Genomic DNA, 214,855 nt, shown 5'->3' with positions numbered 1-214,855 from the left:
TGGAAATCCAGCGTCTTGAGGCTATGCTGGTTCCCATTGTGAGGGGTGAAGTATCCGATGAAGAACTTGATAAGATAGAAAGAGAAGCAAGAGATTTCAAGGAAGAGAACTGGATTGACGCGGACGAGCTTGAGCGGATTCTGGAGGAAGACTCATGACTTTCGAGGTCAAAATAAAGAAAGAGGCAATTAAGGCTCTGAAGTCCTTACCGAAGGCTAACCTCAGAAAATTTTTGGAGTTAAAGGACGCGCTTAGATATGAGGCAGTCCCCCCGGGACAAATTTGACATAATTAAACTTAAAGGCTCGGGAGACCTTGATATTTACCATGTTAGAATCGGCGAATACCGCATTATCTATTCTGTGAACTGGAAGGCCCGTAGGATTCTAATTCACAAGGTTAAGAAAAGGGAAGATGCATACAAATAGCTCAGTGAATCTTGTACCTCAGAAACGCTCCAAGCCCGCCAAAGGCCTTGTAGAACTGCTGTCCCTCCTCGGTGTCGAGGGAAATTATCTCCACGTTTGAACCGGCTTCCTCTGCCATCTTGATGAGCTCCTCCGCGACGTCCCACTTCTCGAAGGTTATGTTCTGACTGCCACACTTGGGACAGTGGGTCAGCTTCTTCTTGTAGACGTGGAATTCCTGCTCGCTCATCGTCTTCTCCTCGCTCCAGCCACAGTTGTTGCACTTTGCCCTGACGCGGACCTTATCGTAGCCCTCACTGATGAGGAGCGTGTCAACGGCGCCGAGCTCAAGCGCTTGCCTGACTTCTTTCTCACCGTAGGTTATCATCCCCGTGTCCTTGACGAGGTGCTTGAAGAAGTCCTGGATGAGCTTCCTCTCCTTTACGGCCTCGTGATCCCTGAGTATGTCGCTGGCCTTCTCGACGAGCTCCCTTAGGCCGTACTCGCCGTGGTAGCTTATGTCGACGACGCCGATGACCTTCTTCCTCAGCTCGTGGTGAAGGTAATCGCCTTCAACGAACTCCTCCTTGGTCGGCCCGGGGCCGCCGATGATGATTCCCCTCAGCTCACCCTTCTCAAGGAGCGGGAGAAAGGCCTTGTTGGCGTGCTCGCCGATGCGCTTCATGAACTCGTGAGTTTCCTGCTCGCGAATCCTCTCGTAACGCCTCGCCGACTGACCACCAGCCCTCGTCTTTCCCGGGACGTTCGAGGTGAGCTCGTCTATGACCTCAATCCTCTTGCCCCTAAGGAGGCCTATCGTCGCCTCGTTCTTCTCCACGGTTATGAGGCCGTACGCATCTTTAACGCGGAGCATCTCCTCGAGCGGTTCGGTGACGAAGGTCTGGTCACATCGATAAAGGCGGACCTTGAGCGGTTCAGGCGGGACTATGGCCCAGAGCCTTATGTCGCTCACTCCTTCCTGCTCGCTGACGTTGCCGACGAACAAAGCGAGGCCATTCTCCGGGGTCTTGCGGTAGAGCTTGAGGTGCTGCATCGCCCTTTCAAGCGCTCCCAAAACGTTCTTTCGGGTGGACTTGCTCTTGATGTTCTGGGCCGTTCCGTACTCCTCTCGCAACTGCTGCATGACCTTGTTTATGTCGTAGCCCGCTGGAATGTAAAGGCTGACGAGTTCGGTCGCTCGACCTCGATACTTCTTCAGCTCCTCAACCTTCTTTTTGAGCTCGTACATTTCCGCTGACTTGTGAGACATGAGCATCACCCCTATTTTCTCGCAGAGAGGCATAGAAAAGGGAAATTTATAAAGGTTTGGAGGTCACCTAGCCGTTGCGACGATTTTTATGATGTCGTTGAACTGAAGCTCGTAGTCCTCCCCAACGCGCCTCTTCGTTCTGGCATTCACCGCGTAGAGGAAAGTCCTTCCGAGGTCGGTGTGGACCTTATAGGCCAGATCCCTCGGCGTCGAGCCCTTCGGGAGCAGGTAGACGTGCGGTAGGACGTTGCCGAACTGGTCGGTGAGCTTGTTCTCGTCCTGAACGGGATAAACCGGAATTAGGTTGAGCAGCTCGAAGACGGCCCTGTTTATGACCTCCTGGACGCCGGTCGAGCCGAAGCGGTCGAGGACTTTCTCCTTAATCAGCTCCAGAGCTTTTTCCTGCTTGGGGTTCATCTTCTTGAGAATCTTGAAATCGCTCGAGCCCGGAATGTACTCGATGAAGCCCGCCTTTGCCGCCTTCCTGAGGGTCAGCTCCGCGGCGGCAGAAGTGGGAACGACGATGTAGCCCCTCTTCTTTCCCTCCTCGATGAGCCTCTTGATTCCCTCGTCGCTTGCCGCGTCGGCCTTGTTCGCGGCTATTATTATCGGTTTGTTTATTTTTCTCAGCTCGCGGACGAACGAGAGCAAATCCTCGTCGCTCCACTTGGTCGGGTCGCTTGGGAGTCCCACCTTGTGAAGGGCCTCCCAGACGTCCTCCTCGGTTACTCCGATTCCGGAGAGGTGGTCGGCGATTGCCTGTTCTAATTTCATGTGCTGGAGCTTAATCCTCTTCGCGAACTTCTCCCAGCCCTTCTTGAGGATTCCGTAAATCCAGTAGTCTATCTCCCTCTCGAGGAACTCGATGTCCTCAACGGGGTCGTGGTAATCCGTTGGCTGACCCTCGGCGTCGGTCTTTCCGGTGGCATCTATGACGTGTATTAGAGCTGAAGCCATCCTGAGGTCGTCAAGGAACTTGTTGCCCAGTCCGCGCCCTTCATGAGCTCCGGGGACGAGACCGGCAACGTCAATCATCTTTATCGGAATCAGGGCCTTCCCCTCGCGGTACTCGTAGTTCTGGGGGTTTGGCTTACAGCCGAGCTCCCTGCAGGGGTGCTCCGCTATGGCATAGCTCACGCCGACGTTGGCGTCGATGGTCGTGAAGGGGTAGTTCGCTATGTCAACGTCAACGAGCGTTGCAGCCGAGAAGAACGTTGACTTCCCCACGTTTGGCTTTCCAACGACACCTATCTCCATTTCATTCACCTAAGGAAGTACCGCGAGAGGGTTTTAAGGGATTGCGGTTCGGCCATAACTTCTCCAGAAACGCCAAAAATTTCTGAAGAACGTTAATTTTATTTAGGTCGTCCCCAAACCTTAGTCCGGCCACAACCGGCCATAGGCAATAGAGTTAAAAGCACAAACGCCCTTAAAGAGAACTGAACCCCTCAGGGGAGGTGAAGTGTTGTGAAATCCAAGAAGGGATTTAAAGAGATTTGGCGCAGGAAATTACAAGCGCTTCCGCTGATGCTTCTGCTGCTTGGAGGTATTATAGGGTTCGGAGCGAATGCCGGATTCGTCAGTGCCTCAGAATCAACGGGTTTCTTCTGGGCCGCCACGTACACGGCCGAAAGGAGCGAAGCACTTTCACTGGCTTACTCTGATTCCGGCCTGGCTTTCATTGGCTGGCTCAACGGAGCCGGGGTTGACCACTCAAGCGCATGGATAGTTAAGGTCAACGACGATGGAAGCATAGCCTGGCAGAAGGCTGCAACGGGCAACTACGGCTTCAACGATATTGAAGCCACCGGAGATGGATACATAGCCGTTGGATGGGCCAACGGGGCTGAGATCTCCCAGAACGATGCCTGGCTCGTCAAGTTCGACGAGGATGGAAACGTGGTGTGGCAGAAGGCCATCGGCGGCGATGGAGACCAGAAGGCAGTCGCCGTTTCCGGAGACGCGTTCGTTGGAACCTACAACGGGTTCCCGTGGATCGTCACCTTCGACGAGAACGGAAGCGTTAACTGGGAGGCCGTTCTTAAGGGCGAGGGAAGCTACGGCTTCACAAACGTTCTCAAGGACTACAAATACTACTACGCCGTCGGCTGGCTCAACGGCGCCCCTCTCGTCGTTAAGTTCAAGGGAGACGGGAGCAAGACATACTGGCAGAACGTCATAGAAACCAGCGGAAAAGCCGTTGCAATAGCCCCCGCGAAAAAGGGGACCGTAACCGCTGTCATAACCAGTGATGGAAGCCTGCTCGTCAAGTTTGATTACTTCGGACACCTCAAGTGGGAGAAGCTCTACAGAGGAGTTCAGATAAGGGCCCTCTACAGGGACGGCGACTACATCATTGCCGCAGGCGAGATGGGCGGAAAAACACTGGTCATGAAGCTTGATGGAGACGGAAACGTCATAAAGGCCGTAACCTATGGCAGCGGGGCCTTCAACGGGCTTGCACTTGGCGATGAGAAGGCCTTCCTCGCGGGAGTGATGAGCGACAACGCCCTCGCCATGGCCGTTCCCGCAGGCGATCTCACCATACCGTCCTGCGAACTTGTTGCTCCGGTCGATATAACTGGTGAGGATGTCAACCTGAGCGTTAACAGCGCCCACCTGATCCTCAGCCCGGTTGAGTCGAGTGTCGTTGAAACTAACGCCGAGTTCATAAACACTACGGCGGAGTTCAGCTCCCTGAAGGCGATAGCGCCGGTTCTCAGCGTTTCTGACCCAGAGGGTGACGATCACGGTCCGGGAACCTACACCTACCCGACTGATCCAGTCTTCAACAGGACCGGACTCTTCGACATAACCGGAATGGACGTTTACGAGACTCCAAACGACTACGTATTCTACTTCCACTTCAAGAACCTCGGTGACAACCAGTGGAACGGGCCGAACGGCTTCAGCTACCAGATAATCGAAGCTTACTTCGACTTCAAGGACGGAGGCAACACCTCAGCCATCAAACTGGCCGACAACGGGCCCGGAGCGAACGTACAGTTCAACAGGCCGTGGGATCTCGCCTTTAGAGTAACCGGCTGGACGTCAAAGCTCGTCCTTCCAAACATGAGCACCGTTGACATTGAAGCCAATGCCGACCTCTCCACCAACACCATTATCGTCAAAGTTCCGAGAGAGTATCTTAATTTCACTGAGGACACATTCTACGCCGTTCTCGTTGGCAGCCAGGACGGTTACGGTGTTGATGAGTGGCGTGATGTTCAAGTTGAGGCTGCACAGTGGAGGGTTGGTGGCGGTGACTCTGACGCTATCATAGCCGGCGTCGCCCCACGCGTCATGGACCTCCTCGTTCCAGAGTGGTTCCACCCAACCCAGGAAGAACAGCTCAGCGGCTACGACGCCAAGGACAAGAAGCTTGCCACCGTTGACATGATACCCGTCTCAGAGAACTACGGCTTCCTCACGGTCATTTCAACCCCGAGCGGTGCCGAAGTCAGCATTGATGGGGAGAGCGTTGGAACCACGCCCCTCAAGTACTACCTCGTCCCAGCTGGCGAGCACAACGTAACCGTGAGCATGCGCAACTATCATGAGTACAAGGAGACCGTAACAGTTGAGCCCAAGGAAGTCACCCTTGTAAACGCCACACTGGAGGTACTCAAAGGCAAACTCACAATAACCAGCGAGCCCACGAACGCAACGGTGATAATCGACGGTAATGAGGTCGGTAAGACTCCGCTCGAGAACTACACCCTGCCCGTTGGCCTGCACCAGGTCATAGTCAAGATGCCCGGCTACAAGGATGAGGTCTTCAACGTCTCAATCCAGGCTGGAAAGCTCCTGACATTCCACGTCGAGCTCTCACCGAAGACCGGAATGATAACGATCAACAGCAACCCGAGTGGAGCTGAAGTCTACATCGACGGTCAGAAGGTTGGTGAAACCCCGCTCGAGCACTACGTCCTACCGATCGGTTTACACCAGGTTCTCATCAAGAAGGAGGGCTATAAGGATGAAGTATTCAACGTCTCAATCCAGGAGGGTAAGGAGCTCACCTTCAACGTTGAGCTCTCACCGAAGACAGGAATGATAACAATAACTACCGATCCAAGCGGGGCCGAGGTCTACATTGACGGTCAGAAAGTCGGGGAGACTCCGCTCGAGCAGTATGTTCTGACCGTTGGCAAACACACGATCGTCATCAAGAAGGAGGGTTACAAGGAGGAGACCCACGAGATAACAGTTGAGGCAGGAAAGGAGCTCAAGCTCAACTACAAGCTCACCCCGCTCCACACGACCACCACGACTACTACGACCACTACTACGACTACGACGACTTCTAAGGGCGGTGGAGGCACCAAGATCTGCGGTCCAGCGGCCCTCATAGGCCTCGCAATAATCCCACTCCTCCTCAGGAGGAGAAAGTGACCCTCTTCCCCTCTTTTTGTTTTCTACAAGTTTCAAGACAGGCTTTTATCGGGAAACGCTGAAACTTTTCTGGTGGTACCATGCACGAGCTCTACACCGTTCTGGCCGAGTACTACGACGCGATTTATAGGAGAAGGGCCGAGCGGGTTTCTCGGGAGATAGACTTCGTGGAGAAATTATTTCAGAATGAAGCCGAACGAGAAGTGAGGAAAATCTTAGACCTCGCCTGCGGAACCGGGATTCCGACGCTCGAACTGGCAAGGCGCGGGTATCGGGTTATGGGCCTTGATCTCCACGAGGAGATGCTCGCCGTTGCAAGGCGGAAGGCCAAAACTCCACTTCAAGAGGCTCGTGCAGATAGTGAAGCCTGACGGGAGCGTTAGGGTCTTCATGGTGGACGACGAACTGAACATTTACACCGTAAGAGAGATGAGACTTCTGGCGGAAAAGCACTTCGGGAAGGTCCCAAATCTACGGGGACGGGCACGAGCTGAGGCCCAACGACCGGCGGTACTGGCTGGTGGCGGTGAAATAATGCAATTTTAAAAAGTAATCCTCTTTTGATTGCTTTTGCCTTGTTAAAACTTCCAATAGAAAAATTTTTAAGTTCTGGATTTATTGTCCGTGCGGGCAACTCTAAGGAGGTGCTCCGCCTGGGCTGGCGAAGGGTTCTCGCCCTGGCCCTCGTGTTGCTATTCCTTGGAATGACAGTTAGTGGTGCCAGTGCCACTGCCACCTTTGTTAACGCGACGGTTAACAATACAGTAGCGGTTCCCCCGGAGTTCGGTCCGGAGAAACAGCCTGGAGACGAGATTCGGCCGCAGTTCTGGTGGATTATAGGTCTCATAATACTTGACTTGGCCGTTCACTGGTTCCTTGAGCACTACATCTCTCCAGAAGTTGCGGCAGTCTACGATGCAGTCACGATGTTCATCGACCCTGAGAAGATTGCAGAGAAACTTGGAATCAAGGGAGCAGAACTCGGAATTAAAGTGATCAGCCGCAATAAAGTGCTAATCGGCCTGTTCAAGGACAACAAAGTTGTCAAGGAAATCACGTACGCCTCTAAAGAGGTGGCTGAATGGGTGGCGAACAAGCTCGGGAAGGGGTACATCTCAAAGATAGTCGAAAAATACGTGGTAAGGGACGGGGGATTGAAGAAGGGAGAAGACTTTGATGAGGTAGTCAAGGCAATGCAGGGACTTGAGAGTCTCGGCATTAGAAGTGTAATATTGCAGAAGATTATAATCGAGAAAGGCTGGGACGTTAAGAAGCTCGAAAGAGTCATCAATGACATAAAGGGTGTTCCCGGTGGAGACAGACTCTTCACAAAAATCAAGCGCGGGATTGGAGACGGTTTCTATAAGGGAAGGTTTGTACTGGACAGGGTAAACTTAGGTCGAGTTTATATTGAGTGCTTTGGTGGTATAAGGCCCGAGCAAATATTGACCCAGGCGAAGTATGCTAAGAGCAGGGGCGTCAGGAAAATCTACGTGTACTACTCAAGGGACGTCTTCAGTCCGGGACAGCACTATCGGGTCATGGAAGCTATACGAAATGCGAAGTCCCGGTTTGGAGTGGACGTTGAGCTGGTTCAGCTGACTTCGGAGTTTAATTAAACCTTTTCCCAAATATTTTTTGAACTGCCGGGGGTGGTCGTGTGGGGGATTGTAAGAGCATCGTTGCAGTGTTTGATAAGCCTTGGGAGGAAGTGTTGACGAGGCTTAAGGAGGAGTTCGGGTACCTTGAAGAAAAGAGATACGAGGGCGATGAGGGGAACAGGGAGCAGTTCAAGTTTTATGATACGAGGTGCTTTAGGCTAGTATCCACAGGATATGTTCACTTCGTCATGAGGACTGCCGAGGGGTTCGGACCCCACGAGTGCTTCATAGTAAACGTGTTTTCAAGGGGAAACTCAACAATAATCGACTTTGAATCCTGGACGAGCAGGTTTGATTTCATCCTGAGCTCCGAACTGATGAAGCTCCTCAAGAAACTGGCGAGAGTCGGAGCACTCATCATCTGTGGTTACATCTACGGGCATGAAAAGCTTAGGGATGTGTTCGGTGACTACAACCAATTCCTCCTGTACGAGCGGTTGGCCAAGATAGTGAAAGAGGGAAAGCTCGAAGTCCTCCCCTCGGACTTAACCGTCGTGAGGGGGGACATTCTTGGGCTGGAGGATGGTCTCTACGAGCTGGTCGGCGAGCCCGGCTTGTACGTTTTTGTCAGGGATCTGGGCGTGGAGGGATACAAAGTGCTCCTTATTGTTGGTGATGGACTGTTAGATGACGTCCTTTATAGGGAAGTGCTCGAGTATGAGAACTGGTTCAGCTTAAAAATCACTTGGGTGATTTTCAAGCGCATTGGCCAGAAGGTCGGGAACGAAGAACTGCTTAAGAGGGCAGAGGACTACTTTAAGGCACAGGTGGGAGAAGATGGGCGTTGATAACTATATTTACCTCATGTTTGATAAAAAGCCGGAGGAGGTTGAGGATTTCCTTGAAAAAGAGTTTGAAGTTGAGATTCGGGACGGTGAATGGGATGATCCTCGGATGGATTACCTCAGGGAAAAGGGCCTTTTGGGAGATGATTTTCAGCTCGTTGTCTCGGGTGAACTGCTCTTTGACCCTTCGCTGAGGACTACGGAGTGGGGGGTTATAATCAACGCGGACTTCTATGTTTACACGGTTAAGGGGTACACAATCCTCGAAATTCATCCAGTTTCGAGGAGCAGATGGCGGTTCGTCCTCAGTTCGGAAGTCATCAGGCTCTTAAAACAGTTCATGAAGGCAGAACCCCTCCTAATATGCGGCTACCGAGATGATACAGACCTGACGAAACTCGGCTTCGAGTACAACATGTCTTACCTGTTCATAAACTGGCTTCCCGAGGCAATTAAAACTGGAAAACTCGAAATCCTGCCCTCAGCCCTCACAGCAGTAAGGAAAGAACTCTTAAAACTGGACGAGGGCTTATATGAGGTTTCAATTCCCTGGCGCCCTAACGAGAAGGGATTCCTGTTCGTTGGGGAATTGGATGGCTATGCTGTTATCTTGTTCTTCGGGATTGTTGATTTCGAGGATCCGGAGGACATTCATGAGTCTCTGGAGGAACCATGGGAAATTGTGTGGGATTTAGTGATACCGGTCATGTTGCCCCTAACGAATATCAGGAAAGTGCAGAACGACAGGTGGCAAAGGATGGTGAGAGAAATATTCAACGGTCACACTACCGGAGATTACTCTCGGCTCAAACACGCGGGAGATTAACCCTGCACTCCAGGAGGGATGGCAATGGGAACCACATACTATACTCTCGCCGTGTTTGATAGGCCATGGAGAGATATGGGATATGCTTGAGAATCTCTCACGCGAGTTCAGGTACACTCGTGAACTCGCGTACCAGCGGAAGGAAAGAGAGGAGCACCTGAAGTTCATCTTCGACATGAGGGGCTTTAGACTGGTTGCAGTGGGAGAACTGCACTACGAGCTGAAAACCACCGAGGGAGACTCCTTTGACTGGCTTGAGGTTGAAACGTACTCGAAGGATGACATGACACTCCTCCAGATTGGAGCTTACACCGGCAGGTGGATGTTTGTCTTGAGTTCTGAAGTGATGAGGTTTCTTAGAAAGCTGATGAAGGCTGGGGCGGTTCTCATCTGCGGTTACACGGACGACCACGACCTCAGAAAGGTAGGTTTTGAAGAAGACAACCAGTTCCTCCTGTACGAATGGTTAGTCAAAACCGTTAAGCTCGGAAAGCTTGAGGTTCTTCCATCTGGCCTTACTGTAGTGAAGAAAGAACTCCTCGACATTGAGGACGGGCTCTATGAGTTACTTGAAAGGCCCGGGAGGGAAGAGAGGGAGTACGTGCTCGTTAAAAGTCTGGACAGCTACAAACTGCTCGTTTCAATTAGGGAGAGTGATTTAACCGACGAGGAGTGCTCTCGCGACCTCTTAGAGGACAAAGCATGGTTCAGTTTGAAACTTGTTGGACTTCCCTTTAAACTTATCGGCCGGAAGGTCGAGAACGAACCCCTACTCAAGAGGGCCGAAGAGTTCTTCCAGGCACAGGTGGGGGAAGATGGGCGTTGACCACCACGTTTATCGCTGGTCAGTGGAGTTGGAATGAATGCAAAACGTTAAATCTTCCGGCTAACTGATGGGGGAACCCTGTGGCCACGCCTGAAGTCGAGTGCAGGGAATACCCGCCTGGCTTCGTAATTGCTCAAAACGTCTTCCTGCTCCTTTACTTTGGGGCGGGATTTGTCGGCATGCAACCTCTCAGGCTCTCTGGGGTGCCAGTGCTCTCAGTTGTTTATGCGCTTTTCCTCGCGCTCATGCTGCTCGTTGTGCTCAGAAAGCACCTCTGCACCCACTGCTACTATGGAAAGCGCTGTGCGACGGGCTGGGGAAAGCTCTCCGCGCTGATGTTTGAGCGGGGCTCCAGAAGCTATGAGCTGAGAGTAAAGCTCGCTAAGGTAACCTGGGCGCTCGCCACGGCAGTACCGGTTCTCGGAATCTCAGCCGCGTACTTCCTCACTCCATCAAGGCATGAACTGGTGCCCCTCCTCTTGTTCCTCCTGCTGACACCGATTAACTTCGCTCTCCACCGGAGTGCCTGCGAAAAGTGCGGGATGAGGAGAAAGTGCCCGATGACCATGGCTCGCTGATGGACACCTCAAACTTTTTAAACCCCTATCCACTTCCATACCCTGGTGGTGCCTATCGTCCACCGTAACGCTGATTTTGACCTCTAGCAAAGCATTCCGCGCTTCTTGGTTAGTCCCCAAAAGAGCACCGCCAAGATTTTTAAAGCCCCCTTCTGAGGGTAGAACATCCTCTGAAAACCTAAAGGGTGATGTCCATGCTCCCGAAGAACTACGACCCGAACGAGATTGAGCCCAAGTGGCAGAAGTTCTGGCTCGATGAGAAAATCTACAAGTACGAGCTCGACGAGAAGAGGCCGAGCTACGCAATTGACACTCCGCCCCCGTTCACGAGCGGAACGCTCCACCTCGGTCACGTGCTCAGCCACACGTGGATCGACATCGTCGCGCGCTACAAGAGAATGACCGGCTACAACGTGCTCTTCCCGCAGGGCTTCGACAACCACGGGCTTCCAACGGAGCTCAAAGTGGAGAAGGAGTTCGGAATCAGCAAGGATGAACCGGAGAAGTTCCTCCAGAAGTGCGTTGAGTGGACCTGGCAGGCCATCGAAGCGATGCGCAACCAGTTCATCAGGATAGGCTATTCGGCAGACTGGGACCTTGAGTACCACACGATGGACGACTGGTATAAAGCGGCAGTTCAGAAGTCCCTCATCGAGTTCTACAAGAAGGGCCTCCTTTACCAGGCCGAGCACCCCGTTTACTGGTGCCCGCGCTGCAGGACGAGCCTTGCCAAGGCAGAGGTCGGCTACGTCGAGGAGGAAGGCTTCCTCTACTACATCAAGCTTCCCCTCGCTGACGGTTCCGGTTACGTGCCGATAGCCACCACGAGGCCCGAGCTTATGCCGGCCTGTGTGGCAGTTTTCGTCCACCCAGAGGACGAGCGCTACAAGGACGTCGTCGGCAAGAAGGTTAAACTGCCGATATTCGAGCGCGAGGTGCCCGTTTTAGCTGACGAGGACGTTGACCCAAGCTTTGGAACCGGAGCGGTCTACAACTGTACCTACGGTGACGAGCAGGACGTCGTCTGGCAGAAGCGCTACAACCTTCCCGTCATCATAGCCATCAACGAGGACGGCACCATGAACGAGAACGCCGGGCCTTACAAGGGTCTCAAGACTGAAGAGGCCAGAAAGAAGATTGCGGAAGACCTTGAGAAGATGGGTCTCCTCTACAAGAAGGAGAAGATAAGGCACCGTGTTCTCAGACACACCGAGAGGAGCTCCTGTATGGCCCCGATTGAGTTGCTCCCCAAGAAGCAGTGGTTCATCAAAGTGAAGGACTTCACGGACGAGATAGTCAAGGTCGCGAAGGAAATCAACTGGTATCCCGAGGACATGTTCCTCCGCCTAAAGGACTGGGCCGAGAGCATGGACTGGGACTGGGTCATAAGCAGGCAGAGGGTCTTCGGAACGCCAATTCCCTTCTGGGTCTGCGATAACGGTGAGGTAATTCTTCCCGACGAGAAAGACCTGCCCGTCGACCCGCGCTTTGACAAGCCTCCAAGGAAGTGCTCCGACGGAAGCGAGCCGAAGCCCGTCACAGATGTCCTTGACTGCTGGGTCGACTCGAGCATAACCCCGCTGATAATAACCAGGTGGCACGAGGCCATCAAGGGCGACGGGGAGGCCAAGCGCTGGTTCGAGCACAACTTCCCGACCGCGCTCAGGCCACAGGGAACCGACATCATAAGGACGTGGGCCTTCTACACGATATTCAGGACCTACATGCTCACCGGCCAGAAGCCCTGGAAGGACATCCTCATCAACGGAATGGTCGCCGGGCCCGATGGAAGGAAGATGAGCAAGAGCTACGGCAACGTCGTAGCGCCAGACGAGGTCATTCCGAAGTACGGCGCCGATGCCCTGAGGCTCTGGACTGCTTTAGCGCCGCCTGGAGAGGACCACCCGTTCAAGTGGGAGACGGTTGACTACAACTTCAGGTTTTTGCAGAAGGTCTGGAACATCTACCGCTTCGCCGAGAGACACTTAGAGGACTTCGACCCGGCCAAAGCTCCCGAGGAGCTCGAACCGCTCGACCGCTGGATTCTCAGCAGGCTCCACAGGCTCATCAAGTTCGCCACGGAGGAGATGGAGCGCTACCGCTTCAACCTGCTCACGCGCGAGCTGATAACCTTCGTCTGGCACGAGGTGGCAGATGATTACATCGAGATGATTAAGTACCGCCTCTACGGCGACGATGAGGAGAGCAAGCTCAAGGCTAAAGCGGCGCTCTACGAGCTCCTCTACAACGTGATGCTCCTGCTCGCTCCGTTCGTCCCGCACATCACCGAGGAGCTCTACCAGAACCTCTTCCGCGAGCGGATTGGCGCTAAAAGCGTCCACCTCCTCGACTGGCCGAAGTTCAGGGAGGACAGAATTGATGAAGAGGCCGAGAAGCTCGGCGAGCTTGCGAGGGAAATAGTAGGCGCAATAAGGCGCTACAAGAACTCTCACGGCCTCGCTCTCAACGCCAAGCTCAAGCACGTGGCCATCTATGCAACAGACTCCTATGAGGCCCTGAAGGCCATCGAGAAGGACATCGCGGGAACCATGAACATCGAGAGGCTTGAGGTCATCAGGGGCGAGCCTGAGCTCGAGGAGCGCATCACCGAGATAAAGCCCAACTTCAGGACAGTCGGTCCGCGCTACGGCAAGCTCGTTCCGAAGATTACCGCCTACCTCAAGGAGCACGCAGAGGAGGTAGCGAAGGCCCTCAAGGAGACCGGAAAGGTCGAGTTCGAGGTTGATGGAGAAAAGGTCGAGCTGAGCAAAGACGACGTCGTCATCAGGAAGGCCGTGTTCAGCGAGGGTGAAGAGGTCGAGACTGCCGTTGTTGAGGACGCGGTTATAGTGTTCTTCTGAGTTCCATTTTGGCTTTCTCTTTTCCAACTTCCTCTTAGAACAATTTTCCATCGTAATCCTTTTAAGATGTCAGACTTTTAATCCGGCCGGTGGTGCAATGGCAAAGTGGATGGTATACTACGTGGACGAAGCCCGCGCCCCCGAAGAGTGGGTTTCTCTCGCACAGGAGCTCGAATCCCTGAAGTTTAAACCGGTGCGGCTCCACACACCAGAGGACACGGCAGGTATTTTAGAAGGTCTTTGCGAAGAGTACGGGAGCGCAGTCGTTGTGAAGTTGCTCGGTGATTTCTACGCGATCCCAAATACAGGTATTATCATGATGTCTAAAGAACCCAAAAGAGGGGACTCTGATGACACAGAGCTCACCACCGTGAAAGACCTCGTCGTTGAAAGGCTGAAAGCAAGGGACACTGATATTCTGATAACAGGCAAGAAGGGGTTTGAGAACTTCGCCAGAGACCTGTGGAAGGGCGAGATCAAACTCCCCGAGCCGTGGTGGAAAAATAGGCTGAAGGTACTTGCCCTGACGCTAATTCTGGCAACCCCGGTAATTTACTTCAATGTTGAGCTTCCTAAGCTGTCAGTAGCCCAGAGATTTGCACTCAGGCTCGCATTGTTAGTAATTCTACTGATTGCCGGCATCAGGAGGGGGTACCTAAAATGACCCCCTATTTTCCGATACTTGTCCCTGTGAGCTTCAGCAGTTGTAGCAGAGCATCGCGGCCTTTTTGAGCAAAATCACGCGGTAGAGCTTACTCTTTATTATCCTCGCGTTCGAAATCTTGTTTAGGTGATGAATCCTCTTTCTATCGAGCGCGACCAAGTCCAGCTCCCTGAGAACTTTAACAAAGTCTTCCCAGCGTATTTTGAGCCACTTTGAGTACTCGTCGAACAGCTCCTTTTCGACAACGCGGTAGGTCTTCCCGTCCACCATGTAGCGGGTTGCCCTCTTCGGAAGCTCCTTCCTCAGGCGCCAGCGTGCGTGAAGCGGTTCCTGGAACTCGTAAACGGCCTCGTCCATTGACTTGCCCTCAACGAGCATCTTGAGGATTATTCCAAGGATTCTGTTTATTCTATCAGGAACGCCCGCAACGTCGCCCCTGAGGACTATCTTCCTTCGCCTAACCTTTATTCCGGCCCTTTCAAGCTCCTCGCCAATTTTGGGGGTCAGCTTTTTATCGTGGCCTGTGTCAACGATTCCGCCAATTATAAAGGCCCTGACCTCAAAGTCCTTCTCGCTCAGAACCTTGTCCGCCCAAGGGTCGAGGAGAACTACCTCGTCTATTCCCTTCTCCTTCAAAAACTCGGCCGTTGGACCATCATAGACTGTAATCCTGTCAAGGGGACCGTGGAACATCCCTCGGAACTCCTCGTTCGCCCACGTTACCGCCAGCTCTCGCCCCGTGAAGTAGTCGCGCAGAAGGCCGTAGCTCTGGTTAATCTGGAGGCAGACCTTGCCCTTTTCCTTCTGGGTGTGTTTATCCCAGAGCTGGAGGTCGATTATGAAGTAGGGCCACTCCGGAAGTTTTGAGCGGAGCTCCTCGGGGGAGAGAACCATCTCGAACTTATCCGCCATGCAGAGGGGTGCGTAGGCATAGTAAGAGCCCTCGACGCGATTCCCGTTCAGGTCCCACGCGACTGCCGTCTTCTCGGGGACGCGGAAGATTGCGCCCTTGCCGTGAACTATCTCAATCGCAATGTCCTGGAGCTTGTTTCTGGATTTCCTAAAACGCTTCGAGAGCGTTCCGATGCTCTCTATGCCCTTCTCCCTCAATGCATCCCTGAAAACGTCCGCGAGGGTCTTCATGGCCATCGGGCGGGGGAAGCGGGTAGGGGGTTAAAAGGTTTTTTGTGGGGTGTTTATGAGTTATTTATGCACAAATATAACATTGGTAAATGTCACAAAACTTTGATTTTAATTAGTTGGAGGATTTAGCCGACATCTCCTTTTTCTACGCATTCACCCTCTAAGCAAAATGTACTGAAATTTATTGTCATTTCGCCAGAGCTGGAGGGGGCAAGGTATATTTAGGGGTGACACTTGAAAAAAGATTGAAAAATCTGACGGAGGTGAGACAAAACGAAAGAACTACGAATCCTATATATCGAAGTTGGTGTATCCCCCATTAAAAGCTTGGTGTTGTACATATTTATATCTTTTTTGGCAGCTCTATTGGCTGCCCTTCATTGAGTTTTTAATTTTTTCAGTTAACATTTTTCAGTTAACCCAAGTGTTTCTTAACTTGAAAATGAATTCTCACAATCACAACACGAGGCTACTCTTACCGCTTTAGAACAGGATTCTGGTGCCCCGGCCGGGATTTGAACCCGGGGCGCGGGCTCGAAAGGCCCGCATGTTTGACCGGGCTACACCACCGGGGCTCGATATTAGGGAAGGGTGAGCATTTAAAAATCTTTCGTTGCAGGGGCGAGATAACCCACCATAATGAAATTTGAACCTAGTAAACGTCTCAAAATTGCCAGATGAAAGTGCAATTCTTCCGGAGAAATCCAAAGGCTATAAACTGATCTGGCGGGCCGGGCGGGATTCGAACCCGCGGCCACGGGGTTAAAAGCCCCGCGCTCTAACCAGGCTGAGCTACCGGCCCACCCGCGACTGATACCTCTGGAGCTTTTATAAGTTTTGCCCCTTCACTTGAACACTCTAACGTCTACAACAACGTGCCACACGCCCGGGGCATAGCGTTTGATGACCAGTTCGTTCAACTTCTCTACTTCGACTCCATATTCACGAGCAATCTCCCTAAATGTCCTAAATGGCTCCTCTGGCATGAGTCTCTCCGGGACGGTGTTGTGGTAGTGGATCACCGCCCCATCCTTGGCTATGCTCAGAGCTTTGGGAATGAACTCGTGGGTTCTTACAACGTACCCCATAATTACCCTGTCGGCCACGTTTTCTGCAGGGAATTCCCTGTTGTCTATGTTGTAAGCGGTCATTCGGTCCCAAACGCCGTTGAGCTCTATGTTTTCCACTAGAAACTTGAAGGTGTACGGGCTTTTCTCTATCGCGATGACCCTGGCACCGCCGTGAACGGCCATTGGAAGGCTTAAGTGCCCTATACCCGCGAACATATCTACAACCATTTCTCCCGGCCGGGCAACCTTCGCCATTCTGACCCTTTCTTTAACGTTCGCCGGGGAGAACATTATCCTCGCCACATCAAGCTTGTATTTGATGCCGTTTTCCACGTGAACGGTTACCGTATCGCTTCCGTAGAGAACTTCATAGTTCGTCTCCCTGAACTCCCCCGAGATCCGCCCCTTCCTGAGAACGGTTTTAACCCCAAGAACTTCGGCGTAGACTTCGGCTATTCTGTGTTTGTAGGGTTCAAGCTCCTCCCTGAGGGGAAGAATGAGAACGTCCCCTATCCTGACCCAGTGCTTTGGCAGGAGGTTCACCAGCTCGGCGGGAAGCTCCCTGCCCAGTATTTCACGTATCCTTGGCTTTATTACCTGTGTCCCTCTCCTCATCGAGTTTAACATTCTCATGCCCGTTATTATGTTTTCTGTCGCTTCGTCAAAAAGCGATGAGAAAGCCTTAAAAAGGAAAAGGCCGGAGTTAGAATGAGAACGTATCGACCGGAGGTCGATGAGAAATATGGATGAAGACCCCTCAGGTAGTAGTTGGTTTTCGAGACTGTTTGGTGGAAAGAAAGAGTTCCTTCTTGAGCAGGATCTCAGCAGCAGGGCGTACGAGGAATACCGCAGGCTTCTCATGAAGGCGAGGCCCGAGGTCAAGGGGAAAGAACTGCGCCTTAAACTCCCCAGCGGGGAGGTGTTCCTCTCGGAAGGAAAGCTGAGGATACGGGCCCGTGATCAAAAAACCGCTGAAAAGATCCTGAGGAACCTCCACCACTACGAGCAGCCGCCAAGTCTCTGGCCGGCTTATGGGCTCAGTTACTCCCTGAAAAGACACGGTAGACCAAGGGTTCGAACTTAAGCGGGTTAAGGTTTTAAAATACTCCCCCCATTCCTATTTTGGATGACGACCCTTGCCCAGTCTGAGCTGTGATGACGTCGGTATTAGCTGACAGCGGGCGGGGAGGTTGCGGGCCGATGAACCGCCCGACGGAGGGAAGAAGATGAACGGGGAGTTCATTGAGTTCTACGCAAGCGAAGCACTGAGCTGTCCGAGGCGCATTTACTTTCGTTTGATGGGCTATCCAGAGAGGTGGCCCGAGAACGTGAAGGTCAGGCTTACTCAGGGCATAAACACTCACGGTGTCTTAGGAGAGATACTGAACAAGAGATTCGGCTTTGAGCTGGAAAAACACCTCGTTTTGAGATCGAGAAAGCTGGGATTTGAGATCCACGGCAGAATAGACGCCTTTCGAGAGTTCCCTATTGAGATTAAGGGTAAAACAAGCCTCCCTAGGGTTCCCTACGAGTCTCACCTCGCCCAGCTCAACGTGTACCTTAGATGGGCGGAGGCTGAATACGGGTACCTCTACTATGTCAAGCTCCACGAGAGACCTTTAACTGTGATAAGCAAGCTTGATTTCTCCAATTTTCCCGTTATCAAGGGGCCCAACTTCAGGGCCTTCGAAATACCGTACGATGAAAAACTCTTTAAGGAGACCTTGCGCCACTTCTACAACGTCAAAAAAGCTTACGAACGGGGCAAACCACCAAAGGGGGAGTATTCGTACCTGTGCAGGTTCTGTCCCTACAGGTATCTATGTTACCCTGAGGGAAACGGGTTTGAGAGGGATTGAACCCGCCCATATTTTTGGGTTCCGAGTTATCTCCTACCGGAGGGCAAAGCTTATAAAAGACATCCCTCTCTATGAGTTCGAGGGCCCGTAGCCTAGCAGGATAGGGCGCCGGCCTTCTAAGCCGGAGGTCGCGGGTTCGAATCCCGCCGGGCCCGCCATTCTCGAAATAATCACTTCCATGCGCCTCACCTTTTCTAAATGCTCTTTAAGAAGCTTATTTGCGAGGGCCGAGAGATTAAAGCCCTCTTCTTTGAGACCGCCGACCACTTCTGCATCAAGGTACAAATGAACGCGCGTCTTTCGCTTCTTTTCGACCAAATCTCTGTTGAGAGCCCTGCCATATGACGGCCCACTATGGCCCACTTTGGCCCACCCGTGGGACAATGGCCGGAGGTGAATATTAAGACTACGGTCATGAGAATCACCTCAGCCAATCGAGTAAGGCATAGCGGAGGGCTATTGCAGAAATGTGGAACTTGTCGAGGTCGTTATCTTCAACATACTCCTCAATCGCAGCCTCAAGGTTCTCCCCAAAGTCCTTGAAGGCCTCAGCGATCGTCCTGCCACAACCAACCTCATAACCTGCTAAATCCTCCACGCACCAGACTCCGTCTTCTTTGTAAATCTTGAGTCTGATCATATTTCTCCAGCCCTCCATAAGTTGTAGAATTTGGCCAGTGTATTCAGCCGCTCCACGAAATCCCACGACAGATTCAGCCTGTTGGAAGTTCTGGACACAATCCCAAGTTTTATGAGTGTCTTCTTGACTATTGCCCAATCGTTCCTCAGCTTTGCGGCCGGATAACCCCTCTCGCGGAGCTCCTTCTCAATGAGCTTGTTTATCTTGGTCTTACTGATTTCCCCGTTATCGAACTTGTTGAGGAGCTCGTGATACTGCTCAAGCAAGTCCTGCTCGCCGAGGTACTCAAGAATGACTTCAAGCCAGTCCTCAGAGTAGGTTTCCCTCTTCTGCCTCAGCCGCTCGAGGAGGGCTTCGGCTATGCCTATTCTATGCTCATCGTCATCAAAGATTAGCTCAAGGAAGTTGTAGAGGCCTTTGAGTTTAAACTCGTTTTCTGGCAGGGCGATTTTGGGCTTCATTTATCCTCTCCTCCTGTAGGCGTTGAATTTTTGAGTCGTTCACACCAGAGCCCGCCATCATAACCCCCGTCAAAATAGATGCAGTGATATATGCCGTAGGAGTCGTTATATGTGAATGAGAAAACTGTACTTAGGCCTCCCGCGGAGACGTTAGCTTCTTTGATTATGTTTATCTGTGGAGTGTCTTTGTTTGGTGTATTACCTGTGTGCGATAGTAGGAAAGTACTGAACAATACTATCACAAGTATAGTTACAAATTCAAGCCAGTCTCTTCTCATAGTTCACGCCACCTCGTTCACGGTTTTTGTGAATGTGGTCAGGCTTGTGAGGGTGTTTGATGTGGTATCTTGCCCACCCATAAATGAAGGCCCGTATTCACAAAAAATGTGAGCTAGAGACCAGCCAGCACTCAGCGAAACCAAAACCCCACTCACAAAATCCGTGAGCACGTTAACATTCATACGAAAGTTAACGGTCATATTCTCCCCTCCTTCCAGATTTCGAGTATCTTCCTCTTCAGTTCAAAGAACCGCTCTGGCGAGAGGGCTCCCTCAATCTCATTGAAAACCACCTCTCCGAACTCCGAAAGCCTGACCATACTCCTCTTGTACTCGAAGGCCTCGCTGAGGTAGAGCGGGTTCGTGACGATGTCAAGGACGTTCTCATAGCACTCCCTCTCAGTCAAGTCTATCGAGCGCCTGACTCTCAAGTCCCTCCTCACGAGCTCGCAGAGCAACTTCGCCAGCTTTCTCCGTGAAACCCATTTGTCGAGGACGCCGAGGGCAAGGATGGCATACAGCTCTGCACAAAGGAACCACTCGTTTCCGTCCGCGCGGGCTTCCTCAATTGCCTCGGGAAGAAACACCGGGCTCACCGAAGCCTCACTCACGGCCATCACGCCCCTCGATTCTTGAGGCATGCCCATGCAAGCATGTAAGCCGCGGAAAGCCACAAAGTCATCCACGACAAAAGCCTAAACGCCATATTCTCCCACGCAAGCAACACTGCCCCATTGAGCCGATCCAGCAACGGGTACTCTCTGATCATTCCTCCTGTTACCGCTAGCATCAAGCGATAGGTGTCTGCAATCATGATGCCCAAGGTTATCCAAGCCATTAGCAGGATAACACCCACCGCCTTGAACCACTTATCACTCACACCCATCACACTCCTTGAGAAGTCGTTTTATTGCTTCAAGTTCCCTCTTTGTTGAGGCTATCTCCTCATCTAGCCCTTCAACGAACTTAAGTTTCTCAATGAGATCTCTCGGATAGCGGTCAGCATCAAAGCCATACTTTTTCTCTTCTTCGAGCACCTCCTTAACAAATGACTCATTCACCTCGATCCACTCCTCGAGGGCTTTTTTCTGAAGCCGCAGCAGTTCCTTAATTCTTTCCTCATCAAAGAATCTGTTGAGTGGATCCTCTGCAATTGAAATTGTCGTTCCATCATCACACACAACTTTCAATCTGCCCAAAATCTTCGCCACGCCCCGTCACCTCCTCCACAGCAAGAACCTGAGCGTTTCCGGCAGTTCCTGAGCTGGAACACGAATCACATCATCCAAATCCACGAAAGCGTAGTAATCATGCGCGTGCCCCTCACCGTACCACCTGAAGTCTGCGTAAGTGTTCCTGATATTCCAAACCAAGAACTCCCTGCCGAGGTTAACAAGATAGTAGAAATCCATACCTGCCTTCTCCGCAAACCACTTGTGCCCCTCGTACTGCTTCCCATTCACCTTGACCTTCCCGTTCACGATTGCCGAGCGCGGGTTCATGTTTTTGAGTTCAAAACCGGTGAAACGGAAGCCTCTAACGCCGTTTCTCCTGAGATACTGCACGATGAGGCTGTCAATGTCGGTAACGTACATGTGCACGTCCAGGCCCTTTCTGGCCTTCTGGAGGGCCCTCGAAAAGGCCACGCGGTTCTCAGCGTCCCGCATGAGGCGCTTGAAGTAAGTAAAGGCATCGTCAATGCTAAGGGCATCCTGATAGACAAAAGCCGTACGGGAGGCCATCAGGCCCGCACCTCCTTCGGGGTGATGACGATCTCCTCAACCTCAAGCTGTTCTTCCATCTCCCTCGTCCTGTCAACGAGAATCGCTCTCGCCTTCTTGTCCCACCTAGCATGTGAGAGATTGTTCAGGCCCGCCAAAATTTCCCTGTAACGGTCGTAGGGCACCTTCTTCCTGAGCTTCACCTTGTAGACTTCAGAGTCTATAACGACCCTGGTCGGGATCTCCAGGCTTTCGAGGTAGCTCACGAGGTCCTTTAGCTCAAGGGCAACTTCGTGCCCCTCCGGAACCTCATCGTTCTCGATCAGGATTTGCACCTTCTGAGCCTCCCACTCGGCCCGAGCATACTCGAGCTTGACAGCGAGTTCTTCAGAAAGAGAAACAAAGCGAGTCATGCCCACACCCCCTGGCGAGTGTTGGCCTGAAGGACTTCTTCGAGCGTGAAGACCTTAGCGTCGCTGAACTGCTTTGACTGCTCGATGAGAAGCGTGAGAGCGTCGATTGTTTCTTGTAGCTTTTCCTTCTCGACGACAAGCTTTGCCAGCTCGGCATCGTTCGCGCTTCTAAGGCCAATGACAGCGTTTTTCTCATTCTCAATGACATCTAAAGCCGCAACCCTGCTGAGGTCAACCAAGCGCTTCCACTTTGAGAAGTTTGGAGCTCTTGCTTCGAGCCACGTCATGAGCGACCCTCCTTCCTTCTGTAGTATTCCCTGAGCTTGATTTCGCGATAGAGGTCGTTCTCGGCGGGGTCGAGGTAAACTCCGCGCGCCGCCCACTCATCTTCCTTCCCATAGCTGTCTCTAACCTCCTCCCAAATCTCGAGAATCGACTTCTTCCTCATGCCCTCACCTCCCTCCTCTGTATGGCCTTCAGAACGTCCTCGAGGGCATCAGCGTAGCCAGTCCAGTACTCCGCGCCGTTCTCCCCGCGAATCTTGAGAGAGAACGCTGCCTCCCGAGCCTCTGTGATTTCGCGCTCAAGCCAGTCAATCAAGGTGGGCGGTTCCTCCCTATCACGTAGCACTTCATCCAACTTCGCCTTCTCCTGCGCAACCCAACTCCAGAAATCCGCAACCTCACTCATGCTTTCACCTCCACCTTCTTTTCCTGAAGCTTCAAGAGAAACGGGCCGAACAGGGCCCGATAATCCGCGTTAGAACCGACAACCTCCGCCACAACATCGAAACCATACTCCCGCACAAGCCGACGAAGCCCATTGTTGCCAACACTCTTCAAGAACTGCTCTGCCTTCTCCTTCGTCCGCCAGTTGGACGCCCACTGCTCATACTGCTTTAGCCAAGCCTTGAGGCTCTTCTCAATCTCAGCCCTCGAAACCTTCACGGCAGGCCGACCTTTCTTGGCAGGTTTTGGAGCTTCGACCCTCAAACTCTTGGCCGCCTTGAGCGTGTCCTCACGGACGATTTTCGCAAAGCGGACGTTCACGCCGTTCTCGCGGTAGAGGACAATGCCCTCAAGCTCCTTGATGCCTTGCAGAGGCTTGATGACTTCGGGAATCTTGCCGTTCTCGTCAATCGTGATGAAGAAGCGCTGCATGACTGCGACCTGTTCTTGGGGGTCGAGGATTCCGAGGTCCCGCATGAGGTCGTTCCACGTGAGGCCCTCCTCAACTGCTTTGGGAATGGCGAGGAGAATCTTAGACCACTTGGAAGAGAGTTTGGGCTTGTTCTTTTCGCAAGCCTCGGCACGGAAGCGCCACTTCTCAAGCTCATCCTGAAGGCGCTCGACGAGCTTTTCAAGCTCTTCGATACAGCGGTCTTTTTCTTCGAGAAGCCTGTCTTTCTCCGCAAGCTGTCTCATTAGAATAGCCTTTTCGGCACTTTTAGACCTCAGGAGCATGCCAACATAGACGCCTACGGGAAGTGTGCCCTTCTGCTCGTAAAGTCTCTCTTTATCCTCTTTTTCCATCCAGAATGCTGTGTAAACAGGCTCATCAAATACTGGTGGCCTTCCAGGCCCACTGCGATTTCTGCGTTTTCTGCCCTTCTGTGTCATCGCTCTCACCAAGAAAGCTCAATTTTTGACCAAAGCTTGCAGGCGCTCAATCTCTTTCCTTAGCTTTTCGTTCTCCACCTTCAAGCGAACGAGTTCCTCAAGCTTGTCGTCCTTGGCCATAAGGTCCAAAAACTTCCAGCGTGGGAGATCTCCCCTCATGGCCTCCAGCTTTTCAAAGAGGCTGTAAGGCACGTCCACAACCCACTTGACTTTGGGTTCTGCCACGGTCATCACCTTATACGTTTTATTCGTATATACGTATGATACGTATCCTTAAAAGCTTTTCTGTCAAAACATGTGCATTTGAAGGTTTGAGGATCAGAAACCATGCCCATTACTCGACTGCAAAGAAATGCACACAAGTTTAATTTTATAAAATTAAATTAGCCAAATTGCAGACTTCTCAATCGAGAAGAGACGAAAAGCTACTTTTTCTTTCCTTCTTTCTACGAGAATTAAATAAATTTAAACCTGAAATATAGAGAATAATCAAGAAAGCAACTTTCGCTCTTCCTCTGGAGTGAGAAGTTTGTATTTTGAGAGTGATAGCTGTTTGATTAAATTGGAATGGTCTCCAAAGAGGTCCTTAATCCGATATGCTTTAATTACCAGAATTTCAATGACTGAGTCTTTCTCAATCCCCATTTCGTCTCTTAGGCCTTTTGGGATAGTTATATTGCCCTTATCCACGAGCTTGGCTACGAACATCCCCCGCTTAATGTCCTGCCCATGCTTAACCCTCACGATGAGCTCAACATAGTCCCCAATATCTAGCTCGTGATAAACCCTAGTCCAGAGGGGAAATGTGAACTGGCCTCCGCGCGTTACCTTTGCATGAAACTTTGCTAAGGGTTCTTTTGGTTCGCCCATTGCCTCACCTCGGAACTGTGCTGATTTTACGAATTATCCATACGGTAAGAATGCTTAAAAGGTTTGAGAAATTTTCCCGTGTGTGTGATTTTTACCCTAGCTAGGTGAAAACATTAGCGAAGCCTTTTTATACTCCGGAGTAAAATCTCCAGCGCTCTAAAAAGAGCGGAGGAGGGCCCTGGAATGAGTGAGGATGTTCCGAGTTTGAAGAGGATAGCGGAGCCGAGGTCTTTGAAGCCGGCTCCGGGTGTTGTGGTCGGGTATCGGAGAGTTAGAACCAAGGGAACGTGGGCAGTTTTTATAATCTCACTGATTATGGTGGCCATTGGTCTTGCGCTTATAGTGCACCCACCGATGAGTTCGAAGGTTGCATACACTATAGATGATGAGTTAAAGCCGCAGTATTACTTCCATCCTTGGTTTGTGCTTAAGAAGGGTGAGAAACTTGAAGTGAGGGGAACTGTGCGTGGTGGGAATAATGATATCTGGATTTATGTTAAAGAGGGCGGGCGGACAGTCGAGGATTTTAAGCTTGTCAAGAGTCCGGTTGATGTTATTTTCACAGCGCCTGAGGATGGTAATTATACGTTGTATATCGACAACAGTATGAGCTTGGTGAGTTCTAAGATCCTCCACTTGGAACTCATCAGGCATTATTATGATTATGTGCCTGGAGGGTTGTTCCTCTTCTTTGGTTTTATAGCGTTGTTGGTGAGTCTTATTGGCCTTATGATAGGGCAGAAACGACTTATGATAAGGGTTGGGGACGAAACTTATGAGTTTTGGCCCACGAATTGGGGAAAGGTAAACGTTGCGGTGAATGGTGTCACTCTTGATTCAAAAGTCAAGCCTGGCGATAAGTTTAGGATTGGCCCGAATGATGAGCATATTTTGGAAATTAAGATGGTGGGCAGGTTTTTCAAGAAGACTGGTTTCTTCGTGGATGGTCGCGAGGTTGGTCGGTTGCCGTGAGGTGGTTACATGAAACTCAATATGCGACTTGATGTGAACATAATTAGAAGTGTAACCATTCTAATGGTGGTAGTTGCTGTTTTTATTGCGGGGCTAGCAGTTTTGATTGGACTCAATACTCGAGAGCAAATGCTTTTGCAGTCTGTCTTGGTAATGGCAAATGTGTTGATGGCTGCAGTTGTGGCACTTCAGGCCTTAGCTACTATGGATTCAGTAGAACAAGCAAAAAAACAAGCAGAACTGATGAATAAAAGCCTTATGGAAATGAAAAAGCAGCGTATGAATATCGAGTTCATGAAAAACGAGATAATTGGTTATATATCTACAATAGAAGCCAGTTTAAGATCTAACTTACAAGAACACTCGAATGGAAGGGCTGGATACGAAGTTGGGTCTTACTTGTCATTGGATTATGGGCGTCATACTCTTTCTTTGCAGGAACAGGGAATGAATCTAAGGATCAATAAAAAGATTCAGAAATTGATAGAGCAATACAATGTTGATCTAGAAAAGTACAATGAATTAATCAGGAAAATAAACGCTAATACTAAGGAGATTATTGAAAAGCTAGAAGAGGATAGCGCGCTTAATGCTCGACTATCACAAGTCTCCAAAGAAATAGCCGAAAAATCAAATAAACCGGAAGTCGCGCCTAAGATTATAATACCAGAACTTGTATATCAATTTAAGGAGGATATAAGCAAAATTGAACCACCAAGGTTTGGATTATTGGGGCTAGATCCGAAAAAAGATAAACGGTACCGGCTTGAGCTGTGGGAAAGTACAAAAGAAGTGTTCCTAAAATACCTTCAGAACAATAATATCCCCATTTATAACAAACTTATAGAAAGAAGCAGGGAAATGGAAGAATTAAAGAAAATGACTATATCCCTGTCAGAGAAAGTGGAAAGAATGAAAGAAGAACTTCTTCAAAATGAGAAGGAGCTGGAAGAGAGAATTATGAATTTATAAGGGAAAACTCAAGACAGGTCGTTGATGATGCAGAGGTTTTATTCTTCTTTGGGCTTTCCTCCTAAGAGTTCAAGGCCAATCCCGTTTAGTATCATTAACTGCTCTAAATCGTCCAAGATTTCATTGATAAGGATTCTGTCTTCTTTCTTAGGAGCGTCGAGGTAAAGAATGCGAAGGCGGCGGACTATGGCAGCAATTAGTTTCTTGTTCAATTTTGCTTTGGGAAGCTTTCCGGGCCTGCTGTCTCCCGATGAATTTGACGTTTTAGACTTTGTTTCTCCATCGTCCTCGGAATGTGCACCGAGAAGGGCATCGAGCTCTGCCGGCACGGTTTGATATGCACCTTCCCCCATTACGGCAACCTCCAGCGTCTGAACGGGTTGTCCTCGAAGGCCACCTCAACGCCACCAAACTTCTCTTCCTTTGTCCCCTCGTCCGGGTTTTGCTGTTTGGTGCTCATGTAAGTCTTTATCCTTGGGTTCATTTTCATAGCGTCCTCGACGACTTCGGGCACGCGATAGCGGATGATGCTTATCAGGTCCCAAAGCATGTCGTTCTCCTTCTTCAAAGCTAGGTAAAGCTTCGCGTCAGTCTCGTCCAGGGACAGAGGAACGGCCTCGTATTCATAGTGCTCGTTCATGATGAAGGCGCTGGCGAGGATTGTTATTGTCTCGTCGCCGAAGTAGGCGATTTTCTTGGGAACGCGGATTAAGGCTGTCGGTGGGCTTTTACCCACTACTCTTAAGAGGCTGTGAACTAGACTGTCAAGCCAGCTTGGGGGTCTGACCTGATAGAGGATCACGTAGTCGTTGAGGTCCTCGCGGAGTCCGATTGGATAACCGATCACCCGGCTTTCTTTCCCGTTGAACCAGATGATGACTCTCTGCTTTGGCTCGTAAACTTGGGCGAACTTATAGTTCAGCTCGCGGAGTTTCTTTGCGCGTTCTTCAAGGCGAGTGCTTGGGAGTATGGGAATTGTGTCGGTTTTCTCCTGGAGGGCATCAACTTGTTGAGCTTTTTCATTCTTCTTTTTCCTAAACCCGAACATTTTCATCACCTCACAAACTCTGTGGTGGGCGGAAGTACATCCGCTCGGTGTACATTTTATCGAAGGAGAACCAGCCGCGGCCCTTCAACCAGGGCTTGACGTTCTTGTACTCAGAGAAGCTCTTCACTTTGGGGTTCTTGATGCGGTGAAAGTCCCTGATGACTTTTCTCAGGAGCATCTCGTCGTCTGCGCTGGCTATCCTCCCGATTATTCCAATGTGAGCTGCTCCGTAAACGAGGAAGGCGGGCAGGCCGTACATGTATTGGGTTCCGCTGATAATGTTCACCCAATTGGAGCGGCCCTCCCTGTTTAGTTTATCGAGGGCTTTCCTGCCGTCAGAGTGCTGGAGGAGGTTCTGAACTTCGTCAATGATGAAGAAGACTGGCGTGTTTCTGAAGCGGACGAACTTGGAGACGATGTACATGACGAGGTGTTTGAATATCCAGGCTTCCTCGGCGGGTGTCAGCTCAGAATTTGCGGAGAAGTCTATCACGTTGATGACGTCGGTTGAGAGTTCAGAGGTAAAGTCTTTGTGCTTTGAGAAGATTGTGTCGCTCCGCAGGAGCGCGCAGACTTCGAGAATGCTGAGGAGGGTTTGGCTTGGTACGTTGGAGTTAGGCCGATACTTTTTCTCCCACTCTTTGCCAAAGCGCTCCAGCTCGTCAGGGTCTCGTTTCTTTTCCAGATCCCATCCCTGTTTGATGACCCGTCCGTAAATCGTGTTTCTGTTGATTTGAGCAAGCCTGCTGATGAAGTCAAAGTCAACGTCTTTGTAGCGGATTTTTCCGTTTACAGCTATGCAGTTGTTGTCTTTTTCAATCGCTGAGATGTCTCTGGTGGGTCTAAAGACTATTCTCTTGACTGGAAATGATTTTGGCTTGAGCCCGTGCCAGGAGAGGATGGAATGTCTGTCGTTCGGAAATGGAGGGACTGTCGTGAACGGCCAGTTGGGCCAACCGAAGGCAAAATCGCCGGGCTTTCCGTGAAGAACGCCATCGTTTTTGAGAATGTTATAATAGGTCAGTAAGTCTTGAAAGTTCTCTTTGACGAAGTCCGAGCCTTTTCTTTTGGTGATAAGTGCGAGGAAGTTCATGAGCTCTCGGGCCTTGTTCTTGTCGTACTTCTGCTCGATGACTATGATGAGGGCCCCTGGAACCTTGTCAAATATCTCCTCGGCAATGGCCCTCATGACTGTGGTCTTTCCGCTTCCACTTGGTCCGAGGAAAGTAATGTGGTTAGCCTCGGTTTCCTTTAAATCGATGTACCGTTTCTCTTTATCGCTATTCTTCCCGATATAGATTGATACCCCCATCTAACCCGCACCTCCAGGCGCTTTCCATGATTCCTCCCAACTCCATCAAACTATCTCATTCGAGTGAAATGAGGCTTATCATCGCTGTTTTATCTAATTCGAGGCCTCTCCTTTTGTGCTTTGAAAATAAAACTATGCAACTTTCCCACAATGCCTTTTTAGAGGCCTCCAAGCTCCCACGACCTTTTCTTTTTATAGAGCCCGTACCCTATCAGCCCAACCACGATGACGCTTCCAATCAGGCTTTTCCACAGAACCGAGCCGACGAGGCGCTCTTTCTTCGCCTTCTCAATGTAACTCTGCTCCTCTTGTTGACTCTCCCCCTCCATCACCTGCTGAATGATCTGCCGATACTCACCATTCTGCTGCTCAAGAAAATCCGCCTTCGCCTTGAGCTGATTGTACCTGCTCGTGAGGTTGGCCAGCTCGGCCTTGAGCTCGCGGTTCTCCTTCGTAAGGTTCAAAAGCCGCGCCTGGAGAGCGGTGAGGTTTGAAGTTTTCAGCCTGTTTTCCAGCTCGGAAACCTGACGCTTAAGCTTCACGTTCTCCTCATTGAGCTCTTGAATCTGTGCAGCGAGGTTCTCAATTACGAGGTTCTTTTCGTGAAGGGTAGAGTTAAGCTGCAGGATAAGGGCTCTGCTGGTGTTTAGCTCCTCGGTCAGATTCTCCACCTTCGCTAGGAGTAGAGTATTGTTCTCAGCAAGCAGGGAGTTGTTGGTCTTGAGCTCTGCATTCTGCCGTTCTAAAGCCGTTATTTGCTCCCTGAGGATCTCAATCTGACTAGACAAGTTCTGAACTTCTTTCTCCTTTTCCGCAAGCTCAAGGGTCAGGTTTTGAACCAGGGCCTCTTTTTCCTGGAGAGTTGCGTTGAGCTGATTAACCAGCGCTTGGAGCTCTCTAATCATAGTCTCGTTTGTTTGGTTCACGATAACAGTTCTCGTCACTACAACGGGCCAGAACGTGGCCGAAAATGGCTTATCTGACTGGACTATCACTTCCATCGCGCTCTCATTGAGAGGCCTGACTGTGAGTTCCATCTCGCCAAGGATGACCGTTCCGTTGGCGAGGAAATAAGGAATATTCCCCACTTGAATAAGGGCTACCGGCCGTGATAAGACCGTAACGCTTGCGTTGAGGTAATTGTCCGAGATGTAAAGTACCTGGCCGGCTTGAAGGGTCCCCTGCCACGTGTAGGATCCAGCCGCCAGAACCTGCCCGAGACTTCCTATTAAGATATATATGAATACTATGGAAGCGAGCCTTCTCACCGTAATCACCCTAAAATGCCCCTTATATCGACCGTGCCGGTCTTCCGATTCACCCACGCAAAACCCGCGAACATGGAATCCCGGCCAGCCTTGAGCTTTAACTCGAAAACCCAATAGAGCTGGCCGTCCTTCTCCTTCTCGGTGAGGCTGGATTTCTTTGGCTCAAGTTTGTAATCGTACTTCTTGAGTTTTGCATTGTAGCTGGCCAAGTACTGGAGAACGATGTTGTAGGCCTGCTCCGCCGTGATTGGGTAGTTCTCAATGTAGTCCCCTTGGATGACCGTTAAGTGCCCATCGCTCCAGAGGATTTTCCCGTCCTCAACAATGTAGCCTTTTTCTGGATAGCCGAGCTCGTAAAGGCGCTCTTTGAGTGGGTCAGTCTCGTTGAACGTCGAATAGCCGTAGTAGAGCAAAAAAATTAGCGTAACCACTGCAAAAAGGCGGACGACTACACGGGAAAAAGATGGGGAAGAACGGTAGGTGGGCATCATTCCAGCCCACCTCAGCTAGAGCTTTCAGGATAAACCTGTGGCCAGGTTGCGGAGCTGTTGGCGAGGAGGATAAGCGGGCTGGTCTCGTTGTAGAGGGTTGCTATATTGCCGCTCAGGTCCTCAACTTTGAAGTAGAACGCGTAATAGTTGCCCTCGGTGATGTTAGTGAGAGTAATTGGCGTAACAGTCGCATTGACTGGAGTGAAGGCTGTAGTGTTGTCAATAGTGCTGTTAGTGCCGAGGTCAGCGTAATACACGTAGTAGGTGGCTATTGCGTCGTTGTCGGTAGCGTTGAAGTCAATTGAGAAGGTTGCAGCGGTGTTGTTGTAGTCAATGCTGACAGAACTCAGGGTCGGCTCAGTAGTGTCAACGACGGTTATGGTGTGGACGTCGGTCACGAGCTCCTTGCCGGTGTCGTAGACGACCTTGACCTTGTAGTAGACGGTATCGCCGAAACTGGCCGGAATCTCGGCCTTGTAAGTGCCGTTCTCGGAAGTGACGTCCAGAGCGCTAAAGGTAGCGTTGTTGGGATCGGCGACGTTGAGTGCATAGAGGACCTCAACGCTGCTGATGTTGAAGTGCTCTTCATTCGCGAGCTTGAAGCTAACCAGCACGTGGCCAGTTGACTGGTCAACACTCGCGGAGAGGTCAGAGATAGCCAGCTGGTAGGTTTCTGTGCTGTTGCTCTGATTGTCAAGGTTCAGGAGGACGCCCGTGTCGGCTCCGTACTGGTTGTAAGCCCACCAAGCTATGGCCGCGAAGAGTACCACCAACCCGAGGGTTATGAGCTGCCTTTCCTTCTTCCGCATTCTTCAAACACCTCCAATCTGTTTCAACATTTCAGGAATGCCCTTGAGGAACTCAACCAAAGTCCCAAACAACGAAAACTCCTTCAGGAGCGCGAGGGCCGCGAGGAACCAGAGTAGGTAGTCGAGGACCTTATTCTTTGAGAGGAATGAAAGCAGGAAGAGGATTATTGCGAGGGCGAGGTAGGGGTGAGTGTGTGCAAGATCCTGGAGTTGAGTGACTGCTGAATTAACGTCCATCAGTGCCTCCCTCCTGTGATTGCGGCTCTTGCACCGAGTATTGCAGCAACTGAAAAGCTCACGACGCCTTTGATGAGCTCGTACATCGTCGCCTCAGGATTGCCAGTCATTGCAAGCATTGCTATGCTCCCAATCACGAGGAAGCTGGCCGCGTCCCACAGGCCCCAATGGTCCAAGTCTGCAATCCTGTAAACGCTCAGGCCAATGAGGGCCGAAGGAATGAAGAGCGCCCAAAATCCCGTGAGGCCAAAAAGCTGGCCCACTGTAACCATGCTGTCCTGGAACTTGAAAATGCAGAGGAGGTAAGCGATGAGGGCCGCTGCAATCCTGCCGAGCATTGCGAGTCACCTCAGAGTTTTAGTAGTATTCCAGCAAGCCGCGTTAGTGCTGGAATGGTTAAGGCAGAAGATAGATACTGTCCCTTTGTGGCGATAGTGGCTCCCAACCAAATCCAAAGCAAGAGCTCATTATCCCCTGTTTCTGGTAGTGTAATGTAAGTGGCCACCAAACCGGCCCAAAGTAGCGTAGCCGGGGAGTATGAGTTAAGGGAAAACGTTATTGAGCCCGCTATGAAGTACAGGGAAACTGCAAAGATTACGGCACTAATCAGCAACACTGAAAATATGGCAGTAAGCGTTCCCCCTTTCCCTCCAGAGAGCTTACCGTAAGCCCACCCGTACACCTTCGCGTAGTCTTCGCGCCCTGCTATTTTGTCTAGAATCTCGGCGGCAACTATGATAAAGACACTTGTACTAGCTATCACCTTGGTGAGTTCTGAAACTGTGGCCTCATGGGAACTTCCATACCAGAGTAGACCGGCGAACATCAGTCCTGCCAGTATACCTCTAAAGAGGATAAGCAGGTGTCTAGGCTTTTTCAGACCGTCCAGAGCCATTAGCTCACCCCCGGCAGGATTGTGAGGAACTTTCCAGCCGTGACAAGTGTCTCCGCAATCCAAAGCCAGAGAATCCACTCTGAAGTTCCAGTGTTCGGCATGAGGACTAATAAGGCAACCACTGCGGAGGCTACGACTGAAGCCGCACTGGCAGCTTGTATGTTTCCGGTAATGATCCACAGGAACGCGAAGAAGAACACTACCGAAGCTATTACCGCGTAAATGAGGCCGAGCATTCTGTTGCTTGGCTTTTTGATCATCTTGTCGTAGAGTTTGCCACTATCGAGGCCGTAGTCGAAGAACATCGCGAGGATTATCGCCGCGAGTGGGATGCTGGCGAAAGCCTCGTTGAATTCCTGCGCTGTCACGTTGTGCTGTCCCGCGTACCATGCAATAAGGGCCAGTATTGCCGTCACTAATACTCTAAAACTCCATTTTGAAAATCGGGGGCCAGCGCCCCCGCCCTTACCGTCTCCCACTTTTCACCACCTCAGAGTTTTGTTCCCAACCAGGCCACGAGGGCCTTGAGTGCGGGAATACCAATCACGAGAGCAAACCAGATGGCTGCTCCAACCATTGCGCCCATCCTGCCGAACAAGTAGTAGCCGCCGATGAGCAGAACCGCCAGCAGCGCCAAGTACTTCGGATCCTTCAGATTCCCAAGAATCGTGTCCGCCAAGCCGCCAACACTGAAGTGAGGAACATAGTCATCACCGGCCTTCTTGTACTCCTGCGCCTGACTGTCAAGGGCTTTAGCACCCTCAGAATCACCCTTGTAAGCCTTATCCGCCGCCTGCTTCTCAAAATCGCCCGCATACTCGTACTTCTTAGCCGCGTTAAGGTAGTTAAGTGCGAGCTGCGCATCCTCTGTCTGCGTGGCCTGATCAAGCATTTTGAGCTCAAGCTGGTAGTACTTGATCGCCCTGTCAGCGTACTCCGCAGCCTCAGTATTGCCGTTGGCCTCTGCCATCTTCTTCAACTGCTCCGCAGCCTGAATCTTCTCCTGAATGTCCTGCTTTACTGAATCGAGTTCAGCTTTCAACGTCTGGAGTTCTGTTTCGGTAATTTTCTTGTCGTCAAAAATCGGTAGAATCCTCTGTATCCTCGTGTCATCAAGGGCCAGCTTCTCCATGTCCAAGACAGTCATGTGTGGCTGCACAAGAACCCAAACCGGAATCTTCGTCCCATCATCACGCTTGATCCAGATCAAGCCGAGCGCATAGACCCTGTAATTCACAACATCCGAGCCAGTAGTGTACTTGGTTATACCGTACGCCTCCTTTACAGTCTCGCCAGAGAGATCACCAAGGCTGTTGGTTCTCCTGTCGGCGAGCTCAAAGCTCCCGCCCTGAAGGACTCTGATAGCAAAGACCTCAAAGTCATCATAGACCTCCGGGCTCTTGTCAAACATCGTGAGGAATCCATGATTTGGCGCCACAAAGAACTTCCAAGTCGCAGCCGAATCAGCCACATGAACCGGCGTGGCGTAGGGCCTGACTATCACGTCCGAAATTCCACCCCACTGTTCAGCGATGAATGGCGCGAATTTGCCCATGACGAGGTTGGCCATGTCGGAGGGGAGAGAAGCGTTTAGGCCGGTCTGGAAGAGGACTACATCCCTTGATGCGGTTACGTGAGTGTACACGCTGACGGTCTGCGCCTCAACAGAAAGCGGGATGTCCCTCACGTGAACCCAATTTCCGTTACTGTCGAGGCTCCAGTCCTCCTTTACCGCGTCAACCTCCACAAAGATTTCGAACTGAGGAGTTTCAGCATTCTTGAGCTTGTTGATGAGATCCTGTGTGATCTGGCCGGTTTGGATTGCTTGGACAACGTCGTAGTCGTACTTATCAGGAACTTTCAGGAAAGTGGTGATCTCGTAAGCCCCACCGTTAAGGCTCGTCTCATTGCCCGTGAACGTCTTTGTGTACGTGTAGTAAGCAGTTCCCGTGTCGGGGTTGATGACGTACATTGTGATTTTCTTCAAGTGGATGACGTTCCGCTCGATTGGATCTGCCGAAGTTAGAATTCTCAGCTTGACGGGAAATGCCGAAAAGCCCCTGATTTCGTCCGGCCCGAAGAGTTTGAGCTGGATGTTTCCGGTTGAGCCGGTCATGTGAAGGCTGTATTCTGTTTGCTTTGTTGCGAGTTTTGCGAGCAACTCTGCAAGCTCTGAATACGCTTTGCTCTGCGCGTTGTCGACGATCTGATAATTTTTTAACAAGTCGCTGTTCTTGCTGAGGTCATCCTTTGTTGCATTAATTCCCTCGTAGGAAATGCCAACTCCCGGCCCACCAGGATGAGTTATCTCATGTATCGTCTGCTTTGCCTTGTACTCTGCATACACTCCCCCAACGAATCCTACTAACGCACCTACACCCGCCCCAATTGCAGTTCCAATGCCCGGAACTGCAGAACCCACCATTGCTCCAGTAGCTGCACCCGCTAAAGCTCCAGCTATGCCACCCTCAATATTATCCACCACAGCATGCGCAGCCGAAGAGACTGCATCACCAACTGAACTCAATGCATCCCCAACAGAGCTGAACAGCCCCTCGCCCGGCCATGCCGCTACAGGCTCAGCGTAAACACTGACTAAAAGCATAAGCATAAGCGCTATTGAAGTGAAGCTCCTCCAATCCCCGCGCTTCTTTTGCTTCTCCTGCTCTTCCTCAGCCCTCTTTTTGAAAATGGAAAAGAACGAGACCGGCCTCAAAGCTCACCGCCTCCTTCTAATCATCATGAGTCCCAAAACAGCTGCAAGTCCACCTCCAGCGAGGAGGAGCATTGTAGTTCCAGAACCACCCTCGCCGAGCGGGATGAAACCATCCGAAGAACTACCGCTGATCGTGACAGCAACACTGTCCTTGAACACCTCCCTGTCACCCTGCAGAACCTGCACCTGAAGCTCGTAAGCATCGTAAGTCAACTTATCCGGCACGGCGAAGGCTATGCTAACGTCTTTCTCTGTGAGAGGAGCGACTGAAATGCTCTGGCTGATCTCCTTCGGTAGAAAACCGCCAGAGACTTTTATCGTGTAGTACTGGACAGAGCTCGACGGGTTCTTAATGTGCAGAATAATCGTCCCCTCACTGCCTTTCTCGACTGTCAGAGTCCTCGTCTTTAGCGAGATGGCAGGATTCACTTGCACGTTATAGACCGCAGTGTGGCCGTTCCACATGAGTTCAAGCGTATAGCTCCCTTCCTTCGGGATCTGCACGGTGAACGTGTGGGCCTCATACGGGCTGAAGGCATGAGAATCGCTCCAGACTTCATTTCCGCTTGAATCCTTGAGCACGGCCGTGACGAGGTAGCTTTGGCCACTCGCTTCAGAAATCCTCAGCTCGTTCGTGCCCACCTGCCACTCGCTTGACATTTGGACGTTGAAGGGAAGCGGTTCAACCTTGTAAACGACTTGCTTTGTCGTCGTGTAGGTTTTAGTCATAACGGCATCATGGCTTTCGAGGGTCATGGTGAAGCCGTTCGTCCCCTGTTCTCCAGCCTTGAACTTGATACTGATCTGCGTCGGGCTCGAAATGTCGCCAAGGTAGTACCTCCCGTTCTCAGGACTAACGAGAGAGCCGTCTTTTCTGACTTCGAGAACGTCAGAGAGACCGGAAAGGCTCAGATAAGTGTTGTAGGTTGCATCCGTGTTGATTGGGCTGATGGTGAAGGTGAGCGTGTAAACAGTGTGTTCTGGAATCGTGATCTCACTCGGGAAGTTTTCGAGCTTGAAAGCCGCACTGGAGGGGTACATTTCAACGCTGACGCTCGTATCATTTTGAACATCAATCGTCTTCGTAACGCTCCAGTAGCCGGTTTTCTCGAAAGTCAAAGTATGTTGTCCTCTTGCCAGTTCCAGCGAGCCCTCATCATCAACAGTACCTAAAACAGTGCCATCCGTATCCTTCACAGTAACGCCCGTGAGGGGCTGGCCGGTTAGGGCATCCCTGAAGTTGAAAGTCACACTTGAAGTATATGGTTTAATGTCAATATACTTGAGAAAACCAAACTTATTTGAAATCGTTACATCTCCATCAAAGTACGTCACAACAACATAGGCATAACCCTGATCCGATGCACTGTCATACACCTCCACCTTAACACTACCCGACCACGACCCAACCTTGTAACTATTGACAGAAGCCCCACCATTCTGGAAAATAACACTTGAGCCAATCGTGATCTTAACCCTATCATCATACGCATTCCCTGCATGACCCTCAAAACTGACCACATATTGCGAACCATTAGCAACTGTTATAGTTGAGCCGGTCGTCGTGCCCTCCTTACTACGACCCGCAGCATAATGATACCACACCTTAATACCCTGCGGCATCGAACGCAGTTCAATGCCATCATAGCCCTCCTGAACAGCACCACCCGAAACCAAATCATTGTACGTATTCAACAACACATGAACAATATACAAATCATTCACTGTAACATCGCCAGCACTTACAACGCCCGATGGATCCACAACCCTCAACACCTTCAAAATCTCAGCCTTCTGCCCCGAATACCACACCTCCACCCTCGATTGATACACTCTGATCTCAAAAGGATGCTCCAATCCATTGACATTCTTATATGCAACTACACAATCCCCCTCTCTCGTTCCACCGAGCACTGACAACGCATTGTCCAAATTTACCTCATGAAGAGTACTCAGATAAGCAACAACCGAATAAGTTCCCTCTGCCCGCACTGTCCCTACTGTTAGCGTTCCGAACAGCACCAACAAAGCCAGAACCAACCCGAACCGTTTCACTTAGACCACCTCCTTGAGAGCGCCCACGTGTCAATGCTAAGCCCAAGCATGACAACACCGAGCCCAATCAATCCAAACGCGAGAACCAGTCCGAGAACGTCCATTTTTCACCCCCCAACCGAGTAGTCAACCCCAATCCCGCCCGCGAGGGCGAGGAGAAGCGCGAGGTTCTGCACCGAGGTCTTGAGCGCGTCGAGAAGAGCGCTGACATCTCCAGCCTGCTGAGCCAATGCCGTCAAGAAGCTGACGAACATCATATCATACATCATGACCCTCCAGCCTGACGTACCAGGCTCGATGAGTGCTACTGCCCTGCTCCCCTTGTTCGTGAAAGCCCAATGAATCAACAGCCCACCGACCGCGCCTAGTGCGAGAGCCTCCTTCGTCATCACTGGCCATGCAATCTTGTACCAGAATGCTGCGATGAGGATGAAGAGAACCAGCTGAGCGAGGCTTTTTGACCTCATACTGCCGTCACCTTTCGGGCTTTTGCCATTCTGACCTGCTTCAGCCTCGCGAGCTCGGTCCGCTTCTGCTGAAGGATCCTCACTGCGCGGGCTTTCTCCTTCTGGAGTCCTTCGAGCATCTCTGAAAGCTGAGAATTGTACTTGCTCCAGAACTCAACCTCTCTTTCGAGCTTCTCAAGCGAGTCCATACTACCGCCTCCGTGCAGGCAATGATGATTTTACAGAACTGATTTGAGCGGAGGAAGGCCCAAGGTGTCCCAAAATAGAGAGTACGGCAAAGATATTTAAGAATATTAGAAAGGGGCTTTATAGCGAGTTTATAGCAATTATAAAAGATTGAAGGAACTCAAGCCTTTATCTCCTTGTAGAGCCTTCTTACTGCCATCCTGACAACAGCCGAGTCATTGTTAAGACCAAGGCTCTTAGAGAGCTCTTTAATCATGCGATGTGTTTCCCTATCAATGCTAAAAGCCCATACAAAAGCACCGGTACCATTCAACTTTTCCCGGGCCATCCTCCGCTCACCTCCCTTCAGCTTTCAACAAAGATCATCCTCCATATCGCTCCAAACGTGGCCACGAAAGGAAAGAACACCCACATCATCAAGCTAACGAATTCGTCTGGTTCAGTAATTTTTCTGAGCCATTGCGGGTCGCTGAGAGTCTGGTAAACAAGAGCACCAAGCACATAGCCATAAATGAACTCCTGATGACCTATCTGTACCAAGCGAGCCTGAACCCCAAATCCGACGAGCACTGCAATGACTAAAGTGAGAAAGCGCGGGAGCTCCTTCCACTTCATCATTTTGAACCCTCCAGAACCTTCTTTAGCTCACCCACAACCGCAGAATACCACTCGTCGGCGAGGAGGGTCTTGTTCAGGTAGTGAGTTGCCCCAACGCGCTGGCTTGCGCGCCCCTGAATAAAATCAGCTATGTCTGCAGGAACGCCCTGGCGAATCAGGAAAGTGTAGTGCCACTTGCGAATGGTGTTCGCTGAGACACGACCATAGCTCACGAGGTCCTTTGCAGTGTTATACTTCACTTCCCACGGCTCGAGCTCTTCGAAGAACTCTCGTGGCCCATAGGCCCAAAAGGCCCTTTTCTTGCCCTTGGATATAGAGAACATCGGATATCTTGCCGCTTTCTCGCTGATTATCTGAAGTTTTGTGTAATCATAGGTCTTTAGAAGCTCGACGGCCTGTTTGAGGCGAATTCCTGAAAAAGCCACGAGCAGGAAAAGCGTCTCTGCAGGTTTTCCGCGCTTGCGGACTTCAAGATAAGCCGTCATGACTTCCTCATCGCTTATGAATACGTCCCTGACCCCGGTCTGCTTGAGTTTCACGACTGCCTTTATCTTTTCATAAGTGCTCTGTTCAATTATGCCGAGCTCGAGGAGGTATTTTGAGAACTTCCTGATCGCTTTGGCGAGATTACGCTTTTGCCCTTCAGCACGGAGGGCCTTCTCAAGGTCTCCGAGCGTTTTTATCACGTGCCGACCAAAGAACCGGTCGAGCGATCTCACGTAGTCTTTCTTTGTTTCTTCTCTTACCTCTGCAGAGAGCCATTCCACGAAATTGCTCCTCTCAGAGGCCCACAATTCGTTAAAGGAGTAGCCTTCTAAGCCGGAGGTCGCGGGTTCGAATCCCGCCGGGCCCGCCATTCTTAAAATAGTCTTCTAAGGGTCTTCTAGCATTCTTGGCTTCCTCCTGTGGGGTTATTCTAGGTGCCACTGGTTATATGTTTATACTGATATTTTGAATTTTGAGCGTGTTGGTAGAGCCGCAATCGTGATTAAACTACCTAAAAACTGTCCTCGCTAACATCGTGACAAGCTAAAGTCCTCTTCCCCAAAATAGTTTTATGTACTTCCAAAAGGAGATTCCAAGTGTGACTGGGTAGGCATCGATAACCCCGACCATCGGCGAAAAGATGAGTGCAGAGATAAATGAGAACAGTAAAAGTTTCTTTGGATTCGCTGACCCATATTCTTTGAGGGCATACACCAATACAATAAACGCCATTGGAAGAAGTTGGTAGTCATATTGAAAGCCAATTGCCGCCTGCTCCAACCTGCTTGAAAAAGCATTTTCCGACCACAGGAATACCAGAGGTAGCCAGTAAGCAGGCCGTCTTAAAGGAACAAATGCCACGCTGAGGAACAAAACTACCAGCTTCGCAAGCGCCACAGCAAAGATAAACGCTCTTTTGCCTATCTCCGGTTTGTATAATATAAAGTAGATGTACCTATGACTTGTGTTGAAATGCGGAATTATGAGGAAAATGCTAATAAGTATCCAAGACAGCCCCAAGAGTGCAAAGCCCACCGCTCTCTTTTCCTCGAGCCATGTTCTGATCGCAAAACCACGCTTTGAGAGTATTTCAAACATTGAGTACGCAATGAGAAATAGGCCCGCATCCTCCTTAACAGAAACAACAAACAGAGCAGCCAATACACTTTTTTTCGTGTCGTTTTTTGCCACACAGTAAGCGAAGAGGAACATGAACGGCATCGCGAGCACGTCCGGCCTAAAGTCGTAGCGGACTATTCCATGGGTAATTGGATTCATGAGAAATGCCACTGAAACTATCAGAGCTTTCTTTTCATCATTTAGTATGTACCCAGCGAATTTGAAAAGCACAATGGCACTGATTGTTACCATTAGATCCTGGAGCAGTATCAACGTATACTGGCTGGGTACAAGGGCATAGGGGAGGAGCAGCAGAAAGAGGATTGGAGAGTTATGTGTTCCAAAATGACTCCACGCTCTCCAGTGTTGCCACTCCCATTCATTGAAAAAGAAGCCCTGTCCAGTTAGGGTTGTTTGGAGGCTTTCGGAGAAAATCTGCAAGTCAATGTCGTGAATGCCGTATTTTGACAGAGTTTCAAATCTAAGTACCGAGAAAAGCATAATGAACAGTGTAAATACAAAGGTGATTAAGACAAACATTCTATGCTCTTTCCTGACCATACTTGTTATCTGCCAATCAAACAGAGTAATAAATTTTTTGGTTATCTCTCACTTATCTCCCCAGCTTTTTAATAGCCCAAGCTTGGCCTGTTTCAGCTTGTATGCTATATTAATAACAGCAAAAATGCGAATAGAAGAACTTAAGGTATCAACTCAAGTATTGATTGTGCTTAAACAGTACACGTCTTGGTTCTGCATCCATGTGAATAAAGGGAGTTCCTTTATCTGTCATCTCTAGAATCCAAGGGAAGTTCCGGTGCAGCTCCCACCGTTGTTCAAACATCCATCTAAAGTTTTCTGACGTTATTTATAATCAGAACACTCAATCAACATTCCAAAAGTAAGGCTCCTAACATGTAAAAGCTCTCTTAGAAAGAGTTTTGGCGCCCGGGCCGGGATTTGAACCCGGGTCACGGGAGTGACAGTCCCGTATGATAGGCCGGGCTACACCACCCGGGCGTTTGAGTGGCCGGCGGCGTTCCCGGTTTCCCGCCCCCTCTCGGAGGGCAGTACACCCGGGAACGCTGGCGGGCTTAACTTCCGGGGTCGAAACGAGACCGGGTGTAACCCCGCCGCTATGGCCGCCGTGCCGATAACACCTACCGGGATGCATTTATAAACTTTACGGTTCAAAAAATTAAAGATCACCAGCTCAACTCCTCCACGGGCGTTGGAGCTGGTGGCGTTGACCGTTTGGAGAGCCTTTTGGGGAGATTTGCGAAGGCTATTATCTGAAAGATTGCAGAGATAAGCAACAGAATTGCCCCAATAAGTATTATGATTGTCAGAACACCCCACCACAGAAATTTTGCCGCGTTTTGAAACGCCTCAACCCCCGTTAGCTCGTACATTGCTTCCCAGGCTTTTTTCTGGAAGTAGCCACCTGCGATGAGGCCGGCTATGATAATTCCAGCACCGATTACTAGGAGAACAATCCCTTCGCCGGTTAGATGGGGAGATTCCTCCTCAATTATGGTTATGTCAGATCCTGGCGACATTATGAACTCGTTTTCCATCGAGCTCGTAGAACCAGAGGATACAACAAGAGCCGCCGCTATGACTATCACCCCTACCATAATGAGAACAAAGATCACAATTATTGCTTTGAGATAGTAGTTGAAGGGTCTCTCGTCTTCGAGCTTGTTTCCTATTCCATACAATGCTACAAGGATAAGGACAGCTCCAATAAGTGCTAAAAGGCCGCTCACAGATGTGCGCACTATACTCGCGAGACCTAGGACTGAGCCTATTAGTCCAAGAGTCCTTTCAGTACTGATATCGACGGTTTCGCTATTAGATCCGGAATTCGTCACTGCCTCCATAATACACACCCTGAGAACAGTAAGGCCTAATTCCTTAAAAACTTGTCTTGAGTGATCTCAAAGCTTATTAACCAGTTCGTGTAGTGGGACCGGTGGTGATGATGCTGGAAGCTGTATGGAAATTCTTCAATCAGTACTTCTGGGAACCGATGTTCACGAGAAGCGGCTACAATCCCATCAACACCCTTGTCTACGCACTGCTCTTCGGGCTCGGTGTAGTCTACTCGTACCGTTACATAATCAAACCATTAAAAATCAAGGTTGATGAGAGGCTCTTCTGGGCCGTGACGCCGATGGTGGTCTTTGGTGCAACCCTCAGGGCACTCGTTGATGGGGGGGTGCTTCCCCAACATCCCCTCCTCCTGACGCCGGGCATATTCTTCACGGCGTTCTTCCTAATAGTTCCGGCCCTCGTCGCCGACGCCAAGCTGAAGACTTATCCAAAAATAACGATAGTATGGGGAACGATCTTGGCCCTCTGGGCAAACTATCTCCTCATCACCCACGCCAAGAACTGGAAACCGTATGAGCTCACGATGATCCATACCCTGATTTCATGGGCCATAGTACTTGCATTCTACAAGTGGAGGCCCTTTGATAAGCTCTATCTCTATGCCGTCCTCGCCCACTACTACGACATGGGCTCCACCGTCGTTGGCCTGCACTATTACGGTTACAGAGAGGTGCACTGGATTGAGCACCATCTCGTCCAATGGTTCGGGGCCTACATATACTACCCCTGGATAACGGTAATCCTCATCGCCGTCTACTACGGCCTCAAATACCTCGTCCCCGACGAGGAGGAGAGGCGTTTCTGGTACCTGGCGATTTACGTCCTCGGCCTCGGTCCCGCAATAAGGGACCCGGCACAGATGGTGCTCCAGATCTGACGCTTTCTCTCTCCCTTTTATCTTGATCACTGAGAGTCCTGCCCTCTTCTATCTCCTTTCTCAGGAGCTTAGCATCTTCCTCGGCTTTCCTCACGCGGAAGACCCTTGCGATTCTCTCTATCGCTTCGAGCTTCCTGACGATGCCGTCGAGCCACGTGAAGACGTCTCCGGGGTAAACGATTAGGCCGTAGACCTTCCTGAAGTGCTCCGCTATCTGGGTCGGGTGCTTCCCGCTCCTGCGGAGCTCGATTATCAGGTTTCCAACGCGCTCCATCGCGTACTCGGTGCAGTCTTCTTCACCACACATGAAGAACTCCTGATAAATCGTGAACAGCCTCTCGGCCGCGTTCGGACTGAGCTCTGGAATAACCTTCTCAAGCTCTTCCAAGATGGAAGCAAAGCTCGGCGAGAAGACGTTGGCGCTGAGCCTTCCTCTCACAGCCCCCTCAAGCTCCCGCTGGAGCGTTCCGCTCAGGTAAAGGTTCTCGAAGGGGTGAAGCTTGAGCGCAATCCAGCGAGCGGGCTTTTCGCGGAGGCTCTTTCTTATGAACTCGGCCTCCTTCGGAAGGAGGAAGCTCATGCTGACCGCTCGCCCGTAGGGCGTGACCTCGACGAAGGGCTTTTTGAGCCTCACGAGCTCAAACTCCTCAAGCTTTTCCAAGACCTTCTCGGCGCTCTGGTTGGCCCCCAAGCAACGCTCCTGAACCTCCTCAATGACGTCAAGCCGATTGAAGACACAGGAGTGAGCCAAGACGTTGTCCTGCTCAAGCTCGTCGCTCCATTCCACAGTTACGGGCTCTATCGGAGCGGTCAGGAGCTTGAAGGCAACCTCCTCCTCGGTGCCCTCCATCTGGGCCGAGTACTTTCTCCCGGGCTCGACTATGAGGTAGACCTTGCCCTTCTCGTGGTAGAGGGGCCTTCCGGCCCTTCCGAGCATCTGATGGAACTCCCTAACGCTGAGCCACTTGTTGCCCATCGCGAGGCTCTCGAAGATGACCTGGCTTGCTGGAAAGTCAACGCCCGCTCCAAGGGCAGCGGTTGTAACGACTACATCAAGCCTCTGAGCCAGAAATTCCATCTCCGTGAGCTTTCTCTGTTTGTAGGGCAAACCGGAGTGGTAGGGTTTCGCTCGAAGGCCCTTGCTTGTTAGATATGCGGAAAGTTCATGCGTCCGCTTCCTTGAGAACGTGAAGACTATCGTCTGCCCCCTGTAGCCCTGTCTCGACTTTCTCATCGCCTCGGCCCTGCAGAGGTTGGCTATGTGGCGCCACTTCTCGGACTCGTTGCGCGCTATGATGATGTGCCTTTCCAGGTCAACCGGCCTCTCGTCGTAGAGCACCAGCTTGAGGCCGAGCTCCTTGGCCAGCTCCTCGGGGTTCCCAACGGTCGCGCTCAGGCCTATGAACTGGGCCTTTGGGTAAAGTCTCCTCAGCCTCGCTATTAGTCCGTCGAGCCTCGGCCCGCGCTCCTCATCGTCGAGCGTGTGTATCTCGTCTACCACAATCGTCCCGACGTTTCCTATCTTCCTTCCGGCGCGGAGGAGGTAGTCTATTCCCTCGTAGGTTCCCACGATGATGTCGGCGTCAATCCCGGTGTCAACGACTACCAGCTCGTCCCTCGTCTTAATCCGGCTCATTCCAACGCGAATGGCAACGCGGAGGCCGAGCTTTGAATACCTTCTCTTAAAGTCCTCGTACTTCTGATTGGCAAGAGCGACGAGAGGAACCAGAAAGAGGAGCTTTTTCCCACTCATAGCCTTGGGAACTCCAGCTAATTCGCCGATCAGCGTTTTACCGCTCGCCGTTGCGGAAACGACGAGTAAGTTCTCCCCCTCAAGGAGGCCGTTCTTAACGGCCAAACTCTGAACGGGGAGGAGCTCCTTTACCCCCTCAGCCTTCAGAACCTCCTTGAACTTCTCCGGGAGTGAGAGCTCGTCAACGCGGATTTTTTCAACCTTGATGTGCTTGGCCTTCAGCTCATCCCATTTGGTAACTTCCGGGTGCTTCGTCGGGTCAAAGCGCGGGTCGAAGGCGTAGAGCACTTTATCGAGGTCCCTAAACCTGTCGAGGAGCTTTTTCGCCTGGTCGAACATCGCTATGCTGTTGAACCTAAAGCGGAGCTCCCTCTTCAGCTCGTCCTCCGCACAGCGCTCGCAGATGTACTCGTTGCGGTACTTTATCCTGTTGCCGGGCGTTAAGACTGTTATCCTACCCTCAAGGAGGCAGAGACGGCACAGCTCGGCCTTTTCCACCCTTTTGTTCTGGAGCCTCCTCCTGAAGTAGTCCTCCCACTCGTCCGCGTTGACGAGAACGATTCTCGCCTGGCGGAGGAGCTTTTCAATCTCCTTCGGGTTGCGGTACTGGCTTCCTTCCAGAACCTTGAAGAGCCTTCCCTCCCGCATTATGAGGCGGAATATCCTCTCTGCCTTCAGGTTCCTCATTTCACTCAGCTTCTCGGGCTCGTTCTCGATGAAAAATGCCTCAAGCTCGTTCTTCTTCCTTCCGGGCCTGATAACGAAGAGCATCTTCACCGCCTCGGCCAGCCGTCCACTCATCACACCTCAGAGTCGGGAGGCGTCCTCATAGGCCGCTTCAAGTAGGCGGGAGGATTTATAAAGGCTCCCCGTAAGAAAAGCTTATAAACGCACCCTTCAAAGTGGCGTTAGGTCTAACTCAGGATCATCTGGGGTGAGAAAAATGGCTATCTGGCAGGGAAGGTCACTCAAAAAGCCTTCGGGTGGGAGGATTGTCCTCGCCCGGAAGAAGAGGAAGAGGGAGCTCGGAAGAGAGCCAGCTAACACTCGCGTTGCTGAGGAAAGGGAAAAGAGGAAGATAATCAGAACCTACGGTGGAAACAGGAAGGTTCGCCTCGTAGAGGCTCTCTACGCGAACGTCTTCGAGGGTGGAAAGGGCAGGAAGGTCAAGATACTCAACGTCGTCGAGAACCCGGCCAACAGGCAGTACGCGAGGAGAAACATCATCACCAAGGGAGCGATAATCGAGACCGAGATCGGCAAGGCTGTGGTCACCAGCAGGCCCGGCCAGGACGGAGTTGTTAACGCGGTTCTCCTCAAGGAGGAGAACGCCTGAACTCTTTTCTAATTTGCCTTTTGGTCTTGTTCTGAGTGCGGTCTTGTGGGGGATTGAAGAAAACAGTATTGTACCGTTAAGACCATAAACCTCAAAAAGTTAACGGTAGCGTAAAGTCTTCAGGGTTTGCTGTGTTAACGATAAATGTTGAAAGCGCACGCCCTACCTCAAACCCCCTCCCTGAACTTCGAGAGCTCCCTTTCCATAATCTTCTTTGCCAGCTCCCTCGCCTTCGGCTCGACGACCGCTATTACCCTCTTCTTGAGCTCGTCAAGGCCTTCCCCAGTTAGGGCGGAAATCTTGACGGGCTCAAGCCCCTTAGCCCTGACGAACTCTTCAACCGTCCTGACCTTTTCGTCGTCTGCAATGTCGACTTTGTTGATGGCCACGATGAACGGGAACTCGCCGAACTCGTTCAGTATCTCCTCGAAGAGGTGCATTTGCTCTTCGATTGGGAAGCCGCAGTACTCGCTCGGGTCGAAGATGTAGACGATGACGTCTCCAAGGTGCTTCAAAGCGAGTATCGCCTGTTTCTCAACCTCGTTCCTCTCACTGAGCGGTCTGTCGAGCAGACCTGGCGTGTCTATGACCTGGTATCGGAGGTAGTGCTCCTCGAACTGGCCGACGTTTATGCCCTTCGTCGTGAATGGATAGCTCGCCACCTCGGGCTTCGCGTTGGTTAAAGCCCTCAAAAGCGTGCTCTTGCCAACGTTGGGATGGCCGGCTATGACCACCGTCGGGAGCTCCAAATCGACGACCGGCAACTCCTTGAGAACGTTTCTGGCCTGATTCAGATAGCGCAAATCGTCGTCAATCTCGTGGAGTATGTCTGCAACACGGCCGTAGAAGGCCCTTCTAAGCTTGGCTATCCCCTTCGGGTCGCGCTCGTAGCGTATCTTCTCGACGTAGCGTTGCTCGAGGTTCCTGATGGTCTTTATCGCCCAGTTCACCCTGGCCAGCGAGCGGTGGAACTGATCCCTATCGACGAGCGTGTCAACGAGCTCCTGATAGAACTTCGGGAGCGTTGAGACGCCGGGCGTTCTGTCGAGTATCTTCCTGAGGTTGTCGCGAACGACGTTCGAAACCGTTCTAACGCGGAGTTCTTCTCGCTGTCTCGCCTTCGCGACCTTCCCGCCGGGCGGGTTGTAGGCAGAGGCAGCCCTTTCGGCCCTCCTGAAGGCCTTGTCGATGAGCTCGTCAGCGGTAAGAACCGTCGGCATCTTCTCAAACGGATTCTTCATTCTCACCCCTCCCCAATCTCGCGGAGAAAAGGTTGGGGAGGGGCCTTAAAAAGGTATTCAATCGAGCGAGCGGTAGAGCACAACCCCAACGAGGGAAGACATGGCAACGAGGAAGAGCAACACGAGACTCATCAGCTTCCCGACGTGGGACAAGTCGGTGAAGCCGGCTATCACCAGCAGGAAGAACACCGCAACGAGAAGAAGGCCGAGCTTTTCGAAGAGGCCTTCGTACCTGTTAAGTTTGTCAACTATCACCCCAAGCCCCATATTTTCACCCCCATCTGGTGCTCTCTAAAAACCAAAATGGTGCGAAAATATAAAAACCTATCGCAGGTCAAGGGAAAGATTTATCTCCTGAGGGGGGGTACATACTCTGATCCTCATGCTCGGCTTCATCATTGCCCTCCTCACGGGCCTCCTGACGGCACTGATAGTCCTCTTCCCCGCCTCTGCAGTAGTTTTTTCCATGGACGTAAACCTGCTCGTTCCCGCCTACGCTGGAGCTCTGGTCGCTCTGCTCTTTTACTTCAGGGAACTCCTGTCAAAGGAGCCCATTATGGCGCTCAAGGGCTTTAGCCCGGCTCAACTCAGGTACGCTATCCTTGCAACGACACTGACCCTCGTGCTTGGGTTCCTTCCCAGGTTATCCGGAGGAAAAGTGGAACTGGCAATCGCTGGGATTATCGTCGCCCTCCTCCCCGCGATTGCCTACGGCTTCAAACCGCTGGAGGGGCTGAGAAAAACCTTTGAGGAGGAACCAACGCCGGTGGACGCAGTCTCCGTTGGAATCGCTCATGCCCTGGCTATCCTATTCAGCCTACCGAGGGGGGGAATGAGCGCTCTGGCACTGGCTCTTTCTGGCTACGATGCAAAGAGAATCCTGAGGTTCTCGCTCCAGGTTGCACCTGCTTACCTAGTCGTCGAGATCATCAGGGCCGGCCAGTGTCAGCCGAGACCGAAGTGGCTCGGACCCCTCACCTTCGCGTCATCGTTCTTCGTGACGTTCCTCCTGGTCTGGCTCCTCTTTAAACTGACCGAAAGGCTTGAAAGCAGAACTTTCCTAGCCTTTTACGGCGTCGTTGGGGTTATACTGTACCTGATGGGGGTGTTAATTTGAAGGCTGTTGTACTCGCGGCTGGAAAGGGGGAGAGACTCAAACCCCTCACCGATGACCGGCCAAAGGTCATCCTCAAGGTCGCGAACAGACCGATAATAGAGTATGTGATGGAGAACCTTTATCCCTTCGTGGACGAGTTCATAATAGTGGTCCGCTACGAGAAGGAAAAGATCATTGAGACCCTTGGAGACGAGTTCGGAGGAAAGCCGGTAACCTACGTTGAGCAGCGCCCGGGTGAAGGAACCGCCAAGGCAGTGGAATCCGCGAGGGAACACGTTGGGGACGAGGAGTTCATAGTGGCGAACGGCGACATCTACTTCGAGGTTGAGGCCATAAAAGAGCTCGTATCCGCATTCAGGAGGGAGAAAGCAGACGCGGCGCTCGTTCTCAAGCACTTCGAGGATCTGAGCCACTTCGGCAAAGTCGAGGTGAAAGAGGGCAGGGTAGTGGGGATTCTTGAAAAGCCCGGAAAGGTTCCCGGCTACGCGAACCTCGGGATATATCTCTTCAGGCCGGATGTTTTTGAGTTCATCGGGGAGACTCCCCTCAGCGAGCGGGGGGAGTACGAGATAACGGACACGATCAACCTTATGATCAAGGCAGGCAAGAAGGTCGCCTACGCCGTTTATTCTGACTATTGGAACGACATTGGACGGCCTTGGAACCTTCTCGAGCTCAATGAGTATCTCCTAAAAACCAAACTCAGGCACGAGATACGGGGCACTGTTGAGGAGGGGGCCACGATAATCCCGCCAGTTGAAATAGGGGAGGGAACCGTCGTCAGGAGCGGGGCCTACATAATCGGCCCAGTAAAGATCGGGAGGAACTCCCGGGTAGGGCCTAACTGCTTCATAAGACCCTACACGAGCATAGGTGACAACTGCCACATTGGTAACGCCGTTGAAGTCAAAAACTCCATCATAATGGACAACAGCAACGCACCCCACCTCAACTACGTCGGCGACTCGATAATCGGGGAGAACGTTAACCTCGGGGCGGGGACGATAACCGCCAACCTGAGGCACGACAGGACTAACATCAAGGTCGAGATCAAGGGCAAACTAGAGGACAGCGGCAGACACAAGCTCGGGGCCATAATCGGGCACGGGGTGAAGACTGGAATAAACGTCAGCATCTACCCCGGCAGGAAGATAGGGAGTCACTCCCTCATAGGGCCCGGGGTCGTCGTCGATAGGAACGTTCCCCCTGGAACGATGGTTCTCCTCAGGCAGGAAAAGGTCGAGAAAAGGGTGAGATGATGTCCGAGTTCATCCCTCTCCTGAACTTCCTTTCAAGGTGGGTGCTCTTCGGAACGGTCGCATGGAAGGCCTACAAAACCCGGGACAAGGGCTGGGCCCTCCTCGCGGCGGCACTTTTCATCGGGGCCCTCGACATAGAGACGTACATACTCACCCCCCTCGGAATAGAGATTCCCCAGCCCGCTTACGATGTCGCCTCCAAAGTGCCCGACTTCTACATAGCCCTGCTAACTATATGGGGGACGCTGCACCTCAGGTACGAAAAAACGAACTTTAATCACGTGGTTTACCTCTCCCTCCTCCTCATTGCCTCCTACGTCTGGCTCTTCCTCCTCGCGATAAACTTCTTTGGAAGCAACTTCGCGGTCAAGGCCAGCTTTCCTTCCCTCCTCCTTGGGGCATCCCTGATATACGTCAGTTACGTTCTCTGGAACCACGTTATTTCCAGAAGACTTCTCGACAGACTCTTTCCGATTGGCCTCTGCACAGTGGGCCTGCTGAACCTGACGTATCCCATCGGGAGGCCCGTTGAGTGGTACTCCACCATTGCCTTCTTCCTTGCGGCAGTTGGAAGGCTTCTTGCGGCCATAGGAGCCTTTACATTCGTGTTCTATCCACTGTCTGAGCCAATTAAGAAAACCAAAGCTCCCGAGATTGTCCAAGGAGCGTACCTCGCCAGAGACAGGAAGGAAGTCCAGAAAATCCTTCCTAATTTCTTTGAGAACGACATGATAGCCGTTACGAGACTTTCACCGGTCGAAATTGCTGGAAAGTTTACACCCGCTTCAATGGTGTTCTGGATAACGAAGGCGAAGGAGGGGCAGGTCTCCGATAACCCCAAGGTAATAGCGATCTCGCCAGCAAAGCTGGGCATACTCCAAGACCTGATCATCAGGGAGATCGAGAGGGGCTACCGGATAGTTTACGTTGACGCCTTTGAGTACCTTGTGGTAGAGGTTGGCTTCCAAGTGGCATTTAAATTCCTGCTTTCGGTGAGGGACTTCGTGCTGTCCAACGGTGGTACCCTCGTCCTCGTTGCGAACCCTGAAACCCTGAGGGAACAGGAATGGAAGCTCGTGCTGAGGGAGTTCACACCACTAAAAAGCCTGAAGAAAGCAGAGAAAAATCCAAAGGAGTGACTACTTCCCCTCCATCGACTCCCGGAGGAAGTCTTTCGCCTCGTCGCTGAACTTTGATAGGGGAACCTCCTCCCCGAACTTATCGTACACCTTACCATCGCGGAAGTTTATCTCAAAGATCTCGTACCTCTCCTCACTTTTCTCGTGGAGCTTTATTCCGTGACCCCTGAGATGAGACTCAAGGTTGTCGATATCAACGTACTTACCGCACTTTTCGCACCTGTAAAACTGCCAGAAAACATAATCCTGGCCGATTACAGCGTTCTCCTTTATGTGCTCAATGAGCCTGCCGCCGAGGTACTCATAGACGTCCTCCTGCTTGAGGGAGTTTCCGTTTTCGACGACTTTGAAACCGCTCCAGACGATGTGGTCATGTATATCACTCAGAGTTGCCCTCGCGTACTTGTACGTCATGACGAAGGCCCCATTGTGAACCGCGAAGACACCCTTCTCAGGAACCGCTATGATCACGATGCCCCTCTCGTTTAAGCCATCGGCAATTTTCAGGGCGTGTTCTCTGTTGTCGGCGGCGAGTATGAGAACCCTTATCCCGCTCTTCTTGTGAATTCCCTCTATGGCATCATCACGTATGTTCCAGTGGTAATCGTCAAGGTAACGAACCTGTGTGTAGACCCTTTTCATCCTCGGACTTAGACTGCCGTAGTCCATGCTCCCCACCGCATAGGGATGGGCGTGAACGTTAATAAACTTTAGTGAAAAAACTTAAAAACGAGCCGCGGGGCAAAGCTTTTTAATCGTTTCACCAAATGAAGGAAGGTGATAAAAGATGGCAAAGGACAAGACGACCCTTCCCCCAACCGGCGCAGGACTCATGAGATTCTTCGATGAGGACACAAGGGCGATTAAAGTCAGTCCAAAGGGTGTCATCGCGATAGTCCTCGTGCTCATAGCCTTTGAAGTGTTCCTGCACCTCTTCGGACCGAGCATCTTTGGATGATCTCACCCCATTAAATGTTTTCTCTTCTCGTAATCTTGCCCGTGCCAGTCCGAGGAGCGAGTTCTGAGCTCTATCATGTGGGCAACCATCTCGGCCTTTCTCTTAGCTTCCTCAACGTTCCTGTCCCAGGCTATGGCAACGCCGAGCCTCCTGCCAGGGTAAGCCTCTGGCTTTCCAAAGAGCCTAACGGTAGCGTTCGGGACGCCTAAGGCTTTAGACAGTCCGCGGAACCTCGGCGAGTAGCCCGAGACGTTGGCCTTGATAACGTGCGTTGCCGCTGGAGTCAGGAGCGGGAACAGACGATAGCCGTTTACCCACTCACCCGGAATCGGCAGACCGAGGACGGCCCTGAGGTGAAGTCCGAACTCGGAGAATCCGGTTGGGTGAGAAGCTAAAGTCACCATCCCCGTGTCGTGAGGCCTCGGCGAGACCTCGTTGGCCCAGACCTTGTCCCCCTTCACGAACATCTCTACACCGAACAGTCCGAGACCGCCGAGGACATCGGTGATGCGCTTCGCTATCCTGTAAACCTCGCGCTCGGCCTTTTCGCTTATCTCTGCTGGCTGCCAACTAGCGTGATAGTCGCCGTCAATCTGGTAGTGGCCGACGGGCTTCGGGAAGGTAGTAACCACCTCGCCGTTCTCGTCGTAGTGCCTCACCGCCAGCTCGGTTATCTCAACGTCGAAGTCTATGTGCTCCTCAACGATTATCTTGTCAGCGCTACCGCGGGCTTTCTTTTTAGCGACTTCCCATGCCTTGGGGATGTCTTCCGGGCCTTCAACGAAGTACGAACCCTTACCCGAGGAGCTCATTATCGCCTTGGTATGGCAGGGATAGCCTATCCTCTCGCAGGCCTCGTAGAGCTCATCGAGCGTGGTCGCGTAGGCGTAGCGTGAGGTAGGAACCTTAGCCTCCTTCGCTAGGGTTTCTCTCGTCCTCTCGCGGTGCATTGCTATCCAGGTCGCTCTCGCGTTCGGAACCACGAAGTAGCCGTCCTTCTCAAGCTCGAAGAGGGCGTCGAGGTTAATCGCCTCAATCTCGGGGATTATCGCATCGGGCTTCTCCCTCTCGACGACGGAGAAGAGGAAGTCCGCATTACGCATGTCGCCGACGTAGGAGCGGTGGGCAACCTGCATGGCCGGGGCGTTGGCGTATCTATCGACAGCCACAACCTCGACGCCGAGCCTCTGAGCCTCAATCGCTATCTCCTTTCCGAGTTCTCCACTCCCAAGAAGGAGTATCTTCTGTGCAGAATCCGTCATAGCCGTTCCGAGCTCATCGCGGGGCTTACTCATCCGCACCACCTCAAACGTCACAGTGTTTGACGTTTTAGTGTTAAAAGCTTCGAATATTTAAGGATTTTTTAGCAGGAAAATGGCAAACCTTTTAAGCCCACTCACGAACTCCCACAGGTGGTGCTCATGCTGACCTATGCCCAGGCCGGAGTGGACGATGAGAAAACTGTCAGAGCTTTGAAAAACATCATAGGCCTTGCGAGGGAGACGTTCAAGTTCAGGAGGGGAAAGCCCGGGGAGCCTGCAGAAAACCTCGGCCACTACTCTGCGCTCCTCGACTTTGGGAACTTTTACCTCGCTATGACGACAGACGGCGTCGGAACGAAGGTTCTCGTCGCTGAGGCGGTTGGCAAGTTCAACACGATAGGGATAGACATGATAGCGATGAACGTGAACGACCTGCTCTGCGTTGGGGCTGAGCCTATAGCCCTCGTTGACTACCTCGCCGTTCGCGAGCCGGATGAGAAAATATTTGCCGAGATAGCGAAAGGCCTCTACGCTGGAGCGGAAAAGGCGGGGATAGCGATAGTGGGCGGGGAAACGGCTGTGATGCCTGACCTCATAAACGGCTTCGATTTGGCAGGAACTGCCATCGGAATCGTCGAGAAGGGGAAGGTAATCACCGGCGAGGAGATGAGGCCCGATGACGCTGTAATAGGAATTTCGAGCTCGGGAATCCACTCCAACGGCCTGACCCTCGCGAGGAAGCTCCTAATCCCGAAGTACGGCCTCGACTACGAGTACGAGGGAAGAAAACTCTGGGAGTGGCTTTTGGAACCAACGAGGATTTACGTGAGGGCGGTTCTTGAACTGCTCGAAAGGGTAGAGGTTCATGGGCTGGCCCACATAACCGGGGGAGGACTGATCAACCTCAAGCGCCTCACGAACTACGGCTTCTCCCTTGAGATGCCTCCAATAGAGGGAATATTCAAGCTAATCCACGAGAACGGCGTTCCGCTGGAGGAGATGTTCAGGGTCTTCAACATGGGTGTGGGCTTCGTCGCGATTGTTCCCCCGGAGGAGAAGGAGGAGGCTCTGGGGATTCTCAACAAGTATTATGAGAGCTTTGAGCTCGGAAGGGTTACAAAGGAGCCCGGAATAAGGGTCGAGAACTACGGGATAAAGCTTTAATCTCCCCGGCCTTTTGTTTTTCAGGTGTTGGTATGGAGCTTACCGTGAGGAGAAAGGCCTTCCTTGAGGAGCTACCGGGGGTTGTCGAGGAGGCCGTTAAAACTTATGGAATCTGGCTGAGGAGGATAGAAATAGAAGAGGACGAGAAAGGTTGCTACACGGTGCTAATCATCTATGAGTCGGAGATTCACCGGTAAGCCTCTCGTAGAGCTTCTCATAAGCTGAAATCAGGTCACCTTTGTCAAAGCGGAAGACATCCTTGTCAAGGCTCTCCTTCGTTTCTGCGTCCCAGAATCGGCAGGTGTCCGGGCTAATCTCGTCCCCGAGGACTATCTCTCCCCTCTCATTCTTCCCAAACTCGAGCTTGAAGTCCACGAGGATTATCCCGCGCTCGGTGAAATACTTCCTGAGAACCTCGTTGACCTTGAGGGCAATTCTCTCCATTTCCCTGACTTCCTCCTCGCTTACCCCCAGAACCTTGGCGTGGTAATGGTTAATCATCGGGTCGCCGAGGCCGTCGTCCTTGTAGTAGAGCTCAACTATCGGCTCAGGAAGCTCCGTGCCCTCTTCAAGGGGGAGGCGCTTCTTCAGGCTTCCGGCGACAACGTTCCTGACGACAACCTCGAGGGGGTACATCTTCAAGCGCTCGACGATAAGCCTGTTGTCCCCAGCGATTCCGATGAAGTGAGTCTTTATTCCGTTCTCCTCAAGAACTTTGAATAGAACCGCGCTGATCTGGGCGTTGAGCCAGCCCTTACCCTTGAACCGGGCCTTCTTTTTGCCATCGAAGGCGGTGGCATCGTCCTTGAACTCAAGGATGACCTTTCCATCGTCGAGCGGGATTACCCTCTTGGCCTTACCCTCGTATACCTCCACATGAATCACCATTTTTGTGTAAAACTTACCTGCTTTTAAGTGTTATTTTGCCTGATTACTGTCAAAAACTGGGCAAAGTTTTTAAGCATGGACAGCTAAACTCGACCAGCTTAATGGAGCGCCATTAACTTTCACGCGTCAATCGGTGGTGGCGATGCGAGAGAAGTGCGGAATCTTTGCAACGCTCTCGGAGAACTCAGCAAAGAAGGCATACTACGCCCTGCTCGCTCTCCAGCACCGCGGACAGGAGAGCGCGGGAATAAGCGTCTGGAGGCATAGAATAAGAACCGTCTCCGGACCGGGTCTTGTCCAGGATGTTTTTAAGGGACCGGTTTTGGCCAAAATTAAGTCAAACCTCGCAATAGCACACGTCCGCTACTCCACCTCCGGCTCGCTCAACGAGACCCAGCCCCTCGAAACGGAGTGCTGTGGGATGAGAATCGCGGTGGCGCACAACGGGACGCTCACCAACTTCAGACCCCTCCGCGAGAGGTATGAAAAGCTCGGCGTCAGGTTTCGCCACTCCGTTGACTCCGAACTGCTCGGGATTTCCTTCCTCTGGCACCTCCACGAGACGGGGGACGAGTTCGAGGCTATGAGAGCCGTTTTTGGCGAAGTCAAAGGTGCCTACTCCGTTGCACTCCTCTTCGACGGCAAAATCCTCGTGGCGAGGGACCCCGTTGGCTTCAGGCCCCTGAGCTACGGAACCGGGGATGGCCACTATTTCGCGAGCGAGGATTCTGCATTAAGGTTATTCGTTAACGAGTCTGAGAACGGAGAAATAAGGGACGTTGAACCCGGAGAGGTCTTCCTCCTCTCGGAAAACGGCGTTGAGAGCAAGGTTCTCGCCAGGGAAAGCCACCACCACTGCGTTTTCGAGTACATCTACTTCGCGAGGCCGGACAGCGTCCTGGACAGGACAAATGTTTACAGCGCGAGGGTCAGGATGGGAGTAGAGCTAGCCCGAGAGAGCCCGGCCGAGGCTGACGTTGTCATAGCGGTTCCCGATTCTGGAAGAGCCGCCGCCCTCGGCTTCTCACGGGAGAGCGGGATTCCCTACGCTGAAGGCCTGATAAAGAACCGCTACATCGGGAGGACCTTTATAACCCCTGGCCAGTTCAACCGTGAGCTGAAGGTCAAGCTCAAGCTCTCGCCGGTTAGGGAAGTTATCGCCGGGAAGAGGGTCGTTCTGGTCGACGATTCCATAGTCAGGGGCACGACGATGAAGAGAATCGTCGCGATGCTCAGGAAGGCCGGCGCGAGGGAAGTCCACGTCAGAATCGCCTCGCCGCCGATAAGGTACCCCTGCTACATGGGTATCGACATCCCCACGAGGCACGAGCTCATAGCGGCCTTCGGAGGGGTGGAAAAGGTTAGGGAAGCAATAGGCGCCGACAGCCTGGCTTACCTCAGCGTTGAGGGCCTGAAGAGGGCCGTTGGCAGGGAAGATCTCTGTCTGGCATGTCTCACGGGTGAGTATCCGGAGTGGGCGTTCAGGTTTTAATTGATGTCAAAATTTGTAGAACAAGTCGGCTCCTTTTAAGATTGTGAAGGCTTCATATTTTACACCCCAAAGCTCCAAGAAGTCCCTGAAGCGGTAAGTGTGCTCTATTGGAACGACAACTACCCAAGCCCCCCACTGTTCACCGTTCAGCTCCTTGAGGAGGCCGCTCTTCATGTCCCTGCCCTTGAGCGCGTACTGGAAGCGAACCCTGTCCTTCCGCGGAAGGCCTTCAAGGGTGAAACGGAAGAGAGCATATGCTTTCCCATTCATTAGCTCTGCCATTGATTTGTTCTTTGTGAGAGAAAATCCCTCTATGATGACCCCCAAGCTTGCGAGGTTGTTCGGGTCGAAGAGCTCTTCAAGGCTCATGGCCCTGATGTCGAGTTTGGCATTTGTGAGTATTTTGGAGAGCTCTCTTTTGAGTTCGAGGATGAGATTCCTAAGCTCCAAGGCGGGAAGTTTCGTCCTCGTTAGTATCATGAGGTCGAGGTCGTTGGGTTTCTCTTTCCCGAGGACAGTTGAACCGTAGAGGACAACGTCGAAGACCTCACTATGATTCTCTACGAAGTTTTTGACTGTTTCGTGGAGTGTTCCTTGGAGGGTAAAAAATTGAAGGGGCTCAGAGCTGAGAGTAGAGGTTGTGGACGTCATTTTTCAGCACCTCCACCCATTCCTTTGTAGCCCTCATGAGGTAGGCCTTGCGGTAGTTGTTGAAGTGGAAGTCCACGATGTCATAGATGTCAGGATATTTCTCTTCGAGAATCCTAAAGCGCTCAGTGTGATTCCTCGGGAGTTTCCCTGTGTCGCGGAGGATTATGTAGTCGCAGATTGCCACGAGGGCTTTGAAGTAGAGGTTGAGGGCCGAGTTGTAGTGGCCTTTGTTGTAGAGATAATCAGCGTCCTCAAGGTACTCCTGAGCGTTGACCTTGAGTTCGTCAAGGTTTACCATGCCGTTCCCTCGTTATCATGATAACAAAAAACTCGTATATAAGTTTTGCGGTTTGCATGATAACAATCAAGAAAGAAAAACACTAAAATGTTATCATGGTAACAAAAGAAGGCTGAGCATATCATGGGGCCTTCATTTTCTTAACCCGACACGCCGAGAACTTGAACTCGGGCGTTCCGGCCTTGTTCAGGGCCGGACTGGTAATCCGGTTCGCCTTGAAGTGGAAGGGGATTGCAACGAGCCCCTCAGGGACGCCGCCGACCTTCGCGCGCATCCTTATTCTCCCGCGCCTCGTTTCTATATCCACCCAGTCTCCATCGGTGATTCCAAGCCTTTTCGCATCTTTCTCGTTGATCATGACCTTAGGTTCGCCCATTAACTTGACTAGTGAGGGACTCCTCAGCGTCATCTCGCCCGTGTTGTAGTGGTTTATCAGTCTGACAGTCGTTAGAATCAGCGGGAACTCCTCACTCGGCTCCTCCCAGGGTGAAATCCTCTCGACGGCCATGAAGCGGGCCTTTCCGTCGGGCGTCGCGAACTCCCACGTGTGCAACCTCTTCCTCGGCAGGAATATTCCCTCGCCGTTCTTGAGTTCATCAACGCTTCTCTCCTCGAGCTCCGGGAAAAGACGGAAGTATTCTACCGTTATCTCCTCAACTCGGGTGTAGTTGAAGCCCGGAAGCCCGAGCGCCCGGCCGAGCATCGCCAGAATCTCCCAGTCGGGCTTTGAGTCAGCGTAGGGCTCGCAGACTTTGTGGCTCCACTGGATTCTTCGCTCGCTGTTCATGTATGAGCCCTCCTTTTCGCAGAAAGCTGAGGCAGGGAGGACGTAGTGGGCGTAGCGCGCTGTTCTCGTCATGAAGACATCCTGAACGACGAGGAGGTCGAGCTTTCTCAACGCCCGTCTCACGCGCGTAAAGTCGGCCTCGCTCACCGCAGGGTTCTCGCCGACAATATAGAGGGCCTTTAGGTCACTCCTTTCGATGGCATCCCACAGCTCCGTCAGGTAGAGCCCCCTCTCGGTCGGCAGGTCGTCAACGCCCCAGAGCGAGGCGACTCGCTTTCTAAAGCGTTCGTCGGTGAGAGGAACGTAGCCAGGCAGGAACTCGCTCAGCGCGCCCATATATGCCGCTCCCTGGACGTTGTTCTGCCCGCGCATAGGGTAGAGGCCGCCCTTTTCCCCGATGTAGCCGAGGAGCAGTGCAAGGTTTATCACCGCTAAAACGTTCTCAACGCCAGAGACGTGCTGGGTTAGACCCATTCCCCACATTATGGCCCCACTTCCGGCCAGGGCAAAAGCCCTCGCGACCTCCCGTATCGTCTCCGCTGGAATTCCAGTTACGGTCTCCGCGTACTCCGGGGTGTACTTCATAACAGCCATCCTGACCTCTGAAAAACCGCTCGTCCTAGAGCGAACGAACTCCTCGTCGTAGAGCTCCTCCCCGGTTATCACGTTCGCCATCGCGTTAGCCAGGACTATGTCTGTCCCGGGCTTTATTATGAGTTTGTAATCAGCAAAGGCCATCGTCCGCGTTTCCCTGACGTCCACGACGATTACCTTAGCCCCTCTCCTCTTGGCCCTGAGGACATAGTTCATAACGACGGGGTGCGTTTCAGCGGGGTTATATCCCCATATCAGGACGGCGTTGAAGTTCTCAAGGTCTTCATAGGGGTTCGTCTGCGCGCCGGTTCCGACGGCGAGCTTGAGCGCGTGAACGCTCGCTTCGTGGCACAGCCTTGCGCAGTTGTCTATGTTGTTCGTGCCAAACAGGCGTGCAATCTTCTGGAGGAGGTAGTTTTCCTCGTTGCTGATTTTCGAGGACGAAAGAAACGCCACCGCATCGGGACCGTAGAGCTCCCTAATCTCGAGGAGCTTGTTCGCTATCTCCTCTACCGCAACCCCCCAGCTGATTGGAACCATTGCGGAACCAACCCTCTTGAGGGGCCTCTTCAGCCTTCCCTGGGAGCGGACGAACTCGAGCGAGTAGAGGCCTTTGGGGCAGAGCTTCCCCCTGTTCGGCTGACCCGGATAAGGTTTGGCCCTCATGCTCTTCTCGTCAACGAGGAGCCTGCACCCGAAGCCGCAGAAGGGGCACACGACCGTTTTCACGCTACCACCTAATTGGCAAGAAAAAGTTAAAATTAAAAAGCTTTATGGCTAAAATTAACGAAAACTTGTTAAAAGTCAAAGTGCCTTCCGCAGGAAGTACTCGTGGACCCTCGTGTCCTCCGTCAGCTCCGGGTGGAACTCGAGGCCGATGAGGTTATCCTGCTCGACGCCAACAACCCTGTCGCCGAGCCACGCAATAGGCTTCACCTTGTCGCTGAGGAGCTCCACTATCCTCGGGGCACGTATGAAAACTCCCGGAAACGGCTCATCGCTGAAGGCGAGCTTTACCGGCGCCTCGAAGCTGTCCACCTGCCTGCCGTAGGCGTTTCTGTTCACTTTAACGTCGAGGAGCTCGAGGAACCTCTGCTCTGGAGTGGCGCCTATTACCTCCTTCGAGAGCATTATCAGGCCCGCGCAGGTGCCCATAATGGGGAGTCCCTCTTCGCCGAGCTTCCTGACGGGCTCGAGGAGGCCGTTTTTCTGCATGAGTCTCGATATCGTCGTGCTCTCTCCTCCAGGTATTATGATCGCCGAGATCCCCTCAAGCTGTTCAGGTTTTTTGAGCCAGATCACTTCTCCACTCACTCCGAGGTTTTCGAGTGCTCTTTGAGCCGCCTCGATGTGCTCGCTGACGTCTCCCTGGAGGCCTATAACGCCTACCTTGACCATTTCAACCCCTCCAAAAGAGTGGAAAAGGGCTCAGACGCCCCTCTCCTCGAGCCTAACCTCAAGCTCCTCAATGTCCTGACCGCGCATCGGCTCGCCGATTTCCTTGCTTATCTCGACGAGCACATCGGGCTCGTCCCAGTGGTTCACGGCCTCGACTATGGCCCTCGCCATCTTCGGCGGGTTGGAGCTCTTGAAGATGCCCGAACCGACGAAGACGCCGTCCATGCCCATCTGCATCATCAGGGCGGCATCGGCGGGCGTTGCAACTCCTCCAGCGGCGAAGTTAACGACCGGAAGGCGGCCAAGCTTCTTTATCTCGAGGAGTATCTTGTAGAGGCCCTCAACGATCTCGCGGTAGGTGTAGTGGCCGTAAACCGGCTCGTTCTCGAGGACCTGCTTTGGCAGGCCGCTGATCTCCCTGACCTCGAAGGCCAGCCTGAGGTATGGCTCGGCGAACTTCTCGGCGACGCCGTAGATCTGTTCGTCGGTCATGCGCTGGAGCAGGGCGATGTTGTCCTTCAAAAGCCTGACGTGCCTGACGGCCTCGATGATGTTTCCTGTTCCAGCTTCGCCCTTCGTCCTCATCATCGCGGCCCCTTCCCATATCCTCCTGACGGCCTCCCCGAGGTTCCTGTTGCCGCAGACGAAGGGAATCTTGAACTCGCGCTTGTCGATGTGGAAGTACGGGTCAGACGGCGTCAGAACTTCGCTCTCGTCGATCATGTCAACACCCAAAGCTTCGAGGATTCTCGCCTCGGCGACGTGGCCGATCCTAACCTTCGCCATAACCGGAATGGTCACTGCGTCCATTATCTCCTGGATCTTCTCTATCGGGGCCATCCTCGCGACTCCGCCAGCTTTTCTGATGTCAGCTGGAACGCGGTGGAGGGCCATGACTGCGACTGCTCCGGCTTCCTCAGCGATTCTCGCCTGTTCGGCATTGGTGACGTCCATGATGACTCCGCCCTTGACCATCTTGGCGAAGCCCCTCTTCAGTCTCTCGGTACCTTTCTTCTCAATAATGTCGAGCTTTCCCATACGGATCACCCCTTTTGGCTTTCCTTCAGATTTGGATTTGAAAAAGAGAATATAAGCCTTGCCACAGGTATGGAACGGTTTGGATGAAAAATGTTTAGAAAAACGCATCGAAAGCCGAAGGGGTTCACCGGATGGTGAATGTGATGATAAGGCTAAAAGAAGTCCATGAGCCAGTCTTCGAGGGTTACCGGTTTAATCGAAACAGGTCTCTGGCCGTTTCTAATCCTCTCTACCAGCTCGTCCAAATCGTTGACAACGACCGACCCATCGGAGAATACTGCCTTGAAGCCCCCGATATCTTGGAGTTCTTTCCCGTGGAGGTTTCTGAGAACCTTTCCGTTGTAGAGCACGACGAGGCTGTCTATTTCCTCGATGTTCGTGAAAACGTGGGAGACGATGACTATGTTGCGCTCCCGCTTGAGCTCCATGAAAACCTCCATCATCCTCTTCTTGGCCACTATGTCCACGTTGCTGAAGGGCTCGTCGAGAAAGACGACCTTTGGAGAGCCAACGAAGGCGCTTGCGACCAGAAACCTCCGCTTGTATCCCTGGGAGAGCTCAGAGAATCTCTTGGATTCAACATTGCGGAGCTCAAACATTTCCATTACTTCCCGGGAATTGTCCTCACCCCTCCACTCGCCTATTGCGCTCAGGTACTCGCCAACCTTTATGGAGGGGGACAGGTTGGTCTTTTCAAAGGAGAAGGAGATCTCCCCCTTAGTCAGATCCCCGTAGTCCTTGCCCAAAACCTTTATTTCGCCGGCATCGGGATATGTTATGCCGCTTAGTATCTTTATGAACGTTGTCTTCCCGCTTCCGTTGGGTCCGAGGATAAACGAGAGTCCCTCGCTCAGCTTAAAGCTGACGTTGTCGAGCGCCTTCGTGTCGCCGTAGGATTTACTCAAACCCGAGCACTCTAAAAGCATACCCAAACACACCCCCCGAGAGCACAACACCGAGAAGAACTCCCCACGGCATGCCCACCTTTGGATGGAGCTCAACTTCAACATCGTCGCTCGTGTTGAAGACGCCAACCAGCCTGACCGCGCGCAGAGATGTCCTGAAGTGGCCTCCATGCCTTCCCTCGACGGTCAGAACAGTCACGTTGTCTCCTTGCACTGAGTACTCACCCGCGAGCGGCAGGGTCGTGTCAACGTACTGAACCGTATAGGTCTCGGGATCATAACCCGTCTGGTAGAACACGATGTTTACTTTTTCCTGGGCCATAGACTGGAAGAGCAGGAACGTGAAGGCCGCGAACAGAAGCGATGACACCAGCAGTGTTTTGAACAGCCTCAATAGTACTCACCCCGTTCAAATTTGTGAAGCGCAATGAAAGCTGAGACAAACAGAAGGCCCAGCCCCGCGATCGACCACGTGTTGAGCAGCTTCACATCAACCCAGAGGGCGTTTAAGAGCCTATAGTAGGGAAAGAAGAGATCCCCCGCTCCCGTGAATGAGGTGAGGGAAACGAGAAACGAAACAATGACCGGATAAGCGGGCTCACAGGTGTAGAATCCCACGAGGGCTGTTAGGGTTACACCCCACATGCCCGAGAGAAAAAGCACCACAAAGAGCCAGAGACCCTTATCAAAATCGAAAGGTAGTCCAGCCTTCAAGGGGAAGACAGAGTAAGCGAAGAGAGCAAGGATTATTGAAACGTAGGCGGAGTACACAATTATAGGAGCGGTTCTGTAGAGCAGGACCCTTTTCTTGTCTCTCACCAGCCCTATCTCAAACGCCATCGTGCCATCGGAGAGCGGCCGGATGAGAATCAGAGAGGAAACAAGGGTAACCCCGATGAAAACACCCAAAAGAAGAACCCTTAAACCCTTCGTGAAGATGTCCTTCTGAACATCCGAAACCCGGTAGAAGAAATCACCCAGCCCCTCCAAGGTTCGATGGAGGGAGGCGTTCAGCTGATCCGGGGGAGTCATGAAGGAGCGCTGGGTAACGCCAACTGAGATGGGCTCACTCATAACGTACCATGCTGAGCCCGCTATAATGAGGGGAAGGAGGATCATCACGGCGAGCAGAGACCTCTTGGAGGATATCTCAACTCCCACCGGCTTCAACGCCCACCCCTCCTCGTCAATGCAACACCGGCTGCGGCTACTATTATTGCACCGATCCCGATAGGCTTAAGGAGATCCCTATTATTAGGGGTTTCCTGCCCCTTCAGCTCGTCCGGACTCGTGGGGATGTAATCAACCGAGAGGATAACGGGGCCGGAAGAGACACCGAAGGGGTCGCGGGGATAGAGAGCCATTATGCTGAGCGGTTTGTGACCCAAAAAACTCCCATCGAGGTAAGGCGTACGCTGAAGAAAGCAGCTGGATCCCTTCGTCATGTTCAACTTCCTCTGGAGTTCCGGGGGCAGAACGTTGCAGATGGTGTAATTGAAGTACTTCCTGCTCCGTACGTCAACGCTGTTCACTTCAATCGGCTTCGTATAGACCTTGACGTATTTTCCAACGAGCTTTACCGTTCTGTTGGAGGGGGGCTGGAGCATCTGGAGGACGTTGTCCTTAACTTGAAGTTGCTCACCCAAATGGAAGAGTGTCTTGCTCTCGGGGAAGACAATGTACAGCGGAAAGAAAGCCCCCTGCCCATCGAGGACGAAAGTGTTGGTTTTAGATTTGACCTTGAAGGTCATGTTTATCCAACGGCCAGTTAGATTGAGAGTAGAGGGAAACTCATCGATTACAAGGCCCCTAATTCCAACCGAGAAGTAGCCGTCGCCGAGATCCTTAGCGGTGACGTTCATGACGAGCAAAGTGTACGAATACTGACCTGCGGCAGTTTCGTTGAGAAAAATTTTTGGAACATATGAATCTTCCCCCGTCTGGTTTAGTACCCTAACATCCACTAAAATTGCCCCCGCTGAGACAAGAGCAGTTTCCAAAGATAAGGACAATAGGACGATGAGTGAGAGTACTGTGATCCTCCCCATTTTTGATACCCCCAATCGCTGATGATATTCCAGTCGATAAAGTTATAAAATTTACGATCAAAAATTAACAAAAGGCTAACCCGATCACATTTTGCCGATAACCTCAAGGCTCACGTCGAAGTTCTTAACCGAGTGAGTTAGATAGCCGAGGCTTATCACGTCGACATCGAGCTTTGCATATTCCTCAATGTTCTCAGGCGTTATCCCACCTGAGACCTCGATTTTCACCCTATCTCGCAGGCCCTCGCGCTTTAACGCATCAATCGTCTCCGCTATCTCTCCGGGGCTCATGTTGTCGAGCAGTATCACGTCCGCCCCGACTTTTGCCGCCCGGAGAGCATCTTCGAGGCTCTCAACCTCGACCTCAACGACCTTGTAAACGCTGAAGGATTTGGCCCGCCTTATGGCTTCCTCCAGCGGAACTAAAGCTAAGTGGTTGTCCTTGATGAGCATTGCATCGCTCAGCGAGAAGCGGTGCGGCTCGCCGCCGCCGATGATTATGGCCCTCTTGTCTATCGGCTTGAGAAGGCTCTTCCTCGTCCCCGCAACGCGAACCTTTGGGTTCACGGCTTTAACCCTCTCGACTAGCTTCCTCACCTCTGTCGCTATGCCGCTCATCCTGCCCATGACGTTCAAAGCGGTCCTCTCGACGAGCAGGATTGCCCTCGCATCCCCCTCGAGCTCGAGGATCACGTCTCCCCTTTTCACCTCCTCGCCGTCGTGCTTTCTGGCCGAAACCTTGGCCCCGAAGTACTCGAAGAGGGCTTTAGCTTCTTCAACGCCCGCTATAACCCCGTCCTGCTTTGCAATGATTACAGCCCTTGCTTTAGTGCCCTCGGGAATCACCGCCTCGCTCGTCACGTCGCCGAACGGCGAATCCTCCTCAAGAAACCGGAGCAGGTAGTTAAGCCCCACCATTTTACCATTCCCCCGCCCATACTCACTTTTGTCATTTTCCCATACATTCACAACCTCCGGGGAATACCTTTTAATCATTGGGGAAGTTAATCAATAGGGGGAGTCCTATGATCAAGAAAGCGGTTATACCAATAGGAGGTGAAGCAACGAGACTCAGGCCCCTCACGATAGAGACCTCCAAGGGGCTCGTCAGGCTGTTAAACAAGCCCATTCTCGAACACTCGATACTGAGCCTCGCAAGGGATGGTGTTGAGGAGGTTTACCTCGGTGTCAAAGGTTACGTCAATTACACCACTCTTTTCGATTACTTCCGTGAGGGCTACTGGCTGAAGAAGAAATACGGGCTTGAGAAAGAGGTTAGGATAAGGTATATGCCTCGGTACGAGAGCACAACGAACGGAGACGCGGTCTGGTACACGATGCACTATTACGGCATCAGAGAACCCGTAGTCGTTATTCAGGGTGACAACATATACCAGCTCAACATAGGGGAGATGTACGAGTGGCACAGGAAGAAAGGAGCCTTCATGACGATAGCCCTCCAGCCTGTGGACGATGTCACGGGATTCGGGGTAGCGAAGATAGACGACGATTACAGGATAGAGTACTTCGTTGAGAAGCCGAGCCCAGAGGAGGCCCCCAGCAATCTAGCCAACACCGGAATCTACATACTCTCCAAGGACTTCTGGAGCTTCCTTGAGGACGAATGGGCGGCTGAGATGCGCGAGGAAAGGAAACTGGATTTCGGAGGCGACATAATTCCCGCGCTCATAGAGCATGGCTATGCCGTTTACGGCTACCCCATGAAGGGGTACTGGTTTGATATAGGAACTCCCGAGAGGTACCTGAGGGCGGCGATGTACTTACTCCACCACCTATCCCCCGAGGACATGGAGGCCGTTGAGATAACCCGAGACGTGTATATGCAGGGTAAGTCGGAGATGTCAGAAAGGTTGAGGCGCAGGATAAGGGAAATGATAAAGCGCGGCGAGCTCCTAGTTGAGGGAAAGGTTCTGCTCGGGAGGCACATCTCCATAGGGAAAGGAACTGCCCTGGAGGACGCCATAATCGACAACTACTCCATGGTGGGGAAGAGCTGCGAGATCCTCCACTCAGTCGTCATGGACAGGGTAAAGCTCGGGAACAACGTGAGGATAATGAACTCGATAATAGGGAGGCACGTTGAAATAGGGGACAACGTGAGAATCGTGAACTCGGTCATAGGTGACAATGCAATAATAAGCGACAACGTGAGAATGTACAACGTCAAGATATGGCCCCACGAGTTCGTGGAGAAAGGGGCGACGCTCGAGCACTACACCGTAAGGCACATGGCGCCAAAAAGATGAGATCAGGCGGGAGAGGATCTCTCCCCCGCAGTTTTTGCGGCAAGCGCTATCGCCACGAAGTTGGCACCGCTCATTATAAGATCCACCGAGACATAAAGGCCAATAGCCCACAGGCTGGACCAGGGCCACTGGAGCACTATGAAGAGACCAAGTAGAACCGTCAGGAGGCCGGAGAAAACCATCGCAGGCCACTGGTTCACGTCCTTGTTCTGGAACGCCACGCCCATCCTGAGTGTTCCGATCACGATGAGCGAGACCCCTAGGAGCAAGGTGAGCGTAGCACTCGCGAGTATTGGGTTTTCAATTGTAAAGATACCTGCCAAAACGTATACCAGGCCCATGAGCGTGTGAACGCCTGCACTCTTCCAGTCCTTGGCCTTCGTTAGACCGTGAAGCACCTGAAGTATTCCACCCACTAGCATAAAGGCTCCGAACACGGCCACACTGCTCAGCGTCATCAGTGGAAGCATCATGAGCCCAGCGAAACCCAGGGTCATGAACACAACACCGAGCAGGAGCATCCATACCCATTTTTTCTCCATTATCCCATACTGAGCCATTTTATCACCTCCAGAGTTTTGTCAGTTTTTAGTTACATTTTGTGTTTAAAAGATTTTCGAAAGCTCACGCTAACGATCGGATGGACTTAAAAATTCATCAAAACAGCCAGAAAAAAGAAGCCCCGAAGGCTTAGCTCATCTCAAGCATTCTCTCGATGGCCCTCTTTGCTTTCTTGGCTATCTCCTCCGGAACCTCCACGCGGTACTTCATATCCCTGAGGGACTCGTAGATGCTTTCGAGCGTTATCGCCTTCATTCCAACGCAGACTGCGTCCTCGCGGGCGGGGTAAAACTTTATGTTTGGATAGAGCCTGCTCAGCCGGTAGACCATCTCCCTCTCGGTGAAGACGACCCACTCGTTCCACTCCGGCGCGTGCCGTATCATTCCACCCGTCGAGGCGATTATGTCGGCCCTTTCCTGCACTTCCGGCTCGCACTCGGGGTGGACCATCAGCTTGGCGTTGGGATAACGTCTCCTCGCGCGCTCGACGTCCTCAACGGTGAACTTCCTGTGGACGTAGCAGTGCCCGTCTGGAGGGACTGGGATTACCCTCTTACCAGTCACCCTCGCGACGTAGCTTCCCAAGTTCTTGTCCGGGCCGAAGATTACAACGTTGGAATCGAGCTTTTCGACGATTTTAACCGCGTTGGCTGAAGTTACCGTCACGTCGGCGTGGGCCTTCGCCTCGGCGGAACTGTTCACATAGAGGACAACTGGCGCGTTAGGATACCGCCTCTTCGCCTCAAGTATGTGCTCGACCTGGAGCATGTTGGCCATCGCGCAGGTGGCCGTTTTAGCCGGAAGGAGGACAGTCTTTTCGGGGTTGAGGATTTTAGCGGTCTCGGCCATAAAATCGACGCCCGCGAAGACTATTACCTCGGCATCAACGTTTACGGCCTTCCTCGCGAGCTCGAGGCTGTCCCCAAGGAAATCCGCTATATCCTGCACCTCGGGGAGCTGGTAGTTGTGGGCCATGATTATCGCGTTGCGCTCCTCCTTAAGCTTCTCAATCTCGGCGATCAGCTTTTCCCTGTCCATCTCTCACCCCTCGGCGGAAGGTGGGAGAGGGGAATTAAAAGGGTTTTTGGACACCTTTGGTTACAGCCTGCACCTCCCGTCGAAGAAGCTCGGCCTCTCGAAGGCCTTTCTCATGACCGGAAAGTCCTCACGGTAGTGGCTCCCCCTGCTCTCTTCCCTCGCCAAAGCGCACTCAAGGACGCCCTTCGCGAGCAGTTTCAGCCTCGGGTCGGCCTCGATTCCCTCAAGCTTCTGGAGGCCCTCCCTAAGGGTCTTCGCACTCCTAACTATCCCAGCATGCTCCCATAGGAGCTCCCTCAGCGAGTCAACGTCTCCGGGTTCGTAGCCGTGGTAGTGAGGCTCCTTAACTTCCCTGCACCTCGGCCTTTCCCTCGCTATCGTTCTCGCAACTTCAAGGCCAGAAACGATGCACTCCACGAGGGAGTTGCTCGCCAACCTGTTCGCCCCGTGAAAGCCGTTGCTCATGGCCTCTCCTATCGCGTAGAGGTTCTTCAGTGAAGTTCTATACCAGAGGTCAACCGCTATCCCGCCCATCGTGTAGTGGGCTATCGGCGAGACCGGGATTAAGTCCATCGATGGGTCTATCCCGTCCTTCCTGAGGAAAGCGTATATCTGGGGGAAGCGCTTCTTGAAGTTCTCTATCCCGGTCGCGTCGAGGAAGACCTTCTTTCCAGTTTGCATCTGGCGGTAGATTGCCCTCGCCACGATGTCCCTCGTCGCCAGTTCGTTCACGAAGCGCTCGCCGTCTTCGGTTACCAACTTTGCCCCCGCCCCTCTCACGGCCTCGCTTATCAAGAAAACTCCTTTCTTTCCAATGTAACCGGTCGGGTGGAACTGGACGAACTCCAAATCGCGAGCGGGGGAGCCTTTCATTACCGCGTCGCCGATGATGAGGCCGGTGTTCTCGGGAGAACCTGCCGTAAACTTGAAGAGCCCCGAGAATCCACCGGACGCTATAACGGTCGCGTCGAAGCGGAGGAACTCGCCCTCGACGAACACCCCGCAGGCCTTCCCCCTCTTTGTCGCGAGTTCCTCCGTCTTTCCCCTGACGAAGTTAACGCCGAGCTCCCTGGCGCGGAGGTAGAGGAGCTTCGTGACGTGCTTGCCGGTCTCGTTCTTAATCGTAAAGACCCTGTGGAATGAGTGGCCACCTTCAGTCTCGCTCGCCTCGAACTTCAGGCCGAGGGAAGTGAGAAAATCGTAGGCCTCGCTCGCCTTTGAGATTATGTTCCAAACGACCTCGCGGTCGTTGATGTACTTTCCGGCTTTGATTGTGTCGAGGACGTGGGCCTCGAGAGAATCGCCTTCGAGAACCGGGAAGGCTATCCCAGCCTGAGCGAGATAAGAGTTGCTCTTTCGAATTCCGGGACCGATGAGAGTAACATCAAAACCCCTCTTGACAAGCGCTATGGCAGAAGTCAGGCCAGCTATTCCATCGCCAACGATTCCAATTTTCATCCCACCACCGAACGATGCTCGGTGTACATCTTAAAAATCTGCCTTCGTCGGATCGTCGGCCTTCCGGATTTAGGAAAGAAAAAATTCAATCAGTCTTTATATCAAAGTTTCTCTTTCATCAGATGTTCAAAAAAGCTCCCGAAAAGCCAATATAGGACATCGCAGTCCGTTCTACGGTGATTGCCATGAGGAGGAGTTACGAAATCCAAAGGAGGGTTCCAGAAAAGCTTAGGGGGGAGGGTGAAACCCTTCGTTAGTGCGAAGTCCGAGGAGTTGCTGTTTGAGATTTTGAAGGAAGGTCTTTTCTGGGCCGCATGGGGACGGCCTTCGGAGGTCATGCCGTTTCTGAGGGGAAAACTCTTGGGCAATGGCTTCAGCGAAAGCTCCAAGAGACAGCTCGAGTGGCTCCTAGATGAGCTCCAGCGCTTCTACGAGCGCGTCGCCTGCTGCGGCAGGGTTGAAGAAAAGCACGTCAGGGCCATCAAGTCCTTCCACAGGGACATAGTTTCGGTGATTTTCTCGGAGAGGGCCTAGCTTTTTAACCTCTCCCTTCTACCCTCTTCGGGATGATGAGGGAAGTTTCGTCCGAGCGGTGAGGAAACTCGCATGGGCTGACCACCCTCAACCTTTTAAACGGCTCTTCTCTTCGCCCTTCGGGAAGAAAAATGAATGAAAACGAGAAGCTTTCGAAGTTCATCGCAAAGCTCAAGGTTCTCGTCGAGATGGAGCGAAAGGCTGAGATAGAGGCAATGCGCGCCGAGATGAGACGGCTCAGCGGCCGCGAGAGGGAGAAAGTAGGAAGAGCTATTCTCGGCCTCAACGGGAAGGTAATCGGCGAGGAGCTCGGCTATTTCCTCGTCAGATACGGGCGCGAGAGGGAAATCAAGACGGAGATAAGCGTCGGCGATTTGATCGTGATAAGCAAGAGAGACCCGCTGAAAAGCGATTTGGTCGGAACTGTTGTCGAGAAGGGGAAGAGGTTCATAACGGTGGCCCTTGAGACCGTCCCCGAGTGGGCATTGAGAGGAGTTCGCGTTGACCTGTACGCCAACGACATAACCTTCAAAAGATGGCTTGAGAACATTGAAGCCCTTCGGGAAAGCGGGAGAAAGGCTCTTGAGTTCTATCTAGGCCTGAGGGAGCCTGAGGAGAGTGAGGAAGTAGAGTTCAATCCCTTTGACAGGAGCTTGAACGCGAGCCAGAGGAGGGCAATAGCGAGAGCCCTTGGGAGCCCTGACTTCTTCCTGATTCATGGGCCCTTCGGGACTGGAAAGACGAGAACACTCGTCGAGCTGATACGGCAGGAGGTGGCGAGGGGGCACAGGGTTTTGGCCACTGCAGAGAGTAACGTGGCCGTTGACAACATCGTCGAGAGGCTGGTTGATTCTGGTCTGAAGGTCGTCCGCGTCGGACACCCGAGCAGGGTCTCAAAAGCTCTCCACGAGACGACTTTAGCCTACCTCATGACCCAGCACGAGCTCTACGGCGAGCTGAGGGAGCTCCGCGTAATCGGGGAGAACCTGAAGGAAAAGCGCGACACCTTCACCAAACCGGCTCCAAAGTACAGGCGCGGGCTGACCGATAAGCAGATTCTCCGCCTGGCCGAGAGGGGGATAGGGACGAGGGGCGTTCCGGCAAGGCTAATCCGCGAGATGGCCCAGTGGCTCAAAATCAACGAGCAGGTGCAGAAGACCTTCGACGATGCAAGGAAGCTGGAGGAGAGGATAGCGAGGGAGATAATAAGGGAAGCCAACGTCGTCCTGACGACGAACTCTTCGGCTGGACTGGAGGTGGTTGATTACGGGAGCTATGATGTGGCGATAATAGACGAAGCCACGCAGGCGACGATACCGAGCGTGCTCATCCCAATCAACCGCGCGAGGCGCTTCGTTTTGGCAGGCGACCACAAACAGCTCCCGCCGACGATACTGAGCGAGAGGGCCAAGGAGCTTAGCAAGACACTCTTCGAGGGCCTGATTGAGCGCTATCCCTGGAAGAGCGAGATGCTCACCGTCCAGTACAGGATGAACGAAAGGCTCATGGAGTTTCCGAGCAGGGAATTTTACAATGGCAGAATTAAAGCCGACGAGAGCGTCAGGAATATAACGCTGGCCGATTTGGGCGTCGAGTTGCCGAAAGGGGACGATGTGTGGGCCGAAGTGCTTAAACCGGAGAACGTGCTCGTCTTCGTAGATACCGCTAAAAGAGAAGACCGCTTCGAGAGACAGCGCTATGGAAGCGAGAGCCGGGAGAACCCACTTGAGGCGAGGCTCGTGGAGGAAGCCGTTGAGGGATTGTTAAAGCTCGGGATTAAGCCTGAATGGGTTGGTGTCATAACCCCCTACGACGACCAGCGCGATTTGATAAGCTCGCTTTTGCCTGAAGAGATAGAGGTCAAGACGGTGGACGGTTATCAGGGCAGGGAGAAGGAGGTCATCGTTCTCTCCTTCGTCCGCTCGAACAGGAAGGGTGAGCTGGGCTTTTTAAAGGATTTGAGGAGGTTAAACGTCTCGCTGACGAGGGCAAAGAGGAAGCTGATTCTGATAGGCGACTCCTCGACGCTGAGCTCGCACCCGACCTATAAACGGCTGGTAGAGTTTGTTAGAAAGCGAGAAACGTATGTTTCGTTGAAGTCTAGTGAAGTTTAGCTGCCAACTGTAATAGGGGGAAGCTGAAATAGCTCTTCGCTTTTGGTTGTTTTTCAATGTCTTCGTGTTTGGGTGGGATAATCCCCCATAGAAAAGATGGAAGAAAACTGTGCTTAAAATGGATTATCTGATGATTAGAGACACGAGTAATGTCGTTCCTGAGCTAGAAGAAGAACTCAATCTCCAGCTGTTAATCGACGCTCCTTTGAGCTTCAAAATTTAGACATCTTTCACCAACGTCTCGAAAGCTTTTTATAATATCCCGGTCCAAAATCAGAACGAGCACCATCACAGTGGGGGAAAGTTTAAGGGCATTACAAACATACCAGTTATCGGGTCACAGGATTGAGAGGGGATTGGCATGAGCCGGTATGATGTTGCTAGGGTAAAGACTGGGATTCCCGGTCTTGATGATTTAATTGAGGGTGGCTTTCCCAAGGGGACTACTGTTCTTGTCACCGGTCCCACTGGAACTGGAAAGACAACCTTTGCAGTCCAGTTTGTCTACAAGGGAGCAGAGCTCTATGATGAGCCAGGGGTAATAGTCACACTGGAGGAAAGAGCCCAGGATCTGAGAAGGGAGATGCTGAGTTTTGGATGGGATCTGAAGAAATACGAAGATGAAGGGAAGATAGCAATAATAGACGGTGTGAGTTCGGCCGTCGGGCTCCCTTCGGAGGAGCGCTTTGCCCTCGAGGAGGGTCTCAACGTAGAGGGATTCCTCCGCTACATATACCGCGTTGTTAAGACCATAGACGCAAAACGTCTCGTAGTCGATTCCATTCCTTCAATTGCGATTAGATTGAGGGAAGAGAAAAACATACGTGAGGTCCTGCTCAAGCTCAACACGATTCTCCTTGAAATGGGAATAACGTCTATTCTAACCACAGAGGCTGAAGACCCAAAGAGGGGTAAACTCAGCAGGTACGGAGTGGAGGAGTACGTTGCCAGGGGTGTAATACTCCTGGACTTCATTGAAAAAGACGTGGAACTGAAACGGTACCTCCTGATCAGAAAGATGAGGGAGACCAAGCACGCGATGAAAAAGTATCCCTTTGAGATAACAGAGGATGGCATCGTCGTCTACCCGAGCGGAGAAATATACTGAGCACGGTGGTTGAGTTGGACATCGAGAGGATTGAGACCGGGGTTATTGATGGCCTTATTCAAGGTGGTATTCCAGCGGGCAGTGTTGTGCTCGTTCTAGGGGACCCTAAATCCGGCAAGACGACGTTCCAGACCCAGTTTCTGTACACCCAGACCGTCCTACATGGAACCCCGGGGCTTGCGATTCTCGTGGACATGCCGAAGAGGGAATTCCTGGAGAACGCCCGTCTCTTCGGCTGGGACTTCAGCCCAATACTCGACGAGTACCTGTACCTCATCGACGCATACTCTCACAGGATAAAGAGCGCCCCCAAGTTCTCCTTCACGGAAGACGTAATCATAGACCCCTCCAACCCGCTTCAGATAGCAAAGTTCGTGAAGGAAACAACGACCGGCCTAATATCTGGAGGCTACACAGGGCAGCTGGTCGGCATCATTACCTCGCTGACACCGCTCTTCTTCGAGAGTGAGCTCATCGACATATACAAGTTCCTCGAAGAGCTCAAGGACATCGCACACAGGCACAAGCAGGTCTGGCTCATTGAGATAAACACCGGCATCGAAAGGCCGCAGGTGGAGGCAATGGTGAAGGCTATAGTGGACGGTGTCATCGAAATGAGGATGTTTGAGGAGGGCAGGACTCTGAGAAGGTACATAAGAGTATATGGAATGCGGAGGACGCCCCACTCCCTCTCGTGGTTCCCCTATGAGATAACGCCAACGGGACTCGCGTTGAGGGGGTAGCAGATCTACTGTTGTAAATAGTAAAGCTTTTAAATTTTCGTGATTATCTCTTTTTGATGATGTCTGATAGAAGGCTATACACCGCACTTGCACTGGTGGCACTGCTCTCAACGGCAGGTCTATTTGCCCTGGGAGAGAACCGCGATGACAGCACCAAAAGCTTCGTTGGGGTCTGTGTGAAAGCAGAGAGAAGTTACTCCATACTCTTCAACTCAACGGATACACTTCTCGTCCCCGAGCAACTTGAGATAGGGAAGCTCTATACCCTCAGAGGAGAGCTGGAGGAAACGAGAAGCGGCCTTCGAGTAAGCGGAAAATACTTTCTCAGGCCCTACTCAGCCATCCCCCAATGGCTCGAGGAGACGGAAGGTGCTTACTGGATCAGTAGAGGGAGAAGGCACTATCTATTAACCCCCGACTGGGTTGAGCTGGGGAAACCGCTGGATATCCAGAAAGGAAGCCTCGTGAGGGTTCTTGGAGTTAAATACGGCTCAAAGTTCTATCCTGTGAAAATAACCCATGCGGGAACTCCGTCCAGATCGATAAGGGACGGAATGCCGGCGCTGATAAGGGGAACCGTTCTCGGGACCTTCGGGAACGAAAACCGGATCGTACTGTGGAATGGAAGGGAGAAGCTGTACATCTACCTCCCCCACGGCCAAAGCCTTGAGAGGGGCCTGAAAGTGGAAGTTCTCGGCAGGGTCAGAATAACGTCGAGGGTTAACGTTTACGTGGACGACATAGGCGACGTGAGGAGACTCGGTTATCCCCCAACGGTACCAATAGACAAAACCTCGATCGGGAAGATCGGAGGAGGAGAATGCCTCGTCCTCAGGGTTATGAAGAGCGGCCTCGTGCTGAACTGTACGAGCCTCAGGCTCAGGGGTTTCAAAGCCAGAGCAGGAGATATGATAAAAGTCAGGGCCCTCAACACGGGCTCCAGCTTGGTCTGTCTAAGTTGTGAGCTAGCCCTTCCGAGGGAGAGGCTTCCGAACGGGATATGCAACTTCCGTGAGGGCGGTTTTTCGAAGATAGCCGGACGGGTGGAGTGGGTGAAGAGGTACGGCAACGGCTTTGGGCTGGCCAACGTAACGAGCGGGGAATGCTGGGTTCTCCTGAAGCTCCCCAAATCCCTCGGAATCGAGGTTAAAGAGGGAACGGTCATAACCGCCTACGGAACCTTCACAGATTACAGGGGAAAGCCCGCCCTACAGGTGAGCTCGGGGGATGACGTTTGCTCCGGGAACTGCTGATCGGCCTCTTTCTCGGAACGTTCACGGGCCTAACACCGGGAATACATGTGAACACACTCGCGGGGATGGAGAGCTCCTTTTACCTGCTCTTTGCAATGGGTCTGACCCATACCTTTCTGGACGCGTTTCCATCCACGTTCCTCGGCGTTCCCGACGAGGGGACGGCACTCGGGGTTCTGCCGGCTCACAGGCTGGTTCTGGCGGGGAAAGGCCTAGAGGTGCTCAGGATTGCACTCCTGTCGAGCCTCCTTGCAGTGGTCTTCGTTATTCCTTTTCTGCCCCTCTACTCCCGCCTTGTGGTTCTCTACTCCCCAACCACCGGAAAGGTTGGAGTGCTGTTTCTCCTCGCCTTCCTCCTTCTCAGCGGGAGGGACAAAGCTCCACAGGCGGTTCTTGTTATAGCGCTCTCGGGAGTTCTGGGATGGACTGTTCTCAACCAGATGAACCTGAAAGAGCCCTTCTACCATCTCTTCACCGGGTTGTTTGGAATCCCCGTTATAATCGCCTCCCTCCAGGGAAAAGGAACCTTTCCAGAGCAGGACAAAAGTCCGCATGTTGAGTGGAAACCTTTGATCGCATTCTCAATCGCGGGAACGGTCCTCGGGATGGTTTCCTCTATTCTCCCGGCATTCACAGCTTCAATAGGAGCTACGATAGCAACGCTCTTTTCCAGAGATGAGAGGAGCTTCTTGGCGGCGGTCTACTCCATAAACACCTCCAACTTCCTCTTCGGGATCATCAACTACTCGATGACGGGGAGAACGAGAAACGGCATTGCGGTGGCACTCAGCAGGAGTGGGACTAAACCCCCAGAGGTGACGGTGATCCTCCTATCAGCGATCCTCGTGGGATCGATCGCTGTTCTGCTCGGTTCGGCCCTCCCAAAGCCATATCTCGGGCTCATAAAGGCCATTAACTACCGTCTTCTCAACGCCACCGTTGTGCTGTTCCTCCTTTGCCTCTCGCTCTACTTCGATGGACTATACGGGCTCTGGGTTCTCCTAACAGGAGCGGCCATAGGGTACCTTACACAGGAACTCGGAGTCAGAAGAACGAACTGCATGGCCGTTCTGATGATACCTATTCTCATAAGGTGAGAAAAGGAATCAAGAGCCCTTCTCCCTGGCTATCCTCTGGAACTCGGCGTAATCGGTAACGATCCTCTTTCCGTCGAGGGTCTCGAAGTAGACCTTCTTTTTCTTTATCTTCTTAACGTCGGTGTACTTCATCTCGGGGGGGTCGTAGGAGCCGGGCTCGACAACTTCGTCCTCAACAACGTAGGTCTTCAGCTCGGGCTGGCCGATGTACTTCCAAACCTCATAGAAGACCTCGGGGTCGAGGTGTATTTCCCCCTCGATCTCAATCCAGTCCGCCCCGATGTCCTCAAGAAACTCTTTGACGACCTCAAAGTGCATAGAATCACCCCCTGGGTATATACGCTTCCCGGAGTTAAATACCTATCGCTGGAGGAAGTGGAAGATCCTGGAGGAACACCAACTCGGGCAACCTTTTAAAGAGGGGCGCGTACTGGCCTCGGTGGTGAAGATGGCGAGGGTAATCGTTGACGCTCAGGCGGCGAGAGCGATCGGAAAGGGCGCGATGATAGTCTTCAAGAAGGGAGTGGTGAGAACCGAGGGCGAGTTTGAACCCGGCGACATAGTCGAGGTCTATACGCGCGGGGGCAAATTCCTTGGCAGGGGCTTCGTCAACCCCAACTCGAACATAATGGTCCGCCTGCTCATTAAGGACAGGGAAACCCCGATAACGAAGGAGCTCTTCCGTGAGAGGATAAAGAAGGCCAACGAGTACAGAAAGAAGGTTCTCGGCTACGACAAGGCCTACAGAATGGTCTACGGCGAGGCCGATTATCTGCCCGGTCTCATAGTTGACCGCTTCAACGAGATTGCCTCGGTTCAGATTTCGAGCGTTGGAATGGAGCGCTTCAAGCTCGACGTTGCCGAGGCCATAATGGAGGCCGAGCCAGAGATTGAAACCGTCTTCGAGAAGAACACCGGAAGGAGCAGGCGCAGGGAAGGTCTGCCCGAAATAGAGAGGGTTTTGCTCGGAAAGGAGAAGTACCGCACCATAATCGAAGAAGGTAAGGCAAAGTTCATCGTGGACATGCGCGGGCAGAAGACGGGCTTCTTCCTCGACCAGCGGGAGAACAGGATAGCCCTTGAGAAGTACGTTAAGCCAGGCATGAGAGTTCTCGACGTCTTCACTTACACCGGAGGCTTCGCCATTCACGCGGCAGTAGCTGGCGCTGATGAGGTCGTTGCCGTTGATAAGTCACCCTGGGCAATCAACATGGTGAAGGAGAACGCCAAGCTCAACGGCGTCGAAGACAGGATGAGGTACATAACGGGTTCAGCCTTCCCTGTAATGGAGGAAATGATAAAGAAGGGTGAGAAGTTCGACATAGTGATCCTCGATCCTCCCGCCTTCGTCCAGCACGAGAAGGACCTCAAGCGCGGGCTCAGGGCGTATTTCAACGTCAACCACGCCGGCCTGAAGCTCGTTAAGGAGGGTGGGATCCTCGTCACATGCTCCTGCTCCCAGCACGTTGACATGCAGGCCTTCAAGGACATGGTCATAGCGGCAGCAGCCAAAGCCGGCAAGTTCCTCAAGATGCTCGAGCCCTACAGGACTCAGGCACCGGACCACCCGATACTCATGGCCTCGAAGGACACCGAATACCTTAAGTGCCTCTTCCTTTATGTTGAGGACATGATGTTGAGGACATGAAGTGATTAGCGGGACGATGACGAGAAAGCACCTCCACTGAGACCGGCGTGAGTGCTGAGACGCCCACGGTCGGAGTCCCTCTAAATCATAGGGCCGCCAGAACTTCCAGGGCGGATTTAACCAGCAGTTCCTCCGCCCTTCTAAGTTTTTCACTCCCGAATCCAACGTTCCATTCCCCTCTATAAAGCTCATCTGAAACCGCCAGGGCAACCGCCAGCTCAACACCCCTAAACTCGGCAACGCTCATTAAGGCTGAACTCTCCATTTCAACGCCGAGAATCCCGCGCTTGGCGTATTCCTTTACTTTGTCCTCCGTTTCCCTGAAGGGCGCATCCGTCGTCCACACGCCTCCCCTGAAAACGCCAATTCTCCTCTTTCCTATTTGACGTCTCACCTCCTTTTCAAGCATGCTCAGCAGTTTCTCACTGGGCCTTGGGGTGTACTCAGGGGGCAGGTAGTGGTAGCTTGTTCCCTCCTCCCTCAGGGCCCAAGTCGGCAGTATCACGTCGCCTATGTGAATACCTTCTTTTATCGCACCCGCCTCCCCCACCATTATAAAGTATCTTCCCCCGCTCGCTATGGCCAGTTCGAGGGCGAAGACCGAGGCGGGGGCTCCGAAGTAGGGATTTAGAACGCAGATTTTCTCGCCCCTGTAATTGCCAACGAGGGCTCTATAAACATAGGTGCAGTCTTCCACAACTTCCACACTTTCCAGGAGTTCCTCAGCATGGCCCAGCCCTATGCCCGTGAAAACGATGAGGAACTTCTCAGGGGCTCTCTCCAAACCCGGCCAGGGCTTTACAACCTCTCTTCCCGTCCCAAGCCACACGAAAACCACCCCCTCACGGTTTGTTTTTGGATGAAGGATGAAATAAGATTAACCCTTGGATGTTGGTCGCTCTACCGACCGAAATCCTTTTTTATTTGGTCGTTTAAACGACCAAAATCACGAAAGTTATGGCCGTTACAACAACCATTACAATCTGAGTACCAAACTGTGCCTCCACCGCGTTCCGACCTTAAACTTCACGTCCCTCACGGAATAGCCCAGCTCTTCCCCTTTTTCTGCTATAACACCGATTAGAGGCTTTTTATCGGGAAGGAAGAGAGCCACCTTTCCGCCGGGCCGTAAGTAATACCTTGCTTCCTCTATCAGCCCCACCGAGAAGGCCTCGCCGTACTTTCCACCTCCAACGCCTTCCCTCTCCGTGAGAACTCCCTTCGTCGGCCTCTCGTAGTATGGTGGAGCCGAAAAAATTACGTCGAAGCGCTCTCCTTCAGGAATTACTCCCCGGATTATTCCACCGTCGCTCTTGATTAGTCTGATCCTAGCGAGGTTTCGCTCGATGTTCCTCCTCGCGTACTCAAAGAACTCCTCGTCGAGCTCTGTAGCCGCTACCTCGCAGTCGAAGAGCTTTTCAGCTATAAGCGCCATCATCGCGGTGTGTCCGGTCCCAATCTCCAGAACCTTCTCTCCTCCCTTCAAAAACGTCTTCAGGAAGAGGTAGCGCGATATTGGGGGCGTTACGAGACCGCGCGGGTGGTATTCTATCTCCAGTCCGAAGAGGGCCTTCGCTATCGCCCTGTTGTAGAGTATCCTCGCCTCCCTGTTTGAGAAGTCGAGCCTTCCTCGCTCGTCAAGGTAGTCCTTCAGCTCCGGAAAGAGCGTTACCGCTTCCTTTATCGGCAGTCCGAGCTTCCCGTCCTTCCAGAGGGGCATGAAAAAAGTTGAAGCGGATGTTTAAAAGCTCATTCCTTAGGGTTCATCAGCCTCCCCATGAAGAGTATCGCTCCCGTTTCCCTGTCGTGTATGAAGAATATAAATGGACGATCTGCCCGGAATACCTTCAGGTTATTCTCTGGGGGAGCAGCCAGGGTCATTATCACAGCCGTGGCAGCGGCGGCCTCGGTCCCCTTCTCGGCGACACTTATGTAGGTCTTATGGATCACATCACTTATAACGAGGTCCTCCAGTTCAGAAATGCCTGCAAAGTCTGGTCTGGTGAAGGCCCTCTTAACGCCCATTTCCATGAGAACTTCCTTGAGGTGATAGTCCTCCTCGAGTTTGAACTTTGGGATGGAAACGGCAACCATCTCGTCGGTCATGTTAGCAACTATTTCGCTGATCATCTCCGCGTTCAACTGTCTTTCAACCTCTTCAAACCTCCCCTCTCGGGGAAGGATTACCAGCATGCCCAGCCGGTTCCCTTCGTAGGGGAGTTCCACCGCCTGAAGGTCATCGTTTTCGAAATATAAGAACTTCGCAGTCTGGTGCATCATCTGCACCACAACGGGCCCACTGGGGGAGTAAAAGGTCTCGTTTTTGGTGTTAACTGCCTCAAACCTGCTCGACCAGTTTGCCTTAAAGTAAACTGCGTTCGTTATTACCAGTCTCGTGTCGGGGCTTAGTCTTGATATGATGTCCCTAATCCTGCCACCGGTCCGGTTCTTCACCCAATCGTTTATGACATCGGCCGCCCCTTCAGGATTACCCTGAAAGTCAAGATCACTAGCGTTGGCCAGATAATACTCCTTAGCAATCCGGAGGTAGTCCTCCCTTACAGGATATCCACTTTGGACCCAGAGGGCGTTGGCGCTCCTGAGAACGAAGGGTGAGCTCTCATTGCTTTCCAGTGATAGAATGAGGCCTCTAAAGCCCTTCCAGCGGGTCTCATTGTCCCCGGGAAGCTGGAGAACGTTCCCCATTTCATCCCTCGTAGCCCCTCTTGCACCTTCATAGGCTATTGTGAGGGCCGTTTCGATGCTGTAGGGAGAGAAAAAGACGTTGCCGTTGTTTTCTCCCAGCTTTTTATAGAGCTCAATGGCGAAAGAGTTCATACCCCCCACAACAGGGTTTTTCCACTCAGAATTTCCAGCGTTAGGGGTCGTCTCCTGAGTTGAGGAGGAGCTTGAACTCTCGAAACGAGCGTTGTCCACATCACTTACACATCCAGAAACGAGGACGATTAGGATAAGAAGGGGAACCACCCATCTCATGATCTCCACCGATGTACGGTTGTCCGCGGGATTATAAATACCTGCCGACGGCTTCAAAGAGGCTTGAAATGTAAGAAGAGAAAAGTCAGAGAAGCGCCAAAGCAGCCATAACCTTCGCGTCCTCGACCATGTTGTCAATCTTCGCGTACTCGTTGGGCTGGTGTGCCATCTCGTCGAGCGTCGCCCACACAACGGCGGGAATCCCCTTCCTCCTGAAGAACGCCGCAAAGGTTCCACCGCCTATTCCACCGACCTTGGCTTCCTTTCCGCGGAGTTCTTTTATCGCCTCCTTCAGGAGTTTCACTATCTCGCCCTCCGGGTCGGTCGGCGGGGCCGGGTCTGCCCTCTGAAGAATCTCCACCTCGATTTCTGGGAGAACCTTCCCGTCAAGCTCCTTCCTGTGCCTCTCCTTAACTTCTTCCACGACGCCCTCGACGTCCTTGAGGATATCGTCGAGGCTGTACCTTGGCAGAACCCTGCAGTCGAAAACGACCTCGTGCTCTCCAGGGATTATGTTGGGGCTGTCTGCTGGGTTTCCTCCCATCGTTGGCTCGAAGGTGCTCTCAGCTGGCTCGAAGAGCTCGTCCCTCTCGCTGTACTTCTCGTGAAGCTTTTTGTCGAGGTTGTAGGCCAAATCAAGTGCAACGCGGTGTGCGTTCAGGCCCTTGTCCGGCATGCTCGCGTGCACCTGCTGCCCCCTGACCCTTAGCTTGAACCAGAGGATTCCCTTTTCAGCGACTTCTATGAACGTTCCGTCCTCGTTTCCACCGTCGGGGACGAGAACGAGGTCATCTTCCCTGAAGAGCTCTGGGTGTTCCCTCATCAACCATTCGATTCCGTACTTGCTCCCGGTTTCCTCGTCGCTGACGAAGGCCAAAATAACCGTCCTCTTCGGCCTTATCCCGAGGTTCATCATGGCCTTCACCGCGTAAAGCGAAGCAACCAAACTCTGCCCGTTGTCCTCGCTTCCGCGCCCGTAGACCTTGCCGTCCTTGACGAGCGGTTTAAATGGCTCGGTAACGGTCCACTTGCTCAGGTCCCCGGGCGGAACGACGTCGAGGTGGGTGAGAATCCAGAGTCTCTCGCTTTCCTCGCCTTTCTCGCCGTAGTAATAGGCCAATATGTTCGGCCTGACCCCGTTCTTGGCCCTCTTGTCGGGCGCGTTGTAGACCTCGACCTTGTCGAAGGGCCAGTCTCTGATAATCTCAAGCAACTTCTGGGCCTTGTCGTATTCGCCCTCACCACCGTAGTCGGGGCTTATGGCCGGAATCTTAATCAGCTCGACGAGCGTCTTTATCATCTCGTCTCTCAGGCCTTCAACTTCCTTCAAGACCTTCCCAAGCTGAGTCATCCGAATCACCAACCCCCACTTCTCCCCGGAGCTTAAACTGCTTTCGGCCATCCAAACACCTTATATACCCCACCGCCTAAAGCCTACCGTCTGCAGAGGATACGGAGGTGAGGGAGTGATAGAGATAACCTTCCTCGGGAGCGGGGGCGGGAGGTTCATCACAATAACTCAGTTCCGCTCCACTGGGGGATTCCACATAAGGGCGAGCAGGAACGTCTACGTCGACCCGGGGCCGGGTGCTTTGGTTAGAAGCTGGCGCTACAAGCTCGACCCGAGAAGGTTAGACGCCATCTTCGTCTCCCACAGGCACGTTGACCACTGCAACGACCTCGAGGTCATGGTCGAGGCCATGACCGGTGGCGCGCTCAAGAAGAGGGGAGTGCTCATAGCTTCGAAGAGCGTCGTCTACGGCGACGAGACTCATACACCTGCGATAAGCAAGTATCACATAGAAGTCCTCGAAAGCGTCCACACGCCAGAGCCGGGCAACAAGATAGCGATAGGCGAGGAGGAGTTCCTGATAACCCCGAGCCAGCACTCCGACCCGACAACGATAGGCTTCCGCATGAAGACCGCCTACGGCGACATCTCCTACATTCCCGACACAGCCTACTTTGATGGGCTGGTAGAGTGGCACGACGGGGCGAGGGTTCTCATAGCGGCGATAACGCGTCCAAGGGACATGGGAATTCCCTATCACCTCAGCACGGATGATGCCGTCGAGATGCTCAAGAGCATGGAGAAAAAACCTGAAGTCCTGATAATGAGCCACATCGGCATGAAGATGCACTTCGCCAACCCATACAAGGAGGCAAAGTACATCGAAACGGTAACCGGAGTCAAGACCTACGTCGCCAAGGAGGGCTTCAAGGTCATGGTAGACAAAAGGGAAATAGCAGTCAGGACTCTCAGACCCGCGCGCTTCGTTTGAGCTTTTCCACTTCTTTTGCAACCGTTTTGTAAGCTAACTCGAAGAGTTCGTCCCTTCTTTTTTCGCTTGGCCCCTCGACGACAACGCGAATCTTCGGCTCCGTCCCGCTTGGCCTGACGAGAACCCATGAGCCGTCCCTCAGCTGGAAGCGGTAGCCCGAAATCGTGAGAATTTCCTTGATTTCCTCTCCCAAGGCCTTCTCAAGCTCTTCCCTGGCCCTCTCAACGACCTTCCCCTTAAGCCCGTCCGGGCACGGAACGTTCTCCTTCCTCAGGTAATAGACCGGAATCTCCGAGACGAGCTTTGAGAGGGGGCCGTTCTCGTCAATCATCTTAATCAGGAGCGCCATCGTCACGAAGCTGTCAATCCAGTTGCCGAACTTTGGATGGACGAGCTTCCAGGGTTCGCCGGCGAAGATGGCTCCGTATTTCTTTATGCCGTCATGGGGCTGGCCAAGGGGAACTCTAACGACCTTTCCCCCTGCCCTCTCGACGACCTCGTCTATCCTTGAGCCGGTGTTTATCGAGGTAACAACCGTTCCCCCGCCGTTCTCTTCAACGTAGTGCTTGGCGAAGAGCGCTATAACCGTATCCTCGTCAACGTAGTTGCCCCTCTCGTCGAAGACCGCTATCCTGTCGGCGTCTCCGTCCTGCGCTATCGCCAAATCAACGCCGAGTTCTTTAACAAGCTCCCCGAGATAGGCGATGTTTTCATAGCGCGGCTCGGGCCTCCTTCCCGGGAAGTGGCCGTCAACGTGGGCGTTCACGCTTATAACCTTGGCCCCCATCTCGCGGAGCAGGTAAGGCGCTAAAACGCTCCCTGAGCCGTTGGCCCCGTCGTAGAGAACTTTAAGGCCCGTCTCGTGGTTCACGAAGTCAAGAACCGCTCCGATGTAGTCGTCTATAACGTCGAGGGGCTTAACGGTTTTAATCTCGTTCCACTCAGCCCTCCTGAAGTTCCCGGAGAAGACTATCCCCTCAAGCTCCTTCTCCTGTTCCACGTAGAACTCCGTCCCATCGCCGTTGAAGACCTTTATACCGTTGTCTGTCGGCGGATTGTGGCTCGCGGTAATCATAACTCCAGCGTCGCCGTGCTCCCGGGTGGCCCAGGCCAGGGCCGGTGTTGGAATCAAATCGGCATCTAAAACCTCCATTCCGCTCGCGAGCAGACCGCTTATCACCGCGTTCTTGAGCATAACGCTTGAAGTCCTCCCGTCCCTCGCGACGACAGCCGTTCCACCTTTGTACGTTCCAATCGCCATTCCGACCTTCAATGCGAGCTCGGGCGTCACCTTCTCCCAGAGCCTCCCCCGAATTCCCGCGGTGCCGAAGAGCCTCATACCACCACCGCCCTTAGTTCCCTCACGGCTTATAAACGTATATCGCCAGTCCTTTGTAGTTCACGAGCCTCAGCGGTCTGGGCACGGAATCACCGCTCAGGGGCAGAACTACGAGGGGAACGTTCACTTTTCGGCTCAGCTCGACGATGGGCTCCATTATCTCGGGCGTTGGCCTTACTGAGTAGAGAAGGACCGCGTCCCTGTAAAGGCTGAGCCTCGGCCTAAAGAGGTCGTCGCGGACCGCTTTTATGCCCGCTCTTCTCGCGTTCTCCACAGCTTTTTCGTTCCAGTCTATCGCCAGAACGTCGTAGCCGAGCTCTATCAGCCTTAAAGCTACCTTCGTCTGGAAGCCTATGCCAAGCTCAACGGCCTTTCCCTGTGAGAAGTTCTCCGCTATGAACTCCGCCAGTTTCTCAAGCATGAAAAAAGAAGGAAGGCGAGGTTTAAAATATTGCTTTTCCGCTTTTCCTCTCGAAGATGTGGGCCTTCCTCATGTCGAAGACAACATCGACCTCCTGCCCTTCCCTCACTTTAGATTCCGAGCGGAAGGAGCCAAGGAAGGTTATCCCCCCAACGCGGAGGTGGACTATCTTCTCGCTTCCGAGGTTCTCAATAATCTCCACCATCGCCCTCACCATGTTCTCCCCCGGCACCTTGACCTGGGCGAACATGGCATCATAAATGTCCTCGGGCCTTATGCCAAAAATGACATCCCTCCCGAGGAGGTTTTTATCCCTCAGCACCTCCACATGCTCAGGCAGGAGTTTAAGTCTAAACTCCCCGAAGTCCGCAAACCCATCCTCAGTTATGGTGGCATCCATGAAATTCATCGGCGGCGAGCCTATAAAGCCCGCAACAAACGTATTAGCCGGCCTGTCGTAAACCTCATCAGGAGTTCCCACCTGCTGCAGAACACCCTGATTTATCACAGCAATCCTGTCACCCATTGTCATTGCCTCAACCTGATCGTGTGTAACGTAAATCGTAGTAACCCCAAGCTGCCTCTGCAACTTCTTCAACTCAGCACGCATTTTAACCCTGAGTTTGGCGTCGAGGTTGCTCAGCGGCTCGTCCATCAGGAAAACCTTGGGTTTTCTAACTATTGCTCTCCCGAGGGCTACCCTCTGCTTCTGGCCACCGCTCAACTCCCTCGGCTTCCTGTTGAGGAGTTCTGTTAGTCCAAGCATTTCCGCAACTTCCCTAACTCTTCTGTCGATTTCTTGTTTTGGTACTTTTCTAAGCTTGAGCGGGAATGCAATGTTATCATAAACCGTCATGTGAGGGTATAAAGCATAACTCTGGAAGACCATGGCGATGTCCCTATCCCTCGGCGGGACGAAAACACCCTTCTCGGGGTCTGCAACGAGCTTGTCTCCGATGTATATCTGTCCCTTCGTAGGCTCTTCTAAGCCTGCTATCATCCTCAGCGTCGTCGTCTTTCCGCACCCGCTTGGCCCGAGAAGGATCATGAACTCCCCATCCTTAACGTGAAGGTTCATATCCCTAACCGCAACAACCTCACCAAACCGCTTCCACACGCCCCTGAGCACGACTTCGGCCATTGGATCACCTCCAAAAATGTGTAAAAAGGTCAGAGCTTCCTCCGTAGAAGGAGCGGCATTAGGGCAAGGCCCACTATCACAGCGGGCCCACAGAGCTTCCAGCCGCCCTTCTTTGAAGTTGTCGTCGACGTTGTGGTAGTGGTGGGTGTAGTGGTGGTTGTGGTCGTTGAAGTTGTAGTGGTACTCGTCGTCGTAGTTGTTGGCCCAGAGCTGGTGCCACCTCCCGAGGAGGACGTGGTTGTTGTGGTTGATATAGTGGTAGTTGAAGTAGTCGTGGTGGTCGTTGGACTGGGTGTAGTGGTTGTTGTGGTAGTGCCTCCACCAGTGGATGTGCCCTTGATGAGGGTTATCATCAGCACCGTGGCCCTCTTTCCGTTCTCGGCATCATAAGAGCTCAGCTGCTGCTCCTGAGTGGGTTTGAAGCCGGGCGGGACGAGCTCGTCCATCACCCTTGGCTCGACGCCGGCTATGATGGCATCAGGATCCCCTCCACCAACCTTCCACTGCTCGGCCGTAACAGCTACTGGTCTCCACTTGTCAGGACCGTAACCGTCTTGGCTTCCCGTGAGTATTGAGGCGTAGAGGCCGTACTCCCGGTTGACCCTGAGGTACCTCTTAGGGAGCTCTACGATTATCGCGTTCTTGGTTGGATCGGCCGAGATCTTCATCTCACCCTGGTAAACGGTCCCGTTTGGGAGAACAATTAAGTTACCGTAGTCCCAGCCAGCTATTCTAAGGGCGAGATCCCAGGGATGGCTTGGATCGAGATCAACGTTGGCACCTGGCCCGTCGGGGAACATCTTTATAGCGGAAGTGTTGCCTCCGTCCTTGAAGTCGAAGTATGCCTCGATTATCTGGAGGCTGAATCCGTTCGGCCCGTTCCAGGGATTGTCACCGAGATCCTTGAAGTAAAACTCAAGATGCCAGTAGTCGCTTTCGTTCACCATTTTAAACTTGAGGAGATCAAAGGCGCCTGGAACGAAGACGGGGTCAGTTGGATATGTGTAAGTTCCTGGACCGTGATCATCTCCCTCCGGATCCTTGACGACTATACCGGTCTTGAGGAGGGAAATCGCCTTAACTGTCGCGCGCTTTCCGTTCTCGGCATCGTAGGAGCTCAGCTGCTGCTCCTGAGTTGGTTTAAAGCCAGGCGGCACGAGTTCATCCATCACCCTTGGCTCAACGCCCGCTATGATGGCGTCTGGATCTCCGCCTCCGACCTTCCACTGCTCGGCCGTAACAGCTACCGGTCTCCACTTGTCAGGACCATAGCCATCCTGCGATCCAGTCAGGACGTCTCCCCAGAGTCCGTAGTCCTCGTCAATCTTTATGTACTTCTTCGGGATCTTGACTATTATGGCGTTCTTGGTTGGATCGGTCGAGATCTTCATCTCACCCTGGTAAACCGTACCGTTCGGCAGGACGATGAGGTTGCCGTAGTCCCAGCCAGCTATTCTGAACGCCACGTCCCACGGATGCTCTGGGTCGAGGTTAACGTTCGCACCGGGGCCATCCGGGAACATTTTTATTGCAGAAGTGTTCCCGCCGGGTTTGTAGTCGAGGTAAACCTCAATTATCTGCAGACTGAATCCGTTCGGCCCGTTCCAGGGATTGTCGCCAAGGTTCTTGAAGTAGAACTCCATGATGTAGCCGTCGGCTCCTTCGAGGAGTCTGAAGCGGAGGAGATCGAAGACGCCGGGCTTGAAGACCCCATCCGTTGGGTAGGTGTAGGTTCCCGGGCCGTGGTCGTCCCCTTCAGGATCCTTTATGTCGGCTATGATCGCGCCCTTAACCTGGGTTGGAAGCTTGAGCTCAACGGGTGTGCTGATAACCTCGAGGCTGCCGTTTCTCACGGTCGACACCGCGAAATAGAAGTCGCTGGGGCTCTCGAGGTTGTCGAAGGGCACCGTGATATCCACTGAGTCTTCGGTCTTCTTCACCGTAAGGTTGCCGAGGAGGGTTGAGTTATCGTAGTCGGTTGCGTTGTAGAGCTCGGCCGTGCCGTTTCTGTAAACGATATGCTTGGTTATCATTAGACCGACGCTGTCCTTTGAGAACGGCCAAGTTGAATAGCTCAGCTCGTCCGGTCTGCTCTGGAGCAGGGTGAAGGTGTTCCCAACGTGCCTGTTCACCTCGTACAGGCTCACCTCAAACTCGCTCAGGTTGCCGTTGAGAACAAAGTGAAGCCCCTCACCGTCGAAGTAAACGCTAACGTTCTCGGCAAGGGGGGAGAGGCTTGAGTACGTCCTTACCTGGCCCTCCTTGAGTCCGTCGAGGGCCCTCCTGAGGTAGGGCTCGCCATCAGGATAATAGTTGCCGTAGAGGTAATCCGGCGGGGTCACGTTCGCGAGGCGGTAGATCTCGTAGAGGTAGGCTTTGAAGTAGCGGTCGAAGGCGTAATCCTGCCCGCTGTCCTGATCCTTGCCATACCACCAGAACCAGTCGCTTCCCTCGGCCCTGAGTAGGTACTCGTTGGCGTTCTCCCACCTAGCAAGGCCCATCGAAGCGTTGTGCTCCATGAGGGTCTTTCTGGCAAGATAAAGCCAGTACCAGGCGTAGTTCTCCTGGGGCTCACCGATCCACGTTGAGAGTGTTCCATCTATCCAGCTGCTCTCGGGCCACTGCATCTCCTCATTTATCCCGGCCATATCGTAGAGCTCGTTGAGGCTCTGGGCCTTCAGAAGGGCCTTAACTCGCTCCTCACTGGTAAAATCGAGGCGCTCCATCATCTTGGGTGTTAAAACCTTGGCCTTGTCCCCGTAGAGCTGGATGTACTCGCTCGGCGTCAGCGTTCTTATGAGGCCCGCCTCCTGGAGTTCGGTGAGCCTCTTGTAGAGCTGGGTGAGGAAGAGCTGACCGTCGTAGGGGTAGTGCTCCCACGGGTTCTCGCCGTCGAGGGTTATGACGTAGACGAGGGAACCGTCGTAGTTCTGCTTCTGAATCTTAAGAAGCTCGTTTACGAAGTCCTCAACGGCCTGGTACTGGTTCATGCCGGCGTAGCGGAAGCCAACCCTGTCGCTGAGGTCGTGGTTCCTCGGGAAGAGGTATATCTTCCTGTCGCCGAACTGGGCCACCCAGGGGTGATAGTAGTTGTCGACGGTCTTTGGAATTCCCATCCTTTCAAGCACCATCTGATCGGTCATTACCCATTCCCAGCCGTTGTCAGCCAGTATTTCGAGCGTCTTATCGTTTAGAGCCGATTCGGCGGCCCAGCCTCCCCTCGGTGCAACGGTGCCGTTCCCGATGTACTCGCGGTAAAGTTCGTCCGCCTTCTTCACCTGTGCGTCAAAGTCACCCTCCCAGCCAAAGTCGTTGAGGATCGGCCCTATCGGGTGGGCGTAGGGAACCACCGTGACCTCGACGTTTCCGTTGCCGAGGAGGAGGTTTATCCTCTCGTGCTCCTCGAAGGTGTGGTTGAGAAGCCACATCTGGGCGTTCAGAACGGTTTTAAGATCCTCCCTTGTGTAGTTGCCCTCATCCACCCTATCGTAGATGGCCTTCAGCTCGGGGTGGCTCACGATATAGCCGTAGTCTATCCATGCCAAGTTGAAATAAACGGCCAGATCCACGTAGTCCTGCTCCGTGAACTCGCCCGTTATCTTAACCTTCTGCTCCTCAAGGGACAGGTTTGAGTACTTCTTCTTCGCGTTCATGAGCTTGTCTTTGAGCTCGGTGTAGTGCCTCCAGAACTTTCTCGTGGGGTTTCCATCCCTATCGGTTACCGGCTCGCCGTTCCAGGGGATCGTGTGGTCGAAGAATCCACCCGGGACTTGGAGAACCTGCCATTTTTCGTCGAGGCTCAGTGGAGCGCCGTTCGCGATCTTGTAGCTGATGAGCTGAAGGGTGTCCTCCCGGCCGTTCATGTAGTCCACTATCTGAGCTATGAGGGAACCGGAAAGGTCGATTGTGGCGTGCACTTCTGGATACTCGCTCAGGTAGTGGGCCATCTTCCAGTAGTCGTTGGCGGCATGCAACCTTACCCATGGCCTCGTGTAAACGTTGAGGACTGGATCGTAGTAGAAGGGCTGGTGCTGATGCCAGACGATGATAACGTTCAGGGGCTTTGGAGTGGTCTCGTTAGCACCGCCCAGGTTTACAGCGAACGCACTCACGAGCATAACCCCGATCAGGAGCAGGGAAAGGGCAAGCTTTCTATTCCACCGTACCATCTCACAACACCTCCGAATACGAAGCCGTAAAAAACGAAATCATTCCTTGAGACCCCCAACTGTTAAGCCACTCTTGATGTAGTTCTGGGCCAGCAGGAACATTATGAACACGGGGAGCGCGAAGAGCAGTGCCGCCGCGGAGAACTGGTTCCACGACACGTTCCTGAGATCGTTGAGCATACTGTAAAGCCACACCGTTAGCGGGTATTTGCTTTCGTTGTCGATAAGAAGGCTTGCAAGAATGAGCTCGGTCCAGCCGCCTATGAATGCAAAGATGGCAACGGTAGCTATTCCGGGCAGGGCCATCGGCAGTAGCACGTGCCAGATTATCTGGAGGTAGTTTGCACCGTCCACCAGCGCGGCCTCGTCGAAGTCCGGACTTATGGAGTCGAGGTAGCTCTTGAGGAGCCACGTGTTGAAGGGAACTCCACCGGCGGCATAGATGAGGGGGAGGACGTAGATGTTGTTGGTTAGGTCGAGCTTAACGAGCATTCCGTAGAGGGCCACCAAGCCGGCTATCCCAAGGCCTCCGGAAACCTGCGTGAACATCAGGTAAAAGTACAGGATGTGCTCCCTGCCGAAGAACTTGAGCCTCGAAAAGGCGTAAGCGGCTGGAACCGCGAAGAGTAGCGTTAGCACGACTGTCAGGGACGCTATGATCAGGCTTCTCTTGAGATAGCCAAAGAAACCGCCGCCGATCTGGTTGATGAAGACGTAGTAGAAGTCCCTGGCCTCAAAGTGTCCCTCCTCGGAGTCAAGCCTAACTCTGTCCGGAATTTTGAGGGTGACGTCCCTGCCAACGTAGGTGTTGTTACCGACCTTGGTGAAGCCATCGAGGGGAATGCCCGTCTTGCCGTTCACGGTTATCCTGACTTCCTTGGCCGTGAGATATAGGTACTCCCTCCTAAGGGAAGCTAAGGAGACCATAATTCTCTTCGCATCCATAGAGACGAACTTGCCTCCGAGGTACTGCACTTGGCCGTTTTCGACGCTTCTGTTAGCCCCTTCAACCTTTAGGTGCGAGATATACTTGAGATTGAACCTGGGGGGCAGACCTCTGTACTTCCCGTAGAGCACGCCGTCCATGTACTCTATGGTGTATTCCGTTCCGATGAGCTTGCCCCTTGAGGAAGTTATGTTGAAGACCTTGGTCTTTACGGTCGCATCCTTGTGGCCAAACATTACCTCTTTGTAGTTCTGGAGTGTCATCTGGTCCGGTAAGAGGTCGAGAGACGTCGAGGCGAGCGTTCCTTGGGGCTTAAGTGAGACCGTGAACACATAATACACGGGAAAGAGAATTATACCCATGACGATTATAGCCAGGGCCGTTGCGAGGAGGGCCTTAAAAAGCTCCCTTCTGTTCCTGAAGTGGAAATCGAACATCAGCTCGCCCCCTCCTGCAGTTTGGTTATCTTCATGCTTATGTACATGTAAACCGCCAGGATCAGCGTGGCTATGAAGAGAACGGCAGCAGCCCTGCCGTAGTGGGGAACCGACGCCCCAAATGCCTTCCGGTAACCGTAGAGGAGCAGGAACCTGTCCTCAAAGAGGGAGCCGTTGTAGAGGAAGGGAACAAGGAAGTACTGGAAGCTCGCGGCGCTCGTTAGTATGGTCGCGAAGGCTATCGGCTTGCTCACGATTGGCAGAACAACCTTGGTGAGCCTCTGCCAGTAGTTGGCGCCGTCTATTATGGCCGCCTCAACCAGTATATCCGGAACCGATTGAAGGGCCGAGGTTATCACCGTCATCATGAAGGGGTAAGCCAGCCAGACCTCGATGATGTTGAGGGCTATGAAGCCGTAGGTCGCGTTGTTTATCCAGTCAGGGGGATTTGAAACTCCAAAATCGCGGAGGATTATGTTAACGGGCCCGAATATCGGATCGAACATGAAGCGCCAGACCGTGATCGAGAACAGGAGAGGAAGGGCCCAGGGAATTATGAGGAGCGCCCGGTAGAGGGACTTCCCGATGACGTATTTGCTGTTGTAGAGGACGGAGAGGAATATGCCCGCAAGGACCTTGAGGGTAACGCTGGTCGCCACGAAGATCCACGTCCAGAGGAAAGCTGACCTGAAGCCGGGATCGTTGAGCGCCCATCTGAAGTTGTCGAGACCGACGAACTTCAGGGGCGGTGCCGATGGATTGTGAGTCGGAAAGTTTCCCATCTGGGCGTTCGTGAACGCGATGTAAATCGAATAGAGTATCGGGTATATGTTGAAGAAGAGGAAAGCGGCCATGCCAGGGAGGATCAGCGTCAACGCCGCAACTGTGCTCTTTTTCATCCCTTTCACCTCGCAAGAAAGTTAAAAAGAAGAGATCAGCTGCTTAGGGCCTTCAGGATTTCCTTCTGGGCATCGTTGAGGGCCTGCTCCAGAGTCTTCTTGCCGCCGATGTAGTCCGTGATAGCCTGGCCGACAGGACCCCAGACGGCCGCCATCTTGGTGCTCTTGGGCATGAGGTATGCATGCTGGAGGGCCTGCAGGTAGGCACTTATCACAGGATCGCTCGTGATGTCAGGCTCGTTAGCGACGCTGTTGAGAACGGGAACGTAACCGTTCTGGAAGGCGAGGGTTACGGCAACGTCCTCACTGGTGGAGAACCACTTGAGGAACTCCCATATCGCCTGCATCTTCTCGTCCGGAGCGTTTGAAGTAACGTAGATCAGCTTAACGCCCGCGTAGGGCCTCGGGTAGTAGGTCTTTCCGTCCTTGTTGATCGGCGGGAGCGGGACGACACCAAAGTTTATTCCCGCCTCCTTGACCTTTGAGATTATCCACGGGCCGTTGATCATCATCGGGGCGTTTCCGCTCGTGAAGAGATCAACCTGGGCGTTATAGTCAGTAGTGTGGGCCATGTAGGGCCAGATGTTGTCAAAGAAGAACCTGAAGCCCTCAACGGTCTCGGTCAGGTTTACACCCGGGGTCTCGGTCTTGTCGTCGAAGTAGTAGCCGCCGAAGGCCTGAGCCCAGGCGGAGAGGAAGTAGGGATCAATTGGACTGGCTATTCCGTACTTACCGTTGTCCGGGTCGTAATGCTGCTCCATTATCGTCTTCATCTCGTCGAAGTTCTGGGGTGGGTTTGGAACCATGTCCTTGTTGTATATCAGCGCAACTGTCTCGGCCGCGAAGGGAACACCGTAGTAGTGCCCCTTGTATTCAAAAGCATCTTGAGCGATCGGGATGAAGCTGTTTGTGAAGTCCTCTGTTACATAGCCGTCTATGGGCTTGAGGAGGCCGCCCTCGGCGAACTTTCCGATCCAGTCGTGGGCCCAGATGAAGAGATCCGGTCCCTTTCCGGCGGGAATTGCCGCCTTGAGGGCGGTTTCGAGGTTGGCCTTGTACTCCATCTGTATGTCGATGTTCGGGTGCTCGATCTCGAACTCTGAGATGAGGTCCTTGAATGTCTGGGCCTCAGCCTGGCCCATCGCGTGCCAGAGGACTATGGTGATCTTCTCACCCTGAGTGGAAGTGGTGGTCGTTGTGGTAGTTGTCGTGGTAGTGGTGGCTGTGGTTGTCGTTTCAGTGGCTCCAGTTGTGGTCGTCTGTGAAGTGGTTGTGGAGATTGAGGTTGTGGTCTGAGCCTGAGAAGTGGTCGTCTGTGAGGTGGAGCTTGAAGAAGTCTTTGAGGGGCTTGAGGTTGTTCCTCCTCCACCTCCACCAATGCAGCCGCTGGCCACGACTCCGAAGAGCAAAACTCCAATCAAGAGCAGGGTAAAGAGTCCTTTTCTCATATTTACCACCCACCGCCTTTTGGCAATAAGGTATCATCGCCAGTGATATATATACCTTGCGATTACCGTCCGGTATCGACAATCCTGAAGGACAGCGGCGGGAGGTTGAGGCTCTTCCCTCCGGGGAGGGAAACCTTAACATGCACCTCAGAACAGTTTATGGCAACGACCAGGCTCTCACCGTCGATGGCCCTCTCGTAAACTATGGTTCTACCCCTGAAGAGCAAGGGCCTGAAAGTACCAAACTGGAGCGCCTTGGAGTTTCTCCTGAGATGGATCAGTTCCCTCGTCGTCTCCAGTATTTCACGGTTCCAGTTCTCTTCCCTCCACTTCATTGGAGTCCTTCCAGCGTCGAGGCCTCCCCCCTTTCTGCCCCTCAGCCCGATCTCATCACCGTAGAAAACCGCCGGGATGCCCTTGTACGTCATCAGAAAGGCGAGGGCACAGAGGTAGAGCCTCTCATCATGAACGAGGTCGAGGAAGCGCTCCGTGTCGTGGTTGTCAAGGAAGTTGTAGGCGTAGTACTCAGCGGGCCCATAGCGGACGCTGATGAGCTCCAGCTCGTTCAGGAACTCCTCGGCGCTTATCTCCCCAAAGGCAAAGAACTTGAGAATCGCGTCGTAGAGAGCGTAGTTCATAACCCCGTGAAATCCCCTGAATAGGTAGAGCCTCGCGTCGTCCATGACCTCCCCGATCAGATAGGCCGATGATGGCATTCTCTCCCTTACCCTGACCCAGAAATCGGGGGGAACGCCATGAGCAACGTCGAGCCTCCATCCATCGGCTTTCTTGAGCCAATACCCCATGACGTTGACGACGAACTCAAAGACCTCCTCACTATCGGAGTTCAATCTGGGCATCAGCCAAACGGAGTAAAAGCTCTCGTAGTTCCATTCGGCCCCCATTGGAGCGCTCCTCGTATCTCCAGGGAGAAGACCTGAGTCCAACGCCCTCAGAAAACGCTTTGAAACAACGGGAAAGCCGAGAATCCTGTAAAACCCGACGTACCTGCTCCTCTCACCTTTTTCAACGACGTCCTGGAAGTATGGATGGAAGAAGCTGGTGTGGTGAAAAACCCCGTCGAGTATCAGCTTGATTCCCCTTCTCCTCAGCTCCTTCACGAGCTCATCAAAGGCCTCGTCGCCACCAAGCCTCCTGGAAACGTGGAAGTAATCAACTACGTCGTAACCGTGATAGGTGGTTGACTCAAAGATCGGGGTCAGGTAGAGGGCGTTGAAGCCCAGCCCTGCGATGTGATCCAGCCTTTCCTTCAGGCCCCACAGGTCACCGCCACAGAAATTCCCGGAGTCACGCAGGCAGTTGCCAGCGAAACGGTCGGGCATCACCTGATAAAAAACCCTCTCAAGGGGCCATTCAGGCGCTTTCAAGGCAATAGGGACGGCACTGAAGGGCCCCAGCTCAAATGGCCCCTCACTGCTCTCCCCCAGAAAGGAGTACTCAACCGGACCCTCAAGGTTACCGACCTCTGCCCCAAAGTAGTCGAAGAGCTCATCGCTCGCCCGTTTCCTCATTTCGATGTCCTTTCCTTTGAGGATGAGAGTCGAAGAGACAAGGTAGCCCTTCTTTGCTCTGAGGACGAAGTTAACCCTTCCTCCGAAGGTGTAAAGATAGAGGAGGGAAGGTGAGTGATAGACCGGCTCCGGGCCGATCACTCCGGCTACGCTGACCTCTTTCTCGAACTTGTAAGAGGGCCTGCGGTAGGTTTCAACATTCTCATTTTCGGGATCTCTCTCGAACCGGCCCTCCAGTGAGAAGGCGTACCTCCAGACACCCTCCGGAAGGAGAACCCTAATGAACCAGCGGCTTCCCCTCCTTTCCATCCTAAAACTTCCCTCGTTGAAGGCGTTGAAGCTCCCGAGCAGGTAGGCGTACCTCTCGCCCCGGTAGGGTATTGAAAACTCAACCCTCGCGAGCCTACCGAAGACCGGATCCTCAACGAACCCGAAAGTTTTATACACATCAACCACCTTTGTATCACTGGTGATGAATAAACTGGCCTCAGTGAACTTAAACTTGTCGGGGGTTAAGGAATGAGGGAAGAGGAGATAATTGAGAAGCTCCAGAGACTTGGGCTGACCAAATACGAGAGCGTTGCATACATCACGCTCCTCAAGCTCGGCCCGAGCAAGGCAACCGACATAACGAAAGAGAGCGGAATCCCCCACACGAGGGTCTACGACGTGCTGAGCTCGCTCCACAGAAAGGGATTCGTCGACGTCATGCAGGGCACGCCGAGGCTCTACAAGCCCGTCAATCCCGAGGTTATACTCGAAAAGATCAAGGAGGAGATAATTCGGGACATAGATTCCCTCAAGGGGGCGTTCCTCGAGCTCTACCGTGAGGTTCACGGGGAGGAGCTGCCGGAGATATGGACGATTCAGGGCTTTGACAACACCGTTGAGAGGGCCGAATACGTCATCAGAAGTGCAAAGCACGAGGTTTTAATCAACACTCCCCTGGAGTTCCTCGAGCTTCTTAAAAACGAGATAAAGGGTCGCAAGGACGTCATCTTTGTCATCATCAGCAACTTTAGAGAGGTTCCGGACTGGCTTAAGGGCGACAATATTATCCTCGCGAGGAGTGGCGGGGCACCCTGGCTCATGGCGAGCTGGATCATCGGTGACATAGACTATGCCCTCTTTTTCGGTGCCCTCCCGCGGGACACGAGAAAGGAGAAGTTCTACTCATTCTGGGCCAAGAGCCCAAGGATAATCCAGAACTACATGCACTGGTTCTACACCATCTACTTCGACAACAGCGAGATCATAAAACCCCCCAATTATGAAAAGCTGCCCAAACCCCTCTCCCTCGTCAACATAAGAACCCTTATAGTCCTTCTCAAGTTCGCTGGCCTGCCGAGAAAAGCTGAAATAGTAGGCAGGATCATCGACACGAAAAAGCCTGTGACAATAGACGGCGAGATAATCGACTACGAGTACACCCCCCTAACCGCGAACGTCACATTCAGGCACAACGGAAAGGAACTCAAGGTCGGCGGAATAGGAAGCTACTTCGAGGACGTCGAGGGTGAGAAGTTCATACTCCTAGAGTGATGCCTATGCGCGTTCTCATCCTATCTTTTGAATACCTTCCAGTCAAAGTCGGCGGGCTCGCGGAGGCCGTGACGAGCATAGCCGAAGGCTTAGTTAAGCTTGGCAACGAGGTTGTGGTCCTTACCCCCGATCACGGAAAAAACCTCGGCGAGCCTTCCCTCTCGTTCGGACTCTCCTTTGAGGGCAGAAGAGTCGAGGTAACGGCCAGAAAACGGGAGCAGAACGGCGTTACAGTCTATTCCCTCTCCGGAGATGTTCTTGACGCCGACGTCTACCCAGCCTGGGAGACCCTCCTCCGGAAAACCGTACTCTTCGGCAAAGCCTCCGCAGGTCTGCTCAACCGTCTTATAGGGACTTTTAAGCCCGACGTGGTTCACGCCCATGACTGGCACACCGTCTTTGCCCTCGGTCTCCTGAAGAAGTACTTCGGGTTAAGGACGGTTTTCACAGTCCACAGGCTCAACAAGGCGAAGGTTCCCGCCTGGCTCTTCCACGAGGCCAACCTGAGCGAGCTCGCCCCGTACCCGGATCTTGACCCCGAGCACACCGCCGCCTACATAGCCGATATCGTAACGACCGTCAGCAGGAGCTACCTCTGGGAGGAGTGGGACTTCTTTAGGCACTTTGACGGCAAGGTAACGCACGTCTTCAATGGGATTGACTGCTCCTTCTGGAGTGAACACCTCCTCGAAAACGCCGATAAACCGAGGGATGAAAGGAGGAGGAAAGTCCTCGGGCGCTTTGGTTTGAGCGACGGAAGGGCCTTCATGTTCATCGGCCGCTTCGACAGGGCGCAGAAGGGTGTTGACACGCTCCTCAGAGCCATAGAGATACTCTCCGGCGACCCAGCGTTCAGGGAGATGCGCTTCATCATCGTTGGCAAGGGCGACCCCGGTCTCGAGGCCTGGGCTAAAGCAGTGGAGAACCGCTTCCCGGAGAACGTCAGGGTAATCACCGACGTCCTGCCCAGGGAGCTCGTTAGGGAGCTCTACGGCTCGGTGGACTTCGTGGTGATTCCGTCTTACTTTGAGCCCTTTGGATTAGTTCAGCTTGAGGCGATGTGCCTGGGAGCGGTTCCAATAGCGAGCGCCGTCGGTGGACTCAAGGACACAATAATTGACCTCAACGCCGACCCGGAGAACGCCACCGGGATCCTCGTCCCGCCGAGGGACGCCTTTGCCCTCGCTAGGGCGATGATCAAAGCTAAAGAGCTCGACGAGGGAACCCTCACAAGGCTCCGCGAGAATGCCAGGAGGAGGGCAAGGGAAGACTTCACCTGGGAGAAGGCCTGCAGGCGCTACCTGCTCGTTTACACCGGTGCTGTAGACAAGGCGATGCCCTTCCTGCTCTAGCGCCAGCCGAACTCCGCTAGAAACTTCCTCTTCAGCCTTTTTATCGTCCCCGAAACTCCGAGCGTCCGAAAGATTGCCTTCGAGCCGTTTATCTCTGTAACGAGCGTCAGGGCAAAGCGCAGTTCTTCGACGTGCTTCCTGTCAACCCTGACGATTCCCGTCTGGCTCTTCTCGTCGAAGCGTATGAACCAGGGCTTTGCTTTAGCCGAGCCGAGGACTCCGAGGGTTGAGAGGCTCGCCTCCCATATCGCCTTCTTAACCTCATCCTTCCGGAAGGGCCTCTCCCCAATCAGCTGGAAGGCTATGTAGCGGTGCTTCTCGCGGAGCGTGGGGGGCAGATACTTCGGCTTCTCCCTCATAGGCATCGGACAACTTTGCCCGCCAACGTTTTTAAGGCCTGCCCTCTGGTTAGGGTTAGCGGGGTGGAAGAATGGTCTGGGAGACGCCTTACTTTTCGTACGCCGTGAGAGAGCTCCCGAAGGGCTGTCAGCTCTGCGTTAGGGGTGAAAAGCTCGTCCTCTTCACGACCGGAATCTGCCCGAGAAACTGCTTCTACTGCCCGCTGAGCCCTTGGAGGAGGGAAGATGTTGTTTATGCCAACGAGAGGCCCGTTAAGAGCGTTGATGATATCATTGAGGAGGCCCTGATTCAGGAAGCCAAGGGAGCTGGAGTTACAGGTGGGGATCCGCTGGCGAGGCTCGACAGAACCGTTAGCTACATCCGCGCCCTCAAGGAGGCCTTTGGAAGGAAGTTCCACGTTCACCTCTACACCACCGGCGCTCTGGCCACGAAGAAGAACCTTGAGAAGCTCTACGATGTGGGATTAGATGAGATACGCTTTCATCCAGACCTCTTCAACCCGAACTCGAAGCTCTTCAAGGTGGAAATCGAGAACATAAAGAATGCCTTTGACTTCGACTGGGACATCGGCGGCGAGATTCCCTCGATTCCGGGCCAGTTTGAGAGGATGAAGTGGTACGCCGAGTTTCTGGATAGGTTAGGCGCGAAGTTCCTCAACGTGAACGAGCTGGAGTTCAGCGAGGTTACCCTTAAAACCATGCTCGACATGGGCTACGAGCCGGTAAGCGACGAGAGTTCCGCCATTAGGGGCTCGCTCGAGCTAGGTCTAAAGCTTCTCGAGTGGGGTGAGAAGAACACTTCCCTGAGCTATCACCTCTGCACCGCGAAGCTTAAAGATGCCGTCCAGCTCAGGAATAGGCTCAGGAGAATGGCGAGGAAGGTGGCTAAACCTTACATGGAGGTAACCGAGGACGGAACGCTCCGCTTTGGCATCGCTGAATACGACGACCTCGACGAGCTCTACGAGTTCCTCGTTGAAGAAGTCGAAGTTCCGGCGGAGTGGCTCTACATAAACAGGGAGAAGGGCAGGATTGAGATGCCTGAGGAGGTGGCTTTAGAGCTGGCCGAGGCCATCGAAGGTGACGTGAGGTTCTTCATCGTGGAGGAGTATCCTACCTTCGACAGGATGGAAGTTGAGAGGATCCCGCTGCCCTAGGGCCGCTCATTGTGAAATCGAAACGGTTATATAAAAGCCACGAATTCATAGCAACAGGTGATGGTTTTGAGCTTTGAGGGCTCGCTCGAAAAGCTGCTCACAATTCTCGAGTTCGACCTCTCAAATCCGTTTAAGGACGCTGAAAAGGTTCTCTGCATAGAGCCCCATCCGGACGACTGTGTAATCGGGATGGGTGGAACAATAAAGAAATTGACCGAGCGGGGAGTTAAGGTCGTCTACCTCTGCCTCACCGACGGCTCAATGGGGACGTACGATGAAAGCGTGTCCCCCCATGAACTAGCCCTCATAAGGCGAAGAGAGGAAGAGAAAAGCGCCAGAATGCTCGGCGTTGAGAGGATAATCTGGCTCGATTACAGGGATACGGAGCTTCCATACAACATCGAGGCGAGGAACAATATAATCAAAGTCATCAGACAAGAGAAGCCTGACCTCGTCCTCGCTCCGGATCCCTGGCTACCCTACGAGGCCCATCCAGACCACGTGACAGCGGGAAAGCTTGCCCTTGAGGCAGTGCTCTTTTCACCGTTGCCAAACGTCGCGAGAAGCGACCTCCACATTGGCCTAGAGCCCCACCGGATCGATTTGATTGGCTTCTACTATACCGCTAAACCCAACTACTTCGTCGACATAACCGATGTGATGGAGCTCAAGCTGAGGGCGATAAGGGTTCACAGGAGCCAGTTCACGGACGATGTATGGGAGAAGTGGGAGCCCTTCCTCAGAACGGTCGCGGAATTCTACGGGGAAAAGATCGGGGTGAGGTATGCGGAGGGCCTTCGCTTCATGCCCGAGCTCTTCCTCCACATAACACCCTTCGCCGAGCTTATTTGAGCTCCCTCCACCATCCACTCCATCTTCAGGCCCGGCCCATACCCCTCGGACTTCCTCGATGTGAGCGTTGAAGGGAAAAAGCACGGAGAGATCGAGGCTCGTGCAGTTCCCCCGGTGTCATGGAAAAGGAAGCTAATAGCGCTCAATCAAACTCCGAAAGTGTCCCCGGATACTGCCAGATATCTCGCAAAAATTGAACTCGACAAAGTCCCGTTTCCGGAGTTCAAGGACGCAAAAATTGGGGAGATGAAACTGTTCTATTTCCCCGATGGAAGACCTGCCTACTATGAAGCTCCACTGCTCAAAGGAGGCAAAGTGGTCGGGATTATGTTCGTGCCCGCATTGAAAACGATGCCTCCAACATGGATGCAGGTGTTCAAAGGTAACGAATTAATCGCCAGCAACTGGATAAACTCGCAAAGGAAAGGGGAATTACTAACTACCGGTACGTGGTTCTCGGAGCTGCAATCTTCGGAATCCAAAAGGAGGACGGTACAGTGGTTGACGTGGCGGGCAGAGAGTACAAAATTGATCCGAACAAGCCATTTAAGTTTGCAATTGAGTCCGAAGAAAACGTTGGGCTCTGGGACTCCTTCACCCGCTGAAAATCAGGAGTATAGACAGCTCGGATAAAACGTTTTATTTGGAGGATTTTATATTTGAAATTGGTGACATGTGATGGAGAAAGAATGGTACGAGGTAAAGAAGAGAAAGCTCAAAGAGCTGTACTGGGAGCAAAACAAGGGCAATCCCTATTTGCCCAACGGGTTCCTCGTATATCCCCACGAGATTTACGACTTCTTCCTCGGCTTCATCAATCATCCGGGCAGGGTCATAGACCTCGGCTGCGGAAACGGCCTGCTTTTGCGGCATCTCGTGGAGAACTCCGAACACGAGCTGGTACCATACGGCGTGGACTTCATAGAGGAGTCCATAGAGCAGGCGAGGCGCGATATACTTCCAGAGTTCGCCGATAACTTTGTGGTCGCCAACGTCAGGGATTACGTGCGCGAGATGCCGGATGAGTACTTCGACTTCATCTTCTTTGACCCTTACAACGTCCATCCCAAGGATTTGCCTGAGACTGTGAATCATCTGATTCGAGCGTGCAGAACCGGCGGCAGAATAATATTCTACACGTACCACGACGTTCTGGAGTCTCTGAACTTCGAGTGGGTCGGAGATTTCCTGACGGAGGAGGTCAGAAGAAAACTGAAAAGGTTCGACCACCCAGAGGTCTCCGTTGGGGTGCTGGAAAAGTCATAGGCCTCTCAGAACGAGTCTAATGATCGGGTCAACCAGTCTGTACTCCTCGTTCACCTCCTCAATCCACCCCATCTTCTTCAGGTTCTTGAGAAGTTCGTACAGCCTCGGTTCTGGAGTTTTCATACCCTTCACGGCGAGGTAGTCCCTTATCAGGCTCCACCTGTTGTAGCCGAGCGCTATCGCCCGTAAAATCCCCGTGTACCTCCTGCTCCTCCTTTCAAGCTCCCCCAGCTCGCCGAACAGCAGGCCCTTTGCAACGTTGAGCGTTGCTTCCATCGCCTTTTCGAAGTCTCTCGCTTCAAGGTATTTCACGCCGAAGAGGACGAGCCAGCCAGGGATTCCATCAAGGAGTGCTACGGCGCGGTCTATGGTGTCCTCGGACACATCAAGGCCGGCTTCTCTAAAGCCTGTTCTCAGGAACTCCTTTGAGGTTTTTTCGTCGAAGGGCCTGACGTAGATTTCGCCCCCGACCCTGCCGTAAAGAGGGCTCTCGTAGTTGTCTACTCCTAAAAAGTCGTGGAGCAGGCCGACTTCCGAGCCGGTCAGGATAATCCTGAGGTTCGGCAGACTGTCGTAGGCGTGGGCAAACAAAGCTAAAAGCTCCTTCCCGCCCCGTGAGCCGTAGAAGCGCAGGTATTGGGCTTCATCAAAGGCTATTATGAACCTCCCGGTTTTTTCACCGAGCTCGTTCAGCTCCCTGAAGACCTCCCTCAGCGAGGCCTCCTCCGGTTCTATCTCAAGAAACCAGAGGTTCAGCTTTATTTTGAACTTGGTTAGGGTTCTCTGGAGTAGCCCCCGCTTCGATTGAATTTCCCTTATGAGGTCATCTTTCGTTATGTGCCCGCTCTCGGCGTAGAGCTCCCTGCAGTCTATCAGAATCCCGGGGTTCTCGTTGAGGTAAGCCCTGAGTATCGAGCTCTTGCCCACTCGCCTTATTCCGAGAAGAAGAGTCAGCGGATATTTCTCAACGCTTTTCTCAAGGTCCTTGAACTCCTTTTCCCTGTCGAAAATATCCTCTCTCCTCTCCTTCGGTCTGAGGTCGAACAGCACTTACGCCACCGTAAGTAACTTACGGAGGCATAAGTTATAAGGGTTTCGAAAGGGTTAGTTAACTTCCACGCGCCAAGAAAAGTTGAAAACTGACGGTTCCCCTACTTCTAACCATAATCGTTGCCCAGCCCTGGGTGGTGTGGAGGCTGGGGTTTTTGAATGAGGGGAAACGTTAAGTAAGCGAGAGATCAATTTTTGACATGACAGAGGATGAGAAACGCACTTCCAAGCGGAAGAAGGAGAAGAAAGGTAACATTGACGTTCTGATGATTGCGTTCGGAAGTATGACCGAGGAAGAAGTTGAGAAACTCAGAAAAACGCTGAAAGAAGTTGAGGAGTGGATGAACGAGGGGGTCCCGTGCTCCGGTTGAGGTATTCATATAGAACCTTTTTTATCCACCATAGCGATTTTGAGCGCTTCCAAGAATACAGACTGAAAGTGAAGGTTTTGGAGAAATAGCAAAAGTTTGACTAGTTTTCTCCAATCTCTTCCTTGATAAACGGAGAGTCCCAATTTTTCCATTGAAGTTTCATGTCCTTAATCTTTTAAAAGTTCTCTAAGATTTGTAGTGATTTAAAACCTTTAAATAAGGGCGTGTAGTTAAAAATATAATGAAGCCCGTATCACCATTGATCGCATCGATATTGCTAATCACCTTAACAGTTTCAATCGGAGCCATGATCATTGGGTGGGGAAGACAATACGTTCAACAGAAAACAAGCTGTCTCGGTGCTGCTTCTGTAAATATTATTAAATTAAAGCGAACTTAGATAGTGGCAATAATCAGATAACCCTCGGATTTTATGAATAGTGGTAACGATAGAATCGATTTAACTAAGGTAACAGCTATTTTATATACATCTACAGGAGCTACATATAAGTGCATATACTACGATGACGATGATAACGTAACAACGACTGTAACTAATATACCTTCTAAATTACCATGTGCCTTGACGAATCCAGTGGATGATAGCGGAAGTCCTATATCTTATTTAGATCCTGGAAAATATGTTGAATACTCTCTAAAGTTTGATGGAAGCACCATTACATCTTCTGTTTTACAAGTTAATTCGTATGTGCAAATATCATATTCTACTTGTGGCGAAATCTCAGAGAGGTTCCCTATTTCCTAATAACCTCAAATCCTTTTTTCTTACTTTCTCTGTAAGTTAACAAGCCATACCACGCAGATAAGCCTTCTAGTGGGGCTATTATCGGAATAGCTAATATATTTAGCACTCTTTTTAAACGTGAACTCGCATTGCTTGGTTCTAGATTTAATTTTGAGCCTTCCCAGTATAAGTAAGATAATGTTGCTATAGAATATCCAAAGGCAACAGAGGTTATCTTATGATGGACCGGAGTAGGATATGCAATATTTATATATGTTATAATGATTGAAGGTAGCGATGATAACCATGAAATTAGGTGTATAGCCTGAATTAGCTTGTATTTTACTCCTACCGTTTTATTTTTAAGTAAAATATCGAGTTTTCCCCATAACCATCTCCGTCTTTGTTTTAAAAAGTCTTTTATCGAATAAGGACTTTGCTCATATAGTTTTCCTTTTAGCCAACCCCATGCTTTATTAAAGTATTTGTTTATGAGTAATCCAAAGTATGCATCTTCTGCCCTTACTTCGCCAAAGTCCCATCCGATTATATCTTCTAAATCAGATCTATATAGGAGATGAGAACCATGTATTCCAACGATAACTTTTCCGTACCTTGCTTGTATTTTATATCTTGTTATATCGTCTCCTGCTCTTAGGCTGTCTTCTAAGCTTGTTAGGAGGTTTTTGCCCCAGAAGTTTGAGTAGACTATTAAGCCTTGCCCTATTAGTTTGCCTTTTTTGGCTTCGTTTTCGATGAAATCTATTATCCCGAGTATAGTATCCTCTCCGACGATGCTCTCTTCGTCCATTAAATAAATCCAAGTTTTATCTGAAATATAACCTTCTTCTCTTCTAACGTCTAATGCATAGTTTAAAGCCCTCGCCTTATATTTCGTATTATTCTTCGTTTTATAATCTCTCGGAACATAAATAATCCTGACATTATCATCTATCTCCTTTAGCTTATCAAAGAAGGACTTGTCTACATCATCTTCAGTAACAACCCAAATTTCGTAATCTCTAAGATATTTAGGCGCCCAATAGGCTACAGACTTCACCCCCCTCCTCACAGCATCCTTATTAAACCCCCTCGTCGTAATCTGAAAAGTAACCTTATAATCCTCAGACTGAACCTTCCTCTCTAATTGAAAATCATCCTTTGCATTATATCTAAGGAGGCCATAGCTTGATAGAGCTGCAATTGGAGAATATGCTAACCAAATATACTTGGCATTTACAAGTATTTTATCCAAAGTGCTTAATGAATCTGTGTGATTTCCTGAGAGCGAGTTCAGAATTAAAGATCCGAGAATACCTATTGTTAAAAACAATGAATATTCGAGTTTAGAATAATTTAGTTGATTATGCTTTTCTAGTGTATAATCTCTCCAAAATTCTTTCTCGTGAGATTGTAATATACAATCTAAACTATTTAAGAACTTCCCGAAATACGCTACAATTTTGTCATACATACAGTTACTTATTAGTTTGCTAATACATTAAAAGCTTTATCTTGTACTTTCTCTGTTGGAATATCCTCCAAAGCCATTATCCCTTGGAGACGTTCCATTGATGAATTAATTATATCATACTACTCTGTATGGTGTCGTTGAAGTCCGATTCGACTATAAATATTTGTGGTAAATAAAAGGAGAAAGCAGTTGATCTCACTCCACCTTCTCAATCCCTATCTTCGCCTGAACCTCGGGCCACTCGACGACGTAGCCCTTGGCCTTGCCGAAGATTATCTCGGTCGCCCTGGTCTCCTTCTTTATGTAGTCGAGGTTCTCGCTGAGCAGTTCGCGGTTCTCGTCGGTGGTCTCTATGGTGACAACGATTCTGTCGTTCACGTCCAAATCAAGGCGCTTGCGCATCTCCTGTATCCTCCTGACGAACTCCCTGGCGAGTCCCTCGGCGAGGAGCTCCCTCGTGAGGGTCTTGTCCACGAAGACCCTTCCACCCTCAAAGTCCTCGGCGACAAAGAAGTCCGGCAGTTTCTCCTCGATTGTCAGATGCTCCCTCGTGAGGTGGAAGGTCTTTCCTTCGAGTTTAACGTCCATCTCGCCGGCCTCGTAGAGTTCCCTTCCGTGCTCGTTTATCCAGGCTATCACGAGCTTGGCGTCGCCCTTGAACTCCGGCCCGACCTTGGCGAAGTTGGGCTTGATGACGAGCTCGCGCTCGACCTTTCCGACGACGACCTCCTTGGCGTTGAGCTGGTCGCGCAGGATTCTGTTGAGCCTCTCAACGGCCTTCTTGACGGTCTCATCTTCGGTCTCCACTATTATCCTCCTGACCGGGTAGCGGAGCTTTATCTTGGCCCTCTGCCTCGCTGAAGAGCCGGCCTCGACTATCTTCCTTACTGCCTCCATCTCGCGCTCAAGCTCCTCGTCTATGGCTTTCTCGTCAGGCTTTGGCCAGTCGAGCATGTGGACGCTCTCGACTCCGAGGAAAGGCCTGAGCATGTTCTGGTATATCTCCTCGGCTATGTAGGGCGTGAACGGGGCCATCAATCTGAGGAGGACGTCGAAGACCTTCCAGACGGTGTAGTAGGCCGCTAACTTGTCTGGGTCATCTCCCTCGACCCACATGCGCTTCCTGATTAGTCTGATGTACCACCTGCTCAGGTCCTCGACGACGAAGGTGTAGATGGCTCTCGTTGCTTTCGTCAGCCTGAAGGTCTCTATACCCTCTTCGACGTCCTTTATGAGCCCGTTGACCCTGCTGAGTATCCACCTGTCCTCCTCGCGGAACGGAAACTCCTCGGGCTTGAGCTTGGTCGGGTCGAAGTTGTCGAGGCTCATGTAGGTTGCGCTGAGCACGTAGACGTTCCAGAGTATGTTGAGCATTCTCTTAACCTGAGCCAGGCCCTTCCAGCTGAAGCGGAGGTTCTCCCAGGGGTTGGTGGCCCAGAGCATGTAGAAGCGGAACGGGTCCCTTCCCTCCTTCTGGACGACCTCCTCGGGCCTTATGATGTTGCCGAGGCTCTTGCTCATCTTGTCTCCCTTCTCGTCGAGGACGTAGCCGTGCATGGCAACGGCTCTGTAAGGCACGGTGTCGAAGGCTATGACGCTCGCGGCCTGCTGGGAGTAGAACCACTTGGTGACCTGGTCTTCGCCCTCGACTATGAAGTCGGCCGGCCAGAGCTTCTCAAAGAGCTCCTTGTTGCGTGGGTAGTCGAGCGACGCCCAGCTCGCTATTCCGCTGTCGAACCAGACGTCAACGACGTCCTTGACGCGTTTCATTTCCTTGCCGTTGACCTTTATGATGAAGGCATCGACGTAGGGCCTGTGCAAATCTTCTGGGCCAAGCTTCTCCTCTATGACCCTGAGCTTCTCGTTGTAATCCTCTGGGAGTTCAATGCGCTCGCCGTCCACCTCTATCGCGACGGCAAGCTCGACCAGCTCCTTGAAAGAGCCAACGACGTATATCTCGCCGTCCTCGGCCTGCCATATCGGGAGCGGTATTCCCCAGTACCTCTGCCTGCTTATGACCCAGTCGCCCGAGTTCATGACGCCGTTGTCGTATCTTACTTTGACCCACTCGGGATACCACGTAACCTTCTCGTCGTTCTCCTTGATTATCTTGTCCTTCACCTTGCTGACCTTGAGGAACCACTGGTCAGTGGCGCGGAAGATAAGCGGGGTCTTACAGCGCCAGCAGTGCGGGTACTTGTGCTCTATCGTTCCCGCCTTCACGAGGTAGCCCTTCTCCTTGAGGTGCTCGATTATCTCCGGGTCTGCGTCCTTGACGTAGACGCCCTTCCACCTGCCCTCTGTGTACCTACCCTGGTCGTCGACCGGGCTGTAAACAGGCAGACCGTACTTCTGCCCGACCTCGAAGTCCTCCTCACCGTGTCCAGGAGCGGTGTGAACAAGTCCGGTACCGTCCTCAAGCGTCACGTGCTCGCCGAGGATTACGCGGTGAGCCCACTCGTACTTCTCGCGGAACTCCATCTGCCTCGGATACTCGTCCATGAGAACGTGGACGTAGCGGAGCCCTTCAAGCTCCTCTCCTTTGAACTCCTCGACTACCTCTCCCTTGGCCCCGACCTCAGCAAGAACGCGCTCGACGAGGGCCTTCGCGATTATCCAGTACTCCTCGCCGTCCTCGGTCTCGACCTTTACTTTGGCGTAGTCGTACTCGGGGTGAACAGTAACGGCCAGGTTGGCAGGGAGCGTCCAGGGCGTGGTAGTCCAGATGAGGAGGTACTCGTTCTCCCTGCCCTCAACCGGGAACTTGACGTAGATGCTCGGGTCCTTCCTGACCTTGTACTCGCCGCGGACCTCGTGCTCGGCCAGAGCTGTTTCACAGCGCGGGCACCAGTGGAGGACGCGCTTGTCCTTCTCGAGGAGGCCCTTCTCCCAGGCCTTCTTGAGCGTGAACCAGCCCGATTCGATGTACTCGTTCTTTATGGTCATGTAGGGGTTGTCCCAGTCCATCCAGATGCCGAGCATCTTGAACTGCTCGGTCATTATCTTCAGGTTGTTGAGGGCGAACTCCTTGCACTTCTTGATGAAGTTGTCGACGCCTATCTCGGTCTCTATGTCCTTCTTGGTTTTGAGCCCGAGGGCCTGCTCGACCTTGACCTCTATCGGCAGGCCGTGCATGTCGAAGCCCGGCTGTCTGCGAACGTTGTAGCCCTGCATGGTCCTGAAGCGGATTATCATGTCCTTGATTATCTTGTTCCAGGCCGTTCCGAGGTGTATCGCACCGCTCACGTACGGCGGTCCGTCGAGGAAGTAGTACTTCGGGCCGTTCGCCCTGCTGGCCTTGACCTTCTTGTAGGTGTTGTTCTCCTTCCAAAAGGCCTCTATCTTCTCCTCCAGCTTGCCCGGGTTGTATTCCCTAAACTCTGGCTCCTTAATCATCCCAGAACCCTCCAGAAGTGATAGCTAAGACTAACCCAGAACAGGGGGCTTTAAGCCTCGAAACGGGCGAAGCGAAGGATAAAACACTCCCCCCTCATGGGTATCGGGCCAAAGTTGGGGATTTTATTTATAAGGTTTTTGGAGGCTCTGAAATGGGGGGTATCATGAGGATTGCAGTTGGCTCAACTAATCCCACGAAGGTTAAAGCCGTTGAGAACGTGATGCGGAGGATTTATGGCGACGTTGAGGTGGTCGGCGTTGAAGTGGACAGCGGCGTTTCAGACCAGCCGATTGGAATCGAGGAGATAGCAAGGGGTGCTATAAACAGGGCTAAGCAAGCATTGGAGAAGACAGGAGCAGATCTCGGCGTCGGAATAGAGGCGGGAATCTACCCCTTCCCGGGAACGTTGACCGGCTATCTCGACGTTCAGGTCTGCGCAATTGTTAGTCCCGATGGGGTGATAACCATAGGTCACGGGCCGGGCTTTGAGTATCCGCCGGTTGTAATCGAGAGAATCCTTAAGGAGGGCGTTGAAGCTGGCATAGCGATGGGCGAGCTCGTTAACGACCCCGAACTCAAGAGAAAGGTCGGCGCGATAGGCGTTCTGAGCAAAGGATTACTCACGAGGACGGAACTCAACGAGATCGCAGTCTTAATGGCGATGATACCGAGGCTGAACCGGGAACTGTTCTTTGAGAGAAAATAACAAGTGGGGCTGTGCCCTCCCCGACCGCCCCCCGCTCACCCTTCACGGGGGTGTGAGAGGGGAGGGCGGTTGAGGATAGGAAACCGAAACTTAAATCCTTTAACCCTCGACCAGCACGCTTAAAAGCCTGCGGAGGGGCTTGTTGTCCAGCCTTTCAAGGGTCTCCCGGATTTCATCTCCCCCAACCTTCTCCCTGGAAACGTAGAGGTAGAGAGCGTAGGCACAGAGCTTTGGATTTCCCTCATGGAGAACGTCCATTGCCCTGGCCAAGAGCGGATCTTCGAGGAGTTTATCGGCTAGGGCACGAACCGCTTCCTCATCGTCCCCTTCTAGGGCCTTCTTGAGGGGGAGGTAGAACTCCTTGAGGAGACGCCTCGCCGCCCTAGCCCTCTCATCGATATCAAAAACTTCCCCTTCCTCCTTCCTCCGGGAGAGATAGTAGGCAACGAGCAGAATCACGACGCCCAGAGCTAGTACAGCGTAAACCGCCAGGGAAACCCCGGTGGGAGCACTGTTAAGGGCTCCTCCGTACCGGGAGCGAAGGAAGTAGATTATGAGGAAACCTCCGATGAACCACGCGACGCTCATCCACAGGTACACGGAGAACGAGGATTGAAGTTTTGGGATGGGTCTGTTGTCTGAAGGAGGAACGCTCTCGGCTATCTCGATGACTGCTTGGAGTCGCTTTATCCTCTTATCGAGCTCGTCCAGAACTTCCCTCGGAACGCTCATCCCTCCTCACCAAGGATTATGCGGGCTATACTCTCCGACACGATCTGGAGTATTCTCTCACCCTTCTCGGCGGTCGCGGAGGAGGGATCGTCGTTGAGGCCGTCGGGGAATACCTCCTTCCCTATGTCCTTCTTTATCACCCTGATTTTTCTCTTGACTCTCCTCCCCCTAGCTTCACGCATGTTAACGAGTTCAGGCCGTATCGCCAGCATAACCGATGTCTCGTCCTCTCCAGCGTGCCCCTGGCCGGAGCAGACTGAGAGAATATCCTCCCTGAAGTCGAGCCACCAGTTGATTAAGTAAACCTCAACGTCGGGGTAAAGCTCGGCCACGTCTTCGGCGGCCTCGGTGAGGGGATAGACGTTCCCACCGTGCCCATTGAGCAGGACTATTTTCTTAAAGCCCTCCGCCGCAAGTTCAGCGAGAACATCACCAACGTACATCCTCAGGGATTCGGGACGGACGTTGATCGTGCCGGGATAGGCGTTGAGGGCAAAGCTGTGCCCGTACCAGATTGGGGGCATTACCAGGACTTCCTTTCCCCTCTCCCTCACCTTTTGCTCGACCAGCTCGGCTATTTTTAGCGGGGCGAAGACATCCGTTCCGAGGGGCAGGTGCCGACCATGAGCCTCAACGCTGCCCACGGGCAGTATAACAGCAACGACCTTATCCTTGATTCTATCAAATTCGGGCCAGCTCAGCTCCTCGATCCTCACGATTATCACCGGAGGAATTTGGCGAAAGTGCCTATAAGGGTTTTCCGTTCTCCCTTAAAACCCTGTAAAAGGGAATCGCCCCGAGGATGGCAAAGATGTACTGGGTGAAAAACTTGTACACGAACGCCATTGTGGCGGCCGCGGAAACGTCGCCGATGGCGAGTATAACGCCGAGCTCGTTTCCCCCGATCCCGCCGGGCGTTCCAACGATGCCCCCGATCACCGTTGAGTAGGCAACGGCCACGAGGCCCTTCTCAATCGGAACTCTGATCCCAAAGGCACCGCCGGTGACAACTAGGGCAAGGGCCAGAAAACTTGCCTGAAGAAATGCTACAGCGATGGCTCTGGCAAAGGCCCCCCCGTTTGTTTTGGCGGTCTTCCAGCCGAGGTAAAAGTTTCTTATCCACTCTCCCTTTCCCAGCAGTCTGAACGGAAGCGCCACGAGGGGATAAAGCGAGTCCTCGTGAACTATGCCCCATAACACCAAGAGGAGGAGCGGAAGAACGATGAGATCACCTGAGATTATGGCCACTATGCCTCCTGGAAGTATCTCAAGGGCAGTAACCAGGGCAACGATCCCAATGGACTGCCACCAGTTCGGAAGGGCGTATTTGGCCTTCACGATTCCCCCGATTGCAGAGTTGAGGGTCATTGATAGATAGCTCCCGACGAGGTTGAGCTCAACTAATCTCCAGAAGGGGACCCTCCTGATTGAAGACAGCAGGAAGTACCATATCGCGGTATAAGCCAGGAAGGCCAGGACTCCGAACAGAAAAACGGCGGGAAAGTAGGAGGGATCCACCTTCGACCACTCAATGGAGCTTAGCTCTTCCCTTATCCTGTAGGCAAGAAATAGGCCGAGAAGAATCGTGAGGAAAAGAGAAAAGTGCTTTCTTTCCAGCTTCACTTCCTTTCCTCCAGGAGTTGCCTTACGTAGCGGGGCATCTGGAAGAGTGTTTCGTGCCTCTCAGGGTCGTAGTAGTAGAGATCGAGCTTCTTGGCCCTCTCAAGGTCAACCTTCGTGAAATCGATGTCCCCCTTAACTCCGACGAGGAAGCTCCAGGGTGAGGCGTAGCCGATAACCGGGAAGCTGAAGTAGTAGACTCTGTCAAAGACCTTCTTCATAGCCCGGTAGGCGTCGATGAGCTCGTTGGTAAACAGGTAAACGCTGCCTGCTTGGGTGATGTAGAGACCCCTCTCGTTGAGCTTTTCATATGCCGAGCGGTAGAATTCCTCGGAAAAGAGGAGTTTCGCAGGACCAACGGGATCGGTGGAGTCCACTATTATGACGTCGAAGCGCTCATCGGTCTCTCTGAGGTACTTCACGCCGTCCCCAATTATCAGCTCAGCCCTTTTCTCCTCCCCCTTTATGAGACGCTCAAGGAGGTCCTTTGCGACGTCGAGGTAGAGGTAAGATGCCTCAACGACTCCCTCGTCGATCTCCACCATAGTGGCCTTCTCAACCGTCTCATGCCTGAGGACTTCCCTCAGAGTCCCGCCGTCCCCACCGCCGATTACGAGGATCCTTCTGGGGTTCGGATGTGCCAGCATGACCGGATGAACGAGTGCCTCATGGTAGCTCTCCTCTCCCACCTCAACGAGCTGAACGGTGTCATCAAGAACCAGCAGCTTTCCGAATCCTTCCGTCTCGTAGATTTCAAGCCTCTGATAGTCCGTTTGAATTGCAAAGAGCCTCCTCTTGACCTTAAAAGCCACTCCATAGCCCCTTGGGTACCATTCGATGAAAGCACCCTCCATCTCGTTGAATCCCATGCTCACCACCACGTTTAGCTTGGCCTCGAGGTTTTAAACCTATCTGGGCGGAACAAAATTTATAAAACACAACCCTCAAATCTGAGTGATGAATGAAATCAAAGTCAGGAAAGAGCTCTTTCAGAGGATCAAATCCCTCGTCGGGGAGATAGAAGAGGGGATGAGGTACGGGATTCCTCATCTCGTCGGTGAGCTCGTTCTAGAAAGCGAGGATGACCCAAACCTTGAACTTACCGTAACGGTCTTTTCTGAATCGTCCCACTGGATTCTCCTGAGGGATGGAAAATCCATACTCTTCATGATGCCGGTTGAGAACTCAAATCCCCGAACGACGTTTCTGGAGTTGTGGACGTTCCTCAAGGGCAGGAGTGAGGGCAAGAGGCTGGAGCCGGGCGTGACAATTAAGGGGGTCCTCAAAAACGTCCTGCAGAGGAGGGGCTACAACGTTGTATGGATGAACGTAATGGGTGGGGAGAACAGCGGCTACGTTGAGGTTCTGGCCTCAAAGGGGGAAACAAGGTACAGGATGACCTTTGAAAAAAGAAAGGCAGACGAGTTCACCCTCATAGATATGGAGAGGATCTAGTAGGGGAACATGACAACAGCGGCAACGACTGCGGCGGGCTTTTCTTTGACCGTTATCTCGGCCGAGACCGCCTTGAACTCCTTGAGCTTCCAGCCGCGAACAGCGAAGCCTTCCTCGACCATCTTCCTGACCATTTCCTCTGCCTCTTCCTTTGTGCAGTAGCCGGAATACTCGTAGATAAGACCGCCCTCATTCCCCTCGCTTATACCGACACCAAGGGCGGCGCTTATCGTCATCCCCGGTTCGTCGCTCTCGATGTGGGCGTATACCGTTGGAAGGAGCATTCCTATTGGGACGTCGTGAACCTTTTCGATCCACTCGATGTGGGCGGGTATAACGCTGCTGAGCTTGACGAGATTAACGTTTCCTATTCCCAGCTTCAGGAGGGCGTTATCAAAAGCGTTGAGCTTCGTTCCCCCCTCTGCGGCAGCTGCACCCATGAAAGCTCTCTTGGGAGTCATCCAGCTCATCTTCACCACCCATCTCACTTTACAGCTACCCGTTCCCTCATCGCGGGACTTATAAACCTTTCCCACTCGAACGGCGGAGGAAGGAAAGACCCCTGCCGATCGTCGCCGCGAGGAAGATGCCTCCAATGGACGTCAAAGCCGATATGGAGTAGAGCTCACCTGTTAATACGCCGTAGGAGTTCCCGAGGTCCGAAACAAGCAGCCCGAGGATGCCGAAGCTCACGAGCCCGGTAGCCTTTGCGATCGAGCTGAGGAGCCTTCCGTCCCACGTTAGGACAACCGTCAGCAGGAAGCGGACGAGATAAATCGCAAGGAAGAAATAAGCCGTCGCAAGGGTGACCTCCGCCCTGAAGTTCATCCCGCGCCAGGCAAAGAAGATGGGGGCGAAGATACCGTAGGTAACGCCGCTCAATATGGTCTCAAGCCTCTCGTACTGTCTAGTCCCAACGAGATCGCTGTGAAGGAGCAGACCGGCGAGGAAGGCGCCGATTGTGAAGTGCATTCCAACCTCCTCGCTTATGAAGCCCAGCGTCGCAGCGAGGATCATGAAGGCCCCGAAGACGGCCTCGTCGCTCCTGAGGCGCCTGAGCTGTGTTATCAGCCAGATCTTGTGCTGGATTCCAATCTTATAGTTGACGTAAAGAACCCCCCCTATAAAGAGAACCTGCTTCACGATAGTTATCGCAAGATCGGATGGATCGTGCGCTTCCTCGAAGCTGGCGAGTACATAGACGAGAACGAGTATGACGACCTCGCTTATTATTGCGTACGAAAGGGCCACATGGAGGTATTCCTCCCCGAAGAAACGCTTTATCCGAACGACGATCGGAGCGCTGGCAACGGCCAGTATCGAAGCCGCAAGGATGTTTCCAGTTGAGATGGAGTAATTAGTAAACGGCAGGGTGACGAAGAACATCACGGCGAGGGTCACGAGATAAACCGGGAGAGCCTCCCTGCCACCCATGCGGAGCTCATCAGGTGTTATTTCAAGGCCCGCGAGGATCATAAGGAAGAATATCCCAAACTCGGCCAGAAGGTTCATCTCTCCCGCCGGAACGTCTCTGAGAAAGTAACCCAGGAGCAAACCTGCCGTTATCTCACCGACTATTCCGGGATAACCTATCCTCTCGAAGAGCTCCGCCAGAAACCTGCCGAGGGCTATGATGATGAGCACGTAGCCGATGACCTGCATTACCAGCACCCGGATTGAGAAATTAGGAAAACTTAAAAAATTTTAAGATCACCTAACGATAACGTTGAACTTGTTGAGACTGATCTTGATGCCGTACTCTTTCTGTATATCCCTGATCACGCGGAGTATGGTTTCCCTGACGTCCTGCTTGATCCTGCCCTCATCAACGCCCGAAAAGGATCCGAAAAGACCGCCTATCTCCTCCTTCATGAACGATGCTTCAATGTCCACGTAAACCGTCGTCCCCTTGGCGTCCCAGTTGAGCTTGAGCCACTTAAAAGTAACCCTCGGAATGAGCTTGAGCTCGGTGTGGAGCCGGTTCTTGAGCTCCTCCATTGCCGGCTCTATCCTGCTCCTCAGCAGAGCCTTTTCGCTTTCACGCTTCTTTTCTTCCGTCAAAAAGGCTAGTTCCTCAACACCCGCCTGCTGGAGTAGCTTCTCGACCTCCTTCTCCAGCTCCGCCTTCTTCTGGAGGATCTCCGCAGCTTTACCCGTTGTTGGCACCTTTGCAGATGGTTTCACAGTCTCGGCCTTCTTTATGAATTCCACCTCAACGTTGTGAACCGTCATGTACCTCTTCAGCGTCCTACCGAGTTCCTTCGTGTGCTTTGTGATGATGTCCCTTATTATCTTCCTTGCCTGATCCTCTGAGAGGGAAGTCTCAACTGCGAGCTTCGCGTTCACTTCGAATTCCTTCCTGCCAGGAACGTCAAAAGTGGCCGCCTTAACAGCTATTCCTTGGCGTTCTATCTCGTTAACGACAGTTCTCATCATTGCGCTGAAGTAAGGCCAGACGTCCTCAAGAACGGCAAGGGTAAGCCTGCCCTCCCGGTCAACTTTCCCGATCTTCTTCTTGTCCCTTTCAACGATCTCCTGTGGGGCCACCTCCTTGCCGTCGAGGATGACCTTTATCTCCTTGAGAATGGGCTTTATATCCGCCATTCTGAGTATAACGGGGGCGTATTTGCTTATGGCGTGGAGCATTCTCTTTTCGGCTACCTCCCTCATCTGTCCTTCACTGTGGCCGTATATGTGGACATTGAGGTAGACGACGCCCTCGGTGAGCTCACCGGAGTAGACGACCTTGTTTATCTGGAGCGTTCTTATCCGCTTGGCCTCTGAGATCAAGTGCTTCGTGTACTCCTTCAGGGCCTCCTCGAGGACGTCCCCGCCGGGGATCTCGATAACGATCTCGATCTCGCCGGGCTTTGGCTTGGGCTTTTCCCGAGCCTTCACAGGCTTTTCAGCGGGCTTTTCAACTGGTTTTTCAGCAGGTTTTGGCACGGGCTTGGGCTTTTCGACCCTTGCTGGGGCCCTTCCCCCAAAGAGTTCCTCTATCGTTATCTTGGGAGTTTTGGAGTATACGTCAAGGTTCTCGGCTATCGAGATCTTGACACCGATCTCATCGAGGGAATAGACGTCGACGACCATCGGGTTGCCCATCAGCTTCCGGAAGAGGTTTATAGCCTCTTCACCGATTACCTGAGCCCCTGATTCCAAGTCCTGCCCCTCGGCGGCCAGAACCTTGGTTCTGTCGAAGAGTATTGTAAGGTAGTACTTGGAGTTGTCCTTCTTGCCAAAGATCTTCAGGAACGCTCCCCCAGACTGGGAAGCTACGCTCTTGACCTCTTGAGCTAAATCCGAGGGAGATATTACAACGACGTTTTCTTTCAGGGGCCTTGTGTCCGGCAGCTTCATAATCTCACCATCTGATTGTTTATGGGCGACAGCTATATATATCCCCAACCAAGATAATACGGGCGGTGCATCCCTCCCAATCTATGGGAACGTATCTATTTAAACGTTGTTGCTCATAGGTGATGATCATGCGCATCCTGATCCTCGGTGGGGGGAGCATAGGCAGGCAGATCGCGGAAGCACTCAAGGGAGAGTTTGAAATAACAATAGTGGAAAAGGACGAGCTCCGCGCGAAATCCCTCGAGGAGAGCGGTTTCAACGTTGTTCAGGGGGATTTTTCGTACACAGCGACCCTTCTGAAGGCCGGCGTTGACAGGGCCAACGTCGTCGTGATAACCACCAGAAACCTCGAGGCGGTAAAGAAGGCCATCTACGTTATAAGAACCAACAACAAGGAGGTTCCCATAGTCGCCCTTCTGCCAGATGACATGCCCAAGGAAACGATGGAGGACATAATCCTGGAGGAATTCGAGAAGGAGGTCAAGATAGACTACGGCATCTACCCCCAGAAGGCCATAACAGAGGCCTTCCTCAGAACGCTCTTCCAGCTCGGCGAGAAGAAGAACGCCCTCATGCTCCTAAAGAAGCTCAAGGAAATAAAGGAAAAAACGGACTCCCTGCTGATACTCACCCACAACAACCCGGATCCAGATGCAATCTCTTCAGCTGTTGCGCTGTCCCTGATAGCCCAGAACGTCGGTCTGAAAACAACGATAGCCTACGGAGGGGAGATCACCCACCATGAAAATCAGGCCTTCGTGAACTTACTCGGAATAAACCTGAGGCGTGTTTCTAGAGGGTCTTACGAGATACGAAAGCACAGTGCGATAGCAATAGTTGACACCCAGCCGAACGGAAACCTGACGATTCTCGAGCCAGAGGACCGGGAAAAGGTGCAGATCCTCATAGACCATCATCAGATCTTCCAGCACCTCCACGAACTTCTGCCAAGCGACGCCTTTGTGGACATCAGGGAGGACGTTAAGGCCTCGGCATCCATACTCACCGAGTACATAAAGGCACTCAACATACCCCTCTCCGAGACCCTCGCTACTGCACTCTTCTATGGCATCTACACGGACACAAAGAAGTTCTCCCAGCTCAGCCAGGTCGACCTAAAGGCCATCGAGTTCCTGGCCGGAAAGGTTAACCACGAGCTCCTGGAGAGGATAGAGCACCCGGACATCTCAACCGAAACTGCGGAGATACTGGCGAGGGCAATACTCAACAGGAAGTCCTACAAGAACGTCGTCATCTCGAACGTCGGCTTTATAAGGAACAGGGATGCGCTGGCCGAATCGGCGGACTTCCTCCTCAGGCTCGAGGGCATAAGCACGGTTCTTGTCTTCGGAATAGTGGACGACTACATAGAGATGTCAGCCCGGACAAGGGACGTGAGGGTGAACATAGGGGCCGTCATGAAGGAAGCCTTTGGGGAGATAGGTAGCGGGGGCGGCCACGCGACGATGGGGGGCGCGAGGATTCCCCTGGGCCTCTTCAAGCTTGCAAAGGACAAGAATTCCCTTCTGAGGCTGGCGGAGGAGGCGATAACCGAGAAGTTCCTGGAGGCGCTCAAGATAAAGGAGCAGGGTTGATGTGGGCTTGGCTGATCCCCCGCCATCATTGAAGGCAACGCCACCCTCCGGCGGTCCGGAGGCCAAGCCCTGTCCGCCCGGCATCGTCCACGGGACATCATCGAAGGCCCAGCCCACTCCGTCCGGCGGGCCAACCGGGCGGGACCGTCAAAGAAAATTCTTCGGAGAAAATTTTAAGGTTTTCGCGGTTATAACTGCCGGGAATACCATTCCAGGTTCTTCATGCCGAAAATTATATAAAAGTTCCCTCAGACCGGGGTCTGCTAAAAGAAAAAGGTGGTGACGCTCATGGTCGAGAAAGTCAGGAACATAGTCGTTGAGGAACTCGTTAGAACTCCGGTTGAAATGCAGGAGGTTGAACTCGTCGAGAGAAAGGGAATAGGCCACCCTGACAGCATAGCCGACGGCATCGCCGAGGCGGTAAGCAGGGCTTTGAGCAGGGAGTATCTCAAGCGCTATGGTATAATTCTCCACCACAACACGGATCAGGTAGAGGTTGTTGGAGGAAGAGCCTACCCGCAGTTCGGGGGCGGTGAGGTCATAAAGCCAATTTACATCCTTCTCTCTGGAAGAGCTGTGGAGCTCGTCGATAGAGAGGAGTTTCCGGTTCACCAAGTCGCGATAAAGGCCGCGAAGGACTACCTCAAGAAAGCAGTTAGACACCTCGACATCGAGAACCACGTGGTAATTGATTCCCGCATCGGACAGGGAAGCGTTGATCTGGTTGGAGTTTTCAACAAGGCCAAGGAGAACCCGATTCCGCTCGCGAACGACACTTCCTTCGGTGTCGGCTACGCCCCGCTCAGCGAGACCGAGAGGATAGTCCTCGAGACTGAAAAGCTCCTTAACAGCGAGGAGTTCAAAAAGAAGTGCCCAGCGGTTGGAGAGGACATCAAGGTCATGGGCCTCAGGAAGGGCGACGAGATCGATCTGACCATTGCCGCTGCAATAGTTGACAGCGAGGTCTCAAACCCGGACGACTATATGGCCGTGAAAGAGGAGATCTACGAGGCGGCAAAGGGAGTAGTTGAGGAGCACACCCAGAGGCCGACCAAGATATTCGTGAACACCGCCGACGATCCGAAGAACGGAATTTACTACATCACCGTTACCGGAACCAGCGCCGAGGCGGGCGATGACGGTTCCGTAGGCAGAGGAAACCGCGTCAACGGGCTCATAACCCCAAACAGGCACATGAGCATGGAGGCAGCAGCCGGAAAGAACCCCGTTTCCCACGTCGGAAAGATCTACAACCTCCTTTCGATGCTCATAGCCAACGACATCGCCGAGCAGGTCGAAGGCGTGCAGGAGGTCTACGTCAGGATACTCAGCCAGATAGGCAAGCCCATCGATGAACCCCTCGTGGCGAGCATACAGATAATCCCGAAGAAGGGCTACTCCATAGACGTCCTCCAGAAGCCTGCATACGAGATAGCAGACGCCTGGCTCGCAGACGTAACAAAGATTCAGAAGATGATCCTAGACGACAAGCTCAACGTCTTCTGATGTCGTTTCCTTTATCATTGCCATTATTTTTCTGTGAAGCTGTTTGATCAGCTCCCTCCTGTCCTCCATAAGAACCACGTCGCTCGAGCCTATCGCTTCGAGATTAAAGGCGAAGGGACTTGGGACGCTGTGGATCTGGAAGACCACCCTTATTTTCCCCTCGCGAACCCAGCTCAGGAACAGTTCAGCGCTTTCCACGTCCATCTTGTCCTCCATAATCTCCCGGTAGACCTCCTTCAGGAGCGGGAAGTCCGGGTAGTTCTCCTTGAGCACCTTGAGGAGCGAGACCGCCATGACCTGTTGCCTGCCGAGCCTCTTACTCCTTCCGACGTAGCGCCTGAGGATTAGCAATCCCCTGTTTGCCACGTGCCTGAAGCGCCTCTTCAGTAGCTCGGTGTTGTCGAGGGCCCTCTTCAGCGTCTCCCTCAGGTCCTCAACCTTGAAAAGCTCCATCACTTCCTCCTCGCTCAGCTCAACCTCTGGCGGAAGGAGTAAAGCAAAGCCGTTGTCGTTTATCGCTATTCCAACGTTGCAGTTCTTTCTCTTGCTCACGAGGTAGGCGAAGGCCCTGCTTAAAGCGTCGTTCGCGCGCCTCCCTATGAGCGTGTGGAAGAAGTAGCGGTTTCTCTTTTCCCCTGGAACGAACTCAACAAGAACCGTCTCGTCGTCCGGAATTATTGAATATCTCGCCTGCTCGCGGAAGTAGGCGATTATGGCGCGCGAGGCCTTTTCGTCTATTCCGTACTTCCTCATCAGCCTTCTAACCGCGTCCTTCCTCTTAAGAAGGCCCTTAACCTCCCTCCTGAAGCGCTGGATGTCGAGTGCTAAATCGAAGCTGAGAGGGAGCATCTCCGAGAACCACGCCGGAATAGTCGGCTTGGCACCCTCACGCGGGATGACGTAGAGCTTGTTGCCCCTGCTCTTGACGAACTCGTAGGTTCTTCCAGCTAAGACGAAGACATCGCCGGGCATCAGCCTCTCGGCGAACTCCTCCTCAACTGTCCCGATTAGCTTTTTGTCCATCGTGTAAACGCGGATTTTGGCCTCATCTGGAATCGTGCCGACGTTCATGTAGTAAATCGCCCGCGTCATCTTTCCTCGCCGTCCAAAGCGCCCGTCCTCCAGCCATATCTTGGCGTAGACTTTCCGCTCCTCCAAACCGGCGTATTCTCCAGCCAAATACCTCAAAACGCTCATGAAGTCCTCGAAAGACAAATCCTTGAAGGGATAAGCTCGTTTGACGACGCGATAAGCCTCATCAACCTCCCAGACCCTGTTTAGGGCCATCCCGAGGAGGTGCTGGGCTAATACGTCGAGTGGGTTCTTCGGAATCCTAACGCGGTCGAGTCTTCTGTTCCTCGCGTTGTGCGCCAAAACGGTAACCTCGACCAAGTCGTCCCTGTCGAGGGCCAAAATAACCCCCTTGCTGACCTCGTGAAGCCTGTGGCCTGCTCGCCCAATTCTCTGCAGGGCACGGTTCACGCTCTTCGGCGAGCCGATTAGAACCACCAAATCAATCGTTCCGATGTCTATTCCGAGCTCCAGAGATGTACTCGTCACAACAGCTTTTAGCTCGCCTCTCTTCAGCTTCTCCTCAACGTCCAGCCTAACCTCGCGCGACAAACTCGAATGGTGCGCCTCAATGAGCCCCTCGAACTCGGGGTAGCGCTTCTTGAGGTTGAAAGCGACCCTCTCGGCACCGCTCCTCGTGTTGGTGAAAATTAGGGTCGTCCTGTGCTCCCTGATCAGCTCGGCCAGCCTCCTGTATAGGGCCTCGCTCAGCTCCCCGGCTGGAGTGTAGATTAAGTCCTCGACGACGCTCTCGACCCTAATCTCGGTCTGCTTGGCGAAGCTGACGTCAACAATAAGACCAGGTCTCGGCTTTCCATCGTCATCGAAGCCGAAGACGAACTTCGCTATCTCCTCAAGCGGGTGTATCGTCGCACTCAGGCCGATTCTCACGAACTTCTCTTCGGCCATCTCTTGAAGTCTCTCAACGCTCAAAGCCAAGTGGGAACCGCGCTTGTTCTCAGCCAGAGCGTGAACCTCGTCTATGATGAGATATTTAACCGTCTTCAGCCTCTCCCGGAACTTGGGAGCGTTTAGAGCTATCGCGAGGCTCTCGGGAGTAGTTATGAGGATGTGGGGCGGTTTCTTCACCATCTTGCTCTTCTCGTAGCTCGAGGTGTCGCTCGTCCTTATGCCGACGCGGATTTCTGGCAGGTCGTAGCCGAGCTCCTTTGCCACTTCCTTGATTTCAGCCAAAGGTCCCTCCAAGTTGCGCTTTATGTCGTTGTTTAGCGCTCGCAACGGGGAAACGTAGAGGACGTAGATCTTATCCTCAAGCTTTCCCTCCTTTCCGAGGAGGATGAGCTCGTTTATGGCCGAGAGGAAAGCGGAAAGCGTTTTTCCGGAACCCGTCGGTGATGAAATTAACACGTTCTCCCCCTTATGAATCTCCATAACCGCGTAGCGCTGGGGGGGCGTGAAACTTCCAAACTTCCGCCTAAACCACTCCCTAACCGGCTCACTGAGGATCGAGAATATCTCCTCATCGGAATATTCCCTTCTCGCCCACTGGATCCTATCCTCCCCCATCACCCTCCCGTTGGACTTTCGGTTTTTAAACCATTCGGTTAGCCTAACAAACTTTTTAAGTGGGTTTAGCGAACTGAATCCGGTGGGAGAATGGAAGCTGAGGAAAAGCTCAGGAAGGTTATTGAGGAGTTCAACCGCCTTCACGGGAGCGAGGCCAGGGCGAGGGTTCTAAAGCTTGAGGGAGATGAAGTTATCATGGAGTTCGAAGGCTCCTTCTGCGCCACCTGCGGGCTCTATGATTACTTCGACGATATCAAGTGGGAGGCGATGGATTTGGGCCTTGAGCTTGAGCCTGTTGAGGTTCTGGAAGCTGAAGAGGACGATTTTGAGCACGGGCGCTACGTTGTCAGGTACAGGATCGGGAGAAAGAAACCAAAGCTCGAGATCGGGCAGTAGCGGACGAAGTACTACAAAAGGGCCCTGAGCGTTTCCTTCAGCCTTCCGAGCTCACCAAAATCAAGGAGCTCGTTCTCCACGGGGACGATGACCCTCATCGACTCCGTCTTGAACTTTCTCAGGAAGGGAGAAACGATCTCCCGGGTTACGTCGTTTCCGTAGGCCCAGGGACTGAAGGCAGGGAGGACTATCAGCTCCTCCCCCTGCAGGAAGATGGGAACCTTAACGCTCGCCCCGACCTCGTCCCTAAGCCTTATCGCCGGGTGCTCGTGTCCGATGATAAAGCGCTCTCCTTCCTCCAGCCTGTGCCCGTGAACAACCGTCCATCCGGCGAGCTCAAGGGAGTCAACGATCTCGACTCCCAGCTCTCTGAGCCAAGCCACACCCACGTCGTGGTTGCCCCTGACTAGCACCATCTCATTGACGAGTCCACTGATTCCCTCAAAAAACGCCTTGAGTTCCCTCCTTTCTCGCCTGACCGGAACGAACGAGTGCTTTAAATCACCGTTTATCACGAGTCTCTTGAACTTTCCAGCCAGCAGTATGGACCTTAAATCTCCCACCATTTTCCCGAGAAGGCTGGGAACGTAGTTTCCCTCCTCAGCCATGGCAACCTCAAAGCCAATGTGGAGATCCGCCACTACAAGGGTTCTACCGATTCTCAATGCCTTCTCGGGGAGGAGTTCAACGCGCATGAAAAAAGGTGGAAGGAGGGCTTAAAAGCATTCACTCGAGTACGAGCTCGACCCAGTTCTCCCTGCCCAGCTTGTAAACCCTGACCAGTCCCTTCTCCTCGAGCCTCCTGAACATCCTCCAGGCCGTCGTCTTGGGTAGCCCAAGGGCTTCTCTAACCTTGGACTGAGGGGCCTTGCCGCCGTTCTCAAGCAGGAAGATCAGCGCACCCCTCTCATCGTCGTTGAGATCGTTCATGGCCTCTATCTTCTTCCTGAACTGTTCGAGGGATTCCCGAGTAGGAGCGCTCTGAGTTCGAGTGTTTTTGTTTTTGAGGTAAACGTACCCAACACCCACCCCAACGAGCACAAGGATCAGCACCAACCACCAGAATCCCCCAATACCTGAGCTCCCCGACGAACCTCCCCCACCGGGGGTGGAGGAAGTTGTTGAGGTCGTGGTCGTTGGGGCAGTGGTTGTGCTGGTTGTTGAGGACGTAGAACCTGCACCGCCACCGGGTGAGGTGGTAGTTGTAGTTGTTGCGGTTGATGTAGTGGTAGTTGAAGTGGTGGTCTCCATGGGTATTATGTATGAGACGCTCACGTTTCCGGCGGGCATCACTACTGTGTTACCCCTGATCTCAAGGGGGATGTCGCTCAGATCCACGATGACTGAATTCTGAGGGAGGACTATCTCGACGGGGACGGGGCTCTGAAGGGAAACGGTCCATATCGGGCCATCCTTGGATGTCAGGTCCGGGGTGTAGTACGAGAGCCTCACGAGGCTCGCGTTCCCGAAGTAAACCGTGACGTTGCTTCCGTTCACCTCAGCCGGAAGGATGTTCCCGTCCTGATCAACCGCCAGCAGGCCCTCCACGTGGCTTCCGAGCAGGGGGATATCGAGGACGACACTGTAGTTCACTGTCGATACCGTCTCATTCACGAGAACGTAGCCGTCCTCATAGACTTTGAGGGACAGGGAGACCAGCGATTGAGCCCCGACCGGGGCGGTGAGGGAAACTGCCAGCATGAAAGTCAGGACGATTAACACCGTTTTTAGCCTCATTTCACATCCCCTAAGGGTTCAAAGTTTTAGACCTCTAAAAAAGTATCGAAAAAGGAACCAAGAGATCATCAAGGTCTGTGGCCCCAGTGACCCTTCCCCTTACCGGGATGACCGTGTGGTCCCCCTATTGCCCAGTACACCCTTTTATCCTTGTGTATCCACCTGAGGTGGATTGCGCCGATGACAAGCCTTGGCGTGGCCTTCTTTATGAGCTGGAGCGCCTCAAAGTACCTGCCCTCGCTTATGAGCTGATCGAGCTGGATTCTCAGCTGGTTGAGCTCCTGGGTGATGTTCTCAATGGCGGTCTCGTTGACCCCCGGGATCATCTTCATTCTCTCCAGGGCCCTTGTCATGATTTCGAGTTTTATTTCGAAGGCCTTTGCGATCTTGTCTGCTTTTCTGATCGCGAACTGCATCTGGAGGTTTCTGAGCTCCATATCCAGCTTCATCCTGAGCTCTCTAGCCTTTTCAAGGTCAACGCTTAGGGCGGTGGTGTTGTTGATTCTTATGTCCTGGAGAACCTTTATGTACGCCAAGCGGGTCTTGTTGTAAAGCTCGCTGACGCTGGAAACGTTCAGTCCCTTCATCTCCGCGACCCTTATGAGAATGCCCACGTGCTTGAGGTACTCCTGTATCCTCTTTGCCTCCATACCCGCTCTTCTTATCTCCATAATGAACTCCGGCTCGGTGCCGAGCCTTATGCTCCTGATGACATCCTTGTAGGCCTTCATCGCCAGTATTGCAGTGTGGAGGGACTCCCAGTACCTTCCCTCACTGTAAAGGGCCTTGGCTTCGTCCGTTAGGTTAAGGGCCCTTTCGTACAGCCCCAGGATCTCCGCGCTGATGTTACCTGTCTCGTTGATCAGCGATGAAGTGTAGTTCTGAAGTCGTTCGAGGTTCCTGAGCATTACCTCCGCGGCCACCTTGGTAGCGTTCGTACTCCGGTTTGTCTGGTTGGTGGCCACGTAGCCCGTACTGTCGCTACCGTTCCCCGAACTCCCCGCGGTTACTGTGTAGGCTGGAACTAGCGAGAGTACCATCAGGATGATAACGAACCCAACTTTCAGCTTCCTTCCCATCATACTCCATCACCTGTTTGTACTGAGTGGAAGCTTGTATATGAGGGATGCGGTGGGAAGTGGAGAAAGAAAACGTTTCAAACCGTTCCATTCGGTGGAAAAGCACAAAATGTCGTTTCAGCTGCCTTAAGGGCATGTGCTATACCCCAATTGCCCCAACTGAAGAATTTCCACATCCTGACCACATCCTGAGAGAAAGCGTTTCAAGGCTATGGATAAAGTTCATAAAGGCGGAAGAGAATGAAGGTAAAAGGCGGTGACCGAGATGCCTGGAGGAATGGGATGGGGCAGGGGACGAGGAAGGAGAAGAAAGATGAGGATGATCGGCTTCATTCCCCAGGTCAAGCACTTCTATCCTGCACTTCCGCCGATGGTCCCACCAAAGCCACCCATATTCATGAGTTACGAGGAGTTCGAAGCTTTGAGGCTCGTGGATTACGAGGGATTGACCCAGGAGGAGGCCGGGAAAAGGATGGGGGTCTCAAGGGGCACGGTCTGGAGGGCCCTGAACTCGGCAAGGAAAAAGGTTGCCCAGATGATCGTTGAGGGAAGGGAGCTTGTAATACTCCCCCAGGGAAACGAGGCGCCAAAAATGGAGGAGTGATCAGCCGAGGATCTCCTCAGCGATAACATCTGCGATCTCCTTGAGCGCTTTGCTCGCAGGACTCTCCGGAAAGACCTCGACGACGGGCTTGAGCATTGCCATACTCTTGGGGATGGCCCTGTCGTACGGAACCTCACCTATGACCGGAATCCCCTCGGCCTCGGCCCATTCCCCAAGCTTTGTAAAGCCAGGGTTCAGGTCGGCCTTGTTGATTATCAGATAGGCCGGCTCCCTGAAGTGCTGGACGACCTTGTAGGCGCGCTGAACGTCGCTCAGCGATGCCGGTGTTGGCTCTGCTATGAGTATCGCAACATCCGCTCCACCGAGGCTTGCTATGACCTGACAGCCAATTCCGGCAGCAGAATCCACGATCATGTGCTCCAAGTTAAGCTCGTCCATCAGCTTTTTCGCCCACTCCTTTTCCTCGGTGACGAGTTTACCGCTCTCAGGCTTGCCAACGTCGAGCTGGGCCGAGATTATAGGAAAGCCGTACTTGGTTGTAGCCCTCCGGATGACGCCGGAGCGAACCTGTTCAAGGGTTATCGTGCCCGGAACCGGGCAGACGAGACCGCAAACGTTGCAACCCTCGCAGGTTAGCTCGTTGACGACGTAGTTACCTTCATCGTCCATGTAGATGCACTCGTAGGGGCACCTCTCATAGCAGATCCCGCAGCGGACGCAGCTCTCGGGGTTTATGCGGGCCACTTTAGCCCCAAAGTGCTCCCTCTCCTCCTCCCACTCCTCAACTCCAAGGAGTAAACCAAGGTTCGGCGCTTCGGCATCCGCATCAACCGCTATGAGCTTATACCTGTCCTTCAGGAGATAGAGGAGTGAGGCCGTTATCGTGCTCTTTCCAACACCGCCCTTACCGCTCGCAATCGCGACCTGCATCACTCATCACCCCCGAGGAAGTTGGCAACCTTTTCAGCCAGCTCGCGGAAGATTTCCGCCTCCGGGACTTCCTCCAGGACAATGGGTCTTCCCGAGACGTAGCTTTTCACGATGCTCTCACTGTAGGGGATTTCAGCGACTATCTCCGCGCCGTACCTCCCCGCTATTTCCCTGACCCGTCCAACATCTCCGAGGTCTGCCCTGTTGACCACGACCCACGTCTTGAGGTTCATCAGCCTTCCGAGCTGGAGGATGAGCTCGGTGTCGTGAATTCCGAGCGGAGTCGGTTCGGTAACCGCGATTAGGAGCTCTGAACCTTCAATTGCCTTTGAGACTGTGTTGCCCGTCCCAGCGGCGGTATCAACCATCATGAGCTCGTAGTCAAGGTTTCTCGCGCGCCTTTTGGCCTCGACGACGAGGGGCATCGAGCGCTCCTCTCCTTCCCTGAGCTTTCCAGTGACGAGGGTAAAGCCGTAGTGTGTTTCTGTTACGTAGGTATGGCCGATCAACCTTGAACCCTCGAGGATGGCCCCTGGAACTGGGCAGACTATCTCGCAGGCCCGGCAGCCGGAACAGAGCGTTGGCATCAGGAACGGTGTTCCGTCCTTCAGTGTTATGATCGCGTGCTCCTCGCAGACTTCGGCGCACTTCCTGCACTTGGTGCACTTCGAGTAGTCGAAGCGGGGCATGAACTGGTTGACCGGTTCCTCGTTGGCCAGGTCAACACCCAAAAGCAGGTGGTCGTTTGGTGCCTCCACGTCCAGGTCCGCTAAAACCAGCTTGAACCGCTTTGCGAGCTCAACCGCGAGGTTGATCGCAACGGTCGACTTTCCGGTGCCTCCCTTACCCCCACTAACCGCTATCTGCAAGCTCTCACCTCCAGAATTAGGGTAACCGAATTATTTTTAAGGTTTGTGCATAAGCACAGCCTCAGCGAAACTCCCGGCTCCTCAGCCTCCGCATGTAGAACCTTCTGCCGTTGTACTCAAGCTCTATGAGCTTTCCCTCGTCGAGGAGTTTCTCAACGACGTCCCAATCGGCGTTCGCCTTCCTGAGGAGCTCCCTGAGCGCGTCCTCCCTCATGGGATGAACTGAGGTTATGCTCAGTATGTCATCCTCCACGTTTCCCGTGAAAGCGAAGGCGTTCCCCTCGTAGCCGATGAGGTACTCAACCCTGTCCTCACCCAGGGCCTCTGCGAAGAGCTGGAAAGCCATGTTTATGGTCTCCTCCCTTGCCGGCCGGACCCAGGGCTCAGCGGGTGGCCTCGTTGGAACCGCTATGTAAGCAACATCGGGATCAAGCCGGGATAGGAACTCGGCGATCCTCTCGAGCTCTCCCTCGTAGTTTACACCATCGATGAGCATCGTCTCCGTTACGAGCCTGCCATCAAACGACTCCCGGAACTCCAGCATTCCTTCCAGGATCGCATCGAGTTTGAGTGCCTTGTGGGGCCTGTCTACCTTCCTCCAAAGAGGCTCGCTGACCGCATCGAGTTTGAGTGAGACAAAATCAAAGGCAAGGAGATCGTTCCTGACATCCTCGCGCCAGATAAGGGACGAGTTAGTCAGTATTGCCAGGGGCACACCCAGATCGCGGAGGAGTTCGACTTCTAGGCCGAGGTTTGAATCAAGGGTTGGTTCTCCATCCGGAACGAAGGTTATATAGTCTATCCTCTCCCCCCTCTCCCGGGCCTCCTCAACCTTTTCCCCGACCTCTTCAAGGATCAGAGCGGGATCATAGAATGGCCGCCTCTCTATCTCCATCCTGAGGGTTCTACCGATCTGGCAGTACACACACGCGTAGCTACAAACTTTATCGGGGATGTTGTTCACGCCGAGGCTTTTACCCAGCCTTCTCGAGGGAACCGGACCGAATGCTATCATGCCACCACCGCATTAGGTTGCCCTAAAAACGTATAAACCTTGCGAAATCACAAAATTAGAGAGAGGTGGCGGAAGCTATAACCGGGAGGAGCTTGTAGGTGTTGCCGTTGATGAGGGATCTCAGGAACCTCTCAAAGCTCTCCATCTCCGCCTCGTCCTCAAATTCAACCTTTGCTATGAAGTCGTACTCACCGTAGAGCCAGCTCCCCTCGACGGGGATCTTCTTCAACACCTCGTCCCGGACTCCCCAGACGAGGAGTATTGCCTCCATGTTACCACCGGTGCACTGGAAGGCGATGGTCAATAAAACGTTTTCTAAAGATTTTCCGTCTTTGTGCCAAATCCCCGATAAAATTTCGACCCAAAACCGGCGCGATGACGGAAGGGCTTTAAGGGACGGAACGTAGGCCGATCGGTGAAGGACATGAAGGCCGTCTTCTTTGACTTCGTGGGCACCCTAATAACAAAGAGGGGAGAAAACAGAACCCACCTGAACATCATCAGGGAGGTTCTGAGAAGGAGTGGACGGGAAGACCTGGATCCGGTGGCGATCTGGGAGGAGTACGAGAAAGAAAGCTCGGCCCTCTTCAAAGGGCTAGCCGGTAAACCCTACGTGAAAATAAGGGACGTTGACACCGAGGCCCTCAGGCGCGTTGCGGAGAGGCACGGCTTCACAGTACCGGAGGACTTCTGGGAGATCAGCCTCAAGATGCACGCTAGGTACGGCGAGCTCTTTCCGGACGCTGTTGAGACGATAAAAGCCCTCAAGGGACTCGGACTGCACGTTGGAATCGTAACTGACTCGGACAACGACTACATAGAGCACCACCTGGGAGCCCTCGGCATCTACGAGCTCTTCGACAGCATAACGACGAGCGAGGAGGCAGGCTTTTACAAGCCCCATCCAAGGCCGTTTCAGCTCGCCCTCGAAAAAGCTGGGGTTAAACCGGAGGAAGCGCTCTATATTGGGGATAACCCAGCAAAAGACTGTGTTGGAGCCAAAAACGTGGGGATGCTCAGTGCTCTCCTAGATCCAAGCGGCGAGAGGAGGGAGTTATGGGAAAACTGTGACTTCGTTATTTCCAGTTTAAAGGACGTCATAGAGATCGTTAAAGGACTCAAAGGCTGACCAAAACTATTTTTAGCTTTTCGATAAAGATCTTAAAGGTGATAGCATGAGACCCAAGGTGGCCGTCCTCTTCAAGATGAAGAGCAAACCCCTTGAGGAACTCAAGAAATGGGCGGACGTTGACGTAATCCTCTATCCGAGCGTTGAGGAGCTTAAAAAGGTCATCGGAAAGTACGACGGGCTGATAGTTTCCCCGCTCAACCCCGTTCCAGGTGAAGTCCTCGAGAGGGCCGGGAGGCTGAAGGTCATAAGCTGTCATTCAGCGGGCTACGACCACGTTGACGTCGAGACCGCAACGAGAAAGGGAATCTACGTCACCAAAGTGGCCGGTGTTCTCAGCGAGGCAGTGGCAGAGTTCGCCGTTGGCCTAACCATAGCACTTCTCCGTAAGATAGCTTACGCCGACAGGTTCATTCGCTCTGGAAAGTGGGACTCCCACAGGACGGTCTGGAGCGGTTTCAAGGGCATCGAGACGGTTTACGGCAAAACCGTTGGAATCCTCGGCATGGGGGCAATAGGAAAGGCCATAGCGAGGAGAATGAAGGCCATGGGAACTGAAATCCTCTACTGGTCGCGCTCGCGGAAGCCCGATATCGAGGAGGAAGTTGGCGCGAGGTACCTTCCCCTTGACGACGTGCTGAAGGAGAGCGACATTGTAGTCCTCGCCCTCCCAGCGACGAAGGAAACCTACCACATCATCAACGAGGAGAGGCTGAAGCTCCTTGAGGGTAAGTACCTGGTGAACATCGGGCGCGGAACGCTGGTGGACGAGAAGGCCCTTGTTAAAGCCCTCAAAGAGAGAAGGCTGAAGGGCTACGCGACCGACGTCTTCGAGAACGAACCCGTTCGGGAGCACGAGCTTTTCGACTACGAGTGGGAGACTGTCCTAACACCCCACTACGCGGGCCTCTCGAAGGAAGCGATGAAGGACATGGGCTTTCAGGCGGTTAGAAACCTCTTAGCAGTTCTGCGCGGTGAAGTTCCGGAGACGCTCGTTAACCGTGAAGTCCTGAAGGTTCGTCCGCCCGAGGAAGTAAAGATGCTCTGAGGTGGTTTAAATGGATTGGAGGAAAAGGCTGAAGGGCCTTCTCGAACCGTACGGCGAAATTACTGAAACCGATAAGGGGTTAATCTTTGAGTTCGGCGACGATGAGGGAGACTTCTCCGACAGGCTCGCCTTCATCATTGAGAAACCTGAGGAGTGGCCGCTGGTGGAAGTTGCGGTAAAGGCGATAGCGGATTTAACCGACCACGACGTCCCTGGGAGGAACGTCTTTGCCTTCGGCTTCGAGCCCGACTTTGGGGGAACGCTCCTCAGGCTTCGACTCTTCGAAGGAAAGCCTGGAGAGGGACCGGTAATCGGGGATGTTCCCGAGAAAGTCGTTAAGATAGCGGAGCGCAACGGCATCAAATACCAGCGCGTGGACGGGGAGGGAATCGGCCTTCCGAAGGACTTCACGGAGGAGGACCTTGAGGCCCTGGTAAAGCTCGTGGAGGCCGTTGCCTTTGAATGGTAAGGCTTTAAAACACCGATGACCAAGAGTAGGAATGGTGGGAAAAGTGGGAATAACAAAGGTGGACTCCAAGGGCAGGGTCGTAATCCCAAAGGACGTTCGGAGGAGGCTCAACATCAAGCCCGGTGAAGAGTTCCTCGTCACCGAGATAGACGGCGATACGATAGTCCTGAGGCGCTTCAACGTCAAGAAGATGCTCGAAAAGCTCGTCAGGAACTCAAGAGAAGTAAATTTGGAGGAGCTTGAGGCTGAAACCGAGGAAGAGGGGAACAGAGTTGCGAAGGAACTCTACAGACTATAAATTCCTGCTCGACACAAATGTCTTCATAGCGGCAGTTAAACGGGGTTGGACTGACACGACCGAGCTTTTACTCCATTTTTTAACCAGAAAACGCTACGTTTTGGTGGCAAACGACGTCTTGATGGCTGAATACCGAAAATACGCCGAAAAGCTCAACGCGCTGGACTTCTATGACGTCATCAGCAGACAGGTCACGATTGTGAATCCCAGCAGAGAAGATGTGCTTCGCGTTCTCCCGTATTTTCCCGAAACCCAACTCGCGGATGCCGTCCACGCGGCAATGTGTCTGAAAAGCGGGGCAATTCTCGTTACCAATGACAGGCACTTTGAGAAGGTTTCCCGTGCGGGTATTATTGAAGTATGGAGCATAAGCGACGCCATACGACGCATTTTGAGGGATGGTTAATGCTGAAGTACCTCTCCTACTTCGCGGTCGGGGTCTTCATCGGAATCCTCGCGGCACTGTTCGGCCTCGGAGGGGGCTTCCTGGTAGTGCCGACGCTCAACCTGCTCGGCGTCGAGATGCACCACGCGGTCGGAACTTCGAGCGCAGCTGTGGTTTTCACTTCGCTCAGCTCGACAATAGCCTATTCACGACAGAAGAGGATACACTACAGGGTCGGACTTCTGCTGGCCTCGACGGCTGTTATAGGCGCTTACATAGGGGCATGGCTTACATCCTTCATCAGCGCCTCACAACTAAAGGTCATCTTCGGCCTCGCGCTGGTCGTGGTCGCGATAAGAATATACAGGAAGAAGACGGCGGAGCCCCAAGAGGTCAGGCTTGAGGATGTTAGGGTGAACTACTGGCTCGTCCCCATAGGAGGCTTCTTCGCGGGAATCGCGAGCGGTCTGCTCGGCGTGGGAGGAGGAATCATCAACGTGCCGTTCCTGACTTACCTAGGCTTACCAATACACTACGCCGTTGCCACATCAAGCTTTGCGATTGTTTTCACTGCTTTAGCAGGAGCGCTCAAGCACTACGCGATGGGCAACGTGGAAACGCAGTGGCTCGTCCTCCTCGTTCCTGGCCTTATAATCGGGGCCCAGCTCGGGGCGGGGATAGCAAGGAGGACGAAGGCTTCATCCCTGAAAAAGGCCTTCGCCATTGTGATGTTTCTCCTGGCCCTAAGAATGATTCTGAAGGGCCTCGGCTTTGGAATCCCGTGAGGTTTTTAAGAGACCCCCTCAACCTTTTCCCATGCTCCAGTACCTGCTCGACTTCATCGTCGGCCTCAGCATTGGATTTATAGCGGGTCTCCTCGGTGTCGGCGGTGGCTTCCTGATAGTGCCGACCCTCGTTCTCCTCGGCGAGCCGATACATCTCGCCATCGGCACGAGTTTAACATGCATAGTCCTCAGCTCGCTCTCCGCCTCGCTGACCCACATTCGAAGGGGTGCGGTCCTTTACCGCGTCGTTCTCCTGAAGGAGGTCTTTTCCGCCCCATTCGCTGTTCTTGGTGCTTACCTCTCATCCAGACTCCCTGAGAGGGGGCTCAGGCTGGTCTTCGCGTTCCTTCTCCTTTACCTCGCCTACACAATGGCCAGGAAGAAATGCAGACCTCACGACGAAGAGGGCGCGGTTCACTACTCCCGCGTTCCCCTTGTTGGCATCCTCTCGGGCCTCGTGAGCGGGCTTTTGGGCATAAGTGGCGGCGTTCTCAACGTTCCGCTCTTCCACACCTTCGTGGGCATACCTATGAGGTACGCCGTTGGAACCTCGAGCTTTGCGCTCTTTTTCACGGCCCTAGCGGGAGCAATTGAGCACTACCGCCTCGGACAGGTTGATTTACACATGGCCTTCCTCCTCGCCCCGGGGCTCATAATCGGGGGCAGGCTCGGTGCCTTAACGGCCCACAGAGTTCACCCCAAAACCCTCAGGAGGGCCTTTGCGGGAGTTCTAATCCTGGTCGCGCTCAGGATGCTCCTGTGAAGGTTTATTAACTCTCATCCAAAGCTCAATCGGTGGAGACTATGGAGGAACTCGTGGAAAAAGTTCGCGAGAAGTTCGACCTTGAGGTTAAAGATATGGCCGACGCCTGGAGGCTCGTTGAGTGGCTTGAGGAAAAGGAGTGGGTCGTCTACATCATAACGGCCAAGGACAGAAAGCAGGTCGATGCGTGGCACCCTCGCTACGGAACGCTCTTCGCCCAGTTCGGGGAGGTTCCGAACTTTGGAAGCATTTTAGAGGGTATTTTGACAGTTGCACTATTAGCCAAAGAGCTTGAGGAAAAAGGGTTCGCTAAAGCTCGATGACCTTGCCAACGTGAAGCCCTTCGACGTTGCCGAGGGTTGACGAGAGGAATGCAAACTCCTCTATTCCAGTACAGTGGCCGGCGTAAAGTCTTTCAACGCCCAGTTCACTCAGCCCCCTGGCCGCATCATTTAGGAGAGCTTTTCCTGCTCCCCTGAGGTGGAACCCGCCGATGAGGGCCCTTATCGGCTTTCCCGTGAGCCTCACGGCGTGCTCTGCTATGTTGATTATTCCGCTGTGGCCGCAGCCGGTGATGACCGCTATGCCATCGCCTAGATCGACGATGAGTGCAGTGTCATCAAGAACCGGGTCGGGAACGGCTTTACCGTCCAGAACGAGGTAACCAACGGCCCTATCCCAGGTTTTTCTTTCGATCTCGCCGGAACTGATAAATCCCGGTAAAAACTCAACAGGTTTCGGGGAGAGGTGGAACTTTGCCCCAAGTTCCTCAAGCTCCTCCTTTTTGAAGGGTATCCCTATCTCCCGCCTGTACGGCTTCAGCGCTATCCTCCTCGCGAAGATTCCCGGGTGGGCGTGGATGTCAATGCCCTTCTCCCTGCCTTCGAGGAATGCCCGTAGACCACCCGTGTGGTCGTAGTGGCCGTGAGTTAGGAAGACCGCGTCGATTTCCTCCGGAGAAAAGCCTAGCTCTGCCATATTCCCCAGCAGGACCTTTCCGTCCGTGCCCGTATCAACAAGAACTTTGCTCCCATTGTGCTCGACTATGGCAGAAAAGCCGTGATAACCTATCAAACCCTTTCTATACCCTGCGTGGTTCTCGAAGAGGATCGTGAGTTTCATCTCAATCACCGATAAAGAAAATACTGGGGAGCTCACCATTCTCCCCTTCCACCGCCCATTCCCATCCCTCTTCCGCGACCCATACCACGACCCATGCCTCTACCCATTCCTCTTCCCATTCCACGTCCTCTTCCTCCGCCCATGCCACCTTCCGGGCCGAAGACAGCTGGCCCCAGCTCCCCGCGGAGGAGCGCCTCAACGGCCTCTCTCACCGTCATGGTTGGCGGTGCTGAGTGCATCCGTATCCCCGCCGCTTGGAGAACTTGGCTCGAGTTGGGCCCGAACTGACCGGATATAACGACGTCGGCCCCCTGATCTATGCAGAACTGGGCCGCCGTGACGCCTGCCCCCCTTGGCTGGCTGTAGCCTGGATTCGGGACAACCTGGACGTTCACTATCTCCCCGTTCTCCACATCGACTATCGTGAAGGTTGGAGTCCTACCAAAGGCCGGGTTTACCCTATCGTCCAGGCCTCCGTTCACTGTTGAGACTATTATCCTCATCAACACCACCTCCACTTGAATTAGGAGAGCCTAAGTTAAAAGGCTTGTGCATATGCTCACTACCCAAACCTGTTCCAAAATGCTTAAAAAAGGTCCCATAAACGCTACCCATGGAGGTGAGCTAATGCTCAAAGTTGAGAACCTTCACGTGAACGTTGAGAACAAGGAGATACTCAGGGGCGTTGACCTGGAGATTAACCCCGGCGAGTTCCACGTCGTAATGGGGCCCAACGGGAGCGGGAAATCAACCCTCGCCCTTACCATAGCGGGCCATCCGAAGTACGAGGTAAGAAACGGGAGGATTCTCTTTGAGGGAGAGGACATCACCGAGCTCGGTCCGGACGAGAGGGCCAAGCGCGGAATCCTTCTGGCCTTTCAGGTTCCGCCTGAGGTGGAGGGCGTTAAGATCATCGAGTTCCTCCAGCAGGTTTTGGTCGAGCTGAAAGGCCTCGATCCGGTGGAGGCCTACGACCTGATAGTCGAGAAGGCGAAGGAGCTGTGGTTCAAGGAAGAGGACCTGCACCGCTACGTCAACGTTGGCTTCTCCGGCGGCGAGAGGAAGAGGCTTGAGCTCCTTCAGGCGGTTCTCATCGAGCCAAAGCTCCTGATTCTTGACGAGCCCGACAGCGGTGTTGATGTGGACTCGCTCAGCGTAATCAGCAGGAAGATAGAAGAGCTCCACAGGAAGGGGACTGCAATACTCCTCATCACCCATTACGGCAGAATTCTCGAGCACATAGACAGGGACAGGATTACCGTCCACGTCATGAAGGACGGCAGGATTGTGAGAACCGGCGGAGGGGAGCTGGTCGACAGGATAGACAGGGAAGGCTTCGCCGGGGTCTTCGAGGAGGTGGGAGCATGACGGAAACGATAACCATGAGCGATGCAAAGGCTATAATCGAGAACCAGATTGAGGAGCTCGCGAGGAGGAACAGGGAACCGGAGTGGATGACGAGGATAAGGTACAAAGCGTTAGAAGCGTTCGAGAGGGCTCCACTGAACGACCCTGTCATAAGCGAGGAGAGGCTCCTCCAGTTCATAGCCAAGCCCGAGATTGAGGGCCTGCCCGAGAACATCGAGAGCCTCGACGACCTGCCGCCGGAGATGAAAGCTTTGCTCGACAGGCTTGGTATTTCCGAGGTCGAGCAGAAGTACATCGCTGGTTTAGCTGTTCAGACCGACACCGGAGTCATCTACAACCAGTTCCTCCAGGAGTGGGCCAAGAAGGGCCTGATAGTCCTCCCAACTGAGGAGGCTGTGAGAAAGTATCCCGACCTCGTCAAGGAGCACTTCCTCAAGCTCTTCCGCGTTGACGAGAGCAAGCTTACAGCATACCATACGGCTGTGTGGAACGGTGGAATCTTCCTGTACGTCAAAGAGGGCCTCAAGGTTCCGTTCCCGCTCCACCTGTTCTTCCTGATACAGGAGAGTGCATTGGCTCAGGCACCGCACATCATCATAATCGCCGAGAAGAACACGGAGTTTCACCTCATAGAGGGCTGTACCGCTCCAATTCTCGTCAAGCACTCTCTCCACCTCGACATGACCGAGGCGTACTTCCACGAGGGGGCGAAGGGCCAGCTGACCGTCCTGCAGAACTGGCCGGAGTACGTCCACACGAGGCCCATGACGAGGGCAAAGGTTGGGAAGGGGGCGCGCTTCATCAACACCACCGTCGGCCTCGGAACAGGGAAGAGCAACGTCGCAAATCCGAAGTACTGGGTCGAGGAGAACGGTTACATTGAGCTGAACGGCATTCTCCTCGGCCAGAAGGACTGGTTTGTTGATTTAGGCGGTGAGATGTACCTCCAGGGCAAAGGCGCTGGGGGAATAAACGCGAGCAAGGCCGTCATAATGGACGAGAGCACCGTGATAACCCGCGGAATCATAAGGGCAGAAGCGCCGAAGACGAAGGGTCACATAAGCTGTGACGCCCTGCTCCTCAGCGACAAGGCCACGATGGAGACCTACCCCGGGCTGGTCAGCAAGGTTGACGACGCCGAGCTGAGCCACGAGGCCGCTATCGGCAAGATACGCGAGGAAGAGCTGTTCTACCTGATGAGCAGAGGCCTTGACGAGGAAAAAGCGACACAGCTCATAGTCAAGGGCTTCCTCGAACCGATGCTCAAGGACATCCCGATGGAGTTCCTCGTCGAGATAAGGAAGATAATAGAGCTTGCTGTAAGCGGGGGCATGTGAAGAACGGCACCCCCTTTTTTCATCATGCAAGAACGAACGAAGGCGTAGAAACCTCACAGGTAGTTTCTCAAAGTGAATATCACGAACCCGAGGACGAGCAGTCCGAGTATAACGATTACCACTGTTTCCAGGGTTGAATACTGCCTGAGTTCCTCTCCCTCGTGCAAAAACTTGCTCTGCTTTTCTTCGGCAAGCATTTCGGACCTCTTAACAGTTATCTGGTCGGGAAACGGTCCGCGCATAGGATCACCAATTCTTATTCCTTGCTCAATAGTACTTTAATGTTTCGCCTGGACAAAGAAAAGATCACCAGGGGCCAAAGAAACCCCTGCCCGGTCTCAGTGCACTCCAGATAAGCCACAGTATTACGAGGGCCACGACGTAGCCAGAGGCCACGAGGAAGAGCTTAAAGAGAATGTAAAGCATCAGTATGAGGATAATTAGGTCTAACAACCCGTAGAGACCCCGGAACGGGAAAAACCGGTAGCCGGGGTAAGGCCCACCAAAGTGCCTGCCGTATCCCCTCCCCATTCCTCTCGGCATCTTTCACCCTCCAGAAAGGTAAAATGAAGGAATCACCACCAGCCGTAGAGCCAGCGAAGGGTTCTCCTGCTGGGCCGGCCAGTCCAGGGGCAGTAGCCAAGCCTTGCGCCCCAGCCTCTTCCACCTCTGCCCCATCCACGGCCCCAGCCGCGTCCTCTTCCCCAGCCTCTTCCCCAACCGGGGCCAAAGCCGTAGGCGGGGTAAGCCGGGTATGCTGGCGTTGCTGGATATGCAGGGGCGGCGGGGGTTACTGGAGTTGCCGGTGCAGCGGGATACGGCCCATAGGCCGGCGCCGGAGCGGTGGTGCTCGGGGCGCTTCCGCTGGTCACGGCCTTAACGGCCTCCTCAACTGGAGTGCCTGGAGCAACCTGGTAGAGCTTTATTCCAGCAGCCTGAATGGCGCCGAGTGCATTCGGTCCGACCTGCGGGGCCACTATTGCCTCAACGCCCTCGTTGATTAGGGTCTGAACCGCGAGCGGTCCAGCTCCTCCGGCCGCGTTTGCCGCTGGGTTCTGAATGACCCTGACGTTCTTGACTTCATCTCCTTCAACGTCGATGATCGCGAAGGCCGGGGCCCTGGCAAAGACTGGCGCAACCGTGTCCTCGAGCCCCCCACCATTGGTCGGTATCGCGATCCTCATCACAACCACCCCCTTCCTTTCTATTCTGTGCATATGCACACACATTTAAAAGCTTTTCGATGTGGCTTATGAAAGCCCCCATGCCAGATCCCAGGAACAGCCTGGAAAGCCAACTCGATTCGTCACCTGCATAAGCACGCAAAAAGTTTATATAACTTTTCGTTATTAAATTGTTGGTGGTGGTTATGAAGGCTCTGGAGAGGATAGAGATCCGGAAGGCCGAGGTTTACAGGGCGTTGCTCCCGCTCGTCCCGAAGGACTTCAAGGACGACCTCAAACTGCTAGCGAACCACGCGGAGAGGAACGCAAAGCTGCTCAGGGAAGTGGACGTGTCGCCCAACACCAGGGGGATGAAGGAAGTTGAAGTTGCACTGGGATTCCTTGAGAAAGCCCTCACAGACCCGGAAGCGACAGTCGAGGACTACTACCGCTACGCCATCGACGCGGAGAAAGCGACGGCAAAGCTTTACTCGGAGCTGAGCATGAAGGCCAAATCCGAGAAGACGAGAAGGCTCTTCCGCTGGCTGGCCGAGATAAGCAGGGAGCACGCTGAAATCCTGAGGAGACACCTTGAGATGTGGGAGTTCATACAGGAGAGCGTTGAAGATGATGAGATTCCGGAGGATTTGATCGAGCAGTGGTTCGAGGACATAGACCTGTGATTAGGCTTCCCTAAATCTTTTTAAAGGGCCCATCGAGCTTTCACCGGTGGTGCTCATGAGGTGCCTTAAGGTTGCCTTCGGAATGGAAGACGATGAACACTTGATAGACGCACACTACGGCGATTCCGAGTTCTTCGCAATCTACGATGTCTGTGAGGACGGGAGCGTAAGGCTCATCGAGAAGAGGCCAAACAGGGCTAAGGACTTCGAGGAAGAGGACGAAGGACACGGCGACCCGAGGAAGTTCAAAGCTGTGGTGGGCCAGCTCCTCGACGTCGATGTCCTAGCTGCCTTCAGAATGGGACCGAACTTCCTGCGCATAAGGGACAAAACCAACAAGGTTGCATTTTTCACGAGGACTAGAGATTTAAAGCTCGCCCTGCAAAGGGTTCTTGAGAACTTCGACGAGCTCTGGGAGCAGGTTCAGACGAAAAAGGCTGAGAAACCCCCAATCGAGGAGTGAGTCATGCGCTTCTGGGGCATAGAGCCGAGGGTGGCGCTTTTCGCTTTTCTCTACGCGCTCCTCGCCTTTTACCTGAACTTCGCCCTCGGGCTCCAAGCCCTGAGATTGCCGAGGATGGGAGCGATTCTCGTTATTGCTGGAGTCGCACTGTGGTTCATCTGCTACCTTCAGGTCTCGAGGGCCTACAGAGAAGGCAAACTACTGACAAAAGGCTGTTATTCCCGCGTCAGGCACCCGATATACTCAATCTGGGGCCTCCTGATAATCCCCGGCTTCTCTCTCGTTATCGGAGGCTTCATGCTCGGCCTGCCAGCGATTTACTGGTTCGCAGTAGTGAGGTTTATAGGCGATGAGGAGAAGGCCCTTGAGGAGCGGTTCGGCGATGAGTAGAGGGAATACGCGGGGAGAACGCCCCGGTTCCTACCGAGGCTTTGAACTCCTGCCGGTTCACCTCTACGTTTTAGCCCACCTGAAAAAGGCGGGCGTTGACTACGCCAAGATGATGTCTAAGATGAGCGGTTTGCCCCTTGAGCTCATCGAGGACTCAATAAACGACCTCCTCGAGCTCGGCTTGATTGAACGCGATTCTGGGAGCGCGATAAAGAGAAGCAGGGCGCGCTTCAAGAAGGCCTTCGAGGTTCACAAGCACCACACCTACTACCGCCTTTCCCGCGAGGGCGAGCTCTTCGTCCGCTCGATTGATGAGAGGTGGCTTAAGAGGTACTTCAACGCCCTCCTTCCCAACGGCTGGAAGGTCGTTAATGCCCTCGCAGAAAGCAGGGATGTGAAAGGGGTTACTAGAATAGTCAAAATCAAAGATGATACCCTCGAAGAGCTCAAAATCCTGCGCTTCGTGACGGAAAGGGGTAGAAAAACGGAGTTCTTCAGGAGGCTGTGGGAGTTTCTTTGAAGTCACCCTACCTCAACCACGTATTTCCGGTTCCCCTTCTCAAAGCCTTTGAATGAGCCGAGCTTGAGGCCGAGAATTGCCTTTTTGATATCGACCACTTTCATCGAGGCAAGGTGAGTAACACCCGTTCCCCTCAAGAACTCGGGCAGAAGCTGTCCCGTCGGCCCCGTTAGAACAAATATCTTTGCCCTCTTGGCCCTCTCAAGGAGCATGTCTATAGTCCCGTTAACGAGACAGCTCGCGCTCGCTATGACCGCGTCCATCTCGGGAAGGAGGTGGTACTCAAGAACGTCGCTGAGCGTTTCCCTGTCCCACAGCTTGGGGTTTCTCTCGAAAACGTAGAGTTCGTAGCCTTTTTCCCTCAGTTCCCTCACCAGAGGGGGCATATTGCCTATTAAAGCGACTTTTCCGGCGTTTTCAGGGATTAAGTCCAGAACATCAACCCACTCCGCACCGCTGAGGTCCATGTGGTACTGGGAAACCGCGTTTATCGCCGCGAGCCCGAGGGTGCGCTCGATGACGTTGAGGCTGTCGACCCTCTCGATGAACTCCTCTACCGAAGGCTCGCCTATCGAGTTCGTGTAACGCTGGATCTCCTCGGGAAGAGTCATCGCGACACCTAAAGCCCTGCCCTCTCCTCCTTCCACGAGAACCCACGTGTACGGCAGTGCAAAGCCGAAATCCACCAGTTCCAGTCCCGAGGAGAGAGTCAAGGCCCGGCGTTTTATAACCTTCAATAGCATCGGATCACCTGAGAGACTAGGCTCCGAGGGTTAATAAAGATCCTCCCCCAGGTTAAACCTCGGTACGCATCCCGAACATCCCCGCTGAGCTCAAAGGATGGGGTTCCATCTCCTCCAAGTCAGTTGCACAGGAGTTTATAAGCTATACCAAAACGTTTATATACTTGAGGGCATAGTCATAACTATCTTCACACCACAAGGGTGGTGTTATTATGATCAGGAAAATCGTTCCATTACTGCTTCTATTCGTGGTACTGTCGGCTGGCTGTCTCGGCCACGAGGAAACCAAAACGAACTTCTCCATAAAGATCAATGCGGTTCCGTTCAATCCCGGCATCAACGTAACAGCAGTTATGTTCCACGTTCACGCTAAATTCATCGGATACAAACACGTTACCGTGAATTACTCCTATCCAGCAATACTGATCAAAACAAGCCCAGACGTCCTCAACCTCTCCGCCTTCAAGCTCTCGGACGACGTGTACATGCTACCCTACTACAGCTTCAAGAATCCCGAGAACCTCGCGTCCATACTGGTGCGCATGAAAAACGGTTCAACGACAAGCGTTGACATCAGAGTTGAAGGCACGCCGAAGAAAAGCATTGAGATGACTATCAACTACGAGGTCAAGAAGAACGGAACGCACTACCTCGTCAGGCCCATCGGATGGTCCGTGAAGAAGCTAACGGTCTGGAACGAGACATTCAACGTCACCCTAGTGATTCAGAGACCCATTCAGATCGCCAACGCTCCCACTGTTGAACTCAAAAACGACACCTACCTCTTGCCGGAGATCTGCAAAACAAAGAGCGGGAGTGTTACGGCAATCTACAAGTACTCAGTTGGCGATGTTTACGTCATCGGTCCTGCTGGCGAAGGCTTCGTTGGAAAGGTGTACTTCCCCTGTGAGAAAATGGCCGGCAAGTGATAAGGCAACAAATCCCAAGCCCTCAGAGGGCCAGAAGGCTTGATGTTCTCATTTCTTACTGTAAAAGGCAGGGGAGTAACTTCAAACCCTCATGGATTTAAAGGCCCGAATGAGCATTTCATTCTCCTCAGGCTTCCTCACCGAAAAGCGGATGTACTCAGGGAGGCCGAAGCTCTCGCAGTTCCTCACGAGGATTCCGCGCTTCTTCATGGCATCAACGAACCCCTCAGCGTTGCCAACGCGCTTGATGAAGAAGTTTGCGTCGCTTTTCACGCCAAGTGCCTTCTCAATCCTCTCCTTCTCGCGCCAGATTAACGGCATCGTTCTCCTGAGGTGCTCGAAGCCGTCTTCAATGAGGAATTCGAGAAAGGCAACTCCAGTCGAGCCTATGCTCCAGGGCATTCTAACGCTCCTGAAGGCTTCTTCAAAGCCGAGAACGTAGCCGACCCTTACCCCCGGCAAACCGTAGCTCTTGGTAAAGGTTCTGAGCTTCACGATGTTCTCCCCCTTCGGACTATCTGGCTTTTTCACGAAGTCTATGAAAGCCTCATCCAAAACGAGGAGCGCCCCCCTGTCTTCCACCGCATCGAGGAGTGGCTTGAGCTCCCTAACGCTGTAGAACCTTCCGTCGGGGTTGTTGGGGTTGCAGAAGAAGACGACCGAGTTTCTCTCGACGAGTTCGGCCAGCTTCTCAGGTTCGTTCGGGCCTTTAACGACTCTCGCCCCAAAAATCCACGAAACTCGCTCGTACTCGCCGTAGGTGTGCTCCGGTATTATCGCCTTCTTCCCGCGGAGCGCGAGGATTCCGAGTAAATAGAGCGCCTCGGTGATGCCGGCAGTTATGATTAGAGGCTCGCCGACGAGCCCTTCCAGTTCTTCCTCAAGCCTCTCGTAGTAGGGGTAGCGGTTGCTTATTTCCTTTGCGCGTTTGAACATCTCGTCGAGCCACCCCGGCGGGTAAGGATTGAGCGACGCGGAAAAGTCGAGCAGTCCCTCTTCCCTCGCACCGCCGTGATAAGTCGAGAACTTCACGGGCTCCAGCATGGGCACACCCCCTTTGCGAGGAGTAAAAGGACGATTCCAACCCATTCGGCAACTACGAACCAGTAAACCTTTAGGGCTCGTTTTATGTCCTTGTTTTTCGGTTCCCTCCCCGGAAAGCGGTAAACTCCGGGCTTCTCGAGCCAGACGCCGAGAACGGCACTCATGGCCGACATCGGCTTGTCGGAGTTTATCTTGAACTTTGCAAGGTGGTAGTGCCTGAGAACCTTCAAACCGCCAAGCGGGATGTAGAGGAGGACAGTTAGCCTCGCCGGAATGAAGTTCAGAACGTCGTCTAATCTGGCGGAAAACTTGCCGAAGAACTCGTAGCGCTCGTTCCTGTAGCCGAGCATGGCATCGATCGTGTTCACCGCGCGGTAGAACAAAGCTCCTGGGAGGCCGAAGAGGAGGAAGTAGAACAGCGGAGCGATTACGGAGTCGTTGAGGTTTTCAGCCAAGCTCTCTATCGAGGCGGAGTTGAGATGACTTTCGTCGAGATTTTTAACGTCCCTGCTCACTATCATCGAGACGGCCTTCCGCTTTTCATTGATATCCTCTGTTATCGTCCTTGCGATGTGCTCGTGGAGGCTCCTCATCGCGAAGGAGCTTTTCAGGAGGTAAACCGCGAGGGCGTAGTTCAGCGGGAAGGGGAGGTAAAGGGGAAGGAGGGAGAGGGCTAAAGCGAAGGCAATGACGAGCAGGGCCGTTAAAGCTCCCGCAAGGAAATCAGGGAGGGGACCCCTTCGCTTCCACTTCCCGTCGAGAAAGCCCGCTACCCTTCCGAACCAGACCACCGGGTGGAGCTCAACCGGTGGTTCTCCAAGGAGAAGGTCCCAGAGGAGCGCGAGGAGAAAGACGATTAGGGCGTCCATTCCCCGAAGGCCTCCCTGATTTTAGCGTACTCAGCGAGCATCTCATCATTCGGCTCGTGGACTCCGCGACGCACGTACCAGGCTGGATGTCTCAGGTACTCCACCTCGAAGCCGAGCTCCTTCAAAGCCCTTTCAGCGGTTCTGCCGAGGGCAAAGATTGTTCCCGGCCTGAGGATTTCAAGTTCCCTCGCGAGGAGCTCGTAGGCTCCTTCCGGAACGCGGGACAGCCTGTTGTTAGGAGGGTTGCACTTTACGGCGTTGGTTATGTAAACAAAGTCCGGGTTGATACCGAGGCTAAACAGGGTCTTCCGGAGAAGCATACCGGAGGCATCGCGATAGAAGCACACACCCGTCTTCCCACAGCCCCGCCTTCCCGGCGCTTCGCCCACGAGGACGACCTTGGAGCCCGTCCAGCCGTTGGCAAAGGGCAGTCCCTCGAACTCACCAACCTGGAGCTGGTAGCGCAGGTTCTCGCCGCCACAGAAGTACTCCGCGTCCATCAGGAAGGAGCGGTAAAGGGCCGAGAGATCTATTGCCCGGGCCTCGGAGAACTCATCGGTCACCAAAAACCTCTCCCTCGGGTTGTAAATCGTCCGTGCGTAGATCCCATAGGTCTTCTCGTCAAGGCTCAGGAAATCGCGCCAGGTTTTCAGTAAAAGTGGCTTAGCCCGTAGGTTTCGCGGATTAACGTAGACGTCGCCGACCCTCTCGAGTTCATCAATCCGAATCAGCATAATGGATAAAAGCTCCAAACCCTTTATAGGCTTGGTGGTTCAATGAGGGGAGTCGCCTTTTTCTCGGGCGGTAAGGACGGCCTCTACGCGGTTCACCTCGCGGAGAAAAACGGAATCGAGGTTCCCTACCTGCTCGCGCTCAAAACGACTATAGGCCTCTCGCCCCACTGGGAGAACTTTTCAGCCCTCAAAACGCTCGCCGAGGCGATGGGAAAGGAGCTGTTCACCTTTGACATGAGCCGAGGAAGCAAGGCACTGGCGGAGTTCATAGGCTCGCTGGACGTTGATTACCTCATTGCTGGCGACGTTCTCCTTGAGGACCATCTGAGGTGGATTGAGCGCCTCGCGGAAGGGGCTGGAGTCAAGCCACTCGAACCGCTCTGGGGACGGGATACGAGGGAGCTCGCCGAGGAAATCCTGAATGCTGGCTTTGAGCACGCGATAATCGCGGTGAACAGGGAGAAGCTCGGCAAAGAGTGGCTCGGCTACACCTTCCGCTCCCTTGATGACCTTGAGCTCTTCCTCGAAAAGAATCCCGGCATTGACCCGGTCGGCGAGTTCGGAGAGTTCCACACGGTCGTTTTAGCGTCTCCGCTCTTTAAGGGGCGCTTCGCCCTTGAAATCATCTCGACAGAGGAGAGCGAGAGGTATCACTGGGTCAGGTCCGAGCTGAGAAAAAGGTAAATATAGCCAAAGCAAAGATATGGGCGGTGATAGAATGGGTGAGATAGTGCTCAGGATAACCGTCCCGGAGGGTTGGAGTGAGGAGATGAGAAAGGCCCTGGAGCGGAGGCTCGTCGTGGACGTTGCGAGGGAGCTCCAGAAGAGGATTGAGGAGGCGAAGAGGTTCGAGGAAATCGTGAGGAGTATTGAAATAGAGGACGAAGAAGAGGCCAAGGCGCTTGAAGACGAGATTGCCGAAGAGATAGCCAGGCGCTACGGAGTGGTCTGAATGGAGGTCGTGCTGGACTACAACGTGGTGTTCTCCGCTCTTTACAATAGAGGCGTTGCCTACAAACTTTTCATGTTGAACCATGTGACGAAGGACGTTGAATTTTTAGTTCCGGGCTACTTCTGGGAGGAAGTCGAGCGAAAAAAAGACCGCCTCGCCAGATTGACTCGCCTAACATACGAGGACTTCGAATTCATTCTCAGGATTATCAAATCCCAGACGATAACGATGCCAGAGCACGTTGTTAAGATAGGCATAGAAGAGGCCCTCTCCCTGTCTCCCGACCCAAAAGACATCCCTTACGTTGCTCTTGCGCTCGCCCTTAATCTTCCACTTGTTACGGGGGACTTAAAACTGAAAAACGCCATCAGAGACAGAATCGTCGTCTATTCTCCGTCGGAGCTGTTAAAACTCATGGGTGGTTCTGTATGACACCCAAAGAACTCCTCTCCCGCCTCGAATCCAAAGGCATAACGCTCGAAAAGATGCTCGACACCGCGTTAGAACTCTACATCGGCGACGAGCGCGAGAAAGTCGGGGAAAGGCTGAGGGGGCTGATGCTCCGCTACCTCAGCGACGTAAACGTCCAAGCTCTACTTCTTTCGGCTCTCCTGCTCGAAGAGAACTTCAAAGTTGAGGGCGACCCCGTGAACCTTGTAGCTGATGAGTTAATTGGGATAAACATCGCCGAGCTCATAGGAGGGAAGATGGCGCTCTTCAACTTCTTCTACTACGACACCAGAAAGCCCGGAATCCTTGCGGAGCTTCCGCCTTTCCTCGATGATGCGATAGGTGGCTTTATAGCGGGCTGTATGACGAGGCTGTTCGAGGAGGTGTAGCGGTGCGTAATCTTTTACCCTTCTTCACGCGGATTCCTGTCAAAGGCGACTTCGAACGGGTTAGGAATGAGCTCTGGGCTCTCCCCCTGCTCGCCCCCCTAACTTCGGCCCTGGCGACGCTCGTCCTTTACCTGGAACTCCCCCTGAGCAACGTCTTAGCCATCCTCGCGCTCTATTTCACGACAGGCCTCCTCCACCTCGACGGCTTGGCTGACTGGGCCGATGGAGTAATGGTCAAGGGCGACCGGGAGAGAAAGATAAAGGCCATGAAAGACCTCAACACGGGCATAGCGGGGGTTTTCGCCGTCGTTATGGTTTTCCTCCTGCAGGTTTACTCCCTTCCATTACTTCCGTTCTACGCGCTCTACTTAGCCGAGCTGAACTCCAAGTTCGCCATGCTCCTCGCTCTGGCAACGAGAAAGCCCCTCGGCCAGGGCCTTGGGGCGTACTTTATGGAGGGCATGAACGGAAGGCAGTTAACCCTAGGAACGGCCCTCTACCTCCTCCTGCTCCTGCCGGTTGCTTATATCGAACCCCGCTCTATCTCTTCCCTCCTCGGCCTCTTGGCTGGAGCATACGTTATCAGACTCTCGCTAAGGAACTTTGGGGGGCTGAACGGGGACTGCATCGGGGCTGTGGCAGAGATAACGAGGGCTGGAGCGCTCCTGGGAATGGCGGTGGTTTGGGTTTACTTCGGGGGCTGAATACCTGGAATCACGTCGAGTCTGTCCAGTTCTCTATCTTCGAAAGTCGCGTATGGGATAAACCCCGCTCTCCTGGCCTTGTCTATGAAGTCGAGAATTCTAGCGAGGTTTTCCTCGCTTCCCGTGCCATCATCAACGTAATCAACCACGAAGACGGGCTTTCCAGCGTTGACGACCTTTTTGAGGGGGGGGACCTTTTCGGCCGTCCAAGGACTCGGCTCGAGACCGTTGTAAAAGACGTCCTCACTCGCCCAGCCTGAAACGGTGGCAAGAAGCGTCCCGTTGTCATATTCGAGCAGGTATTCGCCGTTCTGGGGAATTATTATGAAATCCCGTCCGGCTTTAGAGCGCGTGTAGTTGGCGATTTCGAGAATGAGTTCGATCATCCGCTCCGCCGTCCAGCTCTCATTGTAGCTTTCCGCCCAGAACCAGTACTCGTCGACCTTGTCGAGGTATACGCCCATAAAGCCCTGGGCGATGATTCTGTCGAGGTAGCGGAAGACGATTTCCTTCCATTCCTCGTCCCAGTACCTGACGGCATAGTTGCCCTCCCAGTCGGGATTCTCAGGGCCGAGCCACGCCGGCGGGTTCTCCTTCCAGCTCTCGTTCCAGTAAAAGCGATAGTCCTCGGCCTCGCCAATGCTGATGTAGGCAATCGGAATTATGCCTGCTCTTTTAATCCCCTCTATCCCCTCCCTTGTATAGGCCGTCTCGTCGCTCCCGTCCCGGGAGTAGTCCATCACGACCAAATCAAATCCGCTCTCGGCTATAACCTCTGGACTCGCGTTCTGAAGCCAGCAGGCCCAGCTCCTCACGGAGGAGAGGGACAAACTTTCGGAGTTCTCAGTGGAGTTCAGACCGCCGGCGGGACTTAGGGTGGAGGTTCCGTTCTGAAGGTTAACACTCGAACCGCCTAGAGGGGAAGCGGTATCACTGAGCCGTGGGCTTGAAGGAGTTTGAGTTGAATTTTCTACCCACCCCGCTCGAGAGGATGTTAGAGTCATTTCCATAGCTGAAGTTGAGGTGTGGACACTTGACGTAGCATTTTGGGTCATGCTGGGAGTCAAGGAGGGGGTTTGGACGTTATCGCCCTGGGAGATGCAGGCCAAAGCAAAGGCGAGGAGGATCATCAGGATCGTGATAATCGTCCAGTAGCGCATGGTCAACCTTAGGCGCAACGCCTTTTAAACGCTTGTTCGAATGTAGGGGTATGATAATCATCATGGCCGGTGGACGTTCGAGCAGGATAGGACGGGAAAAGCCCGTTTTAAAGGTCGGCGGAGTGCCGATGCTCCTTCGCGTTTACCGCGAGGCCGAGAAGGTCGGTGAAACCCTCGTCGCCCTCTCCAAGAACACGCCGAAGACGAGGGAGCTGTGCCTCCGCGAGAGAATTCCTTTCGTTGAGACGCCCGGAAACGGTTACGTTGAGGACGTTAAGTGGCTCCTCCACGAGTTCGGGCCGTTCATCAGTGTCTCCGCGGATTTACCTTTCATCAAGGCGAGTGACATAGCGCGGATTTCAGAGGCCTTTGACAGGAAAACAAGCCTTACCGGTGTTCTACCACTAAAGCTGGTTCCGAAGGATTTGAAGCCAGTCGTTTACAGGGGCTACGCGATAGTTGGCCTTAACGCCGTCGGAATCGAGGGCGAGCGGTTCTTTGAGCTGAACAACCCGTTGCTCGCTTTGAACGTCAACACGCCGGGGGAGTTAAAGCTCGCGGATAAAATAGCGAGGCTGGTGGGAAGGTGAGGAAGAACGAGGTTAAGGGAGCCTTGGCGTTCGTCCTCTTGCTTATACTCGCCGTGCTGTTCGTCTTAGGCTTTCTGCTCCTTGCAGTGGTTTTAATAGCGGCAGGCTTGCTAATCTTTCTCGGTTTTTACATCTACATCCGCTTGAAGCTCTGGTGGGCTAAAAGGCATCCACCGAAGGAGCTTGAGAGGCCCGAGGATTATTTTTAAAGTCCAAGCTCCCCTAAAATCCTCTCAACGTCGATGTTCTCCTCAACAAGTTTTGCGAACCTCTCTATTTCCTCCTCAATGCTCCAGCGTTCAATCGAGACAGGCTCAAGGCCCTTCTCCACCCTCAGGAAGTTGAGGAAGCGCTCCGTGAAGGCGAAGTTGTGAAAGATTCCGTGAAGGTAAGTCCCGAAGGCTCTCTCCCCTATCGCCCCCTCAGGCTCGAAGGTTTTGGCACCGTTGATTGCCTTAATCACCGAGAACGGTCTTTCCGAGACGCTCCTGCCGAAGCGTATCTCGTAGCCCTCAACGGCCATTCCCCTGGCAGGTTCCCATAGAACCTCGGCATTCAGGTGGTTCGTCCTCTTGGTTTTCTCGAAGACCGTCTTGGCTGGAAGAAGGCCGATTCCCTTAACCTCTCCGCGTTTGGACTCGACGGTGTCGATAATCTTCTCCCCGAGCATCTGGAAGCCGCCGCAGATTCCGACCACAAAAGAGCCCTCGCGGTGGGCCTCAATTATCGCGTCCTCGAAACCATTCTCCCTCAACCAGAGTAGGTCTTCGACCGTGTTCTTGCTTCCAGGGATTATAATCACGTCGCCCTTGAGCTCTTCGGGCCTCGTCACGTAGTCAACGCCGTTCGCCCAGTGCAGGGGCTCGAAGTCCGTGAAGTTGCTTATGTGGGGGAGTTTGATTATCTGGATGTGGAGCTCGCCCTTCACCTTCGGGAACTCCGCCAGGGAGTCCTCCTCAGGGAGGCGGTGCTCGACGTAGGGGATAACGCCGAGAGTAGGCTTTCCGTAGCGCTTCTCAAGGTACTCAAAGCCCGGCTCAAGGAGGGATTTATCACCGCGGAACTTGTTGAAGACGAAGCCGATTATCGTGTCTCTCTCCTCAGGTTTAAGAAGCTCCATCGTGCCGACTATTGAAGCGAAGCTTCCCCCTCGGTCTATGTCGGTAACGAGGATTCCCTTCGCCTTTGCGTGGAGCATGACGCGCGTGTTGGCAATGTCGTAGTCCTTCAGGTTAATCTCGACTGGACTGCCGGCCCCTTCGATTATGACAAGGTCGTGCCTCTCCTTCAGCTCGTCTAAAACCTTCATCGCCTTCCTGAAGAGCTCCTCCTTCCGCGAGAGCATATAATCCTTGGCGGAAACGCTCCCAATCGGCTTTCCCATGAAGATGACCTGGCTCCTCATGTTGCCCTCGGGTTTGAGTAGAATCGGGTTGAACCTGACGCTCGGCTTCTTCCTGCACGCTATCGCCTGCAGATACTGCGCCCTGCTTATCTCACCGCCCTCTATGCTCGGAGCCGAGTTCAGGCTCATGTTCTGGCTCTTGAAGGGCACCACATCGTAGCCGAGGTTCGAGAAAATCCTGCATAAGGCCGTAACGAGGAGCGACTTGCCTGCTCCAGAGGACGTTCCAAGGACCATTAACGCTTTTCCCATCTCCAACCCCAAAGGCTATAAGCGGGACTGGATAAAAACTCCACGGTGGTTGGAATGGAGAGCCTCTTCCTTCTCGTCCTGGGCAACACGGAGATAAGCACCGTGCCGGGGATAAGCGTTGCCGGAGCGACGCCAGAGCTGACGAAGCTGACGCCCGTTGCCGATGCCGAATACCTCTTCCACGAGAAGCCCCTGACGATTGACGTCATTCCTGTAACGCCCGAAGGCCATCCGACGCCGGCCATAATCACCAAGGCCGCGAGGGAGCTCGCGAACTTCCCGGTTCTCGTCGTCAGGGGTGGGACGTATCTGGCTCCGCTCGTTCCGCACGTCCACATCAGCGACGCCGTCGGAAGGGACTTCAGGAAGGAGCCTGCTTTACCCGAGTTCGGCGATATAATCAAGCGCGCCAAGCTCTTCGGTGAGGAGCTAAACAAGACGCCGATAAAGGAGCTGGTAATCGGCGAGTCGACGCCGGGAGGAACGACCACTGCTCAGGCCGTCCTCTGGGCGCTCGGCTACGAAGCGAGAACCAGCTCGGCCTCGCCTGACAATCCCCAGAGCCTGAAGGAGAAGGTCATCGCTGAGGCCTTCGAAAGGGCGGGAATTGAGAAGGGCCAGTTGAGGGACAACCCCCTCGAAGCCCTCAGGCAGTTCGGAGACCCGATGATGGCGACGGTAATCGGCATTGCGCTCGGCTTTAGGAGGGACATCGTTTTGGCAGGTGGAACTCAGATGCTGGCAGTTTCGGCGCTCCTAAAGGCCCTCGGCGAGGATTTAAGCAGGTTCATGATAGCCACAACCAAGTGGGTCGCCAACGACAAGAGCGCGACCTTCATCGAGACAGCGAAGGAAATCGGGATTATAAGCTACGCCGCCGATTTGGATTTCTCGAAGAGCGAGTTCAAGGGGCTGAGGGACTACGAGCGCGGTTACGTCAAGGAGGGTGTTGGAGCTGGAGGCGCGACGTGGCTGGCCGTTAAGGCCGGTTTCTCGCCGGAAGACGTTAGCGAAAAAGTGGAGGAGCTGTACAGAAGGCTCATGGAGATGAAATGAGCTCCCTGAGGAGTTCCACCTCTATTCCAGCTTTTACGGCCGTCTCATACATCTTTTTGTCGTCGGTTACCAGTTTGGCGTTTGCCTTCTTCGCGCAGGCGAGGAAAAGAACATCAAAACCGCTGGCCCCAGTTTTTCTGCCCAGTTTCATCGCGTCTTCCATGAGGTAAACGTCGGAGTAGAAGATTGAGTAAGTTTCGAGGAACTCGACGCCAACGTCGACGTTCTGAGCTTTCTTCAGCAGTTCCTTGGCTTTCAGATGAACGGAAAGTTGCCGGTAGTAATATCATTGTGTTTTCGGCGCAACGGCGGTAGAAATCCCTTAACGAGGACGCTTGTGTCCAGCACTACGTCAATACTCGGACTCATAGTCTCTCTCCCTCATCTGGCGGATTATCTTCGTTATATCCTCCACGTCCTCTTCGACCTTCAGCTCCTCCTGAACAACTTTTTCTACCTCCTCAAGGGTAACCTTGCCCTTCTGGATCTCCTTTAACCGTATTTTCAGCAGGAGGTTCTGTGCGTCGAGGAACAGCCTCTCGACCTGAGCTTCAACGTCCTCCCTTCTTCCACCACCTTCAATAGGAAGTGAGGTTATTTAACCCTTGCCTTCTCAATCAGCGCGTAGAAGAAGCCTATCGTTCTGTGCCTGTGGGGCCAGGCCCTCATCGTGCCGGGCAGGAAGCCCTCATCGTATGGCCCGTTAAGCGGGACGAGCCTCGCGTCATCGTGTCTCTCCAAAAACCAGCGCACGACCTCTTCGTTCTCCTCGGAGAGCATTGAGCAGGTTGAGTATAGGAGCCTTCCACCAGGTTTTAAGAGCTTCCAGGCACTCTCGATGAGTTCTTTCTGGAGCTGAACAACCTTGGGAATATTCTTCTCGCGGAGGCGCCACCTCAGCTCGGGGTTTTTTGCTATCGTCCCGTCGCTCGTGCACGGTGCGTCGAGCAAAACTCTGTCGGCAATTTTCTCGCCGAGGAATTCAGGGGCCTTCCTCCCGTCGAGCTTCTTAACTTCGGCAATCTCAACGCCGGCCCAGCGGAGGATTTGCTTCATGCGCTTAATTCTCTCTGAATCAACGTCGAAGGCGTAGATTTTTCCCTCATTTTTCATCAGCTCGGCCATATGTGCGGTCTTTCCGCCCGGTGCCGCGGCCAGATCAACAACCGTCTCACCGGGTTCTGGAGAGAGGATTAGGGAAGCGACGGCAGACGCCTCTTCCTGTGGCAGAGCGAGGCCCTTCTCCATGAGCCTACCGGGGTTGAAGGGGTCTAAAACACGGATTACCGTTTCAACGCGCTCACTCCTCTCGAAGCGGAGGTTTCTTCTCTTTAGATAGTCCTCGACATCCTCGACGCTCGCCTTCAGGCAGTTAACACGTAAGCTAACTGGAAGGGTCTCGTTGAGGGCCTTGAGCAGTTCCTCTGCTTCTCCCCCCAAAAGTTTGTGCATCCTCTCTATGAACCACTCGGGAAAGAGATACTTCCACTTCAGCCTCTTCTCCTCGGAGTTAAGCTTTGGGACGTAGTTTATAACCCTGGGCAGGAGTTCGTAGTAGTAATAGCCCACGTAGGGATGCGTTCTACCGGAAAGGAACTTTGCGAGACCCTTAAGGTGCTGGAGCGTCCTCTCGTTCGGGTCTCTAAAGACCGCAACTTCAACCGCAACCCTAAGTGTAGCTCTCAGCCAGGGGTCGAGGATTAGGGGAGAAACGCCAACGAGCTCTTCGATCACCTCGTCTATTAGACCAAGCCTCCTCTGAATCGAGTAGAAGATCCCGGTCAGCTTGGAGTTCTCCCAGCCCTCGATTTTGTAGCGCGAGAAGGCCTTTCTCTTAGCCTGCTGGCTCGGTTTTATCGCTTCGCTGAGCTTAACCGCCTCGATGAGAGCGTAGAGTTGCCTGTCGCTCAGCTTAAGCTTTCCCATCCGGAACCCTCCTGAAAAGGTACAGATCCACTAAAATCCGCTCCAGCTTCTTTCTGTGGAAGAAGAACTGGGCCGGAATCTCAAAAGGGACGGTCGCCAGCCGAAATGCAGTGAACCCGTTATCTGCCGAGAACCTCTCGATAAAACTCCTTACCTCCAGCTTCGCGAGATGGATTGAGTAAACCGTATTAGAAACTTCAAAAGCCTTAAGCAGGAAGGGCCTGTCCGCGCCCTTCTTCTGGCTCCCGAAGGGAGGGTTCATCACAACGGTGTCAACCCGCTCGCTGAACTCAGAGACGTCCGCTTGAATGAACTCGACTTCAACACCAGACCGCTCGGCGTTTCTCTTGGCCACTTCAAGGGCCTTCGGGTCAACTTCGACTGCGTAAACCTTCTCCGCCCCGAGGAGCTTCGCTCCAATCGCCAGAACCCCAGTTCCGGTTCCAAGGTCGGCAACGACTTTCTCCACTATGTCACCGGCGGAGTGAGCTAACCACAGCAGTTCCGCCGCTACATTTCCCGGTGTCCGGTACTGTTCCAGCTCCGGTTTCGGCTCGGAGAAACCCTCAAGCTTCGACAGGAGCATCGCGAGGTGCCTCTTTTTCATGTTGCTCACCGTGGATACCAGTTTGATATTATGTTGAGGAAATATTAAGTCTTGTGGAACCTTGAAAATTCTAACGAAATGTATTTATATCTTTGATGTTGTGTAAAAAACAAGGTGACAAGGTATGGAACTCATACCTACGGGGATACCTGGGCTTGATAAAGCCCTATCAGGTGGGTTCTCAAGGGGTACTAGCATTCTAATAGCTGGAAATCCTGGAACTGGAAAAACTCACCTAGCTGTTCATGTTCTTTTTAATAACATGAAAAAAGGACTGAAAGGCGCTTATATTTCCTTTGCTGAAACAAAAAGGCAGTTTTATCAGAACGCTATGGAAAGCGGGTTAAACTTCGAAGAGGCTGAGAAAAAAGGTGTTTTCAAGTTTTATGACATGCTTACAATGCCCAAGGAAGAAATGAAGGACTTTCTTGACTTTCTTATTCAAGATCTCGTGGAATGGAAGCCGGATATCATTGTCTTTGACTCCATAACTGTTCTTGGTCAGATCTTTGGAGCAGCAATGATGAGGTCTTTTCTTCACTCTATAATAGGCCGCCTCGTGAATGCACTCAACTCTCTAGCCATACTAATTGACGAGATTCCATATGGTGAGAGGAGGGTTGGCTTTGGTGTTGAGGAATTTGTGGTAGATGGAGTTATAGTACTTGAAATGGAGAGGCAGAGGGAAGTAATCAAGCGCTACCTGACGATACCAAAGATGCGCGGAAGGTATATAGCTAGGAGCACTTATGAGTACGTGATAACGGACTACGGTATAGACGTTATTCCCATACCTGATCTAAGATTTGCCGAAAGAAACATCCAAACGAAAGAGCGGATCAAAACTGGAATCCCTAAGTTCGATGAGCTCCTTGGTGGAGGTTTTTACAAGGGAAGTATAAACCTGATAGCTGGACCTACTGGGAGTGGAAAAACAATATTCGCCCTTACTATCGCTTCTAACATGGCAAAGCAGGGGTTCAGGGTGCTCTACATGACTTTTGAAGAAGCACTAGGAGCTTTGTTAGGGACTACTAAAAATCTCGGTCTGGATGGAGACTTTAAGGTGATATCATTGATTCCAGAAGCGATGACTCCTATACAGTATTACGCCCTTATAAAGAGACTTCTGAGAGAAAACTCGTCGGAGATTCTGTTTATAGATTCCATCTCAGCAATGCAGAGTCATATGGAAGAGGAGGACTTTATAAAGGCCATCAGATATCTACAGCTCCTCTCCAAGGAGAAAAACATAACCCTTATAATGACATACCTCTCGCAGAATTCCAACCTTCTACAATCAACGGGCTTTAGTACACTGATGGACACTATAACGATTCTCAGTTATGAGTTACCTAGCAGACCTGGAGAGTTTTTGAAACGTTATCTGATGGTTCTAAAGGCCAGACATTCTGAACATAAGGCAGTTTTAAGGAAATTTAAAATAACACTAGGAGGGATTGAGATTGAGTGATCCTCGAGTTGGGTCTGCTATGGTCACTGCCACTGCAAAGGAAATACTCAGAAGGCTTGGGAGGCCTTTTGAAGCTACTATAACTGCCTACTTAAACTCGAAATATGATAAAGGAATAGAGATAATTGAGGAAGATCCCAGAAAGTTCTACAGCGCCCTAAAAGAGCTCTTCGGGGAGTTCGCCGCAAAGATCTTCATTTACAACCTTGTAGCAGAGCTTCATCTCCCCGTGAAATCCACTGAGATTGAAGACCTATTACAGATTTTGGAGGAGTATATAGGTGGTTGACATGACTGAGGAGCTTATGGAAATCCTGAAACGGAAGTACCAATTCTTGGGCACAATGCTTGAAAGTGTGGATCTGACCATAAGAGAACTCAAAAGAAGCGGAGATTCAGAAGAGGTATATAATACAATGATTACATTTCTTGGAGAGTTTCCAACGAAAAGAATGCTCCAGATCATTGCGGAAGAGAAAAACCTAGGCATAAAGGTGAAGACAAGGGAAGACGCAATAAACGTCATTAAGCTCCTCCAGTAGTTCAACCCAGCTTCACTTTTGAGGATATCTCCTCCAAGATCCGCAGAGCGAGCTTCTGATCTTCAGGGGAAGCAGAATTTTTGATATCCTTGAGTACGTCAATGAACGGAATGAAGAGCCTCGCTCTCTCTGGTGGAGCAGATCTCACGAGTGCCTCAAGTGCGAGGAGGGCGTCAAAACGGGTTTCCTCTTTTTCAAGATGGTTGGTAAGAGTGGAGAGCACGACCCTTGCAGTTTTTTCGTCCCATTCCCTGTTAAAGTAATAGCTGAAGAACTCTAGGGCTGGGATTACCCGTTTTGCATCCCCTGAGAGGTAGTCCTCAATGAACTCTCCCACAACTCTGTCACCACTTCTGCTCTTCACAGCGAGCAGCGCTAGGGTCTTCGCAGCCCTTAGTCTCATCCACCGGTTTTTTGTGGAATGAGCCACTTCGAGAAGCTTTTCTACAGCAGGTTCTAAGATGAAAGCCACTCCTCTTTCAATTTTTTCAGCGAGCTTTGATAGTGCCCATAGGGCGTCCATCTTTTCGAACTTATCTCCCTCTTCAAGTTTGCGGACGAGCTCAAATACCACCTCCGGCTTTTTCCTAGATAGTTGGAGGAGTTTTTCTTCATCGCCCACCTCTACCGCTCGTTTCAATTCGATTTTTTCATCTTCAGTCAATTCATGCTGAGAAGCAGGTTCATTAAGGGCTATTTCCAAGGCACTTTTCTTTACCTCCCTAAACTGGGCTAAGGTTGGAGGTCTTATGTACCTTTGGATCTTCTTCTCTGGGGGTATAGAGAGGTATTTCGGGCCCGGTAGAACTCTTTCATTGATCTTAAGAGTCTCTTTATTGAATTTTTCGAGAATCTCAGCCAGCCACTTCAAGATGTAGGTATCCCCAACCGCCAGTGCAAGATCAATGGCCTCGTAAAAGTACTCATTTATCAAGAGTTCATGAATTTTCTCCTTGGCTTTCTCTGGATTTTTGAGGTAATAATTGTGAATGGCAAGCTCGAGTTTCTCTGCCACTATCCTTGCTTTATCTGCAAGTTTTGAGCTCTTTCGAAGAGCGAGGTTCTTAACTGCAGTCAGTACGCGGGCAACATCGTCTATGAGCTCCTCCTTCAATGGATACCCTGCGATTTCAAAGAGAATGTCGAGGACGAAGTCCGCGAGGGGAACGTCCTTTTCCGACAGCATTTCGGGAATTTCGGAGAAAAGAGTTTTCAAGAGGGAGGGATCCCCGGAATAAGTGCTCACGTTAAGAAGAAGTCTGAGTCCCATAGCCTTAAGGCGAAGATCCTTTGATTTAAGAAGCCTCGAGATAACGTCCATAATCCGAGGGCTGGGGGAAGTTACACTCATCCCCCCAAGGACAGAGAGTATTTCAAGTACAAGGGCCTCATTTTTCCTAGACTTAACGAGATCTTTGAAAGCGTGGGCCAGTTTTACGAAGGTCTCTGGATGAAGGGGGATGCCCCCAATGAGCCTACCAATTGTCCTGATCGCATGAATTAAAACGCCATCGTTATCACTCTTCAGCACCTTAATAACATCGTCGAGAAACTTATCAACAAGAATAAGCCGTTTAACGTCGGGAAGCGCTTTTAAAACCTCCTCCAAGGCTATTAGGGCCCGAATTTTGAGAGTATCATCACTCTCGTGTAGGAGCTTGAAGAGAGCCAACAGGTATACATTGTCTTTTAAAGCTAGTTCGATGGCTTTTTTAATCTCCCAGGAACGTAGATATTCTTCTATCACTTTGATAGTTTTATCATCGACCAACATGACATCCCGTCATTTGAATTTCAAACTTATAACTCTTATGGTAGAGTTTCCTCAAACCGCACTATCTTCCCACAAAAACAAATGACAAATATCAATAGTATTCACTGGATGCCTAAAGAAGAAGTATCAGTTTCATAATTTGAGCGAAACGCCTAAAGGCTCGTCCTCCCTCCGCTCAACTCCAGGTATCTCATCGAACTCGTACTCCTTCTTCAGGCCTAGGAGGGGCTCGACTTCTCTCGGCGTCAAAACGGGCTTGCGCCAGTTCTCGTAGTCATCTATTGGAACTCTGGGACAGGCAACGACGACGTAGGCGTCGAAGGGGAAGCCCTCAAGCTTCGGATAGCTTATGTGGTCCATCGCTATGAGCCTCGCTTTCCTACCGTGCCCTCGAAGGAGCTCAACAATCCGCTTGGCTTCCGCTAAGCGGAGCTGTCCCTTCTTGGTGCTGACAACCACCCCAAAGCTCTTCGCGTCCATAGCCTTGGCTATCTGGGCCCAGCGCTTCCTTATCAGTCTTTCCGCTTCAGCGTCCATCCAGATTGCATCGCCGGAGTAGGGGTTTATCGCAAGGGTGGGCTTTTTGGTAGCGAGGGCAACCCCAAGCGGATGGAAGAGGCCCGAGCCTATGAAGAGAACCCCCTCTGCCTCGACCTTCGCGCTAGAGAAGTTGCACCCAAGCACCTGCCCGGGCCAGCTCACCCTCGAGTCGCCCCTTCCGATGAGCACCTCGAAGCCGTTCTTCTCCAAGAACTCCCTCGCTTCGTCAAGCCTGTGAACGTGCTGGGCGGTGGTTACGAGCGCTATCCTCCTTCCAAGCTTCCGAATCTCCTCAATGTTCTTTTCAAGGGCGGGAACGAGTTCGACCTTCGCAAAGGCGGGAACGAAGATCGTCGGAACTTCAAGGTTCAGGCGCATGTAACTGTGCCCGAGGTGAATTAAGGCGTCGCAGCCGAGCCTTCTGGCATCGGAATCGGCGGGGTCACAGGCCCCGTAGTTTATCTCGCCGTGAAGGATAACGGTTAAACCATTCTCTTCGAGAAAGCCCGCGAGCTCTTCGGCTTCCCTCCTCAACCCCTCTGGTGACTGGATTAGGACGCACTCCGCGCCCAGTTTTTTCAACTCCTTCAGTATCTCGCCATGCGGAACCTCGTGCATCTCACCACCACGAGAAGTTCCAGGTTGAGTTTATAAATGATCTGGAAAGGTTTATTAATGACCTTTCCATCATTCTCCGCTCCATTGGGGGTGATCAAATGAAGAGACTTGGTGCAATCTTCGTTGCCCTACTCTTCCTCGGAGCGACGGTTCCAGAGGTCAGCGCCGGCGATCTTCTGAACTACTTCTGGGACACCAGGACGTATCAGCACCCGTATCCGACTGATGTCAGGCCAGGAGACCTCGTTTATGGCCACAGCCCGGACCTTTTTAATGCCATAATCCCCGGTTACTGGATCCACGTTGCCATCGTGGCCTGGTACAACGAGAGCATAGACGACTGGATGGTCATCGAGGCCAAGATCGGGAAAGGCATCATAATAACTCCCCTCAGCGAGTTCCTCAGCAGGTACGATGTCGTTGCCCTCCAGAGGGTCAAGGTAAGTGATGAAATAAGGCTCAGGGCAGTTCAGTTCGCCTACCAGCAGCTTGGAAAGCCCTACAACTACGACTACTTCAGCAAGCCGAAGGTCTACGATGATAGGTACTACTGCTCCCAGCTTGTCTGGGCGGCCTACCTCGTCGCCAGCAACTTCCAGGTGAACCTCGACGAGAACGACGGTGGCTGGAGCTGGAAGTACTTCTACGCCGTTGCTCCACAGGAGGTCTACGACGATCCCATGACATACACCATCTACTACCACAAGGCTTGATTCTCTGCCCTTCCTTTTTGTTTCCCAAATCAAAAGCCTTTTATACATCCTCATCCAACAATACCTCGAAGTTCGATGCATCGGGGTGAGATGTATGGAGACAATTGAGGGGGTTGTTGTCGTAACGACCGAGACGGTTCCGGGGTACCGGATCGTTGAGGTCAAGGGCCTCGCGAGGGGCGGTGTCGTCAAGGCCACCCACATCGGTAGGGACATACTCGCCGCCCTCAGGAACATCAAGGGCGGTGAAGTCAAGGAGTACACTCAGATGATGGCCGAGGCACGGGAAGAGGCCTTAAGGAGGATGGCGCTCAGCGCCAAAGAGCTCGGCGCAAACGCCGTTGTTAACATGCGCTTTGCCACCTCAAACGTCAGCTCAAACATGGCCGAAGTTTACGCCTACGGGACTGCGGTGGTCATCGAGAAGGAGGAGTGAAGCTATGTCCCCGTTTTTATTTATAATTCTCGGCGGGTTCTTGGCCTGGGCGACAGTTTACGCTGTGGGCTTCAGGAAGTTGAGGTGGGCCGAGTTCATTCTGGGCCTTGTGGCGTTTTTACTCGCGATGATAATCCAAAATCCCGTTCAGCAGCTTCCCCTAATGGGAATGGGCATAACATCAAATAAGGACGTCGTCGCGAGGGGAACTGGGTTTATGGTGATTGTTGCAGTCTGGCTTGGACTGGCTGCGGGCATCATCCAAGAGGGGATCAAGTACTACCTGGTCAGAGAGAGGAAGCTTCGCGAGGCGGTCTTCGTTGGTCTTGGCTTTGGTGTCACAGAGGCAGTTGTGATAGCAGTGGCCAAGGTTCTCCCGGTTGTCCTGAAGGGTGGCTCCGTCGAGGTGCCCCTGTTGAGTGCCCTCCTATCAATGGCCGAGCGTTACTTCGCAACGCTTTTCCACGTGGGAACGGCTGTTTTCCTTGCCTATTCGGCAAAGCAGGGTTTTGGAAAGAGGGGTCTCATATACATGATTGGTCTGCATACAATAATAGACAGTGGCGCGGCCTACTTCCAGCTGGCCTTCTTCATGAAGCCCAGACCGTACCATACGTTAAACTTCCTGGCCTATTTCCTTGAGGTTGTGGCAGCCGTCATTGGAATTGTGGTGTTTGCATACGGAGTGCTAAAGGCACTTGAGGAGCCGGAAGACGAAGAAAAGCCCATATGGTGATAGAGCTTGCTTGGAAACCCTAAAGAAAAGGCCCTCAGAAAGCTCAGGAAGGACCTGCGCTCCGGACTTTACTCCTACCTAGTCCTCTCCCTCCTCAGCGAGGAGGGCGAGCTTCACGGCTACGCGATAAGGAAAAGGCTCGGAGAGCTTAGCGACGGCAAACTCGTCCCGAGCGAAGGAGCCCTCTACGACATCCTGAAGAACCTGAAGAAGCTCGGCCTTTTGCGAGACGACTGGGCTGAAGTTGGCGGGAGGCCGAGGAAGTACTACCGCCTCACCGATCTCGGTAGGGACGTTTTGTTGGCGCTGAGGGATGAAATCAGGACGATTGAAAGAACCCTCATAAGGCTGGAGGGATTGGAATGAACGAGAAGGCCTTCGAGGTGTTTGTTTCCCTCACCCTGCTTTTGGCTGGACTGCTGACCCTCGCCTTCAGAAAGAAGCAAAACCCTCTAATCGGCTTTCGCGTGGGTTACACCTATCACTCCGAACGGGCCTGGGAGAAGGTGAACACGTTCGCGGGCGTCTTTTCCGTAGCATGCTCCCTTCTTCTGCTCGTCCTGGCGCTCTACGGCGTTTCGATGAACGCGTTTATTCTCGTAATGATGGCCTTCGTTGGAGCCGAGCTTTTCGTTGGCCTGTGGATGGCAAGGCGCGAGTACGAGCTTGAGGAGCTATCCGAGGAGGCCCCTGAAAAGCCTCCAGCGATTGAAACGGAGAAACAGAGCATCAGCATAAAACCCTACATCCTCATTCAGCTCGGCTTTTTAGCCATCTACCTCCTGCTGGTTGCCCTCCTGTGGGAGAGGCTCCCCGAGAGGGTTGCGACCCACTTCAACGCGAGCGGTGAGCCGGACAGCTATTCGAGCAAGTTCTGGGGAGTTATCGGCGTTCCGGTTCTGGTCTGGCTTCTTCCGTTAGTTCTCACGATTCCGGCCAGGGAACCGGGATTCTTCGCGAGGGTCGCCTTCTACCCGAGGAGCCTGAGGGCGTGGTGCCTCTTCACAACGGTTCTGAGCGGTGGAATTGTTCTCGTCGTTACTCTCGCCCTCCTCTACAACGCGGGCCTCGTCTCGGGCAACGCAATAACCTACGGGGCCTACCTTTTCCTCGGCGTGCTCATCTTTGCAGTCTACAGGCTCCTCACGGTGGGGAAAGGTGAACGGGTATGAGCTCCTGAGGATTCTCTACGGGCTGTTCCTCGGGGTTTTCCTCATAGTCATGGGGGCTCTCACATTCACAGCGAAGGACGAACCCGGGATAGGCTTTAGGATAGGATACACCTATCTCTCGGAGAGGGCGAGGAGGAGGGCCAACCGCGTTTCGGGGGCCGGAATTATGCTGACCGGGGTCCTCCTGATCCTCCTCTCCTTCTTCCTGCCAATGCCTTGGCTGATGGCGGTTCTTCTCTCCTGCTTTGGAGTGATTATTCCGGTGACTTATTTGGTTGCAAAGCGCGAGTACGAGCTTGAGGAGCTATCCGAGGAGGCCCCCGAGAAGCCCGAAAGGAAAATAAGGCCGCCGCGGGTTGGGAAGTATTTGGCGCTCCAGACGGTCTTTGTAGGGCTCTCCCTGGTCCTCCTAATCAATGGGAAGCTTCCAGACCGGGAAATTTCCATACTCATCTTTGTCCAGCTCTTCCTCCTCGCGCTTACTGTTCCCTTCTCTCAGCCCCTCGTCTTCCAGCTGGCGCCAAAGTTCAAGGGGAAGATGGCGCTCGGCTTCGCGAAGGCGATGACGGTGGTATCTGCGATGGTAGCGCTTCAGCTGGCAGTTGCTGCATTAAAGCCCAAGGCGAGCCCGCTCCTCGTAGTCCTCATGCTCCTCGTCTCCCTAGGCGCGATATTCTATGCGGTTTTCGTAGCTTTAACGAGCGCTTATGAGGAGGGTTACTATTAGCTCTCGAGGGCATTGATTAACTTTTCCCGATCGGGCTCATCAATGATTCCCAGCTCGACGGCGTGCCTCAGGACGCAGTCTGGAAAATCTCCCTCGAAAAACGCTCTCAGGCCCTTTCCTGGGATGTAGAAGGCGTAAACCCTGACGCTCCTGCCGAGGCACCTCCCCCTCGCTACCATGAAGCCCTTCTCCGCGTTAATTCTGGCAACTTCCCACGAGAAAACCTCAGCCAATCCAAAGAAGGCCTCGAAGAGCTTGACCCTCGCGTCCCTCAGGGCCTTGTTGACGGCCTGCCTTGAAACTCCGAGCTCCCTCGCTATCTCGATCTCGCGCATGCCCTTGGCCCTCATGAGCCAGACGCGCTCCATGGCCTCAGGAAGCCGGAACATTCGAACCACCGCTACCGCTTATGAGTCTCCTCAAGTTATCAATAAACTGCTCAATTTCCCTGTCTGAGAGAGACGACACGAGGTACGTTCCCTTTTCGGTTACAAGAACGACCGTTCTCTCCCGGACGTCTGTGATGAACGGCACTAAAATCACGCTCGTAACGATGTACATCGGGTATTCCTTGATTCCAAGCAACCTGGCCAAACAGGACATAAAAGCTCCAAACGCAAGAGTAGCCATGACACTCAATTTTTTGGCCTTTTTAGGGAACAGGAGTGGGATAACCCCCACGATTCCCCAGTATATCCACCCGAACCATACAAAAGCCCACCTTGAGTCTTTAACAAGCCCGAGAAGACCAACACTGACAGCGAGGACGGTTAGTGGCAGAACAAGCCTGTAGTACCTCAGGGGAAGAACACCCTCTGCCCTCTCAAGGTCAACCACCTCTATAATCTCCTCGGGAGCTATCTCAACCCTGAACAGGGTAACTGGCCAGCCAACCTCGAGAACCAGTCTGTTTTTCTTAACCTTCACCCGTCTGCCAAAGAGCAGGGTCGGTAAGCTAAGCCAGAAGAGGGCTCCTGCTATAGTTGCCAGAGCTTCAATCCCTGTCAGCAGTGAGCAGAGGTACAGCCCACCTATAACCCCCGTAAGGACCCACTCACTCCAGTGGCCGCCAAAGCGAACCATTATCGTCACCTTGTCAATCTACGTAAGTTGACAAAACTCTTAAGCCTTTCGATGGATTTAAAACCATCCCCCGAGAACGTCCAACGGTGGGAGGATGGAGGAGCTCTACCGCTACCTGAGGGCATACATGGATCCCAAGAGCGAGGTCGCCCAAAACCGCTTCATTGGACTGCGCTCCTTCTTTAACTGGGCCGTCAAGGAGGGTTTATTTCCCGAAAGGAGAAAGCTCCGCATCCTCGACCTCTGCGCGGGAACTGGGATAGCAGGCAGTGCCCTCTACGAGACGCTCCGCGAATGGGGCTACGAGCCCTCTCTTACCGTCGTTGACAAGAGAAAGGAAGACCTGCTCCTCGTTGAGGAGTGGGTGAGCGGTGAGGTTTACGGAGCTGTTATGGACTGCCTCGACGACTTGAGCAAACTCGGAAAGTTCGACGTTGCTCTAATCTTCGGCCACACGATGCCTCACTTCAACCCGTTTCAAACGGCGGAGCTCTTCAGGAACGTCGCGGGGGTTTTGGAAAGCGACGGCGTCTTCCTGCTCGAGGAGACGGACCGCTTCGGGGCTTTCTTTTACAGAAGAGCCTACCGCGAGATTGTGCCGGAAGTTCGGGGTGATGACTACACGATAGTCTCGCTCGATGAGGGCTACGACCCTCTCAAGGGTATCATCAAGAGAGGTTACTACAAACTGCCAGGCTGGGAGAGAATTGGAGAGATGGAGACGCGTTACTGGGACCTGGCGGGTCTGGCGGGCATCGGTAAGGCTCTCTTCGAGGAGGTCAGGATAATAAGAAAGAGCGAGCACGGCGTCGTCAGCGCGGGTGACATGATCTACCTGAGAGGCCCGCTAACTCCTCGTTGATTCCCACTTTTTCAGGCTCTCCTCAAGCGCACTCCTTACTGCCCGCCCAATGTTGAGACCGAGGTCCGTTGCAGTTCCGGCCCATTCAACGTCACCGGGGAAAGCGAAAACACCGATTCCATCGCTCGTCGTTCCGGTTGCGTTGTAACCGAGCTTTAAGAGGGTGTAAGTTTTCGCCTCGGTGGCCGTCATTATTGCGTTGGCCATCGCGCCGACGGTGAGGCCGTCCTCGATGACGAGCGCCATGTTTATAGTCCCCGGTTTCCAGGGCGGCGGTTCCTCCCCTGCTATTGCCGGGTTGGTGAGCCCAGCGGTTACGTATGCGGTAACGCTCCCGCTCCGTGAAACAGAGAGAACCTTACCTACCTCCGCCGCCGTCATAAAACCCACAAAGTCCTTGAGGCCGTTTTCTAGCTCGAAGGCCCGACAGTCGGCCCGGTAGTCACCGGAGTAGTCCTTGTGAACTTTCATAAAGAAAAAGCCCTCTGCCTCGACGAGGCCACCCCTGTGCGGGGCGTTGCTCAGCGCCAGCATGCGCCGGGAAAAGTGCTTGATAAAACCCTCATTCACGTCTCTCCCCCCGGTGGTAGTCCCACCTCAGGAGGACGAACAGGACTATCATGAAGATCGTGATGTAGTAGCTCACCTTGAAGGGAACAACACCCACAAGCCCGAGGGTGTAAAAAACCGTCAAAATGAGAACAAGGACAAGAAGGAAACGGTAAGTGGTTTTTCTCTCCATCGCGCTCACCTCAGGGCTCGGGAGCGGCCAAGCTCATCACTCCTCAGCTCGAGATTCATCCTCATAGCCCCTGTAAATCTCAAGACTCCTCCTGGCCCGCGCCCTCGGGATGTGGTGGCCCATCAGGGCAACGATTTTATCGGCCTGGGCCTTCCCGTGGTGGAGCATCTTCCTCTCGGTCTTGATCTTCTCAATCTTGAAGGTGTAGCCCCCGACCTCGACGACTTCTCCGACCGCAAACTCCTCATCCCTCGGAACCTTGACGCGGAAAGACTGCGTGATTCCTTTGGGCATATAGATCGACACCTTGATGACCTTCGGGTAGGTCAGGCTCTCGCCCCAGAGCGTTACTATCTCGCCGACCTTCGCCTTGTTCACCCTCTTCCCGCCTTCCAGCTCAATTCCGGTAATTCTTACCTCATCCTCCTCGGTCTCGACGATGTCGCCAACTCTAATCTCCTCTCCTTCGGGAAGCTCCGCCTCGCTCTTAAAGCTCCTCTCGTGCTTGCTCACTATGAGCGGAACTCTGACCAGCTTCGGAAGCGTCACGTGCCAGACGTTGCCGCACTCGTTACAGCGGAGGGTCAGCTCCCTCCCGCGCTCCTTGATGACCTCAACGTCATCGCTACCGCACTCGGGACAGATGAAGTACTCCTCCATGTCTCTCACCAGAGGGGGAGAATGGCGGGGGGCTTATAAAGGTGTCCTCTCAATCAGCCAGCGCCAAAGCGGGAGGAAGCGAATCCTCCTTCCATCAATTTCTTCAACCCCTTCCTCCTCCCACGTTATGATTGTCAAGTTCCGGCAGTTCAGGGTCTTCGATGCCCTGAGAAGTGCTCTAAGCTCCCTCTCACGGGTTTGTGGTTCATCAAGGGCGTAGCTAACCTGTACCAGCTCCCTCACCTTCCCGCCGAGGGAAACCACGAAGTCCACCTCTCCTCTTCCATCTTCCCAATAATGAACCTCAAGCCTCGGCTCGAAGTAGTGTTTCCTCCGCAGGAGCTCAACGGCAACGATGTTCTCAATCCTGTAACCGGTGTCGCCCACACCGAGGGCCGTTGCAAGGCCAACGTCCGCAATGTAGAGCTTCGGCTGACTTCTCAAAGACTCGACATCGCTCGGGTGGTACTTCCTGAGCGGGAGCACGAAGCCGACGTCCTCAAGATAACTTAGATACTCCGCAAGCGTCGGCCTGCTGATCTTAGTGCCGGTTGAAGAAACAAGGGAGTGGAGCTTTCTGATTGAGATCTTTCTCGCGAAGTTTCTGACTAAAATCCGTATCAGAGCTTTCAGGGCCGAGACTTTCTCTATCCCATAGCGCTCAACGAGGTCCCTGTAAACTATCAGGTTGAGATACTCCTGGAGGGTTCTAATCTTCAGCGGAGGCGAGTAATCAACGATTCCTGGGAAACCGCCGTACTCAATGTACTCTTCAAGGAGGCGCAGAAGGATACCCCTTTTCCTCTCCGTTAAGGGCTTTTTCAGCTCGAAGCCCTTGAAAGTCAGAAACTCGCGGAACGAGAGTGGAAACAGCCGAAAGCCCAGGGTTCTTCCCCGGAGCGAGGTCGCTATTTCACGAGAGAGCAGTTTTGAAGACGAGCCCGTTATGAACACCCTCGCCCTCTTCCCTTCGAGCAGACGCCTTACGAACATCTCCCAGCCCTCAACGACCTGAACCTCGTCGAGGAAGAGGTACATAACATCAGCATCGGGGTTGTGCTTGTAGTAGAGCTGAACTATCGTGGACAGGTCTCTGGCGGAGATTCCAGCGAGCCTCTCGTCTTCGAAGTTTACGTAAAAAATCCGCTTGATTGGGAGACCGTTCTCAATTAGTTTCCTCATTGCCAGATAGAGGAGATGGGTCTTCCCCGTCCTCCGAAGGCCGTAAACAGAAACCGCAACGTCAACGTTAAGGGGGAGGGTTAGTTCCCTCTCCTTGGCCTCTGGAACCCCGAACTCATGAAACTCGGCTATAACCTCTTCGAGAGCTTCCATCATGGTCGCCATGTATAAAACTCAACTTTCCAAAATTTAAGGATTTTGGTCAACTATACTTTACCAAATTGCGCAAAAATTGTAAAGTCGAGTTTACCAAAATCCAAAGAGAAGCGAGAACATGCCACTCAGAGCTGGCTCCCTTCCTCCGGGTTCTTAATCTTCAACAGCGGGCAGACCTCCATGCACTCCCTGCAGTGCGTACAGCGGTTCCAGTCGACGACTATCTTCTTGCTCTTCTCGTCTATGCTCAAAGCTTCCTCCGGGCACTTTCCGACACAGACGCCGCAGCCAACGCACTCGTAGGCCCTCTTAACGAGGTAGTAGGCGCTGACCGCCTCCCTTTCGTCCGGAGCTTTGGCCTTCCTCGTCCTGGTGAAGAACTCGACTTCGCCAGCCCTTACGACGTCCCCTTCAACGCTCACCTCGCCGAGTATCGGCGCTACCTGCAGGAGGCGCTTTTTGTTGAGAACCGTGTTGAACTCCAGCTCGTAGCCCTCACTTGCCTCCTCAATTTTGACCTTAACCGGCTCCCACGAGCGCTCCTCAGGAATATCGACGCCAAGCTTTCTCGCTATGGCCTTCTCACCCTTGCTGAGCCTCTTCCAGCGCCAGAAGCCGTAGGTAATCCACTCCTCTGGAAGGCCAAAGCGCCTCCTCCAATACTCAAGGGCTTTAAACCACTTCTCCCAGAGCTCGGGCTTCTCGCGCTTGAGCCGTTCAAATTCAGCCAAAGAGGCGCTCGGACAGAGGAAACAGCCTATCCTGTCGAAGCCCCTCTCGTAGAGCGGGTTGTAGGGCAGTTTCCTGCTGAAGATGTAGAGCCACACCTCAATCGCGCGCCAGTGAAATATCGGCGACGCACCTATCTCGTTGGGCACCCACTCGTTCCTCCATACGCGAGGTTGCTTAAAGCGCTTTATGCTCTCGTACTTTCTCTGGCCGACGAACATGAGAACTCCTTTCGGGTAGTTCTCCTTTATCGCCAGCGTTATCGGGCCGAGCTTCGTGACCTTACAGCACCAGCGGTAGTCGCGACCGGGCGGTGAGAAAACGTAGAGCGCCCTCCAGAAGGCGTCTCCAGCGTCCGCAACGACGAACTTTATCCCTTTCGGCTCGAGCTCCTTCCTCAGCTTCCCCACGTACTCCACAGTCTCGGGGAACTCGATTCCGGTGTTGTTGAAGAACACCGTGAAATCGCTCCCGAACTCCTCTAAGGCCAAGCCGAGAACCGCTAAACTGTCCTTCCCGCCCGAGAAAGCGACGGCAACGGGAAGGTCCGAGTATTTGCTGGCAACTCTCCTCATGAACTCCCTGCTTTTCATGACTTTTTCCTCGAGCGCTATTGCATTGGCTCTCAGAACGTCCTCCATCGTCGCCTTTCTTCCCTCGCGGTAGTTAACGCTCTTCTGCCTCTTGGGCTTGACCCCCGTTCCGCGCTCGCCCCTGATTAGAGCGGAGTAGTCCTTCTTCGCTATCCCGGTCGCGAAGACCTCTCCGTCCTCCGAGACAAGGATTACATCGTCATTCACCCTTATGCTCGGGTCAGCTTCCAAGACGCCAACTGCCAAAAGGTTAGCACCGTTCTTTATTGGCTCGACGGCGCCTTTATCGACTATGACCCACTTCTTCATTTTCTTCCCGAAGCGCTTCCAGAGAGCTATGGCGCCTTCAACTTTCAGGCCGGCCTTCCAGCTTAGTTTAATAGGGTCAAACTTGACGTAACCGAAGACGTAGCCATCAACTATGATCTCGTAGGCGTCGTCCTCGCTGGGGAGCTTGTTGAGGAGAACTATTTTTCCGTCGAGAACTTCGCCAACGTCAACGCCGAAGTGCTCCGCAAAGACCGATTTTATGAACTCCAGATCCTTCTCAAAGGCGAACCTCAAATCGCCGGGAGGAGTTATGTTCAGCCTGGAGACGCCCTCCTTCCCGTGAACGGCACAACTATCACCGATGAGCGGGACGTTGCATTTCTCGCACCAGTTTATGTAAGCCTTGCCGAGGAAAACCGGTCTTCCCACATCTCTCACCCAAAGCCTGAAGCAGGCAGGGGTTTATAAAGAAGACGGATCATGCTCAGGACCAAACCTTTTTAATTTTCAAGGGATTAGTAATATCGGTGACCATAATGAGAAGACTTTCATTCTTAATTGCAATCGTTCTGGTTGTTGTCATAGCGCTGTCTGTAATGACGTCCAATGGGGCCGAAACCTCGCTAAGGGGGTACTGGGCAAAAGTGTACAATGGAAACTACGTGAGGGGCGGGGTATCTGCCCTCGTGAAGACTGAAAACGGAATTTACCTCGTTGGAGGTATAAGCTTCCCAAACTCCGATAAGGGCTTCATAGCAAGGCTGTCGGAAGAAGGAGAAGTTTCAAAGGCAGTTGGCTACGGAGTGATGGGATTGGACTGTATGTTCGAGGGGGGCGCTGCTCTGGGAAGGAACTTAATGGTCGCGGGGATTCTCCACAACGGGACGTTTGGAAACCGCCGACTAATGATTGCAAAAATTGGCGAGAACATGAAGCCCCTATGGGCCGAGACCTTCAACATCAGTGTGTTTCCAGAGTTGGCGGGGATCGAGGTCGTTGATGATGGAATCCTCGTGGCGGGCGGATTTGTGGGTGAGAAAGATGGGGTCTTTGTCATGAAGTTGAACGATAAAGGGGAAGTCCTCTGGACGAGGCTCTATATAAGCGAAGGATTTTTAGTCCCGACCGGGATGGCGCCCGACGGTGAGGGCGGATTCCTGCTCCTGGGAGTGGAGGTCGACTACGGATCAAGCAAGATGGTTCTCATTGACATCGATGGAAAAGGAAAGGTAAAGTGGGCCAAGGCCTATAAAGAGGGGGTCTACGGGAATGCAATTCTGAAGGAAGGCGAGAGAATTATAGTGGTAGGGGAAATTGGAAACGGTTTGGAGGGGGAAAATCGCGGAGACGTGTTTGTTGCCCTACTCAACGAAGATGGAAACGTGATCTGGGCCAAAGCATATGGAAGCGAGGAGATGGACTTTGGAGGAACTGCAGGGCTCCTCGATGGGGGTATCGTGGTTGCAGGGATCTACGGAGGCAAGATAGTGTCGGGGATCCCACCCCGGGTCGAAAACTACACCATATGGATCCTGAATTTAGAGAAAAACGGAAAGGTCAGATGGGAGAAAGCGTACTGGAGGGGATATCCCTCCTTCGTAGTTCCGGATGGTGATTCGATCCTGATTGGAGGTTTCCTCATCTCAGGAAACGAGAGTAGAATATTCCTTGCAAGGATTAAAGGAGATGGCAGTAGCCCGGACTCGGGAATTACCCCGGACTATGATGTCCATGAGGTCAGGCTAAAAGCCACGAACTTCGAGCTAAGGGAGGAAGAGCTCAAAGTGAAGGCCCTGCGCGTGGAGTTTGAAACCCAAAATATCCCACTGGAAGCGGAACCGATACGGAGTTGAATCAGTAAAGCGAAACTGTCTCCAGAAGGTTTATAAGGAGTTTTACCAATTGAAGTTTGAACACTCACCGGAGGCGATCGTAATGGGGTTTGCCACAGTTGCCCTAGTGGTAATTGGCGGTTTTCTGCTTTTGCTATTGCTCCTGGGAGTGAAGGTCATAAGGCCGTACCAGAAGGGCCTCGTTGAGAGGCTCGGAAAGTTCAACAGGATACTTGACCCGGGAATACACTTCATAATCCCCTTCATGGAGCGCGTCAAGAAGGTGGACATGCGCGAACACGTCATAGACGTCCCTCCCCAGGAGGTCATCTGTAAGGATAACGTCGTCGTTACCGTCGATGCGGTCGTTTACTACCAGATCCTCGACCCTGTCAAGGCAGTCTACAACGTGAGTAACTTCTTGATGGCGATAATCAAGCTCGCCCAGACCAACCTCCGTGCGATAATAGGTGAGATGGAGCTCGACGAGACCCTGAGCGGAAGGGACATAATCAACGCCCGCCTTAGGGAAGAGCTCGACAAGATAACCGACCGCTGGGGTGTGAAGATAACCCGCGTTGAGATCCAGCGCATCGATCCGCCAAAGGACATCCAGGAGGCGATGGCCAAGCAGATGACGGCCGAGCGTGAAAAGAGGGCCATGATCCTCCTGGCCGAGGGTAAGAAGGAAGCGGCAATAAGGGAAGCTGAAGGTCAGAAGCAGGCGGCAATACTGAAGGCGGAGGGTGAGAAGCAGAGGCAGATACTCATCGCGGAGGGCCAGGCCCAGGCCATAAAGAAGGTCTTGGAGGCCCTCAAGATGGCGGACGAAAAGTACCTGACGCTCCAGTACATCGAGAAGCTGCCCGACCTCGCCAAGTACGGAAACCTCATCGTGCCTTACGACACTGAGGCCCTCATAGGGCTCCTCCGCGTCCTCCAGAAGGTCAAGGACACACCACTTCCAAAACCGCCGGAGCCCCCAAAGGAAGAAGGCAAAGAAAGCTCCGAACTCAAGGACGAAGACGTTGAGAAACTCAAGAATCTGATGGAGTGAGGGCTATGAGCACGGCCCTCGCCGTTTCCCTACTAATTTTGGGCCTACTTATAATCCTGCTCGACATGATGGTTACCGCATTCATAACCCCCATAGGCGTGACCTTCGCAGTGCTCGGACTGCTCCTCGGGTTTGGGATGAATTTCACCGAGAGCTTCGTCATATCGCTGATAGCCGCAGTGATCTCATACATCCTCATAGGCAGGTACATACGGCGGGACGTGGAGGACGTTGGCAGAAAGGAGAGGAAGTACACCTTCGACCTCGTTGGCAAGAGGGGAAAGGTCGTTAAGGTGGCGGAAGACCACTACCTCGTCGAGCTCGAGGGAGACAGGTGGATCGCGTTCAGCGACGACGAACTCCAAGCTGGGGACGTGGTAGAGGTCAAAGCAGTAGATGGTGTCAAGCTCATAGTGAAAAAGGCGGAACGGTAACGTTTTAACTTCACCCTCCATTTTTCTTCGGTGTTGTCGATGCATCCCGGCGGCTTCTTGGAGGTAATAACGGGCCCCATGTTCGCGGGCAAAACCACCGAGCTGATAAAGAGGATCGAAAGGCAGGCGTTCGCCAGGAGAAAGGTCGCCCTCTTCAAACCCTCGATAGACACCCGGTACTCGAAGGAGGAAGTAGTTGCACACAACGGACTCCGCTACGAGGCTTTCGTCGTGCCCACCGACGAGAACGGCGTGAGGAGAATAATGGAAACGACGATTCGCGAGGGATTTGAGGTAATCGGGATTGATGAGGTTCAGTTCTTCCCAATTGAGATCGTGGACGTGCTCAACAGGCTTGCGGACGAAGGCGTTTACGTCATAGCGAGCGGCCTCAACCTCGACTTCAAGGGCGATCCCTTCCCAGTAACCCGAGAACTGCTCGTTAGGGCCGACAACATAGTCTACCTGACTGCAGTCTGCACCGTCTGCGGGAGGCCCGCAACGAGAAGCCAGAGACTCATCGACGGAAAGCCGGCCCCGAGGAACTCACCTGTTATACTTGTCGGCGGGAGGGAAAGCTATGAGGCGAGGTGTCGGGAACACCACATCGTCCCGGAGGAATAAGCTCGTCGAGGTCATAAGGTGCAGGGGTCACGAAAACGTTAGGGCAACCCACAGATCGACGCTGGAGTTCACGAAGGAGGACTACCTGACGCCCAGGGGTGACTGCATAATCTGCATTGGGGCAGACCGGGGCATAAACGACCTCAGCGAGGAGTTCAAAGCCGCCCTGAGGGAGGGGAGGAAACTGCTCATAAGGATACGGGTGGAAGAGCTCGTTGACGAGGTCGTTGCCTGGGGGAGTCCGGGGTTAATACTCGATCATCCATATTCTATCGTTGTGAGGAAGAGCGATTACATCGACGCAAGAACGCTCGCAATAAGAGCCAACAAGGCGGCGAGGGACATAGATCGAAAGCTGGTGGCCCGTCTGAAGGATCCCCGAACGGAGGCTGTAATCGAGCTGATAATCATCTGATCACTCCTTGAGATCCTCCCTCGAGAGGGCTCCGAACAGGGCATGCTTCTCAAGACTAGAGAGGAGCTTTTCAATTTCGAGGGGCGGGAACTCCCTTCTGATAACCGAGATCTCCCTCTCCCCGAGGGTTTCCTCATCAAGAACCACTACAACAGCTGAGTTCGAGAGGAGCATGTAGTCCTTGAGGGAGGCGAGAAACTTAACGACGCTCCGGAAGTCATTGTGAAGGAGAAGAAACTCGATCCCGTCGAGGAGAACGAGCCCGCTCCCCCCTCCCTCGGAAATCGTTCTTATGACCGATTCGAGAATAACATGGAGCTTCGCTGGATCGACTGAGTCGGCAGCCTCAATTCGGCTCAACCATATGCGCCTGTCAAAATCACACACGGTGGGATTTTTGGATCTTCCTATGTAGATCTTGGTCTTGAACATCCCGCAGAGGGGGGTTAACTTGGGGAGCTCCTCAGGGGTAACACTAAAGCCGCCAATGAGGGGACCCCGTTCACCATACTCCTCCCTCTCTTTGGAGCCACTGAGAACCCGAGAGGAAAGGCGGAGGTAATGGATGACAGACACCATCAGGAGGACGTAAGAAACAAGGAAAAGGGCCGCTTCGAGCCACCAGAGAACCTTTCCTGTCACGGCGTCGATTATAACGACAATGCTAGCGGCTACTGCGAGGAGTCCTGAAAGAATAACGTTCATGGAGAACTTCCTTGAGAGGGGCGCCACGATACTTCGGGAGTAAAGGTAAGCCAAGATAAGTAGGACAGAGTACACCATCAGGGAAACCAGACCAGCGATCAGCACCGCCACCTTAACCACGAAAGCACCTCACTATCCTTGTACACCTATCCCTTAAGACATTTTGGGGAAAAGCTTAAATAGGGTCAGTTTTTAATAACAAAAGGTGATCAAAATGCTCGAGGGCTACTACATAGTCGAAAACACCGGAGTCGTTCCGGCCGAGAGGAGGTTCAAGTTTAAGGATCTGAAGGCGTGGGGTTATGACCTGCACCTAGGAACGATAGACGGTAAGGAGGCCTACTTCGTCTCAAGAACGGGAACTCACGAGGAAGGAGAAACCTACACGCAGGACGGAAGGGAGTACCACATCACCGAGACGCAGAGGGAGATACCGAAGAACGCAAGACTTTTGGCGAGGATCGTAATCGAGCGCGGCCAGCCCTACCTCGAGTTCTGGCTTGAGGCTGAGGAAGCAAACTACCCGCTCGCCAAGGAGGACCCGAGGCTAATCCTTCACCGCTTCTGGACGGCCAAGAAGTTCAACCAGCTCGAAAAGCACGTCGGAAGCGTGGGCCTAACAACTGACTTCTTCAAGGACAGGGTCTTCGTGAAGAGCCTTCCGCTTCCCTTCGAGGAGTACCCGCCAAAGGTTAGGAGGGTTCTGAGAGAAGTCAGGGACGTGCACAGGGATTTGACGGGCTTCGGAAGGTTCGTCTTCCAGTACTACGGAGAGGAAGACAAGACCCACAACTACCGCCTTTGGTGGCTCCTGCCGACGATACACCTCTTCGACATCGAGGTCTCAAACGAGGTGGACAAGATTTTGGCGATGCTCGATTGAGCTATCCTTTCTTTTCTGCGAGGATAACGACGATGTCCTCAAAGAAGAGGTGCCTCCTGGCTATAACCTCACCCCTAAGGCCGGCTTTCTCAAACTCCCTCATTGTCTCTTCAACCCCTGTTATCGAGCTCTGTACGAGGTAAACCCGGCCGTTCTCGTTCAGGTGGTCAGGCACTTCAGCTATAAAGCGGTCTATTACCTCCCTCCCGGTTTTACCCCCAACGAGGGCCAGATCTATAGCTTTCTCGGGCTCGCCTGGAAGATAGGGGGCGTTGAAAGTTATCACATCGAACCTGCCCGAGACGTTCTCAAATAAGTCGCTCAGGCGAAACTCGACGTTGCTTATACCGTTCAGTCGAGCGTTCCTTCGAGCGAGTTCGACTGCCTTGGGATTCACGTCAACGCCCAAGACGTACTTTGCTTTTCTCGCCATCAGGAGAGCTATCAGTCCCGTTCCGGTTCCAACGTCGAGGGCAATCTCCCCCGGTCTGACCTCGAGGGTCTCGGCGAGGAGGAAAGTGTCTTCCGCCGGCTCATAGACGTCCGAATGGAGCTCCAGCTTGATTCCATAATAAATGGGCATCGTCACCGCCGGGGAGAAAGAAAAGGAGAATCACTTCTTCCACTCGGTGTAGCCGCACCTTCCGCAGGACCAGCGATCCTTGTGGTTGGCCATAAAGACACCGGGGCCGCAGCGCGGGCAGAACTTGTTCTTCCTGACGACCTTTCCTCCCTTAACCTCGTAGAGCTTCCACTTTTGGCTGGTCTTTTTCTTCTTGGCCATTCACACCACCTCACTCTTCCTCCTTCTGGATGAGGCCATCGCGGAGGAGGATGTACTCGGGCTCAATGTAGAGCATCCTCTCCCTCGTCTCGTAGGCCTTGGCGTAGCCCTTGGAAACGTGGCTTCCGAAGTAGCTCCTTATGTACTGGAGGACCATAGTGTTTGGGTCTAGGTCGAGCATTGCGGCGAGCTTGCCCTTCACCGCTTCCCTGCTCGGGGTAGGCTCGCCCTCGTGGATAATGTCGAAGTATATCTCCTTTCTTCCCAGGAGCTTGTTTTCCCTTATCTCGGTCACCTTAATCTCCATCACGAACCACCTCCATCTTGGCTAAGATACTCGCACACCTGCGCTTGCATTCGGGTGTTACCTTTATAAGCACTACCCCCTCGTCGGGCTGGCCATAGAGGACGACCGAGCCGAGGGGAGCGTATAGCACGGCAGGGATCGCCGCGAGGTCTTCCTCACCGTTAACCTTAATATGAACACTCCTTCCCCTGCCGGCGATCTCGACTCCCTTTCTGACGGCGTTTAATAAAGCTTTCGTTATCGTGCCCGGGGGATTTCTAACGGTTAAAAAGACCGCCTCCGAGCCAACTGAGGGGTTGTAGTCCCTTCTCTTTGTTCTGTGATCGTATATCGCCACCGACGGGTGCATCCCTAACCTGATTACGTTTTCAGTCACAACATCGCCAACGGTGATCAGAAAAGGCACCTTCCTAAGGAGAGGAAGAATTCTGAGGTAGGGTTCCGGAATCTCACCCCTAACCAGTTCTCCCAAAGGCTCCTTGAGTTTATCCCGTAAGCTGGGGGGTAGATAAAAGTAGAAGTCACCGCACATGTCATCTCACGCGAATGGCGTATTTTCCGGGCACTTTTACACCGAGCTTTTTGGCGATCCTGCTCTTCTCTGGGTCTATGATTATGACGAGGTCAAACCACTCATCGCTGAGATCCCGGCTTCCACAGACGGGACAGCGGTCCTCGGTCGTTATGTAATGGCAGTGCCTGCAGGCCCTCTCCTTGACCATGCTCATGCCTCCTTGGATTTCCTCTTCTCCTTCTCAATCCACTCGAACTTTCCGAGGCCAGGCTGACGCATTGTGAGGCCTATCTTGTTTTCCCTGATAACGCGGCTCTTAACGCTTATCGCTATCACCCTTGCCCTGACCTCGTCACCGAGCTTGAGGATCCTCTTGGTTTCCTTGCCGAGGAACTGCTTGTTCTTTTCATCGAACACGACGTAGTCGTCCATAAGCTGACTGATGTGGACGAGGCCGTCCATTGGTCCGATCCTGACAAAGGCTCCGTACGGGGCCACGTCAATTACCTCTCCCTCGACGACCTCGTGCATGAACGGTTGCCACACGAGAACGTTGAAGACGACTTCGTGGTACGTCGCCCCGTCCCCCGGAACAATGACTCCCTCGCTCACTTCCTCGACGTCAAGAACGGCTAATACAACGCCCTCGTCCCTGTCGTAGATGCCCTCATATGTCCCGCGGAGGACGAGTTTTGCCGCTTCCTTTGGATCCATTGTGAACATCCTGGGCGGGATCCTGACGACGTCCTTAACCTTCAGCAACTTGTACATGGCCGAACCTCCAAAAAAGTTGGAAGGAGAACTCACTCCTTTCCGAACTTCTCCTTGTAGAGCTCTATGGCACGGAGGATTTCCCTCTTGGCCTCCTCGGCGTTGCCCCAGCCCTCAACAACGGTTGTCTTCCCCTGGAGCTCCTTGTAGCGCTGGAAGAAGTGGGCAATCTCGTCGAGGAAGGCCTTGGGAACGTCGTCGATATCCTTCCAGTCCTTGAAGTACGGATCCTCGACCGGAACGGCTAAGACCTTCCAGTCTTTATCTCCAGAGTCCTCCATCTTCATAATGCCTATCGGCCTAGCCTCGATGATGGTGAGCGGGTAAACTGGCTCGCGCATTATGACCATTATGTCGAACGGGTCTCCGTCGTCGTACCAAGTCTGGGGAATTATTCCGTAGTCCACCGGGTAGAAGAACGGGCTGTAAAGGACGCGGTCAAGCTTAAGCAGGCCGGTCTTCTTGTCGAGCTCGTACTTGTTCCTGCTACCCTTCGGAATCTCTATGAGTGCGTAGACTACCTCCGGAACGTTCGGTCCGGGCTCAAGCTCGTGGAACGGGTTCATCTCTAACCACCTCTAACCCTTTTAGAACTCCTAAGGTGGCTTTCCGCTTGCCCTTTTAAAGTTGTTGGTACCGGGCTAAGAAGCCCAGTACTCATAAACGGTGTCGCCATCTGCTATCGCGTAGACGTCGATATTGCCGTCACGGTAATGAATTATCGGCCTGTCCACCAGCTCAAAGGTACGTTCCAGATCCTCGGCGGACTTCAGTTTAACGCGCTTCCCCCCGGGTGGAGTTCCTTCAACCGTGTATTTTTTAAGCGATTTAAGAGCCTTTGGCTCCGTCTTCTTCTCCCTCCTGGAGTAGATTAGCCCAATTGGAGGTACGGCAAAGAGGATGGCCATCGCCGGGAAGAGAGTTCTGGCTGTGGAAACCCTAACATCGGAACCAGCGAAGGAGAGTGAGTTCGTGGTCGTGCTCACACTCCTGGTGACCTTTTTGTAATCTTTTTCAGTTCCTGTTAGGTAGAGCATGCTCGCCGAGTCTTTGCTCAACCCAATCCGCTGGCTGAAGGAATCCCTGCCCTCAGGCTTAACCTCAACCGTGACGTAAACCTCCTGCTCCGCCCGGTAGAGCCCTGTTCCTTCCCTGACCCTCTTGAGTTTCTCGCTCAAAAGGCTCATGTTGAATGTCAAGGGTAAAGTGAAAGATCCTTCAAAGGATCCACTCCCAAGCGGGATCTCCTCGCGGTATATGTAAACCTTCTTTTTTCCGCTGGAGACGTAGTAGTCGAGGTGCATCGTGGCCGTGTATGTTCCGGGGGATGATGGGTTAGTCCGGAAGGTGTAGTTCCCCCCTATCAACATCGTGATCTTGGAGGGGTAGTAATCATGCGTACTGCCGCTTTTGTAGATGCTACTGTTGGAAAACACCCCAAAGTGTACGAAACTACCCTCTTCAGTGTATAAGGTGGAATATTTGGCGCTCGTAGATATTGGTGCCTTTGAATAGGCGGCGCTTGAATAGGCCCCAAAAAGAACTGCGAGGACTATCGAAACGGAGACCCCCGCAAGGAGCAGATATCTTTTATCGAACTTAACATCCTTCATTCTCTCAACCTCCTGTAACGGTAACGCTTATTTTATTTGAGCGGAGACAGGTTCCGCAGAGGTGGGCTCCTCGGTTTAAGGTGAAGTTGGCTACGCATCCCGATGGAACCTTGAAGGAAACGTTGAGGGTCATCTCAAGCGTTACGGTTTCACCGTGGGACACATGAACTCTCCATCCAATGAGATCCCCAGCGCAACAGTTGAATATGTTATGACAGCCGCATGAGATGTTCGTAGGTGGTCTCAAAACGGTGCCTGCGGTCGCACTCGTGCTCTCTACAGTCACGTTAGCCGTTGCCCAATGGCAAGTTCCTAAACAACGGGAGCAGAGATGAGACGGAATCTTGTCCCATATTATGAACTCACCGCTCGGCCCGTTGTTCGTGAAATTCAGCTGGAGGACTATCGTGTAGTCCCCGGAGGTGTAGTTGTAGACACCCCCAACGATACCCTTTCTGAGCACGTATTTCGGGGAGTTCAGGCTAACCGTAATTGAGCATTCCTTTAGCTCGGCGCTCCCTCCGTCCCATTCCGCGTATACCGTTAGGGGTACGGTGTAGGTTCCGCTGATGGCATTATCATCAGCCGAGAAATTGCCTTCGATGACAACGCTCTCACCCACATCGAGGGTGTGCCATGAATCGTTCACACTTCCCGAAAGTCCCTCCGGTAGACTGGAAAAGTCGCCTTCAACCCTAACGGACATCGTTTTGTTCATCGAGTTGGACAGTGTCATAGCCGTGAACTGAACACTTGAACTCTTATTCATATATATAACACTACCGCTGCAGGAGTAGGAGACGTAGGAATCGTTGCCGTCAACGATGGCCATCTTCACTATTCTGTCGGCCCCATATTCCCTGAAGTTTCCGCTCGAGCCCACAACCAGGAGCAGACCGAGGAACATTACAAAGAACATCACAATCCTCCTCATGACTAACCATCCCCCAGTACTTTTGAGAGAAACCCTCTTCGCTTCCGTATCCTGATCACATCTCCGTCAGAAATTCCCGCGAGGCGATAGAAGAAAACCATGAGCGTGGACAGAAACAGAGCGTAGGCAAGGAGCGGGAGATAGGGACTGATCGAGTAAAGGGACACAACAATCGACGCGGGAAGAATGGCCGGGTAGGAGTGAACCTGAAACTCCTCCCGGTAGATTCTCGTGTCCTTCGGAACGGTGACGTGGACGGTAATGTTTTTCTTAGAGCCACCCTTGAGGTAAAGGAAGCTGGAATCAAGGAGCTGGGCTCTCGTGCTCTTCCCCTCCACGAAATAGTAGAAGGGGTAAACCGCCCTGTTTTCAACGGTGAGATTTTTCTCAAAGGTTGAGCCCGGAAGGTACCAGCCCGTCCTCTGGCCTCCTGCGAGCGTCGAGGAATATGTAAAGGCCAGCGTCCCCCATGACGCAACGGTGACGAAGAGAAAACCAGCGATTATGAGGACTGAGCCTATCGCGTAAACTGTCCGGACGCTTATCCGATAGTACTTCACGCGGCGATGTCTCTTTCCTGAACCTCCTGAAAACGTCAAAACTGCCCCGAGAACAAGCAACAGGGCTATTGCGTAGGGATTTGTGAGCTTTAACTTAACAGACTGGAGAAACGCACCCGCCCCCCTGATTACCAGAGGTTTTCCAAAGAGGGTCACTACCTTACCAGTTATGTCCGATCTCTTCACGTCCGGAAACTTACCATCCTGCTGGTCAGTGGCCACGTTGTGGTCCCCCTTGGTGATGTAGCCATCATTGGTGACCCCAAAGATCCTGTGAACCGTCCAGCCACTCCCCCTGTGAAAGACTATGATGTCACCAACGTCAAAGTTCCTGGCGAAGGGATTAACAAAGAACAGGTCTCCTTTGTTTATCGTGGGCGTCATGCTGTCGGAGTAGGCGTAGGACACGAAAACGGGCCTGTCCAGGAAGAAGCCAGCTAATGAACCCATGAGAAACACGAGGACGATGAAAGTGAACGTGTACTCAATTAGTCTTTTCATTTTTTTCACTCCCCTAAAAGGGGTGGGGCAAAGCCCCGAAAAAGAAATCACGGTTCACATGTACCCCTGTGGGCGGTTATGGTCATGGTAAAGTCCTCTTGCCCAAGGGTTGAGTTCGTTGTGTCGAATATCATACCAACCTTAACGGGGTTACCGTGATAGACCGTGAACTGGATGTTGCTGGCGGGTCCAGCTATTGGGCTGGTGTAGTTTCCCGCGAACACCTTAACCTGCTCGTGGTTGGTGTTTACCTTGACACAGATCGGGAAGTCAGTCTCGTTGTTCTCCCAAAGTTCGTTGCTTACCTTGAACATCTCCTCGAAGACATAGGTGGTATTCGGGCTCAGGCCGGCGCCTCCGCCGCTGGGCCTGTTGCTGTTGCCATCACTGATGTCCACGTAGAGCTTGCCGTTGCTGTACTTGACGTAGGGTTGCATCGCAGTTAGGTCTATGAGCTCGTTGTCATCGGAAACGATATCAAAGCTCGCGTGCCTGTCTGCGGAGTAGTACCTGAAGTTTGCCCCGGCTCCAACAGCCAGAACCATTCCAATCATAAGCAGTGCCAATCCAAATAGCTTGTTCATCTCTCATTCCCCCTCACTGACCGCACTTCCCAACAAGGCTGCTGGGCTCGGTTCCGAGTCTCCAGGCCTCTATGTGAAGTGTGGCGTTCTGGCTGGTGCCGGGCGCGTGGTTCCCGGCGTCAAAGTCCATACCAACCTTAACGGCGTCTCCGGACTCAACGACAAAGCAAACCGAGTTAACGGCAGTGTCTGAGTACTCAACTACGTCCCCGGTGGTGACATCGTGGATGTCCCCATCTGCACCGTAAAGCTGTATTTCATCGTTGTCACTAGTTATCCTAACGACTATGGTCATGTTTTCTTCCCAAAGGTCGTTGCTTACCTCAAAGACCTCATCGAAGTTGTACTCCGAGTTCGGACTGAGACCCATTCCGTAACCCGGATAGTTCGGGTTGTCCGGGCTTATGTCCACAACTAGAACTCCAGTCTCGTTGTCAATGTATGCGTAGGGCTGGAGAGGGGTCAGGTCTATTAGCTCGCTGTCGTCGGTAACGATGTCCCAGTGGACGCTCCTCGTCGCTTTGTAGTCCCTGAAGTTAGCCCCCGCTCCCAGAACAAGACCAAAGGCCACTATCAGGCCAAAAATTCCAAGGGCAATATTCTTTCTCATTTTTTCGCCTCCATACGAGGCACCGTGGAACAGGCCCTTCTGCGAGTGTGGGATCCATGCGGATCCGCAGCCCTTCCACAACACTCAACACTGAAATCAAACTGCCACCACGGATGCCCCAGATCGGGGCAACCATACGGTCGCACCCAAAGAACAGTTGCCCGTTTCGATATATATGAAGTTGGAAGTTACCAGGGGGTAACGGGGCATTACCTCCCATTTCTACGGGTGTTTCTTCCTTTTTTTGAGTCCCGAGGCTGAAGGATCCGGTACATCTTCATGCGCTGGAAGATCGCCACGATCAAATAAGTAAGGGATGCAAAAACCAGGAGGAGATTTCCAAACCACAGCGCGGTAACGAGGAATATCACCGATAAGCCAGCATAAAAAGTGCTCCAGCTTATATCGTTCCTCTGGACGACCTCCATATAGAGGGTAACGTTATCGGGGACCTGGAGGAGTGTTATGACCCCACGCTCAAAGGCAACTACCCCCTCCCTCTCAAGCTTTGGGATGTGAGTCTGCATCAAACTGACATAAACACTCTTTCTGTGCTTCCTGTCCGTGTTACCCTCTTTCTCCGCTATGTACTCGACTATGTCCCTAAGCTCAGCCCGTCCATTCTTCATTTGGAGAAACTCTATCATAAGCATGCGTCTCTTGTTACCAAGGATAACGCTCGAGGAAGCTGATGAAGCCATCATTCCTCCCGCCTCAGCTGGTAATGCTTCCGTCTGTTATAACGAAGTGATGCCTCAACAACCCCCCTTGAGACGAGATCTCTGAGAACCCTTTCAACCTTCTGTCGGGTGCACTCAAACCCCATCTCGTTCAAGAACCTTGTAATAAAAGCGACGCTTAACGGTCCCTTCAATCTCAGGAGGTTCCTGATCTCGCACTCTAACTTCAAATTTTCGTTCATTATCAAACCTCCCGATATCCCTCAGATTAGAGCAGTCCGGATTGGACATATTACCAGCCCCTTGAATAACTTTCTATTTACCTATTCTGTGTTCTTCTCCTTAAAAAGCTTCCTAGAAAGTTTGAATTTGAATTTTCTCAATTGAAAGTTTTCAGATTGATCAAAAAAGGCTAGAAAAAAACTAACGGACAAAAATGCTGTCTCCCAGCTGGAAATTAAAATAAATCATAGGAATGTGCAACCCTGAAGAAATCCAGCATAGATAAAAGATTGGAAAATAACCCACATTTTGGAGGTATGTTGAGCAGAGAAAGAGAAATACTGAAAAAGTGCGGCTGAATGTCCAGCTGTTAAATTTAGGAATGAGAGTAAAACATGGGGTTCGAATTTCGTCTGGAGCCCAGTTGAATGGTAGCCCCGCGGGGATTCGAACCCCGGTCGCGGGATCCAGAGTCCCGCATGCTTGGCCGCTACACCACGGGGCTGTGCCCGTTGATAGGTTCCGGGATGGATTTATAAATTTTACCCCCACAAGCTTTGCTTGTGCAAAGCTTGACCAAAAATGCCCCCCTCACCAACGGGCAAAAATTAGCTGTGCACTGGAGAACTGGATAATTTTAAACGGGTTTACCACAAAAGAGAAACCCATCAAGACAGCTTCAACAACTCCCTATCGGTGCCCAAAGGGCGCATTCTTAAGTAAAACCCCACAGAAGGAGCAAATTTAGTAGAAACCCCTTCTAAAACTTGCACTTCTAAAAAGCACTCACTCTTCCGCCAGCACTGAAGCTTTTGGAAAAAGCTTCACCAAAGAAACTTTGCTGGGCAAAGTTTCATTAAAGTTGTGATTCTTTTAGCAGCGTCACTTTGAGAGTGTTTGCGCTTTTAATGGACTCGTGTAAAATGCGAATTCTTAGATTTTAGAAGCTTTCTCACGTGGGTTTACTTTTTCCCGCGCTCCAAAGGAGCGCTTCTTAGAGAAACCTCTCCCAGAGGGTTCCTCGAAAAGAATTCTTTGAGAGTACTATCATTTGAAAGCGCAAACTCCTTAGAATTACCTTTTAGACAAGAATCACAAACCTTGATGAAACCTCGTGCAGATAAATTTTGGGGGTGTTGGGGCGGAGCCCCCCTTGTCTTTCGTATGGCGGGCCGGGCGGGATTTGAACCCGCGACCTTCGGCTCCGAAGGCCGACGCCCCATCCAGGCTAGGCCACCGGCCCTTCGGAACCGTTTTAAGGCGACCCAAAATAAAGCTTGCGGTGGAAAGCCATGATGCTCCCAGACTGGAAGATCGAAAAGGAGATACTCATCGAACCCTTCTCGAAGGAATCACTTCAACCTGCAGGCTACGACCTGAGGGTCGGAAAGGAGGCATACGTAGAGGGGAAACTAATCGATGTTGAAGAGGCCGGCAACGTGATTATCCCACCAAAGAAACATGCCCTAATCCTAACTCTCGAAAGGGTTAAGCTCCCGGACGATGTTATGGGTGACATGAAGATAAGGAGCAGTTTGGCAAGAGAGGGGATACTCGGCTCGTTCGCGTGGGTCGACCCTGGATGGGACGGCAATCTTACGCTCATGCTTTTCAACGCATCGAACGAACCAGTCGTTCTGGAATACGGGGAAAGGTTCGTTCAGATAGCGTTTATAAGGCTTGAAGAACCTGCAAAAAGGCCCTACCGCGGAAACTATCAGGGGAGCAGGAGAATAGCGCTCTCAAAGAGAAGGGTCAGAAAGTAAAGAAAATGGGAGGAGTTCAGCCGAAGAGGGCACCGAGACCAGCGAGGGCCTCCTCCTCGCTGACCTCCTCTTCTTCCTCCTCTTCTTCCTCCTGGGCCTCCTCGGCACCGCCCTCTGCAGGGGCAGGAGCGGCGGCGACCGCGACCGGAGCGGCGACCGGCATGGCGGCCTTCTCAATGACCTCGTCGATGTTGACACCCTCAAGGGCGGCAACGAGGGCTTTTATCCTGGCCTCATCTGGGCTAACACCGGCGGCCTCAAGCACCTTCTTGAGGTTCTCCTCGTTTATCTCCTTACCAGCGGCGTGGAGCAGCAGAGCGGCATACACATACTCCATCTTTTCACACCTCCAATCATCTTCATTTTTTCATCCATTTCACATGGATCCACAGGATACGAGGGAAATTGAAAGTTTCAGCCGAAGAGGGCGCCCAGTCCAGCGAGGGCCTCCTCCTCGCTTGCTTCCTCCTCTTCTTCCTCTTCCTCCTCGGCCTCCTCAACCTTCTCCTCAGCTGGCTGAGGGGCCGCAACGGCCACTTGGGCTTGAGCATTTAAAAGCTCTTTGGTCTTCTCATCGAGCAACTCCTCGGGCAGGTTCTGTGCTATGAGCAGGAAAGCACGTATCGCCCTGCCAAGGATGTCCTCGACGGTCTCAGGTGTGATGTAACCGGCCTCGACCGCGACGTTCTTGGCTCCAAGATAAGCCTTCTGGATGATGGCCTCGATGGTCTGCTTGGTCGGATAGGCGGTGTTAACCGACAGGTTGAAAGCGTGCATGTAGGCCTGCTGGAGCATGTTGATGTACTCCTGCTCGTCTATCGCGAGAACGTCCGGAGTGTAAATGATGTCATCCTCGTAAGCCGCAAGCAGGTTGAGGCCGACTTCAAGGGGCTCAATACCAAGGGCGTTGAGGATTCTCGCGAGCTGCTCGGTTATGACTTCCCCTGCCTTGAGAACGGTGTAATCCTTCTGTATGGTGACCTTACCTTTCTCAATCCTCGCTGGAATTCCAAGGGCCTGCATCTCACCGACTAACGGACCCGGCGCAAGGGAAGTCGGTCCTGCAGGAATAACAACGTCCTTTGGAACGACTGCCCCTGGCTTTGCAGGAGCTGGGGTTTTGCTCTCCTCGAGGAGCTTGTAGAGCTTGAACGGGTTCATCTCGGTGGCGAGTATGGCAGCACCGCCCTCGATGTAGTCGGCGAGCTTCTCGAGGTCAGGCTTGTTGAGCTCCTGAGCGGCCCTTTTTATGGCCAGCTCGATGAGGGTGTTCCTGCTGACCCTGAGGAGAGCCTTCCCGCGGAGTTTGTCACGCATCTTGCTGAGCGGATAAGCGGGGACACCGGCCACGTCAACTAGGGCAATCACTGGGTGGCTCTTGATGATCTTGGTAAGCTCTTCCACTTCTTTCTTCTTCCACTCGGCTACGTGGGCCATCTCCCTCACCTCTCAACCTTAACGGCCGGTCCCATTGTGGTCTTGATGTACACTGACTTCACCTGGTTCTCGCCGCGCTCAAGCTTGTTGATGATGGCGTTGAGAACCGCCTCGGCGTTCTCCGCTAACTTCTCGTCGTCCATGTCCTCAGTTCCAATAGGAGCGTGGACAACCGGATTGTTCTTGAGCTGTATCCTGACGGTCTTCTTGAGCCTGTTGACTATGGGCTCGAGGTTGGTCAGGGTCGGCGGAACGACCTGTGGCATCTTGTTCCTCGGACCAAGGTACCTACCGAGGTACCTACCTATCTTGGGCATCAGCGGAGCCGCGGCAATGAAGAAGTCATAGCGCTTCGCCAGCTTTCTCGCTTCCCTCGGGCTCTTCGCGAGTTCCTCAAGCTGTTCACCACTAATCACATCAAGCCCGAGCCTTTTAGCCGCCTCGGCAACGGCACCATCAGCGATGACCGCGATTTTGGGCTCCTTCCCACGACCGTGAGGCAGTACAACCTCAAGCTTAAACCTGTTCTCCGGCTTGCGGAGGTCTATATCCTTGAGGTTGACTGCCATCTCGACGGTCTGTGTGAAGTTACGCGGCTTGGCCCGGGCCTTCGCCTCCTTCACCGCTTCCACGACTTTCTGCCTGTCGAAGGCCACTTTACAGCCCTCCCTTTCTTTTTTGATTTTAGCAAGGACGAAGAATCAAAGATGCGTAAAGGAATGAGTTTTTAAACTTTTCCATGACCCCTAAATTCGGAGAGAAGAGGCCTCATTCGGCCTCTTCTGCCTTGGCAAAGAGCTCATCGTAAAGGCCCTCGTCGATCTCTCTCTGGACTTCCCTTGGATCCTTGCCCTCGACGGTGACTCCCATGCTGAGGGCTGTGCCTATGACCTCCTTCGAAGCAGCCTTCAGGGTCGGAGCGAGCATCTGGTCGATCTTCATCTTGGCTATCTTTATGACCTGCTCCATTGTCAGATTCCCAACCGGGCTGTGGACGGGCTCGCTTGAACCCTTGGGGATGCCGAGTTCCTTCTTGATGAGCTGGCTTGTGGGCGGGATACCGACTTCAATCCTGAAGGTCTTCTTCTTGGGATCCTCAACGATGATCTTAACGGGAACCTGCATTCCCTCGAACTCTTTGGTTGCCTTGTTTATCTCATCGACGACCTGCTTGACGTTTAATCCAAGTGGACCAATTGCCGGACCAAGTGGGGGTCCGGGTGAGGCCTTTCCTCCCTCAACGAGGACTTCAACGACCTGTGGCATCGTTCTCACCTCTCAACCTGTAAACCGTTCACTCCTTTTGGTGCTTGCTTATAAGTCTAACGTATTCTCCCCTCACGGTAACGGGGATCGGGACTATTGCACCGATGAGCTCAACGACTATCTCATCCTTGCTCTCATCGACCCTAACGACCTTGGCCTTCTCCCCCTTGAACGGGCCCGAGATGAGTTCAACTATATCGCCGGGCTCGAAGCCACTCACAGCTGGCTTCTCCTCAAGGAAGTGCTCTATCTCCTCGAACTTGACCTCGCCGGGCAGAGTCCCCCTAGCGTGCCTGATGCCCTTTATTGCCTCGTCCACGGCGCTTTTGCTGGGGGCCTCAACGAAGATGTAACCCTTAACCTTGCTTGGAGCGAGGATGGCATAAACAGGCAGGTTGTAAGTTTTAACCTTGCTGTAGATCAGCTTCGCGGTGGTCTCTTCCTGACCAACCGTGACCCTCACTGTGAATATCTTGCCCTCGCTCATGGGAACCACCATCAGAGACCGGTGCCCATGACCAGATAGCCGATCATAGTTATGAGCAGACCAATTGTTCCAATTATGATCATTCCAAGCCCCGTTATCTTAGCCGCGAGCTTGTACTCCTTCCAGCTTGGCTTTCTGGTTACGAGGAGGACCCTCCTGGACTCTGAAAGGAAGTTCTTGATCTTCTCAACGTAGTTCCCGCTCATGATGAACACCCCTACTTCGCTTGCTTAAGGCGAGATTAAAAGCAAATAAAAAGGTAACGGTTTCAGAACTCCTCAAGATCGAGCCTTACTACCCTTCTCTCCTCCTCCCCATAGGGGGAGCTCTCTTCCTCGGTGACGGCGTACGGAGAGCTAACTCCAGTAACAACGAGGAGAATCCTGATCATCTTTTCAAGTTCCTCGTCGAGCTGAATACCCCAGATGACCTGCGCCTCGGGATCGAGCTTGCTGGTGACGAGTTCGATGATCTGCTGGGCCTCCTCAAGCTTGACGTCGCTTCCGCTGATGCTTATCAAAGCGCCCTTGGCACCGCTTATGTCAACGTCGAGAAGCGGACTGTTGAGTGCCTGCTGGGCGGCCTCCAAAGCCCTCTTCTCGCTGTCGCTCTCGCCGATGCCTATCATCGCCACACCGCCGTCTTTCATAACTGCCCTGACATCGTTGAAATCGAGGTTAACAAGTCCTGGCTTGGTGATGAGCTCGGTGATGCCCTTGACGGCCTGGACGAGTATCTCGTCAGCGACCTTGAAGGCCATGTGGATCGGGAGGTTCGGGGCAACTTCCATGAGCTTGTCGTTCGGGATGACTATAACGGTGTCACTGGCCTTCCTAAGCCTCTCAAGACCGTATTCGGCGTTCTTGATGCGTCTTATTCCCTCAACAGTGAAGGGGAGTGTCACGACGGACACCGTTAGGGCACCCATCTTCTTCGCCATCTCCGCTATTACTGGGGCTGCACCGGTACCTGTTCCACCACCGAGACCGCAGGTAACGAAAACCATGTCTGCTCCTTCTAGGGCTTCCCGGATTTCCCTCTCACTCTCTTTGGCAGCCTCTTCACCGACCTTGGGATTGTTGCCGGCTCCAAGTCCACGGGTGAGTTCCTTACCTATGAGTATCTTCTTGTGAGCCCTGATCTTGAGGAGGTCCTGGGCGTCAGTGTTGACTGCTATTACTTTGGCCCCCTGAATACCAACCTGCATCATCCTGTTGATCGTGTTGCAACCAGCTCCGCCGACACCAACAACGTAAATCTTTGCCTGAATCTGCTCCAGAAGCTTCCTGAGCTCCTCATCAATGTCACTCTGAACCTCAACCTGAGGCTCAGTCTTTGACTGAACGGGAGCGGCAGTTTTATCAATGGCATCTTCAATCAGTTTCAACATCTTCCGACCCTCCGGGTGCAATTTGACGCCTGCACGTAAATGCAGGCTGCAAGTATATAAACTTAGCTACATAGATGGCCAACGCTGGGTTATGTTGATCTTGAAGTCTTTAAACCTTTCGTCATTTTTCAATCCCGGATGAATTCAAGATCGAGCTTTTCGGCCAAGTCTCGGGCCTTCCGCCTCATCTCCCCCTTGGTCCCTTTCCAGTCCACATATATAACCTCGACCCCACCCAGAGTTCTCTCGATGGCCTTCGTTAGCATAGCTTCGTCGACGGGTTGCGCGTATTTGGGGAGTATATGGCCGAAAGCCAACTCACCCTCCAGGGCACGCTTTGTCTGCTTTGGGGCATAGTGCCCTCCTCCTATCCCAAGGGCTGGCTTGAATTCATGTTTTTTCCCGGCGTTCTCAAGAACGTGAACTATCGTCTCCGCGAGAATTTCACCGGCACGGTCGTTAACCCACTCCTCCTCACTCGAACCTATCTCGATGAAAAGGCTGGGCACATTGAGCTCACTTGGCCCGTGGTGAGTGGCCTCATAGCAGACGGTCCAGCCGAGATCGTTGAGCTCATTGAGCTTAAGGAGGGCGAGTTTCATAGCTGTGGGATGGGCAATGGCCAGAGAACGATCTTTGCCACCGTACATGGCTTTCCCCCAGTTCCCTGTCACGTGGGTTGTTAGGGCGGGCATCTTGGCCTTGCTCGCGTGCCTCGAAGCGAAGACGATGAGTTCAGGCTTAATCCCCAGCTGGGTCTCAATCGCAGCATCCAGGTTGTCATAGTAGATCATCTCCTCGTTGGTTGTCAGTAGAAGAACATCCCCCCTCCTGAAAACGGGGTTTCCATCAAAGAGGGCGTCGGTCTCGCTGAAGCCAAAGTTTTCCACAAGCTTTTCCTTGATGTTCATCGATGCCAGATCGACCTTCGTGGACATAACGACCTTCATTCTAATCCCCATTGTTAGGTAAGGAGTGGGCTTATAACGTTAAGGGATCAGCTCAGGGCCATGTTTATTATCGTCTCCCCTATGTTCTCAAGGTACTCGAGGATCCTGCGGTAGCTCTCCTTTGCGGTCGATTCCTTGGAGTCTATGGCCTTTATCTCACCCTTGAGGCGAAGCATGAGCTTGTCTATCTTCCCGAGATCCCTATCGGAGATCCTATCAAGAACCTCGGTAAAGAGGGCCTTTAGAGTGGTGAAGTCAAGGGGCTCAGGAACTTCCGAGATGCGGATTATATGATCCCCGATGCGTTCGATGTTGCGGACTATGAAGAGTATGCCAATGAGATCAAAGTGTCTCCGTATGATTCCGCTCTCCTCAACCACCGTGCGCTGCGAGAGAAGCCTGTTAACCGTTCGTATTGTCAAGAAGTAAAACCTGTCGAGCTCGTTTTCGAGATCGTGGAGATCCCTCAGGATTTCCCTCTCCCCAGGTTTAACCGCAAGAAGTTCAAGGTCACCGAGCATCGAGATAACTATCGAACGGATCCTCATCAGGATCTCCGAGAGGTTTACCTCCCTCTCGTCAAGGAGGCTCTTCGCTATTATCCTCGTCGGCTCATCGAGGATTATCTCAACACCGGGCAATCCCTGAAGTATCTTCCTGATCTTCACCTTGTAGAAGGGCATCTCCTCCTGGAAGACGATCTCGAAAGTGTCGTACCCCTGTATGTAAGCTGATATAACAAGCCTCACCGCCATATCCGGCGAGTATTCCTTTGATATCCTGAGCTCCTTTTTTTCACCTGTGCCCTTAGGTTCCCTCGGAAATATAGTGATGCTGCCGTCGGGATTTATCACCATTGGGACCGTATCGCCCTGTTTAAGGTTGTTCTCCACAACCCACTTTTTGGGGAGAGAAACTATGTAGGAACTTCTGCCTGTGAACTGTATCTTCCGGAACTCCATACCTCATCCCGGAAGCTATAGAGTTGGGGAGGTTAAATATATTCCGGAAAAAAGAAGAGGTCAAGAGGTAGAGACCGCACAGGCCGTCGAGTTAAAGCTCACACCAAAGGCCTCTGGATGGAGGAACTCGGCCATCTCCTCTATGGCCACGACTATCCTCGGGCTGGGCCTCTGGTAAACGTTGGAGTCTGTGGCAGTGTAGACCCTGCCCTCCTTGACGGCTGTGGTGACAGAGAGCGGGCCGTTGCAGAGCTCGGTGGCGTTTACGCCGGCGGTCGGGAGAACCACTATGACATCAGGATCCCTCACTATTATCTGCTCATCGCTGACCTTGACCCAGCCCTTTGTGTCGTTGAAGATGTTCCTCCCACCGGCGAGCGTTATCACGCTGTCCATGAATGTGCCCCGACCAGCGGTCCAGTAACCCTTGTAGTAGCTCAGTATGAAGAACACCTCAGGACGCGGGAGGTCCCTGACCTTGGACTCGATGTAGGCTATCTCCCCTTTCATCTCACCTATCACGAGTTTTGCCTGCTCCTCCCTGTTGGTAACCTTCCCGAGGAGGTCGATCTGCCTGTAAATTCCGTTGATGTCCTTTGGATCGACTATTACAACGGGGGCTATCTTCTCGAGCTGGTCAAGGATCGAGAGGGAATAACTGTCCGCTATTATAAGATCCGGACTAAGATTCGCTATAAGCTCAAGGTTAGCGTACTTACCATAACCACCTATCTTGGAGATGTTCTCAACGGCGGGCGGCCAGTCGGCCCACTTGGTAACGCCCACTAGCTTATCACCGGCCCCTATGTAAAAGAGGGTCTCCGTTATGCTGGGTGCGAGGGAGACTATTCTCTGGGGCTCTTTCGGTATAGTAACGGTCCTGTTCATGAAGTCCGTTATCGTCATCGGGTACTTCTCCCTGAAAGCCTCAGGGTGGAGGAGCTTCGCCAGTATTTCAAGTCCCCTGACAACCCTCGGGCTCGGATGGATGAGATCGTTCTCGTTCTCCACCATGTATACCCGTCCGCTCTTCGCAGCGGAGGCGGCAGCAAATTTCTGGTAAGCATCGTCCAGCTTCATGCCACAGTGGGGGGTGAGGATTATAACATCGGGATCCCTCGCTATGATCTGTTCCATGCTAACAGCAGGCCATCCGCTCGTGTCGTTGAAGATGTTGATTCCACCGGCAAGGGCTATTATGTCGCTGATGAAGGTATCGCCTCCCGCAGTGGTCAAGGGATCACCCCAGACAACATAGAACACTTTAACCTTCTCAAAACCAGAAACCGCTGAGCTGAGCTCCTCGAGCTGGGCCTCGAACTGGGAAGAGACCTCCTTAGCCTTGTCCTCAACGTTGAAGATCCTGCCCAAGAGATCCAGTGCCTTCGGAATGTCGTTTATGCTGTGTGGATCGACTATTACAACGGGGGCTATCTTCTCGAGCTGGTCAAGGATCGAGAGGGAATAACTGTCCGCTATTATAAGATCCGGACTAAGATTCGCTATAAGCTCAAGGTTAGCGTACTTACCATAACCACCTATCCGGGTTACGTTAGCGACTCCGGGGGGAAAATCGTCAAACTGGGTAACCCCAACGACCCTGTCAAAGAGGCCAAGGTAGTAGAGATCCTCCGTGAGCGAGGGTGCAATGGTAACCACTCTCCTCGGCTCCTTCTCGATTGTAACCGTTCTGTTCGCGAAATCTTTGATGGTTATCGGATAGTATGCCCTTTCCGTCTGGGTGTGCTCTGCTGTAGTAGTTGTAGTAGCTGTCGTGGTAGTGCTTGAAGTAGCGGTAGTCTTTGTAGCCGGAGTGGCACTGGAAGAAGCTGAAGTCGTGGAGGTGCTAGAGGAACTGGAGGATGTACCCGAACCCCCAATACAGCCTAGAGCTATCACAGAGCCCATCATGAGGAGGACAATAACAAAAACCGTTGCCTTTTTCATCCCCATCACCTGGATTAATTGTCCAGTGAGAAGAGGGTGAAGGCATATATTAATGTTTTGGATATAACGTCCAAGAATGCAACGGTTGGGAATTGGTGGGGCCGCCGAGATTTGAACTCGGGTCTCCGGCTCCCGAAGCCGGAAGGATAGACCAAGCTACCCCACGGCCCCCCAAGAAACTGGAGCCCCGGGCGGGGTTTGAACCCGCGACCTGCCGCTTACCAAGCGGCCGCTCCACCAGGCTGAGCCACCGGGGCGTCGATGATACGATGAAGCCGAGCATTTATAAATTTTTCTCTTCCCTGACCTTCTCAACGAGCTCCTCAAGAACTTCCTTGAACTTGGCGGCGTCTATCCACTTAATGCCCATCTTTTGGGCCCAGGTTAATATTCCAACATCGGCCGAAACTATGGTCGCATCAAGTTCTTTTGCCAGCAAGATCAACTCAAAGTCCTCCTTACTGTCAACTATCCCCTCCCTAAGGGCCTTGCGGTAGTTTCTTCTGAGTTTCTGGATGATCTTATCAACGTTATCGGTCTCGATAACGCTCTCCCTAACGGCCTTTTCGGCAACGCGAAGGCCTTTATCTATTCTCCTCCTGATGTCGTCTATTAGTTCGTACACCACAAAGGCGGGAATCTTTATATCGTGAACGTTCGGGGGCTTCTTTATGATGTAGAGCTCGAGCTCAGGCGATAGATCCTCCTCGTCCACGAAGTTCATGACCTCCCGGTATATTCCGGGAGGCATGTAAAACTCCACCTTGCCGAAGAGGACTTTGGCGTATTCGAGAAAGGACCTAACTGCCTCGGTTGGGTTCTCCCCGAAGGAGGATCTGATGTCAGGGTTGACAAAAATGCTTGTATCGAGAACGAACCTCATGATTACCCCCAATCTGGTACGCAATTCATATTAAAAACCGTTGTGGGTAACCAAAGGGTTTAATAGAAGGTTTACCAAACTTATTAAGGGGTGAGAGCATGAAGCGGGCCCAGGCGGCCGTTGAGTACCTCCTGATGATCGCGGTGGCCCTGATGATGGTCGCAATAGTTGTCAAGTACGTTAGAGAGGCTGCAGAACGGGCAGGCAAAACCATCAACGAGTCCTCAAAGACCCTTTCCGAGTACCTGCAGAAAGAGTGGAGCAATGTGCGCGGTAGCTGAACCAGAAGTTTATGTTTTCCCATTTTAACAATTTAAGCATATGGTTTTCTCTATATTAACCTCGATGACATGTAGCGATCTATCCAGTGATTCAAGGGTTCTTACGCGTCCGATCCCGAAAACTTTATATAGGGCGTTAGGCCTAAAATAAAGTGCAAAAGACTCCTATACAACTTGATGGAGGTGTATGAAATGGCCGAGTTGCCAATTGCCCCGGTTGACAGGCTTATAAGGAAGGCCGGTGCTGCCCGCGTCAGTGAGGAAGCCGCCAAGGTTCTCGCCGAGCACCTTGAAGAGAAGGCCATTGAGATCGCCAAGAAGGCCGTCGAGCTTGCCCACCACGCCGGCAGGAAGACCGTCAAGGCCGAGGACATCAAGCTCGCCATCAGGAGCTGATGCCCCTTTCCTGTTCTCTTTTACCAGAGCTTTATCCTTTTAACCAAGATCTCTTCACCAGTTCTCAGAAGAACAAATCCCGCATTATCCCACCGGGGAAACGTGGGGGAGCCGGGGTTTAACAGGTAGACCTTTCTCCCATAGAGGCTGAAGGTGTCAAAGTAAAAGCGATGTGTGTGGCCGAACACAAGCAGGTCAACCCCCATATCAAGGGCCTTCAATGTCAAAAACTGTGCGTTAAGTGAGAGAAGCTGGTGTCCGTGTATCAGGCCTATCCTTATCCGATCTATCTCAACAGTTTCTTCCTCCGGAAGGCGTAGATAATCGACGTTTCCCCTAACGGCGACGACAGGGGCGATTTCCTCAAGCGTCTCCAGAACGGACGGATCTGTCACGTCCCCCGCGTGGAGGATAAGTTCGGGTTCGGCGTTGCGCATTTTCTCAATAAGAACGGGAGGGAGGGCCCTCGCTTTGTCCCCAACGTGGGTATCGCTGAGAACGGCAACCCTCAAAAAGAAACACCTCACATCGGAACCTTGATGTTGAGCTTCTCGACGAGTTCCTTATAGCGATTTCTCACGGTGACCTCGGTGACGTGGGCAACCTCCGCAACCTCACGCTGGGTTTTCTTCTCTCCCTCGAGGAGAGAGGCAACGTACAGAGCAGCCGCCGCGAGCCCCGTCGGGCCCTTACCACTGGTAATGCCCCTCTTTATTGCCTCCTGGAGGATCTCCTTGGCACGCTGCTTGGTCTTGGAGCTCACACCGAGGGCATCACCAAACCTATCGACGTAATCGATCGGGCTCGTCGGGCGGAGGTTCAGGCCCAGACCCCTGGCCATAAAGCGATAACTCCTTCCGATTTCCTTCTTCGTGACCTTCGAAACCCTGGCTATCTCATCAAGGGTTCTGGGAATGCCCTCCATCCTGCAGGCCGCGTACAGAGCAGCTGAAACCATGCCCTCAATTGACCGTCCGCGGATGAGCTTCTTCATAACGGCCTTGCGGTAAAGGGCAGCGGCAGCTTCCTTCACGCGCCTTGGGAGCCTCATCTGGGCCGCCATTCTGTCGAGCTCGCTCAGCGCGAACGCCAAGTTCCTCTCGGCGGCGTCGTTTATGCGCATCCTCCGCTGCCACATGCGGAGCCTTCTGAGCTTGCTCCTGTACATGCCAGTTATTTGATTGCCATGAATATCCTTGTCGCGCCAGTCTATATCGGTCGAGAGGCCCTTATCGTGTATCATAAGTGTCATAGGCGCACCAGTTCTCGCGCGCCTCGCCCTCTGGTCGGGATCGAAGGCCCTCCACTCCGGCCCTTCATCAACGACGTTCTCCTCAAGCACATAACCGCAGACCCGGCAGACGAGCTCTCCCCGCGTTCTGTCAAAGAAAAACTCCGTTGAACCACAAACCGGACACACCCTCTTATCGGCCAAAGGTTCTCACCCCCTTCTCTTGGGGGTGGGGCGTCTCGAACGCCTCTTTTTGGGCCGAGTTTCCTTTCCTTTTTTCCTGTTTCGATTATCAACGTACAGAACAGAGCCCACGTAGCTTTCGGGCTTCTTTACTCTGGGTTTTACTGCAACAAAAGGTGCCTTCACGGGACCAAAAACATCCTTGATGATACCAACAAAGGTGAGATCTTTGTCAACGACACGATCGTTCAAACTGGGTACCCAGTTCGTCCTGATTATCAGAAACCCCTGCTTTGCATAGTGAGAAACTCTCCCGAGCCGCTTCATAGCCCCACCCCAAAAGGCCATATCCTTTTAAACTTTTCGCTCAAATCATTTATAAGCTTTTCGGTCACTTCCGAAAGGCTTTTATTTGGGAGTGATCTAGAAGTTAAATTCAAATTCCTCTTTTCCAGAAACCCCCGATTAATCTATTAAACAAAAAAATGTCAAGAAAATGTTTTAAAAAGGCACTTTTTAGCAATAACTAGTCAATAGGGGGTGATCAAATGAAGGCCCTTGAGAGGTATTTTGAATTCGACCGGTACGGAACGAACATGAAGACGGAAGTGCTCGCGGGGATCACAACGTTCATGACGATGGCATACATACTCTTCGTTAACCCCAAGATCCTCAGTGTGGCAATGGGATCGGAGGCATTCAATTCCCTCGTCGCCGTGACGGCCCTTGCTGCCGGCATTACAACCATTATAATGGGTTTCTACGCCAAAAAGCCCTTTGCCCTCGCTCCGGGGATGGGACTCAACGCATACTTCGCCTACACGGTCGCCCCAAAATACGGCTGGAAGGTCGCCCTTGCGGCTGTCTTCGTCGAGGGTGTAATCTTCATAATCCTGAGCGTGACAAAGGTCAGGAGTGCGATCATACACGCCATTCCGCTGAGTCAGAAATACGCGGTTGGAGCTGGAATTGGACTATTCCTGACGTTCATAGGACTAAACGATATGGGCCTGTTGACCGCAGCCACTGACAATGGTGTCTTGCTCTTCACAGGCCTAAACGCCTCGGCTCTGACGACCAAGGAGGGCCTACTCTTTTTCTTCGGTCTCTTTCTAGCCGGAATACTAATAGCCCTTCGCGTTAAGGGGGCCTTGCTTGTCTCCATACTGACGACCAGCGTGGTGGGCTGGATTACGGGGGCTGCAAACTGGCCCGCGCACATCTTCTCAACCCCAGATATAAGCTACACCTTCATGAAGATGGATCTTCAGGGCCTGATAAACGTAGGTGCCTTGGGAGTCGTCTTCGCGTTCTTCATGGTGGACTTCTTCGACACCCTAGGAACGGTAACAGGGCTGAGCGCCAAAGCGGGTTTCCTTACGAAGGAGGGCAAAGTTCCTGACGCTGAAAAGGTTCTCCTCACCGACGCGATAGGAACAACCTTCGGGGCGGTTCTCGGAACCTCGACGGTCACAACCTACATAGAAAGCGCCGCAGGTATAGAGGAAGGGGGAAGGACGGGAATGACTGCAGTGGTAACGGGGCTTCTCTTCCTCGCGATAGGTCTCTTCATAGCCCCCCTTGCCGGGGCAATACCAACATTCGCAACGGCCCCCGCCCTGGTGATAGTCGGCTACTACATGCTCAGCGCCATAAAGGAAGTAGACTTCTCGGATCCTACGGAGGCCATTCCAGCCTTCCTCGTGCTCATAACGATACCCTACACGTATTCCATAGCGAACGGCATAGGGATGGGCTTCATAAGCTATACTCTGATAAAGGTCTTCAGCGGTCGCTGGAAAGAAGTTCACCCACTCATGTACATCCTATCGGTCGTCTTCTTGCTGTACTTCGCGTACCTGGGCGGAGCCTTTTGACGCCCCCTTTGTTTTTATCCCCTTGAAGAAGAGAGCCGTACTGGGGATCAACCTTCCTCTAGCTTCTCCTTGACGAACTGCTTTATTGCGTACGGACACTGCTCGCGTATGAACTTGGCGAACTCTTTCATCCTCCTCACCGTCTCCTCGTGAACGTAGTGCTCAAACTGGCAGGCGTCCTCCTCCGCTATCTCGGGCGGAATTCCAAGAATCTCCACAAAGAACTCAGTTAGAAACCTGTGCTTGGCATAGGTTCTTTCGGCTATTTTCCTGCCCTCCTCGGTGAGGAGAATCCTGTCATACTTTTCGTACTCCACCAGACCCTTACTACTCAGTTTTTTGAGGGCATCGATGACGCTTGGAGGCTTGACGTTCATTCTCTTGGCGATGTCCTTGACACGGATTATACCCTTGCTCTTGTAGAGGAGGTACATGGTCTCAAGGTACTCTTCCTCTCGCTTGCTAACCTGCAACGGCCTCACCTGAGTTAGGATAACCAAAAATGTTTAAGTAGTTTTCGGGGTCAGGGGACTATCTCGATCTCCACGGTCTCTCCCGAGCTCAGAAACGCCTTGACGTCCGAGGGAGTGAAGGGATAGCAGAGGATTAGATGAACGCCACCGAACTTCGAGAAGAACCAGAGATCCTGCCGGGAGGGCAGGCATACAGAATCCGGATGGGAATGGACGGTTCCCCTAACGCTCTCATCCAAGGGGAGCATCCAAGCGTTGAAAAATACCGACGTCCTCCCAAAGTGACCGGCTGGAGCTATGAGGACTTCTTCGAATATTCCATCCTTCTCCCTGAGAAACCCCGCGAACTCGTTCGGGTAAAAGCTCCTCGCGAGTTCTAGGAGGTATTTAAGAAGTTCCTCCCTTATCCTAACTTTCTCAACCAAGTTTCGCCCTCCAAAAAATTGAAATCAGAGCACAGCTATCGCCTCGATCTCCACATCAACACCCTTCGGCAGGTTAGAGACCTCAACGACTGCTCTAGCAGGTTTTGAGCTGGCAAAGAACTCGGAGTAAACCTCGTTGAACTCCTCGTATTTGCTTATGTCCCTGAGATAAACCGTCACCTTAACCACGTTCTCAACGCTTCCCCCAGCGGCTTCGACAACGGAAAGGAGGTTTTCAATGGCCCTCCTGGCCATGTCCCTAAAAGTTCCCCTGACCAGCTCACCCGTCTCGGGATCGAGGGGAATCTGCCCGGACACAAAGAGCAGTCTGCCCGAGGCAATGACGCCCGGACTGTAGGGGCCGATGGGAGAAACCCCCTCCGGAAACACAAACTCCCTATCCATCTCGTTCACCTCAGCGAAGCGAAGACTCCTCATCCTTTCGTCGGGTGTCCTCGGCCTCATCACGGCTTCTTTTCTAGGTACTTCTCAAGGCTCTTGGCCGGCACGTCCAGCGAAAGACCGATACGCTCAAGGGCTATTCTGAGGGCATAAACCCTCGCGTGCTCCTCAAACCCAGGGGCAAACTCTGAAGGCTGAAAGTTGAGGTACCTCTCAACGATGGATGGTATCTCCGATTTCTTCACCTTTTTCCTTGGCCCGAACCACTCCTCAATGCCATTCACGTCTATACCAGCGTAAGCGGGGAGCTTAAGGGTCACTGTTTCGTTTATGCTAGCGAGCAAGCGGGCGACATCAACCTTCGGTGTCGAATCGTCTATTATGAGCCTCTTAACGACTATCCAGCTGCCGTGCTTGGCCGTGAAATTAACGTGATCATCGGGAAAGGGGAACACTACGCGAACCTCTTTTAGCAGGCCGTCCGGATAATCAACGGGAACGAACCTTGACAGGGTAAGCCTGACCAGCAACGCCCTCGCGGCATCGACGAGGAGTTTTTTGAGCTTCTTGTCCTCCTCAAAGACAAGTGCCCCGAGTTTTCTGGAGATACCAGGAGACTTAAGGGAAACGATTACCTTCGTTAGATCACCGTCAATTCCCTCGGCCAGGCTCATTATCCCCGCAACGTTCATGACATCGGTTAGGTATTCGGGAATCTTGGAGTTAACGGTGTTGCCAACCCTCGCAAGGAAACGAGCTATCTTTTCATCTTCAACATCGATCAACTTGTCGGCGACCTTCCAGTTTCCGTGCTTGGCCGTGAACATAACGTGATCTTCTACACTCCTCGGCATCTTCCATCCCCAATGCTAATAGCTTAAGAGGGGTATTTTATCTTTGCCCTTCTAAAGATAAAGTTATAAGCCTCGTGGGGTAGCATTGCCAGAGGCAGAGAAGGGGATGCTCATGGGAGAGGAGAGAACCCTCCAAACCGGCGAGACTCTCGACCTTGGGATTGAATTTGAAACGACTGAGGAGATTAAAGTCCCCGAAAGACTCATAGACCAGGTCATCGGTCAGGAACACGCCGTCGAGGTCATCAAGACCGCTGCCGGCCAGAGAAGGCACGTCCTACTAATAGGCGAGCCCGGAACCGGAAAATCAATGCTCGGCCAGGCAATGGCCGAACTGCTACCTACCGAGAACCTTGAGGATATACTAGTCTTTCCAAACCCCGAAGACGAGAACATGCCCAAGATCAAGACGGTTCCGGCATGTCAGGGAAGAAGGATAGTGCAGAAGTACCGGGAAAAGGCCAAGAATCAGGAGAACATAAAATCCTACCTCCTGCTCGCGATAGTCTTCATGGTCATGATGGCCGTCATGATGCAGTACAGCACTCAGAACTTCCTCATGGGGCTCTTCGTAATAATCCTCACGATAATGGTCCTTTCAAACATGAGGCTGAAAACGAGCGTTCTCGTGCCCAAGCTCCTCGTCGACAACTGCGGAAGGACTAAAGCGCCGTTCGTGGACGCAACGGGGGCACACGCGGGAGCACTGCTCGGTGATGTGAGACATGACCCGTTCCAGTCCGGTGGCCTCGGCACTCCCGCCCACGAGCGCGTTGAGCCAGGGATGATACACCGCGCCCACAAGGGTGTCCTGTTCATAGACGAGATAGCAACCCTCTCCCTCAAAATGCAGCAGAGCCTCCTCACCGCGATGCAGGAGAAGAAGTTCCCGATCACCGGCCAGAGCGAGCTCTCGAGCGGTGCGATGGTCAGGACGGAGCCGGTTCCCTGTGACTTCATACTCGTCGCCGCTGGAAACCTCGACACCGTTGACAAGATGCACCCGGCTCTTCGCTCGAGGATTAGGGGCTACGGTTACGAGGTTTATATGAGGACGACGATGCCAGACACCATAGAGAACCGCAGAAAGCTCGTCCAGTTCGTCGCCCAGGAGGTAAAGCGCGACGGCAAGATTCCACACTTCACGAGGGAAGCCGTTGAGGAAATCGTAAGGGAGGCCCAGAAGAGGGCGGGCAGGAAGGGCCACTTGACCCTACGCCTCCGTGATCTCGGTGGTATCGTGAGGGCAGCCGGAGACATAGCGGTGAAGAAGGGCAAGAAGTACGTGGAGAGGGAGGACGTCCTTGAGGCCATGAAGATGGCAAAGCCCCTCGAAAAGCAGCTCGCCGACTGGTACATAGAGAACAAGAAGGAGTATCAGGTCATAAAGACGGAAGGCGGCGAGATAGGCAGGGTGAACGGCCTAGCTGTTATAGGGGAACAGAGCGGCATAGTCCTCCCCATTGAAGCTGTCGTTGCACCTGCCGCAAGCAAGGAGGAAGGGAAGATAATCGTCACGGGAAAGCTCGGCGAGATAGCGAAGGAGGCAATTCAGAACGTCTCAGCCATAATCAAGCGCTATAAGGGCGAGGACATAAGCCGCTACGACATTCACGTCCAGTTCCTCCAGACCTACGAGGGTGTTGAGGGTGATTCGGCGAGCATAAGCGTCGCCACAGCCGTTATCTCGGCCCTTGAGGACATTCCGATACGGCAGGACGTGGCGATGACTGGCTCGCTCAGCGTTCGGGGCGAGGTCCTGCCCATCGGCGGCGCTACACCCAAGATTGAGGCGGCCATTGAGGCGGGTATAAAGACGGTCATAATTCCCAAGGCCAACGAGAAGGACGTTTTCCTGAGCCCTGACAAGGCCAAGAAGATAAGGATAATCCCAGTTGAGACAATCGACGAAGTACTGGAGATAGCGCTCGAAGACTCTGAGAAAAAGAGAGAACTTTTGAGCAGGATAAGAAGTGCCCTGCCCCTCCATAAATCCTGAGCGTTTCTTTTTATTGGGGCCGTGAGCATTTACATTTTAATGAGTAATATCACCATAAAATATCATTGCATTAAAATAATAACACGGTAATTTCATAACATCATGTGATATTCAATCCCCCAATTAGCGGGATAAATGGCCATAAAATGTACCATTAAGAACTACAACCCATAGCCCCATCACAAAATGTTGAAAATTTTCCGAAAATCTTATAACCTCTAAGGGAATAGGGAAACTGTACACACCGGAGGTGTTAGGATGCCAAGGAAAGTTAAAATAGACTCCATCGATCTTAGGATCGTTCATCTCCTCTCAGAAAACGCAAGAATGACGTACAAAGAGCTTGCGGAGGCAATAGGAACAACGCGACAAAGGATCTCCAGGAGGATGGACAAACTCGAGAGAATGGGGATAATACAGAAGTACACCATTCTACCGGACTACGAGAGCTTGGGATACTCGTATATAATCCTTGGAATAACACTAAAACCTGGTGCGAAAACCGACTCCATAATTCAAAACCTCAAAGAAAAGGAATATGTCAAGATCATCCAGAAGGCCTTGGGTACTCACAACCTCGTCGTTCACGTAATAGCCCCGAAGGACATGAGGGAGATTCAGTCGATTATAGAATCCATCACGAGCGACATTGAGGATATTGATCATGTGGACATAACCTTCATAACTGAGACCTGCAAGTTCCAGACTTTTTGACTCGATTCTTTTTAATTCTCGCCGATAGTCGAGGGAAAGAGTAATAAACAACCTGCCACGATAGGGCACAGAAAACACCACTAAAATCAGGGGGTTCGGGACATGCACGATCCATCGTTCACAACGCTCATCATCGGCCTCATCGTGCCACTCCTAGGTGTGATTGCGTACCGGGCAAAGGCACTCGACCTAGCAGGAACCCTGGCCTCAGTCCTTCTTGGTATCCTTGTGATCTATCTGGGAGGCGTTTACACGTTCCTCGCGCTCCTCGTGTTTCTGGTGTTCGGAACCGCTACAACAAAGTATCGCTTTAACGAGAAAGTTAAGAAAGGGTTCTCCTCAATTGAGGAGAGGACGAGGAGCGTTGGAAACGTTCTAGGAAACGGGCTGGCGGTTGTGGTGTTTCTCATTGTAGAAGCAATCACAAGGCAGGACGTGTTCTGGGCGGCTACGTTTTCGGCCATAGCAACGGTCAACGGTGATACGCTGGCCAGCGAGCTGGGGAAAGTTTATGGGAAGAGGCCCAGGCTCATAACAAACCTAAAGCCTGTAAAACCCGGCACGAACGGAGGTATTTCCCTCGCTGGAGAGCTCTTCGCGCTCCTTGGTGTTCTGGTGATTGTCCCCTTTGCCCTACCCCTCACGAAGTACGACCTCACCATGACCCTTGCTGTTCTGACAGGGGGCTTCCTCGGGATAAACGCCGACAGCTTCATTGGGGCTACCCTCGAAAACAAGGGGCTCCTCGACAACAACGGCACCAATTTTCTAGCTTCCCTGATTGGAGGTTTAATAGGGGCGCTCGTCTTCTACACACTGGGCGGATGATGACTACGGCGGATTCCCGAACTGTGAGGACGACCTTAGGGTCTGACGCCAAATCACTCCCCTTTCTCTCCCCCTCTGAGGAACTCTTCATAAACCTCCCACAGTGAGACCAGAGCCGCGGGTATTCCATGCTCCGTTGCAAAGGTCATGTACGGGGCCAGATCAACAACGTAATCGGCAAAGCGGAAGAGTCCCTTAGGGATGCCCTCCCTCGAACCTATGAACACGACAACCTCTTTGGCGTAGTGAAGATCTTTCGCCAGCTTGTCCTTAACCTCTGCCAGAGTCGGGCCCTTGGGATCGGTTATTATCAACAGCCTCTTCTTACGCCTCTTATCCCTGACCACTTGGTAGAGATCCCAGACTGTAACGGGAACCTTTTCAACATTCCAGGGATAGGCATCCCTCTGGATCTGATAGCGGCTTTCCTGTCCGATCTTTACTCCCCTGATAAATTCCATGAGCTCGTAGGCATCCATCCTTTCTTTGGGAGCTATGATTAACTCCTTGACCTCGAAAGCCTGGGCGGCCCTTCCGATTTTCTCCCCGAACAGCCTACATGCTTTGTAATCACCCCAGTAGGGCATCTGAACGATCGTGAGCTTCTTGAAAAGCTTTCTTGCATCTATCTTGTCAGGAGTATACTTTCTGAACTCCTCCCCGGGGATTACAGAGATGTAAGCCCTATCCCCGATTATTTCCACTTGAACAACCTTATCGGGCCAGCTCAGATTGACGTCGGCGTTAGTGAGCTCCTTGATTTTAGCCCCAAGAACCCTATTGACATCGATGCTCGAAAAGTCATGCTTTCCCCGTCTCTTGGTCTTCACGGCGTAGGTTTCGTTTTCATCGATAAAGTCAGCCAGTTTTTCCGCACTCTCCGCTATCTTCTCAAGACTTGCTTCAGTCTCGACGATCACCGGAATAACGCGCTCCACTTCAGGGATCTGGAGTATCTTCTCAAGAGCATCCTCATCCGAGCTTTCCACAAGTACAAGGCCAGAATATCCCATCGGCGATGCCCAAACCTCCGCTTTAGGCAGCAGCTCGGAGATGTAGTTGGCCGCAACGCTTTCCATGCCCCTCTGCGTTTTGACTATGAACTTCCTACCGGCACCCATCCCTAACACCAACCATCACTCAATCACTGGGTTTATAGACCTTTGGAGGCATGAAATCTTTTTATAGAGGGAGCCCAATATGATCCGGAGGTGGTAGTGTGAGGGTTTACATTGCCGAGAATGTCAGGGGCGTTTACGCCTTCGACGAGAGCGGGAAGCTCATCGCGAGCAAACCCTTCAGCGGAAAGCCAGAGACAAGCCTCGACAGGCTTTTGAAGGGAGAACCGAGCGACGAGCTGAGTGCCCTCCTCGACGAGCTGAAAGGAGAGGGGTACGAAGAGTTCATCGTGGAGGACACCGAGCTGAGCAGAAAGCTCAAGGAGCTCGGCTACAACGCAACAGCTGAGTTCCCGAACCTTGCGGGAGAAAAGTTGCGCTCAAGTCCAGAGGAGTTCCTCGGCGAGAACTGGTTTGACGAGTACTACACCGTTGGCGTTGCATTAACGAGGCTCCGCATACAGGAGCAGAGCGGTGCGCGCGACAAGATGATTATACAGGCCATCGAGGCGCTCGATGACATCGACAAGGTCATTAACCTGCTCGTTTCGAGGCTGAGGGAGTGGTACGGCCTCCACTTCCCCGAACTGGACGAAATCCTGCCCAAGCACCCGCAGTATGTGACTTTCGTTAAGGAAATTGGCCCGAGGGAGAACGTGAGCAGGGAGAAGCTTGAAAAGCTCGGCTTCTCCGAGGGCAAGATTAAGAAGATCCTCAAAGCGGCCGAGAAGTCGATGGGAGCACCGCTCGGTAAGTTCGACAGCGAAATCATAAGGAAGCTCGCCAGCGAGATAAGTGACCTCTACAAGCTGAGGGAGCAGATTGAGGACTACCTTGAGACGGCGATGGACGAGGTGGCTCCAAACCTGAAGGCTCTGGTCGGTGCGAAGCTTGCCGCTCGCTTGATGAGCCTCGCTGGAGGCCTTAAGGAGCTCGCCATGATGCCCGCTTCAACGATACAGGTTCTTGGAGCCGAGAAGGCCCTCTTCAGGCACCTAAGGACGGGCGCCAAGCCGCCAAAGCACGGCGTCATCTTCCAGTACCCTGCAATAAACCGCTCGCCCTGGTGGCAGAGGGGTAAGATTGCGAGGGCTTTAGCTGGAAAGCTGGCCATAGCGGCTCGCGTTGACTACTTCTCTGGTGAATACATCGGTGAGGAGCTGAAGAAGGAGCTCGAGCAGAGAATCAAGGAAATCAAGGAGAAGTACCCGAACCCGCCCAAGAGGAAGGCCAAGCCGGAGAAGAAGAAAAAGAAGAAGTTCAAGGGCAAGGAAAAGAAGGGCAAGAAGCACGAAAAGGGCAGGAAGGAGAAGAAGGGTAAAGGCAAGCCCGATAAGAAGGGTAAGAAGAAAAAGAAGGGCAAGAGGTGAGGTAGATGAAGGTTAAGAAGCACAGGTTCCCGGGCGTTTACATCGTCATCGATGACGACGGGAGCGAGAAGATTGCAACCAAGAACCTCGTTCCCGGCCAGAGGGTTTATGGGGAGAGAGTTATCAAGTTCGAGGGCGAGGAGTACAGGATTTGGAATCCAAGCAGATCAAAGCTTGGAGCGGCGATACTCAACGGCCTCAAGAACTTCCCGATTAAGCCCGGCTCAACGGTGCTCTACCTTGGAATAGCGAGCGGAACCACCGCTTCCCACGTCAGCGACATCGTCGGCTGGGAGGGCAAGATATTCGGCGTCGAGTTCTCGCCGAGGGTTCTCAGGGAGCTCGTTCCAATAGTCGAGGAGAGGAGGAACATCGTCCCGATACTCGGCGACGCTACCAAGCCCGAAGGTTACCGCGCACTCGTTCCGAAGGTTGACGTCATCTTCGAGGACGTCGCCCAGCCGACTCAGGCGAAAATCCTCATAGACAACGCCAAGGTGTTCCTCAAGAGCGGTGGCTACGGAATGATTTCTGTCAAGAGCAGGAGCATCGACGTCACCAAGGAGCCCGAGGAGGTCTTCAAGGAGGTCGAGAGGGAACTCGCGAGCTACTTCGAGGTCGTTGAGAGGCTTTCGCTCGAGCCCTACGAGAAGGACCACGCTCTCTTCGTCGTTAGAAAGCCTTGAGACTTTCTTTTTGAACTTTTAGGCCCTTTAAATTTTGAAAAAGGAAATCGGGGCATCAACCCCTTTTTGGTAGGTGCGGGATTATCCAGCTCAGGAAACCATCCATACTCCTCGTCTGTATGTACAGAGTTCCGGTGCCATAGAATTCGGCAACAAGCCCTTCTCCGCTGAGGAGAGTGCTCTTCAGTCCGCCGACCCGCTTCACTGTAAAGTCCAGACCCTCGCTGAAGGCCACGAGGTGTCCTGTGTCTATGATAAAGCGCTCGTTGTGAAGTTCCTTTCTGACTATGGCCCCGAAGCTTGAGAGGAACACCGTGCCCCTTCCGCTCATCTTGAGCAGGAACAGTCCTTCCCTGCCAAAGAACGTTTTTGCCCCTCCCCATTTCGTGTCTATGTCTATCTCCCCACTGCTTGCAAGAAAGGCACCGCTCTGCGCGTAAAGCGTTCCATCGAGCTCAAAGGCCTCTATGTCCCCAGGATACGGTGGGGCAAGCCCTACGGTTCCGGGTCCTCCTTCGGCACGGAACGTGTTTATGAAGAAGCTCTCGCCTCCAAGCATTGAGCGCTTCAGCGCCCCAAAAATACCACCTTTTGCTTTCGTCTCGAGCTTTATCGTGGGACTCATGTAAACCATGGCCCCGCTCTCGGCCTGAATGCTCTCTCCAGTGTTGAGCTCAACCTCAAGCACCGAGAAGCTCGGCCGGTGTTTAATTTCGTACTTCATGCAATCACCAGTTTTAATTTTATCCAGTAGTATATAGCGGTTTCTATCGCTGATTGCCGAAAACTCCTTTTACTTTTACCGAAAGGCTTTTATAAGGCCGGGCTCAACCTCAGGCGAAGTTCCGTTCAAGCGTTTGTGGGTGGTGCCCATGAGGAAACTTCTGAAGCCGAAGAGGGAAGTGGGCATCGTCGGCTACGGTGCCTACGTTCCGATGTATAGAATCAAGGCTGAGGAGATAGGACGCGTTTGGGGCGTTTCGAGCTTTCCAATCGAGGAGAAGGCCGTCCCGGGACTTGACGAAGACGCGCTCACCATAGGCCTTGAAGCTGCCAGAAACGCCCTCAAGAGGGCAGGCATTGATCCCAAGCTCATAAGGGCCGTGTGGTTTGGTAGCGAGAGCAAGCCCTACGCGGTGAAGCCGACTGGAACTGTCATAGCCGAGGCAATCGGGGCAACGCCAGACGTCAGCACCGCCGACTTCGAGTTCGCTTGTAAGGCCGGAACCGAGGCACTGCAGACTGCCATCGGCTTTGTAGGTTCAGAGATGGCCGACTACGCGATGGCAATCGGAGCTGACACAGCACAGGGAAGGCCCGGCGACCACCTTGAATTCACCGCCGGAGCCGGCGGTGCGGCGTTCATAGTCGGCCCGAAGAGCTCTGAAACAGTTGCCTACTTCGAGGGAAGCTACTCCTACGTTACGGACACGCCAGACTTCTGGAGAAGGCAACACGAGCACTACCCGAGGCACGGAAACCGCTTTACAGGCGAGCCGGCCTACTTCCACCACATAATCAACGCGGCAAAAACGCTTATGGAAGAGTTGGGTCTTACCGTCAACGACTTCGACTACGCGGTCTTTCACCAGCCCAACGTCAAGTTCCCGCTCACCGTTGCCAAAATCCTCGGAATCCCGAAGGAAAAGGTTCTTCCCGGACTTCTCTCTGGAACCATCGGAAACACCTACAGCGGTGCGACGATGGTTGGAGTCTCTGCAGTTCTTGACATAGCCAAGCCCGGAGACAGGATTTTGTGGGTTTCCTTCGGTTCCGGGGCCGGAAGCGACGCCTTCAGCGTTGTTGTCCAGGATGCAATAGAGGAGAAGAGGAACCTGGCGCCGAAGGTCAAGGACTACGTCGAGAGGAAGAAGTACATAGACTACGCCCTCTACGCCAAAGCGAGGAGGAAGTACATCCTGTGAGGTGGTTGAGATGAGGAAGGCCGTCATAATCGGTGCGGGCATGACCCCCGTTGGTGAGCACTGGAAGCTTGCCCTCCGTGATTTGGCCGTTGAAGCTCTGCTCAACGCGATGGAGGATGCAGGCGTCGATAAGGTTGACTCTCTCTACGTCGGCAACATGGCCTCTGGCTCCTTTGTAGAGCAGGAAAACCTCGGCGCGCTCATAGCTGACTGGGCCGGTCTCGGGAACATCCCCGCCGTTAAGATCGAGGCGGCGTGTGCCTCGGGGGGTGCCGCCGTTCAGGAGGGCGTTAAGGCCGTTCTCAGCGGGCTGGAAGACGTTGTCGCCGTCGTCGGCGTCGAGAAGATGACCGACGCCTGGCCGAGCGACGCTACCAGATACCTGGCCTACGCGGCCGATGCCGAGTGGGAGCTCTTCCACGGGGCCAGCTTCGTTGCTCTCAACGCACTTATTATGAGACACTACATGAAGACCTACGGCTACACCGAGGAGGATTTGGCACTATTCGCCGTAAACGCCCACGCCAACGGAGCTAAAAACCCCTACGCAATGTTCAAGAAGCCAATCAAGGTTGAGACCGTCCTCAAGAGCCCCTACATAGCCGACCCGCTCAAGCTCTTCGACGCCTCGCCGGTCTGCGACGGTGCGGCGGCCGTGATAATAACCACCCCCGAGAAGGCGAAAGAGCTCGGCGTTCCAAAAGAGAAGTGGGTTGAAGTTGCTGGAATGGCGCGCGCCATAGACACCATAAACCTCGCCAACAGGGAGGACCTGCTCACCCTTAAAGCGGCGAAGATAGCAGCAGAGAAAGCTTACAAGATGGCGGGAGTTGAGCCAAAGGACATCGACTTCTTCGAGGTTCACGACGCCTTCACGATTATGGCCGCGCTCAGCTTGGAAGCCCTCGGCGTCGCGAAGAAAGGAGAAGGAGCGAAGCTTGCCAGGGAGGGACAGATAGCGATTGACGGCGATTATCCGATACAGACTATGGGCGGACTCAAATCAAGGGGCCACCCGGTCGGAGCTACTGGAGTCTACCAGACGGTCGAGGCTGTTCTCCAGCTCCGCGGTGAGGCGCCGAATCAGGTTCCCGACGCCGAGGTCGGCCTGACCCAGAACATCGGAGGAACCGGCTCGAACATAACCGTTAACATCCTCAGGAGGGTGTGAAAATGGCCCGTCCGATGCAGATTTCCCGCTACTGGAGGCACTTCCGTGAGAAGTACAGACTCATAGGAGGCAAATGTGAGAACGGCCACGTCTTCTTCCCATACCGCTCGGTCTGCCCTGTCTGCGGTTCAAGGAACGTCGAGGAGTACGAGTTCAGCGGAAAGGGCAAGGTGCTCACCTGGACGATAGTGAGAAACCCGCCGAGCGGGTTCGAGTACTACAAGCCGTATCCACTTGCCCTCGTTCAGCTTGAGGAAGGGCCTGTGGTTCTTGCCCAGCTCACCGACGTCGAGCCAGAGGAAATCCACGAGGGCATGGAGGTCGAGGCGGTAACCAGAAAGGTCAGGGAGTTCGAGGAGGACGGTATAATCCTCTACGCCTACAAGTTCAGGCCCGTTTTGAAGTGATGGAAATTTTTATCTATCTTTTTTCCCAATTCTCGTTTGGGTGAGGACATGACTATAGAGGTTAAAGTTCCTATCAGCGGAGATGAATTGAAGAGACTTCTTGAGGGAAGAGGGCGGAAAAAGAACTGGGAAAAGCTCTTTGGGATAGCTAAGGAGCTCCCCGAGTTCAGAGAAGAAGACAGGGTGGACGTGAGGATATGATAGTGATTCCTGACACTTCCGCTCTCGTGGAGCTGATTAAAGGTACTGAGAAGGGAAAAGCTGTTCTTGAGATTCTCAACGAATCTGAGCTGGTAATTATTCCGACGCTTGTTCTGGCAGAACTTAGTAGTTTCTTGGAGAGAAACGGGGTCGATTTGAGCATAGTGAAGACGATAGCCGACATGGGTTTGGTCGTCCCCTTAGATAAAGAAGTGGCAATCAACGCGGGGAAACTGCACGCAGAAATACGCAGAAAGAACAAAAACAAGCACGTTTCACTCGCAGATTGCATTATCTCCAAAACTGCTAAGAGGTATGGAGCGCTCGTAGTTACGACCGACTACCATTTTCGGCTCTTGGGAGACGCAATAATAATTGAAAGCTAAGCCCTCTCAATCCTCATCCTGTCCCCGCTCTCAAACTCAAGCTCGAGCTTCCCTTTCTCCATCCGAACCTTCACTCCATCAACCACCGCGTCTATCTTCCCGTTCTTGGCCTCGACGCCGAGCATCTCGGCAACTTCCTCAACGCTCTTCAGCCTTCCGCTCATCGTAGTTTCGAGGGTCTCGCTCCCCTCTATTGTGACCTTCAGCTTTCCCTTTCCTTCCCTTATGAAGCTCTCTTCCTTCATGTTCCTCACCTTGTCGGGACTTGGCGGATGAATGCACGGCATTGCAACCACCGATAAAACAACTTTTCCTTCTCACTTATCACCTTTTCCTTCTAACCATCCTCACCCAGATGCCGTGCTTTCCGACCTCTCTGAAACCGTACTCCTCGTAAAACCTCTTCGCCCGCTCGTTCTTCTCACCGACCCAGAGCTCAATATCTTTTCCGCCGAGGTATTCAAGGCACTTCTCCATGAGCTTCCGCCCTATCCCATGCCCCTGGTAGCTTTTGTCCACCGCGAACTCGTGTATGGCCCCGACGGTTCTCCCCTCGTACCTGCTGTACCAATCGTCGTCGCAGACGATGAAGCCGACTATCTTGTCGCCGATTTTGGCGACGAAGAAGCCGTCCTTAGCTTTGCTCCAGCACCACCTCAGGTAGCGCTTCGCGTAGCTCTCCCCTTCCCCGCCGTACTCGCGCATTCCCTCGTAGGCGTTCATGTAAATCTCTATCAGCCTCTCAAGGGTTTCCTGGTCGAGCTTTTGGAGTTTCTCTATCTTTACTTTCGTCATCATTGATATCCTCATCGTCGGGTTTAAAAAGCCTGACTCCGAGCTTTGAGCGGTAGAGAAGGTGGTAGCTATGAGCAAGGCCAAGCCGCGCTACTGCGAGATTTGTGGTGCACCCATAAGGGGCCCGGGCCACAGGATAAGGCTCGAAGGTGCCGAGGTTCTCGTCTGCGACCGCTGTTACGAGAAGTACGGCCGAAAGAAGTCCGGCTTCAGCATAATGCCCACAGGAAGGGAGCCGAGGAGAAGGCCCGTCTCAGCACCGAGGCCGAAGAGGGAGCCAAAGCCCTACCGTGAGAGACCGCTTTACACCGAGGAGATAGTCGAGGACTTCGCCGAGAGGGTTTACAGGGCCATACAGAGGAGCGGTAAGAGCTACGAGGAGCTGTCCCATGAGATTGGGCTTTCGGTGAACGATTTGAGGGCCATAGCGCACGGCTACCGCGAGCCAACGATTAAGGAGGCCAAGAAGCTCGAGCGCTACTTCAAGATTACGCTCATCGAGCGCGTCGAGGAGGAGTTTAAGGAGAAGAAGACGATTCCGAAGGACTACGAGCCGACCCTCGGCGACATAGCCAACATCAGGATACGGAAGAGGAAGAAGTGAAGTTTTTAAATTTTCATTCTTAAAATACTTGGGGACACTACAATGGAAAACCAGTTATTCATAATTGGGATTGGAACAGGAACTGACGAGTATGAGAATTTTGAGGAGACGATCCTAAAAGGAGTGAAACGAAATGAGCTGGAAGGCCAAATTGGCCCCGATATCTTGGACAATTGCTGTTCTGATGTTTGTTATTTCTGGGGCAGATCAAAAGAGACAATCTACGAGAAAAAGATTGATAAAGGCGACATGGTGCTATTTTATGTAGGCAAGCGTATTAGTCGAAATAAAGTTGATCTGAACCAAGAAACTGCAGTATACCTCGGAATTATCTGTGAAACCGTAGAGATTTCCGAAAACGATGTTAGTTTTCTCAATGACTTCTGGAGAAAAGGAGAAAACTTTCGGTTCTTGATGTTCTTCAAGAAAAAACCGGAGAAATTACATCATTCAATCAATGAGATAAACAGCAAACTGGGATATAACCCCGATTATTTTCCGATAGCTGGATATGTTAAGCCAGAACGCATGTCGGGTGTATATGACATTCTAAAAAACATTTTAAAAAAAAGAGGTATTTTAAAGGAGAGTGACTCTATGAACGAAAGTGCAGGCCACAATATAAAAGAAGATTATTTTAGAGTTGACATGTTACTAAATAAAAAAGGCCAAGTAATCCTCTACGGCCCACCAGGAACTGGAAAAACCTGGATAGCGCGAAAATATGTCGTTGAGGAGACTAACGAAAAAACGCCTGGAAATAAGTGGGAGTTCATAACCTTCCACCAGTCATACAGTTATGAGGAGTTCATTGAAGGGTTCAGACCAAGAACAGATAACGAAGAAAAAATTCGCTATGTGGTTGAGGACGGAATCTTCAAGAAAATTGCCCTTAGAGCGCTTGTAAAGGGACTTTTCGAACTGGAAGACGCAACAATTGGTAAGGACAAGATACACCGACTCTACATTCTTTTAACCAAAAAAGAACCACTATCCCCTACAGAATACGAGGAGTATTTGCGGCTCAAAAGATACCTCTGGGAACTGGTGGGGGGACTTCCAAAAGACAAACTAAAGAATCTCACCCCCAAGTTCTACCTTATAATCGACGAAATCAACCGCGGAAACATCAGCAAAATCTTCGGCGAGCTGATAACGCTCCTCGAAAAGGACAAGCGCTTGGGCGGTGAGAACCAGCTTATAGTTAGGTTGCCATACTCGGGGGAACCTTTCGCGGTTCCGCCAAACCTTTACATCATCGGCACGATGAACACTGCCGATAGAAGCATTGCCCTGCTTGACGTTGCGTTGAGGAGGAGGTTTGCGTTTATTGAGGTTGAGCCAAGACCAGAATTTCTCGAAAAAGAAAACCTGAAGAAAATTAGAGAAAAGAAGCTAAAGACAGAGGAT

General features: G+C 52.9%; 248 protein-coding genes, 8 tRNA genes, 1 rRNA gene and 1 pseudogene (2 of these 258 cut by a window edge). 102 read left to right on the top strand and 156 right to left on the bottom strand.

Annotation, left to right across the window (positions count from 1 at the left end; genetic code table 11):
• On the top strand, nucleotides 1–158 hold the 3' portion of the coding sequence (locus tag TGAM_RS03565) for a DUF5646 family protein (protein ID WP_015858315.1). The gene continues 61 nt to the left of window position 1, outside the view; 158 of the gene's 219 nt are visible here — the last part of the coding sequence; its start codon lies off the left edge, out of view; the stop codon is at nucleotides 156–158.
• A 271-nt stretch (nucleotides 159–429) separates the two neighbouring features.
• Here the strand turns inward: TGAM_RS03565 and prf1 are convergent, their stop codons facing one another.
• Nucleotides 430–1,677: a peptide chain release factor aRF-1 gene (gene prf1 / locus TGAM_RS03560; protein ID WP_048811091.1), complete on the bottom strand. Its 1,248-nt coding sequence runs from the start codon at nucleotides 1,675–1,677 to the stop codon at nucleotides 430–432.
• A gap of 63 nt (nucleotides 1,678–1,740) precedes the next feature.
• Nucleotides 1,741–2,934, bottom strand: a complete 1,194-nt coding sequence (locus tag TGAM_RS03555; protein WP_015858311.1) for a redox-regulated ATPase YchF — start codon at nucleotides 2,932–2,934, stop codon at nucleotides 1,741–1,743.
• A gap of 210 nt (nucleotides 2,935–3,144) precedes the next feature.
• On the opposite strand from TGAM_RS03555, the gene TGAM_RS03550 reads away from it, so the two are divergent.
• From TGAM_RS03550 to TGAM_RS03510, 9 genes and pseudogenes are all read left to right on the top strand, one after another.
• Nucleotides 3,145–6,072, top strand: coding sequence for a PEGA domain-containing protein (locus tag TGAM_RS03550; protein ID WP_015858310.1), 2,928 nt, complete (start codon nucleotides 3,145–3,147; stop codon nucleotides 6,070–6,072).
• A gap of 80 nt (nucleotides 6,073–6,152) precedes the next feature.
• A pseudogene (locus TGAM_RS03545) lies at nucleotides 6,153–6,607 on the top strand (class I SAM-dependent methyltransferase).
• A 109-nt stretch (nucleotides 6,608–6,716) separates the two neighbouring features.
• The gene (locus TGAM_RS03540; protein WP_148206258.1) at nucleotides 6,717–7,691 is read left to right on the top strand and encodes a hypothetical protein; all 975 of its coding nucleotides are present in this window, start codon (nucleotides 6,717–6,719) and stop codon (nucleotides 7,689–7,691) included.
• 41 nt (nucleotides 7,692–7,732) lie between these two features.
• Nucleotides 7,733–8,521, top strand: a complete 789-nt coding sequence (locus TGAM_RS03535; protein ID WP_015858306.1) for a hypothetical protein — start codon at nucleotides 7,733–7,735, stop codon at nucleotides 8,519–8,521.
• Complete coding sequence (locus TGAM_RS03530) at nucleotides 8,511–9,344, top strand: hypothetical protein (protein ID WP_148206257.1); 834 nt, start codon at nucleotides 8,511–8,513, stop codon at nucleotides 9,342–9,344. Before TGAM_RS03535 ends, TGAM_RS03530 begins: the two co-directional genes overlap by 11 nt.
• An 82-nt stretch (nucleotides 9,345–9,426) precedes the next feature.
• The gene (locus TGAM_RS03525) at nucleotides 9,427–10,170 is read left to right on the top strand and encodes a hypothetical protein (RefSeq protein ID WP_148206256.1); all 744 of its coding nucleotides are present in this window, start codon (nucleotides 9,427–9,429) and stop codon (nucleotides 10,168–10,170) included.
• 80 nt (nucleotides 10,171–10,250) lie between these two features.
• Nucleotides 10,251–10,748, top strand: coding sequence for a hypothetical protein (locus tag TGAM_RS03520; RefSeq protein WP_015858303.1), 498 nt, complete (start codon nucleotides 10,251–10,253; stop codon nucleotides 10,746–10,748).
• Nucleotides 10,749–10,942: 194 nt separating this feature from the next.
• Nucleotides 10,943–13,609 carry a valine--tRNA ligase gene (locus TGAM_RS03515; RefSeq protein WP_015858302.1) on the top strand — a complete coding sequence of 889 codons (2,667 nt, stop codon included), beginning with the start codon at nucleotides 10,943–10,945 and terminating at the stop codon, nucleotides 13,607–13,609.
• Between the two features lie 97 nt (nucleotides 13,610–13,706).
• Complete coding sequence (locus tag TGAM_RS03510) at nucleotides 13,707–14,273, top strand: hypothetical protein (protein ID WP_015858301.1); 567 nt, start codon at nucleotides 13,707–13,709, stop codon at nucleotides 14,271–14,273.
• 33 nt (nucleotides 14,274–14,306) lie between these two features.
• On the opposite strand, the gene trm10 is transcribed toward TGAM_RS03510, so the two are convergent.
• The 4 genes from trm10 to taw2 all read right to left on the bottom strand — a co-directional run bounded on the left by trm10 (nucleotide 14,307) and on the right by taw2 (nucleotide 17,101).
• Nucleotides 14,307–15,416 (bottom strand): tRNA (guanine(9)-/adenine(9)-N1)-methyltransferase, encoded by a 1,110-nt coding sequence (gene trm10 / locus TGAM_RS03505; protein ID WP_015858300.1) that lies wholly within the window; start codon nucleotides 15,414–15,416, stop codon nucleotides 14,307–14,309.
• Nucleotides 15,417–15,913: 497 nt separating this feature from the next.
• Nucleotides 15,914–15,991: transfer RNA gene (locus tag TGAM_RS03500), tRNA-Glu, on the bottom strand.
• 149 nt (nucleotides 15,992–16,140) lie between these two features.
• Nucleotides 16,141–16,218: transfer RNA gene (locus tag TGAM_RS03495), tRNA-Lys, on the bottom strand.
• Between the two features lie 43 nt (nucleotides 16,219–16,261).
• Nucleotides 16,262–17,101, bottom strand: a complete 840-nt coding sequence (gene taw2 / locus TGAM_RS03490; protein WP_048811396.1) for a tRNA(Phe) (4-demethylwyosine(37)-C(7)) aminocarboxypropyltransferase Taw2 — start codon at nucleotides 17,099–17,101, stop codon at nucleotides 16,262–16,264.
• A gap of 127 nt (nucleotides 17,102–17,228) precedes the next feature.
• Here taw2 and TGAM_RS03485 point away from each other — a divergent pair, with 127 nt between their 5' ends.
• From TGAM_RS03485 to TGAM_RS03475, 3 genes are all read left to right on the top strand, one after another.
• A complete protein-coding gene (locus TGAM_RS03485) occupies nucleotides 17,229–17,570 on the top strand; it encodes a hypothetical protein (RefSeq protein WP_015858298.1) in 342 nt (113 codons plus the stop codon).
• A gap of 142 nt (nucleotides 17,571–17,712) precedes the next feature.
• Entirely contained in the window at nucleotides 17,713–18,345 is a 633-nt protein-coding gene (cas4, locus tag TGAM_RS03480) for a CRISPR-associated protein Cas4 (RefSeq protein ID WP_048811090.1), read from the top strand.
• Nucleotides 18,346–18,426: 81 nt separating this feature from the next.
• Nucleotides 18,427–18,503 (top strand) — tRNA-Arg (locus TGAM_RS03475).
• Between the two features lie 263 nt (nucleotides 18,504–18,766).
• On the opposite strand, the gene TGAM_RS03465 is transcribed toward TGAM_RS03475, so the two are convergent.
• The 14 genes from TGAM_RS03465 to TGAM_RS03405 form a co-directional block, all read right to left on the bottom strand.
• Entirely contained in the window at nucleotides 18,767–18,985 is a 219-nt protein-coding gene (locus TGAM_RS03465) for a hypothetical protein (protein WP_048811088.1), read from the bottom strand.
• Nucleotides 18,982–19,446, bottom strand: a complete 465-nt coding sequence (locus tag TGAM_RS03460) for a hypothetical protein (RefSeq protein ID WP_015858295.1) — start codon at nucleotides 19,444–19,446, stop codon at nucleotides 18,982–18,984. Before TGAM_RS03460 ends, TGAM_RS03465 begins: the two co-directional genes overlap by 4 nt.
• The gene (locus TGAM_RS11110) at nucleotides 19,443–19,724 is read right to left on the bottom strand and encodes a hypothetical protein (protein WP_148206255.1); all 282 of its coding nucleotides are present in this window, start codon (nucleotides 19,722–19,724) and stop codon (nucleotides 19,443–19,445) included. The genes TGAM_RS03460 and TGAM_RS11110 overlap by 4 nt, the downstream gene beginning before the upstream one ends.
• Before the next feature lie 197 nt (nucleotides 19,725–19,921).
• On the bottom strand, nucleotides 19,922–20,341 hold the full coding sequence (locus TGAM_RS03450) for a hypothetical protein (RefSeq protein WP_048811086.1): 420 nt from the start codon (nucleotides 20,339–20,341) through the stop codon (nucleotides 19,922–19,924).
• Nucleotides 20,341–20,610, bottom strand: coding sequence for a hypothetical protein (locus TGAM_RS03445; RefSeq protein WP_148206254.1), 270 nt, complete (start codon nucleotides 20,608–20,610; stop codon nucleotides 20,341–20,343). Before TGAM_RS03445 ends, TGAM_RS03450 begins: the two co-directional genes overlap by 1 nt.
• Nucleotides 20,597–20,935: a hypothetical protein gene (locus tag TGAM_RS03440; protein WP_015858293.1), complete on the bottom strand. Its 339-nt coding sequence runs from the start codon at nucleotides 20,933–20,935 to the stop codon at nucleotides 20,597–20,599. The genes TGAM_RS03445 and TGAM_RS03440 overlap by 14 nt, the downstream gene beginning before the upstream one ends.
• 6 nt (nucleotides 20,936–20,941) lie before the next feature.
• Nucleotides 20,942–21,466 carry a hypothetical protein gene (locus TGAM_RS03435; protein WP_015858292.1) on the bottom strand — a complete coding sequence of 175 codons (525 nt, stop codon included), beginning with the start codon at nucleotides 21,464–21,466 and terminating at the stop codon, nucleotides 20,942–20,944.
• The gene (locus tag TGAM_RS03430) at nucleotides 21,466–21,858 is read right to left on the bottom strand and encodes a hypothetical protein (RefSeq protein WP_048811084.1); all 393 of its coding nucleotides are present in this window, start codon (nucleotides 21,856–21,858) and stop codon (nucleotides 21,466–21,468) included. The genes TGAM_RS03435 and TGAM_RS03430 overlap by 1 nt, the downstream gene beginning before the upstream one ends.
• Nucleotides 21,855–22,145, bottom strand: a complete 291-nt coding sequence (locus TGAM_RS03425) for a hypothetical protein (protein ID WP_048811083.1) — start codon at nucleotides 22,143–22,145, stop codon at nucleotides 21,855–21,857. Before TGAM_RS03425 ends, TGAM_RS03430 begins: the two co-directional genes overlap by 4 nt.
• On the bottom strand, nucleotides 22,142–22,306 hold the full coding sequence (locus tag TGAM_RS11235; protein ID WP_169302024.1) for a hypothetical protein: 165 nt from the start codon (nucleotides 22,304–22,306) through the stop codon (nucleotides 22,142–22,144). Before TGAM_RS11235 ends, TGAM_RS03425 begins: the two co-directional genes overlap by 4 nt.
• Nucleotides 22,303–22,548, bottom strand: coding sequence for a hypothetical protein (locus TGAM_RS03420; RefSeq protein WP_015858289.1), 246 nt, complete (start codon nucleotides 22,546–22,548; stop codon nucleotides 22,303–22,305). Before TGAM_RS03420 ends, TGAM_RS11235 begins: the two co-directional genes overlap by 4 nt.
• Nucleotides 22,545–23,486, bottom strand: a complete 942-nt coding sequence (locus TGAM_RS03415; protein WP_148206253.1) for a hypothetical protein — start codon at nucleotides 23,484–23,486, stop codon at nucleotides 22,545–22,547. Before TGAM_RS03415 ends, TGAM_RS03420 begins: the two co-directional genes overlap by 4 nt.
• A gap of 9 nt (nucleotides 23,487–23,495) precedes the next feature.
• Nucleotides 23,496–23,708 (bottom strand): hypothetical protein, encoded by a 213-nt coding sequence (locus TGAM_RS03410; protein WP_148206252.1) that lies wholly within the window; start codon nucleotides 23,706–23,708, stop codon nucleotides 23,496–23,498.
• A 258-nt stretch (nucleotides 23,709–23,966) separates the two neighbouring features.
• On the bottom strand, nucleotides 23,967–24,347 hold the full coding sequence (locus tag TGAM_RS03405; protein ID WP_015858287.1) for an AbrB/MazE/SpoVT family DNA-binding domain-containing protein: 381 nt from the start codon (nucleotides 24,345–24,347) through the stop codon (nucleotides 23,967–23,969).
• A gap of 183 nt (nucleotides 24,348–24,530) precedes the next feature.
• On the opposite strand from TGAM_RS03405, the gene TGAM_RS03400 reads away from it, so the two are divergent.
• Both TGAM_RS03400 and TGAM_RS03395 read left to right on the top strand, forming a co-directional pair.
• Nucleotides 24,531–25,319: an emp24/gp25L/p24 family protein gene (locus tag TGAM_RS03400; RefSeq protein WP_015858286.1), complete on the top strand. Its 789-nt coding sequence runs from the start codon at nucleotides 24,531–24,533 to the stop codon at nucleotides 25,317–25,319.
• A gap of 9 nt (nucleotides 25,320–25,328) precedes the next feature.
• The gene (locus TGAM_RS03395; protein ID WP_015858285.1) at nucleotides 25,329–26,291 is read left to right on the top strand and encodes a hypothetical protein; all 963 of its coding nucleotides are present in this window, start codon (nucleotides 25,329–25,331) and stop codon (nucleotides 26,289–26,291) included.
• A gap of 38 nt (nucleotides 26,292–26,329) precedes the next feature.
• Here TGAM_RS03395 and TGAM_RS03390 read toward each other — a convergent pair whose 3' ends face one another.
• The 21 genes from TGAM_RS03390 to TGAM_RS03295 all read right to left on the bottom strand — a co-directional run bounded on the left by TGAM_RS03390 (nucleotide 26,330) and on the right by TGAM_RS03295 (nucleotide 41,881).
• Nucleotides 26,330–26,644 (bottom strand): hypothetical protein, encoded by a 315-nt coding sequence (locus tag TGAM_RS03390; protein WP_015858284.1) that lies wholly within the window; start codon nucleotides 26,642–26,644, stop codon nucleotides 26,330–26,332.
• A complete protein-coding gene (locus TGAM_RS03385; RefSeq protein WP_238516244.1) occupies nucleotides 26,644–27,345 on the bottom strand; it encodes a hypothetical protein in 702 nt (233 codons plus the stop codon). Before TGAM_RS03385 ends, TGAM_RS03390 begins: the two co-directional genes overlap by 1 nt.
• A gap of 4 nt (nucleotides 27,346–27,349) precedes the next feature.
• Complete coding sequence (locus tag TGAM_RS03380; protein WP_015858282.1) at nucleotides 27,350–28,651, bottom strand: ATP-binding protein; 1,302 nt, start codon at nucleotides 28,649–28,651, stop codon at nucleotides 27,350–27,352.
• A 158-nt stretch (nucleotides 28,652–28,809) separates the two neighbouring features.
• Nucleotides 28,810–29,919, bottom strand: coding sequence for a hypothetical protein (locus tag TGAM_RS10950; RefSeq protein WP_052291826.1), 1,110 nt, complete (start codon nucleotides 29,917–29,919; stop codon nucleotides 28,810–28,812).
• 5 nt (nucleotides 29,920–29,924) lie between these two features.
• Nucleotides 29,925–30,410, bottom strand: a complete 486-nt coding sequence (locus TGAM_RS03370) for a hypothetical protein (protein ID WP_015858280.1) — start codon at nucleotides 30,408–30,410, stop codon at nucleotides 29,925–29,927.
• Nucleotides 30,411–30,421: 11 nt separating this feature from the next.
• Entirely contained in the window at nucleotides 30,422–31,219 is a 798-nt protein-coding gene (locus tag TGAM_RS03365; protein WP_015858279.1) for a hypothetical protein, read from the bottom strand.
• A 3-nt stretch (nucleotides 31,220–31,222) separates the two neighbouring features.
• A complete protein-coding gene (locus TGAM_RS03360; protein ID WP_015858278.1) occupies nucleotides 31,223–31,456 on the bottom strand; it encodes a hypothetical protein in 234 nt (77 codons plus the stop codon).
• Nucleotides 31,456–31,794 carry a hypothetical protein gene (locus TGAM_RS03355; protein ID WP_015858277.1) on the bottom strand — a complete coding sequence of 113 codons (339 nt, stop codon included), beginning with the start codon at nucleotides 31,792–31,794 and terminating at the stop codon, nucleotides 31,456–31,458. Before TGAM_RS03355 ends, TGAM_RS03360 begins: the two co-directional genes overlap by 1 nt.
• 11 nt (nucleotides 31,795–31,805) lie before the next feature.
• Nucleotides 31,806–32,351 (bottom strand): hypothetical protein, encoded by a 546-nt coding sequence (locus TGAM_RS03350; protein WP_048811079.1) that lies wholly within the window; start codon nucleotides 32,349–32,351, stop codon nucleotides 31,806–31,808.
• The gene (locus TGAM_RS03345) at nucleotides 32,351–32,767 is read right to left on the bottom strand and encodes a hypothetical protein (RefSeq protein ID WP_238516243.1); all 417 of its coding nucleotides are present in this window, start codon (nucleotides 32,765–32,767) and stop codon (nucleotides 32,351–32,353) included. The genes TGAM_RS03350 and TGAM_RS03345 overlap by 1 nt, the downstream gene beginning before the upstream one ends.
• 74 nt (nucleotides 32,768–32,841) lie before the next feature.
• On the bottom strand, nucleotides 32,842–35,067 hold the full coding sequence (locus TGAM_RS03340) for a glycine zipper domain-containing protein (RefSeq protein WP_015858274.1): 2,226 nt from the start codon (nucleotides 35,065–35,067) through the stop codon (nucleotides 32,842–32,844).
• A gap of 3 nt (nucleotides 35,068–35,070) precedes the next feature.
• Nucleotides 35,071–36,450 carry a carboxypeptidase-like regulatory domain-containing protein gene (locus TGAM_RS03335; RefSeq protein ID WP_238516242.1) on the bottom strand — a complete coding sequence of 460 codons (1,380 nt, stop codon included), beginning with the start codon at nucleotides 36,448–36,450 and terminating at the stop codon, nucleotides 35,071–35,073.
• Between the two features lie 779 nt (nucleotides 36,451–37,229).
• Nucleotides 37,230–37,469, bottom strand: coding sequence for a hypothetical protein (locus TGAM_RS03330; protein WP_238516241.1), 240 nt, complete (start codon nucleotides 37,467–37,469; stop codon nucleotides 37,230–37,232).
• Between the two features lie 116 nt (nucleotides 37,470–37,585).
• Complete coding sequence (locus TGAM_RS03325) at nucleotides 37,586–37,777, bottom strand: hypothetical protein (RefSeq protein WP_048811078.1); 192 nt, start codon at nucleotides 37,775–37,777, stop codon at nucleotides 37,586–37,588.
• 158 nt (nucleotides 37,778–37,935) lie between these two features.
• A complete protein-coding gene (locus TGAM_RS11230) occupies nucleotides 37,936–38,103 on the bottom strand; it encodes a hypothetical protein (protein WP_169302023.1) in 168 nt (55 codons plus the stop codon).
• A 17-nt stretch (nucleotides 38,104–38,120) separates the two neighbouring features.
• Nucleotides 38,121–38,393, bottom strand: a complete 273-nt coding sequence (locus tag TGAM_RS03320; protein ID WP_048811077.1) for a hypothetical protein — start codon at nucleotides 38,391–38,393, stop codon at nucleotides 38,121–38,123.
• Complete coding sequence (locus TGAM_RS03315) at nucleotides 38,390–39,160, bottom strand: integrase (protein ID WP_238516240.1); 771 nt, start codon at nucleotides 39,158–39,160, stop codon at nucleotides 38,390–38,392. The genes TGAM_RS03320 and TGAM_RS03315 overlap by 4 nt, the downstream gene beginning before the upstream one ends.
• 262 nt (nucleotides 39,161–39,422) lie before the next feature.
• Nucleotides 39,423–40,559: a DUF2079 domain-containing protein gene (locus TGAM_RS03310; protein WP_015858270.1), complete on the bottom strand. Its 1,137-nt coding sequence runs from the start codon at nucleotides 40,557–40,559 to the stop codon at nucleotides 39,423–39,425.
• 381 nt (nucleotides 40,560–40,940) lie between these two features.
• Nucleotides 40,941–41,018, bottom strand: a tRNA-Asp gene (locus TGAM_RS03305).
• 8 nt (nucleotides 41,019–41,026) lie between these two features.
• Nucleotides 41,027–41,148 (bottom strand): 5S ribosomal RNA (gene rrf / locus TGAM_RS03300).
• Between the two features lie 55 nt (nucleotides 41,149–41,203).
• On the bottom strand, nucleotides 41,204–41,881 hold the full coding sequence (locus tag TGAM_RS03295; RefSeq protein ID WP_148206251.1) for a DUF996 domain-containing protein: 678 nt from the start codon (nucleotides 41,879–41,881) through the stop codon (nucleotides 41,204–41,206).
• Between the two features lie 101 nt (nucleotides 41,882–41,982).
• Between TGAM_RS03295 and TGAM_RS03290 the strand changes: the two genes are divergently transcribed.
• Nucleotides 41,983–42,771 (top strand): DUF63 family protein, encoded by a 789-nt coding sequence (locus TGAM_RS03290; protein ID WP_048811076.1) that lies wholly within the window; start codon nucleotides 41,983–41,985, stop codon nucleotides 42,769–42,771.
• Here TGAM_RS03290 and TGAM_RS03285 read toward each other — a convergent pair.
• The gene (locus TGAM_RS03285) at nucleotides 42,659–45,295 is read right to left on the bottom strand and encodes a DEAD/DEAH box helicase (protein ID WP_015858267.1); all 2,637 of its coding nucleotides are present in this window, start codon (nucleotides 45,293–45,295) and stop codon (nucleotides 42,659–42,661) included. The genes TGAM_RS03290 and TGAM_RS03285 overlap by 113 nt on opposite strands.
• A gap of 172 nt (nucleotides 45,296–45,467) precedes the next feature.
• Between TGAM_RS03285 and TGAM_RS03280 the strand changes: the two genes are divergently transcribed.
• Complete coding sequence (locus TGAM_RS03280; RefSeq protein ID WP_015858266.1) at nucleotides 45,468–45,860, top strand: 30S ribosomal protein S8e; 393 nt, start codon at nucleotides 45,468–45,470, stop codon at nucleotides 45,858–45,860.
• 167 nt (nucleotides 45,861–46,027) lie between these two features.
• Here TGAM_RS03280 and TGAM_RS03275 read toward each other — a convergent pair whose 3' ends face one another.
• Both TGAM_RS03275 and TGAM_RS03270 read right to left on the bottom strand, forming a co-directional pair.
• A complete protein-coding gene (locus tag TGAM_RS03275; RefSeq protein ID WP_015858265.1) occupies nucleotides 46,028–47,101 on the bottom strand; it encodes an NOG1 family protein in 1,074 nt (357 codons plus the stop codon).
• Nucleotides 47,102–47,158: 57 nt separating this feature from the next.
• Nucleotides 47,159–47,368: a hypothetical protein gene (locus TGAM_RS03270; RefSeq protein ID WP_015858264.1), complete on the bottom strand. Its 210-nt coding sequence runs from the start codon at nucleotides 47,366–47,368 to the stop codon at nucleotides 47,159–47,161.
• A gap of 115 nt (nucleotides 47,369–47,483) precedes the next feature.
• Between TGAM_RS03270 and TGAM_RS03265 the strand changes: the two genes are divergently transcribed.
• Genes TGAM_RS03265 through TGAM_RS03255 form a run of 3 tightly spaced genes read left to right on the top strand, consistent with a single transcriptional unit; the run spans nucleotide 47,484 to nucleotide 50,616 of the window.
• Nucleotides 47,484–48,218 (top strand): undecaprenyl-diphosphate phosphatase, encoded by a 735-nt coding sequence (locus tag TGAM_RS03265; protein ID WP_015858263.1) that lies wholly within the window; start codon nucleotides 47,484–47,486, stop codon nucleotides 48,216–48,218.
• Nucleotides 48,215–49,477, top strand: coding sequence for a bifunctional sugar-1-phosphate nucleotidylyltransferase/acetyltransferase (gene glmU, locus TGAM_RS03260; protein ID WP_015858262.1), 1,263 nt, complete (start codon nucleotides 48,215–48,217; stop codon nucleotides 49,475–49,477). Before TGAM_RS03265 ends, glmU begins: the two co-directional genes overlap by 4 nt.
• Entirely contained in the window at nucleotides 49,477–50,616 is a 1,140-nt protein-coding gene (locus TGAM_RS03255; RefSeq protein ID WP_015858261.1) for a DUF835 domain-containing protein, read from the top strand. The genes glmU and TGAM_RS03255 overlap by 1 nt, the downstream gene beginning before the upstream one ends.
• Here TGAM_RS03255 and TGAM_RS03250 read toward each other — a convergent pair whose 3' ends face one another.
• On the bottom strand, nucleotides 50,617–51,285 hold the full coding sequence (locus TGAM_RS03250; RefSeq protein ID WP_015858260.1) for a TBP-interacting protein (tip): 669 nt from the start codon (nucleotides 51,283–51,285) through the stop codon (nucleotides 50,617–50,619).
• 118 nt (nucleotides 51,286–51,403) lie between these two features.
• Here TGAM_RS03250 and TGAM_RS03245 point away from each other — a divergent pair, with 118 nt between their 5' ends.
• Nucleotides 51,404–51,574 carry a preprotein translocase subunit Sec61beta gene (locus tag TGAM_RS03245; protein WP_015858259.1) on the top strand — a complete coding sequence of 57 codons (171 nt, stop codon included), beginning with the start codon at nucleotides 51,404–51,406 and terminating at the stop codon, nucleotides 51,572–51,574.
• Between the two features lie 2 nt (nucleotides 51,575–51,576).
• Here TGAM_RS03245 and purT read toward each other — a convergent pair whose 3' ends face one another.
• A complete protein-coding gene (gene purT / locus TGAM_RS03240) occupies nucleotides 51,577–52,869 on the bottom strand; it encodes a phosphoribosylglycinamide formyltransferase 2 (protein WP_015858258.1) in 1,293 nt (430 codons plus the stop codon).
• A gap of 126 nt (nucleotides 52,870–52,995) precedes the next feature.
• On the opposite strand from purT, the gene purM reads away from it, so the two are divergent.
• Nucleotides 52,996–54,000 carry a phosphoribosylformylglycinamidine cyclo-ligase gene (gene purM / locus TGAM_RS03235; RefSeq protein WP_015858257.1) on the top strand — a complete coding sequence of 335 codons (1,005 nt, stop codon included), beginning with the start codon at nucleotides 52,996–52,998 and terminating at the stop codon, nucleotides 53,998–54,000.
• A 32-nt stretch (nucleotides 54,001–54,032) separates the two neighbouring features.
• Nucleotides 54,033–54,197 (top strand): hypothetical protein, encoded by a 165-nt coding sequence (locus tag TGAM_RS11225; RefSeq protein ID WP_015858256.1) that lies wholly within the window; start codon nucleotides 54,033–54,035, stop codon nucleotides 54,195–54,197.
• Here the strand turns inward: TGAM_RS11225 and purC are convergent.
• A complete protein-coding gene (purC, locus tag TGAM_RS03230; protein WP_015858255.1) occupies nucleotides 54,169–54,876 on the bottom strand; it encodes a phosphoribosylaminoimidazolesuccinocarboxamide synthase in 708 nt (235 codons plus the stop codon). The genes TGAM_RS11225 and purC overlap by 29 nt on opposite strands.
• 154 nt (nucleotides 54,877–55,030) lie before the next feature.
• On the opposite strand from purC, the gene purF reads away from it, so the two are divergent.
• Nucleotides 55,031–56,380, top strand: a complete 1,350-nt coding sequence (gene purF, locus TGAM_RS03225) for an amidophosphoribosyltransferase (protein ID WP_048811074.1) — start codon at nucleotides 55,031–55,033, stop codon at nucleotides 56,378–56,380.
• A gap of 6 nt (nucleotides 56,381–56,386) precedes the next feature.
• On the opposite strand, the gene TGAM_RS03220 is transcribed toward purF, so the two are convergent.
• The 10 genes from TGAM_RS03220 to nadC form a co-directional block, all read right to left on the bottom strand.
• Complete coding sequence (locus tag TGAM_RS03220) at nucleotides 56,387–57,031, bottom strand: nucleotidyltransferase domain-containing protein (protein ID WP_015858253.1); 645 nt, start codon at nucleotides 57,029–57,031, stop codon at nucleotides 56,387–56,389.
• Nucleotides 57,000–57,329 (bottom strand): hypothetical protein, encoded by a 330-nt coding sequence (locus TGAM_RS03215; protein ID WP_015858252.1) that lies wholly within the window; start codon nucleotides 57,327–57,329, stop codon nucleotides 57,000–57,002. The genes TGAM_RS03220 and TGAM_RS03215 overlap by 32 nt, the downstream gene beginning before the upstream one ends.
• Nucleotides 57,330–57,450: 121 nt before the next feature.
• Nucleotides 57,451–59,439: a formate dehydrogenase subunit alpha gene (fdhF, locus tag TGAM_RS03210; protein ID WP_015858251.1), complete on the bottom strand. Its 1,989-nt coding sequence runs from the start codon at nucleotides 59,437–59,439 to the stop codon at nucleotides 57,451–57,453.
• A 75-nt stretch (nucleotides 59,440–59,514) separates the two neighbouring features.
• Entirely contained in the window at nucleotides 59,515–60,108 is a 594-nt protein-coding gene (pdxT, locus tag TGAM_RS03205) for a pyridoxal 5'-phosphate synthase glutaminase subunit PdxT (RefSeq protein WP_015858250.1), read from the bottom strand.
• A 30-nt stretch (nucleotides 60,109–60,138) separates the two neighbouring features.
• Nucleotides 60,139–61,146, bottom strand: a complete 1,008-nt coding sequence (gene pdxS / locus TGAM_RS03200) for a pyridoxal 5'-phosphate synthase lyase subunit PdxS (protein ID WP_015858249.1) — start codon at nucleotides 61,144–61,146, stop codon at nucleotides 60,139–60,141.
• A gap of 152 nt (nucleotides 61,147–61,298) precedes the next feature.
• Nucleotides 61,299–62,072 carry an ABC transporter ATP-binding protein gene (locus TGAM_RS03195; RefSeq protein ID WP_048811073.1) on the bottom strand — a complete coding sequence of 258 codons (774 nt, stop codon included), beginning with the start codon at nucleotides 62,070–62,072 and terminating at the stop codon, nucleotides 61,299–61,301.
• Nucleotides 62,044–62,445, bottom strand: a complete 402-nt coding sequence (locus tag TGAM_RS03190; RefSeq protein ID WP_015858247.1) for a hypothetical protein — start codon at nucleotides 62,443–62,445, stop codon at nucleotides 62,044–62,046. The genes TGAM_RS03195 and TGAM_RS03190 overlap by 29 nt, the downstream gene beginning before the upstream one ends.
• The gene (locus tag TGAM_RS03185; protein ID WP_238516265.1) at nucleotides 62,442–63,212 is read right to left on the bottom strand and encodes a hypothetical protein; all 771 of its coding nucleotides are present in this window, start codon (nucleotides 63,210–63,212) and stop codon (nucleotides 62,442–62,444) included. The genes TGAM_RS03190 and TGAM_RS03185 overlap by 4 nt, the downstream gene beginning before the upstream one ends.
• A 5-nt stretch (nucleotides 63,213–63,217) precedes the next feature.
• Nucleotides 63,218–64,099 (bottom strand): hypothetical protein, encoded by an 882-nt coding sequence (locus TGAM_RS03180; RefSeq protein ID WP_238516239.1) that lies wholly within the window; start codon nucleotides 64,097–64,099, stop codon nucleotides 63,218–63,220.
• An 84-nt stretch (nucleotides 64,100–64,183) separates the two neighbouring features.
• Nucleotides 64,184–65,017, bottom strand: a complete 834-nt coding sequence (gene nadC, locus TGAM_RS03175) for a carboxylating nicotinate-nucleotide diphosphorylase (protein WP_015858244.1) — start codon at nucleotides 65,015–65,017, stop codon at nucleotides 64,184–64,186.
• A 107-nt stretch (nucleotides 65,018–65,124) separates the two neighbouring features.
• Between nadC and TGAM_RS03170 the strand changes: the two genes are divergently transcribed.
• Nucleotides 65,125–66,366, top strand: a complete 1,242-nt coding sequence (locus TGAM_RS03170; RefSeq protein WP_015858243.1) for a nucleotidyltransferase family protein — start codon at nucleotides 65,125–65,127, stop codon at nucleotides 66,364–66,366.
• 2 nt (nucleotides 66,367–66,368) lie between these two features.
• On the opposite strand, the gene TGAM_RS03165 is transcribed toward TGAM_RS03170, so the two are convergent.
• The 3 genes from TGAM_RS03165 to TGAM_RS03155 form a co-directional block, all read right to left on the bottom strand.
• Complete coding sequence (locus tag TGAM_RS03165) at nucleotides 66,369–66,926, bottom strand: HdeD family acid-resistance protein (protein WP_015858242.1); 558 nt, start codon at nucleotides 66,924–66,926, stop codon at nucleotides 66,369–66,371.
• Between the two features lie 130 nt (nucleotides 66,927–67,056).
• Complete coding sequence (gene nadA / locus TGAM_RS03160) at nucleotides 67,057–67,965, bottom strand: quinolinate synthase NadA (RefSeq protein WP_015858241.1); 909 nt, start codon at nucleotides 67,963–67,965, stop codon at nucleotides 67,057–67,059.
• A gap of 60 nt (nucleotides 67,966–68,025) precedes the next feature.
• Nucleotides 68,026–69,423 (bottom strand): L-aspartate oxidase, encoded by a 1,398-nt coding sequence (locus TGAM_RS03155; protein WP_015858240.1) that lies wholly within the window; start codon nucleotides 69,421–69,423, stop codon nucleotides 68,026–68,028.
• A gap of 240 nt (nucleotides 69,424–69,663) precedes the next feature.
• Here TGAM_RS03155 and TGAM_RS03150 point away from each other — a divergent pair, with 240 nt between their 5' ends.
• From TGAM_RS03150 to TGAM_RS03125, 6 genes are all read left to right on the top strand, one after another.
• Nucleotides 69,664–69,957 carry a hypothetical protein gene (locus tag TGAM_RS03150; RefSeq protein ID WP_015858239.1) on the top strand — a complete coding sequence of 98 codons (294 nt, stop codon included), beginning with the start codon at nucleotides 69,664–69,666 and terminating at the stop codon, nucleotides 69,955–69,957.
• Between the two features lie 131 nt (nucleotides 69,958–70,088).
• Nucleotides 70,089–72,071 carry an IGHMBP2 family helicase gene (locus TGAM_RS03145; protein WP_015858238.1) on the top strand — a complete coding sequence of 661 codons (1,983 nt, stop codon included), beginning with the start codon at nucleotides 70,089–70,091 and terminating at the stop codon, nucleotides 72,069–72,071.
• Between the two features lie 361 nt (nucleotides 72,072–72,432).
• Nucleotides 72,433–73,179: an ATPase domain-containing protein gene (locus TGAM_RS03140; RefSeq protein WP_015858237.1), complete on the top strand. Its 747-nt coding sequence runs from the start codon at nucleotides 72,433–72,435 to the stop codon at nucleotides 73,177–73,179.
• Between the two features lie 5 nt (nucleotides 73,180–73,184).
• Nucleotides 73,185–73,922 (top strand): RAD55 family ATPase, encoded by a 738-nt coding sequence (locus TGAM_RS03135; RefSeq protein ID WP_015858236.1) that lies wholly within the window; start codon nucleotides 73,185–73,187, stop codon nucleotides 73,920–73,922.
• A gap of 56 nt (nucleotides 73,923–73,978) precedes the next feature.
• Nucleotides 73,979–75,175, top strand: coding sequence for a hypothetical protein (locus tag TGAM_RS03130; protein ID WP_048811071.1), 1,197 nt, complete (start codon nucleotides 73,979–73,981; stop codon nucleotides 75,173–75,175).
• Nucleotides 75,157–76,272 (top strand): tripartite tricarboxylate transporter permease, encoded by a 1,116-nt coding sequence (locus tag TGAM_RS03125; protein ID WP_015858234.1) that lies wholly within the window; start codon nucleotides 75,157–75,159, stop codon nucleotides 76,270–76,272. Before TGAM_RS03130 ends, TGAM_RS03125 begins: the two co-directional genes overlap by 19 nt.
• A gap of 9 nt (nucleotides 76,273–76,281) precedes the next feature.
• On the opposite strand, the gene TGAM_RS03120 is transcribed toward TGAM_RS03125, so the two are convergent.
• The gene (locus tag TGAM_RS03120) at nucleotides 76,282–76,590 is read right to left on the bottom strand and encodes a DUF5748 family protein (RefSeq protein ID WP_015858233.1); all 309 of its coding nucleotides are present in this window, start codon (nucleotides 76,588–76,590) and stop codon (nucleotides 76,282–76,284) included.
• A 130-nt stretch (nucleotides 76,591–76,720) separates the two neighbouring features.
• Here TGAM_RS03120 and TGAM_RS03115 point away from each other — a divergent pair, with 130 nt between their 5' ends.
• Complete coding sequence (locus TGAM_RS03115; RefSeq protein ID WP_048811070.1) at nucleotides 76,721–77,920, top strand: class I SAM-dependent rRNA methyltransferase; 1,200 nt, start codon at nucleotides 76,721–76,723, stop codon at nucleotides 77,918–77,920.
• Nucleotides 77,921–78,005: 85 nt separating this feature from the next.
• Here TGAM_RS03115 and TGAM_RS03110 read toward each other — a convergent pair whose 3' ends face one another.
• From TGAM_RS03110 to TGAM_RS03095, 4 genes are all read right to left on the bottom strand, one after another.
• Nucleotides 78,006–78,758: a nucleoside phosphorylase gene (locus tag TGAM_RS03110; RefSeq protein ID WP_015858231.1), complete on the bottom strand. Its 753-nt coding sequence runs from the start codon at nucleotides 78,756–78,758 to the stop codon at nucleotides 78,006–78,008.
• 138 nt (nucleotides 78,759–78,896) lie between these two features.
• Nucleotides 78,897–79,640: an RlmF-related methyltransferase gene (locus TGAM_RS03105; RefSeq protein WP_015858230.1), complete on the bottom strand. Its 744-nt coding sequence runs from the start codon at nucleotides 79,638–79,640 to the stop codon at nucleotides 78,897–78,899.
• A gap of 29 nt (nucleotides 79,641–79,669) precedes the next feature.
• Nucleotides 79,670–80,917 (bottom strand): serpin family protein, encoded by a 1,248-nt coding sequence (locus TGAM_RS03100; protein ID WP_015858229.1) that lies wholly within the window; start codon nucleotides 80,915–80,917, stop codon nucleotides 79,670–79,672.
• Between the two features lie 85 nt (nucleotides 80,918–81,002).
• Complete coding sequence (locus TGAM_RS03095; RefSeq protein ID WP_048811068.1) at nucleotides 81,003–82,268, bottom strand: M20 family metallo-hydrolase; 1,266 nt, start codon at nucleotides 82,266–82,268, stop codon at nucleotides 81,003–81,005.
• Between the two features lie 115 nt (nucleotides 82,269–82,383).
• Between TGAM_RS03095 and TGAM_RS03090 the strand changes: the two genes are divergently transcribed.
• The gene (locus tag TGAM_RS03090) at nucleotides 82,384–83,199 is read left to right on the top strand and encodes an MBL fold metallo-hydrolase (protein WP_015858227.1); all 816 of its coding nucleotides are present in this window, start codon (nucleotides 82,384–82,386) and stop codon (nucleotides 83,197–83,199) included.
• Here the strand turns inward: TGAM_RS03090 and glmM are convergent.
• The 8 genes from glmM to TGAM_RS03050 form a co-directional block, all read right to left on the bottom strand.
• Entirely contained in the window at nucleotides 83,177–84,538 is a 1,362-nt protein-coding gene (gene glmM / locus TGAM_RS03085; protein ID WP_015858226.1) for a phosphoglucosamine mutase, read from the bottom strand. The two genes, TGAM_RS03090 and glmM, sit on opposite strands and share 23 nt — an antisense overlap.
• A 22-nt stretch (nucleotides 84,539–84,560) precedes the next feature.
• Nucleotides 84,561–84,959: a UPF0146 family protein gene (locus tag TGAM_RS03080; protein WP_015858225.1), complete on the bottom strand. Its 399-nt coding sequence runs from the start codon at nucleotides 84,957–84,959 to the stop codon at nucleotides 84,561–84,563.
• A 22-nt stretch (nucleotides 84,960–84,981) separates the two neighbouring features.
• Nucleotides 84,982–86,100, bottom strand: a complete 1,119-nt coding sequence (locus TGAM_RS03075; RefSeq protein ID WP_015858224.1) for an ABC transporter ATP-binding protein — start codon at nucleotides 86,098–86,100, stop codon at nucleotides 84,982–84,984.
• Between the two features lie 29 nt (nucleotides 86,101–86,129).
• Nucleotides 86,130–90,269 (bottom strand): glucodextranase DOMON-like domain-containing protein, encoded by a 4,140-nt coding sequence (locus TGAM_RS03070; RefSeq protein WP_015858223.1) that lies wholly within the window; start codon nucleotides 90,267–90,269, stop codon nucleotides 86,130–86,132.
• Between the two features lie 39 nt (nucleotides 90,270–90,308).
• Nucleotides 90,309–91,652, bottom strand: a complete 1,344-nt coding sequence (locus TGAM_RS03065; RefSeq protein WP_015858222.1) for a sugar ABC transporter permease — start codon at nucleotides 91,650–91,652, stop codon at nucleotides 90,309–90,311.
• Nucleotides 91,652–92,551 (bottom strand): carbohydrate ABC transporter permease, encoded by a 900-nt coding sequence (locus TGAM_RS03060; protein ID WP_015858221.1) that lies wholly within the window; start codon nucleotides 92,549–92,551, stop codon nucleotides 91,652–91,654. Before TGAM_RS03060 ends, TGAM_RS03065 begins: the two co-directional genes overlap by 1 nt.
• 35 nt (nucleotides 92,552–92,586) lie before the next feature.
• Nucleotides 92,587–93,999: an extracellular solute-binding protein gene (locus tag TGAM_RS03055; protein WP_048811067.1), complete on the bottom strand. Its 1,413-nt coding sequence runs from the start codon at nucleotides 93,997–93,999 to the stop codon at nucleotides 92,587–92,589.
• 62 nt (nucleotides 94,000–94,061) lie between these two features.
• Complete coding sequence (locus TGAM_RS03050; RefSeq protein WP_015858219.1) at nucleotides 94,062–95,978, bottom strand: glycoside hydrolase family 13 protein; 1,917 nt, start codon at nucleotides 95,976–95,978, stop codon at nucleotides 94,062–94,064.
• Between the two features lie 72 nt (nucleotides 95,979–96,050).
• Between TGAM_RS03050 and trmBL1 the strand changes: the two genes are divergently transcribed.
• A complete protein-coding gene (gene trmBL1 / locus TGAM_RS03045) occupies nucleotides 96,051–97,073 on the top strand; it encodes an HTH-type sugar sensing transcriptional regulator TrmBL1 (RefSeq protein ID WP_015858218.1) in 1,023 nt (340 codons plus the stop codon).
• A gap of 5 nt (nucleotides 97,074–97,078) precedes the next feature.
• Nucleotides 97,079–98,425, top strand: a complete 1,347-nt coding sequence (locus TGAM_RS03040; protein WP_015858217.1) for a glycogen synthase — start codon at nucleotides 97,079–97,081, stop codon at nucleotides 98,423–98,425.
• Here the strand turns inward: TGAM_RS03040 and TGAM_RS03035 are convergent.
• A complete protein-coding gene (locus TGAM_RS03035; RefSeq protein ID WP_015858216.1) occupies nucleotides 98,422–98,784 on the bottom strand; it encodes a ribonuclease P protein component 2 in 363 nt (120 codons plus the stop codon). The two genes, TGAM_RS03040 and TGAM_RS03035, sit on opposite strands and share 4 nt — an antisense overlap.
• A 71-nt stretch (nucleotides 98,785–98,855) precedes the next feature.
• Between TGAM_RS03035 and TGAM_RS03030 the strand changes: the two genes are divergently transcribed.
• From TGAM_RS03030 to TGAM_RS03015, 4 genes are read left to right on the top strand one after another with little or no spacing between them, the layout of a single operon-like run.
• Nucleotides 98,856–99,941: a radical SAM protein gene (locus TGAM_RS03030; protein ID WP_015858215.1), complete on the top strand. Its 1,086-nt coding sequence runs from the start codon at nucleotides 98,856–98,858 to the stop codon at nucleotides 99,939–99,941.
• Between the two features lie 60 nt (nucleotides 99,942–100,001).
• Nucleotides 100,002–100,793, top strand: a complete 792-nt coding sequence (locus tag TGAM_RS03025; RefSeq protein ID WP_048811066.1) for a PIG-L deacetylase family protein — start codon at nucleotides 100,002–100,004, stop codon at nucleotides 100,791–100,793.
• Nucleotides 100,794–100,853: 60 nt separating this feature from the next.
• Nucleotides 100,854–101,426 (top strand): hypothetical protein, encoded by a 573-nt coding sequence (locus TGAM_RS03020; protein WP_015858213.1) that lies wholly within the window; start codon nucleotides 100,854–100,856, stop codon nucleotides 101,424–101,426.
• 45 nt (nucleotides 101,427–101,471) lie between these two features.
• Entirely contained in the window at nucleotides 101,472–102,059 is a 588-nt protein-coding gene (locus tag TGAM_RS03015; RefSeq protein ID WP_048811065.1) for a class I SAM-dependent methyltransferase, read from the top strand.
• Here TGAM_RS03015 and TGAM_RS03010 read toward each other — a convergent pair.
• Entirely contained in the window at nucleotides 102,054–103,109 is a 1,056-nt protein-coding gene (locus tag TGAM_RS03010; RefSeq protein WP_015858211.1) for an AAA family ATPase, read from the bottom strand. The two genes, TGAM_RS03015 and TGAM_RS03010, sit on opposite strands and share 6 nt — an antisense overlap.
• Nucleotides 103,110–103,309: 200 nt before the next feature.
• On the opposite strand from TGAM_RS03010, the gene TGAM_RS11105 reads away from it, so the two are divergent.
• Complete coding sequence (locus tag TGAM_RS11105; RefSeq protein ID WP_015858210.1) at nucleotides 103,310–103,480, top strand: antitoxin VapB family protein; 171 nt, start codon at nucleotides 103,310–103,312, stop codon at nucleotides 103,478–103,480.
• Between the two features lie 755 nt (nucleotides 103,481–104,235).
• Here the strand turns inward: TGAM_RS11105 and TGAM_RS03005 are convergent.
• Nucleotides 104,236–105,699, bottom strand: a complete 1,464-nt coding sequence (locus tag TGAM_RS03005; protein WP_015858209.1) for a glycosyltransferase family 2 protein — start codon at nucleotides 105,697–105,699, stop codon at nucleotides 104,236–104,238.
• A 195-nt stretch (nucleotides 105,700–105,894) separates the two neighbouring features.
• The gene (gene ileS, locus TGAM_RS03000) at nucleotides 105,895–109,095 is read right to left on the bottom strand and encodes an isoleucine--tRNA ligase (RefSeq protein ID WP_015858208.1); all 3,201 of its coding nucleotides are present in this window, start codon (nucleotides 109,093–109,095) and stop codon (nucleotides 105,895–105,897) included.
• 164 nt (nucleotides 109,096–109,259) lie between these two features.
• Between ileS and yjjX the strand changes: the two genes are divergently transcribed.
• Nucleotides 109,260–109,802: an inosine/xanthosine triphosphatase gene (gene yjjX, locus TGAM_RS02995; protein ID WP_048811064.1), complete on the top strand. Its 543-nt coding sequence runs from the start codon at nucleotides 109,260–109,262 to the stop codon at nucleotides 109,800–109,802.
• Between the two features lie 99 nt (nucleotides 109,803–109,901).
• Here yjjX and TGAM_RS02990 read toward each other — a convergent pair whose 3' ends face one another.
• From TGAM_RS02990 to speE, 4 genes are read right to left on the bottom strand one after another with little or no spacing between them, the layout of a single operon-like run.
• Nucleotides 109,902–110,534 carry a hypothetical protein gene (locus TGAM_RS02990; RefSeq protein WP_015858206.1) on the bottom strand — a complete coding sequence of 211 codons (633 nt, stop codon included), beginning with the start codon at nucleotides 110,532–110,534 and terminating at the stop codon, nucleotides 109,902–109,904.
• A complete protein-coding gene (locus tag TGAM_RS02985; RefSeq protein ID WP_048811063.1) occupies nucleotides 110,531–111,250 on the bottom strand; it encodes a creatininase family protein in 720 nt (239 codons plus the stop codon). Before TGAM_RS02985 ends, TGAM_RS02990 begins: the two co-directional genes overlap by 4 nt.
• A gap of 31 nt (nucleotides 111,251–111,281) precedes the next feature.
• Nucleotides 111,282–112,157 carry a lysylphosphatidylglycerol synthase transmembrane domain-containing protein gene (locus TGAM_RS02980; protein ID WP_015858204.1) on the bottom strand — a complete coding sequence of 292 codons (876 nt, stop codon included), beginning with the start codon at nucleotides 112,155–112,157 and terminating at the stop codon, nucleotides 111,282–111,284.
• The gene (speE, locus tag TGAM_RS02975) at nucleotides 112,154–113,023 is read right to left on the bottom strand and encodes a polyamine aminopropyltransferase (RefSeq protein WP_048811062.1); all 870 of its coding nucleotides are present in this window, start codon (nucleotides 113,021–113,023) and stop codon (nucleotides 112,154–112,156) included. Before speE ends, TGAM_RS02980 begins: the two co-directional genes overlap by 4 nt.
• Before the next feature lie 88 nt (nucleotides 113,024–113,111).
• Between speE and TGAM_RS02970 the strand changes: the two genes are divergently transcribed.
• Nucleotides 113,112–113,609, top strand: coding sequence for a hypothetical protein (locus TGAM_RS02970; protein ID WP_048811392.1), 498 nt, complete (start codon nucleotides 113,112–113,114; stop codon nucleotides 113,607–113,609).
• Here the strand turns inward: TGAM_RS02970 and TGAM_RS02965 are convergent.
• Genes TGAM_RS02965 through TGAM_RS02955 form a run of 3 tightly spaced genes read right to left on the bottom strand, consistent with a single transcriptional unit; the run spans nucleotide 113,606 to nucleotide 116,969 of the window.
• Nucleotides 113,606–114,079, bottom strand: coding sequence for a pyruvoyl-dependent arginine decarboxylase (locus tag TGAM_RS02965; protein WP_048811061.1), 474 nt, complete (start codon nucleotides 114,077–114,079; stop codon nucleotides 113,606–113,608). The genes TGAM_RS02970 and TGAM_RS02965 overlap by 4 nt on opposite strands.
• A 49-nt stretch (nucleotides 114,080–114,128) precedes the next feature.
• Nucleotides 114,129–115,271, bottom strand: a complete 1,143-nt coding sequence (locus tag TGAM_RS02960) for a cation:proton antiporter (RefSeq protein ID WP_015858200.1) — start codon at nucleotides 115,269–115,271, stop codon at nucleotides 114,129–114,131.
• Between the two features lie 48 nt (nucleotides 115,272–115,319).
• Nucleotides 115,320–116,969: a DUF2226 domain-containing protein gene (locus TGAM_RS02955; RefSeq protein WP_015858199.1), complete on the bottom strand. Its 1,650-nt coding sequence runs from the start codon at nucleotides 116,967–116,969 to the stop codon at nucleotides 115,320–115,322.
• 128 nt (nucleotides 116,970–117,097) lie between these two features.
• Between TGAM_RS02955 and TGAM_RS02950 the strand changes: the two genes are divergently transcribed.
• Together TGAM_RS02950 and TGAM_RS02945 are read left to right on the top strand one after the other, a co-directional pair.
• Nucleotides 117,098–118,564 carry a DHH family phosphoesterase gene (locus TGAM_RS02950; RefSeq protein ID WP_015858198.1) on the top strand — a complete coding sequence of 489 codons (1,467 nt, stop codon included), beginning with the start codon at nucleotides 117,098–117,100 and terminating at the stop codon, nucleotides 118,562–118,564.
• A 288-nt stretch (nucleotides 118,565–118,852) separates the two neighbouring features.
• Nucleotides 118,853–120,070: a methionine adenosyltransferase gene (locus TGAM_RS02945; RefSeq protein WP_015858197.1), complete on the top strand. Its 1,218-nt coding sequence runs from the start codon at nucleotides 118,853–118,855 to the stop codon at nucleotides 120,068–120,070.
• On the opposite strand, the gene TGAM_RS02940 is transcribed toward TGAM_RS02945, so the two are convergent.
• The gene (locus tag TGAM_RS02940) at nucleotides 120,044–122,668 is read right to left on the bottom strand and encodes an ATP-dependent helicase (RefSeq protein WP_015858196.1); all 2,625 of its coding nucleotides are present in this window, start codon (nucleotides 122,666–122,668) and stop codon (nucleotides 120,044–120,046) included. The genes TGAM_RS02945 and TGAM_RS02940 overlap by 27 nt on opposite strands.
• Before the next feature lie 90 nt (nucleotides 122,669–122,758).
• Between TGAM_RS02940 and TGAM_RS02935 the strand changes: the two genes are divergently transcribed.
• Complete coding sequence (locus TGAM_RS02935; protein WP_015858195.1) at nucleotides 122,759–123,064, top strand: hypothetical protein; 306 nt, start codon at nucleotides 122,759–122,761, stop codon at nucleotides 123,062–123,064.
• Between the two features lie 11 nt (nucleotides 123,065–123,075).
• Here the strand turns inward: TGAM_RS02935 and TGAM_RS02930 are convergent, their stop codons facing one another.
• The 3 genes from TGAM_RS02930 to TGAM_RS02920 form a co-directional block, all read right to left on the bottom strand.
• A complete protein-coding gene (locus TGAM_RS02930) occupies nucleotides 123,076–123,759 on the bottom strand; it encodes a metallophosphoesterase (protein WP_015858194.1) in 684 nt (227 codons plus the stop codon).
• Between the two features lie 31 nt (nucleotides 123,760–123,790).
• Entirely contained in the window at nucleotides 123,791–124,801 is a 1,011-nt protein-coding gene (locus TGAM_RS02925) for a helix-turn-helix transcriptional regulator (RefSeq protein WP_015858193.1), read from the bottom strand.
• 68 nt (nucleotides 124,802–124,869) lie between these two features.
• Nucleotides 124,870–125,883 (bottom strand): hypothetical protein, encoded by a 1,014-nt coding sequence (locus tag TGAM_RS02920; protein ID WP_148206249.1) that lies wholly within the window; start codon nucleotides 125,881–125,883, stop codon nucleotides 124,870–124,872.
• A 262-nt stretch (nucleotides 125,884–126,145) separates the two neighbouring features.
• Here TGAM_RS02920 and TGAM_RS02915 point away from each other — a divergent pair, with 262 nt between their 5' ends.
• The gene (locus TGAM_RS02915; protein ID WP_048811060.1) at nucleotides 126,146–126,484 is read left to right on the top strand and encodes a DUF134 domain-containing protein; all 339 of its coding nucleotides are present in this window, start codon (nucleotides 126,146–126,148) and stop codon (nucleotides 126,482–126,484) included.
• On the opposite strand, the gene TGAM_RS02910 is transcribed toward TGAM_RS02915, so the two are convergent.
• The 4 genes from TGAM_RS02910 to TGAM_RS02895 all read right to left on the bottom strand — a co-directional run bounded on the left by TGAM_RS02910 (nucleotide 126,485) and on the right by TGAM_RS02895 (nucleotide 129,530).
• Nucleotides 126,485–127,375, bottom strand: a complete 891-nt coding sequence (locus TGAM_RS02910; protein ID WP_015858190.1) for a nucleotide-binding protein — start codon at nucleotides 127,373–127,375, stop codon at nucleotides 126,485–126,487. It lies immediately after the preceding gene.
• Complete coding sequence (locus tag TGAM_RS02905) at nucleotides 127,375–128,244, bottom strand: P-loop NTPase (RefSeq protein ID WP_015858189.1); 870 nt, start codon at nucleotides 128,242–128,244, stop codon at nucleotides 127,375–127,377. Before TGAM_RS02905 ends, TGAM_RS02910 begins: the two co-directional genes overlap by 1 nt.
• A 61-nt stretch (nucleotides 128,245–128,305) precedes the next feature.
• Nucleotides 128,306–129,259, bottom strand: coding sequence for a radical SAM protein (locus TGAM_RS02900; RefSeq protein WP_015858188.1), 954 nt, complete (start codon nucleotides 129,257–129,259; stop codon nucleotides 128,306–128,308).
• Between the two features lie 55 nt (nucleotides 129,260–129,314).
• Nucleotides 129,315–129,530 (bottom strand): hypothetical protein, encoded by a 216-nt coding sequence (locus TGAM_RS02895; protein WP_048811059.1) that lies wholly within the window; start codon nucleotides 129,528–129,530, stop codon nucleotides 129,315–129,317.
• Nucleotides 129,531–129,683: 153 nt separating this feature from the next.
• On the opposite strand from TGAM_RS02895, the gene TGAM_RS02890 reads away from it, so the two are divergent.
• Genes TGAM_RS02890 through TGAM_RS02855 form a run of 8 tightly spaced genes read left to right on the top strand, consistent with a single transcriptional unit; the run spans nucleotide 129,684 to nucleotide 134,459 of the window.
• Nucleotides 129,684–130,388, top strand: a complete 705-nt coding sequence (locus TGAM_RS02890) for an HAD family hydrolase (RefSeq protein ID WP_048811058.1) — start codon at nucleotides 129,684–129,686, stop codon at nucleotides 130,386–130,388.
• 46 nt (nucleotides 130,389–130,434) lie between these two features.
• Nucleotides 130,435–131,436, top strand: coding sequence for a 2-hydroxyacid dehydrogenase (locus TGAM_RS02885; protein ID WP_015858185.1), 1,002 nt, complete (start codon nucleotides 130,435–130,437; stop codon nucleotides 131,434–131,436).
• A gap of 10 nt (nucleotides 131,437–131,446) precedes the next feature.
• Nucleotides 131,447–131,905 carry a hypothetical protein gene (locus TGAM_RS02880; RefSeq protein ID WP_015858184.1) on the top strand — a complete coding sequence of 153 codons (459 nt, stop codon included), beginning with the start codon at nucleotides 131,447–131,449 and terminating at the stop codon, nucleotides 131,903–131,905.
• A 31-nt stretch (nucleotides 131,906–131,936) separates the two neighbouring features.
• Complete coding sequence (locus TGAM_RS02875) at nucleotides 131,937–132,203, top strand: AbrB/MazE/SpoVT family DNA-binding domain-containing protein (RefSeq protein WP_015858183.1); 267 nt, start codon at nucleotides 131,937–131,939, stop codon at nucleotides 132,201–132,203.
• Entirely contained in the window at nucleotides 132,178–132,609 is a 432-nt protein-coding gene (locus TGAM_RS02870) for a type II toxin-antitoxin system VapC family toxin (RefSeq protein ID WP_015858182.1), read from the top strand. The genes TGAM_RS02875 and TGAM_RS02870 overlap by 26 nt, the downstream gene beginning before the upstream one ends.
• A complete protein-coding gene (locus tag TGAM_RS02865; RefSeq protein ID WP_015858181.1) occupies nucleotides 132,609–133,373 on the top strand; it encodes a sulfite exporter TauE/SafE family protein in 765 nt (254 codons plus the stop codon). The genes TGAM_RS02870 and TGAM_RS02865 overlap by 1 nt, the downstream gene beginning before the upstream one ends.
• Before the next feature lie 31 nt (nucleotides 133,374–133,404).
• Complete coding sequence (locus TGAM_RS02860; RefSeq protein ID WP_015858180.1) at nucleotides 133,405–134,136, top strand: sulfite exporter TauE/SafE family protein; 732 nt, start codon at nucleotides 133,405–133,407, stop codon at nucleotides 134,134–134,136.
• A 41-nt stretch (nucleotides 134,137–134,177) separates the two neighbouring features.
• A complete protein-coding gene (locus TGAM_RS02855; RefSeq protein WP_048811056.1) occupies nucleotides 134,178–134,459 on the top strand; it encodes a hypothetical protein in 282 nt (93 codons plus the stop codon).
• Here TGAM_RS02855 and TGAM_RS02850 read toward each other — a convergent pair.
• Both TGAM_RS02850 and TGAM_RS02845 read right to left on the bottom strand, forming a co-directional pair.
• Nucleotides 134,446–135,258 (bottom strand): MBL fold metallo-hydrolase, encoded by an 813-nt coding sequence (locus tag TGAM_RS02850; RefSeq protein WP_048811055.1) that lies wholly within the window; start codon nucleotides 135,256–135,258, stop codon nucleotides 134,446–134,448. The genes TGAM_RS02855 and TGAM_RS02850 overlap by 14 nt on opposite strands.
• 32 nt (nucleotides 135,259–135,290) lie before the next feature.
• Nucleotides 135,291–135,761 carry a NifB/NifX family molybdenum-iron cluster-binding protein gene (locus TGAM_RS02845; protein ID WP_015858177.1) on the bottom strand — a complete coding sequence of 157 codons (471 nt, stop codon included), beginning with the start codon at nucleotides 135,759–135,761 and terminating at the stop codon, nucleotides 135,291–135,293.
• A gap of 124 nt (nucleotides 135,762–135,885) precedes the next feature.
• Here TGAM_RS02845 and sufC point away from each other — a divergent pair, with 124 nt between their 5' ends.
• Together sufC and TGAM_RS02835 are read left to right on the top strand one after the other, a co-directional pair.
• On the top strand, nucleotides 135,886–136,626 hold the full coding sequence (sufC, locus tag TGAM_RS02840; RefSeq protein ID WP_015858176.1) for a Fe-S cluster assembly ATPase SufC: 741 nt from the start codon (nucleotides 135,886–135,888) through the stop codon (nucleotides 136,624–136,626).
• A complete protein-coding gene (locus TGAM_RS02835; RefSeq protein ID WP_015858175.1) occupies nucleotides 136,623–137,963 on the top strand; it encodes an SUF-like minimal system protein SmsB in 1,341 nt (446 codons plus the stop codon). The genes sufC and TGAM_RS02835 overlap by 4 nt, the downstream gene beginning before the upstream one ends.
• 53 nt (nucleotides 137,964–138,016) lie before the next feature.
• On the opposite strand, the gene TGAM_RS02830 is transcribed toward TGAM_RS02835, so the two are convergent.
• The 3 genes from TGAM_RS02830 to TGAM_RS02820 form a co-directional block, all read right to left on the bottom strand.
• Entirely contained in the window at nucleotides 138,017–138,205 is a 189-nt protein-coding gene (locus tag TGAM_RS02830; RefSeq protein ID WP_015858174.1) for a hypothetical protein, read from the bottom strand.
• Between the two features lie 64 nt (nucleotides 138,206–138,269).
• Nucleotides 138,270–138,506 (bottom strand): hypothetical protein, encoded by a 237-nt coding sequence (locus TGAM_RS02825; protein ID WP_015858173.1) that lies wholly within the window; start codon nucleotides 138,504–138,506, stop codon nucleotides 138,270–138,272.
• 32 nt (nucleotides 138,507–138,538) lie between these two features.
• On the bottom strand, nucleotides 138,539–139,147 hold the full coding sequence (locus TGAM_RS02820; RefSeq protein WP_015858172.1) for a NifB/NifX family molybdenum-iron cluster-binding protein: 609 nt from the start codon (nucleotides 139,145–139,147) through the stop codon (nucleotides 138,539–138,541).
• Between the two features lie 185 nt (nucleotides 139,148–139,332).
• Here TGAM_RS02820 and TGAM_RS02815 point away from each other — a divergent pair, with 185 nt between their 5' ends.
• From TGAM_RS02815 to TGAM_RS02800, 4 genes are read left to right on the top strand one after another with little or no spacing between them, the layout of a single operon-like run.
• Nucleotides 139,333–139,809 carry a ferritin family protein gene (locus tag TGAM_RS02815; RefSeq protein ID WP_048811054.1) on the top strand — a complete coding sequence of 159 codons (477 nt, stop codon included), beginning with the start codon at nucleotides 139,333–139,335 and terminating at the stop codon, nucleotides 139,807–139,809.
• A 55-nt stretch (nucleotides 139,810–139,864) separates the two neighbouring features.
• On the top strand, nucleotides 139,865–140,272 hold the full coding sequence (locus tag TGAM_RS02810; protein WP_015858170.1) for a NifB/NifX family molybdenum-iron cluster-binding protein: 408 nt from the start codon (nucleotides 139,865–139,867) through the stop codon (nucleotides 140,270–140,272).
• A gap of 3 nt (nucleotides 140,273–140,275) precedes the next feature.
• Nucleotides 140,276–140,662, top strand: a complete 387-nt coding sequence (locus TGAM_RS02805) for a methyltransferase family protein (RefSeq protein WP_015858169.1) — start codon at nucleotides 140,276–140,278, stop codon at nucleotides 140,660–140,662.
• Nucleotides 140,655–141,182, top strand: a complete 528-nt coding sequence (locus TGAM_RS02800) for a DUF2250 domain-containing protein (protein WP_015858168.1) — start codon at nucleotides 140,655–140,657, stop codon at nucleotides 141,180–141,182. The genes TGAM_RS02805 and TGAM_RS02800 overlap by 8 nt, the downstream gene beginning before the upstream one ends.
• A 2-nt stretch (nucleotides 141,183–141,184) precedes the next feature.
• Here TGAM_RS02800 and TGAM_RS02795 read toward each other — a convergent pair whose 3' ends face one another.
• Nucleotides 141,185–141,925 carry a Rossmann-like domain-containing protein gene (locus tag TGAM_RS02795; RefSeq protein WP_015858167.1) on the bottom strand — a complete coding sequence of 247 codons (741 nt, stop codon included), beginning with the start codon at nucleotides 141,923–141,925 and terminating at the stop codon, nucleotides 141,185–141,187.
• A 212-nt stretch (nucleotides 141,926–142,137) separates the two neighbouring features.
• Between TGAM_RS02795 and TGAM_RS02790 the strand changes: the two genes are divergently transcribed.
• Nucleotides 142,138–142,854 (top strand): hypothetical protein, encoded by a 717-nt coding sequence (locus TGAM_RS02790; RefSeq protein ID WP_015858166.1) that lies wholly within the window; start codon nucleotides 142,138–142,140, stop codon nucleotides 142,852–142,854.
• 81 nt (nucleotides 142,855–142,935) lie between these two features.
• Here TGAM_RS02790 and TGAM_RS02785 read toward each other — a convergent pair whose 3' ends face one another.
• From TGAM_RS02785 to TGAM_RS02775, 3 genes are read right to left on the bottom strand one after another with little or no spacing between them, the layout of a single operon-like run.
• Nucleotides 142,936–143,898 (bottom strand): aminotransferase class I/II-fold pyridoxal phosphate-dependent enzyme, encoded by a 963-nt coding sequence (locus tag TGAM_RS02785; RefSeq protein WP_048811053.1) that lies wholly within the window; start codon nucleotides 143,896–143,898, stop codon nucleotides 142,936–142,938.
• Nucleotides 143,883–144,767: an adenosylcobinamide-phosphate synthase CbiB gene (cbiB, locus tag TGAM_RS02780; protein ID WP_015858164.1), complete on the bottom strand. Its 885-nt coding sequence runs from the start codon at nucleotides 144,765–144,767 to the stop codon at nucleotides 143,883–143,885. The genes TGAM_RS02785 and cbiB overlap by 16 nt, the downstream gene beginning before the upstream one ends.
• A complete protein-coding gene (locus tag TGAM_RS02775) occupies nucleotides 144,755–145,501 on the bottom strand; it encodes a uracil-DNA glycosylase family protein (RefSeq protein WP_048811052.1) in 747 nt (248 codons plus the stop codon). Before TGAM_RS02775 ends, cbiB begins: the two co-directional genes overlap by 13 nt.
• Nucleotides 145,502–145,543: 42 nt before the next feature.
• Between TGAM_RS02775 and TGAM_RS02770 the strand changes: the two genes are divergently transcribed.
• The 5 genes from TGAM_RS02770 to cobS are packed head-to-tail and all read left to right on the top strand — an operon-like array spanning nucleotide 145,544 to nucleotide 147,996.
• Nucleotides 145,544–146,185 carry a PAB0415 family putative ATP pyrophosphatase gene (locus tag TGAM_RS02770; RefSeq protein ID WP_015858162.1) on the top strand — a complete coding sequence of 214 codons (642 nt, stop codon included), beginning with the start codon at nucleotides 145,544–145,546 and terminating at the stop codon, nucleotides 146,183–146,185.
• A gap of 34 nt (nucleotides 146,186–146,219) precedes the next feature.
• Nucleotides 146,220–146,453, top strand: coding sequence for a hypothetical protein (locus tag TGAM_RS02765; RefSeq protein ID WP_048811051.1), 234 nt, complete (start codon nucleotides 146,220–146,222; stop codon nucleotides 146,451–146,453).
• Complete coding sequence (locus TGAM_RS02760; protein ID WP_015858160.1) at nucleotides 146,454–146,885, top strand: PIN domain-containing protein; 432 nt, start codon at nucleotides 146,454–146,456, stop codon at nucleotides 146,883–146,885.
• Nucleotides 146,882–147,292 (top strand): alpha-ribazole phosphatase CobZ, encoded by a 411-nt coding sequence (gene cobZ, locus TGAM_RS02755; protein WP_015858159.1) that lies wholly within the window; start codon nucleotides 146,882–146,884, stop codon nucleotides 147,290–147,292. Before TGAM_RS02760 ends, cobZ begins: the two co-directional genes overlap by 4 nt.
• Nucleotides 147,293–147,294: 2 nt before the next feature.
• Nucleotides 147,295–147,996, top strand: a complete 702-nt coding sequence (gene cobS, locus TGAM_RS02750; protein ID WP_015858158.1) for an adenosylcobinamide-GDP ribazoletransferase — start codon at nucleotides 147,295–147,297, stop codon at nucleotides 147,994–147,996.
• On the opposite strand, the gene TGAM_RS02745 is transcribed toward cobS, so the two are convergent.
• Nucleotides 147,981–149,156: an MJ1477/TM1410 family putative glycoside hydrolase gene (locus tag TGAM_RS02745; RefSeq protein ID WP_048811050.1), complete on the bottom strand. Its 1,176-nt coding sequence runs from the start codon at nucleotides 149,154–149,156 to the stop codon at nucleotides 147,981–147,983. The genes cobS and TGAM_RS02745 overlap by 16 nt on opposite strands.
• Before the next feature lie 50 nt (nucleotides 149,157–149,206).
• Between TGAM_RS02745 and TGAM_RS02740 the strand changes: the two genes are divergently transcribed.
• Both TGAM_RS02740 and TGAM_RS02735 read left to right on the top strand, forming a co-directional pair.
• A complete protein-coding gene (locus tag TGAM_RS02740; RefSeq protein ID WP_015858156.1) occupies nucleotides 149,207–149,746 on the top strand; it encodes an NTP transferase domain-containing protein in 540 nt (179 codons plus the stop codon).
• A complete protein-coding gene (locus tag TGAM_RS02735; protein ID WP_048811049.1) occupies nucleotides 149,743–149,955 on the top strand; it encodes a hypothetical protein in 213 nt (70 codons plus the stop codon). Before TGAM_RS02740 ends, TGAM_RS02735 begins: the two co-directional genes overlap by 4 nt.
• Here the strand turns inward: TGAM_RS02735 and TGAM_RS02730 are convergent.
• Nucleotides 149,952–151,403, bottom strand: coding sequence for a cobyric acid synthase (locus TGAM_RS02730; RefSeq protein ID WP_015858155.1), 1,452 nt, complete (start codon nucleotides 151,401–151,403; stop codon nucleotides 149,952–149,954). The two genes, TGAM_RS02735 and TGAM_RS02730, sit on opposite strands and share 4 nt — an antisense overlap.
• Before the next feature lie 54 nt (nucleotides 151,404–151,457).
• Between TGAM_RS02730 and cobT the strand changes: the two genes are divergently transcribed.
• The gene (cobT, locus tag TGAM_RS02725) at nucleotides 151,458–152,459 is read left to right on the top strand and encodes a nicotinate mononucleotide-dependent phosphoribosyltransferase CobT (protein ID WP_015858154.1); all 1,002 of its coding nucleotides are present in this window, start codon (nucleotides 151,458–151,460) and stop codon (nucleotides 152,457–152,459) included.
• Here the strand turns inward: cobT and TGAM_RS02720 are convergent.
• Nucleotides 152,443–152,646 (bottom strand): type II toxin-antitoxin system VapC family toxin, encoded by a 204-nt coding sequence (locus tag TGAM_RS02720; protein WP_238516264.1) that lies wholly within the window; start codon nucleotides 152,644–152,646, stop codon nucleotides 152,443–152,445. The two genes, cobT and TGAM_RS02720, sit on opposite strands and share 17 nt — an antisense overlap.
• Before the next feature lie 150 nt (nucleotides 152,647–152,796).
• Here TGAM_RS02720 and TGAM_RS11220 point away from each other — a divergent pair, with 150 nt between their 5' ends.
• On the top strand, nucleotides 152,797–152,955 hold the full coding sequence (locus TGAM_RS11220; protein ID WP_169302022.1) for a hypothetical protein: 159 nt from the start codon (nucleotides 152,797–152,799) through the stop codon (nucleotides 152,953–152,955).
• Between the two features lie 98 nt (nucleotides 152,956–153,053).
• Here the strand turns inward: TGAM_RS11220 and TGAM_RS02715 are convergent, their stop codons facing one another.
• Nucleotides 153,054–154,385 (bottom strand): RsmB/NOP family class I SAM-dependent RNA methyltransferase, encoded by a 1,332-nt coding sequence (locus tag TGAM_RS02715; protein WP_015858152.1) that lies wholly within the window; start codon nucleotides 154,383–154,385, stop codon nucleotides 153,054–153,056.
• Entirely contained in the window at nucleotides 154,372–154,992 is a 621-nt protein-coding gene (locus TGAM_RS02710; protein WP_015858151.1) for an METTL5 family protein, read from the bottom strand. Before TGAM_RS02710 ends, TGAM_RS02715 begins: the two co-directional genes overlap by 14 nt.
• Before the next feature lie 124 nt (nucleotides 154,993–155,116).
• On the opposite strand from TGAM_RS02710, the gene TGAM_RS02705 reads away from it, so the two are divergent.
• Genes TGAM_RS02705 through TGAM_RS02695 form a run of 3 tightly spaced genes read left to right on the top strand, consistent with a single transcriptional unit; the run spans nucleotide 155,117 to nucleotide 157,008 of the window.
• Complete coding sequence (locus tag TGAM_RS02705; RefSeq protein ID WP_015858150.1) at nucleotides 155,117–156,466, top strand: ATPase domain-containing protein; 1,350 nt, start codon at nucleotides 155,117–155,119, stop codon at nucleotides 156,464–156,466.
• A 19-nt stretch (nucleotides 156,467–156,485) separates the two neighbouring features.
• Nucleotides 156,486–156,755, top strand: a complete 270-nt coding sequence (locus TGAM_RS02700) for a NitrOD5 domain-containing protein (protein WP_048811048.1) — start codon at nucleotides 156,486–156,488, stop codon at nucleotides 156,753–156,755.
• A gap of 1 nt (nucleotide 156,756) precedes the next feature.
• A complete protein-coding gene (locus TGAM_RS02695) occupies nucleotides 156,757–157,008 on the top strand; it encodes a hypothetical protein (protein ID WP_048811047.1) in 252 nt (83 codons plus the stop codon).
• A 1-nt stretch (nucleotide 157,009) separates the two neighbouring features.
• Here TGAM_RS02695 and TGAM_RS02690 read toward each other — a convergent pair whose 3' ends face one another.
• Both TGAM_RS02690 and dph2 read right to left on the bottom strand, forming a co-directional pair.
• Entirely contained in the window at nucleotides 157,010–158,782 is a 1,773-nt protein-coding gene (locus tag TGAM_RS02690) for a hypothetical protein (RefSeq protein WP_015858147.1), read from the bottom strand.
• A 132-nt stretch (nucleotides 158,783–158,914) separates the two neighbouring features.
• On the bottom strand, nucleotides 158,915–159,940 hold the full coding sequence (gene dph2, locus TGAM_RS02685; protein WP_015858146.1) for a diphthamide biosynthesis enzyme Dph2: 1,026 nt from the start codon (nucleotides 159,938–159,940) through the stop codon (nucleotides 158,915–158,917).
• 98 nt (nucleotides 159,941–160,038) lie between these two features.
• Here dph2 and TGAM_RS02680 point away from each other — a divergent pair, with 98 nt between their 5' ends.
• The 6 genes from TGAM_RS02680 to TGAM_RS02655 all read left to right on the top strand — a co-directional run bounded on the left by TGAM_RS02680 (nucleotide 160,039) and on the right by TGAM_RS02655 (nucleotide 163,724).
• Nucleotides 160,039–160,653, top strand: coding sequence for a YiiX/YebB-like N1pC/P60 family cysteine hydrolase (locus TGAM_RS02680; protein WP_015858145.1), 615 nt, complete (start codon nucleotides 160,039–160,041; stop codon nucleotides 160,651–160,653).
• A 94-nt stretch (nucleotides 160,654–160,747) separates the two neighbouring features.
• Nucleotides 160,748–161,089 carry a heavy metal-binding domain-containing protein gene (locus TGAM_RS02675; protein WP_048811046.1) on the top strand — a complete coding sequence of 114 codons (342 nt, stop codon included), beginning with the start codon at nucleotides 160,748–160,750 and terminating at the stop codon, nucleotides 161,087–161,089.
• Between the two features lie 40 nt (nucleotides 161,090–161,129).
• Nucleotides 161,130–161,825, top strand: a complete 696-nt coding sequence (locus TGAM_RS02670) for a YhfC family glutamic-type intramembrane protease (RefSeq protein ID WP_238516238.1) — start codon at nucleotides 161,130–161,132, stop codon at nucleotides 161,823–161,825.
• A gap of 6 nt (nucleotides 161,826–161,831) precedes the next feature.
• Nucleotides 161,832–162,191, top strand: coding sequence for a helix-turn-helix transcriptional regulator (locus tag TGAM_RS02665; protein ID WP_015858142.1), 360 nt, complete (start codon nucleotides 161,832–161,834; stop codon nucleotides 162,189–162,191).
• The gene (locus TGAM_RS02660) at nucleotides 162,188–162,997 is read left to right on the top strand and encodes a DUF1648 domain-containing protein (RefSeq protein WP_015858141.1); all 810 of its coding nucleotides are present in this window, start codon (nucleotides 162,188–162,190) and stop codon (nucleotides 162,995–162,997) included. Before TGAM_RS02665 ends, TGAM_RS02660 begins: the two co-directional genes overlap by 4 nt.
• Complete coding sequence (locus TGAM_RS02655; protein ID WP_048811045.1) at nucleotides 162,984–163,724, top strand: SdpI family protein; 741 nt, start codon at nucleotides 162,984–162,986, stop codon at nucleotides 163,722–163,724. The genes TGAM_RS02660 and TGAM_RS02655 overlap by 14 nt, the downstream gene beginning before the upstream one ends.
• Here the strand turns inward: TGAM_RS02655 and TGAM_RS02650 are convergent.
• Both TGAM_RS02650 and TGAM_RS02645 read right to left on the bottom strand, forming a co-directional pair.
• Nucleotides 163,721–164,113, bottom strand: coding sequence for an RNA polymerase sigma factor sigma-70 region 4 domain-containing protein (locus TGAM_RS02650; RefSeq protein ID WP_048811044.1), 393 nt, complete (start codon nucleotides 164,111–164,113; stop codon nucleotides 163,721–163,723). The genes TGAM_RS02655 and TGAM_RS02650 overlap by 4 nt on opposite strands.
• The gene (locus TGAM_RS02645) at nucleotides 164,097–164,807 is read right to left on the bottom strand and encodes a hypothetical protein (RefSeq protein ID WP_148206326.1); all 711 of its coding nucleotides are present in this window, start codon (nucleotides 164,805–164,807) and stop codon (nucleotides 164,097–164,099) included. Before TGAM_RS02645 ends, TGAM_RS02650 begins: the two co-directional genes overlap by 17 nt.
• A gap of 94 nt (nucleotides 164,808–164,901) precedes the next feature.
• Here TGAM_RS02645 and TGAM_RS02640 point away from each other — a divergent pair, with 94 nt between their 5' ends.
• Complete coding sequence (locus TGAM_RS02640; protein ID WP_015858137.1) at nucleotides 164,902–165,669, top strand: class I SAM-dependent methyltransferase; 768 nt, start codon at nucleotides 164,902–164,904, stop codon at nucleotides 165,667–165,669.
• Here the strand turns inward: TGAM_RS02640 and TGAM_RS02635 are convergent.
• The 5 genes from TGAM_RS02635 to TGAM_RS02615 all read right to left on the bottom strand — a co-directional run bounded on the left by TGAM_RS02635 (nucleotide 165,655) and on the right by TGAM_RS02615 (nucleotide 170,430).
• Nucleotides 165,655–166,203: an adenosylcobinamide amidohydrolase gene (locus TGAM_RS02635; RefSeq protein WP_048811391.1), complete on the bottom strand. Its 549-nt coding sequence runs from the start codon at nucleotides 166,201–166,203 to the stop codon at nucleotides 165,655–165,657. The genes TGAM_RS02640 and TGAM_RS02635 overlap by 15 nt on opposite strands.
• A gap of 28 nt (nucleotides 166,204–166,231) precedes the next feature.
• Nucleotides 166,232–166,411: a hypothetical protein gene (locus tag TGAM_RS02630; protein WP_048811043.1), complete on the bottom strand. Its 180-nt coding sequence runs from the start codon at nucleotides 166,409–166,411 to the stop codon at nucleotides 166,232–166,234.
• Nucleotides 166,412–166,447: 36 nt separating this feature from the next.
• Nucleotides 166,448–167,071: an HVO_0476 family zinc finger protein gene (locus TGAM_RS02625; protein ID WP_015858134.1), complete on the bottom strand. Its 624-nt coding sequence runs from the start codon at nucleotides 167,069–167,071 to the stop codon at nucleotides 166,448–166,450.
• Nucleotides 167,072–167,104: 33 nt separating this feature from the next.
• Nucleotides 167,105–168,418: an ATP-binding protein gene (locus tag TGAM_RS02620; RefSeq protein WP_015858133.1), complete on the bottom strand. Its 1,314-nt coding sequence runs from the start codon at nucleotides 168,416–168,418 to the stop codon at nucleotides 167,105–167,107.
• Between the two features lie 116 nt (nucleotides 168,419–168,534).
• Nucleotides 168,535–170,430, bottom strand: coding sequence for a phosphoadenosine phosphosulfate reductase domain-containing protein (locus TGAM_RS02615; protein ID WP_048811042.1), 1,896 nt, complete (start codon nucleotides 170,428–170,430; stop codon nucleotides 168,535–168,537).
• Nucleotides 170,431–170,537: 107 nt separating this feature from the next.
• On the opposite strand from TGAM_RS02615, the gene TGAM_RS02610 reads away from it, so the two are divergent.
• From TGAM_RS02610 to TGAM_RS02590, 5 genes are all read left to right on the top strand, one after another.
• Nucleotides 170,538–171,854: a hypothetical protein gene (locus tag TGAM_RS02610; RefSeq protein ID WP_048811041.1), complete on the top strand. Its 1,317-nt coding sequence runs from the start codon at nucleotides 170,538–170,540 to the stop codon at nucleotides 171,852–171,854.
• 82 nt (nucleotides 171,855–171,936) lie between these two features.
• A complete protein-coding gene (locus TGAM_RS02605; RefSeq protein WP_015858130.1) occupies nucleotides 171,937–172,890 on the top strand; it encodes an SPFH domain-containing protein in 954 nt (317 codons plus the stop codon).
• Between the two features lie 5 nt (nucleotides 172,891–172,895).
• A complete protein-coding gene (locus TGAM_RS02600; protein ID WP_048811040.1) occupies nucleotides 172,896–173,324 on the top strand; it encodes an NfeD family protein in 429 nt (142 codons plus the stop codon).
• Between the two features lie 39 nt (nucleotides 173,325–173,363).
• Nucleotides 173,364–173,948 carry a thymidine kinase gene (locus TGAM_RS02595; RefSeq protein WP_015858128.1) on the top strand — a complete coding sequence of 195 codons (585 nt, stop codon included), beginning with the start codon at nucleotides 173,364–173,366 and terminating at the stop codon, nucleotides 173,946–173,948.
• Nucleotides 173,905–174,363 (top strand): DUF371 domain-containing protein, encoded by a 459-nt coding sequence (locus TGAM_RS02590; RefSeq protein ID WP_015858127.1) that lies wholly within the window; start codon nucleotides 173,905–173,907, stop codon nucleotides 174,361–174,363. Before TGAM_RS02595 ends, TGAM_RS02590 begins: the two co-directional genes overlap by 44 nt.
• Here TGAM_RS02590 and TGAM_RS02585 read toward each other — a convergent pair whose 3' ends face one another.
• Nucleotides 174,364–175,188 (bottom strand): DUF835 domain-containing protein, encoded by an 825-nt coding sequence (locus tag TGAM_RS02585; protein WP_015858126.1) that lies wholly within the window; start codon nucleotides 175,186–175,188, stop codon nucleotides 174,364–174,366.
• Between the two features lie 94 nt (nucleotides 175,189–175,282).
• Between TGAM_RS02585 and TGAM_RS02580 the strand changes: the two genes are divergently transcribed.
• Nucleotides 175,283–175,951, top strand: a complete 669-nt coding sequence (locus TGAM_RS02580) for a TIGR00703 family protein (RefSeq protein WP_015858125.1) — start codon at nucleotides 175,283–175,285, stop codon at nucleotides 175,949–175,951.
• 1 nt (nucleotide 175,952) lies between these two features.
• On the opposite strand, the gene TGAM_RS02575 is transcribed toward TGAM_RS02580, so the two are convergent.
• The 16 genes from TGAM_RS02575 to TGAM_RS02500 form a co-directional block, all read right to left on the bottom strand.
• Nucleotides 175,953–176,534, bottom strand: coding sequence for a HemK2/MTQ2 family protein methyltransferase (locus TGAM_RS02575; protein ID WP_048811039.1), 582 nt, complete (start codon nucleotides 176,532–176,534; stop codon nucleotides 175,953–175,955).
• Between the two features lie 30 nt (nucleotides 176,535–176,564).
• Complete coding sequence (locus TGAM_RS02570; protein WP_015858123.1) at nucleotides 176,565–176,735, bottom strand: 30S ribosomal protein S27ae; 171 nt, start codon at nucleotides 176,733–176,735, stop codon at nucleotides 176,565–176,567.
• Nucleotides 176,736–176,745: 10 nt separating this feature from the next.
• Nucleotides 176,746–177,042, bottom strand: a complete 297-nt coding sequence (locus TGAM_RS02565) for a 30S ribosomal protein S24e (protein WP_015858122.1) — start codon at nucleotides 177,040–177,042, stop codon at nucleotides 176,746–176,748.
• Entirely contained in the window at nucleotides 177,032–177,574 is a 543-nt protein-coding gene (locus TGAM_RS02560) for a GTP-dependent dephospho-CoA kinase (protein WP_015858121.1), read from the bottom strand. Before TGAM_RS02560 ends, TGAM_RS02565 begins: the two co-directional genes overlap by 11 nt.
• A gap of 1 nt (nucleotide 177,575) precedes the next feature.
• Entirely contained in the window at nucleotides 177,576–177,764 is a 189-nt protein-coding gene (gene spt4, locus TGAM_RS02555) for a transcription elongation factor subunit Spt4 (RefSeq protein WP_015858120.1), read from the bottom strand.
• 2 nt (nucleotides 177,765–177,766) lie between these two features.
• Nucleotides 177,767–178,327 (bottom strand): DNA-directed RNA polymerase, encoded by a 561-nt coding sequence (locus tag TGAM_RS02550; protein ID WP_015858119.1) that lies wholly within the window; start codon nucleotides 178,325–178,327, stop codon nucleotides 177,767–177,769.
• A gap of 32 nt (nucleotides 178,328–178,359) precedes the next feature.
• Nucleotides 178,360–178,893, bottom strand: coding sequence for an inorganic diphosphatase (locus TGAM_RS02545; RefSeq protein ID WP_015858118.1), 534 nt, complete (start codon nucleotides 178,891–178,893; stop codon nucleotides 178,360–178,362).
• Nucleotides 178,894–178,968: 75 nt separating this feature from the next.
• Nucleotides 178,969–179,940, bottom strand: a complete 972-nt coding sequence (locus TGAM_RS02540) for a hypothetical protein (protein WP_015858117.1) — start codon at nucleotides 179,938–179,940, stop codon at nucleotides 178,969–178,971.
• Between the two features lie 4 nt (nucleotides 179,941–179,944).
• Complete coding sequence (locus TGAM_RS02535) at nucleotides 179,945–180,874, bottom strand: COG1361 family protein (protein WP_015858116.1); 930 nt, start codon at nucleotides 180,872–180,874, stop codon at nucleotides 179,945–179,947.
• Nucleotides 180,875–180,876: 2 nt separating this feature from the next.
• Entirely contained in the window at nucleotides 180,877–181,935 is a 1,059-nt protein-coding gene (locus TGAM_RS02530; protein WP_015858115.1) for a signal peptidase I, read from the bottom strand.
• A 47-nt stretch (nucleotides 181,936–181,982) separates the two neighbouring features.
• The gene (locus TGAM_RS02525) at nucleotides 181,983–182,519 is read right to left on the bottom strand and encodes a DUF1102 domain-containing protein (RefSeq protein WP_015858114.1); all 537 of its coding nucleotides are present in this window, start codon (nucleotides 182,517–182,519) and stop codon (nucleotides 181,983–181,985) included.
• 13 nt (nucleotides 182,520–182,532) lie between these two features.
• Nucleotides 182,533–183,129: a DUF1102 domain-containing protein gene (locus TGAM_RS02520; protein WP_015858113.1), complete on the bottom strand. Its 597-nt coding sequence runs from the start codon at nucleotides 183,127–183,129 to the stop codon at nucleotides 182,533–182,535.
• Nucleotides 183,130–183,338: 209 nt separating this feature from the next.
• Entirely contained in the window at nucleotides 183,339–183,830 is a 492-nt protein-coding gene (locus TGAM_RS02515) for a DUF7344 domain-containing protein (protein WP_148206324.1), read from the bottom strand.
• A complete protein-coding gene (locus tag TGAM_RS02510) occupies nucleotides 183,830–184,051 on the bottom strand; it encodes a hypothetical protein (RefSeq protein WP_048811038.1) in 222 nt (73 codons plus the stop codon). Before TGAM_RS02510 ends, TGAM_RS02515 begins: the two co-directional genes overlap by 1 nt.
• 409 nt (nucleotides 184,052–184,460) lie before the next feature.
• Nucleotides 184,461–184,536 (bottom strand) — tRNA-Gln (locus TGAM_RS02505).
• A gap of 660 nt (nucleotides 184,537–185,196) precedes the next feature.
• Nucleotides 185,197–185,274, bottom strand: a tRNA-Arg gene (locus TGAM_RS02500).
• A gap of 49 nt (nucleotides 185,275–185,323) precedes the next feature.
• Between TGAM_RS02500 and dcd the strand changes: the two genes are divergently transcribed.
• On the top strand, nucleotides 185,324–185,797 hold the full coding sequence (gene dcd, locus TGAM_RS02495) for a dCTP deaminase (RefSeq protein ID WP_015858110.1): 474 nt from the start codon (nucleotides 185,324–185,326) through the stop codon (nucleotides 185,795–185,797).
• Nucleotides 185,798–185,813: 16 nt separating this feature from the next.
• Here dcd and rpl12p read toward each other — a convergent pair whose 3' ends face one another.
• The 13 genes from rpl12p to TGAM_RS02430 form a co-directional block, all read right to left on the bottom strand.
• Nucleotides 185,814–186,134 carry a 50S ribosomal protein P1 gene (gene rpl12p, locus TGAM_RS02490; protein WP_015858109.1) on the bottom strand — a complete coding sequence of 107 codons (321 nt, stop codon included), beginning with the start codon at nucleotides 186,132–186,134 and terminating at the stop codon, nucleotides 185,814–185,816.
• A gap of 77 nt (nucleotides 186,135–186,211) precedes the next feature.
• Entirely contained in the window at nucleotides 186,212–187,234 is a 1,023-nt protein-coding gene (locus TGAM_RS02485) for a 50S ribosomal protein L10 (protein WP_015858108.1), read from the bottom strand.
• Between the two features lie 5 nt (nucleotides 187,235–187,239).
• Nucleotides 187,240–187,890 carry a 50S ribosomal protein L1 gene (locus TGAM_RS02480; RefSeq protein WP_015858107.1) on the bottom strand — a complete coding sequence of 217 codons (651 nt, stop codon included), beginning with the start codon at nucleotides 187,888–187,890 and terminating at the stop codon, nucleotides 187,240–187,242.
• A gap of 112 nt (nucleotides 187,891–188,002) precedes the next feature.
• Nucleotides 188,003–188,500 carry a 50S ribosomal protein L11 gene (locus TGAM_RS02475; RefSeq protein WP_015858106.1) on the bottom strand — a complete coding sequence of 166 codons (498 nt, stop codon included), beginning with the start codon at nucleotides 188,498–188,500 and terminating at the stop codon, nucleotides 188,003–188,005.
• A gap of 28 nt (nucleotides 188,501–188,528) precedes the next feature.
• Nucleotides 188,529–188,987, bottom strand: coding sequence for a transcription elongation factor Spt5 (locus TGAM_RS02470; RefSeq protein WP_015858105.1), 459 nt, complete (start codon nucleotides 188,985–188,987; stop codon nucleotides 188,529–188,531).
• Between the two features lie 11 nt (nucleotides 188,988–188,998).
• Nucleotides 188,999–189,193 carry a protein translocase SEC61 complex subunit gamma gene (locus TGAM_RS02465; RefSeq protein ID WP_015858104.1) on the bottom strand — a complete coding sequence of 65 codons (195 nt, stop codon included), beginning with the start codon at nucleotides 189,191–189,193 and terminating at the stop codon, nucleotides 188,999–189,001.
• 62 nt (nucleotides 189,194–189,255) lie between these two features.
• The gene (gene ftsZ / locus TGAM_RS02460; protein WP_015858103.1) at nucleotides 189,256–190,377 is read right to left on the bottom strand and encodes a cell division protein FtsZ; all 1,122 of its coding nucleotides are present in this window, start codon (nucleotides 190,375–190,377) and stop codon (nucleotides 189,256–189,258) included.
• Between the two features lie 128 nt (nucleotides 190,378–190,505).
• Nucleotides 190,506–191,327: a D-aminoacyl-tRNA deacylase gene (locus tag TGAM_RS02455; protein ID WP_015858102.1), complete on the bottom strand. Its 822-nt coding sequence runs from the start codon at nucleotides 191,325–191,327 to the stop codon at nucleotides 190,506–190,508.
• A 47-nt stretch (nucleotides 191,328–191,374) separates the two neighbouring features.
• Entirely contained in the window at nucleotides 191,375–192,289 is a 915-nt protein-coding gene (locus TGAM_RS02450) for a phosphate signaling complex PhoU family protein (protein ID WP_015858101.1), read from the bottom strand.
• A 60-nt stretch (nucleotides 192,290–192,349) separates the two neighbouring features.
• Nucleotides 192,350–194,242 carry an ABC transporter substrate-binding protein gene (locus TGAM_RS02445; protein WP_238516237.1) on the bottom strand — a complete coding sequence of 631 codons (1,893 nt, stop codon included), beginning with the start codon at nucleotides 194,240–194,242 and terminating at the stop codon, nucleotides 192,350–192,352.
• Between the two features lie 87 nt (nucleotides 194,243–194,329).
• Nucleotides 194,330–194,407, bottom strand: a tRNA-Pro gene (locus tag TGAM_RS02440).
• A gap of 9 nt (nucleotides 194,408–194,416) precedes the next feature.
• Nucleotides 194,417–194,493 (bottom strand) — tRNA-Thr (locus tag TGAM_RS02435).
• Nucleotides 194,494–194,519: 26 nt separating this feature from the next.
• Entirely contained in the window at nucleotides 194,520–195,119 is a 600-nt protein-coding gene (locus TGAM_RS02430) for an RNA ligase partner protein (RefSeq protein ID WP_048811036.1), read from the bottom strand.
• A 98-nt stretch (nucleotides 195,120–195,217) separates the two neighbouring features.
• Here TGAM_RS02430 and TGAM_RS02425 point away from each other — a divergent pair, with 98 nt between their 5' ends.
• On the top strand, nucleotides 195,218–195,400 hold the full coding sequence (locus tag TGAM_RS02425) for a class III signal peptide-containing protein (protein ID WP_015858098.1): 183 nt from the start codon (nucleotides 195,218–195,220) through the stop codon (nucleotides 195,398–195,400).
• Between the two features lie 192 nt (nucleotides 195,401–195,592).
• Nucleotides 195,593–195,796, top strand: a complete 204-nt coding sequence (gene hpkB / locus TGAM_RS02420; protein WP_015858097.1) for an archaeal histone HpkB — start codon at nucleotides 195,593–195,595, stop codon at nucleotides 195,794–195,796.
• Between the two features lie 20 nt (nucleotides 195,797–195,816).
• On the opposite strand, the gene TGAM_RS02415 is transcribed toward hpkB, so the two are convergent.
• From TGAM_RS02415 to TGAM_RS02405, 3 genes are read right to left on the bottom strand one after another with little or no spacing between them, the layout of a single operon-like run.
• Nucleotides 195,817–196,308: a metallophosphoesterase gene (locus tag TGAM_RS02415; RefSeq protein ID WP_015858096.1), complete on the bottom strand. Its 492-nt coding sequence runs from the start codon at nucleotides 196,306–196,308 to the stop codon at nucleotides 195,817–195,819.
• A gap of 11 nt (nucleotides 196,309–196,319) precedes the next feature.
• On the bottom strand, nucleotides 196,320–197,231 hold the full coding sequence (locus TGAM_RS02410; protein WP_015858095.1) for a transcription initiation factor IIB: 912 nt from the start codon (nucleotides 197,229–197,231) through the stop codon (nucleotides 196,320–196,322).
• Nucleotides 197,232–197,237: 6 nt separating this feature from the next.
• Complete coding sequence (locus TGAM_RS02405) at nucleotides 197,238–197,537, bottom strand: Gar1/Naf1 family protein (RefSeq protein ID WP_015858094.1); 300 nt, start codon at nucleotides 197,535–197,537, stop codon at nucleotides 197,238–197,240.
• A gap of 221 nt (nucleotides 197,538–197,758) precedes the next feature.
• On the opposite strand from TGAM_RS02405, the gene TGAM_RS02400 reads away from it, so the two are divergent.
• Nucleotides 197,759–199,087 carry an NCS2 family permease gene (locus TGAM_RS02400; RefSeq protein ID WP_015858093.1) on the top strand — a complete coding sequence of 443 codons (1,329 nt, stop codon included), beginning with the start codon at nucleotides 197,759–197,761 and terminating at the stop codon, nucleotides 199,085–199,087.
• Nucleotides 199,088–199,134: 47 nt separating this feature from the next.
• On the opposite strand, the gene TGAM_RS02395 is transcribed toward TGAM_RS02400, so the two are convergent.
• The 4 genes from TGAM_RS02395 to TGAM_RS02380 are packed head-to-tail and all read right to left on the bottom strand — an operon-like array spanning nucleotide 199,135 to nucleotide 201,241.
• A complete protein-coding gene (locus TGAM_RS02395) occupies nucleotides 199,135–199,560 on the bottom strand; it encodes a metal-dependent transcriptional regulator (protein WP_015858092.1) in 426 nt (141 codons plus the stop codon).
• Nucleotides 199,561–199,610: 50 nt separating this feature from the next.
• Nucleotides 199,611–199,985: a Mov34/MPN/PAD-1 family protein gene (locus TGAM_RS02390; RefSeq protein ID WP_015858091.1), complete on the bottom strand. Its 375-nt coding sequence runs from the start codon at nucleotides 199,983–199,985 to the stop codon at nucleotides 199,611–199,613.
• Between the two features lie 24 nt (nucleotides 199,986–200,009).
• The gene (locus TGAM_RS02385) at nucleotides 200,010–200,390 is read right to left on the bottom strand and encodes a RidA family protein (protein ID WP_048811035.1); all 381 of its coding nucleotides are present in this window, start codon (nucleotides 200,388–200,390) and stop codon (nucleotides 200,010–200,012) included.
• Between the two features lie 59 nt (nucleotides 200,391–200,449).
• Nucleotides 200,450–201,241: a DUF2666 domain-containing protein gene (locus TGAM_RS02380; RefSeq protein WP_015858089.1), complete on the bottom strand. Its 792-nt coding sequence runs from the start codon at nucleotides 201,239–201,241 to the stop codon at nucleotides 200,450–200,452.
• A gap of 106 nt (nucleotides 201,242–201,347) precedes the next feature.
• On the opposite strand from TGAM_RS02380, the gene lonB reads away from it, so the two are divergent.
• The 3 genes from lonB (at nucleotide 201,348) to TGAM_RS02365 (ending at nucleotide 204,782) form a co-directional block, all read left to right on the top strand.
• Entirely contained in the window at nucleotides 201,348–203,240 is a 1,893-nt protein-coding gene (gene lonB, locus TGAM_RS02375) for an ATP-dependent protease LonB (RefSeq protein WP_094745798.1), read from the top strand.
• A 258-nt stretch (nucleotides 203,241–203,498) separates the two neighbouring features.
• Nucleotides 203,499–203,954 (top strand): Lrp/AsnC family transcriptional regulator, encoded by a 456-nt coding sequence (locus TGAM_RS02370; RefSeq protein ID WP_015858087.1) that lies wholly within the window; start codon nucleotides 203,499–203,501, stop codon nucleotides 203,952–203,954.
• Nucleotides 203,955–204,056: 102 nt separating this feature from the next.
• Nucleotides 204,057–204,782, top strand: coding sequence for a DUF92 domain-containing protein (locus TGAM_RS02365; RefSeq protein ID WP_015858086.1), 726 nt, complete (start codon nucleotides 204,057–204,059; stop codon nucleotides 204,780–204,782).
• 53 nt (nucleotides 204,783–204,835) lie between these two features.
• Here the strand turns inward: TGAM_RS02365 and TGAM_RS02360 are convergent, their stop codons facing one another.
• A complete protein-coding gene (locus tag TGAM_RS02360; protein ID WP_015858085.1) occupies nucleotides 204,836–205,903 on the bottom strand; it encodes an SPOUT family RNA methylase in 1,068 nt (355 codons plus the stop codon).
• 98 nt (nucleotides 205,904–206,001) lie between these two features.
• On the opposite strand from TGAM_RS02360, the gene TGAM_RS02355 reads away from it, so the two are divergent.
• Together TGAM_RS02355 and TGAM_RS02350 are read left to right on the top strand one after the other, a co-directional pair.
• A complete protein-coding gene (locus TGAM_RS02355) occupies nucleotides 206,002–207,270 on the top strand; it encodes a hypothetical protein (RefSeq protein WP_015858084.1) in 1,269 nt (422 codons plus the stop codon).
• A gap of 5 nt (nucleotides 207,271–207,275) precedes the next feature.
• Nucleotides 207,276–207,956: a fibrillarin-like rRNA/tRNA 2'-O-methyltransferase gene (locus TGAM_RS02350; protein WP_015858083.1), complete on the top strand. Its 681-nt coding sequence runs from the start codon at nucleotides 207,276–207,278 to the stop codon at nucleotides 207,954–207,956.
• A 55-nt stretch (nucleotides 207,957–208,011) separates the two neighbouring features.
• On the opposite strand, the gene TGAM_RS02345 is transcribed toward TGAM_RS02350, so the two are convergent.
• Nucleotides 208,012–208,680, bottom strand: coding sequence for a TIGR00266 family protein (locus tag TGAM_RS02345; protein WP_015858082.1), 669 nt, complete (start codon nucleotides 208,678–208,680; stop codon nucleotides 208,012–208,014).
• A gap of 148 nt (nucleotides 208,681–208,828) precedes the next feature.
• Between TGAM_RS02345 and TGAM_RS02340 the strand changes: the two genes are divergently transcribed.
• Genes TGAM_RS02340 through TGAM_RS02325 form a run of 5 tightly spaced genes read left to right on the top strand, consistent with a single transcriptional unit; the run spans nucleotide 208,829 to nucleotide 212,046 of the window.
• Nucleotides 208,829–209,881 carry a hydroxymethylglutaryl-CoA synthase gene (locus TGAM_RS02340; protein WP_015858081.1) on the top strand — a complete coding sequence of 351 codons (1,053 nt, stop codon included), beginning with the start codon at nucleotides 208,829–208,831 and terminating at the stop codon, nucleotides 209,879–209,881.
• A 10-nt stretch (nucleotides 209,882–209,891) separates the two neighbouring features.
• Entirely contained in the window at nucleotides 209,892–211,052 is a 1,161-nt protein-coding gene (locus TGAM_RS02335) for a thiolase domain-containing protein (RefSeq protein ID WP_048811033.1), read from the top strand.
• Nucleotides 211,053–211,054: 2 nt separating this feature from the next.
• Complete coding sequence (locus tag TGAM_RS02330) at nucleotides 211,055–211,459, top strand: Zn-ribbon domain-containing OB-fold protein (protein ID WP_015858079.1); 405 nt, start codon at nucleotides 211,055–211,057, stop codon at nucleotides 211,457–211,459.
• 36 nt (nucleotides 211,460–211,495) lie between these two features.
• Complete coding sequence (locus tag TGAM_RS11215; protein ID WP_015858078.1) at nucleotides 211,496–211,660, top strand: hypothetical protein; 165 nt, start codon at nucleotides 211,496–211,498, stop codon at nucleotides 211,658–211,660.
• Complete coding sequence (locus TGAM_RS02325) at nucleotides 211,657–212,046, top strand: PIN domain-containing protein (protein ID WP_015858077.1); 390 nt, start codon at nucleotides 211,657–211,659, stop codon at nucleotides 212,044–212,046. Before TGAM_RS11215 ends, TGAM_RS02325 begins: the two co-directional genes overlap by 4 nt.
• On the opposite strand, the gene TGAM_RS02320 is transcribed toward TGAM_RS02325, so the two are convergent.
• Nucleotides 212,043–212,333 (bottom strand): hypothetical protein, encoded by a 291-nt coding sequence (locus tag TGAM_RS02320; protein ID WP_048811032.1) that lies wholly within the window; start codon nucleotides 212,331–212,333, stop codon nucleotides 212,043–212,045. The two genes, TGAM_RS02325 and TGAM_RS02320, sit on opposite strands and share 4 nt — an antisense overlap.
• Before the next feature lie 37 nt (nucleotides 212,334–212,370).
• A complete protein-coding gene (locus tag TGAM_RS02315; RefSeq protein WP_048811389.1) occupies nucleotides 212,371–212,841 on the bottom strand; it encodes a GNAT family N-acetyltransferase in 471 nt (156 codons plus the stop codon).
• Between the two features lie 70 nt (nucleotides 212,842–212,911).
• Here TGAM_RS02315 and TGAM_RS02310 point away from each other — a divergent pair, with 70 nt between their 5' ends.
• Together TGAM_RS02310 and TGAM_RS02305 are read left to right on the top strand one after the other, a co-directional pair.
• The gene (locus TGAM_RS02310) at nucleotides 212,912–213,445 is read left to right on the top strand and encodes a multiprotein bridging factor aMBF1 (RefSeq protein ID WP_048811031.1); all 534 of its coding nucleotides are present in this window, start codon (nucleotides 212,912–212,914) and stop codon (nucleotides 213,443–213,445) included.
• A gap of 42 nt (nucleotides 213,446–213,487) precedes the next feature.
• Nucleotides 213,488–214,855: the 5' portion of an McrB family protein gene (locus tag TGAM_RS02305; protein WP_015858073.1), read on the top strand. The gene runs 474 nt beyond the window's last position; only the first 1,368 of its 1,842 coding nucleotides appear in the window; the start codon lies at nucleotides 213,488–213,490; its stop codon lies off the right edge, out of view.

Source organism: Thermococcus gammatolerans EJ3 (assembly GCF_000022365.1).
Classification (GTDB): Archaea; Methanobacteriota_B; Thermococci; order Thermococcales; family Thermococcaceae; genus Thermococcus; species Thermococcus gammatolerans.
Note: the sequence above shows the minus strand (reverse complement) of the source record. Positions and strands in the feature narration are given on the sequence as shown.

What these genes read in the sequence shown, in the direction of transcription:
- hpkB (WP_015858097.1), top strand. Translation starts at nt 195,593, where the DNA reads ATGGCCGAGTTGCCAATTGCCCCGGTTGACAGGCTTATAAGGAAGGCC.
- TGAM_RS02360 (WP_015858085.1), bottom strand. Translation starts at nt 205,903, where the DNA reads ATGGGTGCCGGTAGGAAGTTCATAGTCAAAACGCAGAGGGGCATGGAA.
- ftsZ (WP_015858103.1), bottom strand. Translation starts at nt 190,377, where the DNA reads ATGTTGAAACTGATTGAAGATGCCATTGATAAAACTGCCGCTCCCGTT.
- TGAM_RS02400 (WP_015858093.1), top strand. Translation starts at nt 197,759, where the DNA reads ATGAAGGCCCTTGAGAGGTATTTTGAATTCGACCGGTACGGAACGAAC.
- TGAM_RS03145 (WP_015858238.1), top strand. Translation starts at nt 70,089, where the DNA reads ATGAATGAAAACGAGAAGCTTTCGAAGTTCATCGCAAAGCTCAAGGTT.
- TGAM_RS03005 (WP_015858209.1), bottom strand. Translation starts at nt 105,699, where the DNA reads ATGTATGACAAAATTGTAGCGTATTTCGGGAAGTTCTTAAATAGTTTA.
- TGAM_RS02330 (WP_015858079.1), top strand. Translation starts at nt 211,055, where the DNA reads ATGGCCCGTCCGATGCAGATTTCCCGCTACTGGAGGCACTTCCGTGAG.
- TGAM_RS02405 (WP_015858094.1), bottom strand. Translation starts at nt 197,537, where the DNA reads ATGAAGCGGCTCGGGAGAGTTTCTCACTATGCAAAGCAGGGGTTTCTG.
- TGAM_RS03195 (WP_048811073.1), bottom strand. Translation starts at nt 62,072, where the DNA reads ATGCTTTTAGAGTGCTCGGGTTTGAGTAAATCCTACGGCGACACGAAG.
- cobT (WP_015858154.1), top strand. Translation starts at nt 151,458, where the DNA reads ATGGAGAGCCTCTTCCTTCTCGTCCTGGGCAACACGGAGATAAGCACC.
- TGAM_RS02580 (WP_015858125.1), top strand. Translation starts at nt 175,283, where the DNA reads ATGCTCGAGGGCTACTACATAGTCGAAAACACCGGAGTCGTTCCGGCC.
- TGAM_RS02940 (WP_015858196.1), bottom strand. Translation starts at nt 122,668, where the DNA reads ATGGGGGAGGATAGGATCCAGTGGGCGAGAAGGGAATATTCCGATGAG.
- TGAM_RS02710 (WP_015858151.1), bottom strand. Translation starts at nt 154,992, where the DNA reads ATGAAAAAGAGGCACCTCGCGATGCTCCTGTCGAAGCTTGAGGGTTTC.
- taw2 (WP_048811396.1), bottom strand. Translation starts at nt 17,101, where the DNA reads ATGAGGAGAGGGACACAGGTAATAAAGCCAAGGATACGTGAAATACTG.
- TGAM_RS03275 (WP_015858265.1), bottom strand. Translation starts at nt 47,101, where the DNA reads ATGAAGAATCCGTTTGAGAAGATGCCGACGGTTCTTACCGCTGACGAG.
- TGAM_RS02695 (WP_048811047.1), top strand. Translation starts at nt 156,757, where the DNA reads ATGACTGAGGAGCTTATGGAAATCCTGAAACGGAAGTACCAATTCTTG.
- TGAM_RS03465 (WP_048811088.1), bottom strand. Translation starts at nt 18,985, where the DNA reads ATGATCAGACTCAAGATTTACAAAGAAGACGGAGTCTGGTGCGTGGAG.
- TGAM_RS02605 (WP_015858130.1), top strand. Translation starts at nt 171,937, where the DNA reads ATGGGGTTTGCCACAGTTGCCCTAGTGGTAATTGGCGGTTTTCTGCTT.
- TGAM_RS02570 (WP_015858123.1), bottom strand. Translation starts at nt 176,735, where the DNA reads ATGGCCAAGAAGAAAAAGACCAGCCAAAAGTGGAAGCTCTACGAGGTT.
- TGAM_RS02660 (WP_015858141.1), top strand. Translation starts at nt 162,188, where the DNA reads ATGAACGAGAAGGCCTTCGAGGTGTTTGTTTCCCTCACCCTGCTTTTG.
- TGAM_RS02540 (WP_015858117.1), bottom strand. Translation starts at nt 179,940, where the DNA reads ATGAAGGATGTTAAGTTCGATAAAAGATATCTGCTCCTTGCGGGGGTC.
- TGAM_RS11230 (WP_169302023.1), bottom strand. Translation starts at nt 38,103, where the DNA reads ATGGCCCGGGAAAAGTTGAATGGTACCGGTGCTTTTGTATGGGCTTTT.
- TGAM_RS02525 (WP_015858114.1), bottom strand. Translation starts at nt 182,519, where the DNA reads ATGAACAAGCTATTTGGATTGGCACTGCTTATGATTGGAATGGTTCTG.
- purM (WP_015858257.1), top strand. Translation starts at nt 52,996, where the DNA reads ATGCTGACCTATGCCCAGGCCGGAGTGGACGATGAGAAAACTGTCAGA.
- TGAM_RS03180 (WP_238516239.1), bottom strand. Translation starts at nt 64,099, where the DNA reads ATGGGGAGGATCACAGTACTCTCACTCATCGTCCTATTGTCCTTATCT.
- TGAM_RS03460 (WP_015858295.1), bottom strand. Translation starts at nt 19,446, where the DNA reads ATGAAGCCCAAAATCGCCCTGCCAGAAAACGAGTTTAAACTCAAAGGC.
- TGAM_RS11225 (WP_015858256.1), top strand. Translation starts at nt 54,033, where the DNA reads ATGGAGCTTACCGTGAGGAGAAAGGCCTTCCTTGAGGAGCTACCGGGG.
- TGAM_RS03170 (WP_015858243.1), top strand. Translation starts at nt 65,125, where the DNA reads ATGATCAAGAAAGCGGTTATACCAATAGGAGGTGAAGCAACGAGACTC.
- TGAM_RS02425 (WP_015858098.1), top strand. Translation starts at nt 195,218, where the DNA reads ATGAAGCGGGCCCAGGCGGCCGTTGAGTACCTCCTGATGATCGCGGTG.
- TGAM_RS02860 (WP_015858180.1), top strand. Translation starts at nt 133,405, where the DNA reads ATGCTCCAGTACCTGCTCGACTTCATCGTCGGCCTCAGCATTGGATTT.
- TGAM_RS03515 (WP_015858302.1), top strand. Translation starts at nt 10,943, where the DNA reads ATGCTCCCGAAGAACTACGACCCGAACGAGATTGAGCCCAAGTGGCAG.
- TGAM_RS02520 (WP_015858113.1), bottom strand. Translation starts at nt 183,129, where the DNA reads ATGAGAAAGAATATTGCCCTTGGAATTTTTGGCCTGATAGTGGCCTTT.
- TGAM_RS03060 (WP_015858221.1), bottom strand. Translation starts at nt 92,551, where the DNA reads ATGAAAAAGAGCACAGTTGCGGCGTTGACGCTGATCCTCCCTGGCATG.
- speE (WP_048811062.1), bottom strand. Translation starts at nt 113,023, where the DNA reads ATGGGATTCAACGAGATGGAGGGTGCTTTCATCGAATGGTACCCAAGG.
- TGAM_RS02320 (WP_048811032.1), bottom strand. Translation starts at nt 212,333, where the DNA reads ATGCCGTGCATTCATCCGCCAAGTCCCGACAAGGTGAGGAACATGAAG.
- TGAM_RS02835 (WP_015858175.1), top strand. Translation starts at nt 136,623, where the DNA reads ATGACGGAAACGATAACCATGAGCGATGCAAAGGCTATAATCGAGAAC.
- TGAM_RS03525 (WP_148206256.1), top strand. Translation starts at nt 9,427, where the DNA reads ATGCTTGAGAATCTCTCACGCGAGTTCAGGTACACTCGTGAACTCGCG.
- TGAM_RS02470 (WP_015858105.1), bottom strand. Translation starts at nt 188,987, where the DNA reads ATGAGCGAGGGCAAGATATTCACAGTGAGGGTCACGGTTGGTCAGGAA.
- TGAM_RS02620 (WP_015858133.1), bottom strand. Translation starts at nt 168,418, where the DNA reads ATGGCGACCATGATGGAAGCTCTCGAAGAGGTTATAGCCGAGTTTCAT.
- TGAM_RS03510 (WP_015858301.1), top strand. Translation starts at nt 13,707, where the DNA reads ATGGCAAAGTGGATGGTATACTACGTGGACGAAGCCCGCGCCCCCGAA.
- TGAM_RS03290 (WP_048811076.1), top strand. Translation starts at nt 41,983, where the DNA reads ATGCTGGAAGCTGTATGGAAATTCTTCAATCAGTACTTCTGGGAACCG.
- TGAM_RS03065 (WP_015858222.1), bottom strand. Translation starts at nt 91,652, where the DNA reads ATGTTCGATTTCCACTTCAGGAACAGAAGGGAGCTTTTTAAGGCCCTC.
- TGAM_RS02645 (WP_148206326.1), bottom strand. Translation starts at nt 164,807, where the DNA reads ATGGTTCGCTTTGGCGGCCACTGGAGTGAGTGGGTCCTTACGGGGGTT.
- TGAM_RS02550 (WP_015858119.1), bottom strand. Translation starts at nt 178,327, where the DNA reads ATGTACAAGTTGCTGAAGGTTAAGGACGTCGTCAGGATCCCGCCCAGG.
- TGAM_RS02775 (WP_048811052.1), bottom strand. Translation starts at nt 145,501, where the DNA reads ATGCTGATTCGGATTGATGAACTCGAGAGGGTCGGCGACGTCTACGTT.
- TGAM_RS02635 (WP_048811391.1), bottom strand. Translation starts at nt 166,203, where the DNA reads ATGCTGGCGCTGAGCAACGCCCCGCACAGGGGTGGCCTCGTCGAGGCA.
- TGAM_RS03405 (WP_015858287.1), bottom strand. Translation starts at nt 24,347, where the DNA reads ATGGGCGAACCAAAAGAACCCTTAGCAAAGTTTCATGCAAAGGTAACG.
- TGAM_RS02590 (WP_015858127.1), top strand. Translation starts at nt 173,905, where the DNA reads ATGAGGCGAGGTGTCGGGAACACCACATCGTCCCGGAGGAATAAGCTC.
- TGAM_RS02825 (WP_015858173.1), bottom strand. Translation starts at nt 138,506, where the DNA reads ATGCCGAGAGGAATGGGGAGGGGATACGGCAGGCACTTTGGTGGGCCT.
- TGAM_RS03130 (WP_048811071.1), top strand. Translation starts at nt 73,979, where the DNA reads ATGATGTCTGATAGAAGGCTATACACCGCACTTGCACTGGTGGCACTG.
- TGAM_RS03075 (WP_015858224.1), bottom strand. Translation starts at nt 86,100, where the DNA reads ATGGCCGAAGTCGTGCTCAGGGGCGTGTGGAAGCGGTTTGGTGAGGTT.
- TGAM_RS02765 (WP_048811051.1), top strand. Translation starts at nt 146,220, where the DNA reads ATGGGTGAGATAGTGCTCAGGATAACCGTCCCGGAGGGTTGGAGTGAG.
- TGAM_RS03380 (WP_015858282.1), bottom strand. Translation starts at nt 28,651, where the DNA reads ATGGGGGTATCAATCTATATCGGGAAGAATAGCGATAAAGAGAAACGG.
- TGAM_RS02850 (WP_048811055.1), bottom strand. Translation starts at nt 135,258, where the DNA reads ATGAAACTCACGATCCTCTTCGAGAACCACGCAGGGTATAGAAAGGGT.
- TGAM_RS03445 (WP_148206254.1), bottom strand. Translation starts at nt 20,610, where the DNA reads ATGGGTGTGAGTGATAAGTGGTTCAAGGCGGTGGGTGTTATCCTGCTA.
- TGAM_RS03055 (WP_048811067.1), bottom strand. Translation starts at nt 93,999, where the DNA reads ATGAGAAAAGGACTCTTTACCCTGCTCTTGATTGGAGTTTTGCTCTTC.
- TGAM_RS02345 (WP_015858082.1), bottom strand. Translation starts at nt 208,680, where the DNA reads ATGAAGTACGAAATTAAACACCGGCCGAGCTTCTCGGTGCTTGAGGTT.
- TGAM_RS02705 (WP_015858150.1), top strand. Translation starts at nt 155,117, where the DNA reads ATGGAACTCATACCTACGGGGATACCTGGGCTTGATAAAGCCCTATCA.
- TGAM_RS03350 (WP_048811079.1), bottom strand. Translation starts at nt 32,351, where the DNA reads ATGGCTCTGGACGGTCTGAAAAAGCCTAGACACCTGCTTATCCTCTTT.
- yjjX (WP_048811064.1), top strand. Translation starts at nt 109,260, where the DNA reads ATGAGGATTGCAGTTGGCTCAACTAATCCCACGAAGGTTAAAGCCGTT.
- TGAM_RS02785 (WP_048811053.1), bottom strand. Translation starts at nt 143,898, where the DNA reads ATGCTGGAGCCCGTGAAGTTCTCGACTTATCACGGCGGTGCGAGGGAA.
- TGAM_RS02530 (WP_015858115.1), bottom strand. Translation starts at nt 181,935, where the DNA reads ATGAAAAGACTAATTGAGTACACGTTCACTTTCATCGTCCTCGTGTTT.
- TGAM_RS02680 (WP_015858145.1), top strand. Translation starts at nt 160,039, where the DNA reads ATGAAGAGACTTGGTGCAATCTTCGTTGCCCTACTCTTCCTCGGAGCG.
- TGAM_RS02445 (WP_238516237.1), bottom strand. Translation starts at nt 194,242, where the DNA reads ATGGGGATGAAAAAGGCAACGGTTTTTGTTATTGTCCTCCTCATGATG.
- TGAM_RS02715 (WP_015858152.1), bottom strand. Translation starts at nt 154,385, where the DNA reads ATGGGAAAGCTTAAGCTGAGCGACAGGCAACTCTACGCTCTCATCGAG.
- TGAM_RS03155 (WP_015858240.1), bottom strand. Translation starts at nt 69,423, where the DNA reads ATGAAAATTGGAATCGTTGGCGATGGAATAGCTGGCCTGACTTCTGCC.
- TGAM_RS03115 (WP_048811070.1), top strand. Translation starts at nt 76,721, where the DNA reads ATGGCGAGGGTAATCGTTGACGCTCAGGCGGCGAGAGCGATCGGAAAG.
- TGAM_RS02630 (WP_048811043.1), bottom strand. Translation starts at nt 166,411, where the DNA reads ATGGAGAGAAAAACCACTTACCGTTTCCTTCTTGTCCTTGTTCTCATT.
- TGAM_RS03410 (WP_148206252.1), bottom strand. Translation starts at nt 23,708, where the DNA reads ATGACCGTGGCAGAACCCAAAGTCAAGTGGGTTGTGGACGTGCCTTAC.
- TGAM_RS03215 (WP_015858252.1), bottom strand. Translation starts at nt 57,329, where the DNA reads ATGGTAAACCTTGACGAACTCAAGGTCAACGCTCAGGAGTACCTTGAG.
- cas4 (WP_048811090.1), top strand. Translation starts at nt 17,713, where the DNA reads ATGAACGGGGAGTTCATTGAGTTCTACGCAAGCGAAGCACTGAGCTGT.
- TGAM_RS02730 (WP_015858155.1), bottom strand. Translation starts at nt 151,403, where the DNA reads ATGGGAAAAGCGTTAATGGTCCTTGGAACGTCCTCTGGAGCAGGCAAG.
- TGAM_RS02830 (WP_015858174.1), bottom strand. Translation starts at nt 138,205, where the DNA reads ATGCGCGGACCGTTTCCCGACCAGATAACTGTTAAGAGGTCCGAAATG.
- TGAM_RS02920 (WP_148206249.1), bottom strand. Translation starts at nt 125,883, where the DNA reads ATGATGGGAAGGAAGCTGAAAGTTGGGTTCGTTATCATCCTGATGGTA.
- spt4 (WP_015858120.1), bottom strand. Translation starts at nt 177,764, where the DNA reads ATGGTCAAGGAGAGGGCCTGCAGGCACTGCCATTACATAACGACCGAG.
- purF (WP_048811074.1), top strand. Translation starts at nt 55,031, where the DNA reads ATGCGAGAGAAGTGCGGAATCTTTGCAACGCTCTCGGAGAACTCAGCA.
- TGAM_RS02385 (WP_048811035.1), bottom strand. Translation starts at nt 200,390, where the DNA reads ATGGATAGGGAGTTTGTGTTTCCGGAGGGGGTTTCTCCCATCGGCCCC.
- TGAM_RS02675 (WP_048811046.1), top strand. Translation starts at nt 160,748, where the DNA reads ATGGAGACAATTGAGGGGGTTGTTGTCGTAACGACCGAGACGGTTCCG.
- trmBL1 (WP_015858218.1), top strand. Translation starts at nt 96,051, where the DNA reads ATGAGGGAAGAGGAGATAATTGAGAAGCTCCAGAGACTTGGGCTGACC.
- pdxT (WP_015858250.1), bottom strand. Translation starts at nt 60,108, where the DNA reads ATGGTCAAGGTAGGCGTTATAGGCCTCCAGGGAGACGTCAGCGAGCAC.
- TGAM_RS02760 (WP_015858160.1), top strand. Translation starts at nt 146,454, where the DNA reads ATGGAGGTCGTGCTGGACTACAACGTGGTGTTCTCCGCTCTTTACAAT.
- TGAM_RS03485 (WP_015858298.1), top strand. Translation starts at nt 17,229, where the DNA reads ATGGATGAAGACCCCTCAGGTAGTAGTTGGTTTTCGAGACTGTTTGGT.
- prf1 (WP_048811091.1), bottom strand. Translation starts at nt 1,677, where the DNA reads ATGTCTCACAAGTCAGCGGAAATGTACGAGCTCAAAAAGAAGGTTGAG.
- TGAM_RS03255 (WP_015858261.1), top strand. Translation starts at nt 49,477, where the DNA reads ATGTCCGAGTTCATCCCTCTCCTGAACTTCCTTTCAAGGTGGGTGCTC.
- TGAM_RS03395 (WP_015858285.1), top strand. Translation starts at nt 25,329, where the DNA reads ATGAAACTCAATATGCGACTTGATGTGAACATAATTAGAAGTGTAACC.
- TGAM_RS02640 (WP_015858137.1), top strand. Translation starts at nt 164,902, where the DNA reads ATGGAGGAGCTCTACCGCTACCTGAGGGCATACATGGATCCCAAGAGC.
- TGAM_RS02650 (WP_048811044.1), bottom strand. Translation starts at nt 164,113, where the DNA reads ATGTTCCGGCTTCCTGAGGCCATGGAGCGCGTCTGGCTCATGAGGGCC.
- TGAM_RS02855 (WP_048811056.1), top strand. Translation starts at nt 134,178, where the DNA reads ATGGAGGAACTCGTGGAAAAAGTTCGCGAGAAGTTCGACCTTGAGGTT.
- TGAM_RS03400 (WP_015858286.1), top strand. Translation starts at nt 24,531, where the DNA reads ATGAGTGAGGATGTTCCGAGTTTGAAGAGGATAGCGGAGCCGAGGTCT.
- TGAM_RS02365 (WP_015858086.1), top strand. Translation starts at nt 204,057, where the DNA reads ATGCACGATCCATCGTTCACAACGCTCATCATCGGCCTCATCGTGCCA.
- TGAM_RS02325 (WP_015858077.1), top strand. Translation starts at nt 211,657, where the DNA reads ATGATAGTGATTCCTGACACTTCCGCTCTCGTGGAGCTGATTAAAGGT.
- TGAM_RS03245 (WP_015858259.1), top strand. Translation starts at nt 51,404, where the DNA reads ATGGCAAAGGACAAGACGACCCTTCCCCCAACCGGCGCAGGACTCATG.
- TGAM_RS02885 (WP_015858185.1), top strand. Translation starts at nt 130,435, where the DNA reads ATGAGACCCAAGGTGGCCGTCCTCTTCAAGATGAAGAGCAAACCCCTT.
- TGAM_RS03035 (WP_015858216.1), bottom strand. Translation starts at nt 98,784, where the DNA reads ATGAGGGAGAAGCCGAAGTATCTGCCCCCCACGCTCCGCGAGAAGCAC.
- TGAM_RS02845 (WP_015858177.1), bottom strand. Translation starts at nt 135,761, where the DNA reads ATGAGGATAATAGTCTCAACAGTGAACGGAGGCCTGGACGATAGGGTA.
- TGAM_RS02430 (WP_048811036.1), bottom strand. Translation starts at nt 195,119, where the DNA reads ATGAGGTTCGTTCTCGATACAAGCATTTTTGTCAACCCTGACATCAGA.
- pdxS (WP_015858249.1), bottom strand. Translation starts at nt 61,146, where the DNA reads ATGGGAAAGCTCGACATTATTGAGAAGAAAGGTACCGAGAGACTGAAG.
- TGAM_RS02820 (WP_015858172.1), bottom strand. Translation starts at nt 139,147, where the DNA reads ATGAGGATCGCGATACCGACCAATGGTGGGGGGCTCGAGGACACGGTT.
- TGAM_RS02945 (WP_015858197.1), top strand. Translation starts at nt 118,853, where the DNA reads ATGGTCGAGAAAGTCAGGAACATAGTCGTTGAGGAACTCGTTAGAACT.
- TGAM_RS03095 (WP_048811068.1), bottom strand. Translation starts at nt 82,268, where the DNA reads ATGACTCAGCTTGGGAAGGTCTTGAAGGAAGTTGAAGGCCTGAGAGAC.
- trm10 (WP_015858300.1), bottom strand. Translation starts at nt 15,416, where the DNA reads ATGAAGACCCTCGCGGACGTTTTCAGGGATGCATTGAGGGAGAAGGGC.
- TGAM_RS03450 (WP_048811086.1), bottom strand. Translation starts at nt 20,341, where the DNA reads ATGGCCGTGAGTGAGGCTTCGGTGAGCCCGGTGTTTCTTCCCGAGGCA.
- TGAM_RS02335 (WP_048811033.1), top strand. Translation starts at nt 209,892, where the DNA reads ATGAGGAAGGCCGTCATAATCGGTGCGGGCATGACCCCCGTTGGTGAG.
- TGAM_RS03555 (WP_015858311.1), bottom strand. Translation starts at nt 2,934, where the DNA reads ATGGAGATAGGTGTCGTTGGAAAGCCAAACGTGGGGAAGTCAACGTTC.
- sufC (WP_015858176.1), top strand. Translation starts at nt 135,886, where the DNA reads ATGCTCAAAGTTGAGAACCTTCACGTGAACGTTGAGAACAAGGAGATA.
- TGAM_RS02350 (WP_015858083.1), top strand. Translation starts at nt 207,276, where the DNA reads ATGAAGGTTAAGAAGCACAGGTTCCCGGGCGTTTACATCGTCATCGAT.
- TGAM_RS03370 (WP_015858280.1), bottom strand. Translation starts at nt 30,410, where the DNA reads ATGATGCCCACCTACCGTTCTTCCCCATCTTTTTCCCGTGTAGTCGTC.
- dph2 (WP_015858146.1), bottom strand. Translation starts at nt 159,940, where the DNA reads ATGCACGAGGTTCCGCATGGCGAGATACTGAAGGAGTTGAAAAAACTG.
- TGAM_RS03250 (WP_015858260.1), bottom strand. Translation starts at nt 51,285, where the DNA reads ATGGACTACGGCAGTCTAAGTCCGAGGATGAAAAGGGTCTACACACAG.
- TGAM_RS02475 (WP_015858106.1), bottom strand. Translation starts at nt 188,500, where the DNA reads ATGCCACAGGTCGTTGAAGTCCTCGTTGAGGGAGGAAAGGCCTCACCC.
- TGAM_RS03280 (WP_015858266.1), top strand. Translation starts at nt 45,468, where the DNA reads ATGGCTATCTGGCAGGGAAGGTCACTCAAAAAGCCTTCGGGTGGGAGG.
- TGAM_RS02935 (WP_015858195.1), top strand. Translation starts at nt 122,759, where the DNA reads ATGGAAGCTGAGGAAAAGCTCAGGAAGGTTATTGAGGAGTTCAACCGC.
- TGAM_RS11105 (WP_015858210.1), top strand. Translation starts at nt 103,310, where the DNA reads ATGACAGAGGATGAGAAACGCACTTCCAAGCGGAAGAAGGAGAAGAAA.
- TGAM_RS02895 (WP_048811059.1), bottom strand. Translation starts at nt 129,530, where the DNA reads ATGGAGGCAATACTCCTCGTCTGGGGAGTCCGGGACGAGGTGTTGAAG.
- TGAM_RS02805 (WP_015858169.1), top strand. Translation starts at nt 140,276, where the DNA reads ATGCGCTTCTGGGGCATAGAGCCGAGGGTGGCGCTTTTCGCTTTTCTC.
- TGAM_RS03040 (WP_015858217.1), top strand. Translation starts at nt 97,079, where the DNA reads ATGCGCGTTCTCATCCTATCTTTTGAATACCTTCCAGTCAAAGTCGGC.
- TGAM_RS11235 (WP_169302024.1), bottom strand. Translation starts at nt 22,306, where the DNA reads ATGAGGAAGAAGTCGATTCTCGAGATTTGGGAGGAGGTTAGAGACAGC.
- TGAM_RS02810 (WP_015858170.1), top strand. Translation starts at nt 139,865, where the DNA reads ATGAGGTGCCTTAAGGTTGCCTTCGGAATGGAAGACGATGAACACTTG.
- TGAM_RS02900 (WP_015858188.1), bottom strand. Translation starts at nt 129,259, where the DNA reads ATGATAGCATTCGGTCCGGTTCCCTCGAGAAGGCTGGGTAAAAGCCTC.
- TGAM_RS03270 (WP_015858264.1), bottom strand. Translation starts at nt 47,368, where the DNA reads ATGGGGCTTGGGGTGATAGTTGACAAACTTAACAGGTACGAAGGCCTC.
- TGAM_RS02790 (WP_015858166.1), top strand. Translation starts at nt 142,138, where the DNA reads ATGATCAGGAAAATCGTTCCATTACTGCTTCTATTCGTGGTACTGTCG.
- TGAM_RS03285 (WP_015858267.1), bottom strand. Translation starts at nt 45,295, where the DNA reads ATGCTCTTCGTTATCAGGCCCGGAAGGAAGAAGAACGAGCTTGAGGCA.
- TGAM_RS02610 (WP_048811041.1), top strand. Translation starts at nt 170,538, where the DNA reads ATGAGAAGACTTTCATTCTTAATTGCAATCGTTCTGGTTGTTGTCATA.
- TGAM_RS03105 (WP_015858230.1), bottom strand. Translation starts at nt 79,640, where the DNA reads ATGCCCCTCTGGAAGGACGGGAAGCTCGGACTGCCGATAAAGGAAGCG.
- TGAM_RS02465 (WP_015858104.1), bottom strand. Translation starts at nt 189,193, where the DNA reads ATGAGCGGGAACTACGTTGAGAAGATCAAGAACTTCCTTTCAGAGTCC.
- TGAM_RS03140 (WP_015858237.1), top strand. Translation starts at nt 72,433, where the DNA reads ATGAGCCGGTATGATGTTGCTAGGGTAAAGACTGGGATTCCCGGTCTT.
- TGAM_RS02770 (WP_015858162.1), top strand. Translation starts at nt 145,544, where the DNA reads ATGAGGGGAGTCGCCTTTTTCTCGGGCGGTAAGGACGGCCTCTACGCG.
- TGAM_RS03015 (WP_048811065.1), top strand. Translation starts at nt 101,472, where the DNA reads ATGGAGAAAGAATGGTACGAGGTAAAGAAGAGAAAGCTCAAAGAGCTG.
- TGAM_RS02560 (WP_015858121.1), bottom strand. Translation starts at nt 177,574, where the DNA reads ATGTGCGGTGACTTCTACTTTTATCTACCCCCCAGCTTACGGGATAAA.
- TGAM_RS02990 (WP_015858206.1), bottom strand. Translation starts at nt 110,534, where the DNA reads ATGAGCGTTCCGAGGGAAGTTCTGGACGAGCTCGATAAGAGGATAAAG.
- lonB (WP_094745798.1), top strand. Translation starts at nt 201,348, where the DNA reads ATGCTCATGGGAGAGGAGAGAACCCTCCAAACCGGCGAGACTCTCGAC.
- TGAM_RS03080 (WP_015858225.1), bottom strand. Translation starts at nt 84,959, where the DNA reads ATGCTTGAGAAACTGGCGGAGTTCATAGCGGAGAACTTCTCACAGGGA.
- cbiB (WP_015858164.1), bottom strand. Translation starts at nt 144,767, where the DNA reads ATGGACGCCCTAATCGTCTTTCTCCTCGCGCTCCTCTGGGACCTTCTC.
- TGAM_RS11110 (WP_148206255.1), bottom strand. Translation starts at nt 19,724, where the DNA reads ATGAGAAGAGACTGGCTTGAATTTGTAACTATACTTGTGATAGTATTG.
- TGAM_RS02455 (WP_015858102.1), bottom strand. Translation starts at nt 191,327, where the DNA reads ATGAAGGTCGTTATGTCCACGAAGGTCGATCTGGCATCGATGAACATC.
- TGAM_RS03265 (WP_015858263.1), top strand. Translation starts at nt 47,484, where the DNA reads ATGCTCGGCTTCATCATTGCCCTCCTCACGGGCCTCCTGACGGCACTG.
- TGAM_RS03120 (WP_015858233.1), bottom strand. Translation starts at nt 76,590, where the DNA reads ATGCACTTTGAGGTCGTCAAAGAGTTTCTTGAGGACATCGGGGCGGAC.
- TGAM_RS02565 (WP_015858122.1), bottom strand. Translation starts at nt 177,042, where the DNA reads ATGGAGATTAAGGTGACCGAGATAAGGGAAAACAAGCTCCTGGGAAGA.
- TGAM_RS02800 (WP_015858168.1), top strand. Translation starts at nt 140,655, where the DNA reads ATGAGTAGAGGGAATACGCGGGGAGAACGCCCCGGTTCCTACCGAGGC.
- TGAM_RS02930 (WP_015858194.1), bottom strand. Translation starts at nt 123,759, where the DNA reads ATGCGCGTTGAACTCCTCCCCGAGAAGGCATTGAGAATCGGTAGAACC.
- TGAM_RS03295 (WP_148206251.1), bottom strand. Translation starts at nt 41,881, where the DNA reads ATGGAGGCAGTGACGAATTCCGGATCTAATAGCGAAACCGTCGATATC.
- TGAM_RS02745 (WP_048811050.1), bottom strand. Translation starts at nt 149,156, where the DNA reads ATGCGCTACTGGACGATTATCACGATCCTGATGATCCTCCTCGCCTTT.
- TGAM_RS02965 (WP_048811061.1), bottom strand. Translation starts at nt 114,079, where the DNA reads ATGAGCTGGATGACTCCCAAGAGAGCTTTCATGGGTGCAGCTGCCGCA.
- TGAM_RS02815 (WP_048811054.1), top strand. Translation starts at nt 139,333, where the DNA reads ATGAAGGCTCTGGAGAGGATAGAGATCCGGAAGGCCGAGGTTTACAGG.
- nadA (WP_015858241.1), bottom strand. Translation starts at nt 67,965, where the DNA reads ATGGACAGGGAAAAGCTGATCGCCGAGATTGAGAAGCTTAAGGAGGAG.
- TGAM_RS03220 (WP_015858253.1), bottom strand. Translation starts at nt 57,031, where the DNA reads ATGACGTCCACAACCTCTACTCTCAGCTCTGAGCCCCTTCAATTTTTT.
- TGAM_RS03165 (WP_015858242.1), bottom strand. Translation starts at nt 66,926, where the DNA reads ATGGCTCAGTATGGGATAATGGAGAAAAAATGGGTATGGATGCTCCTG.
- TGAM_RS02535 (WP_015858116.1), bottom strand. Translation starts at nt 180,874, where the DNA reads ATGAGGAGGATTGTGATGTTCTTTGTAATGTTCCTCGGTCTGCTCCTG.
- TGAM_RS02510 (WP_048811038.1), bottom strand. Translation starts at nt 184,051, where the DNA reads ATGAACGAAAATTTGAAGTTAGAGTGCGAGATCAGGAACCTCCTGAGA.
- TGAM_RS02485 (WP_015858108.1), bottom strand. Translation starts at nt 187,234, where the DNA reads ATGGCCCACGTAGCCGAGTGGAAGAAGAAAGAAGTGGAAGAGCTTACC.
- TGAM_RS02575 (WP_048811039.1), bottom strand. Translation starts at nt 176,534, where the DNA reads ATGCCCATTTATTATGGAATCAAGCTGGAGCTCCATTCGGACGTCTAT.
- TGAM_RS02950 (WP_015858198.1), top strand. Translation starts at nt 117,098, where the DNA reads ATGCGCATCCTGATCCTCGGTGGGGGGAGCATAGGCAGGCAGATCGCG.
- TGAM_RS02545 (WP_015858118.1), bottom strand. Translation starts at nt 178,893, where the DNA reads ATGAACCCGTTCCACGAGCTTGAGCCCGGACCGAACGTTCCGGAGGTA.
- TGAM_RS02925 (WP_015858193.1), bottom strand. Translation starts at nt 124,801, where the DNA reads ATGAGGCTAAAAACGGTGTTAATCGTCCTGACTTTCATGCTGGCAGTT.
- cobZ (WP_015858159.1), top strand. Translation starts at nt 146,882, where the DNA reads ATGACACCCAAAGAACTCCTCTCCCGCCTCGAATCCAAAGGCATAACG.
- TGAM_RS02955 (WP_015858199.1), bottom strand. Translation starts at nt 116,969, where the DNA reads ATGAAGCTGCCGGACACAAGGCCCCTGAAAGAAAACGTCGTTGTAATA.
- TGAM_RS02600 (WP_048811040.1), top strand. Translation starts at nt 172,896, where the DNA reads ATGAGCACGGCCCTCGCCGTTTCCCTACTAATTTTGGGCCTACTTATA.
- TGAM_RS02625 (WP_015858134.1), bottom strand. Translation starts at nt 167,071, where the DNA reads ATGGAGGAGTACTTCATCTGTCCCGAGTGCGGTAGCGATGACGTTGAG.
- TGAM_RS03420 (WP_015858289.1), bottom strand. Translation starts at nt 22,548, where the DNA reads ATGAGTGAGGTTGCGGATTTCTGGAGTTGGGTTGCGCAGGAGAAGGCG.
- TGAM_RS03025 (WP_048811066.1), top strand. Translation starts at nt 100,002, where the DNA reads ATGGTTTTGAGCTTTGAGGGCTCGCTCGAAAAGCTGCTCACAATTCTC.
- TGAM_RS03435 (WP_015858292.1), bottom strand. Translation starts at nt 21,466, where the DNA reads ATGGCCTCCCGTACGGCTTTTGTCTATCAGGATGCCCTTAGCATTGAC.
- purT (WP_015858258.1), bottom strand. Translation starts at nt 52,869, where the DNA reads ATGAGTAAGCCCCGCGATGAGCTCGGAACGGCTATGACGGATTCTGCA.
- TGAM_RS02515 (WP_148206324.1), bottom strand. Translation starts at nt 183,830, where the DNA reads ATGGCTTCATCAGCTTCCTCGAGCGTTATCCTTGGTAACAAGAGACGC.
- TGAM_RS02960 (WP_015858200.1), bottom strand. Translation starts at nt 115,271, where the DNA reads ATGCAGGTCATCGGCTACGTGCTCATCATCATAGCCCTCGGCAGGTTT.
- TGAM_RS02910 (WP_015858190.1), bottom strand. Translation starts at nt 127,375, where the DNA reads ATGCAGGTCGCGATTGCGAGCGGTAAGGGCGGTGTTGGAAAGAGCACG.
- rpl12p (WP_015858109.1), bottom strand. Translation starts at nt 186,134, where the DNA reads ATGGAGTATGTGTATGCCGCTCTGCTGCTCCACGCCGCTGGTAAGGAG.
- TGAM_RS03385 (WP_238516244.1), bottom strand. Translation starts at nt 27,345, where the DNA reads ATGAAAATGTTCGGGTTTAGGAAAAAGAAGAATGAAAAAGCTCAACAA.
- TGAM_RS02865 (WP_015858181.1), top strand. Translation starts at nt 132,609, where the DNA reads ATGCTGAAGTACCTCTCCTACTTCGCGGTCGGGGTCTTCATCGGAATC.
- TGAM_RS03070 (WP_015858223.1), bottom strand. Translation starts at nt 90,269, where the DNA reads ATGGTACGGTGGAATAGAAAGCTTGCCCTTTCCCTGCTCCTGATCGGG.
- TGAM_RS02880 (WP_015858184.1), top strand. Translation starts at nt 131,447, where the DNA reads ATGGATTGGAGGAAAAGGCTGAAGGGCCTTCTCGAACCGTACGGCGAA.
- nadC (WP_015858244.1), bottom strand. Translation starts at nt 65,017, where the DNA reads ATGGTGGGGCTTAACTACCTGCTCCGGTTTCTTGAGGAGGATTCGCCG.
- TGAM_RS02315 (WP_048811389.1), bottom strand. Translation starts at nt 212,841, where the DNA reads ATGACGAAAGTAAAGATAGAGAAACTCCAAAAGCTCGACCAGGAAACC.
- TGAM_RS02380 (WP_015858089.1), bottom strand. Translation starts at nt 201,241, where the DNA reads ATGCCGAGGAGTGTAGAAGATCACGTTATGTTCACGGCCAAGCACGGA.
- TGAM_RS03360 (WP_015858278.1), bottom strand. Translation starts at nt 31,456, where the DNA reads ATGGACGTTAATTCAGCAGTCACTCAACTCCAGGATCTTGCACACACT.
- TGAM_RS02890 (WP_048811058.1), top strand. Translation starts at nt 129,684, where the DNA reads ATGAAGGCCGTCTTCTTTGACTTCGTGGGCACCCTAATAACAAAGAGG.
- TGAM_RS03325 (WP_048811078.1), bottom strand. Translation starts at nt 37,777, where the DNA reads ATGGACTCGCTTGAGAAGCTCGAAAGAGAGGTTGAGTTCTGGAGCAAG.
- dcd (WP_015858110.1), top strand. Translation starts at nt 185,324, where the DNA reads ATGATGCTCCCAGACTGGAAGATCGAAAAGGAGATACTCATCGAACCC.
- TGAM_RS03320 (WP_048811077.1), bottom strand. Translation starts at nt 38,393, where the DNA reads ATGATGAAGTGGAAGGAGCTCCCGCGCTTTCTCACTTTAGTCATTGCA.
- TGAM_RS02340 (WP_015858081.1), top strand. Translation starts at nt 208,829, where the DNA reads ATGAGGAAACTTCTGAAGCCGAAGAGGGAAGTGGGCATCGTCGGCTAC.
- TGAM_RS02875 (WP_015858183.1), top strand. Translation starts at nt 131,937, where the DNA reads ATGGTGGGAAAAGTGGGAATAACAAAGGTGGACTCCAAGGGCAGGGTC.
- TGAM_RS02450 (WP_015858101.1), bottom strand. Translation starts at nt 192,289, where the DNA reads ATGGAGTTCCGGAAGATACAGTTCACAGGCAGAAGTTCCTACATAGTT.
- glmM (WP_015858226.1), bottom strand. Translation starts at nt 84,538, where the DNA reads ATGAGGCTCTTCGGCACCGCGGGAATTCGGGGGAGGCTCTGGGAGAAG.
- TGAM_RS02915 (WP_048811060.1), top strand. Translation starts at nt 126,146, where the DNA reads ATGCCTGGAGGAATGGGATGGGGCAGGGGACGAGGAAGGAGAAGAAAG.
- TGAM_RS03365 (WP_015858279.1), bottom strand. Translation starts at nt 31,219, where the DNA reads ATGCGGAAGAAGGAAAGGCAGCTCATAACCCTCGGGTTGGTGGTACTC.
- TGAM_RS03030 (WP_015858215.1), top strand. Translation starts at nt 98,856, where the DNA reads ATGGTCTGGGAGACGCCTTACTTTTCGTACGCCGTGAGAGAGCTCCCG.
- TGAM_RS03100 (WP_015858229.1), bottom strand. Translation starts at nt 80,917, where the DNA reads ATGAGATGGGTGGTTCCCCTTCTTATCCTAATCGTCCTCGTTTCTGGA.
- TGAM_RS02310 (WP_048811031.1), top strand. Translation starts at nt 212,912, where the DNA reads ATGAGCAAGGCCAAGCCGCGCTACTGCGAGATTTGTGGTGCACCCATA.
- TGAM_RS03310 (WP_015858270.1), bottom strand. Translation starts at nt 40,559, where the DNA reads ATGGTCAGGAAAGAGCATAGAATGTTTGTCTTAATCACCTTTGTATTT.
- TGAM_RS02970 (WP_048811392.1), top strand. Translation starts at nt 113,112, where the DNA reads ATGAATGAAATCAAAGTCAGGAAAGAGCTCTTTCAGAGGATCAAATCC.
- TGAM_RS02370 (WP_015858087.1), top strand. Translation starts at nt 203,499, where the DNA reads ATGCCAAGGAAAGTTAAAATAGACTCCATCGATCTTAGGATCGTTCAT.
- TGAM_RS02795 (WP_015858167.1), bottom strand. Translation starts at nt 141,925, where the DNA reads ATGCTATTGAAGGTTATAAAACGCCGGGCCTTGACTCTCTCCTCGGGA.
- TGAM_RS02700 (WP_048811048.1), top strand. Translation starts at nt 156,486, where the DNA reads ATGGTCACTGCCACTGCAAAGGAAATACTCAGAAGGCTTGGGAGGCCT.
- TGAM_RS02690 (WP_015858147.1), bottom strand. Translation starts at nt 158,782, where the DNA reads ATGTTGGTCGATGATAAAACTATCAAAGTGATAGAAGAATATCTACGT.
- TGAM_RS03430 (WP_048811084.1), bottom strand. Translation starts at nt 21,858, where the DNA reads ATGACTCGCTTTGTTTCTCTTTCTGAAGAACTCGCTGTCAAGCTCGAG.
- TGAM_RS02595 (WP_015858128.1), top strand. Translation starts at nt 173,364, where the DNA reads ATGCATCCCGGCGGCTTCTTGGAGGTAATAACGGGCCCCATGTTCGCG.
- TGAM_RS03530 (WP_148206257.1), top strand. Translation starts at nt 8,511, where the DNA reads ATGGGCGTTGATAACTATATTTACCTCATGTTTGATAAAAAGCCGGAG.
- TGAM_RS02740 (WP_015858156.1), top strand. Translation starts at nt 149,207, where the DNA reads ATGATAATCATCATGGCCGGTGGACGTTCGAGCAGGATAGGACGGGAA.
- TGAM_RS03355 (WP_015858277.1), bottom strand. Translation starts at nt 31,794, where the DNA reads ATGCTCGGCAGGATTGCAGCGGCCCTCATCGCTTACCTCCTCTGCATT.
- TGAM_RS03425 (WP_048811083.1), bottom strand. Translation starts at nt 22,145, where the DNA reads ATGACGTGGCTCGAAGCAAGAGCTCCAAACTTCTCAAAGTGGAAGCGC.
- TGAM_RS03390 (WP_015858284.1), bottom strand. Translation starts at nt 26,644, where the DNA reads ATGGGGGAAGGTGCATATCAAACCGTGCCGGCAGAGCTCGATGCCCTT.
- ileS (WP_015858208.1), bottom strand. Translation starts at nt 109,095, where the DNA reads ATGATTAAGGAGCCAGAGTTTAGGGAATACAACCCGGGCAAGCTGGAG.